The following is a 226,902-nucleotide window of genomic DNA, read 5'->3' as shown; positions in this document are numbered from 1 at the left end:
CATCCGCGGATGGCGAGCCTGCGGATCATCTCATCAACCCATCCCGAAGCCGCCTCCGTTGATCTTTCGTGCGGATGATGGCACTGTCGTGGCTCGCGATGGCGTACCGTGGATCGATGAAATCCATCCCGCCTGAATGCGAAACGGCAGCCGTGAACGCTCCACGACTGCCGGTTCCCGTCCTCGACCATCCCAAGGAGTCAGGGGCGCAGGACGAAGCCCATCCCCACTTCCGGCGCGTCTCCGAGTCCGCCAATGCTGACCACCAGTGCCGAATGCCCGGGCAGTTCGATGTTCGCCCCCGCTTCGGTGATGATGCTGTAGCGGAAGCGATGCTCTTCCAATCCATCAATTGCCGCCAGGCGCGGGTGCAGAAACGGCGTATATGCGACACCGTACGTCACGAACCGCTTGCCGGTGGTGATGCCGAGTTCAAAGCCGACAGCCTTGTCGTAGCCGATCAGCCCCTGCACGCTCCCCACCACCGCGGCCGGAAAGCGCGTCGTCAGGGGCACGCGCACCTCCGTGCCGAGCGACAGGTGACTGCTGGAACTCGCGATGTACCCCGCGCGAAATCCCATCCGTCCACGGCGGTACATCCCCTCGACCACCAGATCGTTCTCCGCGCCCGGACCGCCGCTCACGTGCACGCCCGCCTCGTCCACCAGCGTGGGCGATTGATAGCTGGGCGTGAACACCTGTGCCTGCGCCTGCGTGCCCGCGCACAGCACCGCGCCCAGAGCCGCCGTGCCCCAAGTGAGTTTTGCCACGTGTTTCCTGATGAGGGGGGTGAGCATGAGTTGCCGCCCGACCATCATAGCTCGCGTGAGATGCGAAGTAAAGCTCTTTGCATTGCGAAGTGGAATTTCCGTCCTGAGGTGCCGGATCTCTGCCCGTCGAACCGCGCTCAACGAGACACGGCGAGCGATCGGCATGCCAAGCGTCGTGAGCGTGGTCGATGAACGGCAGGCAGGCGCGATGGTCAACCCTGCCACGGGCAAGACCTTCCGCACGGTCTGCAACACTGCGTTGAAGCAGAGGCGCGCGGTTTGCACGGTGGACACATGTTTGCCAGAGGGGATGCGGCCGAACGTGGCCCCATCCCATCACCCGTTTTACGCCTTCACCCGCGCGGCTGCTGATGTCGTTGCCCCCGCCGCGTCTCGACGCGCATTCTGAGAACCTCTCGCCGCGCATGCCCGCGCGGGAAGAGTGGTTCCGCGCCGTGTTCGAGGGCAGCGCCATGGCGCTGGCCGTGGTGGACATGCGGGGGCGCTTCATCGATGCCAACACCGCATTCCAGGCGGTCGTGGGCCGGTCCGGGGACGAGTTGTACGGCGTTCCGCTCAGCGCGCTGGACCACCCGGACGACAGCGCGCAGAACACGCTCCTTTTCAGCCGCGTGCTGAGCGGCGAGCTGCCCAGCCACCAGATGGAGCTGCGCTGCGTGGATGGCGGCGCCGTCGCGTTCCCCGCGCGCCTCACCCTTTCCGTCGTCCGCGGCGAAGACGGCAAGGCGCGCTTCTGCGTGGCCATGCTGGACGATCTGCGCGAGCGGATGGTGGTGGAGCCCGAGCGCGACCTGCTGGAAGGCCGGCTGCGGCACCTGGCGCTGCACGATCCGCTCACCGGCCTGCCCAACCGCGTGCTGCTCGCCGAGCGCATGCACGAGGTGCTCGCCACGCTGGGCGACGATCCCGACGCGCGCTGCGGCGTGCTGTTTCTGGACCTGGACCGCTTCAAGAACGTCAACGATTCCCTCGGCCACAACGTGGGCGACGAACTGCTGCGGCAGGTGGCCGTGCGCCTGGCCGCGTGCGCCCGCCCCGGCGACACCGTGGCGCGGTTCGGCGGCGACGAGTTCATCTTCTTTCTGCCGCGCGTGTCCGGGCGCGAAGAAGCGCTGGCGCTGGCGGCAGCCGTGCGGGAGGCGCTCTCCGCGCCGCTGGAACTGGGGAACTACCGCACCTACACCACCGCCAGCATAGGCATCGCCATCGCCGAGAAGTCCGCGGATTCGGCGGATGAAATGCTGCGCAACGCCGACATCGCCATGTACTACGCCAAGGCGGGCGGAGGCACGCGGTGCGCGGTGTTCGACGGCTCCATGCACCGCGCGGCGATGGCGCGTCTGGGGCTGGAAACGGATCTGCGCGGCGCAGTCGCCCGCGAGGAATTGACGCTGTACTTCCAGCCGATCGTGTCGCTGGAGACGGGAAACGTGGTGGCGGCGGAGGCCCTGGCGCGCTGGAGCCACCCTATCCATGGCAAGGTGCCGCCCGACAAGTTCATCACCCTGGCCGAAGATACCGGGCTGATCGGCGCGCTGGGCACGTGGGTGCTGGACGAGGCCACGCGGCAGCTGGCGGAGTGGCGCAAGGACGTTCCGCAGGCGGCGCGGCTGGAAATGAACGTCAACGTGTCGCCGTGGCAGCTGCGCGACGGCGAACTGGTGGAGACGGTTGCCGCCACCCTGGGTGAACACGGCGTCCCCGCCGCGGCGCTCAAGCTGGAGCTGACGGAGAGCACGCTGGTGGAGGACGCGGCGCGGGCGGCGGGCGTTCTGCGCGCGCTCAAGAAGCGCGACGTGCAGATCTACCTGGATGATTTCGGTACCGGCTACTCGTCGCTGAGCCTGCTGCACCGCCTTCCGCTGGACGCGCTCAAGATCGACCGCTCCTTCGTGGGCGGGATGGACGGCGGGACGACGGGCGCGGTGAAGGGCGCGGAGATCGTGCGGACGATTCTGGCGCTGGCGCGCAGCCTGGGTGTGCGCGTGGTGGCGGAAGGGGTGGAGACACACGAACAGTTGGCGGCACTGCGCGCGCTGGGCTGCGACTACGCGCAGGGCTACCTGATCTCGCCCCCGCTCCCCGCGGACGAGTTCGAGACGTCCTTTCTGCGCCGCGAGCCGCCCTACTCGTGGCAGACCGGCCACCGTTTTTCGGAGATGGTGGCGGAGCAGGGATGACGGGATAGGATGGGGCCCTCACCCCGCGTGCTGCGCACGACGACCCTCTCCCACGAACAGATGTGGGAGAGGGAGCACACCCCAGATCGGTGCGGGGACGAGTCTGGGAGCGTCTGCGGGCCTTCGTCCGGCGGTTGAAACCGCGCCTCGAAACACACGAAGTCCGCCTTCGCGGACTGGGTCGCCACCTCCGCTCGCGCCGAATGCGGTTGAAGCCCCGAACGGCGCCTGTGGGCGTCGTGTCGGGGCTTACCGCTTCTGGAGCGGCGGATTTATTCGCTCCAGATACTCGCCGCCGCGCCCCATCTCCGCTGCACGCACCGAACCGTCCGCCGCGCCTCAACCCTCCCCCAGTCTCTTTTGGGGGAGGGTGGGCCGGTGGTGCCGGCCCGGGTGGGGGCCGCCGTGGAGCCCGGGAATACAGGGTCTGTGCAATCCCGGTGCGTCTCTTGCGCCTGCCGTGGGCCCATGACTGAACACATCAAGCCGCCGCGCGCGCAGGGCGAACTGCCCATCGCCGACCACGGCGTCATCGGCGATCTGCACACGGTCGCGCTCGTGGGGCTCGACGGCAGCATCGACTTCTTCTGCGCCCCGCGCTTCGATTCGCCCTCGGTGTTCGCGGCGATCCTGGACGCCGGCGCCGGCGGCAGCTTTCGCGTGGATCCGCAGTTGGGCGAGGCGCGCCGCAAGCAGCTGTACCTTCCCGACACCAACGTCCTGCTCACCCGCACCCTTTCCGCCACGGGCGTAGCCGAGATTTCGGACTTCATGCCCATTGGGGAGAGCGAGGAAGTGCGCCGCGTCGTCCGCCGGGTGAAGTCGGTGCGCGGCGACGTGCGCTTTCAGCTGTGCTGCGCGCCGCGGTTCGGATACGGACAGGTTGGGCACCGCACCGAAGCCCAGGACGACGCGATCCTCTTCATCCCCGATGATCCCAGGGCGGCGGGATTCGGGTGTCTGCGCCTGCGCGGATCGGTGCCCATGCGCATCGTGGATGGGGACGCGGTGGCGGAATTCGAACTGGGGGCCGAGCAGACCGCCACCTTTGTTCTGGAAGCCGACATCGACGGGCAGGACAGCGTGCCCGCGACGCACGACTACGCATCCGAATCGTTCAAAAGGACGGTGAACTTCTGGCGCGAGTGGATCGGCAAGAGCACCTACCGCGGCCGCTGGCGCGACGAGGTGCACCGGTCGGCGCTCGTCCTCAAGATGCTCTTCAGCCAGCCGCACGGGTCGCTGGTGGCCGCGCCCACCTTCGGGCTGCCCGAGTCGCCGGGCGGCGCGCGCAACTGGGACTACCGCTACACCTGGGTGCGCGACGCCGCGTTCACCACGTATTCCCTGATCCGCCTGGGGATGACGGAGGAAACCGGCAACTTCATCAACTGGATCGCGGACCGCTGCGCCGAGGCCGGGCCGGACGCGCCGCTTCAGCCGCTGTACACCATCGACGGCGGCACGCAGGTGGATGAACGGGAGCTGGACAACCTTGCCGGACACGGGGGCGCGCGTCCGGTGCGTGTCGGCAACGGGGCGGCCACGCAGCTTCAACTGGACGTGTTCGGCGCGCTGATGGATTCCGTCTACCTGTACGACAAGTACGGGCAGCCCATGAGCTACGACCTGTGGATGCGGCTGACGCGGCTGGTGGACTGGGTGTGCGACAACTGGCGGCGTCCGGACTGCGGCATCTGGGAGATCCGCGCCGGGATGCGCCCGCACCTGAGCTCGCGCGTGCTGTGCTGGGTGGCGGTGGACCGCGCGCTGCGGCTGGCCCGCCACCGCTCGCTCCCCGCGCCCGAGGCGCGCTGGACCGCCGCGCGCGACGACATCTACCGTAGCGTCTTTTCCGAATTCTGGCACGAGGGCAAGCGCAGCTTCGTGCAGACCACGGAAAGCGACGCGCTGGATGCCTCGTGCCTGCTGATGCCGCTGCTGCGCTTCATCAGCCCCGAAGATCCGCGCTGGGTGGCGACGATGGCGGCCGTGCGGCGGGAACTGGTGGTGGATTCGCTGGTGAACCGCTACGTGGTCAAGGACGCGCAAACGGATGGCTTCACCGATCCGGAGGGCACCTTCACCATCTGCAGCTTCTGGTACGCCGAGTGCCTTTCGCGCGGCGGCGACCTGCAGCAGGCGCGCTTCGCGTTTGAAAAGATCCTCAGCTACGCCAACCACCTCGGCCTGTTTTCCGAGGAAATCGGCCAGAGCGGCGAGCACCTGGGCAACTTTCCCCAGGCGTTCACGCACCTGTCCCTCATCAGCGCCGCGTACGACATCGACCGGCGGCTGGACGGCGCCGGCTTCGGCGCGTGAGAACCGGGCCGATCAGGCGGAGCCGGCTCCGCACGTGAACTTGTCGCTGTCAACTTGAAAGAGGCGCCGCACGGGACCGTGCGGCGCCTCCTTTTGTCTGGCGGGTGAACGAGCGCCACACCCGCCCGTCCCCGCGCGGTCTCACCCCTGACGGGCGTGCCGGAGCAGCCGGGCGGGCTCCGTACACGGCTCCGCGCGCCATCCTACCGGTCCCACGGACCCTCATCCCACTCTTCGTTTTCTTCGTCGTCGCCGAACCCGCCGGTGTCGTCGGAAGCGGCCCAGTCTTCCGCGTACTCGTCCAGTTCCGCGGCGATCAGGCCCCGCTCGCCGTCGTGATCCGCGTAGTCGTCCCACGTGCCATCATACAGAACCGTGTCGCCTACCGATTCCTCCAGCCTGAACTCATCAGGCCAGTGACGTGCGACACGAAAGAACGCCTCCTTGATCGTGTACGCCGTCCATAGTTCCTCGTGGTAGGTCGATGGCGGCCGCTGTCCATTCGCCGCATCCACAAAGCTCCGTTGCTTCTGCGTCAGCGGCTGGATTTCGCCCTCCGCCAGCGCCCGCATCCAGCTTCCCCGGCGCCGCAGCACCTCCAAGTCCCTGACCGGAAATTCGATTTCCGGAACACGCGGGTTAAACGGTTGATGGCGGTATCTGGCGTGCAGCACACGTTGCTCGGCCCAGGAGCGCTGCTGACCCTCGTGCTCCGCCGGGCCCACCAGGGTCTCGGCCTCGGCCGGGTCCAGCGCCGGCTCAAAGCACCGCCTGGCCGCACGGATGCACCCCCGGGCCACCATCCCGCGGAACTCCGCAAGAGTGATCGCTGCCTGCACCGCCGCCTTTCCGGCAGATCCGGGGTGGCGCATGAAGGCGAAATCCCAGTAAATACCTTCATGGGCGAACCGGTTGCGGACCGCGTAGAGCGTTTTGACGGCGCCCGGAGCGTCAATCAACGATCCGTCGGTGGCGGTAAACGCCTGGGCCAGCCGCTCCTTCTCTGCCTCGGTGAGGCATGTGTCAAAGAACTTGAGGACGTGGTGCGCGGAGTGGCCCTTTCCGGACCCTTCCAGGCGCTTGGACGCATGCTCTGCACACACGATCAGAAAGAACAGCGGCAGCGTATCTCTCCCCCGCCGCGTTCCGGCAACCGAGTCCGCCAGGAGAATGAGGCGGCGGCTGTGCTGCATGATCTCGCGGGCGGCACCCGCATCACTCCCGTTGCACTTCTGGACGAAGTTCTGCGCGTCGCGAACGGTGGGGAAGTACGACTGGTAGAAGTCGACCCAGCGGTCCGGGTGGCGCGAGTTGCTGGAAGGCTGATTTCTCAAGGTGATTCGGCCGCGACAGGTGGTTGGGCGGCGGCGGGGAGACCGCGATTGGCGACGAAAGCGAACACGAAAAAGCCAGGCATGCCGAACAGGTCGGGAGCCAAAAACCTATCACGGCCCAGAGAGCGATACCAGACGGTACTCCATCCGCTCTGGAGCGACGAGCAGATCGCTGGACTGATCAGATAGGGTGATACGGATGACCCCGGCCCGGCCTCTACTCACGTTTGGGAACGAGGGTCAACCCTTTTCGGGACTTGGCGTGTGGTCTGACCCGTTTGCTTCACGGCGAATCCGAGCATTCGTGCGACACTTCGCGTGTTGGCGGGCGAGGCTTCGCGGTAGGATGGGAATCGGTCAGGGTAGTTGATCACATCACGGATGGCTCCATCGCCAAGACCCTAACGGAACTCCCCGCGAAACGAGCGGAGAACGGGGCCGGGTGAGGTTCCTTGCGGCTCGCGTGACCTGATTTACATCAGCCGCCCAGCGTTTTCAGCGCTGGCGCGCACCGGGCGAAGCCGCCCGTAGAAGGCAGCTCGCTTGACAGAGAGGGGAGTCACCGCGCAAATATTATCTGGAAAGGTACAACTCACCGTTGGTGCAGCTCCGCGCGGCACGCCGACCCGCTGCGCGCCTCTGCCGCCTCTCCCCGGCGGCGCGTGGATCACCGACTCCCATCCTTGCGGGCCATCCCGCACCCTCTCCCTCTCCGCTGCCCCGAATGACACACCCCTCCACGTTCCACGTGCGGCTGGATGCCGCGGCGCTCACGCCGGCCGGCGTTCAGCCAGCGGCGGACCCCGGCGCCGAGGGCTTGGCGGACGGATCGCGGATCCCGGCGAGGGCAGACTTCGCGGCGGTGGTGGAGGAGTGGAACCGCACGGACGCGCCGTATCCGCGCGGCCTGTGCATCCACGAACTCGTCGCGGCGCAGGCGGCGCGGACGCCGGACGCAGTGGCGGTGCTGCACGAGGGCAAGGCGCTCACCTACGCCGGCCTGGAGGCCCGGGCCAACCGGATCGCGCACCGGCTCCAACGCCTGGGGGTGGGTCCGGAGGTGCGCGTGGGGATCTGCCTGGACCGCGGGACCGAGATGATCGCCGCGATGCTGGGCGTGCTGAAGGCGGGCGGGGCGTACGTTCCGCTGGACCCGGCGTATCCCGCGGAGCGGCTGGCGTTTACCCTGCACGATGCGGGCGTCGCGGTGCTGGTGACGCAGGAGAAGCTGAGCAGCCTGCTCCCGGTCGCCGCCGGGGTGCAGGTCCTCAGCCTGGACGCGGCCGCGGGCGAGATCGCGGCGGAAAGCGCGGAGGCGCCCCGGAGCGGAGCGGGGCCGCGGAACCTGGCGTACCTGATCTACACCTCCGGCTCCACCGGCGTCCCCAAGGGAGTGGCCATCGAGCACCAGAGCGCCGTCGCCTTCCTGTCGTGGGCGGCCGGCGTCTTTACGCCCGACGAGCTCTCCGGCGTCCTGGCGGCGACCTCCATCTGCTTCGACCTCTCCGTATTCGAGATCTTCGTTCCGCTCGCGCTGGGCGGCCGCGTGATTGTCGTGGAGAACGCGCTCGCCCTCGCCGCCTCGGCGTCCGCGGACCAGGTGCGACTGATCAACACCGTCCCCTCCGCCCTCGCCGCGCTGCTGAGAAGCGGCGGGATTCCTCCCTTGGCCACGACGGTGAACCTGGCCGGCGAGCCGCTGCGCGCGGAGCTGGCGGACGCGCTCTACGCGCACGGCATCCAACGCGTCCATGACCTGTACGGCCCGTCGGAGGACACCACCTACAGCACGTGGACGCTGCGCGCGGCGGGCGGTCCGGAGACGATCGGGCGGCCGATCGCGAACACGCGCGCGTACGTGCTGGACGACGGGATGCGGCCGCTTGCGCCGGGCGAGGCGGGCGAGCTGTACCTGGGCGGCAGCGGTCTGGCGCGGGGCTATCTGAACCGCCCCGCGCTCACCGCGGATCGCTTCGTCCCGGACCCGTTCGGCCGCGAGCCGGGCGGGCGGCTGTACCGCACCGGCGACCGCGCGCGGGTGCGCGAGCGGAACGGCGGCGGGGATCTGTCCGAAACGACTCCCGCACCGACGCACGCACTCGAGTTCCTGGGCCGCATGGACCAGCAGGTGAAAGTCCGCGGCTATCGCATCGAACTGGGTGAGGTGGAGGCGCGTCTGCGCGAGCACGCCGGGGTGCGCGAGGTCGTGGTCCTGGCGCGCGAGGACGCGCCCGGCGACCGGCGGCTGGTGGCGTACGTGGTCCCCGACCGGGACGGGCTGGAGGCGTCGGCGGAGGCGGAGGACCGGGACTGGGAGGCCGGGCACCAGGCGGACTGGTCCGCCGCGTGGGACCACATCTACGGCGGCGCGGGCACCGGCGCGGATCCCGCCTTTGACGTCAGCGGGTGGATCAGCAGCTTCACCGGGGAGCCCCTTCCCGCGGAGGAGATGCGCGAGTGGGTGGAGGCGACGGTGGCGCGCATCGCCGCGCCGCGGCCGGGGCGGGTGCTGGAGATCGGATGCGGGACGGGGCTCCTCCTCGGGCGCCTGGCGCCCGGCTGCGAGCGCTACGTGGGCACCGACATTTCCGCGCACGGGGTGGAGCGCCTGCGGACGCTCCGCTCGCGCCGCCCGGAACTGGGCCATGTGGAGCTCCTGCACCGCGCCGCCGACGACTTCGCCGGCCTGGAGCCGGGGTCGTTCGACACCGTGGTCATCAACTCCGTCGTCCAGTACTTCCCGGGGGCGGATTACCTGGCGCGGGTGCTGGAGGGGGCCGCGCGCCTGGTGCGCCCCGGGGGCCGGATCTTCGTGGGCGACGTGCGCGACCTGCGGCTGCTGGGCGCCTTTCGCACCGCGGTGGAAACGCACGCGTCGCCGCCGGAGCGGACGGTGGCGGAGTGGCGCGAGCGCGCGGAGCAGACGCAGGCCCAGGAAGAGGAGCTGGTGATCGACCCCGCCTTCTTCGTTTCGGTGGCGCGGGAGATCCCGGAGATCGGCGCCGTGGAGACGCTGGTGAAGCGCGGCCGCTTCGCCAACGAACTCACCGCCTTCCGTTATGACGTCGTGCTTCACGCGGGTGCGCGGGAGGCGGAGCGGGAGGACCGCCCCGGGATCGACTGGGATTCGGCGCGGCTGACGCCGGAGGCGCTGCGGGCGCGGCTGGAGGCGGAGGAGGGTGCCTCGCTGGTGGTGCTGGGCATTCCCAACGCCCTCGTGGCCGGCGCGCTCAAGGCGCTGGAGATTCGCCGCGATCCGGGCGGAGCGCGGACGGTGGCGGACGTGCGGCGGCTGCCGGAGGCCGCGGGCGTGGACCCGGACGCGCTCTGGCGTGCGGGCGAGGCGCTGGGGTGGACGGTGCAGGTGCGGCTGTGCGACGACCCCGGCCGCGTGGACGCGCGCTTCACCCGGGGCCCGGCCGCGAATCGTCCCTTCGTGGCGCCGCTGCATCCGGCGCACGCCGGCCGCGACGCGTACGCCACGGACCCGATGCGCGGGCGGCGCGCGCGGGTGCTGGTTCCGGCGCTCCGCCAGCACCTGGCCGGGCGCCTGCCTGCGTACATGGCCCCGGCCGCGTACGTGGTGCTGGAGGCGATGCCGCTCACTCCCAACGGCAAGATCGACCGCGCGGCGCTCCCGTCTCCCGACGCGGAGGCGCGGCCGGGCAGGTACGAGCCGCCCGCGGGGGAAACGGAGGCGGCGCTGGCGGAGGTGTGGGCCGAGGTGCTGGGCGTGCCGCGGATTGGCCGGCGCGACCACTTCTTTGAGATCGGCGGCCACTCGCTGGCCGTCATGCAGGTGGTTTCGCGCGTGCGCCGGACGTTGGGCGCGGGGGTGGCGCAGGGCGACCTCTTCGACCACCCCGTGCTGGCGGACTTCGCGCGCTTCCTGGAAGGGGTGGATCGCGCGGAGCTCGTCCCCCTCCAGCCGGCCGACCGGGGCGGGACTCTCGCCGCTTCGTTCGCGCAGGCGCGCCTCTGGTTCCTGGACCAGCTGGGCGGCGCCGGGGTCGCGTACCACGTGCCGATGGGGCTGCGGCTGCGCGGCACGCTGAACCGGGCGGCGCTGGCCCGCGCGCTGGACCGCATCGTGGCGCGGCACGAGGCGCTCCGCACCACCTTTGCCGAGGTGGATGGCGAGCCTGTGCAGCGGATCGCCCCGGCGGAGGGCGCCGCCTTTCCGCTCGCGGACGACGACCTCACGGGTGCGCGGGGCGAGGGGCCCGGCGCGGACGCGGCACTGGCGCGGCTGGCCGAGGCGGAGGCGCACGCGCCCTTCGATCTGCGCCGCGGGCCGCTGGTGCGCGGCCGGCTCGTCCGCGTGGGGGAGGACGAGCACGTGCTGCTGGTCACCCTGCACCACATCGTCTCGGACGGGTGGAGCATGGGGGTGCTGGCGGAGGAACTGAGCGCCCTCTACGCCGCCTTCGCGTCCGGCCGGGATGATCCGCTCCCCCCGCTGGGCGTGCAGTACGCGGACTACGCGGCGGGGCAGCGGCGCTGGGCCCGCGGCGACGCGCAGGACCGGGACGCGGCGTTCTGGCGCCAGGCGCTGGCCGGCGCCCCGCCGCTCCTAGAGCTTCCCGCGGACCGGCCGCGCCCGCCGCAGCAGGACCACGCCGGCGCGGTGGTCCCCGTCGCGCTCGGCGCGGAGCTGTCGGCCGCACTCCGCGCGCTGGGGCGGCGGCACGGGACCACGCTCTTCATGACGCTGCTGGCCGGGTGGGCGGCGGTGCTGGGCCGCCTTTCCGGCCAGGACGAGGTGGTCGTCGGCACCCCGGCCGCCAACCGGCCGCGCCCGGAGCTGGAGGGGCTGATCGGCCTCTTCCTGAACACGCTGGCGCTGCGGGCCGACCTCTCCGGCGCCCCCACCGTGGCCGAACTCCTGTCGCGGGTGAAGTCGCGGGCACTGGCCGCGCAGCAGCACCAGCACGTCCCATTCGAGCAGGTGGTGGAGCTGCTGCAGCCCGCGCGCAGCCTGTCGCACACTCCCGTCTTTCAGGTTTTCTTCACGTGGGAAAACGTCCCGCGGGGCCGCTTCGATCTCCCCGGCCTGCGCGTGTCGCCGCTGGAGCGCGCGGCGCGGACGACGGCCAAGTTCGACCTCTCGCTCTTTCTGGAGGAGGAGGACGGGCGAATCGTGGGCGGGATCGAGTATGCCACGGCGCTCCATGACCGGGAGACGGTGGAACGCTGGGCGGGGTTCCTGGTCCGCCTGCTGGAAGCGATGGCGGCGGACGATTCGCGGCGGATCGACCGTCTTCCGCTCCTTTCCCCGGCGGAGCGGCGCCAGGCGGAGGCCGCGGCCGGGGCGCGCCGCGTGCGGCCCGCGCATCCGTACACCCCCTTCAGCGCGGAGGAAGTCGATCAGCCGATCCACCGGCGGTTCCGCGCGCAGGCGGCCGCGCACCCGGGGCGGACCGCGCTGCGCACCCGCGAGGGCGCGTGGAGCTACGCGCAACTGGACGCCCTCGCGCGGAGCGTGGCGCACGAAATTGTCGCCGCGCTCGGCCCGGGCGAGGGCCGCGTGGGGCTCCTGTTCGACCCCGGCGCGCCGATGGTGGCCGCCATCCTGGGCTCGCTGATGGCGGGAAAGACGTACGTCCCGCTGGACCCCGCCTGGCCCGAGGCGCGGATGCACCGGGTGCTGGACGATGCCCGCGCCGCGATGGTCCTCGCAGGCGACCCGCACGTCGCGGCCGCGCGCCGGCTGGCGGAGACGCGGGGATCCGGGGATGAGGGGCAGGGAATCGCGTGCGGCGCGGACGGAATGCCGGCCGCGGAGCCGCGCGCCGTCCTTCGCGTGAGCGCCGCGCATCCGCCGTCCGCGCCGGGGCAGGTGGAGGAGGACGCGCTCGGCCGCATCGGCACCGCGCCGGGGGCGGTGGCCTATCTGCTCTACACGTCGGGGTCCACGGGCGAGCCCAAGGGGGTGGCGCAGAGCCATCGCAACGTCCTGGGCCACATCCGCGCCTACACCAATGCCCTCCGCATCGCCCCGGGCGACCGGTTGATGCTGGCGGCCTCGTACGCCACCGACGCGGCGGTGATGGACCTGTACGGCGCGCTGCTGAACGGGGCGAGCCTGCACCTCTTTGACGTGCGCGCGGAAGGGGTGGAGCGGCTGGCGCTGTGGCTGCGCGCGGAGGGAATCACCCTCTACCACTCCACCCCCAGCCTCTTTCGCGCCGTGGTGGCGGAGGACGGGGAGGGCGACGACTTCGCCTCCGTCAGCCGGGTGGTCTTGGGGGGCGAGGCGGTATTCCGCCCCGACTTCGAGCGATTCCGGCGCACATTCCGCCCGGGCGCCGTCTTCGTCAACGGGCTGGGCCCCACGGAGTCCACGCTGGCGCTGCAGGAGATGATGGACCACGGCTCCCGCCCGCACGGCCACGGCATCCCCGCCGGCCGCGCCGTGGAGGGTGTGGAGGTGCTGCTGCTGGATGACGGGGGCGAGCCGCCCGAGGTCTACGCGCGCGGCGAAATCGTCATCCGCGGCCCGCACGTGGCGCTGGGCTACTGGGGGCGCCCCGCGCTGACGGCTCGGGCATTCGTTCCCGATCCCGCGGGGAACGGCGGGCGGATGTACCGCACCGGCGACGTGGGGCGGCGCCTGCCGGACGGGCGCATCGAGTTCGTGGGCCGCCGCGACGAGCAGGTCAAGATTCGCGGCTACCGCGTGGAGCCCGATGAGGTGGCCGCGGTGCTGCGGCGCGTTCCCGGCGTCCGCGCCGCGGCGGTGGTGCCGCGGACGGAGAGCGGCGAGGCGCGGCTGGTGGCATACGTGGTGGCGGACGGGGCGGTGCGCACGGAGGCGCTGCGGGCGCACCTGGCCGGACGGCTGCCGGAATACATGGTCCCCGCCGCGTACGTGCGGCTGAATGCGCTTCCGCTCACCTCCAGCGCCAAGCTGGACCGCCGGGCGCTCCCCGCGCCGGCGGACGATGCCTACGAGCGGCGCGGATACGAAGCGCCGGCGGGCGAGGCGGAGGAGGCGCTCGCCGCCATCTGGGGCGCGCTGCTGGGGGTGGAGCGGGTGGGCCGCCGCGACGACTTCTTTGCGCTGGGCGGGCATTCGCTCCTGGCCGTGCAGGCCGCTTCCCGCCTGCGCCGCGCGCTGGGGGTGGAGGTGCAGGTCCGCGACCTGTTCCGGCACCCGGTGCTGGCGGACTTCGCGCGCTCGCTGGCCAGCGCCGCGCGCGCGGGGACGCCGGAGATCCTTCCCGCGCCGCCCGCGGAGCGGACCGCCCTCTCCTTTCCGCAGCAGCGGCTCTGGTTTCTGGAGCAGATGGGCGGGGTGGGGAGCGCGTACCACGTGGGGCGCACGCTGCGGCTCCGCGGCACGCTCGAGCGCACGGCGCTGCTTCGGGCGCTGGACCGCGTGGTGGCGCGGCACGAGGCGTTGCGCACCACCTTTCCGCTGGTGGATGGCGAGCCGGTGCAGCGCATTGCCCCCGCGGAGCAGAGCGGGTTCCGCGTGGTGGAGCACGACCTGCGCGGGCGCGCGGACGCCGGGGCGGAGCTGGAGCGGATCATCGCCGCCGAGGGCGCGGCGCCGTTCGACCTGGCGGCGGGGCCTCTCGCCCGTGCGCGGCTGGTGCGGCTGGCGGATGACGACCACGCCTTGGTCGTGCGGATGCACCACGCCGTCTCCGACGCATGGAGCACGGGCGTCCTTCTGGCGGAACTGGGCGCGCTCTACGCCGCCTTCGCGCGCGGCGAGCCCGATCCGCTCGCGCCGCTCCCGGTGCAGTACGCCGACTGGGCGGCGTGGCAGCGGCGCCGCGTGGCCGGCGAGGCGCTGGAGGCGCAGGCCCGCTGGTGGACGGAGGCGCTGGCGGGGGCGCCGGAGGTGCTGGAGTTCCCGGCGGACCGCCCGCGCCCCGCGCGGCAGGACCACGCCGGCGGCTCCGTCCCCGTGGAGCTGGACCGCGAGCTTTCCGCGGCGCTGGGGGCGCTCGCCCGGCGGCACGGGGCCACCCTCTTCATGACGGTGCTGGCGGGATGGGCGGCCGTCCTCGCCCGCCTGTCGGGGCAGGAGTGCGTGGTGGTGGGCACGCCGTCGGCCAACCGCGGCGGCGAGGAGGTGGAGGGGATGATCGGTTTCTTCGTCAACACCCTCGCGCTCCCCGTCGACCTGGCCGGCGCGCCGCCGGTGGCCGGCCTCCTGGCGCGGGTGCGGGCGCTGACGCTGGAGGCGCAGCAGCACTCCGGCATCCCGTTCGAGCAGGTGGTGGAGCGGGTGCGGCCGGCCCGCTCCCCCGCGTACACACCGCTCTTTCAGGTGATGCTGGATTGGCGCGGCTCCGCCCCGGCGGCGCTGCGGCTTCCGGGGGTGGAGGTCCAGGAGATCCCCGACCCGCCGGTGGAAACGGCCAAGTTCGACCTGTCTCTCTCGCTGGCGGAGGAGGATGGGCGGATCGCGGGGGAACTGGCGTACGCCACGGCGCTCTTTGACCGCGCGACTGCGGAGCGCTACGCGGGCTACCTGCGTGCCGCGCTGGCGGCCATGGCGGCGGATGGCACGCTGCGCGTGGACGATCTCCCGCTGCTGACCGAGGCGGAGCGCAGGCGGGTGGTGGAGGCGTGGAACGCGACCGCCGCGGCGTACCCCGCGGACGACTGCATCCACCGGCTTGTGGAAGCCCGGGCGCGGCGCACTCCCGGCGCCGTGGCCGTGGTGCACGAGGGTACGCGCCTCACTTGCGCGCAGGTGGACGGGAGCGCCGCCCGGCTGGCGCGCGTGCTCCGCGGCCGGGGCGTGGGACGGGGCGCCTTTGTCCCCGTGCTGGCGGAGCGAGGCCCGGCCGCGCCGGTCGCCATGCTCGCCGCCATGAAGGTGGGAGCGGCGTTCGTTCCGCTGGACGCCGCCTGGCCGGACGAGCGGCTGCGCGCGGCGGTCCGCGCCCTCCGTCCCGCGGCGGTGCTGGCGGACGCGGCGTCGGCTCCGCGGGCGGCGGCGCTCGGGTGGCCGGTGCTGGTCGCCGGCGTGGAGCCGGGGGACGAGGAGCACTCGGGAGGGGAGACGCTGGACGGCGGGGTAGGGGAGGCGGATCCGGTCTACGCCATCTTCACCTCGGGATCCACCGGCGTTCCCAAGGCGGCCGTGGTGCACCACGGCGGCATCGCCAACCGCTTCGGCTGGATGAGCGCGCGGCTGGGCGCGGAAAGCGCCGCGTGCGTGCTGCAGACCACGCGGCACGTCTTCGACAGCGCCGTCTGGCAGCTCTTCTGGCCGATGGTGCACGGCGGGCGCACGGTCATCCCGCGCGACGGCGGCGAGGCGGACGCCGGGTACCTGCTGGAGGTGATCGAGGCAGAAGGGGTGACGATGACGGACTTCGTCCCCTCCGTCTTCAACGTCCTGGTCCCCGACCTGGTGGCGGACGCGGGCGCGCGGGCGCGGCTGGCCTCGTTGCGCACGGTCGTCGTCGGCGGCGAGCAGATCACGCCGGAGACCACGTACCGCTTCCTGGGCGCGCTCCCCGGAGTGCGCGTGGTGAACCTGTACGGGCCGACGGAGTGCAGCATCGGCTCCATCTTTCACGAGGTGCACGCGGACGGCGGCGCGCGCATCCCCATCGGCACGCCCATCTCCAACACGCGGGCGCTGGTGCTGGACCGGCGCGGCCGGCCGGTGCCCCGCGGCGCGGCGGGGGAAATCCACTTGGGCGGGCGGTGCGTGGGGCTCGGCTACCTGGGCGATCCCCGGAAGACGGCCGCCGCCTTCGTCCCGGACCCGTTCGGCGGGCCGGGCGCGCGCCTGTACCGCACCGGCGACTTGGCACGCCACCGCGCGGACGGGAGCATCGAGTACCTGGGCCGCATCGACCAGCAGGTGAAGGTGCGCGGCTTCCGCATCGAGCCGGGGGAGGTGGAGGGATGGCTCTGCGCCCACCCGGCCGTGCGCGAGGCCGCGGTCGTCGCGCGCGAGGACGCGCCCGGAGAGCGGCGGCTAGTGGCGTACGTGGTGGGCGACGGGGTGGAGCCGGAGGAACTGCGGGCGCACCTGGCCGCTCATCTGCCAGAGCCCATGGTTCCGTCGGCGTTCGTGCGGCTGGCGGCGCTTCCCCTGACCGCCACCGGCAAGCTGGACCGCCGGTCGCTCCCCGCCCCGGGGGAGGACGCGTTCTCCGCCCGGCCGTACGAGCCGCCCGCCGGCGCGGTGGAGACTGTCCTGGCGGACATCTGGGCGGAGGTGCTGGGGGTGGAGGGCGTGGGGCGCCGCGACCACTTCTTTGAGCGGGGCGGCCACTCGCTCCTGGCCGTGCGGCTGGTGTCCCGCGTCCGCCGCCTGCTGGACGCCGGGGCCACCCTCCGCGACCTCTTCGAGCGCCCGGTGCTGGCGGATTTTGCGCGCGGGCTGGCGCGGGCGGCGCACGCGGACCCCATCGAACCCGCGGACCGCGGCGGACGCCTGCCGCTGGCTCCCCCGCAGCAGCGGCTCTGGTTCCTGGAGCAGCTGGGCGGCCTGGGCGGGGCGTGGCACGTCTCCGAGCGGCTCCGGCTGCGCGGCCCGCTGAACACCGGGGCGCTGCGCCGTGCGCTGCACCGCATCGCCGTGCGCCACGAGGCGCTGCGGACCACCGTTGCCGTCGTGGACGGCGAGCCGCGGCAGCGGATCGCGCCGGCGGAGGCGGCATCGTTCCCCCTCGCGGTGGACGACCTTGCCGCGCGTCTGTCCGCCTTCGCCCGCGGCACGGGGGAAGAGGAGCGGGAGGCGGACGCGGCGCTGCGGCGGATCGTGGCCGAGGAGGCGCGCGCGCCCTTCGACCTGGAGCGTGGCCCCCTGGCCCGTGCCCGGCTCGTGCGCATCGCGGAGGACGATCACGCGCTCCTGCTGACCATGCACCACATGGTCTCCGACGGATGGTCCACCGACGTGCTGGTCCGCGAGCTGGGGGTGCTGTACGAGGCATTTTCCCGCGGTGGGGGTGATCCGCTCCCGCCGCTCCCCCTGCAGTACGCCGACTACGCCGCGTGGCACCGGCGCCGGCTGGAGGGCGGCGCGCTGGACGGGCAGGCGGAGTACTGGCGCGCCGCGCTCGCCGGCGCGCCCGCGCTCCTGGCGCTGCCTACCGACCGTCCCCGCCCGGCGCGGCAGGACCCCGCGGGAGAGACGCTGGCGGTGTCGTTCGATGAGGAGACGTCCGCCGCCGTACGGACCCTTTCCCGCCGCCACGGGGCCACGCCTTTCATGACGGTGCTGGCCGCCTGGACGGTGGTGCTGGGCCGTCTGGCGGGGCAGGAGGACGTGGTGGTGGGCACGCTTTCGGCCAATCGCGGGCGCGAGGAGGTGGAGGGGATGATCGGCTTCTTCGCCGATACCCTGGCGCTGCGCGTGGACCTTGCCGGCTCGCCTTCCACCGCCGCGTTGCTGGCACGGGTGCGGGCGCGCACGCTGGAGGCGCAGCAGCACGCCGAGCTCCCGTTCGAGCGCGTGGTGGAACTGCTGCAGCCCGCGCGCAGCCTGGCGCATCACCCGCTGTTTCAGGTGATGTTCTCATGGGAAGAGGCGCGGCGGGGCGGGTCGGCGCTGCCGGGGCTGGATGCCGGAGCACTGGACGTGGCGATTGCGCCCGCGGCGCGGTTCGACCTGTGGCTCGCGCTGGGGGATGCGGGCGGCCGCATCGGCGGCGACGTGACGTACGCCGCCGCGCTCTTCGACGGCGCTACGGTGGAGCGCTGGATGGGCTCCCTCGCCCGTCTGCTGCGGGAGATGGCGGCCGCCGGTGACCGCCCCGTCGACCGCCTTCCGCTCCTGTCCGATGGCGAGCGGCGGATGCTCCTGGACGAGTGGAACCGCACGGATGCGGTTCATCCGCGCGACGTGTGCATCCACCAGCTCTTTGAGGCGCAGGCGGCGCGGACGCCGGAGGCGGTGGCCGTGGACTTCGAGGGGGAGCACCTCACCTACGCGGAGCTGGACGCGCGCGCGGGCCGGGTGGCGCGGCGGCTGCGCGCGGCGGGCGTGGGCCCGGAGTCACGGGTGGCGCTCTGCGTGGAGCGGGGCGCGGAGATGGTGGTGGCCATGCTCGGCGTGCTCAAGGCCGGCGGCGCATACGTGCCGCTGGACCCCTCGCACCCCGCGGACCGGCTGGGCTACGTTCTGCGCGACGCCACCCCCGCCGCGGTGCTCGTGCACGGGGTCCGCGGCGCGGAAACAGGCGCGCTTCTCCGCGCGTTGCGGGTCCCGGTGCTGGACCTCACGGACGACGGCGCGGTGGCGGTGGGCGATCCATCCGCGCTGGCGGGGATCTCGGTGGAGGCGGACCATCCGGCGTACGTGATGTACACCTCCGGCTCCACCGGGCGGCCCAAGGGCGTGGCCGTCCCGCACGGCGCCGTGGTGAACCTCCTGCGATCCATGCGCGGAATCGTGGGGATGGAGCCCGCGGACCGCGTGCTGGCGGTCACCACGTACGCCTTCGACATCTCCGTCCTGGAGATCTTTCTCCCCCTCCTGCATGGCGCACGGACGGTGGTGCTGCCGCGGGAGCGGGCGGCCGATCCCGCGGCGCTCGCGGACGCCATCCGCGCGCACTCGGCCACGGTGATGCAGGCCACCCCCGCCACGTGGCGCATGCTGGTGGAGGCGGGATGGGAAGGCGCGCCGGGGCTGCGCGCGCTCTGCGGCGGCGAGTCGCTTCCGGCGGAGCTCGCGGCGGCGGTCCGGGACCGCGTCGGCGCGCTCTGGAACGTGTACGGGCCCACGGAAACCACCGTCTGGTCCACCGCCGAGGCCGTCGGCGACGGCTCCTTCGGCGCGGGCGGCGGGCAGGCGGCGATCGGGCGGCCGGTGCTCAACACGCGCGTCTACGTCCTGGACCCCTACGGAGAGCCCGTGCCGACCGGCGCGCCGGGGGAGCTTTTCATCGCCGGCGACGGGGTGGCGCGCGGATACCTGCACCGCCCGTCTCTGACCGCGGAGCGTTTCGTTCCCGACCCGTTCGCGCCCCGGCCCGGCGCGCGGATGTACCGCACGGGCGACCTGGGGCGGTGGCTCTCCGGCGGGCGCCTGGCCTTTGCCGGCCGCGCCGACCACCAGGTGAAGGTGCGCGGCTTCCGGATCGAGCCCGGCGAGATCGAGGCGCGGCTCACGGAGCACCCCGCGGTGCACGAGGCGGTGGTGGTGGTGCGGGAGGACGTCCCCGGCCACGCGCAGCTGGTGGCCTACTGCGTGGCCGGCGGTGCCCTGGACGCCGCGACGCTTCGGGCGCACCTGGGCGAGCGGCTGCCGGAGTACATGGTGCCGGCCGCCTATGTGTGCCTGGACGCGCTGCCGCTCACCCCCAACGGCAAGCTGGACCGCGGCGCTCTTCCCGCCCCGGCGAACGGCGCCTACGCGCGGCGCGGCTACGAGGCGCCGTCGGGCGAAACGGAGGAGGCGATCGCCGGAATCTGGAGCGCGCTGCTGGGGGTTGATCGGGTGGGCCGCTGGGACGACTTCTTTGAACTGGGCGGGCACTCGCTGCTGGCGCTGCGGGCGGCGTCGCGCGTGAGCGAGCGTTTCCGGACGCGGGTGGCCGCCACCGAACTCTTCTATCACCCGCAGCTCGCCGAACTGGCCCGGGCCGTGGACGAGGCCCGCGCGGCGTGCTGCGGCGCGTTGCCCGCCGCTACGGACAGCATTCAGATTGGCGGCGCGGATTCGATCGACGCGTATTCGGTGGACACGATGTCCGATGACGACGTCGATACACTGCTGGCCGCCCTGCTTTCGCAAAGCACCGATCCCTGACCCGCCGCTTTGCTCGCGAAGAAGGCAGACGAGTCACAGGAGAAGCTGAGGCGCGTACTGCACTTTGAGTAAGCTGTCATGCCGCGCCTGTGGTACCGAACAGACCATGTGATGGCGGCCGTCCCGCAGGTCTGGGTGCGGCCTGACAATCGGCTGCAGGAGATACGGGCCCGTCCATACGTTCGCCGCCGACAGCCTTGCGCGCCGGCCCCGCACCCCCGAGCCTTGTGCCGTTAGGCCGCTTCCCAAACTCTGAGTGCAGGATGGCGAGACCACGCAAGACCGCCGCTCAGCGGCGTCAAGAGAGCATCGAGGCGGACCGCCGAGCTTGGCAGGATTTCCTGCCGAAGCTGCAATCCGTCGATACGCTAATCGACGCGTACCGGCTGGTTGGGAATGCGGTGGCGCCAGACACGCCTGGGCGACGCTATTACTCAAACTTGGGTTTTTTCGTCCAGTACTTTGCGGCGCCAGACGGGGCGAATGGGACAGAGCTACGTGAGTATCTCCGACTCGTGCACGCTTTTGATGCTGAGGGGGCGCTGAAACTTGGTGTGCGCGAAGAGGTTGAGGCGAAGCTCCGAGCTGCACTAACCCGAAGAGATTAAGAAGCGAGACAGCAGCACCGGCGATTGGCTTAGGCGCGGCTACAATCGGCTGCTGGCCATGCGGGGCCGTCCCGTGCCTCAGCGTCGACAGGCGCGGGCCGGCTCCGCACCCCTAACCCATTCTCAGCCGCCCGGGGCGCGAGAGGCCCCGCCGTAACCCGCCGTGTCCACTTCCTCCATGCGGTAGCCGAGCGCAGGCGCGACCGCCGCGATGTCCGGCTCCCACTTCGCCCGCAGTTCCACGTATTCGCGCGCCCCGGCCTCCGCGTCTTGGCGCGTGGGGATGTCCGCCTCGCGCAGCCGCAGCAGGGCCCGCTCGTAGCGCAGCCGCCCGCGTTCACGCGACTGCTCGCGATCCGCCGACGGCCCGTGGTGCACCGGAAAGTTCTGGCTGAGGGTGCGCAGCAGCAGGGCGCTGCTCCGCTCAAGTTCGTCCAGGCCCGCGGATTTCTGCAGCCAGCCCAGCTCGCGCGGATCCAGCGCGGTGCGGATCAGCGCGGCCGCGTCGAGCGTGACCAGCAGCATGCGCGACGCCGCGTAAAAGGATTCCTCAAATCGGAAGTAGAACAGCACGGGATAGAAGTGGTGCGTTTCCTTGATCGCCGCCATCTGGCCGGCCAGCGTCGACAGGTTGTTGTATCCGCCGTCGAAGCGTCCCTCCGGCCCCCAGCGCGCGATCAGTTCCGCGGCGTCGCCGGTTTCGCCGCTCTGCGCGTGCACCATCAGCCCAAGCGTGTTTCGGCTGCGCAGGGCCGTGTAGACCTGCATCAGATAGGTGAGCGTGAGCGAGGTCACCGACATGCCCACCAGCGAGTTGAACAGAAACAGCAGCTTGTAGCCCGGGGTGGTGGGTCCATAGTCGCTGGCCCCCACGATGGACATGCTGCTGCCTCCCACAAACAGCGCGGTGATGAAATCGGTCTCCGTCGCGCCGGAGCTGGATTTGACGCCGGAGCCGAGGGCGGGATGAATCACCAAACCGGCGCCCAGCGCCAGCAGCACGCCCCACATCAGCACCAGCACCACGAGCTGCGCGGGACCGCAGTAGGTGAGGATGCGGGCGTGCCTTCCTCCCCCGGACAGCCCGCGGAACACGCGCCACACGCCCCGGGCAAGCCGCGGCGCGAGAAGCCCGGTGCCCGCCCGGGCGTACAGAACGGTGAGGAACACGTCCAGCAGGGTGATCGCGAGCACGATGCCGCCGGCGAGCGGCTCAAGCCAGTCCTGCATGGCCAACCTCCGAAAACGAGGGGGACCCGGCATACGCCCGAGCGGTGCGCGGGCGTGCGGCGGCCCGGGCCGCCGCTACGCCATCCTGTCACGGGCGCGCCGCCGCGGCGCGCCCGTCGTCGATCATGGGGCCGCGCAATCCGCTCGACGGCGATGCCCGGTGCGAGCGTGGGGCAGCCGGCGGCGGCTGGCGGGCCGGTGCATCCGCCGCCCGGTCCTATTCCCAGGGCTTCAGCACCACCTTGATGCAGCCATCCTCCTTCTCGCGGAAGGTCTTGTACATCTCCGGCCCCCGGTCGATGGGAACCGTGTGGGTGATGACGAAGGACGGGTCGATCTCACCGGATTCCACCCGGCGCAGCAGCTCGTCGTGAAAGCGCGGGACGTGCGTCTGCCCGGTCTTGAGCGTGAGTGCCTTGTTCATGAAGGCTCCCATCGGGATCTTGTCGACGGCGCCCATGTAGACGCCAGGCATGGAGATGGTCCCGCCGGGCCGGCAGCACATGATGGTCTCCCGGATCACGTGCGGCCGATCGGTCTCCTGCATCAGCATCGTCTTGGCCTTGTCGTACATCGAGTCCAGCGTCGCGGTGCCGTGCGCCTCCGCGCCCACCGCGTCAATGCAGCGGTCGGGTCCCCGTCCGCTCGTCATTTCCATGAGCCGGTCGTAGACGCCCACCTCCTCGAAGTTGATCGTCTCGGCCCGTCCGTGCCTGCGCGCCATCTCCAGCCGCTCCGGCACGCGGTCGATCGCGATCACCCGCCCCGCGCCGAGCATCCAGGCGCTCTGGATGGTGAACTGCCCCACCGGGCCGCACCCCCACACCGCCACCGTGTCCCCAGGCTCGATGTCCGCGTTCACCGCCGCCATCCACCCGGTGGGGAAGATGTCCGACAGAAAGAGCACCTGCTCGTCGGGAAGGTCAGAATCGATGCGGAGCGGCCCCACGTCCGCGTAGGGAACGCGGAGAAACTGGGCCTGCCCTCCGGCATAGCCGCCCGTCAAATGCGAGTAGCCGAAGAGGCCCGCGGTGGTGTGGCCCATCACCTTGCGCGCGAGATCGGCGTTGCGGTTGGTGGTCTCGCACAGGGAGTAGAGCGTCTTCTGGCAGAAGAAGCAGGCCCCGCACGAGATGGTGAAGGGAATCACCACCCGGTCCCCCTTCCGCAGCCGCCGCACCTCGCTCCCCACCTCCTCCACGATTCCCATCGGCTCGTGGCCCAGGATGTCGCCCGGCTCCATGAACGGGTTGAATCCGTCGTACAGGTGCAGGTCCGATCCGCAGATCGCGGTCGAGGTGATCCGCACGATGGCGTCGGTGGGATCGACGAGGATGGGATCCGGGACCTGTTCGCACCGCATGTCGGCGCGCCCGTGCCAGCTCAATGCCTTCATTGTCACCGCTCCGGTCGGGATGTGAGAAAGGCCCGCCGCACCGGCGGGCGCCGTCGCTCCGTCAGTCGTGCCGCACCCGCTCGTTCCTGGCCTCGCTGAGCTGGCGCGCGACGGCCACGTCCACCACCGTCACCCCCACGATCGCGCTGATCGCCTTCAGGACGTTGTCGCGCTTGGGGTTGTCGCTGCGCAGCCCGCTGGCGAGCGTCGCCAGGTCCAGCACGTCGCCCGCGACCCGCCCCCACACCCACCCGGCCGGCTTTCGATTGGAGAGGATTCCCACACCCTTGGCGAGTTCGCGGAAGCCATAGAGCCGGACGAGGTTCTTCTTGTCCTCCATCCCCAGCTCTCCCGCGATCTTTTCCGGGGCGACCACCTCGGCCAGCCCCAGCGCGATACTGAACCACCCCACTCCCTTCGCCATCGCTTCGCCGTCGTCGATCCTCCTCTCGGTGGCGAGATCCCAGCCGGGAGTGCGGGTGCCGGTGCCGAGCACCGCCGCATCCTCCGGCCGAAAGGCCCGCGCGCGCGAAACGTCCGCCGTCGTTGCCATCCTTCCCCTCCGCGTTGGAGTACGACCACCCGCGCCGGGGAAGCCGGCGGGGAGGCGGGGGGGAGTCCGCAGCATGCCACATACCGGCGTAGTCGACACCCGCGCACAGAACCCGGGCGTGTGCTACAGACGGATCACGCGTCTGATCGCGGGGATCAGGTGAGTTCGGATAACGTAATCCCGCCCGGATTTCAGCTGAAATCCGGGCGGGATTCTCGTCGGTCACACAGAGAGGGCTCTAGGCCGCGAACTCTGCCCGAGTCTCCACCGATGAAGTTTCCTCACGAGAGTGTGCGGCCACGCCCCGTCTATGAATCAGTCAGGCGAATCGACCTTTCGTTCCGCGGGAAGCGCCGCCGCTGGATCGACAGCCAGGACGGCCATTGAGCCGCGGTGGAACGATCCTCAATGGAGACGATGGCGATGGAAACGCGCTTGTGATGATCGGCACCGGCGGGACTCCGTTCCACGGTCTTGTTCTCACGACAGAGGCGGCGTCGCCCGAGGAAGTCAGACGCCGGCCCCCGTCCTCAGTCGAACAGGCTTATCTGGCCGCGTGCGTCGTGGGGACGGCGGAAGGCCTCGGTCGAGAGCGTCGGGAAATCGCGCGTCAGGCCCGCCTTGCGGCAGGCCGTGTTGAACAGCGCCTGCATCTGCACGGCGAAGATTCCCTCGCCCGTCATCCGCGTTCCAAACTGTGCATCGTACAGCTTGCCGCCGCGCATGTCGCGAATGCGGTTCAGCACCTTGTCCGCGCGGTCGGGGACGTGCGTCTGCAGCCATCCCTCGAACAGTTCCTTGAGCGCGAACGGCAGCCGCAGCGGCACGTAGCTCGCCGCCACGGCCCCCGCTTCCGCCGCCGCCGCCGCGATGGCCGGCATCTCGTGATCCGTCAGCCCGGGGATCACGGGCGCGATCAGCACGCGGACGGGGATGCCCACTTCGGACAGCGTGCGGATGGCGTCCAGCCTCCGCGCCGGTGTGGCCGCGCGCGGCTCCATCGTGCGCTGAAGTTCCGCATCCAGCGTAGTCACGCTCAGGTTCACCACGGCGGCGTTGTGCGAGGCGAGTTCCGCCAGCAGATCCGCGTCGCGAGTGACGAGGTGGTTCTTGGTGACGACGGCGACCGGGTTGCGGAACTCCGCCAGCACTTCCAGCACGCCGCGCGTGATCTTGAGCCGGCGCTCTACCGGCTGGTACGGATCGGTCACGCCGCTGAGCGCGATGGGGCGGGGCACCCACCTGGCGGCCAGCAGTTCCTTGCGCAGCAGTTCCGCCGCGTCGTGCTTGACCAGGATCTTGGTCTCGAAGTCCAGCCCGGACGAGTAGCCCAGGTACTCGTGCGTGGGACGCGCGAAGCAGTACACGCAGCCATGCTCGCAGCCGCGGTACGGGTTGACGCTGGCGTCGAACGGGATGTCGGGGCTGTCGTTGCGCGAGATGATGTTGCGCGTGTGGTCGCGCAGAAACTGCGTCCGCGGACCGGGCTCGTCCGGGTCGTACGCCTCCGGGTCCGCCACGAACTCGGCGGAGACGAAGCGGTTTCTGGGGTTCTGCGCGGTGCCGCGTCCCCGGAGCTGAACCAGCGGCGCCTCGCCCCCGGTCTGCGGGCGCGGATTCGGTTTCATCATGCCCGAATGATAAACCGAATGAACGCCGAAAGCAACGGTTTCGGCGAGGGTGCAGGGATTGTGTAATCGTGTGGCGGGAACGAAGTTCAGGTCCATTCGCTTCCCGCCACGTCCGCCCACTTCCGCCCCCGACATGGACGCACTTTCCGCCGCCGCGTTCGGTATCGTGCTTGCCGCCTGCGCAGGGCTGCGCGCGTTTCTGCCCGTGTTCAGCGCCAGCCTGGCCGCGTGGACCCTGCACGTTCCGCTGCCGCAGAATCTGGAGTGGCTGGCGCGCCCGGAAACGGTGCTGGCGTTCGGCATCGCCACGCTCATCGAGATCCTGGGCGACAAGGTGCCGCTGGTGGACCACGCGCTGGACTCCATCCAGCTGTTCACCAAGCCGGGGCTCGCCGTCCTTGCCGCGACGCCGTTTCTGTATCAGCTCAGCCCGCAGTACGCCATCGGGATCGGCATCGTGCTGGGGGCGCCGCTCGCGCTGGGCGTGCACTCGGCCAAGGCGACCGCGCGCGTGGGGAGCACCGCCGCGACGGGCGGAATCGGCAATCCGATCCTGAGCGTGGTAGAGGACGTGGCGGCTATTGGATCGATCGCGCTCGCATTCCTGGCGCCGGTGGTAGCGCTGGTGCTGCTCGCGGTAATGCTGTTTCTGCTGGTCCGCTTCGCGATCCGCATCCGCAAGCGGACCCGGAGGCAGGCGGCTTCGGGGTGAATCCCGGCGGAGCGCGTCACGGTCCTCCCGTGAGGATTCAACCGCGCGTGATTGGATGGAGGCGCGGCGGGCGGGCTCCAGGGCGGCCCCCACCCGGGCCGGCACCACCGGCCCACCCTCCCCCACGAGAGCGAATGAATCCGCCGCTCAAACAGCGGTAAGCCCCGACGCATGGCCGCTGTCGCGTCCATGATCGGGGCTTCAACTGCGTAGGAACCATCATCATGCGTCAATGCCGGGGTTCTCACCGCCGCATGTGCTCGCGCTGAGGTCTCCCTTTCTCCCGCGGAGCGGGGGAGAGGGCCGGGGAGAGGGGGCCTCTCCGCAGCGACGGCATCGTCCGTAACGCATGACCCCATGCCCCGCATGCAGTTGAAGCCCCGAACGGCGCCTGTGGGCGGCGTGTCGGGGCTTCCCGCGTTTCGAGCGGCGGATTCATCCGCTCAGGACAGACTGGGCGCGCCGGGAGCCGGGTTCACGCGCAACTCTTCGCGCCATCGGCGGATCACCCGGCGTCGCCCTCAGCGCGCGAGTTCAGCAGGCCGAGCTCCAGCGCGAGCCGCACGTAATCCGCCCGCTCCGTCGTGCCCAGCTTGGCGTTGATGCGCCGCCGGTACGTATCCGCCGTCTTGGCGCTGATGAACAGGCGCTCCCCGGCCTGCGAGGTGGAATACCCCTGCGCAATCAGCAGAAACACCGTCCGCTCCCGCTCGCTCAGCGAGTCGTAGCGCTGCCTGGTTTCATCCGCCGACGAGCTGCGCACCAGCTCCTCCGCCAGCACGGGAGCCGCCTCCGGCCGCACGAACCGCCGCCCCTCCGCCACCGTGCGCACCGCGGCGAGAAGGGTGGCGCTCGCCGCGCTTTTTACGACGTAGCCGAGCGCGCCCGCCTTGAGCAGCGGCACCAGGTATGCCTCCTCGTCGTGCATCGTGAGGGCGAGAACCGCGGCGGACGAGTTGCGGCGCGTGAGTTCGCGCGTGGCCGTCACCCCATCCATTCCCGTCATCGTCACGTCCATGATGACCACGTCGGGATGCAGCCTTTCCACCTGCTCCAGCGCCTCGGCGCCGTCGCTGGCCTCGCCCACGACCTCGATGTCCGGCGCCGCGCTCAGCAGGGCGCGCAGCCCCAGCCGCAGCACGCTGTGGTCGTCCGCGAGCAGTACGCGAATGGGTCCCGTCCGTGGCGCGCCCGGTGTGCCGCTCATGCCTTCTCCATCACGTTCGGAGCCACGGCGCGTACGGTGGTGCCGCGTCCGATCCCGCTCTCGATCCCCAGTTCCCCGTTCACCAGCACCAGCCGTTCCCGCATCACGAACAATCCCATCCCCGTGCGCGCCGATTCCGCGCGCGCCACGTCGAATCCGCCGCCGTCGTCGTGAATGGTGAGGCGGGCGCGGGTGTAATCCACCTCCAGCCGCACGGAAACCGTCTCCGGGCGCCCATGCCGCAGCGCGTTGCCAATGGCCTCCTGCGCCACGCGGTAGAGAACCGACGCCACCCGCGGCGAAAGCGGCGCGTGCACCCTCGCCTCCATCTCGCTGTGCACGCCCGTCTGCTCCAGCGTGCGCCGGGCCAGCACCTCCAGCGCCGTTTCCAGCGGCAGGTGCTCCAGCGCGCTGGGATGCACGCGATGCGACATCGTGCGCACTTCGCGCAGCGCATCCGTCACCACCTCGCGCATCACCCCGATGCGCTCGCGCAGCACCCCCTTGGGCGCATCGGGCCCCGTATCGTTCCACGTGGCCGTCAGCAGCATTTCCACCGCGCTCAGCGACTGCGCGGTGGAGTCGTGCAGCTCGCGGGCAAGACGCGCGCGCTCCGCGTCCGCCGCGCCGATGACCTGCGCGGTCAGGTAGCGCACCCGCGCCTGATCCGCCAGCAGCTGGTCAAGCAGCGAGTTGATGGTGGTGCCGATGCGGCTGACGTTGCGATCCGCCAAGCGGGAAAACGAAACGCGCGCGGCCAGGTCGCCCGCGGCCACGCGCCCGGCCGTCATCTCCAGCGTGCGCAGGGGAAGGAGCGACCAGTACACGAGCCCGGTGTTGAGCAGCAGCGTCACCAGCAGCGACGCAATCATGATCTCGTCCACGTACTGCGGGCTGGCGCCGCGCATCACCATGTACGCGACCACGTTGATGAGCACGTCGGTAACCACCAGCTTCTGCAGCAGGGGAATGCGCAGAAGTCCCCTTCCGCCCTTTGCCGGGGCGGAAGGGGACGCCGGGTCCCCGTGCGGGGCCGGGCCGGCGGCAGGCGCCGCCCCGGTCACGCGCGTGTCTGTGGATGGTACTCGGTCCGTTCCTGAATCCACCCGGTTTCCGTCTGCCGTGGTGCGGGCGGCGGGCCGTGCGCCCGCCGCCGTGGTGCTCATCCCGCGCGCAGCAGCACCGGCCCCGTCGTGGCGTCGGCCAGCGTGCCCGGGTGCAGGTCCGCGGTGCGGCCGCTCATGGTCACGCCAAGGTTGCGCAGCCGGCCTTCGTGCAGGCCGTAGACCAGGCCGTGAATGCGCAGCTCCGAGCCGCGCTCCCAGGCGTCCTGCACCAGCGGAATGCGGCTCAGGTTGTAAACCTGTTCGATCACGTTCAATTCCACCAGACGCCGCATGCGCGCCTCCTCGTCCAGTTCGTCCAGCTCCTTGGCGTACAGGCGGGCGGTGTTGCGCACGCCAGACAGCCAGTGCTCCACCTGCAGGGGCGCGCCGGAGCCCAGGGCCGCGCGCACGCCGCCGCACTCCTCGTGGCCGCAGACGATGATGTCCTTCACTCCCAGCGCTTCCACCGCGTACTGCACCACGGCGAGCAGGTTGGCGTCGGTGGCCATCACCTGGTTGGCCACGTTGCGGTGCACGAACAGCTCGCCCGGGCCGGTCTGCGTGAGCGTGTTCACCGGCACGCGCGCGTCGCTGCAGCCGATGTACAGGTAGTTGGGCTTGTGCTCCGCCGCGATGCGCCGGAAGTAGTCCGGGTCTTCCGCGGTGCAGTCCTCTACCCAGCGGCCGTTGCGTTCAATCAGGTTCTCGATCGACATGGTCATCCTCGGGAAGGAGAAAGTGCGTAAGTGCGTAAGTGCGTAAGTGGCGGGCCGCCGCACCGGGGCGGGCCAGGACGCGAACGCACTCCCGCACTCACGCACCCCGCACTTCCGCACTTCGTTTTTCAGTGCATGATCGCCATCGGCGCGCCGGGCACGCCCTTGAGCACCAGGTGCACGCCGCGGTTCTGCGCCGTTTCGCGGTAGTCGTGCAGCAGCTCCACCACGTCGTCGTCCAGGTGCTTGCAGCGGCTGGCGTCCACGGTCACGGTGGCGCCTTCCGGCAGGGTCTGCAGCGCGGTGCTGATCTGCGCCTTGTTCAGGAACGTCACCTCTTCCGCCAGTGTCAGGCGAATGCGGTGGTGGTCCTCAGACTCCGAGCGCTCGAACGAGTACGCGTTGCGCGCGCTGTCGCGCAGCAGAAAGAAGATGCCGATGGCCAGCCCCACCGCGATCCCGATCAGCAGGTCGGTCGCCAGAATGGCGATGACCGTAGCAAAGAAGGGAATGGCGTACTTGGGCCCGCGCTTCCACGCGTCCACGGCCTGCTTGGGGTGCGCCAGCTTGAAGCCGGTGTAGATCAGCACCGCCGCCAGCACCGCCAGTGGAATGTGGTTCAGCAGCATGGGCACGCTCGCCACGGCCACCACCAGCAGCACGCCGTGGATGAAGCTGCTGCGCCACGTGCGGCCGCCCGCGTCCACGTTGGCCGCGCTCCGCACGATCACGCCCGTCATGGGCAGGCCGCCCAGCAGGCCGCTCACCATGTTGCCCGTGCCCTGCGCCACCAGTTCGCGGTGTGGCGACGACGTGCGCTTCAGCGGGTCCAGCCGGTCCGTGGCTTCCAGGCTCAGCAGCGACTCCAGGCTGGCGACAATGGCCACGGTGATGGCCACCTTGTAGACCGCCGGGTTGCCCAGCGCGCTCCACTGGGGAAAGGTGAAGTACGTGGCCAGGTCCGAGAACGTCTGCGGCACCGGCAGGGTTACCATCGCCTCGGCCGGCAGCGCCCAGCCGGCCGACATCGTCCCCATCAGCCACGCGCCCACCGCGCCGAACACCACCACGGCCAGCGGCGCGGGAAGCATCTTGCGGAAGCGCGCGGGCATGATGGACGGCCAGAACGCCAGCAGGGCCAGCGACACCACCGTCAGCACGGCCGCGGCGGGCGCGATGGTGGACAGGTGATGCGCGATCTCGTCCAGCGGGCCGCCCATGCCGCCCGTTCCGGCTTCGGGCGTCTGCCCCTTCTTGCCAGCCAGCCCCAGCGCGTACGGCAGCTGCTTGATCACCAGGATCAGGCCGATGCCCACCAGCATTCCGCGAATGACGGACGACGGAAAGAAGTAGCCGATGACGCCCGCCTTGACGAAGCCCAGCCCCAGCTGAATGAGGCCGGCGAGCACCACGGCCACCAGAAACACCTGGTACGATCCGAGTTCAGTGAGCGCGGCCAGCACGATGGCGGTAAGGCCGGCGGCGGGGCCGCTGACCATGAGCTGCGATCCGCTCAGGCGCGACACCAGCAGGCCGCCCACGGCCCCGGTCACCAGCCCGGCGGCCAGCGGCGCGCCGGAGGCCAGCGCGATGCCCAGGCACAGCGGAAGGGCGACCAGAAAGACGACAAGGCCGGCGCCCAGGTCGTCGCGCCAGGTGCCGGGCTTGGGGCCCGGCCCGCTGCGCGGCTCCGACGCAGTGAGCTCCGCGCGGGGTTCAGGGTTCACGGTCTTGGGTGCGCGAACGGCTCGTTGCACGTTATCCATCTCCTTCAAGGGCGTACGCCGCGGATGCGCCGATGGGTGCGCACCTCTCACGAATGGCCAAAAAGATAGAGATGGCGCAGGGTCCTGTCTGTCGGACGCGGGCGCGACCTTTGTCAGAGCCGGTCGTACACGGCGCGTGCGAACGCCGCATCCCGCCACTTTTCTCCGGATATCCGGCCGTAGTCCCCTCGATCGATGCGGCCGGATCGCGCGTCAGGAGCAGCGGCACCCGGCGGAGCGGGGAAGCGCGACAACGAAAAGTCGCCCCGCGCTGAGCGTTCGGACCTGATGAGATGCTTGTCGCACGCTGCCGATCAGCATCGAACCGTCGATCCGGAAAGACTAACAACGCTGCGGCCCGTCGATGGACCGCCGTCCACGCCGGACGCCGCCCACGCGCTGAGGTCTCCCCCTCTCCCGCTTGCGGGAGAGGGGGCCGGGGGGTGAGGGCTGCCCGCCGCCGCGCCACACTCGCCGAAATGAACGGATCCTGCCCGCCCCCACACGTGCACGACAAAACGGCCGCCCCGCGAATCGCGGGGCGGCCGTCATCCATCCGATGGTGCGTGGCGGTCAGCGCGTGGGCGTCACCGCAAAGTCCGTCACCGCCACGTCCAGGTTGTGGTTCATCCGCAGCCCCACCACGCCGTCGGTGTTGGGCCCGGACGCGCGCGGGAACTCGGCCACCTGCGTGCCGTTGATGGCAAAGCGCACGTGCGTGGGCGTCGACATCACCGACAGCGCGTTGCTCGCCTGCCCCTGCGCGTCCACGGCGCGCACGGCGGGGTTGGCGGTCCAGTCCACCAGCGTGTGCGTTTCGGCGCCCGCGCGGTGCTTGATCATGTACTTGCCGTCCTGCCGCACGATGAAGTACAGGTAGTCCTGGTTCTCCGCCGTCAGGTTGCGCCCGCCGATGATCAGCCCGTAGCCCTCCGGATGCGCCGACGCCTTGTTCTGCCGGAAGGTGGCGCCCGCCGTGAACGCACCCGTCGCCGTGGTGGCGGGATTGTACAGGATGGCCGACGGCCCCGTCACCGCGTGAAAGCCGGTGCCCATCTGCATGAACATGATGTCCGCGGCGTTGGCGTTGGCCCGGTCCAGGCGCGCCGTCCATCCGGCGGGCATGGCGTGCGCGTGGCCGCCGGTGGCGGACTGCGTGTGGTCGTGGCCCTGGGCGGCGGCCGGGGTGGCGGCGGCCAGCAGAAGGGTGGTCAGCAGGATTCCGCGCATGGCGCTTCTCCGGTGAGTTTCTGTGGATGGGGATCGTGATCCTGAGACGGCCAAGATGGCGCCGGTCCGGGAATGGCGCAACGGGCCCGCGGCACCGGACCGCGCGCGAGGCCATCCCGTCGGGCGCCGTCCACCAGCACGGCTCCTGCGATCGTGTCCGGTGAGGAGATGATCATCACCCGTCGCCACGGCACCGGAATCGCCATCGCGCATCAAGGGAAGGATGCGCGAAACCGTGCCGGCGGCCGGCCGACGGGTCGATGTTCATCGGCCGGGCAGGGCGCCAACATTTCGCCCGGTTGCGGTGTATGGGTGCAGAGCCCCCTACAGGAACCAAGGAGACCCGTGAAATACACCCCGTTGTTGATCGTGGGGATGAGCTTGGCCGCGTGCGGTTCGGTGCCGCCGCCGGAGTCTGCCCCCGCGTCCGGCCCGCGGCGCGACGTCGTGGGAACGGGCGTGCCGTCCATTCCCGCGCTGCTCAGCCAGCGCGAGCGGCTGGCGCTGACCTCGCCGCAGGTGATTGCGCTGGATTCGGTTGCGCGCGAGTGGCGGATTGAGAACGACACCCTCGCCCGGCGCCTGCGCGGCGTGTGGGGCGACCGCCAGGATCCGCGCGCCCGGCAGGGAGAGCGCGAGCGGGAGATCGAGCGGGCGCGGCCCACGCTGCTGGCGCTGGTGGCCAACAACCGCCGCATGACTGGCGGCGTGGAAGCCATTCTGGATCCCGCGCAGCAGCTGATTGCCTGCGAGCTGCAGGCCGCCGAGCACGACGAGCGCCACGCCGGCGATGCGCGGCAAGGCAGAGGCGGCGCGCGCCGCCCGTCGGCCGCGGGCGCCGGACGCGTGAACTGGCCCTGGTGCGGCGTGGCGCGGCCGGACACCGTCTCGGCCCCTACGCGCTGACGGAGGCGGACAACCGAAAGAGCGTGCCCCGGCATCCGCCAGGGCACGCTCTTCTTTTCTGCCGATCCATCGCGCCCGATGACTCGCCGCCGCATGGCGTTCAGCGCGGCGCATCCAACGCCCAGAGGGGATTCACGCCGGACCTTCCGCCCCAGTCCGCGCAGGCGGACTTCGTGCTTTTCCAGCGGCGAATTCATTCGCTCCTGGATGGGCGGCCGCGCGAAAATCCGCCTTGCACGAGATGCTCTCCCCACAGTCCGCGCAGGCGGACTTCGCGCCGTTGTTGCCGCGACTTCAGTCGCCCCAGCCTACAGCGCCTCCCCTCGGCTCATCTACAGGAACCGGGCAGTTACTGCCCGCCGGATTGGTCGAAGTTCAGCATCCAGTGAATCCCGAACCGGTCCGTCAGCATGGCGAAGCGTGAGCCCCAGAACGAATCGTGCGGCGCCATCGTACCCTTTCCGCCATCGCCCAGCGTCTCGTACATCCGGTCCACCTCGTCCACGCTTTCCAGCACCAGGTTCAGCGTCACGCTGTTGCCCGCCGTGTAGTCCATCCCGGGCATGGTATCGGACGCCATCAGCGACGTGGCGCCGTTGGAGAGCGACGCGTGAATCAGCCGGTGCGCGGCCTCCGGCGGCGCACCGAAGTCGCCATCGCCAAAGGTCATCACGTTCAGTTCGCCGCCCAGGCAGCGCTGGTAGAACTCCATGGCCTCACGGCAGTTGCCGTCAAAGGTCAGGTACGGGGTGATGTCCTTCATCGGGCGGGCTCCGCGAGCAGAAGGGCGCGTACCCGGGCGTCGCGCAGGCAGAGCGCGCCCCAGATCATGACGGCCAGGTACACGGGAAAGAGCACGTGCGAAAACAGCGGATTGCCAACCCGCACGTGCGTGGCGATGGCGCCGCCCAGGTACGCGGTGAGCAGAACCGCGCCCAGCACCGCCGTCCTGGGCACCAGGTACAGCGCCAGGCAGGCCAGCAGAATCACCCCCAGCACCGGCGCCAGCCCCGCGGCAAATCCAAGCTGCTCCATCGCTTCCACCACCGGCGCGGGCTGAAACAGCTTCATCGTGCCGTCCATCAGCAGAAACAGCACGGGGATGATGAACAGCACGCGCCCCGCCCACAGCGCGCCGCGCGACCGGCCGGCGGCGGAAGAGGAGAGCACCGTGTCGTGGGGAATGGCCTGCGTAGTCATGCGTCTCCGTGGTGGCGGGTCGGGGAGGGTACGGCGGGAAAAGTGGCGTGCCCGGGATCAGGCGGCCAGTGTGTCGAGGTAATCGCAGAGCGCCTCGCCGGCGCGCACCATCAGCACCTCGTCGCGCGAGTACTTGCCGGTGCCCCAGATCCCCATCTGCGCCACCACGATGAGCGCCGCCGCGTCCGCGGGGTCGGCCCAGGCGCGCACGGTGCCGCGCCGGGCGCCATCCGCCAGCGCGGTTGCGAACGCTGTACGCCACGTGGCGTACAGCCGGTCGATCCGGGAACGGAACCCCTCGTCCAGCGGCGACATCTCCTGCGCCAGGTTGTTCAGCGGGCACCCGTTGAGCCACGAACCGCTGCCGATGTCCTCGCGGATGTAGCGGCGGAACGCGGTCTTGAGGTCCCGGATGGGATCGTCGGAATCGTGCACGGCCGCGATCCAGCGGTTCATCAGCAGCGGTTGGATGATCTCGTCCACCACAGCGTAGCCAAGCTCCTGCTTGCCCGCGAAGTGGTGGAACAGCGCGCCCTTGGTGACGCCCGCGGCCTCCACGATGTGGTTCAGGCTGCCGCCCTGGAATCCGTTGCGGTAGAACTCCGCAAAGGCCGCCGCCAGAATCTGCTGGCGCGTGGCGTCGCTGCTGCGCCGGGGAGTCGTCTGCGTCATGCACCAACGCTACAGACCAGTCGGTATGTCTGTCAAGGACGGCTCGTAATTGATTGTGCGGCATGTGGCGATGCACCGCGCCGGATGACGCCGCCAGCCATCAGCGCGCGGGAGGAGGCGTGGCGGGAGCGGGCTCGGCGGGAGCGGGTTCCGCGGCGGCGGTGCCGGCGGGCGCTTCGCCCTGGCGGATTTCGGTGACGACGCCGCCGCGCTCCACCAGCGCGGATACGCGCAGGTATCTGGCCGTGGCCACGATGGGCGCGTACGGATCATCTTCCAGCAGCGGCGCCGTCACCGTCCACTCGCGCACGATCCACGACCCGCCGGGGAGCCGTTCGAACCGCAGCACGCCGCCCAGCCGGTTCACCGGCCCGGTGTACGGAAGGTTGGTGAAGCGGTACTCCACGTGGCGCAGTTCCGCCGAGGCGCGGTCCAGCCACAGCACCCCGTGCACGTCCGGCCGCACGCGCCCGCGCAGCGGCATGAACTCCAGCCCCACCATCCCCGGCCGCTCCGCCCCGCCGTCCGCCACGCTGAAGCAGTGATGCTGCACGAAGGCGTCGCTCAGAATCGCCTGCGCGTCGATCCCCTGAAAGATGGTGGAATCGCGCAGAAAGACGACGTATCCCTCGTCCGCCAGCTCCTCGCCGGACCGCGAGTGGAACGGCCGGCCCCGCGCTGTCGCCATCCACTCCTGCGTGCGCACCGGGGTTCGGTTGTTCAGCCGCAGCTGGCTGCGGTGCAGGCGGGAAACGAACGTCAGCCCTTCCCGCTCGCCCGTCAGCGCCGCCGAGGCCACCACCTTGCGCGCCTCTTCCCACAGCACCTGCGCCTCGGGCCCGCGCCGCACGTCGCCCTGGCAGGCGCGTGCGCGGCCGGTGGCGGTGATGGCGGCCAGCATCACCCGGCGCGATCCGGCGCGCAGTTCGTGGCGCACCGTCTCGCCGTCCGCCAGGCGGATGGGCGGTGACGGGGTGGATTGAAAGCCCACGCGCTCCGCCGCCACGGTGTACGTCCCCGCCGCCTGCGCCCGGATGACGTACTCGCCCGATTCGTCCGCCAGCGAGCGGCGCTCCGATCCATCTTCGCCGCGCAGCAGCACCATGGCACCGGGCACGGGCTCTCCCGTCGCGGGGTCCACCACGCGGCCGGTGACCGTCTGCGCCCGCGCGGCGCCCCCGCACACGATGGCGGCGAAGAACAGGATGCGGATCGGGACGGCGGTGCGTTGCATCGATCAGAGCAATCGGGAAAGGGCAGGGAAGGCGGATGATAGACGACACCGGCCGGGCGTGCATGCCGGACTGGATGACCCGCCGTAGACGATCGCGATCAGGCCCGTCATCCGCAGTCGGCGGACGGTGCTCATCATCAACCGATGTTGATGACGACAATCGCGGCTGGTCTCATCATCCACCCCGCCCGACGGTTATCATCCGTCCCCGGTATTGAACGCGAAAGGCGGAGAACGTGGATTCGTTCTCCGCCTCGGGTTCGCGGCGAGCGGATCAGCGCTGGCCGGTGTTGGCGGGAGCCGGATCCGTGTCGCCTTCCGCCGTGGCGCCGGGAACGCCGCCCGTCCCCCGGATCTCCACCACCCAGCCGCCGTGCTCCACCAGGCCGCGCACTCGGGGGCGCCGCAGCTCGCCGGTCAGCGGAATCGTGGGGTCCAGAAAGGGCGCGTTCACGATCCAGTCGCGCACGATCCATCCGCCGTTCGGCAGCCGCTCAAACCGCAGCCGCCCGCCCAGCCGCTCCACCGGGCCGCGGTACGGAAGGTTGGTGAACCGGTACTCCACCAGCCGCAGCTCGGCGGAGGCGCGGTCCAGCCACAGCACGCCGTGAACGTCCGGCTCGCGCGTCCTGCGCAGCGGCATGAACTCCAGCCCCACCATCTCCGGCTTGTCCGCCTCGGCCTCCGCCACGCTGAAGCAGTGATGCTGCACGAACGCGTCGCTCAGAATGGCCCGCGCGTCGATGCCCTGGAACGTCGCGGAATCCCGGTCGAAGGTGACGTAGCCGCGCGCCAGCAGCTGCTCCGCCGTCAGTGACGTAAACGGCTTCCCCGCGGCGATGATGGTCCAGTTCTCGGACTGCGTGGGCCTGGAATTGTCGAGGCGCCTGAAGCGGCGGTGCAGGCGGGTGACAAAGGTGAGCTCCTCCTGCTGCTGCGTCAGCGCGGCGGAGGCGACCACCTTGCGCGCTTCCTCCCACAGCAGCTGCGCCTCGGGTCCGCGCCGCACGTCGCCCTCGCAGCGGCGTGCGCGGCCGGTGGCGGTAATGGCGTCCAGCACCACGCGACGGACGCCCGCGGTCAGCGGATGGGTCACCGTCTGCCCGTCGGCCAGAACGATGGGCGCGGACGGCGTGGACTGGTAGCCCACGCGCTCGGCGGAAACGGTGTAGGTGCCGGCCCGCCGCGCCCGGATGGTGTACGCGCCCGCCGAGTCGGCCAGCGCCCGCTGCTCCATGCCGTCTTCCCCGCGCAGCAGAACCATGGCGCCGGGCACCGTTTCGCCCGTTTCGGGATCGACAACGCGGCCGGTGAGGGTCTGCGCCTGCGCGGCCGCGGCGCCGAACAGTCCGGCGGCCATCAGGAGTGCGTGGGCCAGGGTGCGGGTGCGTTGCATGGCGGGCTCGGGGATGCTGGATGGATGGCGCGCCCTCAGCGGAGGCGTGGCATGCGGGCCCGTGTGGATCGGTTCCGGCCAGTCGTGCGGATGCGCGGCGTCGGATCGCGGGGACGTCCGGAACGTGGCGCGTTCAGGACGAGGCGTTCGGGGGCACGACGCACTCGGCGCGGAACGCGTCCAGCTGCACGCGCTTGCCGGTGAAGAGGGAGAAGCGGTTGGACACCACGACATGGTAGCGGCCCACCTTCATCCGTTCGCGCAGCGCGTACGCGGCGGTCTTCTTGACCCCGATCAGCGGCAGAAATTCGCGGCTGTTCTCAAAGTTCGCCAGCCCGTCGTCATCCACGATGAACAGGTCCACGTCGCGGTTGCCGCCCTCCAGCCCGGCCAGGTGCCCCGTGACCGTGCAGACGCGCTCCGCGGGAAGGTAGAACTGGAACGCGACGTACTGGCCGGCGTCCAGGTCCAGCGTCTGCGACCGCACCAGGTTCAGGTGGATGGGCGGCGGCGGACGACGCGGCGCGGCCCTGGGTGCACGCGCGGGAGCGGCGGCGCGCACGGGGCTCGCCACGAAGCCGGCCATCAGCGACGCCGCGGACTGCTGCACCGCGGGAAGCTGCCCCATCCCGAACCCGCCGCCCACGCCGCCCAGCAGGATGGCCGCGACCAGCGCCGCCGTGTTCACCACGGACCGCCGCTCGCGCGCCGGCTTCGCGGGACGCGCCGCGAACGCGCGACCCGCCACGGCCGGCGCACCGGCGGAGGCCGGCGCATGCAACGGCGTCGATGCAGACGCCTGCGCGGTCACCGGCTCGGCGGCGAGCGCGAGGGAAGCGGGCGGGGTGTCAGCGAGAGCGGGCGAGGCGGAGGCCAGCGACTGTCCGCAGAAGCGGCACAGCACGGCGGCGTCCTGAATCTCTTCCGCGCAGAACGGGCACGACTTCATGATCGGCGCTGCGAACGAGGATGCCGGATCAACCATCCGACTCAGGACAGTAAACCCGGGCGCGGAGAAGGGGAAGGGGAAAGGGATGATCGTCAGAATCTGTGAGGTTCGAGCCTGACCTGTGTTTGAGGTTTCTACATAGTCGGGCGAAGCTACCGGCCCTCGACGCCCATACTACTCCCAAGAGATTTAGAAACTCGCACATTGCTTGCGCCACGAAGGAAAGCGCGCTACTCTGGCGTGTCCACGCCAGTTCGATACGGTCTACGCTTGGACTTCGCTTCGCCCGTAGCTCACGAAATCAGCCAGGGCAACATCCCCCTCTTAATCAGTATTCCACGATGATTACCTTCGACGAACTGTCGCCATCTTCTCTGTTGGTGGACGTTCGGAATGCGCGGCTGCGTGATTCGCAGCCGAGCCAGCAAGCTGCGATTCTCGCCCTAGCTCGCCAGCAGGGCGCAAAGTTGTTGGAACTTGCTAAAAGCATCTCTGCAGGGCGTCTGGATCCGCTTTCGCCGTTGGCTGTGGTCCGGACGGCTGAAGGCGCGAACGAATACATCGTTCTCGAAGGTAACCGTCGGATCGTCACTCTGAAGGCTCTCGAGACTCCTGCGCTTGTCACCCCCGCCTTCGATGCGAAAGGTCAGCGCGAACTTCAGATCCTTGCTCAAAAGTATGCCGTCCATCCCATCACTTCTATCCGTTGCGCCGTCTTCGACACAGAGGATGAGGCAGTGGAGTGGATTTTCCTTCGTCATGATGGACAGAGCGGGGGGAAAGGTTTAGTCGAGTGGGGTGCTGACGAGAAGGACCGCTTTCGCGCAAGACACGGCAGCCAGGAACGGTCGCCTGCTGGTCAAATCATCGATTTTGTAGATAGCGAAGGTCTCTTGAGCCAGTCTGCACAGACTTCGACCAAGGGGATCATCAGCAATCTACAGAGAATGCTGACCAGCAAGCCGATCCGGGATGTATTGGGTATCGAGGTTCAGGGTGGGAAAGTGGTCATGCACTTCCCGAAGGAGGAAGTTGCGAAGTCGCTGACGCGAGTTGTCGAGGAACTACGGACGGATGCCACAAACGTCGGCCACATCTACAATGCTAAGAAACGGGCTGAGTATGCATCGAACTTCGAATCTCTTGCCCGGCCCGATCCATCAATGCGATTAGCGGCACCCGCACCTCTCGGGGCCGACACTGGGGTAAAGCCGGGCACAAAGCCTAAGCCTGGGGCGAAGACGAAGCCACCGCGACCGCTGATTCCTCGGGATGCCCTTATTCCGAGCGATTGTCGGCTCAATATTAGCCCGACTCGAATCAACTTGATCTATCACGAGTTGCTTCGCCTGAAGGTGGCCGACTTTGCGAACGCCTGTTCGGTTTTGTTGCGTGTGTTTGTGGAACTTAGCGTGGACGAGTACATCAAAGCTCAGGCAGTCGTACTCTCTGCCAAACCCGGAGATATCAATCTCGCCTACAAGATCAAAGCGGTTGCCGCTCACCTCCATGGGCTAGGCAAGATCGACAAAGGTCTGGTATCCGCGATGAAGAAGGCCGCTGACGGTTCGCGGGAGCTTGCGGCTTCTACGGTTACGTTCAATCAGTATGTACATAGTCCGTATGTGCATCCCCAACCTGTTGACCTTCGCTCCGCATGGGATGAGCTACAGCCCTTTATGGAAGCGATCTGGCCCTGAGAACAGAACCTCATGACTAGTACCGACCACACTAAGGGGCCGCCTCGCAAGCGAGCGCGGCCCGCCAACCTCGACCATTTCCCTTCGCCTCTACGTTATCCAGGAGGCAAAGGAAAGGTGGCCAACTACGTCAAACTTCTCTTCCTCTCGAATGAGATGGTTGGCTACGACTACGCAGAGCCGTATGCTGGTGGAGCCAGCGTAGCACTCTCGTTACTCTTCGAACAGTACGCCTCGCGGGTGCATATCAATGACTTGAATCCCAGTGTGTTCGCATTCTGGAATGCTGTGTTGCACGATACGGACTCTCTTTGTGCAAGGATCCGCGACGTCGCAGTCACGGTTGATGAATGGCACCGACAAAAAGCCGTTCAGCAAGCAACTGACCCCGAGCAACTAGATCTCGCGGTTTCCACATTCTTCTTGAATCGGACCAACCGCTCTGGGATCATTGAGGGCGGCATAATCGGGGGAAAAAACCAAACTGGAAACTGGAAGCTTGATGCGCGTTTCAACAAGGATGATCTGATCCGCCGCATCTCAAAGATCGCCCGGCAGAGTGAGCGCATAACACTTACCCGACGTGACGCTGCGTGTTACTTGCGTGACGTGGTACCGACTCTCCCCCGATCGACGTTCTTGTACCTCGACCCCCCGTACTTTGTGAAGGGTCGTGGCCTTTACCAGAACTTTTATGACCCGGACGATCACGCAGAAATTTCTGCCGCTATGGATCATGTAGAACGACCGTGGCTCGTGTCGTACGATGCTGCTCCGGAGATCATTCGTCTTTACGGGCGTCACTCTCTTCTGACATACGGCCTTTCCTATAGCGCAGCCGACCGATATAGCGGGGCTGAAGTGATGTTCTTCAGTCGCGGGTTGATCCGACCTGATGTAGATAGTCCAGCCAAGGTTAAGTCACGCGTCGTGAGCAAGTTGCGCATGAGTCTCCTGACGTAGTCATTCGTCAGGGTGCCCAAGCAAGAAGCCCCGGCGAGCATAACGCTCGCCGGGGCTTTCGTCCTTGCGGATGGTGCGCGGATCAGTCTGCGGCGACGGTCTCGCGCGTGCCGGCGGGGGCGCCGGGGAAGCCGTCGTCGGCGTAGCGGTACACGGGGCCCAGCGGCTCGCCGTCGCGTTCCATGGTGCCCTTGTAGCGCATGTGATCCTCGTGCACGCCAAAGTTGGTGCGCTGCAGCTCGGCGATGCGAGACAGGTCCTCGGCCGTCAGCTCCGGCAGGTCCGAGGCGGCCGCGAACTCCTCCAGCTGCTCCACGTTGTAGATGTTGGGCAGCGTCGTCACCACCGCCGGCGAGGCCAGCAGCCACTTGAGCGCCGCCTGCCCGATGGTCATCCCGCGGCCCTCGTGCAGCCAGCGCAGCGATTCCAGCTTCTGCAGCCCGTTGATGAGCCACGAGCGCGGACGGTGCCGCCGGTGGTCGTTCTTGGCGAACTCGGTTTCCGGCGTGTAGCGGCCCTCCAGCATCCCCGACGAGTGCGTCACGCGCACCTGGATGCCGGTGACGCCCGTGGCCTCGGCTGCCTGCGTCAGGATCTGCCCGGGAAACGGCTCAAGGATGTTGTTGATGAGCTGCAGGCTGCGCACGCGCCGCTCGCGGATCAGGTCCAGCCCCTCGAACAGGTAGCCGTTGGACGGCCCCAAGGCGCCGCCCCACGAGCGGATCTTGCCCTCGTCCTGCAGCCGCTGGAACGTTTCCCAGATCCCGTCGTCGGGAACGTGGTCTTCCTTGACGTTGTGGAAGGCGAGCACGTCGATCACGTCCGTGCCCAGCCGCTTCAGCTGCTCCTCCACCGCGAACCGGATGAACGCCGGATCGGGGTTGTGCGGAATTTCCTGCTGCCCGCGGCGGACGTCGGGGTTGTTGTAGAAGTCGTAGCCCACCTTGGCGCTCAGCGTCACCTCGCCGCGGCGGTCGGCGAACGCACGGGCCAGCAGCGAGTCCGCGCGGCCGTTGCCGTACGTGTCGGCCGTGTCGTACAGGGTGATGCCCAGGTCGAACGCGCGGTGCAGCAGCGCCACGGCCTCGTCATCCGTAAAGTCTCCCCACCAGCCCGCGGCCAGCGTCCAGACGCCGAACCCCACTTCCGACGCGCGGATGTCGGTTCCCGGATAGGTACGATACTTCATGCAGCCTCCATCGGCGCAGGGCCGAGTTGATCATCTGTGAAAACCGTGCACGCCGCCACGCGTCGCGCGCGTGGGGAGAGTAGCCCGCGCGGCGGAGTGGAGCAAGTCGGCGGGGTTCTCATCCGGTGTAAGGGTTTGGATGACGGGCCCGTTCCCCCGGATCAGGCCGGCATGAGCGCGCCGGGGAACACCTCCAGCCAGGAACGGATCAGCGGCGAGAGCGCCACGCCGCGCCCGGTGGCGGGCGCGTCCAGAATGCCCCGCGCCTCGAGCCGCGCCGCCGCCTCGTGCGCGGACGCGTACGTGGCGCCGGTCGCCCGGGCGATGGCGGCAATTGTCCGCGGCTCATCCAGCACGGCGCGGACGATCTCCGCATCCAGCCCCGCGCCCAGCAGCGCGCGCACGCGAAGCTCGGGGCAGTGCGCCAGAATCCACCGCACCGGCCGCACCGCGTCCGTCTTGAGCGTCACGTCCGTGTTCCACAATCCCCATCGCACGAACGCCGGGTGCGATTCGTCCCGCGCCGCGTCCCGGAGCACCGCGTTTCGCTCGATGCGGTCAAACAGCGGACGCGGCTCGGCCAGCGGAGTGCAATTGCGCATGGCCGCTTCCAGCCGCGGCGTCTGGCCCACGAGATTCGCCACGGACAGCATCGCGCCGGCGGCCGCCGAAGCCAGTCCGGACAGCGTTTCCAGCTCGCGCCCCAGCCGCCGTGCGTTCACCAGGTGATGGTGCACGCCGATCCACGTCGCGCTCACGAAGAAGAGACGATGGTCCTGCGCGGCCGCCTGCGCGGATTCCGCCACCAGACGCTCCACATCCACCGGCTCCGCCGCGGGAGCGACCGAGAATCCGCCGCCGATCCGTGCCCACTGGGAGGAGAGCCTGTCGCGCGATTCGTACATCGAACTGCTCATCGATCCGGTGATTGCGGATCGGGGAGACCCGCGGTCTCACCCTGATCCAGGTACAGCGACATTCGCAGCGCGCGGTCCGGAAAGAGCGCGGCGATCCGCCCCATCTGGCCCCGCACGAAGGCGACTTCCTCCGCGGTCGGCCCGAGTTCATCCAGGTCGTCCAGGTCCACGGCTCGGAGGGACAAGAACTTCATGACCAGCAGGTCCAGCCGGCCCAGCCGCCGCACGCGCAGCCTTCCAAAGGTACCCACGTCCTCCAGCCGGTCCCGGAAGTCGGGCGGCAGCACGCCGGCCCACGCTTTCACGCCGTCGTTCAGCCATCCAGGCGCAAGATCCAGTTCCTCGGCGACGGCGGCGATGTGGCGCTTGAGATCGGCGAGGCGCGGGTCCGCGTGAATCACGTCGCCGTCGCTGGTGCCACGGTCGATGTAGCCGCCCAGGACCAGCGCCGATCCGCCGGCGAGTACGATTTCGCAATCGTCCGGGCACCGGCCGCCCAGCCGCTCGAGCGCGATTTCCAGGTCAGTTCGATTCATGGATCGAAGTATATGCTTTTTCCATCGAAAAACAACGGCCGGAAACAGAACAGCCGCCCGATGGGGGCGGCTGTTCAGGACTTCGTCGCGACGGCCCGCTCAGCAGTGGCTGCTCATCGCGAAGCCTTGCTGCGCGTCCACCAGTGGGGCGCGGTAGTCGCCCGTGAAGCAGGCGGTGCAGTACGTTTCGCCCTCGTCCGCCACGCACTCCAGCATCCCGTCCGGCGACAGGTAGCCCAGCGAGTCCACGCCCAGAAAGGCGCGGATCTCCTCCACCGTCTTGTCGGAGGCGATCAGCTCCTCGCGGGTGGGCATGTCGATGCCGTAGAAGCAGGGCCAGCGCACCGGCGGCGAGGCCAGGCGCAGGTGCACCTGCGTGGCGCCCGCCTCGCGCAGCATGTTCACCAGCGCGCGGCTGGTGGTTCCGCGCACCAGCGAGTCGTCCACCACCACCACGCGCTTGCCGCTCAGCACCTCGCGCACGGGGCTGAACTTCATCCGCACCTTGAAGTCGCGCCCGGCCTGCGTGGGGGTGATGAAGGTGCGCCCCACGTAGTGATTGCGAATCAACCCCAGCTCGAACGGGATGCCGCTCTGCTCGCTGTATCCCACCGCGGCCGAGTTGGCGCTGTCGGGAACGGAGATGACGATGTCGCCTGGCGCCCCCTGCTCCTGCGCCAGCCGCCGCCCAAAGGCACGCCGCGCGCGGTCCACCGTGTAGCCCCACAGCTGCGTGTCCGGCCGGGCGAAGTAGACGAGTTCAAAGATGCAGGGCTGCGACTCGGCCACCATCTGCGGTAGCCGGCTCACCGTTTCAATCTCGCCGCCGCGGATGCGGATGAACTCGCCCGGCTCCACGTCGCGCACGTAGCGCGCGCCCGCGATGTCCAGCGCGCACGTCTCGCTGGCCAGCATGAGCCCGCCGCCGGGGAGCGCGCCGATCACCAGCGGGCGGTAGCCGTACGGATCGCGCGCCGCATACAGCGTGTCGCCCACGGTGATGAGCACGCAGTACGCGCCCTCCAGCTGCGACAGCGCCTCGGTGATCTGCTCGTCGGGGGTGGCGCCGCGGGAACGGGCGATCAGGTGGACGATCGCTTCGCTGTCGATGGTGCTCTGGAACAGCGCGCCCTGGTTGAAGAGCTGGTCGCGGAGGAGGTTGGCGTTGGTGAGGTTGCCGTTGTGCACCAGGGCGATGGGGCCGCCGCGGTAGCTTTCGCGGATGGGCTGCGCGTTCTTGAGCCCCGCGCCGCCCGCCGTGGAGTAGCGGATGTGCGCCACCGCCACGTCGCCGGGGAGTTCGGCGATGTCCTTGGCCTGGATGGCGTCGGACACCAGGCCGGGCTTGCGCACGCGGTGGCTCTGGCCGGTGGCGCGGTCGAACGATGCGATGCCCGCGGCTTCCTGCCCGCGGTGCTGAAGGGAGTACAGGCCCAGAAAGCAGAGCTGAGCGGCCTCGGAGTTCCCGGATACCGCGACGATTCCACACATCGGCTTCTTCTCGGTGCTTTTTGCGGACGGCACGGCGCGAGGTGCGCGGCCGTGTTCCGGAGAGTGCCCGTACCCCGGGCGGCGTTCGTGGTGCGGCGTGTTAACGCGCCAGACGGTATTCGGCGCGGCTGGCCGGCTTTCACGGCGGCCCCCACCCGGTCCGGCCCCACCGGCCCATCCTCCCCCAAAAAAGACTGGGGGAGGGTTGGGCGTGGCGGATGTTTCGGCGTGTGAGGCGGAATTCGTCGCGTGAGCGAAGCCTCCTGAGCGAATGAATCCGCCGCTCAAACAGCGGGAACCTCCGGCACCGGCCGCTCGCGCGTCCGGTTCGGGGCTTCAACCGCATGGACCCGCGAAAACGCTGCCCGCCCAGTCCGCGCAGGCGGACTTCGTGTCGTTCGAGGCGCGGTTTCAACCGCCGGGCGATCGCAGCAGCCGCGCACCGAACCCGCCACCGCCCCGAACGGCTCCCCCTCTCCCGCGGAGCGGGTGGAGGGGGCTGGGGGGAGGGGGCCCTCTCCGCCGCGCCACACCCTCCGGAACGAGATGAGTTGCCGTTCTCCCCTCTCCGTGCGCCTATCTGCACGGTTGAGAAGCCCCCTACTCCATCCCGTTCTGCACCATGCTCTCCAGCGACGTTTCCACGTCCGCCGGAGTCCCGTCCATCCGCCGCGGAATGGCGCGCTCGTAGATCTCGGCCAGCTCGCCGGCCGCGGCCTCCACCGTTCCCGCCGCGGTGCGGATGGCAAAGGTGCCGAACGGCGCGCCCACGGTGCCGATGCGCTTGGCCGGCACGCCGTGCTCGGCCGCCAGCGCCAGCACCGCGTCCACCCCGTCCGCCGCGCAGCTCACCACGACGCGCCCCTGCGCCTCGCCAAAGAGCAGCGCGTTGCCGGGCAGTTCGTCATCCAGTTCCACGTCCATGCCCAGCGGCGCGGCGGGGTTGGCGATGGCGCATTCCGCCAGGGCCACGGCCAGGCCGCCTTCCGCGGTGTCGTGCGCCGAGCGGATCATGTCGCCCGCGATCAGCGCGAGGACGGCGGTGCGCAGCGCATTCTCGCCGTCCAGGCTCACCGCGGGCGCGTCGCCGGCCACGCGGCCGTGCACCACCTTCAGGTACTCGCTCCCGCCCAGCTCATCCGTGTTGGCGCCGAGAAGGACGATCGCGTCGCCCTCGCCGCGGAACGGCGCCGTCATCACGTGGTCGATGTTGTCGATCACCCCCACCATCCCGATCGTGGGCGTGGGGTAGATGGCGCCCAGCGGGTTCTCGTTGTACAGGCTCACGTTGCCGCCGGTGATGGGCGTCTGAAAGGCGGTGCACGCCTCCCCGATGCCGCGCAGCGACTCGCTGAGCTGATAGTAGACTTCGGGCTTGAGCGGATTGCCGAAGTTCAGGTTGTCCGTCACCGCGCGGGGCAGGGCGCCGCTGCACGCCAGATTGCGCGCCGCCTCGGCCACGGCGATCTGGCCGCCGCGGTGCGGATTCAGATACACGTAGCGGCTGTTGCAGTCCACCGTGGCCGCGATGCCGCGGTTGGTGCCGCGCAGGCGCAGGACCGCCGCGTCGCTGCCCGGCCCCACCACGGTGTTCGTCCGCACGGTGCTGTCGTACTGCTCGTAGACCCAGCGCTTGCTGGCGATGGTCGGCGAATCCAGCAGCGCGCGCAGCGTCCACGTGGGGTCCGCCTCTTCCGCGCGCGGCGCGATGGCGCGCACGTCCTCCGCACGCAGCGCGGCGATCTCGGCGGATTCCACGCCCTCGCGCGTGTACGTGGGGCAGGCGTCCACCAGCGGCTCGCCGGGGATGTCGACGACCACGACACCGTTTTCGCGGATCACGTAGCGTCCCGTGTCCGTCACGTGGCCGATCACTTCCGCATCCAGATCCCAGCGGCCCAGGATCGCCCGAACGTCCTCTTCACGCCCTTCGTGAGCGACGACGAGCATGCGCTCCTGCGTTTCGCTCAGCAGGATCTCGTACGGCGTCATGCCGCGCTCGCGGACGGGGACGGTGGTGATCTCGATGTCCACGCCCGTGCCGCCGCGCGCCGCCATCTCGGTGCTGGAGGAGACGAGCCCCGCCGCGCCCATGTCCTGAATGCCGACGATGTGGCCGGAGCGGATGAGCTCCAGCGACGCTTCCAGGAGAAGCTTTTCCGTGAACGGATCGCCCACCTGCACCATCGGGCGCTTGGCCTCGCTCTCCTCGCTCAGCTCCGCGCTGGCGAAGGTGGCGCCGTGAATGCCGTCGCGCCCCGTCTTGGATCCCACGGCCATGATGGGATTGCCCACGCCGGATGCCACGCCGCGGATCAGTTCATCCGTCTTCATCAACCCGATGGCCATGGCGTTCACCAGCGGATTGCCCTCGTACGCCGCGTCGAAGTACACCTCGCCGCCGACCGTGGGGATGCCGACGCAGTTGCCGTAATCGCCGATCCCCTTCACGACACCGCCCACCAGGTAGCGCACCCGGTCGCCCTCCGCGCCGTCGATCTCGCCGAAGCGCAGCGAATTGAGCACGGCGATCGGCCGCGCGCCCATGGTGAAGACGTCGCGCAGAATGCCGCCCACCCCCGTCGCGGCGCCCTGGTACGGCTCCACGGCGCTGGGATGATTGTGCGATTCGATCTTGAAGGCGACCGCGAGACCGTCGCCCACGTCGATGACGCCGGCGTTTTCACCGGGGCCCTGAAGCACCCAGGGCGCGGTCGTGGGCAGCTTGCGAAGGAGGGGGCGGCTGTTCTTGTAACCGCAGTGCTCCGACCACATCGCGCTGAACACGCCCAGTTCGGTGTAGCTGGGCTCGCGGCCCAGGATGTCGAGGATCAGCTTGTATTCGTATTCGCTGATCCCGTGCTCGGCCACCAGTTCGGGGGTGATGGCCGGGTCTCCGGGGCGGGGCGTTACGGGCACGTCGGTCTCCAGCGAGAGTTGGGTAAGGCTGCGCGTCAGGGCGTACGGTTGATCGGCTGCGCGGGCGTGGCCGGCGCGGTCGTCGTGCGTCCGCCGGTCGATGGATTGCCGGTCGTCCCAGAAGTGCCGGTCGCCGCGGGACTGGCCGCGGCCGGCGTGGTGGTCGTCGGAGTCACCGCGGGCGTGGGCACCACCGTGGGCGAGGCGACCGCGGGCTGCGACGTGGCCTGAATGATCTGCAGGCGCTCGGCGACGGCCGGGTCCACGCCGCGCTCTTCCGCGTTGCGGCGGGAGGCGCGTTCGATGGAGGTTTCCTCGTTGGCCTGGTCCGCCGCGCGGCGGCGGGCGGCGCGGTCGATGGAGCTTTCCTCGTTGGCCCGGTCTTCCTGCAGGCGCTGGTTGGCCCGGTCGATGGAAGTCGGCTCGCCGGCGGGCGCTGTCGTCACGCCGCCCGCTGGCGCGGTGTTGGTGGCGCGCGCGCGGGGAAAGACGGTGGTGCCGTCCGATACGCCGCCCGTGGCGTTCTGCCCCGCCGTGCCGCCGATGACGATCGTGGGCGCCTCGCCGGGACGGGCTTCGCGGGCGCGCACGCCGCTTTCCGCCGCAGTCGGCGCGTCGCCGGGGGTGATGACCGTTTCCGGCCGCGGCGCGTTGCCGGGCACGTTGATCACCTCGGTGCGCGCGGGGGGCGGTCCATCCACCCGCACGCCGCCAACGACCGCGCGGCCGCCGGTTGCGGGAACGCTGACCGCGCCGTTCTGGTCCGCGCCGCCGGCCTGCTCCAGCGCGTCATCCGCGCGGGGCCCGGCGATGGTGCGGCGGCGGGTGCGGAGTACGGCGGCCACCACGCGGTCGTCGCGAAAGAAGACGACGTCGTCGGAGCCGCAGCGCACGGCGCACCCGTTGAGGTAGTACCAGTACGTCCACACGCCGGACTCGCGCGTGGTGGCCGGCGCGCCGAACGCGGCGCGCACCTGGTCCGCCGTCATCCCGCGCGAAATCACGGCCTGCGCCTGTGCCGGCGCCGCGGCCACCACGGCCGCCAGCAGGGCGAGGCTGAGCGAGAATCGCTTGGTCGTCATCCGACACCTCCGTGAAAGGAAAGTGCTCAGGGAACAGAAGTGCCCAGGTACAAGTGCCCAGGATGAGGCGTACCGTGGGGCTCGCAACCGGCCTTCTCCCCCACCCATGTCATCCTGAGGAGGCGCCAACCGCGTTGTCCGCGTGGCCGAACCATGGCGCCGACGAAGGATCTGGCCTGCGACAAGCCAACTCCGCCGCACGCGCCGCACCCGCCCCCACAGTCCGCGAAGGCGGACTTCGTGCCTGTCCAGCGGCGAATTCATTCGCTCCTGGCTGGCGGACGCGCGGTGCTCACCGAAATGAACCGATGCCTGCCCCTTCAGTTCCTCTGGGCACTTCAGTTCATCCCGCACCCGGCCCTTCCGTTCATCTCCCCGCCAGATGCCCCGCGATCGACGTAAACAGCCCGATCCCGTCCGTGGCGCCCAGCAGCGGATCCACCGCGCGCTCCGGGTGGGGCATCATCCCCAGCACGTTTCCGGCCGCATTCACGATGCCCGCGATGTTGCGCGCGCTGCCGTTGGGGTTCGCGTCCGCGACCACGTTGCCGTCCGCGTCGCAGTAGCGGAACGCCACGCGCCTCTCCGCCTCCAGCTCATCCAGCGTGCGGTCGTCCGCGGTGTAGCAGCCTTCGCCGTGGGCGATGGGCACGCGCAGCACCTGGCCCACGGTGTAGTCCGTGGCGAACGGGGGCTCGGCGCGCTCCACGCGCAGGTACACCGGGCGCGAGCGGAACTTGAGCGAGCGGTTGCGGATCAGCGCGCCGGGCAGCAGCCCGCTTTCGCACAGGATCTGAAAGCCGTTGCAGATGCCCGCCACCGGACCGCCCGCTTCGGCGAACGCGATCACCTCGCGCATGATGGGGCTCTTTGCGGCGATGGCGCCGCAGCGCAGGTAGTCGCCGTAGCTGAAGCCGCCTGGCAGAAAGATGGCGTCCACCCCCTGCAGGTCGTGCTCCTTGTGCCACAGGTACACCGTCTCCGCGTCCAGCACCTCCCGCGACGCGCGATAGCAGTCGTAGTCGCAGTTGCTGCCGGGAAAGGTGACGACGCCGATCTTCACGACGCGCTCCCCGCCGCCACGGTGACGGCAAAGTCCTCCGTCACCGGGTTGGCCAGCAGCTGGCGGCACATGGCGTCCACCCGCTCGCGTGCTTCCGCCTCGTTGCCGGCCTGCAGGCCGAACACGATCAGCCGGCCCACGTGCACCTCGTCCACCCCGCTGAACCCCAGCGACGCCAGCGCGCCGCCCACGGCCTTGCCCTGCGGGTCCAGAATGCCGCGCCGGGGCGTCACCCGAACCTCGATCCGGTAATCCGTCACGCTCTTCCCTCGCCGTCAGAAGGTGCCCCGTCGCGCATGCCGCGGCGAAGGCGGATGTCTTCGTAGTCCAGTTCCCGCGCTTCCTGCTCCTCCGGGTCCTCGTCTTCCAGCGGGTCGCCCTCCGGCAGCCGGTCCTGGAACCCGGCAAAGACCGAACGGATGAGCCCCCAGGTGATGTAGACGATGGAGAAGGGGAAGAAGAAGTACTCCGGATGGGTGAATGCCGACACCAGCGCCGCCACCATCATGAAGATGGAGAAGCGGCCGCCCCAGGTGCGGATGCTGAAGCGCGGCACCACCGGGTACAGGACGTTGCTCACCATCAGCACGCCCACGAACAGCATCAGAAAGCCGGCCGTGCGCGGAACGGGAACGTGCGGCAGAAAGCGCTCCCAGAACGCGGTCTGCGTAAAGGCGTAGTACGTCGCCAGGCACGCGCCGGCCGTGGGGGAGGGAAGTCCGTGAAACGCGGACTTGGCCGTTCCCGCCTGTTCGATGTTGAAGCGCGCCAGCCGGAACACGGCCGCCACGATGTACAGAAACGAGAGGATCCAGCTCCACTCGCCGCCCGTGTCCAGAAAGGCGAAGTAGGCGATGAGCGCCGGCGCCACGCCGAAGCTGATGGCGTCCACCAGCGAGTCCAGCTCTTCGCCGAACGCGCTCCCCGTGGCGGTGAAGCGGGCGATGCGGCCGTCCAGCAGGTCCATGATGGCCGCGCCCACGATCATCCACCCCGCCTCGGCGAACTGCCCGCGGCTGGCATGGATGATGGCCCAGATCCCCAGGAACAGGTTGCCCAGGGTAAAGGCGCTGGGGAGGATGACCACCCCGCGGCGCAGCCGGCGGCGCCGGGATGTCGGCTGGGGGGCGTTCACGTGCGATCGGGGTCGGTAAGGGGAAAGTCGTCCAGCGCCACGCCGGTGATGCGGCGGAAGGCGTCCTGGTAGCGGCGCGACGTTTCGGCCACCACCTCGGGGGGCAGCGCCGGGCCGGGGGGCGACTTGTTCCACGCGCCGGCGCGCTCCAGCTCCTCCAGCCAGTCGCGCAGCGGCTGCTTGTCCAGCGACGGCTGGCCGCGGCCGGGCTCGTAGCGGTCCGCGGGCCAGAAGCGGGACGAGTCCGGCGTAAGCACCTCGTCCATCACGCGGATGGAGCCGTCGGTGTCCGTGCCGAACTCGAACTTGGTGTCCGCGATGATGATTCCCGCCTCCGCCGCCACGTCGCGTCCCCGCGCGTACAGCGCCAGCGAGGCTTCGCGCAGCCGGTCCGCCTGCTCCGCGCCCACGATTTCCGCCATCCGGCTGAGCGGAATGTTTTCGTCGTGGCCGGTTTCGGCCTTGGTGGCGGGGCTGAAGACGGGCGGGTCCAGCCGGTCGCTTTCGCGCAGCCCGGCGGGGAGCGGTTCGCCGGCCAGGGTGCCGGTTTCGCGGTACTCCTTCCACGCGCTGCCGCTCAGGTAGCCGCGGACCACGCATTCCACGGGAAAGGGCGTCAGCCGGCGGACCAGCATGGAGCGGCGCGCCCACGACTCCCGGTGCGGCGCCAGCGCGGGGTAGCGCGCGGCGATGGCGTCGGGGTCGATGCTGAGGACGTGGTTGGGCACCAGGCCGGCGGTGCGGGCGAACCACCAGGCGGAGATCAGGGTGAGCACCTCGCCCTTCCGGGGGACCGGATCGGGCATGACGACGTCGAACGCGCTCACCCGGTCGGTGGCCACCATCAGCAGCGCGTCGCCCAGGTCGTACACGTCGCGGACCTTGCCGCGCACGAGCAGCGGAAAGGGAAGGTCGGTGCTGACCAGCGTGGCAGTCAGGGTCGGCGCTCCATCGAAAGTAAAGGCTGGGAAAGCGGGAAAACTACACGTCTCCCCTGTGCGCGGCAACCAGCGCGCCCGCGCCGTTACGCGGGCGCGGAGGCGCGGTGCTGAGAAAGGGATGGCGGAGGGCTGACGGTGGACGGCGGGGTCATGGATCGTCGCGGGCCGCCGGCCGGGGCCCTCACCCCGCGTGCTGCGCACGACGACCCTCTCCCACGAACGGATGTGGGAGAGGGAGCACACCCCACTGTCGTCCGCATCCCACGATGCAGTTGAAGCCCCGATCGTGGGCGCGACAGCGGCCGCGAGTCGGGGCTTTGCGATGTTCGAGCGGCGGATTCATCCGCTCAGGGCGGCCGGCGGGCGCGTTTGATCCGGGACGCACCGATCTGGTCCGCTCGCCCCGCTCTGGCGGTCCGCTCCGCGCCCGCTCTGGACGCGCCCGCCTGCCCGCGCTCATCTTGCGGGCCAGATCCGCCATCGCCGCCCCTCGCCCCGCGCCCGCATCCATGGAACTCAGCCAACTCCGCCGCAATCCTCTGCCGATTCTGATCGGGGCGGCGGCGGTCGTCATTCTCATCTCGGGAATGCGTTCCGCGTCGGGCATTTTGAATCCCATGCTGATGGCGGGCTTTCTGGCGCTGCTGTTTCAGCCCATCACCCGAAAGCTGCGGAGGTGGGGCCTCGCGGGCGGGCTGGCGGTGACGCTGGTGGTGCTGGCGGTCGTCGTTTCGGGAGTGCTGCTGGTGGCGTTCGTGGGCGTGTCGCTGCGGCAGATCGCGGTGGAGTTTCCGCGGTACCGCACGGAGCTGGAAGGCGTGCTCGCCTCGCTGTCGGGCATGGCGGCCGAGTACGGCATCGACGCGGGCGCGTACCTGGAGCGGGCGGTGAAGGGGCCGGAAGTCGCGCGCACGCTGCTGAACGCGTCCACCGGGGTGGCGGGCGGGCTCAGCAGCCTGGTGCTCACCTTTTTCATCTTTGCCTTCATGCTGGGCGGGATGTGGCAGTTGGAGCGGCGGGCGCGGACCGGCGCGCGTGATCACAGCCCGGCCGCCGCGCAGTTCCTGGCTTTTTCCAAGACGATCCGCGGCTACATGGCCGTGCGCGCCGTGCTGGGCCTGATCGCCGCCGTGCTGAACTACGCGCTGCTGATGATCCTGGGCGTGGACTACGCGCTGCTCTGGGCGGTGCTGTCGTTCGTGCTGAGCTTCGTGCCCAACATCGGCTTCACCCTGTCGCTGATCCCTCCGACGCTGCTGGCGCTGGTGGGCGGGGGATGGCGCGACGCGCTGATCGTGTTCGTGGGATATCAGCTGATCAACAACGTGCTCGACAACGTGATCGGGCCGCGGTTCGTGGGGCGGCAGATGCAGATCAGCGCGCTGCTGAGCTTTCTTTCCGTGATCTTCTGGGCGTGGGTGCTGGGCCCCACGGGCGCGATCCTGGCTGTCCCGCTGACGGTGCTCATCCGCGACCTGGCGTTCGGCGAGCCGGGCGCCGACCTCGCCCCGCAGCAGCCCGTCACGAGTTCCGCCGTGCCGACGCCGCACGCGCCGGAGGAGACAGGGAATAGGGAATAGGGAATAGGGAATAGGGAATAGGGGGAAGATGAGGCGGGAGCGGGGCTCAGGTTGGCGCGGAACGGCAGCCGGGAGCTTGCCGGGGCTTCGGTCGTGAAGTGAGGATCGACGACCTGCTGTCCGTGCCGAGTACTTGGCCCTGAGCACTGGTCACTTCTTTTCTTCTCCTCCACTTTTGTACTCTCGCACCTTCGTACTTTCGCGCTGTCGTCGCACTAACGCACCCCGCACCCAGCACTCACGCACTCCCTCCCCCGCTTGCGTCCGCGCCGGGCTCCGGGTATATGAACGCGCCCGCACCTTCGGGCCGGCGCCGCGCCGCGGGCCGAATCAACGTACGCATTCCGGAGCCGCGCGTGAGCGACGACGCCATCAAGGACATCACCATCATCGGCGCGGGCCCCACCGGGCTGTTCGCCGCCTTCTACGCCGGCCTGCGCGGCGTAAGCTGCCGCATCGTCGACGCGCTGCCGCAACTGGGCGGCCAGCTGATGGCGCTGTATCCCGAAAAGTACATCTTCGACGTCGGCGGCCTGCCCAAGATCCTGGCCAAGGACCTGGCCAAGAACATGATCGAGCAGGGCACGCAGTTCGGCCCCGAGGTCGTGCTGGAGGCCGAGGTGCAGCAGCTGATTCCCGAGGACGGCCACATCCGCCTGGTGACGCGCAAGGGCGAGTTTCTGACCCGGACCGTCATCATCACCGCCGGCAAGGGCGCGCTGAATCCGCGCGTGCTGGAGTGCCCGGGCTGGTCGGAGCACCACAACGAGACCGGCGGCGCGCACACCCACGTCCGCCAGCCGGAAGACTTCCGCGGCAAGCGCGTGCTGATCGTGGGCGGCGGCGACTCGGCGGTAGACTGGGTGCTGGGGCTGCGTGGCATCGCGAAGGAAGTCACGGTCATCCACCGCCGCGACGAGTTCCGCGCGCACCGCAGCAGCGTGCTGGAGATGCGGCAGGCGGCGGAAAAGGGTGAGGTGTCCATCAAGACGCCGTACGAAACGCGCGGCATCCACGGGGACAACGGGTGCATTTCGCGGGTGACGATCTTCAACAACGACACCAGCGAAGAAGAGGACCTGCAGGTGGACGCGGTGGTGGCGCTGCTGGGGTTCAAGCCCGACCTGGGGCCGATCGGGCAGTGGGGCCTGGCGCTGGAGCGCAACACCATCAAGGTCAGCCAGCTGATGGAAACCAACATCTCCGGCGTGTACGCGGCGGGCGACGTGGTGCACTATCCCGGCAAGCTGGAGCTGATCGCCACGGGGTACGGCGAGGCGGCGGTGGCGGTGAACAACGCCGTGCACCACATCAACCCCAAGGCGCGCGTAAGCCCCGGCCACTCCACGAACCTGAAGCAGTTCAAGCAGGACGAGGGCGAGGAGTAATCAGGCGCTTTACACTGGAGGCCGCTATGCTCAGCAGCAGAGTGCAGGTCGAATCGGCGGGATGGTTGACAGTGATCCCGGTGGAGGTGTCGCGCCGGCTGGGGCTCACGCCGGGTGCCGAGTTGTTCTGGGAGGATGACGGGAGCGGCGGTTTCCGCGTGTTCTCCGCGGACCAGAAGAACCGCCGCGATCGCGCCGACGGCCCCGATCTGGCCGGCTGATCGTGCGGTTTGGCGCAACGGTGAAAGCTCCACCTGTCCTGATCGGCCGGTGGAGCTTTTTCCGGACTGAAACACGCTTCGCGGGCACTCGTACGAGTCGATCAAACGCGGAGAGTCGTCTAACATACGCCCGGCTCTCGGAACGCCGACCGGCATCACCCTGAGAAGGTGACACGTAATTGGCTCGGCGAGAACATGGCGCGCCCCCTCCGCAGCCTCTTGATGTACCGTAAGTTACAGTACAAAGCCCTGCCAACGACGGCGCCGGCCGGTCTCTTCGTCTTGCCGACTCTTGGCGCCGACGGAGGATCTACTGCGCCTTCGAGAACGGGTGTGCGTCACGCGACGTTGGCTCGGCGGATAGTAGATCCTTCGGTCGCGCACGGTCTGGCGCGGCGGAGAGCACGGCGCACGCTCCCTCAGGATGACGCCTACGGCGCGTGCCAGGCGGCAGGCGGCGGACGGCGGACGGCGGACGGCGGACGGCGGACGGCGGACGGCGGACGGCGGACGGCGACGGCGACGGCGACGGCGGACGGCGGTGCCCCCCCAGTTGTCATCCTGAGCGAGCGGCCAAGCCGCGCTTTCCGGATGCACTGTTCCATGCAGCGAGTCGAAGGATCTTGCCACATCGCCGGCCTTGAGCACCGGGGTTCGAGTCTGAACCGCTTCCCGCCTGCCGCGCGCTCCGAATCTGCCGTGGCGAGATCCTTCGACTACGCGCCATGGTTCGACGCGCCGAACAGGCGGTGCGGCGCTTCGCTCAGGATGACAGACGGGGCGCACCAAAGCCGCCGCGGGCCGGGGCCGCTACGGATCGCGATCGGTGAAAACACCGAATCTTACATTATTGTCATCGAGAACCGATGTCCCGAACTGCATTAGTGACTGGCGGCGCCGTGCGCATCGGGCGCGCGATTACGGAAGCGCTGGCGGGTGCCGGCTACCGCGTCGTCATCCATTACAACTCGTCCTCCGGCCCAGCCGAGGAACTGCGTGACGCGATTACCGCAAAGGGCGGGGAAGCGCGGATCATCGGCGCGGACCTGTCGCGCACGGACGAGGTGAAGCGGCTGGCGGACGAGGCCGCCGCGGCGTTCGGCGGCATCGACGTCCTCATCAACAGCGCCTCCGTCTTCCCGGCGGAGAAGCTGGAGGAGACGGACGAGGCGCTCTGGGAGCAGACGATGGGCGTAAACCTGCGCGCGCCGTTCTTCCTTATCCGCCACCTCGCGCACACGCTGCGCGAACGGAAGGGCGCCGTCATCAACATGGCGGACCTGGCGGGATTGCAGCCGTGGGCCAGCTACGCGGCGCACTCGATCAGCAAGGCGGGCGTCGTCCAGATGACGAAAGTCGCGGCGCGCAGCCTGGCGCCGGAGGTGCGCGTGAACGCCATCGCGCCCGGCGCCGTGCTCCCGCCGGACGACATGAGCCAGGAGGAAGTGGACCGCCTCGCCCGCACGGCGCCGCTGCAGCGCAACGGCTCGCCCGCAGACGTGGTACGCGCGGTGTTGTATCTTCTGGAAGCCGATTTCGTCACCGGTGAAACGCTCGTCGTCGACGGCGGCAGGCTGCTCCGCACCTGAGTGGCAGTGGGGCCGCGGCGTCGACGCGGACCCGCGAATCCGGAACACGGCCCGCCGCGGGCCGGTACTGACTTGTTCTGCGAACGCCCCTCCGGCGGTTTCGCATCCCGTTTTCCCCATTGAAGATGGCTGCTCGCAAACCCGCCCGCCCGCGCTCGAAGAAGAGCGCCGGCCGCTCGCCGCTGGGGACCATCGTCCGCCTGGCGCTGGTGCTGCTGGCCGTGGCCGTCCTCGCCGGCGCGGGCGTGCTGGCGTGGCTGTGGCCCCGCTGCTCCGGCGCCGGCTGCCCCTCGCCCGTGGCGCTGCGCGACTACACGCCGCCCCAGTCCACCCGCGTGTACGACGGCGGCGGAAAGCTGATCGCCAACCTGGGATCGGAGCGGCGCATCGTCGTTCCCATCGACCGCATTCCCGCCAACGTCTCCGGCGCCTTTCTGGCCGTGGAAGACAAGCGCTTCTACCGCCACAAGGGCGTGGACTACCGCCGCCTGTTCGGCGCGCTGGCCCGCAACGTAAAGACGCTGCGCTGGTCGCAGGGCTTCAGCACGGTGACCATGCAGCTGGCGCGAAACGTCTTTCCGCAGCACCTGAAGCGCCAGAAGACGCTCAAGCGCAAGATGTGGGAAATCGTCCTCGCCCGGCAGATCGAGCAGGAATTCTCCAAGGACCAGATCCTGGAGATGTACCTGAATCAGATCTACCTGAGCGGCGGATTGTATGGCGTGGAGGCGGCGTCGCAGGGCTACTTCGGCAAGTCCGCCGCGCGCCTGACGGACGCGCAGGCCGCCATGCTGGCCGCTATCCCCCGCAACCCGTCGTTCTACGATCCGCGCCGCAACCCGTCCGCCGTCATTAGCCGGCGCAACGTGGTGCTGGGGCTGATGGCCGAGGCCGGCGTCATCACCGCCGCGGAGGCGGAGGAGGCAAAGGAGCAGCCGCTGGGGCTGGCCCCGCCGCCGGAAGCCAAGGGGACGGCGCCGTACTTCATCGCCGCCATCCGCAAGGAACTGCGCGACCGCTTCGGCAACGACGCCGACCAGTCCGGCTACCGCGTGTACACGGCGCTGGACCCGGCCCTGCAGCGCAACGCCGAGGTCGCGCTGCGCGAGCAGATCCGCGCGGTGGAGCGCGGCGTTCACGGCCGGTTCCGCGGCACCTCGTGCGGCGGGACCACCGTCAAGAACCCGGAGCGCTGCCTGCAGGGTCTGTTCGTGGCCCTCAACCCGGAAACGGGCGAGGTGCGCGCGCTGGTCGGCGGGCGCGACTACGCCATCAGCCAGTTCGACCGGGTGACGCAGGCGAGGCGGCAGGCGGGGAGCGCCTTCAAGCCCATCGTGTACTCCGCCGCCATCGCGCAGGGCATTCCCATCACCGAGCCGCTGATCGGGCCGGGCGCGGCGGCGGGCGGGCAGGGCGGCTACTATCCCGCGGACCACACGGCGGATTCGGTCACGCTGGACATGCGCGGCGCGCTGCGCACGTCATCCAACCGCGCCGCCGTAGTCCTGGGCGAGCGGGTGGGCGCGTCGCGCGTGGTGGCCGCTGCGCACGAGATGGGGATTACGACGGAGGTGAAGCCGTTTCCCTCCACCTTCCTGGGCGCCGCGTCGGTGATCCCCATTGAACTGGTGGCCTCGTACGCGCCGTTCGCCAACGGCGGCGCGGCGGTCAAGCCGCAGTTGATCCGGCGCATCGAGGACGCGAACGGCCGCGTGGTGTGGGAGGCCAAGCGGTCCCGGCGCTACGTGCTGTCGCCCGCGGTGGCCTTCATGACCAACTCGCTGATGCAGGACGTGGTGAACCGCGGCACCGGCAGCGGCGTGCGGACCACGGGCGGGCTGCCGTACACCATCGCCGCGGCGGGCAAGACGGGGACGACCAACGAGGCGGCGGACGTGTGGTTCGTGGGCGCCACGCCGGACATGGTGGCGGGCGTGTGGCTGGGCTTTGACCGGCCGCAGCGCATTCTGACCAACGCGTCGGGCGGCGGGCTGGCGGCGCCGGTGTGGGGCAAGGTGATGGCGCAGTACTACCAGAGCCACGCCGCCCCCGCGCCGTGGACCGCGCCCACGGGGCTGGTGACGGCCCGCATCGACCGGGTGAGCGGCAAGCTGGCCACGCCCACCTGCCCGGGCGAAGACATCGCGATGGAGTACTACCTGGCCGGCAGCGAGCCCACGGAGCAGTGCCCGCTGCATCCGGACGACCTGGGCGGCTTCATCGGCCGCACCATCCGCGGATTGGGCGGATGGCTGGGCGGCGGCAGCAAGCAGCCGCCCCCGCCCAAGCCCGATCCGGTGGACCCGTATCCGCGCGACCTGCGTCCCTGAACGCGGCGAGGGCGGCACCCATCACCGGGTGCCGCCCTCTTCGTTTTGGTCCTCAGCTTCCCTCACGAAGGGTGGCTTTCCTGTATGGAATTCCTGATCGCGCGGGTCACGAACGTGTTCAGGCTCTCGTCCGCTGCGCGCGCGGAGCGAGCGGCATCCCGGTGCAAATCCGGATCCATCCGAAGAAGCAGGCGCCCTGAATACGGTTTCTGAGGCTCCATGCCGTTCTCTGTACAGAAGGCGATGTAGTCGTCGACCGCAGCATGGAACTCCTTCTCCAACCCGGCAACGGATGAGGCTTGGAAGGTCACCACATCCGCGATGTCGGCGATCTCACCATGCAGCAGGCGTGCTTCGGCGTCGAATTCAACCTTGGCGACGTATCCCCTGTAATTCATCATGGTTCGATCCCCGCCGTAAGTAGAAAGCGCTTCACTGACCGGAGCGCGCCCTTGTCCGTCTCCTTCTCGGGATGCGGCCGGTGAAAGCTCGCGACCACTCCGTTGAGGATGACGTTGACGCGTGAGCCTTTTCGGTTGCTCACCACACCTCCGCAGGTCGCGAAGAGCGACTCGATGTCGGTCCAGACGACATCCGCTCGGGCTGGTTCCTCGAAGATCGCCGTTAGTGTCCGACGCTGTTTGGAGTTCATCCCGGCATAGTACCATCTTGTGATACTACGTCAATCCGCTTTCTGTTCCGGACAGACACGGCCCGAAACGTTCATAAACAAAAGCGGGGCCGCGAGCTTCGCGCTCGCGGCCCCGCCTTCATGCATCGATCGACAGCGGTCGATCAATCGCCGTGAACCAGTTCCTCGCCCTGGGCGACGGACGACTCGCCCGTCTCCATGACCGGCGTCTGGCCGATGTGCTCGTGGTGGGCCAGCCACCGCTCCGCCTCCAGCGCGGCCATGCAGCCGGTGCCGGAGGCGGTGATCGCCTGGCGGTAGTAGTCGTCCATCACGTCGCCGGCGGCAAACACGCCGGGCACGCTGGTGACCGTGCGCCAGGGTACCGGGCACTGCACGTATCCGTGCTCCGTCAGGTCGATGTGCCCCTGCAGGAACGCGGTGTTGGGCGTGTGCCCGATCGCCACGAACAGCCCGCCCACCTCCATCTCGCGCTGCTCGCCGGTGACCGTGTCCTCCAGCCGCAGCGCGGTGACGAAGTCCTCGCCGATGACTTCCACGACCTGCGTGTTCCACTCCACGCGGATCTTGGGATTCGCCAGGGTGCGCTCCGCCATGATCTTGCTGGCGCGGAAGCTGTCGCGGCGGTGGATGAGGACCACCTCGCCGGCGTACTTGGTCAGGTAGCCGGCTTCTTCCATGGCCGTGTCGCCGCCGCCCACCACCGCCAGCCGCTTGCCGCGAAAGGCGGGAAGGGCGCCGTCGCACACGGCGCAGGCGCTCACGCCGCCGCCGGTCATGGACAGGTGCAGCTCGTTGGGCAGTCCCAGCCAGTTGGCCCGGGCACCCGTGGCGATGATGACGGCGCGCGCGCGCACCGGCTCGCTGTACGTGGGGGTGAGGACGAACGGGTAGCTCGCGAAGTCCACCGAGGCCACGTTCTCGCCCAGCAGCCGCGTGCCGAAGCGCTCGGCCTGCTCCTTCATGCGGCCGGGGAGTTCCTGCCCGCTGATCCCCTCGGGAAAGCCGGGAAAGTTCTCCACGTCGCCGGTGTACATCAGCTGGCCGCCCGGAATCATGTCGCGGGAGGGCTCGCCCTCGATCACCAGCGGATTCAGGTTGGCGCGCGCCGCGTAGATGGCGGCGGTCCACGCCGCCGGCCCCGAACCCACGATCACCAGCGTTTCGACGTTCCCATCCACGGGCGTTGCTCCTTGCGGTTGTGATGCGTGGTGCAGCCGTGAAAGATAACGGATTGCGCTGCGTGTTTCTAGAGACGCGTGGTGCCGGACGGATTAGCTCGACGAGGAGGCAAGGGTGTCTGGGCGTGCCCCTCCGCTGCGCTCCGGGTCGGGCTGCGGGCGCACTAGGGCACGATACAGCTGTGCCCAAGTGCGTCGAGCCACCGGCGCGCCCGGCCTCCTCGCGATTCCACGTCCAGAGCGCGCGCGCCGGCGTCTCGCCCCTGCGGGCCCGCATCCCTCACGCAACCGCGGCGTAACCGCCCTGGTCGTCGGCTCTCTCGCGGCTCGTCGTTCACGCAGCGCTAAAGCACGCTCGCCGCCCCGCGCCGCCAAGCCCGTTCCCATCCGAGCCGCGACCTGCCAGATTGTGCGCGGCGCGAATCCCGGCGCGAATCCCGGCGTGAGAGTCCGCCGTATCCCACTCTCGTAATTTCGCACTAACGCACCCAGCACTCACGCACTCACGCACTCACGCACTCCCCCTCTCCCGTGAACCTGATTCTCCGCTGGATCGCCTCTGCCGCCGCGGTGGGGATCGCCGTCTACGCGCTCCCCGGGCTGGAATACGACGGGCGCATCACCACGCTGTTCGTGGTGGCCGTAATTTTGGGGCTGGTGAACGCCATCGTGCGTCCCATCATCAAGATGCTGGCATGCGGCATCATCGCGCTCACGCTGGGGCTGGCGCTGCTGGTCATCAACGCGGCCATGCTGTACCTCACCGGCTTCATCGCCGGCCAGTTCGGCTACGGCTTCCGCGTGCTGGACTTCAAGTCGGCGGTGATCGGCTCGCTCATCATCAGCATCGCCTCGTGGTTCCTGTCGATGCTGCTCAAGGACAACGACGACCGGTGATCGAGGGCGACGAGCCCGGCGTGCTGCGGCTGGACGCCGGTTCGTGGACGGTCCTGATCCGCGACGAACTCACGTACACGCCCAACTCGGCCGATAACCCGCGCCGCTACGACCGCGAAATCGTGCTTGGCCAGGAGTTGGGGCGCGCGGCGGGGGTGGAGGTGTACCACGACGGCCGCCGCGTCCGCTCCGTCGCGCTGATCACGTTTCCCGCCATGCCGCCCGCGGACGAAGCGCGCGCGCTGGTGCGGGGCGACCTGCTGATCCTGGCGCTCGGGCAAGACGTGCACGCGTTCGGAATCCCCGGCCTGGAGCCGCGGTGGGAGACGGAGGCGGACCCCGCGTGCGTCTTTGCCCTGCATGCGTTTGTGGGATCGGATGACCTGATCGTCCGTGGCGAGCTTTCCATCTCCCGCCTGGGTCTGGACGGCGCGATCCGGTGGAGCGGGGGCGGCCGTGACATCTTCACCGGGGACTTCGCGATCGGGGAGGACGACGTCATGACGACGGACTGGAATGACGACGTGTACCGCTTCCGCCTGGCGGACGGCGCCGTGATTGAAAGTCCGTCCCGGCGCTGACCGCTCATCATCACCCCGCCACGGATCGGGGCAGGCGACGGAGGGCGGGGCACGCCGCGGACTCCTCCGTGACCTCCGTGCATCCTCCGTGGCCTCCGTGTGAAACGGCAGTTCCAACACCCAGGCCCGCACGACGGCAGAACGAGGCACGGAGGCCGCACAAACGGACCCGCGGAGCAGAACCGCGAACCCGGTGTACACGACACCTTCGCATCCGGCGGGCGGGCGCTGCCCCGTTCCCGGCGCACCCCTTGCTCAACCGGCGCGCGAAAGCCCCGGCAGCATCGCGCCGGAAGCCGGCCATCGGGTCGATCCCGGCGCCCCCGCACCCGCGCGGAGCGTCAGGTTGACAGAACGCGGGTTTCCGCATACTTTTCCGGTTTATGTTGAAAGTCAGCCTGGCGGCACTGGACCGCGCGGAAGTGCAGGTTCACCAGCAGATCGCCCCGGACGACCCCATGTGGGAAGACGCCGGAGTGGAACTGGCCGCACCGCTGGACGTGGAGCTGAAGGCCCGCTCCGTCGGCGAAGGCGTGTTCGTGCGCGGCCGGCTCCGCACCACGGTGCGGCTTGCCTGCCGGCGCTGCCTCACGTCCGTCGACAACAAGCTGGACGAGGAAGTAGACTTCTTCTTCGAGCCGCTGACGGAAGAAGACGAAGGCGCGGAAGGAGAGGTCTACCCTCTCCCCGCCCGCGGAGACGAGCTGGATCTGACGGACGCCGTCAGGGAGCAGCTGCTTCTGCGGGCACCGGAGTTCGCCCTGTGCGACGAGGAGTGCCGCGGGCTCTGCCCGCAGTGCGGCACGGACCTCAACACGGGGCAGTGCGAGTGCGTACCCGAGCAGGCCGAGAGCCCCTGGGACGCATTGAAGAACGTCAAGTTCAACTGATCAACCTAGATACGCAGAGCAGGGGGCTCCGATGGCCGTACCGAAGCGACGCCAGTCCAAGCAGCGCCAGCGCAAGCGCCGCACGCACGTGAAGGCCGCGATGCCTTCGTTCAACGCGTGCCCGCAGTGCGGCGACCCGCACCTTCCGCATCGCATCTGCGCCAATTGCGGATATTACCGCAAGGAGCAGCGGGTCGAGGTCGACGAGTTCTAGCCGAACCGTCAACCCAGACCATTCATCATGCGGATCGCGCTGGACGCGATGGGCTCCGATCGTGCCCCGGCCGTTGAGGTCGAGGGCGCGGTCGGAGCTTTGCTTGACCGGTCCGACGACGTTCGCGTTGTCCTGGTCGGCGACACGGAGCGCATTGAAGCCGAGCTGGCGCGTTTTCCCGACGCGCCGCGCGACCGGCTGGAGATCGCGCACGCCTCCGAAGTAATCGAGATGGGCGAGTCCCCCGCCACGGCCATCCGCCGCAAGCGCGACTCCTCCATCGTCGTCGGGGTGCGCATGCTGCAGGCGGGCCAGGTGGACGCCTTCATCAGCGCCGGCAGCACGGGCGCGGTGATGGCGGCCTCGCTTGTCATTCTGCGCGCCATTCCCGGCGTGGACCGCCCCCCGGTGGGCGCCCGCATTCCCACCGCCACGGGCAAGTGCCTGGCGCTGGACGTGGGGGCCAACGTGGACTGCAAGGCCCACCAACTGGTTCAGTTCGCCCAGCTGGGAAGCGTGTACGTTTCCGACATGTGGGGCATTCCCAATCCGCGCGTGGGGCTGCTGAACATCGGCACCGAGCCCGAGAAGGGGAACGAGGTGGTGCTGGAGGCGCACCACCTGCTGGCCCGCCTTCCCAACCTGAACTTCATCGGCAACGTCGAGGGCCGCGAGATCGTGAGCGGCAAGTGCGACGTGCTGGTGGCCGACGGGTTCGTGGGCAACGTGATGCTCAAGTTCTACGAGTCCGTCGCCGGCCTCATCGGGGGCATGCTGCGGCGCGAACTCGCCGAAACGGGCGCGCAGCTGGACCTGGACCGCCTCTTCCGCAGCCTGGACTACGCGGGCATCGGGGGCGCTCCTCTGCTGGGCGTCAACGGCGTCGTCATCATCGGCCACGGCGGCTCGCCGCCCCTGGCCATCCGCAACGCCATCGACGTTGCCGCGCAGTCGGTGCAGCGCCAGATGGTGCCGCACATGAAGGCGCTCATGGCCCTGAACGCGGACGCTCCCTCCCCGCAGGCATCATGATCCCATCCAACGCCCCCCGCGCGCGGCTGGTGAGCACCGGCCGGTTCTCGCCGCCGCGCGTGGTGACCAACGCCGAGATGGAAACGCTCGTCGACACCAACGACGAGTGGATCCGCTCCCGCACCGGCATCCGCGAGCGGCGCATTGCCGACAAGGACACCGGCGCCGCCGACATGGCCGCCGGCGCCGCGCGCATCGCCATGGAGCGCGCCGGGATCACGGCCATGGATCTGGACATGATCCTGCTCAGCACCGCCACCCCCGACCGGCTGCTTCCCAGCACCGCCTGCGACGTGCAGGCCCTGCTGGGCGCTCGCAACGCCGCGGCGTACGACTACGCCACGGCGTGCTCCGGCTTTCTGTACGGCCTGTCCATGGCCGAGGCGCACATCGCCTCCGGTCAGGCAGAAACCGTGCTGGTGTGCGCGACGGAAAAGATGTCGTCCATCGTGGACTGGACGGACCGCACCACCTGCGTGCTGTTCGGCGACGGCGCCGGCGCGGCCGTCGTCCGCAAGGCCGACGACGAGCGCGGCATCCTGAGCACCTACATGAAGAGCGACGGCACGCTGGCGGACCTGCTGTACCGTCCGGGCGGCGGCGCGCGCTTTCCGCTGGACATTTCCGTGCTGGACGAGCGCAGCCACTTCGTGAAGATGGCCGGGCCCGAGGTCTTCAAGTCCGCCGTGCGCGCCATGTGCGAAGCCGCGGAGACGGCGCTGCAGCGCGCGGGCGTGACGGCCGACGAGATCGACCTGATGGTGCCGCACCAGGCCAACATCCGCATCATCGAAAGCACCGCCAAGTACGCGAAGATGCCGATGGAAAAGGTCTTCGTGAACGTGGACCGCTACGGCAACATGTCGTCGGCCTCCATCCCGGTCGCGCTGGACGAGGCGATCGAGCAGGGGCGCGCGGGGCCGGGGTCGCTGGTGCTGATGGTGGCGTTCGGCGCGGGATTCACGTGGGCCTCCAACGTGGTGCGGCTCTGAGATGAACGGCGAACGGATCGCCCTGCTCTTTCCGGGGCAGGGATCGCAGGCGGTGGGGATGGGCCGCGACCTGGCGGAGCGCTTTCCCGAGGCGCGCGCCCTGTTCCAGGAAGCGGACGACGCGCTGGGCTTCTCCCTCTCCACCCTGATGTGGGAAGGGCCGGCGGAGGAGCTGACGCTGACCGTGAACGCGCAGCCCGCCCTCCTCGTCCACAGCGCCGCAGTCTGGGCGGTGCTCAAGGGCGCGGACATCGACGTGGTGGCCGCGGCCGGGCACTCGCTGGGCGAGTTCAGCGCGTACCACGCCGCGGGCTCGCTGGCCTTTGCCGACGCGGTGCGCACGGTGCGCCGCCGCGGCGAGCTGATGCTGCAGAGCGGCAACGCGCGGCCGGGGACCATGGCCGCCGTGCTGGGGCTGGACGACGACGTGGTGGAAGGCGTCTGCCGCGAGGCATCGACCGAAGATTCGGTCGTCGTGCCCGCCAACTTCAACTCTCCCGGCCAGGTGGTGGTGAGCGGCGACGTGGCGGCGGTGGAGCGGGTGGGGCCCATGCTGGTTTCGGCGGGCGCCAAGAAGGTGCAGGGATTGAACGTGTCGGGCGCGTTCCACTCGCCGCTGATGGCGGTGGCGGAAGAGGGCCTGCGCGCGCAGCTGGAAGGCGCGGCGTTCGGCGGCCCCGCGTTCCCGGTCATCAGCAACGTGACCGCGTCACCGGTGACGGACGGCGCTGAGGCGCAGCGGCTGCTTGTGGAGCAGCTCACGTCCCCGGTACGCTGGACCCAGTCGGTCCGCACGATGCTGCAGATGGGCGCGGAGCGGTTCGTGGAGGTGGGGGCCGGCAAGGTGCTGGTGACCATGCTCAAGCGCATCGACCCCGCCGCCAACGGCCGCGGAACGGCGCTGGGCACGGCGGATGCGATTGCCGAGTACCTGAACGGCTGAACTGCGGAACTGCAGTGCCCAGTGCCGGAGTGCCCGGTGCCCAGCAGGATCGGGCGCTGTGGATCCGACATTAGGCACTGAGCACTGGGCACTGGGCACTTCCGTTCGCCCTTGGCACTACTCTTTTCGGAGATTCCTGTGGAGCTTTCGGGCCAGGTCGCGCTGGTGACGGGCGGCTCCCGCGGCATCGGCCTCGCCATCGCGCGGGAGCTGGCATCGGCGGGGGCCAGGGTGGCGGTGGTGGCGCGCGACGGTGCGCGGGCGCAGCAGGCCGCGGCCGAACTGCCCGGCGAAGGGCACCGGGGCTACGCCTGCGACGTGGCGAACTCCGCCGCCTGCACCGAGCTGGTAAAGACGGTGGAGGGCGAGATGGGGTCGCTGGACGTGCTGGTGAACAACGCCGGCGTCACGCGCGACAACGTCCTCATGCGCATCAAGGACGAGGACTGGGACGCCGTGCTGGACACCAACCTGCGCGGCGCCTTCAACCTCATGCGCGCCGCCTCGCGCGGAATGATGAAGCGGCGCGCCGGGCGCGTCATCAACATCACCAGCGTGGTGGGGATCACGGGCAACGCCGGGCAGGCCAACTACGCGGCCAGCAAGGCGGGGCTCATCGGGATGACCAAGTCGGTGGCCAAGGAACTCGCCGGGCGGGGAGTTCTGGTCAACGCGGTCGCCCCGGGGTACATTGAGACGGACATGACGAGCGAGCTGCCCGAAGCCGCCCGCGGCGCACTGATGGGTTCCATCGCGCTGGGACGGCTGGGGCGGCCGGAAGACATTGCTCCCGCGGTGCGCTTTCTCGCGGGGCCGGGCGCGGCGTACATCACCGGGCAGGTGCTGGTGGTGGATGGCGGGATGGTGATGTAGGCAGGACGGCCACACAACGCAGGAACGGGAGCCCCGGCGGCGAGCACGGCGGGGGCCGCACGCTAAAACCAAACAGGAGACGGGAAATGGCGGACATCGAGGCGAAGGTCAAGGAAATCATCATCAACGAGCTGGGCGTGGACGCCGAGAAGGTGACCCCGGAGGCCTCGTTCGTGGAGGACCTTGGCGCTGACTCGCTGGACACCGTGGAGCTGGTGATGGCTTTCGAGGAAGAGTTCGGGATGGAGATTCCGGACGAAGAGGCCGAGAAGCTGCGCACGGTGGGCGACGCCATCAGCTACATCTCGAGCAACCAGGGCTGAGCCGCACGGCTCGCCCCGCTCGAACTTCCATAGGCCGCCCCCCGCGGGCGGTCCGGTCCACGTCCCGATTTCCCGGAGCGGCTGATGAATCGCCGAGTCGTGATTACCGGGACCGGCCTCGTAACGCCCGTCGGGCTGGACGTCCAGGAATCCTGGGCGGCCCTGCTCGACGGGCGTAGCGGTACCGGTCCCATTACGCAGTTCGACGCATCCGAGTACCCCGTGCGCTTCGCGGCCGAGGTGAAGGGGTTTGACCCCGGCGCCTACATTGACCGCAAGGAGGTCAAGCGCACGGACCGCTACAGCCAGCTGGCCATCGCCGCGTCGGTGCAGGCCATGCGCGAGGCCGGGCTGGACCAAGGCCTGGGCTCCATCGATCCCGAAGCGTTCGGGGTGATCGTCGCCAGCGGCATCGGCGGCATTCAGACCTTCGAGGAGCAGCACAGCCGCCTGGTGGAGAAGGGGCCGGGGCGCGTGTCGCCCTTCTTCGTCCCCATGTTCATCAGCGACATCGCGGCGGGGCTGGTGAGCATCCGGTACGGGCTCAAGGGCCCCAACTACTGCACCGTCAGCGCCTGCGCCAGCGGCGCGCACGCCATCGGCAACGCGTTCCGGCACATCAAGAACGGCGACGCCGACCTGATGCTGGCGGGCGGCGCCGAGGCGGCCATTTCGCCCATGGCCATGGCGGGCTTCGCCAACATGACGGCGCTCAGCACGCGCAACGATTCGCCGGAAACGGCGAGCCGGCCGTTCGACGCCACCCGCGACGGCTTCGTGCTGGGCGAAGGGGCGGGGATGCTGGTGCTGGAGGAACTGGAGCACGCCCTGGCCCGCGGCGCCACCATCCTGGCCGAAGTCGTGGGCTACGGGTTGACGGGCGACGCGTACCACATCACCGGGCAGCCGGAGAACCACGAGGGGCTCGCGCGGGCGATGCGGATGGCGCTGCGCGAGGCGGGCGCCAAGCCCGCCGACGTGGACTACGTGAACGCGCACGGCACCAGCACGCCGCTCAACGACAGCAACGAGACGGGCGCCATCAAGCTCGTGCTGGGCGACCACGCGCGCGAGATCATCGTGGGGAGCACCAAGAGCATGACGGGGCACCTGCTGGGCGCCGCGGGCGCCATCGAGGGGGTGTTCAGCGCGCTGGTGTGCCGGACGGGAAAGATCCCGCCCACCATCAACTACAGCACGCCGGACCCGGAGTGCGACCTGAACTACGGAACGGACGGGGTGACGGAGCGGCCGGTGCGGCTGGCGCTCAGCAACTCCGCCGGCTTCGGCGGGCACAACGTGTCGCTCGCGGTTCGCCGCTGGGACGCGTAGTTTCCCTCGTCACGGCGGGTTGATGAACGGCCTCCGCACACGCGTGCGGAGGCCGTTTTCAGTTGCATTCCTCAGGGTCCCGGAGGACGGTCGATGGACAGAAATGAGCCAGAGGCGCGGCGGCTGCGTGACGAGATGGTGACCCTCGCACGAAAGATCCTGCGCGGTGAAACCGGCGTGCTGCCGGGTTCGGCCGCCATGATGCAGTATCGGTGGGGCGCCGGGCTGCACGAGATGGATGAGGATCTGCTGGTCTTTCTCGGCATCGACTCCCAGGAGGACCACCTGCCGTCGGGGAGCGCGCGGCGGTACTGGAATCCGGACGCGCTCGCCCGCGCGGACGCGCAGATCGCCGAGGCCGAAGCCTTTTACCGCGAGGTTGCTTTCGCCGCCTGCGAATCGCTCATCCGCCGCTTCAGAACGGATTGATCACGCGATCACTCGCGTCCCCGACTTTCCCCTCATCCCGAAATCCGATGGCCCTCCCGCCGCTGGTCGCCGAAGCCGCTCGCGTTCTGCTGGATGCATACTGCCGCAATCGGGTGCCGGCCCACGCCGCGGACGAGGTGCGAATGTCGTGGACCGTCCGGGGCGCGACGATTTCGCTGACCGAACAGCGGTGTCACTGGAAGCGGCGGGAGGAGTGGGGCGATCGGGTCGTCGCCAAGTTCAAGTACGCCGAGTCGGACGGGAAGTGGGAACTGTACTGGGGCGACCGCAACGACCGCTTTCATCAGTACCAGGACTTGGCACCCGTCTCCCTCAAGCGGTGCTTGGCCGAGGTCGACAGCGATCCGCTGGGGATCTTCTGGGGATGACTGTCCCGTCTTGACGCACGAGGTAATGCGTGTACGTTCTTCTGTACTGAACAGCGTACACAGGAGCCGCACATGAATCCCATCCGCTACCGCGAAGATATCCGCCCCCTTTCGGAGTTCCGGGCGAACACTGCTGCTTTCATCGAGCAGATCCGGACCACCCGCCGCCCCATCGTCCTCACGCAGCATGGGCGCGGCGCCGCCGTACTCGTCAGCATCGATGAGTATGAGCAGATGGTAGAGCGGCTCGCGCTGCTGGAAGACGTCCGTCGAGCCGAGGAGCAGATCGCCCGCGGAGAAGGGATCGATCATGAGACGGCCAAGCAGGCGCTTCTGGACCGCTTTGCCCGGTGAGGGTCATCTGGTCGCCGGTGGCGATTGAACAGATCGCGGATATTGGCGAGCATATCGCGAGATCGCCTGCAGGCTGTGAAGGTTGCTGGAGAGGTCCACGCTGCCTTGCAAGGGTTGCAGAACGCCCGCGGTTGGGCGAGCATTGAGGTGCGCAGCAACCTGCAACCTGGAGTGACCGTGAGCCGAGAATTCAACGTTGTAATCGAGAAAGATGCGGACGGATGGTTTGTCGCATCTGTTCCGGCACTTCCCGGCTGCCACACGCAGGCAAAGTCACTGGATGCGCTCATGGAGCGCGTCGCCGAGGCGATCGAGTTGTGTCTTGAGGTTGAAGGCGAGGACTTCGAGCCGCTGGCGTTTGTGGGTGTGCAGCGCGTTTCCGTCGCTGCGTGACCCGCCTCCCTCGCCCGACCGCGCCCGAGGTCATCCGCGTGCTGAACGAACTCGGATTCGAGGTCGTTCGCATCAAGGGCTCCCATCACTTTCTCAGGCACGCTGACGGCCGCGCCACGGTGGTCCCTGTCCACGCGGGAGATGTCATCGGTCCGGGGCTGATGAGCAAGATCCTGCGGGATGCGGACGTCACTCGCGACGCGTTCCTGGACCGGCTCCAAGGGTGACTCGCCCCCAGTATCGAAGACGGCCTGACCGGCATCCGCCGGTCAGGCCGTCTTCGTTTCATCCACCGGGAGCGCCGGTCAGGCCGGGGTGGCCAGGGCGATGTCGCGGGGCGGCTGCACCAGCGAGTGCGTCACCAGTTCCGGCTGCGGGCGGCCGAACAGGTAGCCCTGCAGCAGGTTCACGCCCAGCCCCGACATCACGTGCCACTCCTCCTCGCGCTCCACGCCCTCCGCCAGCACCATCTGCCCGTTGTCCTGCCCCAGCTTCACCAGCGACGCGCACACCTCGCGGTGGAACGGAGAATCCACCGCGCGGCTCACCAGCTCGCGGTCGATCTTGATCAGGTCCGGGTTCAGGTCGGCCATCATCGCCAGCCCCGAGTATCCGCTGCCTACGTCGTCCAGCGCCACCTTGAAGCCCGTGGCGCGATAGTACGCCAGCAGGTTGCGCAGGTGCTCGCGGTCCACCTGCTCCGTTTCCACCATCTCGAATACGACGTGGTCCGGCTCCAGCCCCGCCAGCGCCGCGGCGCGCACCGTGGTCCGCAGGCAGAACTCCGGCTTGTAGATGGCCGTGGGGAGAAAGTTGACCAGCAGGTGGCAGTGCGAGGGAATCCCCGCGCGCCCCGCGTTGCCCAGGTGCAGCTCGCGCGTGTGCCGGTCCAGCATGAACGTCAGGTGCTCCTGCTTCGCCCACTCCAGCAGGGTGAACGGCGGCACCAGGCTGCCGTCTTCCGCGCGGCCGCGCATCAGCGCCTCGTACCCCCACAGCTCCAGCGTTCCCGCCCAGAAGATGGGCTGAAACCACGATTCGATGCGGTTGTCGCGCATCATGGCGGGGAGGGGCGAACTGTCCACCTCCACCATGGCGGAGAGCGGGCCGGAGTGCAGCAGCGTCACCATCTGCTCTTCGATGGACACGCCGGCGCGGATCCACGCGGCCCGCAGCGCGCCGAAGCGGGCCGCGTCCAGCACCGTCCGCAGAAAGTTGGCGACCTGGGCAATGCCCGACCACCGCGTCGCGGAACCCACTTCCACGCGGACCGCGCCCAGCGCCGGGTGCACGGTCCACTCATGTTCGTTCGCCATGGCCCGCAGTTCCGGGTACTGGTCCAGACCCGGGGCCAGCACCACCAGACTGCGTTCGTCCGTCCGGCATTCGCAGTGCATGTCCACCCTGTTCGCTTGAATTCAACGCGTCCGCATCGAACGTATGTAGCATGTTGGGGTCCGCCGGTGTCGCAGCGCAAGGCGCGACCGAACAAAAGTGCCGTTCCTCTCTGCAGGGGAACGGCACCGGATCGCAGTGGCGGGGTTGATGTACGGCCCCGCCGGTTCAGCCCGCCTGCCGCCGCGACTCGATCCAGCCGCGCACGCGGCCCAGAAAGGCGCGCACGTCGATGGGCTTGGTGACCAGGTCGTCGCAGCCGGCCGCCAGCACGCGGTCTCGCGCGCCTTCCATGGCCGTGAGCGCAATGACGGGCACGCCGGCCAGCGACGGCTCCGCGCGGATCTCGCGCGTGGCCTGCAGGCCGTCTACCAGCGGCATCATCATGTCCATCAGGATCAGGTCGGGATGCTCGGCGACCGCGAGTTCCACGGCCTGCCTGCCGTTCACCGCCTCCACCACGCGGTAGCCGAACGCGTCCAGCAGCGTGCGCATGGCGTCGCGGCTGTCCTCGTGGTCCTCGGCCACGAGCACCACGGGCCGGTTCTCCGCCTCTGCCTGCGCCGCGTCGGACGGCTGCACGGGGGAGATGCGGGGGACAGAGGCCTGGCGTCCGCGATCAGGGTTCACGGATGCAAAACTCTGCGTCTCGGGACGGGCGAGCGAAGCAGCGACCATTGTGCGGGGAGGTGCGGGAACAGAAGACGGAAGGTGCGGTTGTATTCAAAACTTTTCCGATTGCGTAACAGGCAAGTCGCATGCCCGGTTCTTTCCTTCGGCGGGCGCGTTCCGGCGCGCTGTGCCGCATCCTTTCCGGCCTGCATTCACATCGCGGACGCCCGCCGCGCGAGTCATCCGCACGCGCAACCCGGACGCATCCGCGCGGGACGGGCCATCGGTGGATTGCGCCAGCCCGGCCGCGGGCTGAGATTCGGCGGGTGAACCCGCCGCTTTCCTTCATCCGCCGTGCCATGCCCCGCATGCAGCTTACCCGCCGCGTCCGTTTCAGCGCCGCGCACCGGTATCACCGGCCGGAGTGGAGCGAGGAACGCAACCGCGCCACCTTCGGCCCGTGCAGCAACCCGCACGGCCACGGACACGACTACCTGCTGGAGGTGGTGGTGGAAGGCGCGGTCGACGCGCAGACGGGATTCTCGGTGGATCTGGGGATGCTGGACCGCGTGCTGGCGGAGGAGGTGACGGGGCCGCTGGACCACCAGCACCTGAACCACGCGGTGCCGGAGTTCGCCCCCGGCGGGCTGATCCCCACGACGGAGAACATCCTGCTGTGGATCTGGGCCCGCGTGGCGCCGCGGATGGAGGGCGCGCGGCTGGTGCGCATGCGGCTGCACGAAAACCGCGACTTCTTCGTGGAGTGGGACGGCGCGGAATGAACGCCGCCCCCGCGGCACCGGGCCGGCGGGGGCGTGTGGGTCGATGCGGATCAGCGCGGGCCCGCGGCCGTGTGGCGCGGGGGCGTTCCCTCGGGCGTCCACCGCGGGAGGGCGGACGGCGGCGGCTGGTAGCGGGGCACGCGCGGGGCGAACACGTTGGCCCGCACGATGTGCCAGATGGCCGCGGCGCCGTCCTTCCACCCGATCTTCTTGCCCTCGTCGTACGTGCGGCCCGCGTAGGAGATGGGGACCTCGTAGATGCGTGCGCGCGCCTGGGCCAGCCGTGCGGTAAGCTCCGGCTCGATCCCGAATCGGCGGGTGCGCAGCGGCAGGCTTTGGATCAGGTCCGCACGCGCCATCTTGTAGCACGTTTCCATATCGGTCAGGTTCAGGTCCGTGAACATGTTCGACAGCAGGGTGAGCGCGCGGTTGCCCAGCGTGTGCCAGAAGTAGAGCACCCGGTGCGGCCCGCCGGCGAAGCGCGACCCGAACACCGCGTCGGCCCGCCCGTCCACGATGGGCTCCAGCAGCCGTGGCAGCTCGAACGGATCGTACTCCAGGTCCGCATCCTGAATGACGATCACGTCCCCCCCGGCCGCGGCGATTCCGGCGCGCACCGCCGTGCCCTTGCCCCCGTTGCGCGGCAGCTCGATCAACCGGTGGATGACGCCTTCCGCCAGCAGCGTGCGCAGCGTCTCGCGGCTGCCGTCGGTGGAGCCGTCGTCTACGCAGAGGATCTCGACGGGGAGCCCCACCGCGCGCACCCGTTCCGCGGCATGGCGCACCGTGGCGGCCTCGTTGTACACCGGCATCACCACGGACAGCAGGATCGTCCCTTCCCGCATCATCCCACCTCCTCCCGTTGTGCGATGGCGATCAGGCTCTGCCCCAGCGGTGGCGACCAGACGCGCTCCAGCCGCGAGATCCACGGAATCATCCACCGGTCGTACAGGCGCGCGTCCGCCGCGGTGACGGTGCGGCGCCGCAGCACCCGGCCGCTGAGCCACCAGGCCAGCACGCCGGGCAGGTTGGTGTAGCGGATGCGGAGCGGAGCGAAGCCCGCGCCGGCGAGCTTCGCCTCCAGCTCCGGCCGCGTGTAGCGCCGGAAGTGGTCGAACGCCTCGTCCAGCGTGCCGTAGATGGCGGGAAGGGCGGGGACGAAGAGGAGCAGGTGCCCGCCGGGCGAGAGAAGCCGGTGTGCGGTGCGCAGAAAGTCGGCGTCGTCGCGCACGTGCTCCATCACGTTCACCGCCACCACCGTGTCCGCGCAGCCGGGCTCGCCCGCGTCGCCCAGGTAGCCGCGAACGGTGCGCACCGCGGGGTCGCCCGCGAAGGTGGCGCGCAGGCGCGGCCAGTTGTTCTCCGCCGGCTCCACCAGCGTGAGTTCGGCATGGGGCGCGGCGGCGCGCAGGTGCGCGGCAAAGCTGCCGATTCCCGCGCCCGCCTCCACGATGCGGTAGCCCAGCCAGGGCGCGAACCGCTCCGCGATCCACGCGTGGTAGTTGCGGGCGCCGGCTAGCGCGTCCAGCTCCTCGCCGGCGTAGGTGAATGCGGCTGGGTCGGCGGGCGGCGGCATGGGACTGGGGTTCGGGATGGGACGCAGCGGAGGCGGATATGATGCAGCGGGCGGGGCGGGCGGGAAAGACCCCAGATGGAGGAAAACGAGAACGGCCGCGCGGGGGCGCGGCCGTTCTGAGTTTTCCGGTGGCGGTCCGCGTCAGCAGCCGCCGTCGGTAAGCACGCCCTGGTTGGTGATGCGCTGCGGGCGCAGTCCCAGCGAGGGCTCCAGCGGCGTGGCGCAGGCGATGTAGGTGGTTCCGCTCGCCGTGCCCAGCGCAAAGTGGTAGTACTTGCCGTCCGGAAAGTTGGAGTCGGCGCCTTCAAGGTCGTTGATGTCGGTGGCGTACTCACCATCCTGCTGGCGATGGCGTTCCTGCAGCGTGTACAGCTGCTTCAGCAGCGGCGCCGCCTCGGCCTCCTTGGACCGCTTGCTGACCGCGCTGAAGTGGGGAATGGCCAGGGCGGCCAGTACGCCGATGATCACCACGACGATCATCAGTTCGATCAGGGTAAAGCCGCGCCGTGCGGTGGGGAGGGAGGAGGAGGTGCACATGCCGCGGCTCCGGAGGGAAGGGAACGTCCATGAAGAAACAGGCGAGGGGGCCGGACCAGCCGGCCCCCTCGTCACTCAGCCAGCGGGGTTGGATCAGGCGTCGACGCCGGTGGCGCAGTTGCGCGTCTTGGCGGTCAGGCCGGACGAGGTGCCCAGCGCGTTCGGGGTGGCCGTCGCGTTGTTGCCGGTGGTCGAGAAGGTGAAGTACTTGGCGTTCGGCTCTTCCCAGCCCGGCAGGTCGGTGGCGCTCAGCGTGGTGGCGTAGCTGCCGACTTCCTGGAACTTGCTGCCCTGCAGGGTGCAGATCTGCTTGAGCACCGGGCCGGCTTCCGCCTGCTTGGCGTTCTTGGACACCGCGTTGAACTTCGGGATCGCGATGGCGGCAAGGATGCCGATGATCACGACCACGATCATCAGTTCGATCAGGGTGAAGCCCTTGTTGTTGCGAAGGTTGCGCATTTGCTCTGCTCCAGGCGAGATGGACGGGGAAGGGAAACTTCAGCACTGGTCCGTGCTGCCGGGTACGGATAAGGCAACGGGTGTACCATCGGCCACACAAAACGCAAGTGATTGCAGGAGGTGTGTTTAGCGCTGTGTGGCCCGCCGTCTGTTCCCGCCGCACCGGTGCGGAATGCAGGAAGTCACGCAGGATGCACAGGAGAGGTAAAGCGGGATCGGGTAGCAGATGGAGCGGTGGGTGGATAAGGGAGAAGGGACAGGGAATAGGGAGTAGGGAATCGGGACAGATCAACCGCGCGCGCATCTGAGGGGTTCGGCTGCATCGAGACCTCGGGTCGTGTGATTGTGGATGCTGGTCCTCAACCAATCGTCGACCGACCGCCTGGAGCCCAGCGCGGAAGCGGAGCTCGCGCGGGGCGCACGCACCCGCCGGGAATCCAGCGGCTCCCGCTGTCCAATACGGATCCCAGAAAGCTCGTACCAGTCCTGCTGCCGTTGCAAGTGAAGTCCCCCATCTGTTCGGGGGACTTTCCGCTGTGTTGCGGCGACCTCAGTCGCTCCAGCCTGCCCGAACTTAAATGTCCGCTGTACAGAAAAAGCGCCCGCCGCAGCGGAGCGCTCTTCATCCCGGCACGTCTCGGGACGAGCGCCGGAAACGGAAGAGGGGGCCGGATTGCTCCGGCCCCCTCTCCCACCATCAGGTCACGCGTCCGATCAGGCGTCGACGCCGGTGGCGCAGTTGCGCGTCTTGGCGGTCAGGCCGGAGGAGGTGCCCAGCGCGTTCGGGGTGGCCGTCGCGTTGTTGCCGGTGGTCGAGAAAGTGAAGTACTTGGCGTTCGGCTCTTCCCAGCCCGGCAGCGCGGCAACGCTCAGGGTGGTGGCGTAGCTGCCGTCTTCCTGGAACTTGCTGCCCTGCAGGGTGCAGATCTGCTTGAGCACCGGGCCGGCCTCGGCCTGCTTGGCGTTCTTCGAAACAGCGTTGAACTTCGGAATCGCGATGGCGGCAAGGATGCCGATGATCACGACCACGATCATGAGTTCGATCAGGGTGAAGCCCTTGTTGTTGCGAAGGTTGCGCATGCTCTGCTCCAGGCGAGGTAAAATAGGGGGGCGGCGTCAGCACCATCCGTGCGGCCGTCCACGGATAAGGCAACGGGTGTACCGCACCCCTCACAAAATGCCAAGTGCTTGCAGCAATGATGTTTAGGGTTGCTGTGCACCCCTGTTTGCCCGGGCTGGACCGGTGCGGAATGCAGGAACTCAGGCAGGATGCACTGCACGGCGGAAAGCCGCTGGCCCGGGTAGAAATGGGCAGCGGCACGGGCGCGAGCGCCGCTGAACGTCCGCGGCATGTCGTGATGACGAACCGTTGCCGCGGGGGGTCACATGCGGAAGCGGTGCGGTGGATGGGAAGGGCAGGGTGGTCTGCCGGAAACGAAAAGAACTCCCGCCGGGACGAATCCCGCGGGAGTTCTCTGCATTACACCGGCGCAGGGCCGGCATGGGACAGGATGAATCAGCAGCCGGCGCTGGTGTGGAGCGTGGCGTTGCCGTCCATGCTGAACGTCTCCAGGCCGTGCGCCGTGCCTTCCGCGTTGGGCGTGGCGATGGCGCAGAAGCCGGTGGCGTGCGCGACCAGGCTCAGGTCGTAGTACTTGCCGCCCGTCATTTCCGGGCCGCCTTCCAGCTGGGCCATGTCGGTGGTGTAGAAACCTTCACGGGCGTGGTAGCGCTCCTGCAGCGTGGCGATCTGCCGCAGTAAGGGCCGCGCCTCGCTTTCCTTGGCGCGCTTGCTGACCGAGGTGAACTTGGGGATGGCGATGGCGGCCAGGATCCCGATGATGACCACCACCATCATCAGTTCGATCAGCGTAAAGCCGCGGCGGCCGCGAGCGGGGCGAATCATTTCGCGCATGGGGTCCGGCACGGGTAAGAGGGAGAGGAAGAAAGGGGGCCGGAAGCGAACTTCCGGCCCCCTTTCAAACCATCAGGTCAGACCCGCGGATCAGGTCTCGGCGCCGGTCGCGCAGTCGCGCGTCTTGGCGACCAGGCCGGACGAGGTGCCCAGCGCGTTCGGGGTGGCCGTCGCGTTGTTGCCGGTGGTGGTGAACGTGAAGTACTTGGCGTTCGGCTCTTCCCAGCCCGGCAGCGCGGTGGCGCTCAGGGTGGTGGCGTAGCTGCCGTCTTCCTGGAACTTGCTGCCCTGCAGGGTGCAGATCTGCTTGAGCACCGGGCCGGCCTCGGCCTGCTTCGCATTCTTCGAAACAGCGTTGAACTTCGGAATCGCGATGGCGGCAAGAATGCCGATGATCACGACCACGATCATCAGTTCGATCAGGGTGAAGCCCTTGTTGTTGCGAAGGTTGCGCATTGCTTTGCTCCAGGTGAGTTGGACTGGGTGGGGCGACTTCAGCACTGCTCCGTGCTGCCGGCCACGGATAAGGCAACGGGTATACCATCGGGAAGGAAAATCGCAACTCATTGTAAAATAGCAGTTTAGGTTGTGTCTCTGCCTGCGCGTGCCCTGCCATTTGCGGCAGAATGTGCAAGAGTCCTTGCACCCTGCAAGACGCCCCGGTCCACCCTTCAACTCGCCCCGTGCCATCCACATCGCGGGCTTGCTCCTCAGGTCAGGACGCGTACCTCACGCCGGACTGTTCCTCGTCCGCGGCCCATCATCAACTGCGCATCCGCGTCAGGTGCCATCCCCGACGCGTGCCCTCAACCGTGCCGGGCGGCTGCGATTCAGAGCAGGTCATCGACCGAACAACACGAGCAAGGAGGGGCATCAACGAAAAACTCCCGCCGGGACGAATCCCGCGGGAGTTCTCTGCATAATGCAGGCGGCACGATCACCCGGAGCGCGTCAGCAGCCGGCGCTGGTGTGGATGATGGCGCCGCCGTCCATGCTGAAGGTGTTGAGGCCGTGCGCCGTGCCTTCCGCGTTGGGCGTGGCGATGGCGCAGAAGCCGGTGGCATGCGCGACCAGGCTCAGGTCGTAGTACTTGCCGCCCGTCATTTCCGGACCGCCCTCCAGCTGGGCCATGCTGGTGGTGTACACGCCTTCCCGCGCGTGGTAGCGCTCCTGCAGCGTGGCGATCTGGCGCAGCAGCGGCGCCGCCTCGCTCTCCTTGGCGCGCTTGGTCACCGAGGTGAACTTGGGGATCGCCAGCGCGGCCAGGATCCCGATGATGACCACCACGATCATCAGTTCGATCAGGGTAAAGCCGCGGCGGCCGCGAGCGGGGCGGATAAGATCGCGCATGGTCCGGCACAGGGGAGAGGGAAAAGGAAAGGGGGCCGGAAGCGAACTTCCGGCCCCCTCGTTCAGGCAATCAGGTCAGGACCGATGGATCAGGTCTCGGCGCCGGTGGCGCAGTCGCGCGTCTTGGCGGTCAGGCCGGACGAAGTGCCCAGCGTGTTCGGCGTGGCCGTCGCGTTGTTGCCGGTGGTCGAGAAGGTGAAGTACTTGGCGTTCGGCTCTTCCCAGCCCGGCAGCGCGGTGGTGCTCAGCGTGGTGGCGTAGCTGCCGTCTTCCTGGAACTTGCTGCCCTGCAGGGTGCAGATCTGCTTGAGCACCGGGCCGGCCTCGGCCTGCTTCGCATTCTTCGAAACAGCGTTGAACTTCGGAATCGCGATGGCGGCAAGAATGCCGATGATCACGACCACGATCATCAGTTCGATCAGGGTGAAGCCCTTGTTGTTGCGAAGGTTGCGCATCTCTGTACTCCAGGTAGGGTGACTGCGTGGGGCGACTTCAGCACTGCTCCGTGCTGCTGGGGACGGATAAGGCAACGGGTGTACCACGTGCCGTGCAAAAGGAAAATCGTTGCGGCGCTTGGACTTATCGCCGGTTTCCGCCCTCCGGGCCCCCGTGCGGCCGGCCAAATCTGCACGATTCCTTGCACGCTGCACGATCCGCCCATCGCCGCGCCGCGCCGCGGCATGCGCCGGCACCAACGGCACCGTTGTTCCGCCGTGCCGCCAAACGTATCTTGCGCCCGCCGCGCCGTCCGGCGCTTTTCGCTCCGGCTCCTCATCCCCGTCCAGGATCGCCCTGATGAACACCCGTCGAATCACCGGCCTGCTGCTCGCCGGGGCTGCCCTGTGCTCCCTTCCCGCCGGGGCCGCCCACGCGCAGCGCCAGCCCTCCGCGGGTGCGGCCGGAAGCATCCGCGTGGGGCAGTCGGTGAACGGCACGCTCGCCGCGTCCACCCCCAGCATGACGGAGCGCGGGCGCTTTCGCGTCTATTCGTTTCAGGCACAGGCCGGGCGCCGGTACGTGGCCACTCTGCAGGGCACGGAGTTCGACCCGTTCGTAAGCCTGGCGCGCACCGTGGGCGGCGTGACCGACTACATCGCCTCCGACGACGACGGCGGCGGCGGAACCAATGCGCGGCTCCGCTTCGTGGTGCCGGCCACCGGCACCTACATGCTGGTGGCGCAGTCGCTGAGCCTGGAGGGCGTGGGCGCGTTCACGCTGCGGCTGGACACCGTGGCGCGCCGGCCGCTGGCCATCAGCGCCCTGCGCGTGGGGCAGACGCTGAGCGCCGCGCTCACCGAGGCGGATGCGGAATACGACGCCACGCCGGGCCGCTACGACGTGTACCGCGTGCGCGGGCAGGCGGGGCAGCGGGTGCGGCTGCGCATGGAGATGGGCGACAACGTGCCCAACCTGATCGTGGGCCACATGGAGAACGGCGAGTTCGTGGCCGACGATGAGGAAGGGCCCCAGGGCGAGCAGATCAACGCGGTCATCCCCGACAGCGGCGCCCTTCTGGTGCAGGCCGGCGCCATGGGCGGCGAACTGGGCGAGTACACCGTGTCGGTGATGGAGCGCGCCCCGGCCCGCCCCGCGCGCGTGCAGCCCCTCCGCCGCGGCGAGAGCGTGGACGGCACGCTGACGGAGGAAGACCCGGAGGACGAGAACGACGAGCGCCTGTACGATGCGTTCGGCTACACCGGCCGCGCGGGCGAGCGGGTGCGCATCCAGATGACGTCCGAGGACTTCGACACCTTCATCTCCATCGGGCGGATGAACGGCACGGAGTTCCAGGAGATCGCCTCCAACGACGACTCCGAGGACGAGGAAGGCACCAACTCGGTGCTGGAGGTGGAGTTGCCGGAGGACGGGCGCTACGTCATCCGCGCCACCAGCTTCGCGTCCGGCACGACGGGTTCGTACCGGCTGCGCGTTTCCACGCCCTGACCGTCATCCGTGGATCGAAGAACGCCCCCGCCCGGCAGTCCGGGCGGGGGCGTTTCTTCATCCATGGAGGACCGATCCCGATCCGCCGTGCTCAGGACAGGCCGTACACCGAACGCAGCTTGCCGCGCAGGTAGCCCAGCAGCGGCGCGGGGGAAAGCGGCCGGCCGGTGGCGCGCTGGCACAGCTCGGGCGCGGTGTAGCGCCGGCCGTGGGCGTGCACGTTCTGCCGCAGCCACGTCAGCAGCGCGCCGAACTCGCCGCGGCGCACCTGCTCGTCCAGGTCCGGAATCGCGGCGTTGATGGCCTCCCACAGCTGGGCCGCGTACAGGTTGCCCAGCGTGTAGGTGGGAAAGTAGCCCACGGCGCCCATGGACCAGTGGATGTCCTGCATGCAGCCGCGGGCGTCGTCGGGCACCGTGAGCCCCAGGTCCGACTGGATGCGCTCGTTCCATGCGCCGGGCAGGTCGCGTACGGCCAGGTCGCCGCGCAGCATGGCGCGCTCCAGGTCAAAGCGCAGCATGATGTGCAGGTTGTACGTGGCCTCGTCGCTCTCGATGCGGATCAGGTTGGGCTCCACGCGGTTCAGCCCGCGGTACAGCGTGGCCGGGGTGAGGCCGGAGAACGCTTCGGAGCCGGCCTGCGCCTGGAGTTCCGGAAGCGCCCACTCCCAGAACGGCAGCCCGCGGCCCACCAGGTTTTCCCACATCCGCGACTGGCTTTCGTGAATGCCCATGCTGGCGGCTTCCGCCAGGGGCTGCCCGAAGCGCTCCGCCTTGGGAAGGCCCTGCTCGTACAGTCCGTGCCCCACCTCGTGCATGGTGGAGTGCAGCGCGCTCAGAAACTGGCCCTCCTCGTAGCGCGTGGTGAGGCGCGTGTCGCCCGGGCCGGCGCTTTCGCAGAACGGGTGGGTGGAAACGTCCAGCCGGCCCGCCTGGAAGTCGAAGCCCATGCGCTCCACCACGCCCCGGTTGAACGCCTCCTGCCGCGCGATGGAGAGCGGGATGTTCATCCACTCCGTGTCCGGCGCCCTGCCGCTTTCCGTCAGCTCGCGGATGAGCGGGACGAGCCCGGCGCGCAGCTCTCCGAAGATGCCGTCCAGTTCCGCGGCGCGCATGCCGGGCTCATAGCTGTCCAGCAGCGCATCGTACAACTCGCCGCCTTCGGGAACGCCCAGGTGCTCGGCGGTGCGGCGGTTCAGCTCCATCAGCTTTTCCAGCCACGGAGCGAACGCATCGAAATCGCTCCGCTCGCGCGCTTCCCGCCACGTGTGCATGGCCAGCGAGGTGGTTTCCGCCGTTTCGCGCACGAGGGAGACGGGAAGGCGGGTGGCGTGGTCGTAGTCCACCCGCAGGCCGCGCAGGTTGGCAGCGGCGAGCGGGTCGGCCATCAACTCCGTGTCGGCCTGGCAGACGGCGATCAGTTCGCCCAGTTCGGGGCGGGTGCGGCGCTCGTGGACCAGCGACGACAGGAGAGCGGCCTGTTCTCCGCGCAGGGGGGCGGCCTTGTCGGGCATCATGACTTCCTGGTCCCACCCCAGCATGGCGCCCACGGAGCCGAGCGTGGCGATCTCGCGCATTTCGCGCATGAGCTGGTCGTACGGCGTGGCGCCGGGCTGGGCGGGCGCGTCGGCGTGGAGCGTTTCGGTCATCGGGATGATGGATGCGGGAGATGAGCGGTGGACCGGGCGGTTCCGCGGGCGTGCGGCGCGGAACGCGTACGCGGAGGCGCGCGGCAGGTTCCGTGCGCGCGGATGATTTTCGGCCGCTCGCTGCATGAGAGGATCGCGTGATGGGCGGAGTTCGCGGGCGGCCCCCACCCGGGCCGGCACCACCGGCCCACCCTCCCCCGCGAGAGCGAATAAATCCGCCGCTCGAACAGCGGGAACCCCCGACACCGGCCGCTGGCGCGTCCGGTTCGGGGCTTCAACCGCATAGGGGGATGCGCGCACAGGGTCGCCTCCGCAGTCCGCGAAGGCGGACTTCGTGTTTTCGAGGCGCGGTTTCAACCGCCGGGCGAAAGCGCGCCCGTCCGAGCCGCAGCCGGTCCTCGCGCTGAGGTCTCCCTTTCTCCCGCGGAGCGGGGGAGAGGGCCGGGGAGAGGGGGCGTGTCCGACCGCGCGGCACCATCCGGAGTACACGAATCCGCAGTTCTCCCCTCTCCGTGCGGCAGTTTGCACGGGGAAGGGCGGGGGAGGGGCCTCCCGCCCTTCCGGCCGCGCAACATTATCCGAAAAGGGCCAATCTGGGGTGTGCTCCCTCTCCCACATCCGTTCGTGGGAGAGGGTCGTCGTGCGCAGCACGCGGGGTGAGGGCGTCAGCCGGCGGCCGCGCACACCGTCGCCGATCCCACGTCAGCGTTCGCGATCACTTCGCACTCCCGTACTCTCGTACCTTCGGACTCTCGTACTCCTGCACTCCCAACGAAAAACGCGCCGCCCTCCACGGCGGAGGGCGGCGCATCTGTCGTCATCCGGAAACCCGGATCAGTGCATGTCCACCGGCGCGGCGTTGCCCTTGGGCTTGCGCAGCAGCAGCACCGCCGGCGCCACCGCGGCGAACGACACCAGAATCAGCAGCCACGAATCGTTGTACGCCAGCATGGACGCCTGCCGCATCAGCATGCGGTCCATGAGCGCGTAGGCGCCCTTCTGCGCGTCCATCAGCGACGAGCCGTGCTGCACCAGCGTGGCCACCATCCCCTGGTAGCGCGACTGAAACTCCGGGTTGCCCGCGTACATGTTCGCCACCAGGTCCGCCCGGTGGTACTGCACGTGGCGCGTAAGGTACGTGCTGATCAGCGCGATCCCGAACGATCCACCCAGCTGGCGGGAAAGGTTCACCAGACCCGCCGCCTGCTGCGCCTCCTGCGGCTTCAGGCTGCCGAACGCGGCGTTGTTGATGGGGGTGAACAGCAGTCCCATCGCAAGCCCGCGGATGATGAGCGGAAAGCGCGCGTCCGCCTCGCCCGCGGCGGTGGTCAGGTGCCCCAGGTCCCACATGGCCAGGATGAAGAGGCCCATCCCGGCAAAGATCAGGATGCGGGGGTCCACCAGCGGCTTCTTGCCGTTCAGCATCATTCCGCACGCCACGGCCATCACCGCCGTCGCCAGGCCGCCGGGCAGCATGGCCAAGCCCGTTTCCGTGGGCGTAAAGCCGAGCAGCGTCTGCGTGAACAGCGGAAACAGGTAGGCGCCACCGAACAGGCCGAAGCCCAGCACCACGAACAGAAAGATGGAGGCCGCCAACTCGCGGTTCTTGAGCACGCGGAACTCCACCACCGGGTGCTTGTTGCGCGGCGAAAGCTCCCACAACACCAGCCCGATCAGCGAAACGGCCGCGATCACGCTCAAAAATCCGATCATGGGATCGGCGAACCAGTCCTTCTTGTTGCCCTCTTCCAGCACGTACTGCAGCGATCCCACGCCCGCGATCAGCAGCGCGATCCCCGACCAGTCCACCGGCCCGGAACGGCGCACCGCGGAGGGATCGTCATTCAGAAAGGTCGACACCAGCAGCGCGGAAACGATGCCGATGGGAACGTTGATGAAGAAGCACCAGCTCCAGGCGTAGTTGTCGGTGATCCACCCGCCCAGCGTGGGCCCCAGCGTGGGCGCCACGATGATGCCCAGCAGGAAGATGGCCTGCACCATCCCCTGCTCCTCGCGCTTGAAGATCTGCCGGATGGTGGCCTGCGCGGTGGAAAGCAGTGCCGCGCCGCCCGCGCCCTGCACCAGCCGCCACAGCACCAGTTCGCCCAGGCTGCTGGCGGTTCCGCACAGGAACGACGCCACCACGAACAGGATGATGGAGAACGTGAGGTAGCGCTTGCGGCCGAACGTGGCGGCAAAGAACGCCGTCATCGGAAGGACGACGACGTTGGCGAGAATGTACGACGTGCTGACCCAGGCGATTTCTTCGGGCGTCGCGCCCAGGTTGCCGGACATCTGCGGCATGGCCACCACGATGATGGTGGTGTCGAGCACCTCCATCACCGCCGCGGTGATCAGCCCCAGCAGAATCAGCCAGCGGTACGGATAGGCGCCGGGTTCGGCGCTGGCCGCCGGCGGAGGCGGCGCGGCCTCGCTGCGGCGGATTGCGGTTGTGCTCATTCAGGTCCCCACGTGCCCCGCCCAAGGGAAAGAACGGCTCACCGCCGCACGCGGCAGGGCGGACGGAACCCTCCCATCCACACGTCCGCGGCGGCGTTGCGCCGTATCGACGCCCTAAGTATACTCAAGAGTTCAATTACGTGCAACTCTGGATGGCGGAGCGTTTTCGCGACACACGGCGGTCAGGTGATGGAGACGAATTCGGAGCGGGAGGCGCGGGTTCCGCGCTGGGAGCGGCGGCCGGAAGACCGGCCCCAGGAGATCATGGAAGCGGCGCTGCGCGTGTTTGCGGACCGCGGATTCCGCGCGGTGCGGCTGGAGGAGATCGCCGAGGCGGCGGGCGTCACCAAGGGCACGCTGTACCGCTACTTCAAGGGCAAGAACGAACTGCTGTTCCAGGCGCTGGAGCACCGGCAGCAGCTGCGTTCCGAGCGGTTCCGGCAGATGACGGGCGAGGTGGCGGGCCCGGCCTCGGCCAAGCTGCGCCGGCTGCTGAGCGGCGCGCTGGCGGAGTACGTGGACCCGGAGAACGCGCGCCTGCACCGCCTGCTGATGGGCGAGCTGAGCAACGACGCGCCGGAGCTTGCGCGCGAACTGCTGCGCAACACGCTGGTGCGCGGGTGGACGCACGTGCAGAGGCTGATCGAGGAAGGGCAGGCGGCCGGCGAGTTTCGCGCGGACGCCGACGCCGAGGTGGTGGCGCGCATCTTTCTTTCCGGCGTCAGCTACCAGATGCAGCTGTTTCTGAACCCCTGCCTGGGTCCCGGCACGCAGCTGCCGGTGGAGCGCCTGGCCGAGTCCGCCACGGACTTCCTGCTGCACGGCTTGGCGCCGTCTTCTTCCGCGGCCTGAACCGCAGCCGGCGCAGGCGCCCGCTGGAAGCCTCGCGTCCCACACTCAACCCGCTACCACAGTCCGCGAAGGCGGACTTCGTGCCTTTCCAGCGGCGAATTCATTCGCTCCTGGATGGCGGCCGCGCCTGAGCCCGCCACCCCGCCAGATGCGTCCCACACGGATCGGGATGAAAAAGGGCCGGAACCCGCGCGGGGTCCGGCCCTTTCCCATCATCCATCTACCCAAACATCCTCCATCCGCCGCGACGGCTCAGACCTTGAGCTCCGGCGCGGACTCGCCGACGGCATCGGGGTAGCGGGCCAGCACCGGCTCCACCCACTCCGCCAGAAACTCGTCCACCTGCTGCGGCGCGCGGCCCACGTACAGCTCGGGACGCAGGTCCTCTTCCAGCTCCGCGCGCGTGACGCCGAACGCCGGGTCCGCGGCAATGCGGTCCATCAGGTCGTTGGGGCGGCCGTGCTGCTTAACCTGCAGCCCCGCCTGGATGCTGTGCACGCGCACTTTTTCGTGCAGGTCCTGCCGGTCGCCGCCGCCGCGCGCGGCGCGCATCATCAGGTTTTCCGTCGCCATGAACGGAAGCTCCTCCATCAGCCGGCGCCGGATCATCTCGGGATACACCACCATCCCGGACGACACGTTGTGCATCAGCAGCATCACCGCATCCACCGAAAGATAGGCTTCGGGGATGGCGATGCGCTTGTTGGCGGAGTCGTCCAGCGTGCGCTCGAACCACTGGCTGGCCGCGGTGAAGGCCGGGTCGATGGTAAGCGTGATGGCGTGCCGCGCGAGGGCGTTGATCCGCTCGGAGCGCATGGGATTGCGCTTGTACGGCATGGCGGAGGAGCCGATCTGCTGTTCCTCGAACGGCTCTTCCACTTCCTTGAGGTGCGACAGCAGTCGCACGTCGTTGGCGAACTTGGAGGCGGACTGCGCCACGCCGGACAGCGTGCTCAGGCAGGCCGCGTCCACCTTGCGCGGATACGTCTGCCCGCCCACGCCGTACGCCTGCGCAAAGCCCATCTTTTCCGCGATGCGCCGCGTCAGCCGCTCCGCCTTTTCGCCGTCGCCCTGAAAGAGATCGACGAAGCTGGCCTGCGTTCCCGTGGTGCCGCGCGAGCCGTGAAAGCGCAGGGTGCTGATGCGGAACTCCACCTCTTCCAGGTCCAGCAGCAGGTCCTGGATCCACAGCGTCGCACGTTTGCCGACCGTCGTGGGCTGCGCGGGCTGAAAGTGCGTAAAGCCCAGCGTGGCCAGATCGCGGTGCTCGCGCGCGAACGCCGACAGCCCCGCGACCACGGCCACGATCCGCCTGGCGACCAGGCGCAGCGCTTCGCGGTGCTGGATGAGGTCCGTGTTGTCGCCCACGTACGCGCTGGTGGCGCCCAGGTGGATGATGGCGCGGGCTTCGGGCGCCTGCTCGCCCAGGTGGTGGACGTGCGCCATCACGTCGTGGCGAAGCTGGCGCTCCAGTTCACCGGCGCGCTTCAGGTCGAAGTCGTCCAGGTGATCGCGCAGCGCGGCCAGCGCGGCATCGGGGATGGGGAGACCCAGTTCCTGCTCGGTTTCCGCCAGCGCCAGCCACAGCCGCCGCCATGTGCCGAACTTGAACTTCGGCGAAAAGATGTACGACATCTCCGCCGAGGCGTAGCGCTCGGTGAGCGGATTGGAATATCGGTCGATGGACATCGTGTGTTGGCATTCCTTGGTTGTAGTCTCCACCGAAGATCGGGTTCAAAACGAAAAATGCTGATTCTGCGGTGGAGGACTGAATGCGCGGTCGACCAAGTCGTGGAAGATCGTTTCAGCAAGCTCCTCTGAGGGTAGAGGCTCGCCATCACCGTCTTCTCGCCACACCCACTGCTCATCCAAGAGGTCTAGCTCGTACCTCGTTTCGTTGGCGGGGTCTGCCCTCATCATTCGCCCCCCATGCGGAAGAACATAATGAAAGCCCCAAGCCATTACGGAGAGTTTGGCGTCGGTTAAAGAATTATGGTACGGATTATCCCACCGCACTGTCGTGCTGATCGTGCCCAGGTGAACCACCCAGAGAGGATTCTGCCCTTCGACAGAGGATTGTAGTTCTGCCGCTGTTCCGACTTCCTCGGACTTAGAACGGAGCGAGGAGATAAGGGCTGCAATCACTTCGTTCGCCACTGCTCCGATGTCAGGAGCTCGGAGCCGTTTTAGGCGAGCTTCTTCTTGGCGGCGCTCAGCGGCCAGCCTTTTAGCTTTGGCGACGACGGATTCTCGTACTGCGTGATCTTTGGGCAAGGAGGCGATCTCCTGACGAAAGTGGTGAGCTATCTGGGCGTGCTGATCACTACGGCACCAGGCGGGGGCCGCGGGGGCGCGGCGGCTCCATCCCGGCATCCGCGGGATAGCTGACGGCGGTGAGAAACAAGCCTTCCGGCGGCGCGGGGGGCGACGTCTCCAGCCCCTCCTCTCCCGCCAGGAGCGCGGCCATGTGATCCGACGGCCGCTGCCCCAGCCCGATGTCCACCAGCGTGCCCACCAGGTACCGCACCATGTGGTGCAGAAATCGGTTGGCGGTGACGTGGAACTCCAGCCCGATCCCCTCCCACGGCGCCCAGCGCGCGGCGGCCACGGTGCAGCGATCGCCGCGCTCTTCCTGGCCGGCCTTGGCGAACGCGCGGAACGAGTGGTCGCCTAGGATGGCGGCCGACGCGCGCTCCATGGCCAGAAGGTCCACCGGGCGCACCAGCGGCCAGCACCAGGGCGAGCGAAAGGGCGAATCCGCCTCGGACGCCAGGCCCACGCGGTAAACGTAGGAGCGCGCCGTGGCATCGTACCGCGGATGAAAGTACGGCGCGGCGAGCGCGGCGTCGGCTACCCACACGTCGTCCGGGAGGAGCGCGTTCATGGCGCGGCGCAGCGACTGCGCGGTCCAGCGCACGGGGACGTCGGCGGCGGCCACCTGGCCGGTGGCGTGCACGCCGCGGTCGGTGCGCCCCGCGCCCACGACGGCGCACGGGCCCGCGGTAAGCTTGCCCAGGACGCGCTCCAGTTCGCCCTGCACGGTGCGCTGGTCGGGCTGCACCTGCCAGCCCGCGAAGCCGCGCCCGTCGTAGTGGATGATGAAGCGGATCCGGTGCCGGTCAGGGGTGTTCATGGGGCCGAAAGTATGCGGCGGGGCGGGGGAAGGGAAGTGCGCGGGGGGCGATCGTGCGAACCCGGCCAGAGGTGGTACCGGTGTGCGCGGCGCAGGCGCAAAGCGAGCGGCGGACGGAAGCCGCCACGGGCCGTGCGGTGGAGGATCGGTCGCGGCGTGCGGGGCCGAGATTGCAGGCGGCCCCCACCCGGGCCGGCACCACCGGCCCACCCTCCCCCAAAAAAGACTGGGGGAGGGTTGGGCGGGGGCGGAAAGTCCGTCATGCGAGGCGAGGAGCGGCGCGTGCGCGGAGGGCGTTGAGCGAATAAATCCGCCGCTCGAACAGCGGGAAGCCCCGACTCGCGGCCGCTGACGCGTCCACGATCGGGGCTTCAACTGCGTTGGGGACAGCGCGTGGGAGGGCGCCGTACGCGCGGGCGGAATCCGTGTATTGGGAGGAGCGGGTTCAACTGCCGAGGTTTCTCAAAATACGACACGCGACGAACTCGGGTCTGCGCGCCGGTCTTTCCCTTCGCGCCAGCCGCGATCAGGCTAGTTTCTGGTAGCGGAACCCCGCGGGGCGAACGTGCGTGGAGAAGTACCGGCCCACCGATTCCGCCGCGACGAGCTCGCGGAACACCGTCTCCGGCACCTCCTCGTACGCGTACAGCCGCCCGGTGACGAACTCCACCTCCATCAACCGCTTGTCCGGCAGATAGCCCACCGAAGCGATACTCGAACTGTTGACCGGAATCCGCGTCATCTCTTGCCCATCCCGCGTCACGATTGTCTGCATCTGATCCTCAAGTGAACAGAGTAATCAGATCCCGTGCCGCGGGATTTGATGCCGGTGGGTGGTCAGCGGCCGATCATGTTTGTCGAGCGCAGCATCTGGGGGACAACGGGTTGCGCCGCGCCGTGGGACGGAGCACCGGCGCCGCGCGGTCGTCCTCCATCACTCCTGCGATGGGTGCGGGTGACGGACGGACCGGGTCGGGAGATGGCTGGATGGATGACGTAAAAAGGCGCGGGATCAGAGCCGATGCGCGCGTCCGGATCGCGCGAGCCGCGCTTTCGGCCATGGGTTTGCAGGATCGCGGCGAGGACACACCCGTTGACCAGAACGCGAGGGGCGGTTTGCTGACGTTGCGCAGGTTCAGTGGATGGATGGCGGTGGTGGGGATGGTGGCGTGCTCATCGCCGGGGAGCGGCGCGCAGACGGTGCAGACGGACAGTGCGCCGTCCCCGCGACGCGTTCCGGCCGCCGCGGCCTCGCCCGCCGTGGCGCCGCTGCAGACGGACGCGGCCGGGCGCGCGTGGGTAGACAGCACGCTCGCCCGGCTGACCCTGCGGCAGAAGGTGGCGCAGCTCGTGTTTCCGTGGGTCAGCGGCCGCGGCCCCGACGCCGACGCGCCCGAGATGCAGCGGATGCTCGTCTCGGTGAGCCGCGACGAGGTGGGCGGCTTCATCATCTCCACCGGCTCGCCCGCGGCCACGGCGGCCAAGCTGAACGCCGCCCAGGCGCGCGCCGCGCTTCCGCTTCTCATCGTCTCGGACCTGGAGACCGGCCCCGGCGTGCGCCTGACGCCCGGAGGCACACGGATGCCGCCGGCGATGGCCTTTGGCGCGGCGGGCGACACGGCGCTGGCGCGGGAGGCGGGGCGCATCACGGGGCTGGAGGCGCGCGCCGTCGGCATCCAGATGACGCTGGGGCCCATTCTGGACGTGAACGGAAACCCGCGGAACCCCATCATCAACGTCCGGTCCTTTGGCGAGGCGCCGGACGCGGTAGCGCGCCTGTCATCCGCGTGGGTGGCGGGCGCGCGGCAGGGCGGGCTGCTGACCGTCGGCAAGCACTACCCGGGGCACGGCGACACGCACGCGGACTCGCACGTGGGGCTGGCCAGCATCGACGCGGACATGGCGCGGCTGCAGCGAGTGGAACTGGTGCCGTTCCGCGCCGCCATCCACGCGGGAATGGATGGTGTGCTGGCGGGGCACATCGCCGCGCTCGGGGTGGAGGGCCCCAACGCGCCCCCCGCGTCGCAGTCTCCGCGTCTGGTCCAGCAGCTTCTGCGCGGGGAGATGAACTTTCGCGGGATCGTGTTCACCGACGCGCTCAACATGCAGGGCGCCACGCAGGGGATCAGCGTAACGGAGGCGAGCATCCGGTCGCTGCTGGCGGGCGCGGATGCGCTGCTTCAGCCGCCGGAGCACGCACGGGTGATCAGCGGCATCGTGGCCGCGGTGGAGGCGGGCCGCATTCCGCGCGCGCGCATTGACGAGGCTGCGCGGCGCGTGCTGACCGCCAAGGCGGCGGCGGGGCTGCACCGCTCCGCACGCGTGGACCCGGCCGCGGTGGAAGCAGCCACCGGCGCGCGCGCCAACGTGGCCGTGGCGGATTCCGTGGCGGCGAAGTCGATTACGCTGGTGCGCGACCGCGGCGGCCTGATCCCGGTGGCGCGCGGCGCGCGCGTGCTGCACGTGACCTACACGAGCCGCGCGACCGGACCGGCGGGCAGCGTCCTTCAGCGCGCGCTGGCGGCGGGGACGGCGGGCTCCGAGCACGTCCGCGTGGGCGCATCCACCCCCGTATCCACCTTCACGAGTCTGACGGCGCGCGCCGCGGAGGCGGACATCGTGATCGTAAGCGTGGCGGTGGTGCCGGTGCAGTACCAGGGACTGGGACTGGCGGGTGGATTCGGCGCGTGGGTGCAGTCGCTGGCGGCTTCCGGACGCAAGGTGATCGTGGTATCGCTGGGGAGCCCGTACCTGCTGGACGCCTTTCCCGCCGTGCCCGCGTACATGCTGGCGTGGGACGTGGGCCAGTCCGCGGAAGGCGCCGCCGCCCGCGCGCTCCTGGGCACCGCTGGCACGCCGGGCCATCTTCCCGTCTCCCTTCCGCCGCATCACCGCATCGGGGAAGGCATCGTGCGCCCGAGGTGAACTGCCGTTTCAAAGGAGGTCACGGAGGATACACGGAGGGCACGGAGGAACAGCAACAGAAAAGAGCATCACGCAGAGACACAGAGACGCAGAGAAAGACAATAGAAAAGAAATGAGGGACTTTCTTGCCCTGTAGTTCTCTCTGTGTCTCCGCGGCTCTGTGTGAGGTCCTTTTTGTTCCTCCGTGCCCTCCGTGCATCCCCCGTGACCTCCGTGTGAAACGGCAGTTGAGAGAGCCTGCAGACGCAAAAAGCCCCGCCGAGGACACGATCCTCGGCGGGCTTCATCCATCAAAACGGCCAGAGAGCTTACTCGGCGCTGGCCAGCTGGTCCAGCGCGCCCAGGTCGCCGTTGGCCCACGGGTCCTGGCGCATCCAGGTGCGGTCCAGCGGGCTGAACAGGAACACCAGGCCGCCGTTGGCGATCTTGGGCAGAATGCGCTGGGCGCGCGCCGGCTCCACCGCCGGGCAGCCTTCGCTGCGGCCGGCCCGCGACGCCGTCACGTAGGGCGCACCGTGCGCCACCACGCCGCGTGCGCGCGCCTTGCTGTTGTACGAGCCCGACAGCCCCTTCAGGCGCAGACCCACCGACGAGTACCGCTGGCCCGCCGTCTTGCCGGTGAAGTTGTACGTTTCCTGGGCCAGGTACAGCCCCAGCGACGTGGCGTTGCTGCCGTTGCGGTTGCTGAAGCGCGTGGGGCGGCCCTCGCTGGGCGCCGCGCTGCCGCGGCCGTGCGCCACCATGAACGGCCCCTCCACCACCTTCAGCGCCTGCATGTCGAACACGTAGCCGCGCGGCGTGCGGCTGTCCAGGCCGTAGTCCACAAAGTACAGGTACGGCTTGCGCACCTGCTCCGGGTGGGCCGTCTTGTAGCTGTAGTACGCCTGCACGGCCAGCTTGAGCGCGTTGGGGTCGCTCTGGCGCTTTACGTTGGCGGCCAGCGTGTTGACGGCCGACTGCACCTTGGTCAGGCGGGCGCCGCTTTCCACGCCCACGCCGTCCAGCACGGCGCGCGCGGCCTGCAGGGCCATGGGCGTCTGGTTGACGACGGGGGGCGCAGCCGGCGCCGGCGCCGAGGCGCTCATGTGGGCCGCGGGCGAAACCACCGCATGCGGACGGGCCGCGTCGTTCGCCAGGGCGCCGGTCACGCCGACACAGAGGGCGGCGGCGGCGATCGTCAGCAGGTTGTCTCGGGTCATGTCGCGGTCCTCACTAGTAAGCGGTCGCGGCCGTGCGGGCCCGCTTCCGAATCAGTTCGCGTCGCGGACGCCCCGTACGTGTGGTCCCGGCGGCGTCATATGGAAGAGATGGAGGCGGAGAAATCCGCGCAGGATCGCGTTCCGCGAATGCGCCGTCCCTCAGGCGCTTCGCGGCCCGTCCCGCGTCCATCCGTATGTGTTTTTTGTTGTGCCTATAATCTAGGCAATCCCTAAGTATATGTCAATCCTTGGGATGCGCTGATTCAGCATGGCGTGGCAGATGCGGCGGGAGATGGGCGCTGCGGCTTTATCCTGAAGCCCCCAAGGAGGAAGAAGCACGGAACCCCGGGCCGAACGCGATCTGCTCCGCCGGCCCATAGTGCCTGTCCTGAATGGCTTCGTACTCAGCCTCGATGGCTGTGGCATCCGCATCCCGGCCCGCGATGTCGTCGGCGACGTAAAGCGGTTCGTTGTGGTAGAACAGGTCACTTTCCCAAGGTGCCGCGGGTCCGGCAACGGGCAGCGGGACACCGACTCGAGCGCGCAGCGCGTCGGCGGCGGACGTTGCCTCGCCGCGAGGCATTCCGTGGAACTGTACCAGGCAGTCGACAACGATCGCCCAGAATGCGTTCTTCAGCGGTTCGATATCCATGAGATCTCCTTGGGGGCGGCGTTCAAGATGTTCTGGGCAGCAAACGAGTGAAAGCTGATCTGGTCCACGTTCGCGATCAGCAAACGCTGCTTCCAGAACGAACTCACAGGTCCGGCGACAACATCGTACAGCTTGTTCCCGCCCCACCGGGCATGACCTCCGTCCAGCGCCAACCGGCAGTGCACCACGAAGCTCCAGAAGTCCTCGGCGGCGAAATCACCGCGCACAAAAGACAGAGTGGCCAGTCCGGCCAAGTCCTCGCGGCTGAGATCAAGCGCCACGACCGCCGCGGGTGCGTTGTCGCGGTCCGCCTGCTCGTACGCCCAGGTCTGCGCCTGCCGCTCGAGCGTTGTGGTATAGAACCCGGGTCCGAAATCTGTACCTGGTCTGCCTCTGCTTACGACGACGCCCGTGGCGAGAATCTCGGTGGCCGAGGCCAGTCCGGTCCCATGGTACAGCCGGATGGGTCCATTCGTCCACGGCGGTGGGGGGAAGAGCATGGATCAGAGCTCGGTTGATGGTAGCGCAAACCTGACGCGACCAAGGTAACCGGACGCAGCGCACGGCGGAATGTCGTCAAAAAAGGACAGTCCGCACGTGGCGTAAAACGGAAAGGCCCGCCGGAGAAACCGGCGGGCCTTTCCGTTTCGCTTCAACCACTTACGCACTCACGTACCCAGCACTCACGCACTCCCTACAGAGGCATGTTCGCGTGCTTCTTGGGCGGGTTCATATCGCGCTTGTTCTGCAGCATGTCGAACGCGCTGATGACGCGCGCGCGGGTTTCGCGCGGGTCGATCACATCGTCCACGTAGCCGCGGGCGGCGGCGGCGAACGGGTTGGCGAAGCGCTGCTCGTAGTCCGCCGTCTTGGCCGCCGCCTCGGCGGCCGGGTCTTCCGCGCCGCTGATCTCGCGGCGGTACAGGATCTCCACCGCGCCTTTGGCCCCCATCACCGCGATCTCGGCCGTGGGCCAGGCGTAGTTGATGTCGCCGCGGATGTGCTTGCTGCTCATGACGTCGTACGCGCCGCCGTACGCCTTGCGGGTGATGATGGTCACCTTGGGCACGGTGGCCTCGCAGAAGGCGAACAGCAGCTTGGCGCCGTGGCGGATGATGCCGCCGTGCTCCTGCGTAACGCCCGGCAGGAAGCCGGGCACGTCCTCAAAGGTGAGGAGCGGGATGTTGAAGCAGTCGCAGAAGCGCACGAAGCGCGCGGCCTTTACCGACGCGTCGATGTCCAGCACGCCGGCCAGGACGGCGGGCTGGTTGGCCACGATCCCCACGCTGTGCCCGCCCACGTGCGCGAATCCGCACAGGATGTTGCCGGCAAAGTCCGCGTGCACCTCGTAGAACTCGCCGTCGTCCACCACGCGCCGGATGACGTCGTGCATGTCGTACGGCTTGTTGGGATGGTCCGGCACCAGGTCCAGCAGTTCCTCGTCCGCGCGGTCAAACGGGTCGTCCGTGGGCTTGCGGGGCGCGTCGTCGGCGTTGTTGCTGGGGATGAACTCGAACAGGTGGCGAATGCGGTGCAGGCACTCCACCTCGCTCTTGACGGCAAAGTGCGCCACACCGCTCTTGCCCGCGTGCGTGGCCGCGCCGCCCAGCTCCTCCATCGTCACGTCTTCGTGCGTCACCGTCTTCACCACGTTGGGGCCGGTGACGAACATGTAGCTCGACCCCTGCACCATGTAGATGAAGTCGGTGATGGCCGGGCTGTACACCGCGCCGCCCGCGCACGGCCCCAGAATGGCCGAAATCTGCGGGATGACGCCGGACGCCATGGTGTTGCGCAGAAAGATGTCGGCGTAGCCGCCCAGCGAAACCACGCCTTCCTGAATGCGCGCACCGCCGCTGTCGTTGAGCCCGATGACGGGCGCGCCGTTGCGGATGGCCAGGTCCATGATCTTGACGATCTTTTCCGCGTGCGCCTCGCTGAGCGAGCCGCCAAAGACGGTGAAGTCCTGCGAAAAGACGTAGACCAGGCGGCCCAGGATGGTCCCGTACCCCGTGACGACGCCGTCGCCCAGGTAGCGCTCGTTCTCCAGCCCGAAGCCGGTGGCGCGGTGGACCACGAAGCGGTCCAGCTCCACGAACGAGCCCTCATCCAGAAGCACGTCCAGGCGCTCGCGCGCGGTCAGCTTGCCGCGCTCGTGCTGTGCCTTGATGCGCTTTTCGCCGCCGCCCAGCTCCGCCTGACGGCGAAGCTCTTCCAGCTTCTCCAGCTTTTCCCGCATCGACATGAGGACGCGCCGCCCGTGCTCTGCTGGTGAACGTGCCCGCAACCCGGGTGCCGGGTTCGGAAAGGCGGCCAATCTAACAGCCCGCCGTCCATCCCGCACGCATGCGCCGCAAACGATGCGGGGCGGGGCCCATCAGCCGCGCCCCGCGCTTACACATTTCCATCATCCGCCCGCCGCAGATCCGCATCCGGCGGTGCCCGGGAGACGAGCCGCTACGGCTTGGGGGCGGGCGGCAGCGGCTCCTCCACCCGCCACTCCAGCGGGATGCGCACGCGGACCCGCACCGGGTGCCCATCCGTTTGCGCCGGCGCAAACCGCAGCAGCCGCATGGCGGCAAGCGTCGGCTCGTTGAACAGGGGATGGTCGGTGGAAACCACTTCCAGATCGGCCGGCACGCCATCGGTGCCCACCACCAGCGAGACCACGACGCGGCCGCCGATGCCTGCACCGTTCAGCACCGGCGGATAGGTGTTCTTCATCGCCTCTACCACCGCTTCCACGTTCAGCGGGCGCGCCGCGGTGGTGACCGCATAGGGGCTGGTGGACGAGGGGTCGGTCTCGGTCGTGGTCGTGGTCGTGCGGGCGGCCGCCGTGTCCTGCTGCGCGGCGAGCGGAGAGGCACACCCGGCGGCGGCACAGGCGCCGATCATCATCAACCGTTTCATGACGCACTCCTGCCGGTGATCCGCGAATCGAGGTGCCGAACCCGTCTGCGGGGCGGGCGAAGACCGGTAATCTAACCGCGCCGCCGCCAGTCCCGTAGTCGCGCCGGAAAAGATGCGAGGCGGAGCACCCTCGCTCCGCCTCGCATCTCGCACGGTCGATCCACGCAACGATGTTCCCGCAGCGCGGCCGATGTCCGGTTCCGGACTGCGGATGCATCCCGAGCCGTCAGCAGGAGCGCGAGTAGTAGCCGTACTGGGTGGTGCCGTTGCTGTCCGTCATCACCCCGTACGCGGTCAGGTAGCCGCTGTATCCCTGGCTCTGGCAGGGAACCCACGCCCTGCTGATGCCGCCCTGGTCGTAGTACTCCGTCCCGCTGTGCCAGACGAAGCTGTAGCCGGTGCCGCTGCCGCCGGACGCCGTGGCCGTGCAGTTGAACCGGTTCGTGGAGTAGTCCCGCGGATCGGGGCAGTACACCGTCACGCTCAGCGGGGCAGGGGTGACGTCGCGGCGGGCCACGGCGGGAGCCGCGGCCGTGGGCGCCTCGCCGCAGCCGGTGGCGAACATACCCGCCACGAGCAGCGCCGAAAGCGTGTGGAATCGTGAGATCCTCATCGGTTTCCTTTCTCTCTTCGGGAGACTGAATCAACGAATCAATCCAACAGGTACTGGCGGATTAAGAAATGCGCAAGGTCGTCAGCCGGGCTTGAAGGGCGGCTGCGACGGACGGCGGATGTCCACGGCCGGACAGGCGTAATCGTCTCCATCCCACGCCTCTCATGAACACGGGGGCGGAGCCGCTTCGGCCCCGCCCCCGTTCGGATCGCGATCTGTCGAGCGCTGTACCGCGCGGCCGGTGGATGGCAATCCGCCCGCGCGCCCGACCGCCGTTCAGCGGCACATCCGCCGCACGATAACCGGGATCAGTTGCTTACCTGCCACTGAATCGGCAACTCCACCCACACGCGCACCGGGCGCCCGTTCACGCGCGCCGGGCTGAAGCGCAGCCTGCTGACGGAGCGGATGGTGGGGTTGTTGAAGGCGACGTCCGTGCTGCGCGTGACGGTGAATCCGCTGGGCCGCCCATCCGGCTCCACCACGAACCTCACCTGCACCGTGCCGTAGTCGTGGCCGGTGCTGCGGATCTCCGGATACCAATCCAGCATGGCGCGCTGGAGTTCCGGAAGGTTGATGGGCCGCGGCTGTACCGTGACGTCCGACAACTCGTAGATCCCCGTGGTATCCGGCGCGGCCAGGTTCGCGGGCACGGCGGCCACCGGGGCGGGCTCGGCCGCGGGCACCTGCCAGACGATGGGCAGCTCCACGCGCACGTTCACCGGCTGGTCGTTGAGTTCCGCGGGCGAAAAGCGCAGCGTCTGCACCGCGGTCAGCGTCGGCTCGTTGAAGGCGGAGTCGGCCGATTCCAGCACGCGCGCCTCACGCGGCGTTCCGTCGGTGCCCACGATCATCGACACACGCACGGTTCCCGACACGCCCGCGGTGCGCAGGGAGGCGGGATACAGGCTGTTCAGCAGCGCCGCGATCTCCGCCGCATTCAGCGGCCGCGGGGCGATCTCCACCGAGCTGAGTTCGTACACTTGTGCCGCGGGCGCCTGCTGTGCCGCGGCGGGAGCGCTCGCGAGGATCGCCGCGCAGAGTGCCAGCCGCTTCAGCACGCCCGACTCCACCTGCTTGCGGTTGATGACCGTCACCGCGCCACCTGCCACTGGATCGGCAGTTCCACCCACACGCGTACGGGCCGCCCGTTCACGCGCGCCGGGCTGAAGCGGAGCGCGCTCACGGAGTACACGGTGGGGTTGTTGAAGCCGATCTCCGTGCTGCGCGTGATGGTTGCTCCGCTGGTCCGTCCATCCTTTTCCACCACGAAACGCACCTGCACCATACCGGTGGTGCCGGCGAACCGGAGCGCTTCCGGATACGAGAGTTCCATCGCGCGCTGGAGTTCCGGCACGTTGATGGGCCGCGGCTGCACCGTTACGTCCTTCAACTCGTAGATCCCCGTGGTATCCGGCGCGGCCAGGTTCGCGGGCGCGGCGGCCACCGGCGCGGGCTCGGGCGCGGGCGCGGGCGCCTGCCAAACGATGGGCAGCTCCACGCGCACGTTCACCGGCTGGTCGTTCAGCTCCGCGGGCGAAAAGCGCAGCGTCTGCACGGCGGTCAGCGTCGGCGCATTGAAGGCGGAGTCGGCGGATTCCAGCACGTGCGCCTCACGCGGCGTTCCGTCGGTGCCCACGATCATCGACACGCGTACGGTTCCCGACACGCTCGCGGCGCGCAGGGTGGCGGGGTAGAGGCTGTTCAGCAGCGCCGCCATTTCCGCCGCGTTGAGCGGGCGCGGGGCGATCTCCACCGAGCGGAGTTCGTACACTTGGGCCGCGGGCGCCTGCTGCGCGGCGGCGGGAGCGGCGGTCAGCACCGCCGCGAAGAGCGCGGCGACAAACGGCTTGTTCATTTCACACCAGGAAAGTTGGGGCAGACGGATGCGCCACGGGTTGTCGCGGCGCATCGCGGGCATGCTCGCGGTCACCGTGTCCAGACGAGCGGAAGCTCCACCCAGACCGGAACCGCCTCGCCGTTCCGCTGCGCGGGGCTGAACCGCAGCACGGAAACGGCGCGAAGCGTCGGCCCGTCAAACCGTGCATTGGTGGTTCGCGTCACGCGGGGAGAATACGTCCGTCCGTCCGCGCCCACGAGCATGCGCACCTGCACGGTTCCGCCGATGCGGGCCGCGCGAAGGTCGGGCGGATACAGCACCGCCATCTGGTTCACCAGATCGCCGATATTGATGGGCCGCGGCTGCACGCTGACCGCGCTGAGTTCGAGTCCCCGCAGCGAATCCGGCGCCGCCGCTCCCGAATCCGCCGGGGCCGCGGTTTCCGGCGAGGACGCCTGCCATGCGATGGGCAGTTCCACGCGCACGTTCACCGGCTGGTCGTTCAGCTCCGCGGGCGAAAAGCGCAGCGTCTGCACCGCGGCCAGCGTCGGCGCGTTGAAGGCGGAGTCGGCGGATTCCAGCACGTGCGCCTCACGCGGCGTTCCGTCGGTGCCCACGATCATCGACACGCGTACGGTTCCCGACACGCCCGCGGCGCGCAGGGACGCCGGATACAGGCTGTTCAGCAACGCCGCCATCTCCGCCGCGTTGAGCGGGCGCGGGGCGATCTCCACCGAGCGGAGTTCGTACACCTGCGCCGCGGGCGCCTGCTGCGCGGCGGCGGGAGCGGCGGCGAGAAGCGCGGCGCACGCCATCATCCATCCCGCTCTGTGGATCGTCGTCATTCGCGAATCGTGCAGCGTGGAATCAGTGGAGCAGGATGATCAGTTGCCGCTAGCGGGCGTCTTGCCGGGAGCGCAGACGGAGCGGGCGGCTTGGTGTCGCTCAGCGTCTGCCAGTAGATGGGAACCTGCACGTGCACCTGTACCGCCCGGCCGCCCACGCGCGCGGGCGAAAAGCGCAGCAGCTTCACGGCCTGCAGCGTCGGCGCGTCGAACGCGGAATCGGTGGATGCCACCACGCGCGTGTCCCGCGGCAATCCGTCCGCGCCCACAACGATGCGCACCGTGACCTGCGCGGAAACGCCGGCCGCGCGCCGCGCCGGAGGATAGTTGGCCTCCATGACGGCTTCGAGGTCGGCGGCGTTCAGCGGGCGCGGCATGACCTCCACCGCGGAAAGGTCGTACAGGCCGGCGGTATCCGGCGAGGTCTGCGCCCGCGCGGGGGCACACATCAGCACGCACGCGCAGGCCAGGGCAAGGCCGGTCTTGTGGATGGGGATCACGGATTCACCTGTACGGGGCGGAGCGCAAGCGGGTCACGGGCGCGGATCTCGTTGCCGGCACTGCGGATACGGCGCGCCCCTCCCGCAAGTTTCTCCACCGGGACGGAGGACAGGCGCGCCGGGGGAAGACGATGGAGATCACGGCGTGAAATCAAATGTTCTGCGCGCCCGCGGGCAAGCGGACGCAAGGTGACAGCACGTGCGATCACCCGCGCGGCTCATCGCCCTGCGCGTGCCGGCGGCGTGCGGGATGCAAGGGAACGCGCGGCGTCTGTTTCCCGATGAACGTGCGCGCACGGTCGTTTTCCGCCGCGCGGGGCACTGTGACGGGATTGCGGACGACAACGATCTTCTCTGACCGGGAGTGACAGCGGTGGCGGGTACGGCGATGCGGACGGGGATCATCATCATCGGAAGCGGGTTCAGCGGGCTGGGGATGGCCATCCGTCTGCGCCAGGAGGGCAGGGACGACTTCGTGGTGCTGGAGCGCGCGGGCGACGTGGGCGGCACCTGGCGCGACAACACCTATCCCGGCGCCGCGTGCGACGTGCAGTCGCACCTGTACTCCTTTTCGTTTGCGCCCAATCCGGAGTGGAGCCACAGCTTTTCCCGCCAGCCAGAGATCCAGGCGTACCTGAAGCGGGTCGCGGAGGAACACGGGATCCTGCCGCATGTCCGCTTTCGCCATGAGGTTGCGGGCGCGGAGTGGGATGGGGCCGGGCAGGTGTGGCGCGTACAGGCCGGCGGCGCGGAGTTCGTGGCCCCGGTGCTGGTGATGGCGGCCGGCGCGCTCAGCGATCCCATGATTCCCGCCATCCCCGGGCTGGACGGCTTCCGGGGCCGCGCCTTTCACTCCTCACGGTGGGACCACTCGTTCGACTTGGCGGGCAAGCGGGTGGCGGTGATCGGCACGGGCGCGTCGGCCATCCAGTTCGTCCCCGCCATCCAGCCCGTCGTCGGCCGATTGTTCCTGTTCCAGCGCACGCCGCCGTGGATCATTCCCCGCCACGACCGGCCGCTCGGCCGGCGGAGGCAGTCGTTCTTTCGCCGTGTGCCCGCGGCGCAGCGGGCGGTGCGCGCGGGCATCTACCTGGCGCGCGAGGCGTTCGTCTTCGGCTTCCGCAACCCGCGGGCGATGCGGCTCGCCCAGCGGACGGCGCTGCGGCACCTGCGCGCCAGCGTCCCCGATCCCGCGCTGCGCCGCACGCTGACGCCGGACTTCACCATGGGGTGCAAGCGCGTGCTGCTGAGCAACGACTACCTGCCGTCCCTCACGCGTCCCAACGTGGAGGTAGTGACGGACGCGGTCGCCGAGGTCCGCGCGCACTCCATCATCACGCGCGATGGCGCCGAACGCGAGGTGGACGCCATCATCTTCGGCACCGGCTTCCGGCCGACGGACCCGCCGCTGGGCCCGGTGACGCGGGGGCGGGAAGGCCGCACGCTGGCGGAGGCGTGGGACGGCAGCCCGCGCGCGCACCTGGGGACGACCGTGGCGGGATTTCCCAATCTCTTCATCCTCCTGGGCCCCAACACCGGTCTGGGCCACACCTCCGTGGTGTACATGATCGAGGCACAGGCGGAGCACGTGATCCGCGCGCTGCGGCACATGGCGCAAAATGGCGTGGGCGCGCTGGAGCCGCGGCCGGAGGCGCAGGCCGCGTTCGTGGCGGAAGTAGACAGGCGCATGCGCGGCACCGTGTGGACGCAGGGCGGCTGCGCGAGCTGGTACCTGGACGCGACCGGCCGCAACAGCACACTATGGCCGGACTTCACCTGGCGCTTCCGGCGGCGGCTGGCGCGCTTCGATCCCGCGGAGTACCGGATGACGCAGAGCTACGCGGGAGCCGCGTGATGAGCGGCGCCGACGCGGAAACGCCCGCGCCGCGGCTGTCTGTCGCCGAGCGGATGGAGGCGATGGTGGGGCGGATGATCGGCCGGCTCTCCGCGTCCGCGGCCGTGCGCCTGTCCGGCCAGCCGCCCGTGACGGTAGACGGGAGGACGCTGGACCCGCACGTCCAGCTGATCCGCATGCTCCGCCGGCGGCGCAATCCGTATGGACTCACCGAGCCGACGCTGGACGTCGCGCGGGCGCGCTACCGGCGGGAAACGCTCGTGTTCCAGTGGCCGCGCACTCCGGTGGCGCGCGTCCGCGATCTGCGGGTGGACGGGCCGGGCGGGACGCTGCGGATGCGGCACTACGCGCCGGAGATCGACGGCCCCGCGCCGCTGACGGTGTACCTGCACGGCGGCGGGTTCACCGTCGGCGACCTGGACACGCACGACGAGCCGTCCCGCATCCTCTGCCGCGAAGCAGGGATGCACATCCTGTCGGTGGACTACCGCCTCGCGCCGGAGCACCCGTTTCCCGCCGCGCTGGAGGATGCGCGTGCGGCGCTGCGGTGGGCGCAGGCGCACGCGGCGGAACTGGGCGCGGACCCGGCGCGGGTGGCGCTCGGCGGCGACAGCGCGGGCGCCACCCTCACGACCGTGACCGCGCGGCAGATTCGGGGCGACGCGCCGCCGGTGGCACAACTCGTCATCTATCCCGCGGCGGACACGGTGACCGCACGGCCGTCGCAGGCGCTGTTCGGGCGCGGATATTTTCTGGATTACGAGGACCGCGTCGCGTTCAACGGCTTCTACCTGAACGGGACGGGCGTGGCAGAAGAGGATCCGCGCGTGTCGCCGCTGTTCGCGGAGGATCTCTCCGGGATGGCGCCCGCGCTGGGGGTGACGGCGGGCTTCGATCTGCTGCGCGACGAGGGCGACGCGTACTTCGACGCGATGGCGCAGGCGGGGACGCCCGTGCGGCGGATGCACGTTCCCGCGCACGGGCACGGCTTCATCCACATGACCGGCGTGTCGCCCGGCGCGCACGCGGCGCTGGTGAGCATTGCCCGCGCGTGGCGGGAAGTGGTGGATGGGAGCGCCGGCTGAGAGGTTCGCGGGAGCGACGGAACCCGCCGCAACGCCGGCTCAGACCGCGGCGTGTACGCGGTTGCGCCCGGACTCCTTGGCGCGGTACAGCGAGTCATCCGCGCGGCGGGAAAGCGCGGCGAAGCTGTCGTCGGCCAGGCGCTGCGCCACGCCGATGCTGACCGTAACGTGCAGCGCCGGGTCCAGGTCGCTCCAGTCCAGCCGCTCCACCGCGCCGCGCAGCCGCTCCGCCGTATCCATTGCGCGCGCGGCATCGGCGCGGGGGAGAACGGCGATGAACTCCTCGCCACCCGTGCGCCCGATTGTGTCGCCATCCAGCAGGGCGGCGCGGCAGGCGCGGGCGATGCGGCGCAGCACCGAATCGCCGACGTCGTGGCCGAAGGCGTCGTTGATCCGCTTGAAGTGATCCACGTCCACCGCCAGCAGGCTGAACGGTTCGTGTCTGCTTCGGGCATCCTCCAGCGCCTCTCCCGCCACCGCGAGCAGATGGCGGCGGTTGGGCAGGCGCGTCAGCTCGTCCGTCATCGCCATCTCGCGCATCCGCCGCTCGCCCGCGATGTGCCGCATCGTCAAAAAGGCGAGCGCGGCCATGATCGCGACCGCCAGTGCGATGACCACCGTCTGCAGCCGGCGCACGCGGCCCGCAAAGGCCAGGGCCTGCCCGCGCAGCTGGTTTTCGCGCACCAGGGCCCGGTTCTCCGCCTCCTTCTTTTCGCTGTCAAACTGCACGCGGAGGCGCGAGGTCTGTTCTTCCTTGAACTGATCCGCCAGCCGCTTCTGCAGCTCGACCTGCGCCGCGCGCGCATCGTACGCCCCGCGCCATTCGCCCAGGGCAGCCAGGTTCTGCGCCTGCTCGTCGCGCACCTTCTCCAGGAACCGCGTGTTGCCCGTTGACTGGAAATGCGCGGCCGACCTCTCCAGATCCGCCAGCGCTTCACGCGGGCGGTGGAGGGCGCGGAGCGCAATGGCCCGCGGCAGAAGCGCCTGGGCGGCGCTCGCCTCGTCCCCCGCGCGGGTGTGGTACCCCAGTGCCTGGTTCAGCCAGCGGAGCCCCTCGTCCGCACGGCCCAGCTTGGTGAGCGCCCCGCCCATGGCGCTCTGCACGTACGCCACTTCGCCCGGATCTCCGCGCCGCCGCTCAATCTCCAGCGAGCGCTGGTAGTACGGGAGGGCCGCGGCCACGTCGCCCTTGGTTTCGTAGGTGCGCCCGATGTTGAAGTACGCGGTGGAGATCCCCGCCTGACTGTTTTCCGCCACGTTGGAGGCAAGCACCTGGCGGTAGTATTCCAGCGCCCGGTCGTAGTCTCCCACGCGGCGGTCAGCGTACAGGTTGGCGATGGAGCCCAGCAGATGTCGCTGCCCCTCGGCGTCGCCCAGCCGCACGGAAAGGTCGTATGCGGCGCGCATGTCCTGCAGCGCGGAGGCGAAGTCGCCGCGGTAGTAGTTCAGGTCGCCGCGCAGAAGCAGCGCCATCGCCAGCACTTCGGGCTCGTTCAACCGTCTCCCGGTGGCGATGCCGAACTCGTAGTCCGCGGCGGCGCTGTCTACCTGGCCGGCGTTCTCACGGCCGTAGCCGCGGCACAGGCGCAGCATGCCCACGGCGTACCCCTGGCCGGCGGGCACCACCTCGGCGAGGCCGGCCTCAGCCAGCGCAACCAGCTGTGGTTCGGGGACATAGCCCGCCTGCCGCCAGCAGTGCTCCGCCAGTGCCCGGGCCCGCACCGGCCGGTCAGCGGGCGCACGCAGGAGTGGAAGGGCGCGCTCCAGCAGCGCGCGAGCGGAGTCGTCGTGCACGCCCGGCAGCTTCTCCGCCGCGGCCACCATCTCCTGTGGCGTGCGCGGCTGCGGCGCCCGTCGCGCGGGCTGCGCGGCGGCGGACGTTACGGTGAGCAGGGCCAGAAACAGGATGGACTTGATCATCGCGGGGTCGCGAGGCGGCGGGCGACGCAGAGGCGGGTGCCGGCGGCGGGCCGGAGCGGGAACAATGCTGCGGCTGCGGGATTTTGGGAAGCGCCGCCCGGCTTGCGCGACCGCGCGATGAGGAACGTTGCGGAAGACGATCGCGAAACAGCCGCTACCACTCGGCGCGCGGGCGCTTCAACCTCGTTGCGGCCGTGCCGAAGGACATCACCCGCCGCGACCGCGTCCACGGATGCACGCCCGATCCGCCGCTGTCGTGCCGGCGCAATGAGAAGGTGCAGCTAATCCCCGCGGCACCGTCCGTTCACGCCGCCGCCGACCGCACCATCCGCCGTTCCGACCTGTGCGCGCGAGCCGAACCGCGCTCTGTGATGCAGTTGAAGCCCCGAACCGGACGCGCCAGCGGCCGGTGTCGGGGCTTTGCGCCGTTGGAGTGGCGGATTCATCCGCTCAACGGCATTCGCTCACGCGACGAACTCCGCCTCACACACTAAGCTGTCCGCGCGCACAACCCTCCCCCAGTCTTTTTTGGGGGAGGGTTGGTCGGTGGTGCCGGCCCGGGTGGGGGCCGCCCGTGATCTCCGCGACCCCCCTGGATCCTCCAGCGCGGGCAGGTGAAGTCATCCTGCGCGCAATCGCCCGCCGTGTCGCGACGGCTTCAATCGCTCACACCCCTCTGCTCCCCGATTTTGCGCATTGCCATCACCACCCCGCCGCGCGGCTCGGTCATGGAACTCACCGACCGCTCCGGCCGCGAAAAGGCCTTGGCGGCAAAGATGATGGCGAACACGAGAACGATCACCGCGATGGCAACCGGAATCAGCCACCGCTTGGGCTTGGGCGGCGGCGCGGCGGGCGCGTTCAGGTCCGGGCCGCCCGCCTGCACCACGAACACGTGCACCAGCGGAAGCATGTCTTCGGCGGTGAACTCCTCGCCGTAGCCGCCGTCCTCCAGCGTCTCGCGGATTTCGGGCTCGCGGGCGACCCACTCCTCCAGTTCCTGCGGCGAGCGGGCGATGTTTCCGTCCTGCACCATGCGCGTGGCGATGGTGCGGATGGCGGAGCGGACCTCGTCGGGGAACCTGTATCGCGGCGGACGCATCACGAACTCCCGTGCGGGTGCAAGGCGCTCCAGAGATGGAGGTTGATGCGTCAACAGGCAAACGCAGGGCCGGAACTCCGGAATGGGCATCCGCGGCGTCACACGGAGGGGGATGCGGTTCGTCGGGCGATTTCCAAAGCGAGAGGGAATCTGGTGCGCGGGGCACAGACGGGCGCCGGAGCGAACCATCCTGAGCGAACGAATCCGCCGCTCAGACCGCGGGAACCCCCGAACCGGCCGCTGGCGCGTCCGGTTCGGGGCTTCAACCGCAACGGAAAGACGGGCACGCGCCGCACCCGCCCCCGAGCCGAACGGCTCCCCCTCTCCCGCTTGCGGGAGAGGGGGCTGGGGGGAGAGGGCAGCCTCGGCATGCGCCAGACCGTCCAGACGCTCCTTCCCTCCCGCGTGCCCCCTTGCGCGGTTTGCTATCATCCCTGGCAGCAGAAGGCGCACGAACTCTCCCGGAACATCTGACGAGGACCGAATGGAACTTACCGGCATCCATCACCTGACCGCGGTCTCGGCCAGGATCCGCGAGAACCACCTGTTCTACACGCGCACGCTGGGCATGCGGCTCGTAAAACGGTCCGTAAACCAGGACGACGTAAGCGCGTACCACCTCTTCTACGCCGACGCGGTGGGCAGCCCGGGAAGCGATCTCACCTTCTTTGACTGGCCCGTGCAGCCTGAGCGCCGCGGAACGCGATCCATCATCCGCACCTGCCTGCGCGTGAACGGCGCCGAGGCGCTGGAGTGGTGGGCGGCGCGCCTCCGCGAGGCCGGCGTTACCGTGGGCTCCGTGGTGGAGCGCGACGGGCGGCTGACGCTGGACCTGGAAGACCCCGAGGGCCAGCGCCTTTCGCTCATCGACGATGGCGGGGAAGGGGAGTCGCATCCGTGGGACCGCAGCACGGTTCCCGCCGCGTACCAGATCCGCGGCCTGGGCCCCATCATCCTGAGCGTGCCCAACCTGGCGCCGACGGATGGGGTGCTGCAGCGCGCGCTCAACATGCGCCCGGTGCGCCAGTACGCACATCCCGACAACGCCGCGCACACGGTGCACGTGTACGAGATGGGCGCGGGCGGTGCGCACGCGGAGCTTCACGTCGCCGTGCAGCCGGACCTTCCCGTGGCGCGGCAGGGCGCGGGGGCGGTGCACCACGTCGCGTTCCGCATTCCCGACGCGGACTACGACGCGTGGGCCGCGCGCCTCAACGAGCTGGGCATCGCCAACAGCGGCGAGGTGGACCGCTTCTGGTTCCACAGCCTGTACTTTCGCGAGCCCAACGGCATCCTGTTCGAGATCGCGACCGACGGCCCCGGCTTCGCGGTGGATGAAGACGCCGCCACGCTGGGCGAAAAGGTGGTGCTGCCGCCGTTCCTGGAGCCGCGCCGCGCGTCCATCGTCGCCAACCTGAAGCCCATCGACTGAACCGCCGATCCGCCTCACGAAAGAGAGCCGCGGAGGCGCGGAGAACGGACGGAGGTCATCCCCCGATCCGTTCTCCTCTGCATCTCCGCGGCTCTGCGTGAGGCTTTTCTTTTTCCGTCACCCGCCGATCCGACCAACCCGCCAACGCTTACCAGACGGGCGATTCCGCCAGCATCGTCTGCACTTCCTCGGCTCCGCGCGGGCGGCAGAAGTAGTAGCCCTGCGCGTAGTCGCTCCCCAGCTCGCGCAGCCGCTCCAGGTCCGCCGCGCTTTCCACGCCTTCAGCGATCACGTGCATCCCCAGGTCGTGCGCCAGCGACACGATCCCGCGCAGGATGATTTCCCGCCGCGCGCCGTGCGCCAGGAACGAGCGGTCGATCTTGAGCGTGTCGATGGGGAGCCGCTCGATGTAGCGCAGGCTGGAATAGCCGGTGCCGAAGTCGTCCAGGTGGATGTACACGCCCATCGACTTCAGATCGCGCAGCACCCCCGCCGCGCGGTCCGGGTTCTGGATCAGCGCGCGCTCCGTAAGCTCCAGCGCCAGCAGCGCGGGCGGCAGCCCCGAATCGCGCAGCGCGCCCTCCACCGTGCGCACCAGCGTGCGGTTGCTCAGTTCCAGGGCGGACACGTTCACGCTCACGCTCACCCCCGGCCACGCGCGCACGGTGGTGCACGCCAGCCCCATCACCCACGCGTCCAGCCGCCCCACCAGCCCCAGTTCCTCCGCGATGGGGACGAAGGTGTCCGGCGCGATCCATCCGCCTCTCGCATCCGGCCACCGGGCGAGCGCCTCCACCCCGGCGATGCGCCCCGTATCCAGCTGCACGATGGGCTGATAATGGACGCGGAAGGCCCCGTCGCGCAGCCGCAGCGGAAGTTCCGCCTCGATGGCCAGCCGCTCGCGGTCGCGCCGGTCCGTTTCCGGGTCGAAGATCACGGCGCGGTGCCGGCCCTCCGCCTTGGCGCGGTTGAGCGCCATGTCGGCGCGGTGCACCAGCGTTTCCGAATCGTCCTCGCGCCCCAGCGCGATGCCGATGCTGGCGCTCACGTACAACTCGTGGCCGCAGACGACCATCCGCCCGAAGCAGCTGGCCAGAAGGCGCTCCGCCTCGCCGCGCGCCTCCGCGGGGGTGTGGATGGCGGGAAGGAGGATGAGGAACTCGTCGCCGCCGAAGCGGGAAACGACAGCCCCATCCGGCGCGCACCGGAGCAGGCGGGCGGCCACCTCGCGCAGCAGTTCGTCGCCAACGCGGTGGCCTGCGGTGTCGTTCACGGACTTGAGGCGGTCCAGGTCCACGAACATCACGCAGATGCTGGGGCAGCGCGTCGTCCGGGCCTCGCCGCACGCCTCGCGCAGCCGCTCCAGGAACATGCGGCGGTTGGGCAGCCCGGTGAGCGCGTCGTAGAACGCGGAGCGGCGCAGGCTTTCCTCCGCCTTGCGCCGCTCCGTGACGTCGCGCGCCACCACCTGCGCGGCGGGCTGGCCGCGGAACAGGATGGGAAAGCTCACCGCCTCCATGTGCCGCACTTCTCCCGTCACGGACACGATGCGGTACTCCGCCGGGTCCAGCTCGCTCCCGGCGAACAGGCTGGCCATGCGCGCCACCACCCGCGCCCGGTCGTCAGGATGGATGAAGCTCAGGATGGAGCGGCCCACGGCCTCTTCCCTGGTCATCCCCACCACGGCGGCCGCGGCGGGGTTGGCGTACTCCACCCCCTGCGCGGTGTAGATGAAGATGGGTTCGGGCGATTGATCCACCAGGACGCGGTACTCCGCCTCGGTGCGAAAAAAGGAGCCGGCCCGCGCGCCTTCTTCGTCCAGGCACTCCACCTGGGCCTCCGGCAGCGCCCGGACCACGGCGTCGCGCCAGGTGGCCCGGGTGTTCGCGCTTCCGCCCATCAGCAGCACTCGCGGCGTGTCCTTCATGGGTCCGCTCCGGTTCCGGGCGAATCGTCCCCCCCGGACGGGAACCGCATGGAACAGGCCCACCGCACGGCATCGCGGGCACCGCGAAGGACGGCGGCGCGGGCGTCCGCGGGGGCGCGCGGCGGAACGGTCGTGGGAGCGCGTGTTCTGCGTCATCAAAGGAGCGCGCCCGTCAGGGCAGGGTAAGGTCGCCGGACTGAATCATCTGCACCGGCCGCTCCCGCTCGAACACGCGAAAGCGCACCGGCTCCGACGAGCCCGGCTGCACGGAGACGATCTGCTCCGCCGAGGCCGCGTGGTGTCGGGGAAGGGAAGACGGGGCTACCCGCACCCGCCACCAGCCGGGCCGCAGCGCGCCGGTGTCGAAGCGGCCGTCACCGCCCGTGCGCGCGTGGCGCACGCCGCCGGGGCCGGTGAGCTCCAGCAGCACGTTGGCCATGGGCATGGCCACGGAGTCCGGGCCCACCTGCGTCACCACGCCGGTCACCCGTCCCGCCGTCTGCAGCGCGACTTGCACCGGCTCCGCCCGTCCTCCCTGGACGGCGACCAGGATGGGAAGGTCACGGTCTGCCACCCGCTCCGGCCCCGCGCCCGGCTCCACCCGCAGCGCGTGCTCGCCGTCCGGCACGTCGCCAAAGCCCACGAAGCCGTTGCGGTCCGTCACCGCCAGCCGGTCCCCCAGCCGCACCACCACGTCGGGAATGCCGGCCTCCGTGGCCGGGTCCACCACCCGCGCCACCACGCCCTGCGTGCCGCTGGAGGGAAGCGGAATGCCGATCGGCAGCGCGTACTCCAGCACCCCGCCGCGCGTCCAGCGTCCATCCGTGCGCGAATCCGCCACGCCGCGCATGGCCACGCGGTGCCCGCCGCCCAGCACGCGCTCCAGCGACAGCGTGACGCGCGAGTCGCGGGGGCGGCCGTCCGCCCGCCGCGCGTCCGCGGAAATCCGCAGCCACGTTCCCGCCATGATCGGCGCGTTGGCGGAAAGGGAGGCGGACCATTCGCGCTGGTTGGCCAGCAGGCCGATGCCGCCGTCGCGCCGCTGAATCGTCGCGCTCACGTACGTGCCGTCCCGCAGCGCCATGATGGACTGCATTCCCGCGATCTGGAACGGCGTGGCGCGCAGTCCGGCCAGCGGCACCGCTTCCCCCCGCTCGTACGTGGCGTGAATCCAGTTGCGGTGGAGGATGGGAACCCCGATGCGGCCGCGGACGGAACGCACGTCGCCGTACGAGGCGGTGTCCGCGGCGGCGTCGCGGTATTCCAGGGAAAGGCGGCGGCCCCAGGCCAGCGACGCGCGGCGGGTGGTGCGAAAGGCGGTCAGGCTGTCCGTGTCCGTGATCCAGAAGCCGTCACGGCCGCGGCGCACCGAGCCGGAGAGGGAGAGCCCGGCGCCGGGGCGCAGGACGAGCGAGGCCGCGTCCTGGTCGCGCGATCCGCCGCCCGGGGCGGGAATGGCGCCGCGCACGTGCAGCAATTCGTACGAATACATCCGCCCCGCGCCCCACAGCCGCCCGGCGCGCGGCGGCGCCGCTGCGTTCGCCATCGCGGGCGCGGCCTCCAGTTCCGCGTTCAGCGCGGCGTTCACGCGCAGCGCCGCGTCCACCGTCCAGCGCACCGCGCGCCCGTCGGCCGACACGGCGTTGACGCCGGCGCGCGCACGGTCGCTCCCCGCGCGCAGGTAGCCGCCGGCCGCGCCCGGGCGCCCCTCGCCGCGGCGGTCGCGCACGGCCATGCCGCCCGCGCTCAGCCACCCGCGCCGCACACTTCCCGCGCCGCCGAAGCCGTACGTTCCGGGCTCCGTCAGGCGGGAAAGGGAGTAGAAGTCGTCCCCCAGCCGCAGCGCCATCCCGGGCGCGTCCAGCCGCATCCGCGCCTCGTCGCGCCGCGCGTACGGCGTGCCGGCCGGGTCCGCGGTGCGCGCGTCCAGCGCCAGCCGCACGCGCCCCGCCGCGTCCAGCGGCCCCGCCGCGGCGATCGCGACCCCGGCGCCGTTCAGCGAATCGCTGGTCAGCAGCCGCAGCTCCACCGGAAGCCGCCGCCCGCCGCGCACCCGCCCGCCGCGCGGAACGATGGTCACCATGGTGCGCGCGGTGGCGGAAGGTGCGCCGGACGCGGCCGTCAGGCTCACCTGGTGCCGCAGGCTGGACGGTCCGCCGCGCGGCGTAGCGCCGCGGATGACGACCACCTGCTCCGCGCCGGGCGCCAGGTCCACCGTGCCCGTTTCCGCGCGGGGAGTGATGTTGCGGTCGCCGCGTACGGCGAGCGTCACCCGCTCCGCCACGTTGCCGCGGTTGCTCAGGCGAAAGCGCACCGCGTACTCGTCGCCGCCCACGACCATGGGCGCGGCGCCCTCCGGCGCGACGATCACGCTGCGCCGCTGCGCGACGACGACGAGCACGGAATCCACCGATCCCGCCACCGTGTAGCGCACCGCGTGGGTTCCCGCCGCGGCGGAGGCGGGAATGCGTACGCCCACCAGCCGCAGCTCCGCCTCGCCCGCGGCCAGTTCGCGCGGGTCTCCGGTGGTGGCGCGCCACCCCGCGGGAAGCGACGGCTGTCCCGCGAGGAGCGCGGAGCCGCCGGAGACGTTGGTGACGCGAAAGGGCAGCGTGATGGCCTGGCCGGGTGTGGCCTCGGTACGCACCGGGCCGCGCCGTTCCACGCGCGCGCGCTGGGCCTCCGCGGCGCACGGAAGGAGCGCGCAGAGGCCCAGCGTGAGCACGATGGGGCGAAAGGGATTCATCGGCCGGTCAGATGCGGAGGGTGTACTCCGCCCCGAACACGTCGTCACTCCCCGTATCCACCGTCACCATCGCGCGATAGGTGCCCGGCGCCAGACCGCGCAGGTCGAACGCTTGGTGGATGGAGCTGCCGGGGTACACCAGGCCGCGCGTGCTGGCCCGCTGCCCCGCGGGCGCGCCGTCGGCGTTGAACAGGTCCACGCGCAGCTCCAGACGGTCCGCCTGCTCGCCGGTGTTGAGGATGTCCAGCTCCAGCGCCGGTGCGCGTCCCTGTCCGGTAACGCGCGCCCCCTGCAGCGCCACGCGCCGCTCCGCCTCGCCCACGTGCGTCGCCAGTTGAACGGCGTAGCGAATGCTGGGCGTGAGTCCGATCCGCCCGGTCCGCACGGCCGACACCGCGGCCGGGTCCATCGTCTCCACCAGCAGCACGCTCCAGTACGACCCACGGATGGCGCCACCGGCCGGAACGCTGACCGTGTACGCGACCGTCGCTTCTTCGCCGGGCGCCAGCGTGAGCTGCGCGGGGCTGAAGCGGATCCACGAGGCGTTGCTGCGCGGCGTGCTGCCCGCGGTCTCGTAGAACGTTCGGCCGTCGGCCAGAAAGCGGTAGTCCGCGGCGGATACGGCGGCGGTGCGGCGCGCGGCGCCCGTGTTGCGCACGCGGATGGTGCCGCCGTAGCTGGCGCCGGGGGTGGCCTGGTGCTCTTCGATGGTGCTGCTGACCACGCTGATTTGCGCGCGGGCTTCCGGCGCAAGGGCCAGGGCGGCGGCCAGGGACAGGAGGACGATGGGCTTCATGGCTGTTTTTCCGCGGGGGACTGCGGGGGGACGGAAAACGGGCGGACGCCGGGATGCGGCGCCCGCCCGTGACGGAAAAAGACTGATCAGGCGCCGGCGGTGATGGTGTACGTGACGGTGCGGTTGCCCGCGCTCACGACGCCGGCCGACACGGTGGCGCTCAGCCCGTAGGTGATGTTGAGGCCGGACTGGTTCACGGTGCTCACGCCCGTGACCACGTCGACCGCGGTGGAGCTCAGGGTTACCGCGCCGGCGCTGGTGGCCCCGCTGGGGGCGGCCAGGCTCACGCTCAGCGTAACGCCCGACGGCATGTCGGAATCGATCTCCGCGGTGATCTTGCGGTCGGTTTCGTTGGTGGTGATGGCGTACGTGCCGCTGGCGCTGGCCGAGGTCAGCCCGCTGCCCGCGGTGGCCGCGCTGATCACCAGCGACGGCGAGCCGGACACGCTGATCTCGTTCACGGCCGAAACCTCGTAGCTCACCGTCTGGGTGGCGGTCTGGGCGGAGGCGTCGCGGGCGGCCAGGGCGGCGGCGGCAACGGCGAAGGCGGCGGCGAAGCGGATGGAGGTCATCGGAGTTTTCCTTGAAACAGAAGATGGGGGACTGCGCGGGGATCGCGCTGGAGTCAGCAGCTCGTCATCGGCTGGTGACAGCCTCCCCTAAGGCGAAGTCCGTTCCAGATTGTATCAGATATGTAAGTGTTTGTTGTGGAGCGGTTTACGTCATGTGGGAGAGTTTCGTCCCCCGGGGCGTTTCTGTACGGAATCCGGCCATTCTCCCGGTGTGGGAGAGAGCCAAGTGCCCCATTGACAGAGACATACGTGAAAGTGTGCGGATTCCGGACAGGAACGTTTGTGTCCGGCAGCCGGACATTCTCCCCGAAAAGGTCCTGCGCCGGGCGCTTGCGGTGGGCTGACGCCCGTGCCGGACCACGATATCCCGGCGGGCGTTCTGGGTCGCGATCCGCACTGTGCGGCAGGTGGCGGAAAACACACCGGCCCCGGGGCGCACCCCGGGGCCGGATCGATATGGGCAGCGTCAACGCCCGGCATTCCTCGCCGGACTACCTCCATCATTCTACATCAGCAGATCGGCCGGAATGCCCAGCACGTCCCGCAGCGCGGCGATCTGCCCCCTGCTGAGCTCGCGCTTGCCGGAAAAGAACTCCGACACGCGGCTTCGCCCGCCCATCAGCTCCGCCAGGTCCGCGCGCGTCATGCCGCGCTGGCCCAGCATGAAGTCCACGGCGTCCTGCGGCGTCAGGCCGGAATCGTCGATCGGGTTGTTGCGCCGGTCGTACTCCTCCACCAGAACCGACAGCAGTTCCAGCCGGTCAGCATCCTCGGAGAACGGCTCGGCACCCAGATCCAGCAGCCGGTCGATTTCGGAGACAGCCGCATCGTATTCCTCCGCGGTGCGAAGGACGTGCGGGACGGGGATGTCAATGACGGTCATCACCTTGGGGCGCTCCATGTCTGTGGTGCTTCCTGTTTCTGGTCTCCTCTCCTCCGGATGGCGCGGACACCCACGCGGGTGCCCGCGCCGTTCTCAGAGGCTGCCGTCCGCCGTTCTCTCGTCGTACTCGTCATGCGTGAGCACGTGGCGGATGTAGACTCTCCCCATGTCGTACCGGATCGTAACGACCAGCCGGTACTTGTTTCCGCCGATGTCGAACACCGTGATCCCACCTTTAAGAAAGTCGGCGGCGGGAAAGTGTGCTCTTATCTCGTGCGGCGTTTCGTACTGGTGAGCCCGCATCATGCGCCGCCAGACTTTCAGCGGCGTTTCGGCGTCGGGGTGCGCTTTCCAGAACGTGGTCAATCTGCTCTCGGTGATGACGCGAATGTCGCCTTCTGGAGTGCGGGGTTGACGTTGCCCACATCGCTCGCACGATGCTACCAGAATGGTAACGTGTCCAGTTTGTCGCGTCAATGATCGTGTTCCCGTCCTGGGAACGGCGGGGTTGTTGATGATGACGATCGTCTCCCCGCGGGCGGGACACCTGTCCGAACCGCCGCGCGCGGCCTATCGTGCACGGCGCGCGGGCGGGTGCGCTGGAACACGCGCCTGCCCGGCCTGTACGATCCCGTTTCCCTTCATCCTCCCATAGATCGAGCATGCGACGACTCGCCCTGCTGGCCGCGCTGGCGCTGTTTCCGGCCGCGCTCCACGCGCAGCCCGAGCCCCTTACCCGCGCCGACACGCTGCGCGGCTCCATCGGCCCGGCGCGGGCGTGGTGGGACGTGACGTTCTACGATCTGAACGTGGCCGTGTCTCCCGGCGACAGCACCATCACCGGCTCCACCGGCATCACCTACCGCGTGCTGCGGCCGCGCACCGAGATGCAGGTGGACCTGGGCGCGCAGTTGAACGTGGACAGCATCGTTCAGGACGGGCGCACCCTCCGCTACCGCCGCGACGGCGACGCGCTCTTTGTGACCCTGCGCGCGCCGCAGCCGGCGGGGGCCAGCAAGACCGTCCGCGTGCACTACCGCGGCAGGCCGCGCGTGGCGCTGAACGCCCCGTGGGACGGCGGGCTGGTGTGGGCGCGCGACAGCATCGGCAATCCGTGGATCGCGACGGCGGTGCAGGGAACCGGCGCCAGCGCCTGGTGGCCCAACAAGGACACGCAGGCCGACGAGCCCGACAGCCAGGCGGTGGCCATCACCGTTCCGCGCGGCATGGCCGACGTGTCCAACGGCCGCCTGCGCCGCACCACGGAAAACGCGGACGGCACCACCACGTACCACTGGTTCGTCACCAGCCCCATCAACAACTACGGCGTGGCCATCAACGCCGGCAGCTACGCGCACTACAGCGAGGAGTACCAGGGCGAGGGCGGGCGGCTAACGCTGGACTTCTGGCCGCTGGCGTACCACCTGGACGCCGCGCGGCGGCAGTGGGCGCAGACGCGGCCCATGCTGCAGTGCTTTGAGCACTGGTTCGGCCCGTACCCGTGGTACGAGGACGGCTTCAAGCTGGTGGAAACGCCGCACCTGGGAATGGAGCACCAGAGCGCGGTGGCCTACGGCAACCACTTCCGCAACGGCTACCTGGGGCGCGACCTGTCGGGAACCGGGCTGGGGCTGGAGTGGGACTTCATCCTGGTGCACGAAAGCGGACACGAGTGGTTCGGCAACAACATCACCACGCGCGACATCGCCGACATGTGGGTGCACGAGGGGTTCACCACCTACTCGGAAGCGCTGTACACGGAGTGCCAGCAGGGCAAGGACGCGGGCGCGCGGTACGTAATCGGCCAGCGGCGCATCGTGCAGAACGACGAGCCCATCATCGGGCCCTACGGCGTGAACCGCGAGGGCTCCGGCGACATGTATCCCAAGGCCGCCAACATGCTGCACACCATCCGCCATCTGGTGAACGATGACGAGCGGTGGCGGGGCATTCTGCGCGGCCTGAACCAGACGTTCCGCCGGCAGGTGGTGACGGGCGCGCAGATCCAGGAATACGTGAGCCGCGAGGCGGGAATGGATCTGACCCGCGTCTTTGCGCAGTACCTGACGACGACGATGATCCCCGTCCTGGAGTACCGCGTGCAGAACGGCACGCTCTCGTACCGCTGGGCCAACGTGGTGCGCGGCTTCGACATGCCCGTGCGCGCGACGACGGCGCCGGGCGCGTACACGCTGCTGCGGCCTACCACGGCCTGGCAGACGGTGCCAACGACTGTGGCGGCTTCGGAGTTCCGCGTGGATGAGAACTTCTACGTGCAGACGGTGGACGTGGTGGCGGCGGGGAAGTAGGGAATGGGGAATGGGGAATAGGGACGGACGGGGGATTCCGGGCCGGGCCGCTATCGGTTGAGGTCCGGCGCTCCGTCCGTGGCTGGTCGGGGATGATCATCGACATTGAGGCCGGCCTCCCGCCATCGTACCTTGGATGGCGAGGGGCCGGTTTTCTTTGTATCCACCTTCCACTCCCGCTGAGCCCGATGGCCGAAACTTCCCGCGACGAGCTGCTCGCCAACTACTCGCCCGCGGTGCGCGCGCTGGCGGAAGAGGCGTGCGATCTGATCCGCTCGCTGATGCCGGCGGATGCGCCGGAAAAGGTGCACCCCGGGTGGAAGAACATCATCTTCGGCCACGGGATGGTGCTGGCGGTGGGGCCGCTCAAGGACCGCATCAACATCATGCTGGCGGGCGCCGGGCTGCCGGATCCCTCGGGGCTGATGGAGGGGAGCGGCAAGGCGGGGCGCCACATCAAGATCCGCTCAAGCGAGGCGCTTCGGAATCCCGCCCTGGCCGACCTGCTGCGCGCCGCCGTCGCCGATTCCGCCGTGCCTGCGCCGCAGCGCGCCGCCACCAGGGCCGGCGAACCCGTCTCCGGCCACCGCGCGTACGCCAGCAAGACCGTCAACGCGCCCGTGGACCGCCTGTTCGCCGCGTGGACGGACGATGGGGAGCGCGCGGGCTGGGCGGGGGATCATCCCATCACCATCCGCGGCACTACGCCGGGAAAGTCGCTGCGGGCGCGGTGGGAAGCCATGCCGCTGGACGTGCGCTTCGAGGCCAAGGGCGAGGCGAAGAGCGCCGTCACCATCGACCATCGCGAGATCGGCACGGCGGAGGAGGCGGCCCGCATCAAGGGGCTGTGGAAGGAAGCGCTGGACCGCCTCAAGGCCAGCCTGGAGGGATGAACGACCGAAGCCCCGCGCCGGATGACCGGCGCGGGGCTTCAGCGTTTCAGGATGCCGGTCAGCCCGGGAGGGGCGCGTGGGCCGGGACAGGGCGGCTGCCCATGATGCCGCCGGTATTCTCGTTCTTTTCGCGGTGCGTCCAGCCGAACCACACCAGAAAGATCACAAATCCCACGATCACCACGGCCATGATGAAGCGGCCCGTCCCGGTCGATCGGCCACCGGGGTGCTTGAGATCAGATGCCATTGGCGGATTGCGGGTGAGCGCGGCTCGGGTGAGCCGGACACCCCGCGCAACTGCCGTGCTCGCGCGGCGAGGTGGCGGCCACCGCTGCAATCCCGGAGAGTCCCCGAACCGGTGGATGACGTCATCGCCGATTGAAAAGCGGGACGGAGTGATGATGAGACCCGGCGCGGGTGGCGGACCGTCCTGAGCGAATGGATCCGCCGCTCCCGGGGCTTCAACCGCGTTCGGGACACCAGCGAAGTCCCCCGCCGCAGTCCGCGAAGGCGGACTTCGTGTCTTTCGAGGCGCGGTTTCAACCGCCGGGCGAGATCCCGCCGATGCGCACCGCCTCCGCCCTCGCACTGAAGTATTCCCTTCTCCCGCGGCTCGGGTGAGCCCGCCCCTCCCTCACTGCCGTGCTCGCGCAGCGCGGCCTTCCTCAGGATACGACGGGGCTGAACAGCATGAAGGCGATGAGCCAGCAGTCGAGTTGAACCAGCATGAGCAGCACCCACCGCCTGATCCAGTACGCTCCCCGGCCGTCCCGGTAGTTGCGCGGCTGCAGAACGTCCCGCTGCCAGAAGAACGAGGCGTCCCTGTACGGGCTCTGGCCCGGCCTGAGGTCGATCCGGTCCACGACCGAGGCGCGGAGCGTCAGGCGGTTTCGCCACCCCGCCAGGCATCCGCCCAGGAAGAAGCCGAGGCCCAGGATGAGCTCCGGCGTCCAGTCGATGTCGGGTACCGGCGTCACTCGTCCGCCGGCTTGTCGGTGGCGGGAAACCAGCGGTGCAGCAGGGCGTCCGCGCGCCGGCCGGCCACGAGTACGACGGTGGTGATGGCGACGGCGATCAGCGTGGTGTGCCAGAGCCCCGCCGCGCACGCGATCCCCACGCCCGCCGCCACCCACAGCGTGGCCGCCGTGGTGAGCCCGCGCACGTGGTCGCCGCCCTTGAGAATGGCGCGGCCGCCCAGAAAGCCGATCCCCGCCGCGATCCCCTGAACCACGCGCGCCAGCGACGACGGATCGTACTCGCCGCCCGCGCCGGACGCCGTGGCCACGCCCACCAGCGTCATGAGCGCCGTGCCCAGCGCCACCAGCGCGTGCGTCCGCAGCCCGGCGCTCTGCCGCGGATTTCGCGGTTCAGCCCCAGCGCCGCGCCCGCCAGCGTGGCCGCCCCCAGGCGCAGGGCGGCGTCCATCGCCGACAGTTCGGGGAGGATGATGGTCATCGCCGGGGGCCGGCCTATCCCCGCACCAGCGGTTCCAGCCGGTGGCGGATTTCGTCGGGGATGTAGACGCTGGAGCGGGTGGTGGTATCGAACATCACCGAGGTCACGGTGGCGTCGGTGATGCGCTCGCCGCGCTGGTTCACGATCTCCTGCCCGATGCGAAAGCTGCTGCGCCCCATTTCCGCCAGCCACGTGCGCACGCTCAGCCGGTCGCCCAGGTTGGCCTCGTGGCGAAAGTTGATGTTGACGTTCACCAGCACCGTGCTGAGCCGCGACTTGCCGAAGAAGTCCAGCGGAATGCCGTTCGCCTTGACCCACTCGAAGCGGCCCCACTCCAGGTACTCCATGTACTTGGCGTTGTTTACGTGCCCCAGCGCGTCCAGTTCGGTGGAGCGCACTTCGATGTCCATCGTCGTGATCACCGGATGATCTCCGTTGTCGGTCAGCTCTGGCCCGGATCAGGGCTTCCGCAGGCGAGGCCCGCCCATCGCCACGAATGTACCTCGCTCCCGCACGCGCGACCATGCCGCGGCGCCGTCCTCCTGGCGAGGGTGGGGTGGATGACGATCATCCGCTCCGGCCGCCGTGGCCCGGGCGAGTGATCTGCGCGGTCAGCGCCGCGCGTCGGTGATGGCGGAGAGCACGCGCTGCACCAGTCCGTCCACCGCCGCGTTCTCGATCCACCGCGACACGACCACCACGTCGTGCTCCGGGTCCACGTAGATGATGTTGGTGCCGTTGCCCAGGTGCGCGAACGCGGTGGCCGGCGCGCTGGGCCACAGCTTCCGGTCCGTGTTCAGAAACCAGTTCATGTAGCCGTACGTGGGCTGCGCGGGCGTGGGCGTCAGCGCGCCCCGCACCCACGCCTCGCTGAGCACCTGCCGGTCGCCCCACCGCCCGCGCCGCAGCGTCAGCAGCCCGAAGCGCGCCATGTCGCGCGCGCTGATGAACATGCCGCCTCCCCAGTGCCCGCCGCCGCTCACAGACTGCACCGCCTGGCCGTCCATCAGCACCCACGAGTTCTCGTATCCCACCCAGCGCCACGAGCTGGACGCGCCGATGGGGTTCATCACCTCGTCGCGCAGCACCTGCGGCAGCGGCCGGCGCCACACGTTCAGCGCGGCGAGCGCCAGCAGGTTCACGCGCGTGTCATTGTACTCATACGTGGCGCCCGGCTCCGCGCGCGGGCGGGTGAGCCATTCCGCGGGGTTCTGCGCCGGGCGGTCGGCCCAGTCGGGCTTGCCCCAGAGGGTGCCTTCCCAGTCGCTGGTCTGGCGCAGCAGATCGTTCCACGTGATGCGGCGCTCGCGGTCCGTGTCGAACAGCACCAGCGGCCGCCCCTCCCCCAGCCCGCCCGCGTGCCGCCCTCCGCCCTCCGGCGGCAGGACGAACACCGGCGCGGCGGACGCCTCCACCGGGTCGCTCACGGAGCGGATCAGCCCGCGGTCCACCGCCACGCCCACGACGGTGGACAGGAAGCTCTTGGTGACGCTGAACGTCATGTCCACGCGGTCCGGCTCGCCCCACTCGGCCACGATGTAGCCGTGCCGCAGGATGATGCCGGACGGAGCGCCGCGCGTCTGGAACGGGCCCACGGGCTCGCCGAACGGCTCACGCCCGAAGGTCTGAAAGTGCGCCATCTCCAGGTCGCGCGGCGCGCGGGCCTCGCTGGCGATGGCAAAGGCGATGGCGGAGTCCACGCGCGCGGCGTCCATGCCGGCCTGCGCGGGGGCGCGCCGCTCCCACTGTCCCGCGGGTGGCACGTACGCGCCCCGCTGCGCCTGCGCGCCCGTGGCGAGCAGAAGGGAAAGGGCGACGATCAGGGTCTTGGGATGAGGATGAGCCACGGAATCCACTCGGTGCCGGGAGCCAGGTTCGCGATCCCTATCGGAATAGCGGACCGGACCGGCGACAGCAAGGCGGGTGGGTGGATCCGGGAAATGCCGCAGCGCGGGAGTCAGAGCTGGCGTTGCGCGAGGAACCCCTGCGCGGCGAGACGATCCGCGAAGCGGGGGAGAAAGCCGGAACGCAGCGAATCCAGATACTGCTCCGGCGTGTACGGGGCCCGTTTCAGCGACAGCCGGTGCTGTTCCGCCGCGGCCCGGAGCTGGTCCTCGTGCGTGGACGAAAGGCGCTGGATGAAGTCATCCGCCGTAAGCGCCTGTACGTTCCACGGGGCGAGGCGGTCGTTGGGGAAGTCGCGGACGTTGTGCGTGACGATGAACTCGGCTTCGTAGTGCACCGCCAGCGCGAGTACGTGCCGGTCATCCGCGTCAGGAAGGGCAAGACCCTCAATCAGATGCGTGTAGCCGGTGCCGAGGGCGCCGGGAAATGCTCTTTGCATCTGATCCAGCAGATGGGAGATCTGCTGCGCATTGAGACCGGCTTTTTCGGGAAGATGGCGCGCGATCTCGTTCAGGATGTCCTCGGACCAGAGCGGCTCAAAGATTTCGAACGTGGATGCGTGGAGAAGGAAGTTCCGTAGCTGAAACGGAAACAGAACATTCGCATCGAGTACGGCAAGCGGCCCGGCCACGGGTCAGTATCCCAGGCCCAGCCGGTGTGTCGTATCCGCCATCTCCTCAAGGTCCGCGAGACGATCCGCGCGCGAACGCAGCGGCCCAGACCGTCCATCAGCCGTGCGTGCCTGATGGGCGAGGACGGCGGCGCGCGTAATCCGGCGATGCGACCCCACCCAGCGGAACGGAATCTCGCCCGCGTCCAGCAGATTGATCAGGGTTGGGCGGCTCATGCCAAGGATTGCCGCCGCGGCGGTGGTGGACAGTTCCTCGTCATCCACCGTCTGCAGTGAAACCGTGTGTCCCGCAGCCAGCTCGCGCAGGATGGCCGCAATCGCACCAAGAACGCTGTGGGGCAGCTCGACTTTGCCGAATGACTGGGCCGTGATCCACAGGCGCTGCGCCGGATCATCCACGGCGCGCATCACGCGGTTGTGACTCTGCCGGGCGAGGTCCACGTCGGCCTCAGTAGGCTCAATAACTCCAATGCTTTCGCTCATCAGCACACCCGTTCGGCCAAGTATTTCCGATCACATACAATTGTAAGCAGTAAGTGAAGCAAGTGCAACGCACGCAGCCAGTGCAAGAGCTGACGGCGTGAGGTCGATTGAAGCCGTCTCAGTCCAGCGTGGCGGGAAAGCCCAGGCGCGTGAGCAGGCCTCCATCCACGAAGCTCAGCTTCTCGGCGATCCAGCCGCCGTCCGGGCTGAGCCGGGCGACGGTGAGGGCAAGCGGATGGTAGGGGCCTTCGGAGCCGTCGCGGCAGTACTCGGCAAAGACGAGGTCGCCGTTCAGCGAGGCGGGGATGATGCGAAAAACACCTGGGCCGGGGTGTCCGCCCCAGACCGTGTAGCCGGAGTAGAGCGCCCGCAGCGTCTCCCGTCCCGTGTACCACGCGGCCCATGGCGGCATGGACTGGATGGCGTCTTCGGCCAGCATGGACACGATCGCGTCCATGTCGCCGGCCTCCCACGCGGCGACGTAGCGGGCGGCAACCTCGGCCGTATTCCGGTCGAGACCGGCGGGGCGGGGCACGGGCGTCCTTCGCCCGGTGTCCGTGGACAGGGCCGCGCGTGCGCGCTGCAGGGCGCTGTTGGCCGCGGCGACGGAGGTGCCGAGGGCACGGGCCGTCTCCGCGGCGGACCAGTCCAGGACGTCACGCAGGATCAGGGCGGCGCGCTGGCGCGGCGGCAGCGTCTGCAGGGCGTGGATGAACGCCAGCCGCACGCTCTGCCGAAGCTCCGCGACGGCGTGAGGATCGTGGCTGGCGGCAAGCGGGTGCGGGTACGGTTCCACCCAGGCAATGTCGTGTCTCTGCTCGCCGAGCCCCAGCGCGGGATCCCGCGGCCCGCCCAGGTCGCGGGGCAGCACGCGCCGGCGGCGTGACCGCAGCGCGTCCAGGCTCGCGTTGGTGGTGATGCGGTACATCCACGTGCGAAAGCTGGAGCGCTGGTCGTATGCGGCAAGCGCGCGCCACGCCTTGAAACAGGCTTCCTGCAGAACGTCTTCGGCGTCCTCCACCGAACCCAGCATGCGGTAGCAGAACAGGTGGAGTTCCCGGCGGAGGGGCTCCACCAGCCCGCGGAACGCCTCCTGGTCTCCGCCCGTCGCGGCCAGCACCAGCGTGGCCTCGCCCGCGAAGCCGTCCGCGGACACCGATGAGTTTTCCCGCCGTCCAGCGTCTATCCGGGTGCTCACGATTTCCTTTTTCGATCGCAGCCAGAGGAGCCCGGCTACATGCAACTGTTTTCCCAACTGAACTTCGGCGGCAACTGCGAAGAGGCATTCCGCTTTTACGAAGCCCACCTGGGCGGGCGCATCACCACGATCCTGCGAGTGCGGGACCTGCCGCCGCACGTGCCCCCGCCGCCGGGCTCGGCGGACGCCGTGATCCACGCGCGCATGGACATCGCGGGCGTGGAACTGATCGGCAACGACGTGCCGGCGGCGTACTTCGAGCCCGTCCGGAGCTCCTATCTATACCTGTCGCTGGATTCTGTCGAGGAGGCCGAGCGCGCCTACGCGGCGCTGTCCGAGGGCGGTGAGATCGGGATGCCCCTGCACGAATCCTTTTTCGCCGCCCGCTTCGCGCAGGTGCGGGACAGGTTCGGCGTTCTCTGGTCGATTCTGTACCGGCAGCCGGAGTAGCGCTCCGCAGGGCGGAAAACGCGTCCCCGGCCATGGGTTCATGGCCGGGGACTTTTCTGGATGCCGGGCCGGGTACAGCGGCGGCGTTCATCCCGCGCGGGCGATCGCATCTCCGCCGCCGCGAGTTTGATGGCCGGCGGATCGGCCGTTCTTCACCGCGAGTCTGATCCGCAGTGCGTCGCGTGCAGGATGTGGCGGTAGTCGCGGGCGGCCTGAGGGAGCCGGTCGCGGCGGGCGCGGAGCAGGGATTCGATGCGGGCGCCGCGCAGTTCGTGGTACTCGGCCGGCGCGGAGCGGACGGCGTTGGCGATGGCGGCATCCGTGAGGCGGCCACGCAGTTCGGCGGCGGCGAGGTCCCACTCGGCGGCGGGAAGGGCGCAGAGGAACTGGCGATCCAGATCGCGCGCGCTCACCAGCAGCCCGGCGAGGTCGCGGTACTCCGCGTCAAAGCGCACGATCTTGGGGTCCACAAAGCGCGCCATCCACGGAAGCACGCCGCGGTAGTCGGCCAGCGCGTAGTCGCGGTCGCGCGCGATCGCCGTCCACCGCGGGCCATCCGCCGTTTCGCGCAGTGCCCACCGCCACTGGCCCTCGTGGCGGTCCCAGTCGCCCAGGTAGACGTCCATCAGCCGGGCGCGCAGGTAGGCAGGCGCATCCACCGCGTGCCCCGGGTTCGTCCGCAGGTCCTCCAGCACCTTGTCCGTTCCCGACACCCGCGACGCGCCGCCGAAGCCGTCATTCGGGTATTCCTCGATGGAGCCCAGCAGCCCGGCGAATGCCTCCCCGTGCTCGCCCAGCCGTGGATGCGCGGGGAGCACGGCCAGGCGCGGCGACGGATGCGCGACCCCGGCCGCGTCCTGCAGCGCGGAGGCGATCAGCGCGCCGGCGGGGTGCAGCGCGCCCACCTGGTCCTGCCGGATGCCGCCAACCGTGTGCCGTCCCACCCATCCCAGCGTCCCCGTCTGGTCCTTCTCCAGCGAGCGGAAGACGTACTCGCGGCCGTCCGCGCCGGTCAGGTGCAGGTTGCGCGTCTGGTTGCCGCCGCCGCGCCGCAACGGTGTCAATCCACCCGCGAATCCCGCCAGGTTCAGCACTTCCGCGCGGACGGGGACGGACCACAGCTCACGGTATCCGTTGCCCAGAAAGAACCTGCGCACGCCGCCCGCCCGGTAGCGCGCGCCCGCCGTCACCATCACCGTCGGTTCGCCCGGTGACGGAATATGATCGGGGATGGGGATTTCCGGCGCGGGCAGCATCAGCAATCCGGCCACGATCGCGATGCACAGCAGAAGGCAGGCGATCCCCACGCGCGCCGGCCAGCGGCGTGCCGCGCGCGGAGCCACCGGGCGCGGCACGTTCTCGGCGCCGATCGCCTGCTCCAGCGAGATCTCGGGGACGGGGGTGCGGGGCACGGCGGGAAGGGTGCGGGGCGGGGGACGCGGGGCTCAGGAAAGGTGGCGCCATCCACCGATTGCGACAACCGTTCCGCCGTACGAGTTCGCCGAGACTGGCCCGATTCCGGCAGGCCGGGAACGAGGCCGCGTGCCTCGTCGACGACGAAACCCCGCGCGCGGACACGTTACGCCGTGACCGGCGCCGCGTCCTGGTCTCCATCCACACCATCCTCACACAGACCGAAATGTCCCGGACAGACGCAGAATCAGCCTATGAGCGCGTCGTCGACCGCTTCGGCGACCGGGTTGTCCGGCGGGGCGGGGAGGCGTTTTTCCGCCTGGCCGATGCGCTGGAACTCGTCGCCATCTGCCGCCGGGAGGACATGGCGATGCTGGGCGTGGAGGGATTCTTTTTGCGGCCGCCGTACATCGAGGCGCTGCTGGCGGCCATCGGCGATTTCTCGGTTCCCGTGCGGTACTGGACGGATTTTCAGCGCATCTGCAACGACGAGAGCGAAGCCTATCTCCGCCAACTGCAGGTGGAATATCCCCAGCCGGAGTTCGTGGTCGCCGTCAGCGTCATGATGCGGTCGGAGTGGGGCTCCAAGTACTTCTGAGACGCAGATCGTGATCGGCCGCGAGCGCCGTTCCGCAGCCGCCGCGCCGTGGGCGTACGATGCTGCTCATCGGTCGCGCATCACACTTCAGGACCAAGACGCGCTGGAGTCGGCGAAGCCCGCGATGGAGATCGGCGCGAGTGCGTCCTGTCCGAGCGCACGCAGGTCCCCGCGGCCGATGCGCCGCGGGGACCCGTCTGTCCACCATCACGAGCGAGCGTGCGGGGGCCGAAACCCCGCACGGCTCGCGCGGATCAGCACATCGGGTACACGTCGCCCAGGGTAACGAACACCGTGGGTCCGTAGTACGGCGTGCGCGTCCTGGAGCGCCCGTCGGCCAGGGTAACGGTGGCGCGCATGTACGTGGCCGGCCCGCCGCTGCGGAACGCGCCCGCGTACTTCATCCCGCAGTTGGAGGCGGAAATCGTCGTCCAGTTGATGTTGTTGCTGCTGACCTGCCACACCACGCTGGTGACCGCCGAACCGAACTCCTGCGGCATGATCCCGAAGGCCCGGTACTCGGAATCGTTCGCTTCCCAGTCGTGGATCGCGAACTCGAACGGGGGAAGCTGCGTTACCGTAACCTGGTACCGGAGCGAGAACCGCTGCGGCTTGAGGTTGTTGTCGAACGCGAACGTGTCCGTGCGGCGGCAGGCGCTGGGCGTCCAGTCCGAGTTGTTGGCGGTCCAGAAGGTGAGGTCGCACCCGGGCGCGTCGTCGCGGTACGCCTTCCACTCGCTGAACGTCACCTGATAGCGCGTGTCGCCGTCCGTGAACGTCGCGGGATAGAACACGGCGCGGTTGACGGTGATGGGCCCGTATCCCTCGGTCTGGTAGTAGGTTCCGGTGGTGGTGATGTTGGCCACGTACCACTGGTCCACGATCTGAAGCCCGTTCATGATCGCCGCCACCTGGCCGCTGAAGCCCACGTTCTGCATCCCGGTTTCCGCGGGCGTCCGGCCGCCTTCCACCCGCGCGCCGCGCGTCCATCCCGCCGCGTTGCGCTCGAAGCGGTACACGGCCCACTCGGCCGGGGTGCGGAACGACACCAGGTTGGTGGATTCCGTGCGTCCCTCGTCCATCACGCCGATGGTGATTCCGTTGGCGTCATCCACCGGGAGCGCGGCCAATGCGGCATCGTGGATGGAGTCGGCGCGCGCGGAGAGCGCGGCCGGGGTCATGTCCCGCGGGAGTTCCTGGATGCCGGTGGGGCGGTCGCAGCCCCACATGGCGGCCGCGGCGAGAACGAGTACGGCTTTCCGCATGTGCTTCCTGGTGCGGTCGTGAAGAATGGATGGCGGTCGCTGGTGGACGCGCCGGCAAGTGGATTCAATTCACGGGTCCGCTGTCACGCGTCGCCTGATACCGTGTCACGGGGCGGTCGGAGAGAAGGAACGGATTCGTCTTGTGCGATGTCGGATACTGTGAGTCGCTGCGCCGATTTGTGAGCGGTCGAAAGCCGCCGCTCATGACGCGGTGCATCGCGTGCGTGGCGCCGGGCACCTCTGATTCTGTACACTGATCGCGAACGGTTCCGCCGGATGAGGTTCACGCCGCGGTCACTCGTCCTGTACCGCGGATCGCACGCGGGCGTCTCGCGATCGCCGCCGCCGTCCTGATGGTCACCGGTCACCCCGAGCACGGCTTTCCTGATGCCTGATTCCCGCATTCTGCACGTAAACGTCGGGGCCGTCCGCGAGGTGGAGTGGCGCGGCCGGCTCGTGACGACGGGGATCTGGAAGGCGCCGGTGGAGGGCCGCGTGGCCCTTCGCTGCGTCAACTTCGCGGGGGACGATCAGGCGGACCGCACGGTGCATGGCGGGCCGGACAAGGCAGTGTACGCCTACTCTCGCGAGGATTACGACTTCTGGCGAGAAGAGGAGGGATTCGACACGCCTCCCGGCCTGTTCGGCGAGAACCTGACCGTGGATGGCATCGACCTCTCGGCCGCGCTGGTGGGGGAACGGTGGAGCGTTGGATCCACCGTGCTGGAGATCGCGCAGCCTAGGATGCCCTGCTTCAAGCTCGGCCTTCGCGTGGGAGATGCGCATTTCCCGAGGCGGTTTCAGCGCGCGGGCCGGCCGGGCGCGTACTTCCGTGTCGTGCAGGAGGGCGAAGTAGGCGCGGGCGATGCCGTGCGCGTGCTGGAGCGGCCGGACCACGGCATTACGCTGCGGTACATGACGGAGGTGCTCACCGATCGCGGGAAGGCCGCCGCCCTGCGCGCCGTCCCCAACCTGCCGGAGTTCTGGGATGACATCGCGCACGGGCGGATCGCGCTGGAGTAAGCCGGTCCGCGGATCACCGGCCGTCTGAGCATCCACACCTCGGTGAGCGTCCATGCCTCCCTGAGCATCCCATGCCTCCCTGAGCGAATGAATCCGCCGCTCAAACAGCGGGAACCCCCGACACCGGCCGCTGGCGCGTCCGGTTCGGGGCTTCAACTGCGTCCCGCGATCACGAACAAAGCCGTCCCCGCAGTCCGCGCAGGCGAACGCCTCATAGTTCGACGCGCGGTTTCAACCGCCGGGCGAGAGTTGCGGCCGCGCGCGGTGGCCTGTTCCCGCGCCGAGCGGCTCCCCCTCTCCCGCGGAGCGGGTGGAGGGGGCTGGGGGGGCTGGGGGGAGGGGGCCTTTCCGCCCGCGCCGCCTCGTCCGGAACGCCCGATACTGGGGTGTGCTCCCTCTCCCACATCCGTTCGTGGGAGAGGGTCGTCGCGCGCAGCGCGCGGGGTGAGGGCCCGCACCGCTCGCGAACTTGGCGGGCGGGTTGTACCTTGGACGCCTTTCGCGGGGCCGGCGCCCGCGCCCGTCCGTCCACGTCAAGCCGCAAGGGCCGCGTGTTCAACAAGATCCTGATCGCCAACCGCGGCGAGATCGCCCTGCGCGTCATTCGCGCCGCGCACGAACTGGGAGTCAAGGCCGTCGCCGTGTACTCCGAGGCGGACCGCCTGGCCCCCCACGTCCTGGCCGCCGACGAGGCGTACCTCATCGGTCCCGCGCCCAGCGCGCAGAGCTACCTCAAGGCCGACGTCCTCATCGACGTCGCCAAACGGTGCGGCGCCCAAGCCATCCACCCCGGCTACGGCTTCCTCTCCGAGCGCGCGCACTTCATCCAGGCCGTGCGCGACGCGGGGCTCGTGTTCATCGGCCCGTCGCCCGACGCGGTGACGGCCATGGGCGACAAGACCGCCGCGCGCGCCCGGATGATCGACGCGGGCGTACCCGTCGTCCCCGGCACCAAGGAGGCGCTGGCCGATGCGGCCGAGGCGCGCCGCGTGGCCGGCGAAATCGGCTATCCCGTGCTGCTCAAGGCCGCGGCGGGCGGTGGCGGCAAGGGAATGCGCATCGTGCGCGGCGAGGACGAGATCGAAAAGGCGTTCGAGTCCGCCGGCAATGAGGCGCAGTCGGCGTTCGGCGACCGCAGCGTCTACATCGAGAAGTTCCTGGAAGGCCCGCGGCACATTGAAATCCAGCTGCTGGCGGACCGGCACGGCACCACGCTGCACCTGGGCGAGCGCGAGTGCAGCATCCAGCGCCGCCACCAGAAGCTCATTGAAGAAGCTCCGTCCGCGGTCCTGACGCCGGACGAGCGCGCGGCCATGGGCGCCATGGCCGTCGCCGCCGCGCGTGCCGTGAACTATGAGGGCGCGGGGACGGTGGAGTGCCTGTACCAGAACGGCGAGTTCTTCTTTCTGGAGATGAACACGCGCATTCAGGTGGAGCATCCGGTGACGGAACTGGTGACCGGGATCGACCTGGTGCAGTGGCAGATCCGCATTGCCGCGGGCGAGAAGCTGCCGTTTGCGCAGGACGACATCACGTTCACGGGGCACGCCATCGAGTGCCGCATCACCTCGGAGGACCCGGCCAACAACTTCATGCCGTCCACCGGGCGCATCCAGAACCTGCTTATCCCCAGCGGCCCCGGCGTGCGCTGGGACGGCGGCATCACCCCGGGCGTGGAAGTGGGGCTGTTCTACGATCCCATGCTGGCCAAGCTGATCGTGCATGCGCCCACGCGCATCGAGGCGGTGGACCGGATGAAGCGCGCGCTGGCCGAACTGCGCGTGGAGGGCGTGGATACGAGCGTTCCGTTCCACCTGCGGGTGATGGACGAGCCGGAGTTCCGCGAGGGCCGGCTGGACATCAAGTACCTGGAGCGGCACGAGGACCTGATGACGGCGCAGCCGGATGAGGACACCATCCGCGCCGCCGCCCTGGCCGCCGCGCTGCTGGAGGAAGAGCGCCGTACGCACCGCGCCATGCCGCGCGCCGGCACCGCCGCGGCCGCCGCGCCGGTGAGCGGATGGCGCCAGCGCGGATGGAGAAACCGGTGAGCGACCGCCGCGGCGGGCGCGACCGGGGACGTTCGGCGCGCCCGGCTCCCGGGCCGCGCCGGCCACGACCGCCGGTGCAGCTGCGCATCGATTCCATCGCCGCGGGCGGGGAAGGAGTGGGGCGGCTGGCGGACGGGCGCGTCTGCTTTGTCCACCGCACCGCGCCGGGCGACCTGGCCGAGGTGCAGTTGACGGAGACGCGCGACCGGTGGACGCGCGGGACGCTGCTGCGCGTCATCGAGCCGTCGCCGGAGCGGCGGGAAGCGGTGTGCCCGTTTTACGCGCGGTGCGGCGGGTGCACGCTGGAGCACCTCACGTACGACGCACAGCTGGCGGCAAAGGGCCGCATCGTGGGCGACGCGTTGACGCGCATCGGCGGGGTGGCGGTGGAGGCGCCGGAGGTGGTGCCGTCCCCGCGCGAGTTCCGCTACCGCAACCGCGTGAGCTTCGCGCTGCGCAGGACGGAGCACGGCCGCGTGGAGGCGGGGTTCCACGCGCTCGGCGCGCCGGACGAGATCGTGGACCTGGACGGAAGCTGCCTGCTGTTCGAGGAGGCGATCGCGCGCGTGTGGGACGGCATCCGCGCCAACTGGGGCCCGGACGCGCGGCGCCTTCCTTCCGGCGCGCAGCTGCGGCTCACGCTGCGCGCCTCGGCGAATGGCGAGGTGTCGCTGCTCGTGGAAGGCGGATTCCACCCGGGGCGGCCGCTGGAGCTGATCGCCGCCGTCCCCGGGCTGGTGGCCATCTGGCACCGCCCGGGGGAGAACAAGGCGGAGCTGATCGCGGGCGCGCCGGGGCTGCCGGAAACGTGGGGCGACGAGACGGTGGAGCTGAGCGGCGCCGCCTTTCTGCAGGTGAACCGCGCGGCGGCGGAACTGCTGGAGGCGCACGTCCTTTCGCTCGTGGGCGACGTGGCGGGCAGGACGGTGGTGGACGCGTACTGCGGCGTGGGGCTGCACGCGCGTCGCCTCGCGCGGGCCGGCGCGCGGGTGACGGGAATCGAACTGGATCCCGACGCCGTGGCCGAGGCGCGCAGGAGCGCGCCGGAGGGCGCCGTCTTCATCTCGGGATACGTGGAAGCCGTGCTGGCGGAGCATCTTCCCGCGGACCTCGTCATCCTGAACCCGCCACGCGCGGGCATCGCGGCGGAGGCGGCGGACGCGCTGGCCGCCCAGCCGGCGGAGCGCATCATCTACATCTCCTGCAACCCCGCCACGCTCGCGCGCGACATCAGGCGCCTGGGCCCCGGCTACCGCATGGAGAGCCTGCGCTCGTTCGACCTGTTTCCGCAGACGGCGCACGTGGAATCGGTGGTGCTGCTGGTCCGCGCCTGAGCAGGATCTTTGGTCGATAACGGAAAACGGGCCGCCGGGACGCAATCGTCCGGCGGCCCGTCTGCTTTCGCCGATGCCGCGTCAGCAGTAGTGGGGGTCGGTGTCGGGCGCACAGTTTTCCGCACAGAACCACGGTCCCCCCGTGGTAAAGGTGGAATCGAAGTGTACCTGTACTTCGTTCACCTCGAACGTCTCGACAGCGAGAGATTCGACGGTCAGCTTGGGCGAGCGCATGCGACCTTGCCTTTTTTCAGGGTCCTAACCTTCGGGAGCGAGCTGGTGCCAACCTCCGGCGGCCCGTCTGCTTCGCGGGGATAATGTCAGTGCTCGATCAGGTCCGTCGTACACGACGTCACGCTGCAGGCGCAGACGGTGAACACCGATCCGCCGCAGTTCTGCATGGACTGGCAGGCTCCCCCGGTCGGCTCCACTCGCACGCAGGTGATGGGCTGCGTGCAGGGATACGTTTCACCATTGGCGCGCACGGTTCCCGTCATCCCCGTGGCATCGCGCGCCGTCTCAAAGGAGTCTACCCGCAGGTTCTCGAGGTTGAGCTTCAGCTTCTTCATGGCATCCGTCGCAGGCGGGAGTTCGGGGGCGCGCCTGCCGGACTGGCTGCGGCCGCCGACCAAGATGAAAACATATTACGTCGGATTAGGAACATGTCAATGATCTTGTCGGCCGCGTCCTCTCAACGAGGAGCAGCGCCTGCGTCGATCGGTTCAGCTTGTGTAGCTGAGTGATTCGGTACCGCCGGCAAGCGTTCGTGAAAGAGGCACGTGGATCGCCGTCGGATGTCCGTTCGCGCCTGAGCGGAATGTACGGCTGATGACGGAAACGGGCCGCCGGACGATTGCGTCCGGCGGCCCGTCGTACGGCTGAGCGGGGGATCAGCCGGCTTGGTCCTGCTCCGCCACCACGGGGCAACCGGCCGCCGAGCAGAGCAGTTTTTCGGTGTTGCCGCAGAGGCAGCTGAGCGTGATGCAGATCCACGTGCAGCCGAAGTCCTCGCTGTCGCCCTGGGCCCGGACGGTGCCGCGCTCGCCTTGGCCGCCGTTGGTGGTATCGAACGACTGCACCTGGAGGGAGTCGATCTGCAGCTTGAGCTTCTTCATGGGGATGAACCGGTGTGGCGGATGGAGCAGAATCCCGCGCGGCGTTCGGGGGAGCGCGGCGGGTTGGGAGGTGCGACATCCCAAGTTCCCGGCGTGAAAGGCGCACGTCAAGCAAACAGGACGGATAGGCCATATTCGGCGGAAAACAACGGGCCGCCGGACGATCGCGTCCGGCGGCCCGTTGCCCGTTGGCGCGGCGCTTTCAGTGCAGGACCAGCTCGTCGTCGCAGGAGGTGACGCTGCAACCGCAGACGGTGTAGAGCGAGCCGCAGTTCTGCACGGACGGGCAGGCGCGCCCGGTGGCGTCCGCGTGCACGCCGCCGGCGGGGTGCGTGCACGGACCGCGTTCGTCGTTGGCGCGCACGGTGCCGCGCGCGTCCGCGGCCGAACGTGCAGTCTCAAACGAATCGACCCGCAGGTCGTCGGGGTCCAGCAGCAGCTTTCTCATCGGCTCTCGCCCGTTCCGTGGATCGCCAGCGCCCGCGTGAATCAACCATCATCCGCGCCGGACGGGAATGCGCCCGCCCAGCGAAGGGTGGGAATCGGTGCCGTCCGGTATTGTGTCGGATAAGGTTGTTTGCACGATGCGTGGCGGAACCGCGCCCGTCAAGAGCCGCGGCGGACGATGGGCTCCCGGCGGGCTTGCGGCTCCGTCGTCGCGGGCGCACCTTGCTGCGGCCGAAACCATTCCTTCATCTGACCGCGGAACGCACCGCATGCGCTACTTCGTTACGATCGCCGGACGTGAGGTGGAAGTGGACCTTACGGGCGCCACGCCGGTGGTGGACGGCACGCCCATGGAGGCGCAGCTTTCCACCCTTCCGGGCACGCGGACGCGCCACCTGATCGCGGGCGACCGTTCGTACGCCTTTGCCGTCAGCGCGGGCGACCGCAAGGGCCGCTGGCACCTGGCGCTGGGCGCGGACCGCCTGACCGCCGACGCCGTGGACGAACGCACCCGCGCCATCCGCGAAATGACCGGCGGCGCCGACGACGTGGCCGACAAGACCATCCTGGCGCCCATGCCGGGGCTGGTGCTCAAGGTGGAGGTCGAGGTGGGCCAGACCGTGCGCGCGGGCCAGGGCGTGGTTGTCGTGGAGGCGATGAAGATGGAAAACGAGCTCAAGGCCCCCGCGGACGGCGTGGTCGCCAGCATCGCCGTCGCGCCCGGCCAGACGGTGGACAAGGGCGCGGTGCTGATCGTGCTGGAGTAGCAGTACGAAAGTACGAAAGTACGAAAGTACGAAAGTACGAAAGTACGAAAGTGAACGGAGGCCCCGGGCCTGATCGGTTCTTCCCGGGGCACTCGGTCGTGAGCACGGGGCACTTCGGTTTCTCTTCTGGGCACTTTCTTTCCGCGGTATCTCCCACACCCGTACCCCAATCCGCCATGTACCGCCGCATCAACGATTTCGTGAGCGACTGGAAGCGTGATTCGCAGTCCACGGTCAACCTGTTCTCCCGCCTGACGGATGAGTCGCTCAACCAGCGCGTGGGCGCCGAGGGGCGCACGCTGGGCCGACTTGCCTGGCACGTGACCGAAACCGTACGCGAGCTGATGGAGACGGCGGGCGTACCGGGCGTGACCGGCCCCGAGCAGCATTCGCCCACGCCCACCTCCGCCGCCGAGATCACGCGCGCGTACGAGGAAGCGGCCGCATCGCTTCCCGACGTGGTGCGCGCCGCCTGGACGGACGAGGTGCTGGGTGAGGAGTTGATGATGTACGGCGACGTGTGGAAGAAGGGCACCGTGCTTTCGGCGCTGATGCTGCACCAGGCGCACCACCGCGGGCAGATGACGGTGCTGATGCGGCAGGCCGGTCTCACGGTCCCGGGCGTGTACGGCCCCGCCGCCGAAGAGTGGGCCGCCATGGGCGCACCCGTTCTCCCCTGAAGCACACGATCGAACGCAGGGCCGGCGCGCGTCGCCGGCCCTGTCGTCGTTGCCCTCCCGGCCGATCCGATCGCGTTCTTTTTTTTGTCCCCCCGACTATTCTATTCTCTGATTCTCCGCACGGCTGCCCATCCGGCGGGCTCTGACGACGACCTCAATGTTGATGGAAACAATGAGCGCCTCCCATTCTGATGAGCGCCGATGATCTCCCGGCTTCGCGTGCTGCAGATTACGGAGGCCCCCCGCGCGGGCGACGCCGCGAGCCGCCGGTTCGGCATCTTCATCCTTGCGCTGATCGCGGCGAACGTGCTGGCCGTCATCCTTGGATCCGTGCCGGAACTGGAGGCGCGGTGGGAAGCGGAGTTCCGCGCATTCGAGGTGTTTTCGGTGGCGGTCTTCAGTGTGGAGTATCTCGCCCGCGTCTGGTCGTGCGTGGAGGACCCGCGGTACCGGGGCGCGGTACGCGGCCGGCTGCGCTACATGCTCCGTCCGCTCGCGTTGATCGACCTGCTCGCGATCGCGCCGTTCTTTGTTCCGGCGGCGGCGCTCGACCTGCGGTTTCTGCGGGCGATGCGCCTGTTCCGGCTGGTGCGGCTGCTCAAGGCCGGGCGGTACGTCACGGCGCTCGGCCTGTTCCGGCAGGTGATCCGCCAGAAGCGCGAAGAGCTGGTCCTGTCACTCGCGCTGATGGCCGTGCTGCTGATCGTGTCGTCGTCGGTGATGTACATCGCGGAGAACGGCCGGCAGCCCGACGAGTTCTCCAGCATTCCCGCAAGCATGTGGTGGGCGGTGGCCACGCTCACCACGGTGGGATACGGAGACGTCATCCCCGAAACCCCGTCTGGCCGGCTTGCGGCGGGCCTCATCAGCATCGTGGGGATTGGATTGTTCGCGCTTCCCACGGCGATCCTGGGCGCCGGCTTCGTGGAGGCCGTCCAGGCCCGAAGGGAGCCCGCCGCCTGCCCGCATTGCGGAGGCCAGCTTCACTGACCGGCGGCCGACGGAAGACATCTCTCGATATGGCCTGATCCGGGCGCGGCATGGTCCACCGCGCACTGCACGGTTGGCCAGGTGGCCGATCATGATTGCCGGTTATCTGCTTCCTGATAAGTGTTTGATGGAGGTGCGTATCGGGCTGGTGCAAGGCTGCGGGGTTGAATCAAAGAAATATGTTGCGGCTTGAAAGGAACGGCCTTACTCTGGAAAGACCTCCCCGCCCGCACTGGGTGTGCAGGTCCACCGTTTCCGGAGACAGACCATGCGGATCAGAAACACACTCGGCGTTCTCGCGGCGTTTTCCGGATTCGCGCTCTCCGGATGCTCCGGCGAGGCGGGCGGCGGCATCACCGCGCCACACGACGGACCGCGGCTCGTAGGCGTCACCACCAGCGTGACGGTAACCTGCCCCACGCCCATCAAGCCGGCCCAGGGCGGGCAGTGCACCGCGTACGGCCGCGACGTGGACGGCCAGTTCACCAGCAGCAGCGCGACCTGGTCCAGCTCCAACACATCCAAGGCCACCGTTTCAGCCTCCGGCGTAGTGACCGGCGTGGCGACGGGCACGGCCACCATTTCGGGCGTGGTGGACGGCATCACCGGTACCAAGGTGGTCGCCGTCACGCCCGACATCTACATCGACGGTCCGTCCAGCGTGCGTTCCAACCAGGTCTGCTCGTTCTTTGCGGAAGTCACGGCGGGAACCTCGCCGTACACGTACGCCTGGTCATCCAACAACGGCATCTACGATTACGGCTACACCTTCAACGAGCCGTGGACATGGACGGGGCACAGCTCGTCCAACTTTACGCTGTACCTGACCGTAACCGACGCGAGCGGCCAGAGCACGAGCGTCACCAAGTACGTGTCCATCAGCGCCGGCGCCCCGTCGGTCTGCATCATCTGATCGCGGATGGCGTGAAAAAGAAGGGCCGCACCGATGCTTCGGTGCGGCCCTTGTCGTCGTAGCAGCGGAAAGTCTGGAAACTGCCCTCACGCGGAGGCCGCGGGGGTCGCGGAGGTCGCGGGGAACAGCAACGGAAAGCATCACACAGAGTTAACAGAGTCAACAGAGGAGCAGCAGAAATGGATCATGCCCGGCGTCTCCGATCAACGCTTTTGATCGTTTACTGTTAACTCTGTTGACTCTGTGTGCGTCCAATCTGTTGCCCTCCCCGCGACCTCCGCGAACCTCCGCGACCCCCGCGTGAGATGCAGTTACGAACTCTGCTGACGCCGCAGAATCAGGGCGACCACGAGGACGACGTGGGGATCTGCGATGGATTGCGGGCCAGAAAGTACCGCAGGTCGCCCAGATCGTATCCACCGTCCGAGTTGCCGCGCCCGTCCAGCACCTCGCGCTCCTCTGCGGACAGCCCCGGCCCTTCGCCCAGGAATTCAGAGGCGGCGCGCGCAAAGGTGATCGCCGACTCCGTTACCGCGTTGGCGTTCTCCGCCGACCGCACGCGCGCCTCCGACACCCGGATGGCCGACGGCTCCGCGCGGGTGAAGTGGATGCGGTAGTCGATCATGAACAGCCGGTGGTCGTTGTCCGGCGCCACCACGGCCAGCACCTGGCTGGCGGGCGGCGCCTGGCCGGATTCCATCCGCGCCACAAAGCTGATGGGCCCGCCCACCAGCACGCGCGGGTCGTTGATCATCAGCACGCGCACGCTGTCCGCGCCGCGCGCGCGCCCGATCAGAATGCGCCCCGGCGCCGAAAGCGACTGCAGCCCCGGGCGAGCCAGGTTGAACACGGCCGCGCCCTCCTGCGCGTTGGACGACTGCAGCGAACCCATGTAATCGCCGCCCAGTACGGGCTCCGTCACGTCCACGCACGCCGTTGCCGCCAGCCCGGCGAGCAGCGCGCACAGCACACATCGCATCGTCATCCGCCACTCACGGCAGGGGAAAGGGATGCGGCCGGCCACCCGGGCCGGCCGCCGCGGGAGCGCGCTCAGAACCGCACCGTGGCGCCCAGCCGCAGCGAGCGCGGCGGCACCCGGTCGCGCACGGCGCGGTAGAAGCCCGACTCCAGCCCGAACTGGTCGGTGTCGCCACGGTAGTTGAGCCCCTGGTTCACCGACGTGTTCCACGCGATGGGCGTGTCCTGGCCCAGCACGTTGATCCCGTCCAGCTCCAGCACCCACTCCGCCGGCCCCATCCGCACCCCGCGCTCCAGGTGCAGGTCCAGCTGCACGCGCTCCGGATACGCCTCGGCCCCGCGCGTTTCCACGAACACCGGCTGCCCGTTGGAGGGAAAGAACAGGTGCGACGACAGGCTGTCGCGGTTCAGGTCGAAGAAGCTGTACAGCGCCGGCGAAAGCTCAAAGCGCGGCGTGTAGCGGTCGCCGCCCGCCCATGAGAAGAGAAGGCCGCCGCGAAAGGCCGCGGGGAGCGAGCCGTACACCCACGTCTTGATCTCCATGGGGCTGCTGTTGGGGAGCAGTCCCGTGGCGTTCACGCTCTGGTTGGGATTCACGAACTGCCCGGCGGAATAATCCCCGGTTTCGTCGTATCCGCCCACGTTGTCCAGGTTGCCCCGCAGCCGCGAATACACCGCGCTGATCACGCCGCCAAAGCGCGGATAGCCGAAGCGCACCACGCCCTGGATCTGGTGAAAGCTGCGCTCCGCCCCCGGCGCGTTGGTGATGACCAGGTCCGGGTTCCACGTGAGCCGGTCGCGGTCCGCCAGCGTGAGGCCCGGCGGAACCTGCCCGCACTGGCAGTCGTTGGCGATGGCGGTAAGGAACTCGATGAGCAGGTTGTTGGGGACGTACACGCGGTCCAGCCGCAGCCCGCGTCCCAGGTACTCCACCTGGTCCACTCCGGGGCCGAAGACGGCGATGTTGTCGAACGCCGTGTAGTTGGTGGCGGCGTTGCGGTCCACCAGCGCCACCATGTTGCGGTTCTGCCGGTTGACGTACACCAGCTCCGCTTTCCAGAAGCGTCCCAGCTGCTTTTCGGCGCCCAGCACGAACTCGTCCACGTACGGCTGCCGGTACCCCGGATCCACCGGGCCCGTCTGGTTCAGCCGCACGGCTTCCTGCAGGCGGAACACGCCGGTCTGCGCCAGCTGGTCGCGCTCGGACTGCGTGAAGCGCTGGTCGATGGAGGTGGGCCGCGCGCCGTAGTACCACGTTTCGCGGTCGCTGAACACGTTGCCGCCCGCCACGCGCTCGTAGAACTGCGCGAACATGCTCTGGTGATAGCGCCCCGCGTGCGCCTTGACCACCAGGTCGTTGCGCCCGGTCACGTCCCAGGTGGCGCCCAGGCGAAAGTCCGGCGCGGCGTCCTGCATGGCGCGAAAGCGCGGGCCCACGTCGCCGGCGGGGGTGATGTATCCCTCCCACCAGCCGTAGCGGATGCCCGGCGCCAGCGTGAGCCGCGGGCCGATCTCCACGTTGTCCTGCAGATAGACGGCGGCGTTGCGCACGTCGGCGTTCAGGTTCACCTCGCCGCCCCACTCGGTGGGCACCACGCCGCCCCAGGTGAAGGCGTCGTCGGGGTTGAAGCGCGAGTAGTTGCGGCCGAACGAGGGGCGCCACGTCATCCCCCCGTTGCGCAGCCGCTGGTCGATCCAGGTGCCCGCGCTGTACTCGCCGCCCGCCTTGAGCGAATGCCGCATGCCGCCGCGCGCGATCTCCCACGTGAGCGATGACTGCACCGTGGCCGACGACGGCGCCTGCCGCGAGCGGAAGGGCGCGTTCAGAAAGGTGGGCTGAAAGCGGTTCAGGCCGTACAGCACCACCGCCGCGCGATCCTCGCCTGCGGCGGGCTCGCGCCGCTCGTCACGCTCGAAGGTGGCGGCGGAAATCTGAAAGGCGCGTCCGGGCCCCAGCAGCCGCTCATACCGCGCGTTGCCGAACGTCGTGGGCGCCGTCATGCGCGACAGCGGCTCGGGCTCGTATCCGGTGCTGCCGATACCGTCGGACGTGGCGTTCAGGTATCCGCCGGACACCATCAGCTGGTCCACCCCGGTGGGCTGCCACGACAGCTTGCCGAACAGCTTCTGCTCGTCGCGCTGAATGCCGAACGGGGCGTAGAAGCCTTCGCGGGTGATGAGGTTGTTGGGGACGCGATCCTCGCGGGTGATCACCTGGCCGCCCAGGTAGTAGAAGAGGCGGTTGCGGATGATGGGTCCGCGCAGTTCGCCCTCCACGTCGTAGCGGGAGCGGATCTCGGAGTTGACGTCGTAGCGCTGCAGGTTGCTGGCGGTGAGCGCGGCGGCGTTGGCGCGGACGGTGAACTCGCCCTGAAAGTCGTTGCTGCCGCTCTTGGTGATGAGGTTCACCAGCCCGCCCTGGAAGTTGCCGTACTCCGCGGCCGCGCCCAGCCCGCGCACCTGCACCGCCTCCAGCCAGTTTAGCGAGGGCTGCACCAGGTCGCCGCCCACGCCGGGGTGGTTGGCGGCCAGCCCGTCGATCTGGTACTGGTTGGCCTGCGCGGTGGCCCCGCCAAAGACCTGTGCCCCGCGCGCGCCGGGCGTGAGCGCGACGGCGGCGGAGGGGTCCTGCGCCAGCGGCAGCAGTTCGATCGCCGTTTCCGTCACCCGGGTGTCGAAGCCGGTCTGCGTGCGGTCCAGCGACACGTCGTTGTCCGACACCACCGTCACCGTGTCGATCATCACCGGGCGCGACTCGATCACAAAGTCCTGCTGCAGCGTCTCGCCCGGCGCCAGGAGGACGATGTCGCGCCCTGTCTGGTAGCCGGAGCGGCGGATGCTCACGGTGTAGCGCCCGGTGGGCAGCCCCACGATGCGGTAGGCGCCCGTGGCGTCCGTGCGGGCGTTGCGGCGCAGCGTGCCGGGCGACTGGTTCAGGTCCACCAGCGCCGCCACCACGGGCGCGCCGGTGGGGTCCGTCACGCGTCCCTGCAGCGTGGCGGCCTGTGCGTGGAGCGTGCGCGCGCCGGCCAGCGTCGCGAGCGTGAGGAGGATGGCCGCGCAGGCGAAACCACGGGCGCGGTGGAGCATCGAACGGAGAAGTTGGGTCATGCGGCCTCCGGGAAGAGGGGAATCCGCGGTGCGCGGAGGGGGCCTGCCGGGTGTGTCGTGCGCGGGCGTGCGCGAACCTGCGGGTGCTGAACGAAAGAACGCGGGAACCCGTGGATTGTTACAGTTCTGGAGCAGGGCGCGCAACCGGGTCATGCGACCGAGATCCGTGGCGGGCGGCGACCTGGGTTAACTGCCCTCACGCGGGGGTCGCGGAGGTCGCGGGGGAACAGCGGATGCAACTCCAGTCCTCGCTCTTTCCTCCGTGACCTCCGTGCATCCTCCGTGGCCTCCGTGTGAAACGGCAGTTGCAGTACGGTCCCGCGCCCCGAGAGCTCATCGCCGCCGCGCCTGACATCCTTCCGTTGCTGTTCCCCGCGACCCCCGCGAACCCCCGCGGCCTCCGCGTGAGGGCAGTTTACAGAGACGGAGCACGAACGATGGCGAACTGCGCGCGACAAGTTAAGTTGTCGTCCCCGGCGCGGAGCCAGCACTCCGCACTCACGCACACCGCACTCACGCACTTTCCGTCAAACCGATGAGCGATCCCGTGGCGGCCACCAACCTGGGCGAAGACTCCGGCAGCACCGGCCCGGCGAACGAAGGCAAGCGCTCGTGGACGGAGCGGCTGGTGTCGCCCGCGCTGGGCAGGCACCCGGAGCGCCGCCAGAGCTTCACCTCCACCAGCGGCGTGGACATCGACCGGCTCTACACGCCAGAAGACGCGGCGGGGCAGGACTACGCGCGCGACCTGGGCTATCCCGGCGAGTTCCCCTTCACGCGCGGCATTCAGCCCACCATGTACCGCGGGCGCTTCTGGACCATGCGCCAGTACGCCGGCTTCGGTACGGCGGAAGAAACCAACACGCGCTTCAAGCTGCTGCTGGAGGCCGGGCAGACGGGCCTTTCCACCGCGTTCGACCTGCCCACGCAGATGGGGTTCGATTCGGACCATTCCATGGCGATGGGCGAAGTCGGCCGTGTGGGCGTGGCCATCGACAGCGTGGACGACATGCGCACGCTGCTGGACGGCATTCCGCTGGACCGCGTCAGCACGTCCATGACCATCAACGCCACGGCCAGCATTCTCCTGGCCTTCTACATCGCGGTCGCGGACGAGCGGGGAATCGACCGCAAGTCGCTGTCGGGGACGATCCAGAACGACATCCTCAAGGAGTACATCGCCCGCGGCACGTACGTCTTTCCGGTGGAGCCGTCGCTGCGGATGATCACCGACATCTTCGCGTTCTGCCACGCCGAAGTGCCCCGGTGGAATACCATTTCCATCAGCGGCTACCACATCCGTGAGGCGGGCGCCACGGCCGCGCAGGAGATCGCCTTCACCTTCGCCAACGCCATGGAGTACGTGGCGCGCGCGCTGGACGCGGGGCTGCCGATCGACAAGTTCGCGCCGCGGCTCTCGTTCTTCTTTGCCTCGCACAACGACCTGTTCGAGGAAGTGGCCAAGTTCCGCGCGGCGCGGCGCCTGTACGCGCGGCTCATGCGCGAGCGCTTCGGCGCGGGCGACGAAGCGGCCAAGCTGCGCTTTCACACGCAGACCGGCGGCGTGACGCTGCAGGCCCAGCAGCCGCTGAACAACGTGGTGCGCGTGACGGTGCAGGCCATGGCGGCGGCGCTGGGCGGCACGCAGTCGCTGCACACCAACGGGTATGACGAGGCGCTCTCGCTCCCCACGGCGGCCGCGGCCACACTGGCGCTGCGCACGCAGCAGGTGCTGGCGTACGAGTCCGGCATCGGCGACACGGTGGACCCGCTGGCCGGCTCGTACTACGTGGAAAGCCTGACGGACGCGCTGGAGGAAAAGGCCCGCGGCTACCTGGACCGCATCGAGGAAATCGGCGGCGCGGCGGAGGCGATCGCGTACATGCAGGAGGAGATTCACCGCGCGGCGTACGAGTTCCAGATCGCGGTGGAGAACGGCGACAAGACCATCGTGGGCGTCAACAAGTTCAAGGGGCAGGAGGAAAAGCTGGACCTGGGCCAGCCGGACTTCAGCGCGCTGGAGCAGTCGCAGCGCACCAAGCTGGCCGGCATCAAGGCCGGCCGCGACGACGCCGAGGTACGCGCCCGGCTGGAGGCCGTGCGCGCCGCCGCCCGCGGCACCGAGAACCTGATGCCCCGCATCGTGGACGCAGCCAAGGCGATGGTGACCCTGGGCGAAATCAGCGACGCCCTCCGCGCCGAGTGGGGCGTGTACCGGCCGGTATAATCCGCGACTGCCGCAGCCACATGGACGACATGCTCCTGCCCAGCTTCACGGTTGAAGGCTTCCGGGCCATTCGCCACCTCACTCTCCCGGAACTCGGCAGGGTGAACCTCATTGTGGGCACCAACAACGCAGGCAAGTCGTCGCTGCTGGAGGCACTGGAACTCTTCTGCGAGCGCGCGAACGAAAGGTTTCTGGCGGCCAGGATCCTCAACCTCGTCAGCGAACACTCCGGGTACGAGCACCCGCTTTCCTCGATCGGAGTTCCCGCAGCCGAAGAGCCTGAGATCGTCCTCAATGCTCTGGAAGGTCTGTTCTACGGCAGCTTCAACGAGGGAAGAACCCGTCCCATCGTCCTGGGTCGTGCTGGCGAACCCGGCGTAATGAAGATCGTCATGCCGTGGAACGAGCCGGTCGGGGCGGATGGCGAGTACAGCGGTGAGCGGCCGCTGGCCCTCAACCCGGACTCGTGGGTGCTGGCGGTTCAGACCGAGGCGAACCGTCTGGAACTCGACCTTGAGTACTTCTCCCATATGGTTCCGCTGGCGCCACTCGGCCGAAGCGACGTTGTCGCCGTGCCTTCCGCCGGATTGTCGGGCCGGAACATCAGCAGCATGTGGGACAGGGTTCTCGTCCTCGGCGGCGAGCAGCAGGTGGAGGAGCACTTCCGCTCGCTCGTTCCCGGGCTCGAAAAGATTCTGCTCATCGGCGAGGGGCGGTCACGGTCGATCCTCTGCCGGGTGCGGGGCTCGGCGCGTCCAATTCCGCTCAGGAGCATGGGCGACGGAACCATTCGCATGTTCGGGCTCACCCTGGCCATGGTTCTGGCCGCCGGAGGCGCGCTGCTGGTGGATGAAGTGGAAAACGGGTTCCATCGCAGTGTTCATCATGACGTATGGAATTCCATCTTCGTGATGGCCGAACAGCTGAATGTTCAGGTTTTCGCCACCACCCACAGCTGGGAAGCGGTCGTGGGCTTCCAGGACGCGGCCAATCGCAGTCCCGCGAAGGGCATGCTCTACCGCCTGGACCGCAAGGACGACGGGATGATCCGGGCCGTGCGGTACTCTGAGCGAGACGTCGCGATCGCCGCTGACCAGCAGATCGAAGTCCGGTGAACGCGCCGATCGCGCCGGCCCGCCTGCTGTGGGTGGAAGGCAAAGACGATGCGGCCCTTGTAAACAGCCTGTGCCTCTCGCACAAGCTGCCCAGGTCCGCCTTCCTCGTGCGTGAAAACGGCGGGGTGGACGCGCTTCTGTCGGGTCTGCCGGTCGCGTTGAACGCGCCTGACCTCCTGTGCTTCGGAATCGTCGTTGACGCCAACGGGGATCCGGCCGCGCGCTGGGCGGTGATCAGGAGCGTGCTCCTGCATTCAGGCTACGCGGACGTTCCAGTCTCGATTGCGAGTGGGGGATTGATTCTGGCTCGCGCGGCGGATCTGCCACGGTTCGGGTTGTGGATCATGCCCGACAATGGCTCTGCGGGGATGCTCGAGGATTTCGCGGCGGCGATGATTCCGTCCTCGGACGTGCTGCTGCCGCACGCGCTCCACGTCGTGGACGGCCTTCCCGAGCGGCGCTTTTCTCCCGCGCACCGGGCCAAGGCTGTCATGCACACCTGGCTGGCGTGGCAGGCCGGCCCGGGTTCACCCATGGGCCAGGCGATCGGCAAGGGCGCCTTGGACGCGAACGCGCCCGCCGCTCGCGAATTCGTGGACTGGGTGCGGCGGCTGATGCTGGATGATGAGGGGGACGGCCGATGAACGACGGAGGGGCGGCGCCGCGGACGGCGCCGCCCCTCGCGCGTGCTGCCGGTGGTCAGCAGGGCTCGGTGGGGTCGTAGCAGGTGCCGCCGTTGTAGGTGCACGCGCCGCAGAGTGAGAGCGGGCGGTTGCAGATGGTGAGATCCGCAGTCCTCGTCGTACAGCCCAGCTGGCACGTTCCGTTGCAGCTTTCCTCGCAGGTGCCGTTGCAGCTGTCCGCGCAGGAGACGCGCGTGCCGCACCAGCACTCCACCTCGTAGCAGGTGCTGTCGCTGATGTCGTGGCCCTGCACGGTCCCGCCGCGAGGGCCGGGACGCGGGGTGGTGTCGAAGCTTTCGACGGACAGGTCTTCCAGGGCCAGGGCGAGCTTTTTCATGGGAACCTCCGGCGGGGATGAGAGGGAGCGGGAGTGAGGCGCGGCATCCGTTGCCGGCCCCGCGCATCGTACGCGGGGCCGGCCGCGCAGGTTCCCTATCGGACAATAGGTGGAAGATCGGGTCCCCGCGCCCGGCCCGGTCCAGAGCTCCGCAACCCGCGTGCGGCGTAATCCGTAACGCCCATCCGCACGACACGCGGGGCGAGCAATCGCGCCCCGGAGCACGGATTCCGCCATCGACCACGCATGTACGCCACCTGCATCTTCTGCCACGGCGCGCTGGGCGCCAACGAAAGCATCGAACACTTTCCCGTGGGCCGCCGGCTGGCGTTCGACGCGGCCAAGGGGCGGCTGTGGGCCGTGTGCCCGCGCTGCGGCCGGTGGAACCTGTCGCCGCTGGAGGAGCGGTGGGAGGCCATCGAAGAGTGCGAACGCGCCTTTCGCGGCACCACCCTGCGCACCTCTACCGAGCACATCGGCCTCGCGCGGCTGCGGGACGGCACGGAGCTGGTGCGCATCGGCGCGCCGCAGCGGCCGGAGTTTGCCGCCTGGCGCTACGGCGCACAGTTCACGGGGCGGCAGAAGCGCATGTGGCTTTCCACCCTTTCTGTCGCGGGCGCGGCGGCGTCCCTGGCGGGCGGCGCCGTCCTGACCCTGGCGGGGGCGAGTGTGCTGCCGCTGGTGGGGCTGGCCGGCCTTCCGCTCGCCGCCGTGGCGGAGTGGCGCAAGCGCGGCCTGCCCCGCGGCGCGACCGAACTGGAAGCCGGTGCCGCGCGGCAGACGCTGGTGGACAACGAGGGCGTACCCATCATGGAAAGGGGACGGGTGATGAGCCGCGTGCGGCTGCGGTCGCGGCCCGTGGGCGGGCATGCGTGGGCCGTGGAGGTGCACACGGCCAACCACTGGCTGGATCCCGCCACAGGCATCACCGATCCCCGGCCGCGCACGCACATGCTCACCGGCGGCGCGGCGCTGCGCACGCTGGCCGTGCTCACGGCGGAGGCCAACGCCATCGGCGGGTCGCGCAGTCAGGTGGACGGCGCGGTGCGGCTGATCGACCGCAACTTTACCGCGGAGCGCTTTCTGGCCCGGGCGGAGGAGCACGCGCGGGAACTGGGCGCGGGCTTTCGCGACGTGTGGGCGCTGCCGCCGGAGCTGCGCTTCGCACTGGAGATGGCGAGCAACGAGGACGCGGAAAAGCGCGCGCTTGAAGGCGAACTGGCGGAACTGGAGCGGCACTGGCGCGAGGCGGAAGAGGTGGCCGCCATCGCCGACCGGCTCGTCGTTCCCGCGGCGGTGGAGGCACGGCTGAACCACCTGCGCGGCGCCATCCCTCCACGCGCGCCGGGGCGTGGCGATTCGTCCGGACGATGACGCGTTCCGATCCACCTCGGACCCGCACAGCCGCTCTTTCACCCTGACGACAGACGAGAGCCCCGGCGCGACCTTCGCGCCGGGGCTCTCGTTCATCCCGCCGATGTTCATCCTGTAGACGGTCATCCCGCAGAGGTTCATCCCGCAGACGTTCATCGCACAGGCAATCACCCGCGGATGTTCGTCGCGTCAGCCGTAGGCGCGGGGAGCGGCGCCGGGCAGACGGCCGCGGCGCGCGCGGGCCATCAACCCGTCCAGGCTCCAGCTTCCCGCCCCGGCGAACGTCAGCAACAGGAAAAAGAAGCAGAACATGACCGCGGGCCCGCCGCCGTTGGTGGTGGGAAAGAAGGCCTGCGGCTGGTGGAACTGAAAGTACGCCACCGCCATCTCTCCGCAGAGGATGAACGCCGTGGGGCGCGTGAACAGGCCCAGCATGATCAGCAGCCCGCCCACCAGTTCCAGCAATCCGCCGATCCCGACCTGAGACATCAGCGGGATGGGCGGCATGGGCTGCGGCGGTGCGGGAATCCCGAAGAACTTGGTGGTTCCCGCCGCCATGAACAGCAGCCCCATCACGATGCGCGTGACGGCGAGTGCGCGCTCCGGCCAGGGTGCCCGCGCGGGTTCAAAGATCGACATCGGCGGCTCCCGCGTTGAGGGTGGCCACGTACTCGGCGAGCCGCTCCAGGGTCTGCTTTCCGCCTTCCGATGCGCGCTCGTCCATCATGGCCCGCCGTACCTCGGCCGTGGGGAAGAGCAGGCGGAAGGTGAGCCGGGTGCCTCGCTCGTGCTCATGGAACCGGGCGGTGACGCGAAAGGCGGGCGCCACCTCGTTGTCGCCGTCCGCGTCGGCGTGGTCGTACACCAGGCGTTCGGGGCGCACGACCTCGAGGTAGACGATCAGGTTGTCGTAATCGGTCCCGTCCGGCGCGTGCATCACGAACCGCCACCGGCCGCCCGGGCGCACGTCCATCTCCCGCGTGGTCGTGGTGAAGCCGCGCGGCCCCCACCAGTGGGCCATGTGCCGCGGATCCGTCCACGCGTCGAACACCAGTTCGCGCGGCTCATCGAAGACGCGTTCCAGCACCACCTCCCGGCCCGCCGTATCCGTCCCGTCGTCCATGAATTCCGTCATCGTCATCGCAATCCGTCCCCGTTGATCATGGGTTGATTCCCGCCCCATCCGTCCAACTCGCCCTTCCTCCGCCGTTCCCCGCGCACCCCTCCGTCAAAACCCCCGCGTCCTCCGCGATCATGCAGTGAACGGCGCCCGCGGCGGATCGGCGCCACGCCGCCGCGCGTCGATCCCCGCGGATCAGCCCGGCCGGGCCGCGGCGAGTTCGTGGACGAGCGTGCGCAGGCGCTCGTGAGCCTCGGCCATTCCCGGGTATCCGCCGCTCCCGGCCCAGCCCCGCAGGTGCTCCGGCCGCTGGAACGCGGCGCGGATGGTGAGGATCGTGGTGCCATCCTCTTCTTCCAGCGTGGCGGTTTCCACCGTGTCGGTTCCGGGCATGGGCTCGAACAGCCAGGTGTTCACGATGCGCGACGGGCGCTGCAGTTCCAGGTATTCGCCGCTGAACGCGATCTCGCCCTGCGGGGCGGGGAACACGTAGCGGAACCGGCCGCCCACGCGCGCGTCGATCTCGCACGAGGTCATGGGCATGCTGGCCGGGCCGTACCAGCGGCGCACGTGCTCGGGGCGGGTGCAGGCTTCCCAGACGAGTTCGCGCGGCGCCTGAAAGACGCGCGTGGCCACGACCTCGCGGTCGCTGCCGGGGGACTGCATCGGTCCGGAATCAGCCACGGTTGTCATCATCGGCCCTCTTCTCCCTCTGGAGTTCGCGAAGGTAATCCCCCAGCCGGTCCAGGCGTTCTTCCCAGAACCGGCGGTACTGCTCCACCCACTCGTCCACCTCGCGCAGCGGGGCCGCCTGCAGCCGGCAGGGCCGCCACTGCGCCTCGCGCCCGCGCTCGATCAGCCCCGCCTTTTCCAGCACCTTGAGATGCTTGGAGATCCCCGGCAGGCTCATGTCGAAGGGCGCTGCCAGTTCCGTGACCGTGGCCTCCCCGCGTGACAGGCGCGACAGGATCGCCCGCCGGGTGGGATCGGCGAGGGCGGCAAAGGTGACGCTGAGAGGATCGGGCGTTGACTGCATTTCGCTACTTGGTTAATTAGCTGATCGGTAAAGTAAGAAGAACGGGGGTGGGAGTCAATGATGTTGTTTGCGGGAGCGGAGAGGCCGGAGGGAACAGAAGTGACCAGCCCCAAGTGCCCGGTGCCGACCAGGGGATTCCGCGCTGAAGCTGCCCGGCGGAACGCCCGCCCGTTCCCCTGCGGAAGGTAGATCCTTCGTCGGCGCCAAGTGGCGGCACTGCAGAGAGATCGGCCGGCGCCCCCTCAGGATGACGCCTTGGGCGTTGGGGGCAAGGGTGTGGGTGCGACTACGCCACGAGGCGTCGCTGAGGAGCGTGCGCCGCGTACTTCGCCGCCGGGCAAGCGGTTGCGCACTACTACGCCGTGCGGGGCAGGCAGTTACGCGTCATCGCGCCGCGAGGCGTCGCTCAGGAAGCGTGCGCCGCGTAGTACGCCGCGGGGCCGGTTGGTTGCGCGGCACTGTGCCGTCAGTGGCGACCGAAGGATCTGCCGTCCGCCCAGCCAGCGCCGCCACGCACGCCCGGTCCGCCCGCGCGGCGACGCACTCACGCACTCACGCACCCCGCACTAACGCACTTCAGTTCCCTATCCCCGGCTTGGCACCATTTCCACCGCGATCCCCCTCCACTTGCCCTGGTTGAACCGCACCACGCTCAGCAGGCAGCGCGTCACGTGGCCGCACAGAATGGCGATCCAGATGTGGATGGGCTGCAGCGTTCCCATCGCGTCCAGCGTAAAGCAGATCCCCAGCGGCAGAATCACCTGCGAGATGATGGAGATGTACAGCGGGCTGCGCGTGTCGCCCGTCCCCTGCAGCCCGCCGGTGTACGTGAGCGCCACGGTGATGAAGAGCCCCGACACGCTCAGCACCCGCAACAGTTGCGTGCCGATGTCCGCCACGACCGGATCGTTCAGCCCGAAGATGGCGAGAAGAGGGCGGGGGATGGCCAGGAACAGCACCCCGATCACCGCCGCGCCCCCCAGCCCGATGCGCGCCGCCACCCGCACCGCGTCCGCCGCGCGCTGCGGATTGCCGGCACCCAGGTTCTGCCCCGCCACGGCCGCCGCGGCGCTCATCAATCCCACCGAGGTCCAGGTGATGAGCGAAAACAGCTGCGAGTACGCCACCGTAAACGCCGCCTGCGCCGCCGCGCTCTGCTGCAGCGACCCGATGAACGACAGCATCAGCACGCCGCCGATGTTCATCGCGATCCCCTGAATCCCCGTGGGCAGGCCGAAGCGGAACAGCGAGCGGATGATTCCCCAGTCCGGCGCCCACCCCTGCCCGCGGGGAAACTGCACCACCCAGCCGCCGTGCCACAGCTTCCACAGCCCGTACAGCGCCACCAGGCCGGACGCCATGGACGTGCCGATGGCCGCGCCCGTCGTTCCGTACGCCGGCACCGGCCCCAGCCCGCGGATCAGGATGATGTTCAGCACCAGGTTCAGCACCGTCATGGCCACGCCCAGCACCATGGGCGTGCGCGCGTCCCCGGCGGACCGCAGCGCGCCGCTCAGCATGAAGTAGATGAGCATGCCGCTGCTGAACAGAAACATGATGCGCAGAAACGGAAGCGCCTGGGCCTGCACGGCGGGCGCGGCGTTCACCATGTCCAGCAGCACGGGGGCGATGAAGTAGCCCACCGGCGCCATCACCCCCAGCGCGATCCCGATGGCGGTAAGGAACGCCTGGTACACGACGCGGTTCACCCGCTCCTCGTCGTTGGCGCCCACGAAGCGCGCGACCAGCACGCTCATTCCGCTGAACAGGCAGCTGATGAAGACGATGACCACCAGAAAGATCTGCAGCGCCACGCCGATCCCCGCGTTCCCCGCGAATCCGACCAGGTGGCCCACCAGCACGTGGTCCACGATGCCCTGCAGCCCGGCGATGACGTTGGTGAGCATGGTGGGCCACGCGAGCTTCCACACCGTGGCGCGGAGCGGGCCTTCAATGAGCGAGCGGTCGTAGCGGCCCGCGCGCGCCGGCGCGGCGGGCGGGTCGCTCTCGGGGGCGGCGGACTGCGCGGGAGTGGCGGTTTCGGTCAAGCGTTCTCGGTGGATTGGGAAGTTGTGGCGTCCGCGATCGTCCCCGCGTCGGCGAAGCCCAGGCCGTGCCCCGCGAGAATGTCGCGCAGCAGGCGCACCGCCCTTGGACCCATGCCGTGCAGCTTCAGCAGCTCGCGCTCGCTCACGCGCGAAAGCTGCTCCAGCCGCGTGATCCCGGCGTTCACCAGTGCCCTGCGGGCCGGCGCGCCGAACGTGGTGGGAAGATCGCTTTCCGTGACGTCAGCGGTCATGGGTCATTCCGCGGATCGGGCTGAAGGTGTCGCGTCCGCGATCCACCGGCGTCCAGATGGAGAGAAGATGTACGACGCGGGGACGGAGGGGAAGGCAGGTGGCGTAATCGGAAACATGCATATGCATGGAACCTGTCCGCCGCAACCCCCGCGCACGCTCGTTACACGCGCGGCGTGACGGGGGAGCTGCGTCTTCATCCCGGCGCTTCCGCCGGTGCTTCGGCGACCAGCTGGGGGGCGGGACGGTGCCCGGCCCATTGCAGCAGCGCGTCCAGGGCGGGGCAGAGCGCCTGCCCCCAGTCGGTCAGGCCGTACTCCACCTTGGGCGGCACCTGGTGATGCACCACGCGCCGGACGATGCCATCCGCCTCCAGCTGCCGAAGCTGCTGGATGAGCATCTTCTGCGAGACGGCGGGAATGGCGCGCTCCAGCTCAGAGAAGCGCAGCACCCGGCCCCCGAACAGGTGGAACAGAATCACCAGCTTCCACCGCCCTTCCAGAACGCGGAGCGCCTGCTCCACGCCCTCCGCGGCGGTCGCGGGCGTCAGCTCATCGTGCTTACGCGCGGGTAAGTACCCCACTTTTTCGTGCGTACTTCTCATCCGGAGAGCTCCTGTCCATCATACGGAACGCGGCGAACGGATGCCGCGCGACGTTTTCACACCGACGGGATGCATCCAATGGCAATCGTACTTTCCGAGCCCATCGCGGCGTACTTCGCCGCCAGCAACGCCGGCGACGCGGACGCGGTGGCGGCCTGCTTCGCGGACGACGCGCTCGTGCACGACGAAGGTCGCGACATGCGGGGCCCCGGCGCAATCCGTGATTGGACCGCGGCGGCGGTGAGCCGGTACCAGCCCGTGGCGGAACCGCTCCAGAGCGAAGACCGGGACGGCGCGACGGTGGTGACGGCGCGCGTGTCGGGAACGTTTCCCGGCAGTCCTGCGGATCTGCGCTACGCGTTCGTGCTGCGCGGCGGACAGATCGCCTCGCTGCGGATCGGCGGGTGAGCGTGGCGGAATCCTTGAGCGCGGACCCGCGCGAGTTTCATGGCCGGCGCGTGCTGGTCACGGGGGGAACGCAGGGCATGGGCGAGGCCATCGTGCGGCGGCTGGCGCGTGGCGGTGCATTGGTCGCCACCACGGCCCGTTCGCCGCTGCCGCCGGGGCAGTCGCCGGCGCTGTTCATCCGCGCGGACGTGGGGACGGCGGAAGGTGTGGCGCGGGTGGCGGATGAGGTGATGGCGCGGTTCGGCGGGGTGGACATCATCGTGAACAACGTGGGCGGGTCCGGCGCGCGTGGCGGCGGCGTGCTCGCGCTGTCGGACGAGGATTGGCAGCAGACGCTGGACGTGAACCTGATGGCCGCCGTGCGCATGGACCGCGCGTTTCTGCCCGGGATGCTGGAGCGCGGCACCGGCGCCATCATCCACATCTCGTCCATCCAGCGGCGGCTTCCGCTGTTCGAGGCGACGCTCGCGTATGCGGCGGCAAAGGCGGCGCTCACCACCTACAGCAAGGGGCTGGCGAACGAGGTGGGCCCGCGCGGAATCCGCGTGAACACGGTCGCTCCGGGCTACATCGAGACCTCCGCCTCGGCCGCGCTGGTAGAACGCTTGGCGGGTGCGGAGGGGATCACGCAGGCCGCGGCGCGCCAGGGATTGATGGATTCGCTCGGCGGCATTCCCCTCGGCCGGCCCGGGCTTCCGGACGAAGTGGCGGAACTGGTCGCGTTTCTGGCGTCGGACCGCGCGGCCTCCATCCACGGCGCCGAGTACGTCATCGACGGCGGAACGATCCCCACCGTCTGAGGCGACGCGGCGGTTCGGCAGCAGGCCGGAGATGTGCGTCTTGGTGGATGGCGCCGGCCGTGTTTCGCAGACGGCGCCATCAACATCGGACGGGAGGGGTGGATGAAGTACCTGGTGCTGGCCTACGGGGCCGAGGCGGACTGGAAAGAGCTTACCGCAGATCAACAGGCGGAACTGCTCAAGCAGGATGACGTGCTGCGCGAGCGCGGCGCGCTGATCGGCGCGGTGCACAACGAGCCCACGACGGTGACGGCGCCGGACGGCACGCTTACCGTCACCCCCGGCACGTTCGCGAGCCCGCGCGTGCCGCTGGCCGGGTTCGCCATCATCGAGGCGGCGGACCTGGACGAAGCCGTGCGCCTGATCGCGGATACTCCGTGCGTGCGAGCCAAGGGTGCCGTGGAACTGCGGCCCATGATGGCGGTCAACGACTAGATCACAGTACAGAACGATCGCGCGCAGCCGAGATGAGTGGGGCCATCCCCCCGCCCATCCCGGCGCAGCAGTTCGATGCCTGAAGTTTCCTGCGGGAAAAGGGGAACTGCCGTGCCGAAAGTCTTGCGTTCCGCTCCCCGCAGGCTCATCGTGTGGTGCATTCCAGTGCGAAAGGTGGCGCATTCTGTTGTGGAGCTGCGCCGCGCGCCGAGTCCATCCGTGACGGGAAGGGATCCCCGCCACGTCCCTCGCCGCCCCTTACGCGAAGTCTGGATTGGACATGCGCAAGATCAGGAGAGGCCCAGCGCGCCTGACCTGCATCCACCCACTCTTCCCAAGGACGGAGACGATGAGAAAGCTCACGCTGCGGATGGACGACCTGCGGGTCGACTCGTTCACGACCTCCACCGCGACCGGACCGAGGGGGACCGTCCAGGCGCACGCGACCGAGGCGGGCGCTTCGTGCGTGGGGGGGAATACGTGCGGACCCGAGACCTGCCGCGGCCTGTACTGCATCATCGACACGCAGAACGTGAATCTGTGCGGCACGGCGGGCACCTGCCCCGGAGGGACGAATACGACCTGTCCCGCCAGCGGCGCCGGGCTGAGCTGCGCTGGCTGCACCACGTTCGACTACACCGTAAATCCCGCCCACGACAGCTGCGGCTTCTGCATGAGCTTCGAAAGCGACGCCCCGCAGCGCTGCCGGTGCGTCTGATGCCGGGCATGCCGGGACGCGGCTGAACGCCGGGGCACGGAACGGGACACGGGCGCGACAGGGAGAAGCCGGCAGATCAGGTGAGCGGTGCCGGGCATTGCGCTCCGCTGCAATGAAACCGGAGGGCGGGCGGGCCGTATCGTTCAGCGGTACCGATCCTCATCCTCCGTTTCCGAATCGCATCCATGATCTTCGATTTTGTCCCGGCGCCGCGCGTGCTGGCGGCCGCGGCTCTTCTGCTCGCCGCCGGCCCCGGCGCGCTGTCCGCCCAGTCCGCACCGGCTCCGGCACCTACGTCCCCGGCGGATCCGTCCACGTACGGGCCGCTGTACGACGAGATCGCCCGGATGGACAGCATTCTCTTTGACGCGGCGTTCTACAGCTGCGACGCGGCCAAGGTCAACGCCATCTTCAGCGACGACGTGGAGTTCTACCACGACCTGGGGGGCGCGCAGGAAGTTGACGCGGTGCGGGAAAGCTCTGTGAGAATGGCCCGGGGCTGCGCGGACGGGTCCAACGCGCTGCGCGTGCTGGTGCCCGGCAGCATGCACGTGTATCCCATGAACAACTACGGCGCGGTACAGGTGGCCGACCACCGCTTCGTGCAGCGCGACGGCTCGCCCACGGGGATCGCCAAGATGGTGATGCTGTGGCGGAGAACGGATGCCGGGTGGCGAGTCACCCGCGTCATCAGCTACGATCATCACGAGGACCATTCCGCCCCCGCCCGCGACGACTGAGCAGGCGTTTCGGTGGATGAACAAGACGAAGCCCCGGCGCTCTGCGCGCCGGGGCTTCGTTTCGTCCAATCAACCGCGGCGGGCTACAGGATCGCGCGGATTACGCCTCCGTCCACACGCAGCGCGGCGCCGTTGGTGGCGGACGCCTGCTGGCTGCACGTGTACACGATCATCGCCGCCACCTCGTCCGGCGTGGCGAACCGCTGCAGCAGCGACGACGGCCGCGCGGAAGCAAAGAACTCGCGCTCCATCTCTTCGAAGCTGATCCCGCGTTCCTTGGCCAGATCCGCCACGAATGTGCCGACGCCCTCCGAGTCCGTGGGGCCGGGAAGCACCGAGTTGGCGGTGATGCCCGTGCCGCTCGTGGTTTCCGCGATCCCGCGCGCGACGGCCACCTGCGCCGTCTTGGTCATCCCGTAATGGATCATCTCCGACGGAATCTGTACGGCCGACTCGCTGGAGATAAAGACGATCCGGCCCCAGTCGCGCGCCCGCATCCCGGGCAGGTACGCGCGCGACAGCCGCACGCCGCTCATTACGTTCACCTCAAAGAAGCGCATCCAGTCCGCGTCGGGGATGGCCTCGAAGGCGGCCGGCGCAAAGATCCCCACATTGTTCACCAGGACGTCGATCTCCGGCTCCTCGCGCACGATCTGCGCGGCGCCCTCCGCCGTGCCCATGTCCGCCGCGATCCCGCGTACCTGTGCGCCCGGCACCTGCTCCGTGATGCTGGCGACGGCGGCCCGCACCCGCTCCTCCGTGCGGCCGTTGATGACGACCTCCGCGCCTTCCGCCGCCAGCATGCGCGCAGCCGCCAGCCCGATCCCCGCCGTGCTTCCCGTGACCAGCGCGCGCTTGCCCCGCAGTCCAAGATCCATCCCGCCCGCTCCCGTCCGGTGTCGTATTCCGGGCCGGCATCGCGCCGGCCTCATCCATCCGCACCGCTCCGCACGGCGCGCGCCGCAGCATCACTGTGACGCCAAACGAAAGAACCCCGGCCGTGAGCGACCGGGGTTTCTCATCCATCCAGGACAGCCGTTCTCGTTACGGGCGGGGCGGCACGCGGGTCATGAGCATGGCCCCGTACGGCGGACTCTGGATGAGTTGCCGGACGAGCGCACGGGTGTTCTGGTCGATCCACATCGTGACTTCCGTTCCGGCAAAGTCGACGTTGACGCGCCACGCATCCACCGGCCGGCTCCCCTCCACCTCCACCAGCTCGGAGCCGGCAACGGTCGCGGTCACCGTCATCGCCGAGTCTGCCATCGCGTGGTAGGCGTTCACCCTGAACTGGTATCCCTGCGCGAGCGGGGCCGCCCGCAGCATCATGTCGAACATCGTTCCGTCGTACGCCGGCCCGCGGAACGCGCGCGCGATGCGTCGAGACACCCCCTGCGCGTCCGTGCGCGTGCCGGTGATGCTGTCCGCCGCGTAGCGCACCCGCCACGGCTGCGTCCCGGTGGAAGAGGCGTACAGCGTGGCCCCGGACGGCACGGCCGAGATCATCGTATCCACCCGGACGCCCAGTATCCCCATGTTGCTTCGATAGACGCGGAGAAGAGCCGGACTTCCGTTCTGCGCCACCGACCGCAGTTCATCGTGCACCGTGCCGGCGTACACCTGTCTGTCGCGCAGCACGACGTACACGTACATGGAATCGGCTCCGGGGCTCAGGCGGTCGAACCGCACGTCGGCGTGCGTTCCGGTGGTCTGCGCGCGTGCGCCGGCCGCCAGCAGCGCGCAGCAGGCGAGGGCGATGGGGATTGGACGAATCATCGGTGGCGGAATGAGTGTGTGCTTTTCCATGGATGAGCCGGGGACGCAATCGCGCTCGCGGAACGCAGACGTACACGATCCGGCGGGCGACGGTCCATGGCGAGCGAAAAACGAGGCCGGCCCCCGCGCGGGGGCCGGCCTCGTCTGCTCAGCCGCGATCGCGGGGCGCGGTCAGTTGGCCGGAGCGGCCGCCGGCGCCGGAGCGGCCAGGCGCGCCGCGATGGCTTCGCCCAGCTTGCGCTCCAGCGCGCCCGTGCTGGTGCATCCCACGACCTGGTTGCCGGAGCCGTTCACGGAGTTCGCCGTTCCAATCAGCCGGGTGAAGGTGCGCGAGCCCTGTTCCTCGGCGCGCACCTGCGTCACCAGGTTCAGGCGGATGCGGAACTGGCCGGCGGACGCGGGGCCGGAGTTCTCGTTGCCGCACGCCATGTAGCGGCCCGTGCGCTCGCCCGCCACGCGCGGGGCGGTAATGCGCACGTTGCCCATCACGCGCTCGCGCGACGGATCCACCTGCGGCTCAATCCCCATCTCGCGCAGCACGTCCGGAAGAATGGCCCACACGCTGTCGGCCGACACGGCGAAGCGGTGCTCGATGATGCGTATGGACGGGTCGGCGCGCATGCTGGTGCCGTTGTCTTCCATCAGCGGCGGCAGATCGGAGGCCGTGGTCTGGGCGCGCGCCGCGGCGGGTGCGATGGCCGCGCAGAATGCGACGGCGAGAATGCGGGAGAGTTTCACGGATCTGTAGAGCATAGGGGGCGGAATGAACCGGCGTGGAGCCTGAATCATCAACCGGGCCGGCCGGGAACGCAAGGTCGGGATGCGCCGGGAAAGAACGCGCGACCGCGCGGAGTGTGGACAGCGGGACCGAGCCCGCGTGATCGCGATCTCCCGCACTGTGCCCCAGGCGGGAAATCCGTTCCCGATCGCGTTCCTTCCGTTCCGCATCCGCCGGCGGGATGGATGGAGATACGTGACGCGAAACGGAGTGAGGAGCGGGAAGCGGATCGGCTCGGAACGATCGCGTCCGTGGCGGGGAAGGGAAGAGCCCCGGCGCGGGGTTCCGCGCCGGGGCTCTCTGCCGTTCAGTAGCCGGGATCGCGCGGATCCCGACGTGGCGCCGGAGCTTCCCGGCGGGGCGGCGCGCCGGTGGAGTGCGCGGCCGGCCTGTCGCGGAAGTGCGCCGCGTTGGACGCGGTCGCGGAGTACACGTCCGCCTGGTCGCGGCCCGCGCCTGCCCCCGCGGGATACGACACCGTATGCTCGCGGCGGGTACCCGCGCCGGACGCGCCCGATGTGGCGCCCGCGAGGTAGTCCGGCACGCGTACGCCGCCCGACGTCCCGTTCACGCCGCGGACGATGGCGCGGCCCAGCGAGTACGCGCCGTAGCCGGCCAGCAGATACGGAGCCATGGTGATCAGCGGATCGATCCACTGATGCTTTACGTCCGCGCGGTGGCGGCCCATGCGCGACCGGACGCCGTGGCGCTTCCACTCGTACTGCACGCCCGTTTCGGCGACCACGTTGTCCGGACGGCCGCTGAGCGCGGAGGTGATGCGGCTCTCGAACACGTCCACCCGGTCCGCCGCCACCAGCAGCAGCCAGTGGCTGGAGCGCCCTTCGCTGTAGCGGTAGGCGAACTTTCGGATCGCCCCCGACAGCCCCTTGGGCGGGCACGACGTGCCGAACACCGGCGTCAGAAACTTGTGCTCCGGCGACCGCTCGCGCGGCCACAGCTCCGGCTGGCGCTCGGGAAAGTCCCAGTGCGCGCCGGTGATTTCCGGGGCAAAGCGCTGGTTGGGAATGCCGGGACGGTCCGCCGGGTCCAGGTCCACCCCCCAGCCGGGGATGGTGGCGCGCAGTTCTTCAATCGACCGCCGCAGCGGCGGCTTTTCCGCGGTATAGGGCATCTGATCCTCTCCCGGTTCAGTTGACGACCAGAATGGGCTTGATGATCTCGTCCAGCTTGCTGCTGAACATGTGGTAGCCCTCGGCGATGTGGTCCAGCGGAATGCGGTGCGTCACGATCTCGCTGGGCTTGAGCACGCCGGTCCGCACGTGCTCGAACAGGCGCGGCCAGTAGCGCTTCACGGGCGTCTGGTTCATCCGCAGCGTAAGCCCCTTGTTCATGGCGTCGCCGAACTTGACGGCGCTGAACAGCGGGCCGTACGCGCCCACCACCGCGATCGTGCCGCCCTTGCGCACCGAGTCGATGGCCCAGTTCAGCGCTACGGGCGAGCCGCCCTGCATCTTGAACTTGGCCGAGGTTACGTGCTGCATGAAGGCGCCGTCCGCCTCGGCGCCCACGGCGTCGATGGCCACGTCCGCGCCCAGGAAGTCGGTGATCTTCTTCATGTGCAGGACGATGTCGTCATGCTCCACGAAGTTGTACGTCTCGGCGTGGGCAAAGGTGCGCGCCTTTTCCAGCCGGTAGTCCAGGTGGTCGATGACGATCACCCGGCCGGCCCCCATGAGCCACGCCGACTTGGCCGCGATCAGCCCCACCGGCCCCGCGCCGAAGACGACCACCGTGTCACCCATCTCGATCTCGCCCAGCTCCGCGCCGAAGTAGCCGGTGGCGCAGGCGTCGGTAAGCAGCACCGCGTCCTCTTCATCCATCCAGTCGGGGATGATGCTGGGCCCCACGTCGGCAAAGGGAACGCGGACGAACTCGGCCTGGCCGCCGTCGTAGCCGCCGGTGGTGTGCGAGTAGCCGTAGATGCCGCCTACAGCCGTGGCGTTGGGGTTCACGTTGTGGCAGTTGCCGTACAGCGTGCGCGCGCAGAAGTAGCACGATCCGCAGAACACGTTGAAGGGCACCATCACTCGGTCGCCCACCTTCAGGTTCTGCACCGAGGGCCCCACCTCGTGCACGATGCCGATGAACTCGTGGCCGAACGTCATGCCCACGCGGGTGTCGGGCATCATGCCGTGGTACAGGTGCAGGTCCGAGCCGCAGATGGCCGCGCGCGTCACCTGCACGATGGCGTCGTTGGGATGCTCGATCCGGGGAATGTCCTTTTCCTCCACCCGGATGCGGTATGGACCGCGGTACACCATGGCCTTCATGCGATTCCCCTCCGTCTGAGGTGCAGCCTCCCGCCCGATGCGGGGGCGGCCGGGGAAGCATTGGATATGCCACGGCGGGGCACACTCCCGCGCGGAATCCAGCCGCTGACTCGGCGCGGGACGATCCGCGGAAAGGTTGCCGATCAGATCGCCGGACGCGGATCTGGACGGAAGCCGGAGGCGGATCTGGACGGGGATTCCGCGCGATCCGCACGGGTCATACGCATCCGTCAGGCAGGTTCGATGCAGGGGATGATGAGCCCGGTTCCGTCTGGCGTCCCCGCGGCCGGCGCTCCGCGGAAGCCGTGACTCGGAGACTCGTTTTCAGCCGGGGAGGCGACGGGCGCGCACGTAGTCCGGCAATTGCAGGTGCACCGGTGCATGCCGCGCCCCGCCCTCCGGCGGGGGCGGAGCAAGCCCCATCGAACGGAGACTCCCCATGTCGGCCTTTTCAACGTATCTGCTCGGCTTCTTCGTTCTGGTCATCGGCCTGGCGATCGCGGCGTTCATGCTGGGCGCGCCCCCCATGTGGATCGGCATCGGCGTCATCGTGGCGATCGGACTCGGCATCATCTCGGCGACGAGCCGCACCAAGTCGCGTGATCCGCAGCCGCCGGCCGGCGGCGACACGCGTCCGCCCACGTACTGACGCACGCCGTCCGGACGGGCGCCGGCCGGCACGGCGGGGCTGCCCGTCCGCCCCGGTGCCCGAACGCATCTCGATCACACGACCTCGCCGCGGCTGGATGCGGCGAGGTCGCCGGGCAGTGGTCCGTGCGTATCCCGCCGCGTGCGCGCCCTGCGCCGGTGACCGGGGTGCATCGGTCTCCTGCAGGGGCAACGCGCGCTGCCCGGTCGTGCCTCGCGCAGAGTCGTCTGGTGACCTGCCGGGCCCGACCGCGTCCTCTCCAGCACGCCTCCCAATCCGAGTCCACGGCCGATCCACTCCGGAGCCGTGCGACAGCGCTGGCGCACGATGCGCATCTGTTTCGCCGCGGGAGGATTGTCTTCCCCACCCGCGCTGGATCGCCCCGAGCGGTCGCGCACGGCGTCACGCGTGTGAAGGCGGCGTACTTGCGCGGCGCGGAGGTGCGCCCCTTGTTTCGTGTCTTCTTGAGGTGCGTACGAAAGCCGCGGCACCACAGCATCCGCGTGACGCGTTCATCCGAGGGTGATTGATGCTCCTCCCGCTCCACTCCCGCCCGCTTCCCGCCATCCCACGCAACCAGCCCGCCCCGGCTGAAAACCATCGTGCGGCCCCCGCGAACGGAGCCGCCGTGACGCGCGCGCCCGCCGCCCGGAGCCGCCGATGAGCGGTGGAGCCGGCCGGACGGGTGAGCACGCCGGCGGGGCGGGGCTGCATGGCGAGACGTACTTCCGCGCGCTGATCGAGAACGCATCCGACGTCATTTCCGTGCTGGAAGCGGACGGAACGGTGCGCTACCACAGCCCCGCCATCCAGCGGCTGCTGGGTTTCGCGCCGGAGCGGCTGGTGGGGACCAGCGCGTTCGCGGGCGCACACCTGGAGGACGCGGACGCGGTGCGCGCGGCGTTCGACGAGGTGCGGCGAACGCCGGGCGCCATGCGGTCCATCACGTACCGAAACCGCCACGCCACGGACGGATGGCGCGTGATGGAGGTGACCGCGACCAACCTGCTGCACGCGCCGGCCGTGGCGGGAATCGTCATCAACTCGCGCGACGTGACGGAGCGCGCCAACGCCGAGAACGCGCTGCGCGAGTCGGAGATCCGCTTTCGCACCGTGGCCGAGTCGCTGGGCGAGGGGCTGCTCATCACCGACCTGAACGACGTCATCTCGTACGCAAACCCGCGCATGGAGCAGATCTACGGCTACACGCCGGAGGAACTGGTGGGGCGCGCGGGGATGGACGTGCTGATTCCGCCGGAGGACGTGCAGGCGTTTCGCGAGGGGCTGGCGCGGCGCGCGGAGGGGACGGCGGAGCGCTACGAGATGCGGTCGTTGCGAAAGGACGGCACCACGGGATGGGTGGAGGTGCACGGCACCCCCTTTCTGAACGCGGCCGGCGAGGTGGTGGGCACGCTGGGAGCGATCACCGACGTTACCGAACGCAGGCGGGTGGATGAGCAGCTTGCCCACGACGCCCTGCACGACGCGCTCACCGGGCTCAGCAACCGCGCGCTCTTTCTGAACCGCGTGGAGCACGAGTTGATGCGGCTGCGCTCCGGCCGCGGATCGCCGTTCGCGGTGCTGTTCCTGGACGTGGACCGCTTCAAGATCGTGAACGATTCGCTGGGCCACGGCACGGGCGACGACCTGCTGCGCGAGATGGGCGCGCGGCTGGTGCGCACGCTGCGCCCGGGCGACACCGTGTCGCGCTTTGGCGGCGACGAGTTCACCGTCATGCTGGACGGCGTGGGGACGGTGACGGAGGCCACGCACATTGCGGATGAACTGCTGCACGCGCTGGGTCTGCCCTTCAGCATCGGCGGGCGGGAAGTGTATGCCTCGGTGAGCATCGGCATTGCTCTGTGCGAAAGCGGTGACGCGGTTCCGGAGCACCTGCTGCGCAACGCGGACGCGGCGCTGGGGCGCGCCAAGTCGCAGGGCAAGGCGCGCTACGAGGTGTTCGACCGGCGGATGCACGCAGCCGCCGTGCGCCGGCTGCAGATTGAGACGGACCTGCGGCGCGCGGTGGCCAACGGCGAGCTGCGGCTGGCGTACCAGCCCGTGGTGCGGCTGGATACGGGGCGCATCGTGGGGTTCGAGGCGCTGGTGCGCTGGGAGCATCCGGAGCACGGCACCATCCTGCCGGGCGACTTCATCCCCGTGGCGGAGGAGACCGGGCAGATCGTGCAGATCGGCCGGTGGGTGATGGACGAGGCGTGCCGCGTGCTGGCCGGGTGGCAGCTGTCCGCGCCCCGCGGCGACGCGCCGCTGACGATGGCGGTGAACGTGTCCGCCAACCAGTTCCTGCAGACGGACATCGTGGACCAGGTGGATCAGTGCCTGCGCAAGCACGGCCTGCCGCCTGGGTCGGTCATGCTGGAGATTACGGAGAGCCTGCTGATCGACAAGGCCGAGGTGGTGGCCGAGACGCTGCGGGCCCTGCGCGCGCTGGGTGTTCAGCTTCACCTGGACGACTTCGGGACGGGATACTCGTCGCTGGCGTATCTGGAGCGCTTTCCCATCGACGTGGTGAAGATCGACCGCTCGTTCGTGCACGGGATGCAGGATGAACCGCGGCGCGCGCGCTTCGTGGCGGGGATCGCGGCGTTCGCGCGCAGCCTGGGTGTGGGCGTGGTGGCCGAGGGCGTGGACTCGCCCGCGCAGCCCGCCCTCCTCCGCGACCTGGGCTGCCAGTACGCCCAAGGCTACCTCTTCGCCCGTCCGCTGCCAGCCGAGGATGCGGAGCGGCTGCTGGGGGCGGATTGCATCGCGGGCACATGACTGCGCGGGTGTGCCGAGTGTGGAAATTTGTCAGCGGTGACGATGCTCCAAATCCGGACGAGCACGCGCGGCAAGGCTTGATCGCCGACCCGTTCTCTTCCACAGTCTGCCTTATCGCCGTGACGCATGTAAAGTCCCGTTGTGGTCTGTGTCTCTGCGCGTTATGATTGCCCCGGACGTACGATGCCGCGATCTCCCGGGGGGCCGCTATGAGATTCACGTTCGTGATCATCCTGTTGGTCGGATTACTGGGCGGCTGCAGTGACCTGCCCCTCGATCCGGGGATGGTGCCGCCTTCCCGTGATCCTTTGTTCTCGGAACCATGCTACCCCAACGACCCGCAACGGCCTTGCACGCTGGAGCCTATCGCCGGGGGATGGTCCCAGCCTACCGATGATCCCGAGTTGTGCGATCTCTGGCCTGACGATCCCTATTGTGGCGGTTATGGAGGGAGCGGTGGAGGGGGGACGTACTCTGGTGGGGGCGGTTCAGGAGGTACGACCGCCAACCCGAAAGATTCGGGAGGCTGTCCGAACTGCGGCGAGCGGCAGCCCTTACCCGATGAGTTGAAGGATATGGAGGATCAACTTTCGAAAGTTCAATGTGTGGACCTTCGTGAGTTGCTCCGTTCCATGCTCTCCTCCAGCCGAATTCTTGTATATACTCAGTCTGACGGTATGTACTCCGGGTGGAACTCCGTCGCGGATCTCATATACATCTCTGGACCGAAGCATTGGCTTTCGACCGGACTGGATTCGTACGAACTTACCGACTCCATGGTGCATGAAGCCGTGCACAAGTTTCTCGGGCACACCAATGGGCAGCCCAGGAGCGAGACGCACGCAAGCGATTTTGCCGCAAAGATGGCGGAGTGTGGCTTTCCATTTCAGGGGTAGTTTCAGCCATGAGCCTGCTTGGAGCAACGAAGAGCTGGGCAGCCGCTGCAGTTCTCTCGGCGTTCGCCCCGATCGCCGCCGGGGCGCAGAGTACGCCGGACCAGGCGCAGGTGATCGGGGTTGCGGTGCAGCACCTGACGCAGATTTTTCGTCGCGACGACCGCATGCCCGAGGGCACGCTGCGCTTCGATCCGCGGCGGCTCGTGAGCCAGATGATCGCACATCCCGCCGACACGGGGCGGATTCAGGCGTGGGAGCCCGGTCCCGCTCGCCCGCCCGCCGAGGTGCAGGCCGTGCTGGCCGCCATCGGCGCCGAACCGGGCATGTTCGAGGACGATCACGTCTGCGCCACGGAGAGCCCGCGCAGCTGCACGCTGCGCACCTCGTCCGCGATCTTCGCGACGACCGATCCTGAGATCGACGGCGACTCGGCCCGGGTGAACGTGACCGCGTGGTGGCGCTCGCGCTGGCAGAAGCAGCCGGTGCAGTTCGGCCGGTTCCTCGTCGTGCTCACCCGCTGTCCGGACGGCGTATGGCGTGTAGCTTCGTCCCGGACGGACTACATTACCTGATCGCCGTCACTGACGACGATCAAGTCCGGCGCCGTGCTGGCGGGGATCGATGTCCGCCGGAGTCATGCGCGGAACACCTGCACTCTCGACGGGGTCCGCGCGGCTGGACTCCGCGATCGATCTGTCCGGTTCGCCGCGCCGCGCCGGCGGTGGAAACGACCGGCGATCATGGGTGATGAAGGCGACCACAGGGTCGCCTTTTTTTATGCCCGCGTTGACCATGCCGCGCCCGCCGCGTACTGTGCGGTGTCGCAACTCACGGCTTGAAATGAGGCCCGCGACATCATTCACCGGGCAATGCGCGATCGGTCCTACCAGCCCGCGCTCCCGCACCCTCCCACAAGGCCCTCCCATGCACCGATCGATCATCGCCGCGCTGGCAGTGCTGGTCATGGCCCCGGCCGCGCACGGGCAGGCGCCGGACCTGATCCTGACGGGCGGCAAGGTGTTCACGGCGGATTCGGCGCGGCCGTGGGCTGAGGCGGTGGCCATTCGCGGCGACCGCATCGTCGCGGTGGGGAGCACGGCGGAGATCAGCGGACTCGCGGGTGCCTCCACCCGTCGCATCTCGCTGGACGGCCGCGTGGTGATCCCCGGCATCAACGACGCGCACGACCACGCGGGCGACGCGGAGTTCGGCGTGCGGTTCAGCGCGGACCCGTCGCCCATGCCCGATCCCGCGTTCGCGGCGGTGCTGGATTCCGTACGCGCGGTGGCGGCTCGCACGCCCGCGGGCACCTGGATCCGCGCCACCATCGGCGCGCGCATCCTGGACGACACGGCCGCGCGCCGCACCGCGCTGGACCGGGCCGCGCCGCGCCATCCCGTGCTGCTGTCTGCGTGGACCGGCCACGGCGCCGTCCTCAACACCGCCGCCCTGCGCGCCGTCCGCATCCCCGAAAGCGCGCGCGACTCCGCCGGCGGCTGGTACGAGCGCGACGCGTCCGGCCGCCTGACCGGCGCCATGCACGAATACGCGCAGTGGCGGGTTCTGCAGCGGCTGCACTCCGCCTCGCCGGACAGCGCCATCGTGGCATCGCTGCAACGGTACGCGGCGGGCGCGGCAGCCATGGGCATCACCTCCGTGCAGATCATGAACGGCTACCTGGACGCGCCCACGACGGTGCGGGTGCTGCGCCAGGCGCGCCTTCCCATCCGGGTGCGCGCCATCCCGTTCTCCATGACCGGATCACCAGCGGGTGCAGCGGACGAGTGGCGGGGCGTGGAGCGCAATCCGGCGCCCAAGACGGTCATCTCCGGCGTCAAGTGGATTCTGGACGCCACGCCCATCGACCGGAACGCGGCCATGCGCCAAGCCTACGCCGACCGGCCGGGCTGGCACGGACGCCTCAACTTTCCGCCGGACACCATCCGCGCCATTCTGGCCCAGGCGCTGGCCTCGCGCGAGCAGCTGATGCTGCACATCTCCGGAGACAGCGCGCTCCCCGTGCTGTTCAGCGCGATGCAGTCGCTGGCGCCGGACTCGGTGTGGCGCCAGCTTCGTGTGCGCATCGAGCACGGCGACTGGTTGTCGGGCGAGCTGCTGCCGGTGGCGCGGCGGCTGGGCGTCGTTCTCGTGCAGAATCCCACGCACTTGGCGCTGGATCCGGACATGCTGCAGGCGCGTTTCGGCGGGGCGCCGGCCGGGCTGCTGCCGTTGCGCACGGTGCTGGCCGCGGGCGTTCCGGTTGCGTTCGGCTCGGACGGCCCCAACAATCCGTTCCTGAACCTGATGCTCGCGACCGTGCATCCCACGCACCCGGACGAGGCGCTCACGCGCGAGCAGGCCGTCATCGCCTACACGCGCGGGTCGGCGTACGCGGAGTTCGCCGAGCGCGAAAAAGGCACGCTGGCACCGGGGATGCTGGCCGATCTGGCCGTGCTGTCGCAGGACATCTTTTCCGTTCCGCCGCCCGCGCTCCCGGGCACCACGAGCGTGCTGACGCTGGTGGGCGGCCGCATCATGCACGACGAACTCACCCGTCCGCTGCCCCGTCTCTGATCGCACGCCGATGGCGGAATCCGGACATCCCGCATCCACATCCAGACAGATCAGTTCCCAGATCCATGGCCACAGCGAAGAACCAGCCCGGCGCCGATCTTCCGCGCTTTCAGGCCGAGACGGCGGCGGAATGGCGCGAGTGGCTGCGGCAGAACCACACGGATTCCGCCGGCGTGTGGCTGATCACGTACAAGCGCGAGAGTGGCCGCCCGCACCTGCCGTACCCAGTGTCGGTGGAGGAGGCGCTGTGCTTCGGCTGGGTGGACAGCACCAAGTACACGCTGGATTCGCAGCGCTCGATGCAGATGTTCACCCCGCGCAAACGGGGGAGCCAGTGGTCCGGCATCAACAAGGAGCGCATCGAGCGGCTGACGGCGGAGGGGCGGATGGAGGCGGCCGGGCTGCGGAAGGTGGATGAGGCCAGGCAGGACGGAAGCTGGACGGTGTACGATGACGTGGAGAGCGCCATCAATCCCGACGACCTGGAAGCCGCGCTCGCCGCCGACCCCGTGGCGGACGCCAACTTCCGCGCGTTTCCCGTCTCGGCGCGCAAGATGATCCTGTGGTGGATCAAGAGCGCCAAGACCGATGCCACCCGCCAGAAGCGCATCTCCGAAACCGTCCGCCTCGCGGCCCAGAACGTACGCGCCAACCAGCCCCGCCCGCGGTGACGGACAGCGGACGATCCGCTCCATCCCCCCACGCGTACCGACGTACTTGCTGATGACGAGAGCCCCGACGCCGTTCTGGCGTCGGGGCTCTCACGTTTCATGAGCTTGGCTCCCGGGAATATCCGGTGCCGTGTCCGACTGATGCCAACGAAGGCTCGGACCGTCGCGCGCGTGATCACCCAGGTACCTCAGCCCGCTGGACAATGCTGATCTGCAACCGCTGCAATACCCCGATTCGAGACGGCGCCCGGTTCTGCGACGCGTGCGGCGATCCTGTCACTGCGGGTGATCTGGTCAGGAACCGCGCCGTGGCTGGCAGTGAGAGCGTGCTTCTCGTCTGTCCCCAGTGCGAGCACGAGGCGCTGCAAACGATTCCGTCGCACGGAGTTGGACAGCTCACATGCCCCGCATGCGCAACCGCGTTCCACACGACCGTGGTTCGTGTGCGGTCCAAGCGGTCCACCGGCCAGAAGAAGCTGAACGCCCGCACATTCTCCGTGCGGGTAGAGAGCCTGAACGGGCAGGAACAGTTGATTGATTTCGTGCGGCCGTCCTATGGAGACTTCGAGCTCAGGTCCAAGGATCTTGCCGCCTTCACGTCCGTGAACGGGCGGCTCAGCATCGTCCAGAATCTGAGTGTCGGCCAGTACATGAACCTGAAGCTCGCAACGGGCGGTTGCGCAGGCGCGCTTCTGCTGTGGCTGGGAGCCGCTGGTGCCGCGGGCGCGTTCCTGTTCTGACCCGCGGAGCGTCCGCGGGTCGGTTTTTTCACACTTTCGGGAGATTCAGAATGTCGACCACGGGAGAAAAACCGGGGAAGGGCACCTACGTCTGCAAGAACTGCTCGACCGCCGTCACGCTCGACGATGCCACGGATACGCTGCCGCCGTGCCCCAAGTGCAGCAAGACGGAATTCAGGCCGTAGGCGCGAGAACGACGCAGCGGCGGATGGACGCGCCGCTGCGTCGTTCGTTGGTCCGGTGCGATATTCACTCCGCGCTCAGCCACGCCACCGCCTGCTCGCGGTCGGGAAAGAAGCGGAACCAGCGGCCCCGGTTGGCCTCGCGCGCAAAGTCCTGGAACGGCCGCGAGTGGATGGACGCGTCCGGCACCACGCCCGCCATGCGGATTTCGTACTGCGTCAGCCCCTGCACCAGCGCGCCCGCCGCGCCGGTGCTCAGGTCAAAGAACGCCGGCGGCAGCGCGTCGTGGTCCATCAGCAGCGCGTGCGATCCGCTTTCGATGCACGCCGTGATCACCGCGCGCGGATCAAAGGTGCCGGCGGGCTGGGGCGGAAGTTCGAACCAGGGGCTCACGATCGTCATCGATTCGGTCTGAGGGTGAGTGGAACGCCGCAACGTGATGCGCCGCACGCACCTCCGCCAGAGCCGATCGACCTGTCGAAATGCGGACAAAACCGTCCGCCGCACGTGGGCGGAGTTGCAGGCTTGTGCTCCGGCGCCTTCGCGATTACCCTTGATCCGATGACCAACGCGACCTTCTCCTACCGCGGCTATCGCTTTTACGGGCTCCCCTCCGGGACCTCGTGGCGAGGTGCGCGCGTGTAGGTTCAGGACGCGGCACGGCCAGAGGGGGCTCCCGGACACGATCCGGGAGCCCCCTTTCCATTTCCCGGCACCGGTGGCCTGATTCACACACACTCCGTCAGGAGACGCACGAGATGATCATCGTCACCCGCCCGGCCATCACCGACGCCGAGCTCGACCACATCCGCGAACGCGTGGAAACGCTCGGCATGCGCACGCACCTGTCGCGCGGCGAAGCGCGAACCATCATCGGCTGCATCGGCGACGAATCGCGGCTGCAGGAGGCCGCGCTGCTCACCCTGCCCGGGGTGGAATCCGTTCATCCGGTGATGAAGCCGTACAAGCTGGCCTCGCGCGAGTTCAGCGCCGACCGCAGCGTGATCCGCGTGGGTGACGCGGCGGAGGTGGGCGGACGCTCCCTTGCCGTCATCGCCGGGCCGTGCTCGGTGGAGGGGCGCGACATGCTGCGCGAAACCGCGTTCTCCGTCGCGTCCGCCGGCGCGGGAATGCTGCGGGGCGGCGCCTTCAAGCCGCGCACCTCGCCGTACGCTTTCCAGGGGCTGGGCGAGGCCGCGCTGCGGATGCTGGCCGATGTCCGCGCCGAAACCGGGCTCCCCATCGTGACCGAGGTGATGGACACGCGGCAGGTGGAACTGGTGGCGGAATACGCGGATGTGCTGCAGATCGGCGCGCGCAACATGCAGAACTTCGCGCTGCTCTCCGAGGTGGGGCGGGTGCAGCGGCCGGTGCTGCTCAAGCGCGGACTTTCCGCCACCGTGCAGGAACTGCTGATGGCCGCCGAATACGTGATGGCGCAGGGCAACCGCGACGTGATCCTGTGCGAGCGCGGTATCCGCACCTTTGAGACGGCCACCCGCAACACGCTGGACGTGGCCGCCATCCCCGTTCTGAAGGCGGAAACGCATCTGCCGGTGATGGTGGATCCCAGCCATGCGGGCGGCCGCGCGGACCTGGTGGCGCCGCTCTCCTTTGCCGCCATCGCCGCGGGCGCGGACGGGCTGATCGTGGAGGTGCACCCCTGCCCGGAGCAGGCGCTGTCCGACGGCGACCAGTCGCTCACGCTGGCGGCTTTCGAGAAGCTGATGATCGACATCCGCGTCTTTGCCGACGCGGTGGGACGCACGCTGGCCGGCCCCACGAAGCCGTGGCGCGCGGAGGCTGCATGAGCACCGCGCATCCATCCACCGGAGCCGTGTCCGAATCCGTGCGGAGCGTCACCGAAGCCGCCACGGACGGCGCGGCGGGCGACCTCATCGCCATCCGCGGGCAGATCGAGGAGCTGGACCGCGCCATCATCCACCTGATTGCGGAGCGTGTGGCGCTGGCGCGGCGCGTGGGCCCGGCCAAGCGCGCGCTGGGGATGCCGATTCTGGACCCGCCGCGCGAGGCGGCCGTGGTGCGCCGGGCGAGCGCGCTGGCCCGCGACGCCGGCGTTCCGGAGGAGGACGTGCGATACGTGTTCTGGCACCTGGTGGGGCTCTGCCGGCGGGTGCAGCTGGGGGAGGAGGGGAGTGCGTGAGTGCGAGGTGCTGAGTGCGTGAGTACGAAAGTACGAAAGTACGAAAGTACGAAAATACGAAAGTACGAAAGTGAGGCGGGGAGGGCTGGAATTTGTCAGCGAGAAGCCACGACGGTTGGGGTGGCTCGTAACCTGAAGGAACGCGGCTGACTGCACTGTCCGCCAACACTGTGATGTGCCGATGACAATCTTGATCCCAAACTGCCTGCGCACGGGGCGCGGCGCCGCGCTGGCTCTGGCTGCCACGCTCACCGCGTGCGGCGGAGATGTGAGCCTGCAGGACGAGGCGGAGATGGGCGACAGCTACGCCGCCGAGATCCTGCGCGAGGTGCGCGTGATCCGCGATCCCGCGGCGGAGGCCACGCTCAAGCGGCTGGGCGGGCAACTGGTGGCGAAAGCGGACAGCACGGGGCGCGAGTACACCTTTTATCTGGTGGATTCGCCGGAGGTGAACGCGTTCGCCATCCCGGGCGGCCACGTGTTCGTCAACACCGGGCTGATCGAGACCGCGGACGAGGCTTCGGAGTTCGCGGGCGTGCTGGGGCATGAGATCGCGCACGTCACCGAGCGGCACGGCATTGAGCAGATGAAGAAGCGCGGGCGCGCCAACATCCTGGTGACCCTCGTCTATACCGTGCTGGGTCGCGATCCGGGGCAGCTGGAGCGGGTTGCCATCGAGGCTGGCGGTGCCGCGGTGTTCGCCAAGCACGGACGCGAGGCGGAGCGCGAGGCCGACCTGCGCGCCGTGCAGACGCTTCCCGCGGCGGGGTACGATCCGGAGGGCGTGGCCACGTTCTTTGAGCAGATGCTGGAGCAGCAGACGCGCGAGCCCGGCCTGCTGGACACGTGGTTCGCCAGCCACCCCACCAGCCAGGAGCGCGTGCAGAACGCGCGCACCCTGATCGGCACGCTGAACGTGGACCGCTCGCGCCTGACGGACGATACGCCGGAGTACCAGGCCTTTCGCGCGCGCGTGCAGAAGCTGTCGGGGGCGGCGGCCCAGGCGCAGGCCCGGTAAAGACGGCGGCCGGGGCCGCGGGTTCGGTGCGATGGGCGGCGTTCACCGGCGGCCCCCACCCGGGCCGGCACCACCGGCCCACCCTCCCCCAAAAAAGACTGGGGGAGGGTTGGGGCGGGCGGAAGCACAGCGCGCAGAGCGGAGATCGCCGCGGGCGCGAACTCTGTTGAGCGAATAAATCCGCCGCTCAAACCGCGGGAACCCCCGACTCGCGGCCGCTGACGCGTCCACGATCGGGGCTTCAACTGCAGTGGAACGGCGGACGCGAGCCGAACCGTCCCGTGCGCCGAACGGCTCCCCCTCGCCCGCTTGCGGGAGAGGGGGCTGGGGGGTGAGGGCAGCCTCGGCATGCGCCAAACCATCCGAACCGCGTCAGCCGCGGTCTTTTCTCCCCGATCCGGGTTCGGCCGACGGCCATTCCCCTCGCCAGAATCACGTTCCGCGGATGCTGTTCCGCGCCTGACCTGTTAAACTGTCGCGCCCTGGCGGGCGCACACACTCGATAAAATCCAGGCGCGGACAATTCCCGCCTGCGCGAACGGAGACGGAGATGGCGGCGATCGACTTTTTTGCGGACCTCGAGGCCCGCGGCCTGGTTCACGGCAGCAGCGAGGGTGTGCGCGAATTCCTGTCCGCGGGGCCGGCGACCGGGTACATCGGCTTCGATCCCACCGCCAGCGGGCTGCACGTGGGCTCGCTGGTGCAGATCCTGGCGCTGGCCCGCCTGCAGCGCGCGGGGCACAACCCCATCGCGCTCGTCGGTGGCGGGACGGGGATGATTGGCGATCCCAGCGGCAAGACGGCCGAGCGCAAGCTGCAGACGCGCGAGCAGGTGATGGAAAACGTCGCCGGCATCCGTGCCGAACTGGAGCGCTTTCTGGACTTCAGCGGCCCCGGCGCGGCGCGCATGGTGGACAACCACGACTGGCTCTCCGGCCTGGGGCTGATCGATTTTCTGCGCGACGTGGGCAAGCACTTCACCATCAACTACATGCTCGCCAAGGACTCCGTCTCGCGCCGGATGGAGCAGGAAGGCGGGCTGTCCGTCACCGAGTTCGCGTACTCGCTGCTGCAGGCGTACGACTTCGCCGAACTGAGCGACCGCTACGGCGCGCTGCTGCAGGTGGGCGGCAGCGACCAGTGGGGCAACATCACCGCCGGGATGGAGCTGATCCGCCGCACCCGCGGCAAGCAGGCGCACGGCATCGTGCAACCGCTGATCACCACGGCGAGCGGGGCCAAGTTCGGCAAGACGGAGACGGGAACGGTGTGGCTGAGCGCGGAGCGCACCTCGCCCTTCCGCTTCTTTCAGTTCTGGCTGAATACGGAAGACCGCGACGTGGAGCGCTACCTCAAGACCTTCACCTTTCTGCCGCTGGACGAGATCGCCGGACTGGTGCAGGAGCACGAGGCGAACGCGGCGGCGCGCGGCGGACAGCGGCGCCTTGCCGTGGAGGTCACGCGCCTCGTCCACGGCGACGAGGGGCTGGCCCGCGCGGAACGCGCCACGGGCGTGCTGTTCGGCGGCACGGCGCCGCAGGAGCTTCCCGCGGTGGAACTGCTGGACGTGTTCGCCGACGTGCCCAGCACCGAGGCCGCGCGCGACCGGTTCGGCGGCGAGGGCGTGGGGATCGTAGACCTGCTGGCCGAGGCGGGGGTCGCCGCGTCCAAGGGTGAGGCGCGCCGCCTGATTTCCGGCGGCGGCATTTCGCTCAACGGGGCGCGAGTCAGTTCGCCGGACCAGCGCGTCCGTACGGAAGACGCCATCGACGGCGAGGTCCTGATCCTCCGCAAGGGGAAAAAGGAGAACCGCGTCGTTCGCCTGGTGGGCTGACGCCGTGGCTTCCGCCGATCCGCCGTTCGGCAGCGTCGCCATCCTTGGCCTGGGGCTGATCGGCGGATCGCTCGCCCGCGACCTGGCCGCGCGGGGCGTGCGCGTGCTGGTGTGGGACCGCGACCCGGCCGCCGTCGACCTGGCGGTGGGGCAGAGGATCGCCGAACCGCTTTCGGATGACGCGCCGGAGATCGTCGTCCTCGCCGTTCCCGTCATGGCGGCGTGTGAACTGCTGGACGAACTGCGCGATGAACTGCACGGCGCGCGGCTGGTTACGGACGTCGGCAGCACCAAGGGGTCGATCGTGGCGCTGGCGGAAAAGGTGGGAATCGGTGACCGGTTCGTGGGATCGCATCCGATCGCCGGCGATCACCGGTCGGGATGGGCGGCGTCGCGCGCCGGGCTGTTCGCCGGGGCGCGCGTCTTTCTGTCGCCCGCGCCTTCCGCGACGGAGGAGGCGGTCGGCTTGGCGGAGCGGCTGTGGCGGATGGTGGATGCCCGTCCCGAAATGCTGGACGCGGAGGAGCACGACCGCCGTCTCGCGTGGAGCAGCCATCTGCCGCAGCTGATGGCGTCCGCGCTGGGCGGTGCGCTGGCGGATGCCGGCGTGGACCGCGCCGAGCTGGGCCCCGGCGGGCGCGATGTCACGCGGCTGGCGGGAAGTTCGCCGGAGATGTGGGCGGACATCGGCATCGACAACGCCGGCCATCTCGCCCCCGCGCTCGCCGCGGCGGAGGCGCGCCTGCGCGAACTGCGCCTCGCCCTCGAGGCCGGGGACGGCGCGCGGCTGCGACAACTGCTTGCCGAAGCGCGCGACTGGCAGGGGTCTTCCTGACCGAATCTGTCTCCGGTTACGCCGGGTTACGGCGGCCGGCGATGCGTGCCGGAACTGCGGTTCTCGTTCGTGCTTCACCCCGCATCCGGCCCGCCGCCAATCGGTTCAGCGGGACCTAGCGGATGGGCGCGTTCTCCCCATCCACATACACCTTGCCGTTCTTCATCACGAACCGCACGCGGCCAACCGCCTCAAAATCCGCCACCGGATCGCCATCGACCGCGATCAGGTCTGCGTATGCGCCGGGCTTGATGGCGCCCAGGCGATCGTCGCCCAGAGCGCGGGCGGCGTTGATGGTGGCGGCCTGCAGCACGCGCGCGGCCGGCATCCCGGCCTGCCGGTACGCGAACAGCATCTGCCGCGACGCTTCCCCTTGCGGCATTCCGAAGTCCTGATAGAAGTCCGAACCCGCCACGATCGTCACCCCCGCCTGCATGGCGCGGCGGATGCGGTCGTACCCGCGCGCCAGGTAGCTGGCGCGCCACGCGCTGTCCGGCCGCTCGCCCGCCGGGGCCACCAGTTCCAGCGCCCGGTCCAGGATCGCGGCGCTCGTTTCCGTGGGCACGTACGCCACGCCGCGGCTCGCCATCAGGCGAAAGGTGCTGTCCGAGGCGTCGTACGCGTGCTCCACCGTCGTCACGCCCGCCTCCACCGCCTGCCGGATGGCGTCATCGCTCGTGGCGTGCGCGGCCACGGGAAGGCCGGAGCGCCGCGCTTCATCCACCACGGCGCGCAGTTCATCGGCCGACAGGCGGGCGCGGTTGGGCGTGTTGTCGGCGTACACCTTGATGACGCGCGCGCCGCGGTTGGCGGCTTCGCGAACCGCCGCGCGGCCGTCGTCGGCGCCGCGGATGATGCGGTAGTCATTGCCCACGATCTCCGGATGCTCCGCCAGCACACCCACGTACTGCCCGCCCTCGGGGCTCAGCCCGGGGCCGGAAAAGAACATGCGCGGCCCGTCCACGCTCCCCTCGCGGATGGCCGTGGCCAGCGCGGCGTCGCCGAAGCGGCCGGAGTTGCCCAGATCGCGGACGGTGGTGAACCCGGCGCGCAGGTAGGCGCCCGCCCGCGCGCCGCCGCGGAGCGCGCGCAGCGGCGTGCCCTCCATCACGGCCTGCACCACCATCTGCTCGGTTTCGGTGTCGCGCAGGGTGGGGCGGATGGATTGCAGCAGGTGCGTGTGCGCGTCGATCAGGCCGGGGAGCACCGTGCGATTGCGCAGGTCGATCTCCCGCGCGCCGGCGGGAACCGGAAGCCCCGCGCCCACCTGTTCGATGCGCGTTCCGCGGATGAGGATGTCGCGGTTCTGCAGCATCACCCCGCGCTCGCTGTCGAACAGCCGCCCCGCGTGGATGAGGATGACGGGATCGTCGCCCGGCGGCGTGCCCGGTTGCGCGTGTGCGCCGCGCGCGACCGTGATGCACGCCAGCGCGGCCGCGATCGTGGCGGGGACGCGGATGCGGATTTTCATGGGGTCGATGCTTGTGGTGGGGGGACGAACCCGCTCGTACCGGGATTGTTCGCGCGGATGGCGGATCAGATGGATGAATAGCGGCGGGCCGGCCCGGCGCGCATCCGTCACCTGACCCCGGCGACCGTGTGCAAACGGCGCACGGGAGGGGAGAACTGCTGGATCGTGTGCTCCGGACAGTTTGGCGCGGCGGCGGGCAGCCCTCTCCCCCCGGCCCCCTCTCCCGCAAGCGGGAGAGGGGGAGACCTCAGCGCGGTGGCGGGCTTCGGCGCGGAGCCGCCGGCTGGGGCCCTCACCCCGCGTGCTGCGCACGGCGACCCTCTCCCACGAACGGATGTGGGAGAGGGAGCACACACCCGAATCGTGTGCTCCGGACAGTTCGGCGCGACGGCGAGCTCCCCCTCCCCCCGGCCCCCTCGCCCCGCAAGCGGGGGAGGGGGAGACCTCAGCGCGGTGGCCGACTTCAGCACCCACGGGCGGGTCCGTTCCGGTTAAAGCTCCGGACGGCGCGCGAATAGCGCCGGGTCAGGGGGTCCCGCTGTTGAGCGGCGGATTATTGGCTCCAGATATTCGCCGCCGCGCCCAACTCCGCTTCCCGGCACCGAACCCGCCGCCGCGCCCCAACCCTCCCCCAGTCTTTTTTGGGGGAGGGTGGGCCGGTGGTGCCGGCCCGGGTGGGGGCCGCCCGCAAACTCCGCCATCCCACCGGGCACCAGGCACCGGGCACTTCCGTTCGCACTCACGCACTCACGCACCCCGCACTCACGCACTTCTGTTGCCCCACACGGCTCCGGATGGTACGTTACGCGGGTTTGTGACGAATTGGTACAAGCACTCGCAGGCAGGAACGCAGGATGCCCACGTACGAATATCGCTGCCCCAACTGCGGCAACGACTTCGAGAAGTTCCAGAAGATGTCCGACGAGCCCGTGGCCGATTGTCCGGCCTGCGGAACGCCGACGCCGCGCCGCATTTCCGCCGGCGCCGGCCTGGTGTTCAAGGGCAGCGGCTTCTACATCACAGACTACCAGCGCGGCGAAGGCTACAAGAAGGCCGCCGAAAGCGACAAGGGCGGCTCGTCCAGCGCGCCCGCGTCCGACGCGCCCGCGGCCAAGCCCGCCGAGTCGGCGCCCGCCGCCGCGCCCGCATCCAAGCCGAGCCCCAAGAGCGAGTAGATGGCCGTAGATACGCTGCAGGCGGAGATCGAACGCGCCCTGGCCAGCATGGGCGTGGAATCGCCCTCCGTCGCCCTGGAGCGCCCGCGCCACCCGGAGCACGGCGACTGGGCCACCAACGTGGCCATGACGCTCAGCAAGGCGCTGCGCCGTTCGCCGCGGCAGATCGCGGACGACCTGGTGGAACGCATCGACCACGCGGCCGCGGGCATCAGCAGCGCCGAGGTGGCCGGGCCGGGGTTCATCAACTTCCGCCTGTCCACCGGCTACGTGCGCGACGGACTGGCCCGCATCGTCACGGAAGGCGACGCGTTCGGCCGGTCCGACGCGGGGCAGGGGCGCGCCGTGAATGTGGAGTTCGTCTCCGCCAACCCCACCGGGCCGCTGCACATCGGCCACGGGCGGCAGGCCGCGCTGGGCGACGCCGTGAGCGAACTGCTGGCGTGGTCCGGGTGGAAGGTGCACCGCGAGTTCTACTACAACGACGCGGGCGAGCAGATCAACAAGCTGGCCCGCAGCGTGTGGGCCCGCTACCAGCAGGCCGTGGGCGCCGAGATCGAGTTTCCCGCGGACGGCTACCACGGCAGCTACGTGGGCGAAATCGCGCAGCAGATGGTGGCCGAGCACGGCGAGCGCTTCAAGGGCGATGACGGGCCCGAGGCGATGGACGCCATGCGCGTGTACGCCGTCCGCGTGCTGCGCGAGGAGCAGAACCGCGACCTGGACGGCTTCGGCGTCCGCTTCGACGAGTACTTCCTGGAATCGTCGCTGTACAGCGGCGGCCGGGTGGAGGATACCATCCGCCGCCTGCGCGAGACGGGGTACGTGTACGAGAAGGACGGCGCCGTCTGGCTGAAGACGACGGAGTTCGGTGACGACAAGGACCGCGTGATGGTCAAGAGCACCGGACATCCCACGTACTTTCTGCCGGACGTGGCCTACCACGTCACCAAGTGGGAGCGCGGGTTCCATCGCGCCATCAACGTGCAGGGGAGCGATCACCACGGCACCACGGCCCGCGTGCGCGCCGGGCTGCAGGCGCTGGGGCTGCCCACCGGCTATCCCGAGTACGTGCTGCACCAGATGGTGCTGGTGATGCGCGGCGGCCAGGAGGTCAAGTTCAGCAAGCGCGCGGGCGACTACGTCACCATGCGCGAGCTGTACGACGAAGTGGGCGTGGATGTGGCGCGCTACTTCTTTCTGATGCGCCGCGCCGAGGCGCAGCTGACGTTCGATCTGGATCTGGCGCTGGAGCAGTCGGACCGCAACCCGGTCTACAAGGTCCAGTACGCCTACGCGCGCATGTCGTCCATTTTCCGCCGCGCGGAGGTGGATGCGTCCACGCTGGATCCGGCGTCGGCAGACCTGGGGCTGCTGGCGCACGAGTCGGAGACGGACCTGGTGAAGCTGATGATGCGCTTTCCCGAGGAAGTCGCGATTTCGGCGGAGGCGCACACGCCGCACTCCATCTGCTCGTACCTGGAAGAAGTGGCGGGCGCGGTGAACTCGTGGTACCACGCGGGGAACCGCGACGCGTCGCTGCGCGTGATCGGCGCGGACGTGTCGCCGGAGCAGTCGCGCGCGCGGTTGGTGCTTGCCCGCGGCGTGCAGACGGTGCTGCGCAACGGCCTGTCGGTGCTGGGGATCAGCGCGCCGGAGCGCATGGACCGCGACGAAGAGCCCGCGGCCGAGGCGCAGGCGGCGTAGTTCACGGCGGCCCCCACCCGGGCCGGCACCACCGGCCCACCCTCCCCCAAAACGGACTGGGGGAGGGTTGTTCGCGGCGGCGGATTCGGCGCGGGTGGTGGAAGATCAGGCGTGAGCGGAGTCGCGGCGCGGGATGCGGTGCGGGAGGCAGAGCGTGGCGCGGCGGACGGTCTCCTGAGCGGATGAATCCGCCGCTCAAAAAGCGCCAAGCCCCGACTCGCGGCCGCTGTCGCGTCCACGATCGGGGCTTCAACCGCTCGACAGATCGCCCTCCGTGGCATGATCCGCCTCGGCGCTGAGTTCTCTCCCTCCCCCGCTTGCGGGGCGAGGGGGCCGGGGGGAGGGGGAGCCCGCCGCCGCGGACCTGTCCGGAGCACACGCTTCTGGGGTGTGCTCCCTCTCCCACATCCGTTCGTGGGAGAGGGTCGTCGTGCGCAGCACGCGGGGTGAGGGCTCCCCGCGGCGCTTTTCATCAACACAAATTCACTGCCCGCGCCCGCGCATGAGCGGGTGCGGACCATCCACCGATACAGCGGACCCATGTCCCTTCTTGTCGTCGGCAGCGTAGCGCTCGACACCGTCGAAACCCCGTTCGGCCGCGCAGAAGACGCGCTGGGCGGTTCGGCCACCTTCTTTTCCGCCGCGGCCTCGCTGCTTCACCCCGTGCAGCTGGTGGGCGTGGTGGGCGACGACTATCCCACGGACGCCCTCGCCTTTCTGGCGGAGCGCGGCGTGGACCTGGCCGGGCTGGAAACCGCGGCGGGCGAAAGCTTCCGCTGGTCGGGCGTGTACAGCTACGACCTGAACTCGCGCGAAACGCTGGAAACGCGCCTGGGCGTGTTCGCCGACTTCGCCCCCAAGATCCCCGAGCAGTTCCGGGACGCGGAGTGGGTGTTCCTGGGCAACATCGATCCGGACCTGCAGATCGGCGTGCTGGACCAGGTGCGCAAGCCGAAGTTCGTGGCGTGCGACACCATGAATCTGTGGATCGAGATCAAGCACACGCGCCTGCTGGACCTGCTCAAGCGCGTGGACCTGCTGATGGTGAACGACGCCGAGGCGCGCCAGCTTTCCGGCGAGCACAACCTCACCAAGGCCGCCCGGTGGATCATGGACCGCGGCCCCCGCTACCTGATCATCAAGAAGGGCGAGCACGGCGCCATCCTGTTCACGCCCAACTCCACCTTCTTCGCCCCCGGCTTTCCGCTGGAACTCGTTTTTGATCCCACCGGCGCGGGCGACGCGTTCGCGGGCGGATTCATGGCGCACGTGGCCAAGTCCGGCGGGCTGGAAGACGCGGACCTGCGCCGCGCCATGATCTACGGCTCGGTGCTGGGCTCGTACGCGGTCGAGGCGTTCTCCATCGAACGCTTCAAGGACCTTACGGCCGAGGAGATCGAGGAGCGCACCCGCCAGTTCCACCAGATGACGGTCTTTGAGCTCCCGGTGAACGCCGGTGTCTGAGCAGCCCGGACTCAGCTATGCCGCCGCTGGCGTCGACATCGACGCCGCGCACCAGGCCATGAAGGGGGTCGCGGCGATGGTGCGCTCCACCGCCACGCCCGACACCCTTTCCGAGCTGGGCTCGTTCGGCGGGCTGTACCGCGTGCCGCGCGACGCCAAGCAGCCGGTGCTGGTGGCGTCCACGGACGGCGTGGGCACCAAGCTCAAGGTCGCGTTCATGGCCGGCCGGCACGGCACGGTGGGCGAGGACCTGGTGAACCACTGCGTCAACGACATCCTTGTTCAAGGCGCGAAACCGCTCTTCTTTCTGGACTACGTCGGCGTCGGAAAGCTGGAGCCGGGCGTGGTGGAGGAACTGGTTTCCGGTGTGGCGCGCGGGTGCCGGGCCAACGGCTGCGCGCTGCTGGGCGGGGAAACGGCGGAGATGCCCGACATGTACACCGCGGGGGAGTACGACCTCGCGGGGACCATCGTGGGGATGGTGGAAGAGGACCGCGTGCTGGACGGGCGCGCCATCCGGCCCGGCGACGCCATCGTCGCCGTTGCGTCGAATGGCCTGCACACCAACGGCTACTCGCTGGCCCGCCGCATCGTCTTCGACCGCATGGGGCTGGGGGTGGATGACGCCTTTCCGGAGGAGGAGGGGAGCGTGGCCGACGTGCTGCTGCGTGTCCACAAATCCTACCTGCGATCGTTGTATCCGCTGATCGAGGCTGGACGCATCCGCGGGCTGGCGCACATCACCGGCGGCGGGCTGGTGGACAACGTGCCGCGCATTCTGCCGGACGGCGCCGCGGCGCGGTTCGACCTGTCCAGTTGGACGGTGCCCTCCGTCTTTCGCGTGCTGCGGCGCGAGGGCGGGGTGGCGCGCGACGAGATGTTCCGCGCCTTCAACATGGGCGTGGGGATGGCGGCCGTGGTACCCGCGCCGGACGCGGACGCGGTGGTGCGCGACCTGGCTGCGGCGGGGGAAACGGCGTGGATCGCGGGGGAGATCGTTCCCGGCGCGCGTGACGTGATTCTGAGCGGAGAATGACCATGACCAACCGGTGGATGATTTCGGCCGCGGCGGCCGCGCTGATCGCGAGCCCGCTCGCCGCGCAGGGCAACATCGAGTCGGTGTGCGCCAGCTTTTCCAAGTCCGAGGTGGGCGGCCGCTGCGCCGCGGTGGCGCAGGCCGTGGACGCCGCGCAGCCGCAGCTGGGCATTCTGCTGGCGGGCGGCAACCCCACGCTGGGCACGGCCAGCACCGGCGGCGTGCGGCTGGGCATTCTGCCGCGCGTGAGCCTTACCGGCCGCGTGAACGTGGTGGGCGCGCGCCTTCCCGACATCCGCGACGTGCGCACGAGCGGCGGCGAGGTGCAGACGGACGAGTTCAGCGTGCCGGCCCCGGCCGTGGGCGCGAATGTTTCCGTCGGCCTCACGCAGGGCTTCAGCGTGGCGCCCATGATCGGCGGATTCGGCGCCATAGACCTGCTGGGGAGCGTGACGGTGCTCCCGCTTTCCCTCGCCGGCGACGACTTCGGCGACAACGCGTACTCCTGGGGCGCGGGCGCGCGCGTGGGGCTGGTGCGCGAATCGTTCGTCACGCCGGGCGTGTCCCTTTCGCTGATGTACCGCGACCTGGGCGACGTGCGCTTCGGCGAGGTGTGCGAGGGGACGGAGGTTGTGACCTCGGGCAACCAGAGCACGTGCGCGGCGGGCGGCGACTTCGGCGAACTCGGCTTCGGGCTGACGAACTGGAGCGGGCGGCTGGCAGCCAGCAAGCGCCTCCTGGGGCTCGGCGCCACCCTCGGCGTCGGATACGACCAGTTCGACACGGACGCCAACTTCGCCTTCCGCGCCCCGGGCCTCGGGGGCACGGAGCAGATCTACCGCTTCAACGACGTCACGGTGGACAACGACCGCTGGTCGGCGTTCCTGGACCTGTCGTACACGGTGCTGGTGGGCTCGCTGGTGGGCGAGGTGGGGTGGATGCAGGGCGCCGACGCCATTGCCGGCTTTCCCAGCACCAGCGACTTCGATCCGGACCAGGGCACGTTCTTCGGCAGCATCGGCGCGCGGCTGTCGCTGTAGCACGCGCGATGGCAAGGCGGGCCCGGTGCCCGGCGGTAACACCACGGGATCAAGACGCGCGGGATGGGGGCACACGGCCTCCGTCCCGCGTGTTCCTTTGTAGAGGGATGGACTGGATTCTCGGGCGGAGACTGCGGTGAGCGGGATTTCGGAGACGGACCGCGAGTGGATGCGGCGGGCGGTGGCCCTGGCGGAGCGGGGATGGGGGCGCACGGCGCCGAACCCCATGGTCGGCTGTGTGATCGTGCGCGGCGGCTCCGTCGTGGGCGAGGGCTGGCACACGGAGTACGGCTGCCCGCACGCGGAGCCGGAAGCCCTGCGCGCCGCGGGCGAGGCCGCGCAGGGCGCCACGGCGTACGTGTCGCTGGAACCGTGCAGCCACTGGGGCAAGACGCCGCCCTGCACGGACGCGCTGATCGCTGCGGGGGTCAGCCGCGTCGTCTTTGGCGGGTTCGATCCCAACCCGCGCGCGTCGGGCGGCGGATCGGTGCTGCGCGAGGCGGGGATCGATGCCGTGGGCGGCGTGGAGGAAAGGGCGGTGCGTGACCAGAACGCCGTCTTCTTTCACACGCACTCGCTCGCCGGGACGGAGCGGCCGTTCATCGCCCTCAAGCTGGCGATGTCGCTGGATGCGCGGATCGCGGACCGGGACGGCCGTTCGGTGTGGATCACCGGCGAGGAGTCGCGCGCGGAGGTGCATCGGCTGCGCGCGGGCTACGACGCCGTGGCGGCCGGGATCGGCACCGCGCTGGCGGATGATCCGCAGCTGACGGTGCGCGGCGCGGTGGTGCCGCGCGTGGCGCCCGCGCGCATCGTGTTCGATCGATCGCTGCGCCTGCCGCTGTCGTCCGCGCTCGTGCGCACCGCGGCGGAGGTGCCGGTCTGGGCCGTGTGTGCCCCGGACGCGGACGCGGGCCGCCGCGACGCGCTGGAAGCCGCGGGCGTGCGCGTCGTGGCGGCGGACGGGCTGGCGGCGCAGCTGCGGGCCCTGCGCGGGGCGGGGGCAGGATCGATGTTCGTGGAGGGAGGGGCGGCGTTCGCCTCCGCCCTGCTCGCGGCGGACGTGGTGGACCGGATGTACCTGTTCTACGCGCCGGTCCTCATCGGTCCTGATGGAGGGGCTCCGTTCGGCACGATCCCCAATCCCGCGCTCGCCGACGCCCCGCGCTGGCGCCGCCTCGCGACCGACACCTTCGGCGCGGACACGCGGATCACCCTCGCGCGGCGGTAGAGCCGGGTGAGCCTGCGCAACCAGGTCGACGGCATCTCACGAACGGGCATGGTGCAGGAAAGTGCCGCGTGGGGGCGGGTCTCCTGAGCGAATGAATCCCCGCTCAGACAGCGCAAAGCCCCGACACCGGCCGCTGCCGCGTCCGGTTCGGGGCTTCAACCACATCGAGGCCGGCGGGTCCGGTGTGAATTCCCCCCCTCTCCGTGCGGCAGTTTGCACGGGGAGGGGCCGGGGGAGGGGTCCCGCGAGGCGTCGGACGCGACCAATCTTTCCGATCCGCACGGAACCGGGGTGTGCTCCCTCTCCCACATCCGTTCGTGGGAGAGGGTCGCCGTGCGCAGCACGCGGGGTGAGGGCCACCGACGGGACGCCCCTCGCGCGGACGTGCCCCGTCCTGCCCGCGGACCAAGTTGCACCCGCCCCTCGCCATCTCCGTCCGTGTCTGGTAACTTTGCGCCCGCGCGGGTATCGCGCGGGCGCGCTGCTGTTCAGGCACCGCAGGCACTGGCACGCGAGGGCAACGCACGTGTTCACCGGGATCGTAGAAGAAGTCGGCACCATCGCCGCCGTGGAGCCCGCCGGAAACGGCGTCATCTTTACCGTGCACGCCAGCCGGGTGCTGGACGGCATGGGGCTGGGCGACAGCGCCAGCATCGAGGGCGCCTGCCTCACGGTCACCTCCATCCTGGAGGGCGGCTTTACCGTGCAGGCCATCGGCACCACGCTGGAGCGCACCACCTTTGGCGGGTTCCGCGTGGGGCAGCGGGTGAACCTGGAGCGCGCGCTGGCGTTCGGCGCGCGGCTGGGCGGCCATCTGGTCGCCGGGCACGTGGACGGCGTGGGGCAGGTGACGCGCATCGAGCCGCGCGAGGAACTTACGCTCATCGACTTCACGTTGCCGCAGGAAGTCACGGGCGTCACCGTGCTGCACGGCTCCATCACGCTCAACGGCATCAGCCTGACCGTGAATGATCTGCCGGCGCCGGGCGTCTGCCAGGTCAGCATCATCCCGTTCACCTGGGAGCACACCTCCATCGGCGACCTGCGCGAGGGCACCGCGGTCAACGTGGAAGGCGACATGATCGGCAAGTTCGTCCGCAACCTGCTGGGCGCACCGGGGCGGGGCACCGTACCGGGCGAGATGCAGGCGGACGCCGCCGCCATCCGCGAAGCGTGGGGCTACGCGTGAAGCTTCGGCTCGCGGCCGGCGGCGCGCTGCTGCTGGCCGCGTGCGAAATACCGGAGCCGGACCGCGATCTGCGCCTGAAGTACGAGGCCGATCTCGCGGCGGAGTCGGCGAAGGCGGCGCATCCCGCCGCGGCGGACACGCTGGCGCCCAGCGCCGACACGACGGGACGGGCCCCATCGGCGCTCCACGAATGACGCGGGGCTGATTACGCCGCCGGACGGCTCGCGCGTGGCGCTGGCGGTGTTCATCCGCTGATCCACACGCGACGAACGCCGCGGAAGAGAAGGTCATCGCCGAGATCGCGCGTGCGGTGTACAACCGGTTCGCCGTGCTTTCATCGCGGCGGGCCCAAGGGCGGAAACTCCGCCCGCAGACGCATTTCAGGGTTACGGCGAGAGAAACAGCCATGCCGTTCGATACGATAGACGCCGCGCTGCAGGACATCCGCGACGGCAAGATGGTGATTGTGGCCGATGACGAAAACCGTGAAAACGAGGGCGACCTCGTGTGCGCGGCCGGCGCGATCACGCCGGAAATCATCAACTTCATGGCCACGTACGGCCGCGGCCTCATCTGCCTGGCGCTTACGGCGGAACGCGCGGACGAACTGGAACTGAAGCAGATGAGCGACGTGAACACCGAGGCGCTGGGAACAGCGTTCACGGTGTCCATCGATGCCGCGCAGAAGTTCGGCGTGACCACGGGGATCAGCGCCTCGGACCGGGCCAAGACCATCCTCGTGGCGATGGATCCGGCCACGAAGCCGTCGGATCTGCGCCGCCCCGGGCACATCTTTCCCCTCCGCGCGCGCGCAGGCGGCGTGCTGCGGCGGGTGGGGCAGACGGAGGCGTCGGTGGATCTGGCGCGCCTGGCCGGGCTGCAGCCCGCGGGCGTCATCTGCGAGATCCTGAACGACGACGGAACGATGGCGCGCCGTCCGCAGCTGGAGGAGTTCGCCGCCAGGCACGGGCTGAAGTTCATCACCGTCGCGCAGATCGTGGCCTACCGCCTGAAGCGCGAGCGGCTGGTGCGGCGCGAGGCCGAGGCCACCATCCCCACGCCCACGGGCGACTGGCGCATCATCGCCTACCGCAACGACGTGGACCAGTACGAGCACGTCGCCATGGTCAAGGGCGAGGTGGAGGGGATGGAGAACGTGCTGGTGCGCATGCACTCCGAGTGTCTCACCGGCGACGTCTTTCACTCGCTGCGCTGCGACTGCGGCGAGCAGCTGGACTGCGCCATGCGGCAGATCGACAAGGAGGGCAGCGGCGCCATCGTCTACCTGCGGCAGGAGGGGCGCGGCATCGGGCTGGTGCAGAAGCTTCGCGCGTACAACCTGCAGGACCAGGGGATGGACACGGTGGAGGCCAACGAGGCGCTCGGCTTCCGCGCGGACCTGCGCGAGTACGGCATCGGGGCGCAGATCCTGCTCGACCTCGGCTTGTCGACGGTGCGCATCCTGACCAACAACCCCAAGAAGATCGTGGGGATGGACGGATACGGACTGTCGGTGGTGGAGCAGCTTCCGCTGACGGTGGAGCCCAACGAGCACAACAGCGGCTACCTGCGCACCAAGCGCGACCGGATGGGGCACATGCTGGCGCTCGAGGGCGACGCGGCGTAAGGGAAGTGCGTGAGTGCGGGGTGCGGGGTGCGTGAGTGCGACAGAAAAGTGCTCGGGGCCCGGTGCTCGGCCTCCGCTCCGCGGCTGGGTGGCGGTGGGTCTTGGGCACGATGCGGATTGTCGTGCGGGCGGCGGAGTGACGCCCTCACCCCGCGTGCTGCGCACGACGACCCTCTCCCACGAACAGATGTGGGAGAGGGAGCACACACCAGTTCCGTGCGCTTGGGCGCCGAAAACCGCGGTTCCGTACTTTCGTACTTTCGTACTTTCGTGCTTGTGGTCGCACTCACGCACTAACGCACCCAGCACTCACGCACTTCTTTCTCGCACTCCCGTACTCCCTTGATCGAAATCCACGGCCAGATCCGCGGCGAAGGCAAGCGCTTCGGCATCGTCATCAGCCGCTTCAACGACATGATCACCCGCCAACTGCTGGCCGGCGCGCGCGACTGCCTGCTGCAGCACGGCGTTCAGGACGACGACATCGAGGCCGTCTGGGTGCCCGGCGCCTGGGAACTCGCCGGACCCCTTCGCATGCTGGCGGAAAGCGGACGCTTTGACGCCGTCATCTCGCTGGGCTGCGTGATCCGCGGCGCGACGCCGCACTTCGACTACGTCGCGGGCGCGGCGGCAAACGGCGCGGCTTCGGTGGGCGCCTCGGTCAGCGTCCCCATCGTCTTCGGCGTGCTGACGACGGAGACGATCGAGCAGGCCATTGAACGCGCGGGCACCAAGGCCGGCAACAAGGGCTGGGACGCGGCGATGGTCGCCATGGAAATGAGCGACCTGTACACCCGACTGGGCACCAAGGAGGCGCGGTGAAGCATCGCAGCCGCGCGCGCGGTTGGGCGCTGCAGGCGCTGTACGCGTGGGAGCAGAAGGGCGGCGACCCGGCCGAGGCCATCGCCACCCTCTCCGACCTGGTGACCAACCTGCGCGTCTCGCCGGAGAACCGCCCGTTCGCCGAGGTGCTCGTGCGCCTGGTGGCGACCAACCTTCCGCGCATCGACCGCGCGATCGAGGAGTCGCTCACCAACTGGCGCATGAGCCGGCTGTCCGTCATCGACCGCGCCATTCTGCGGCTGGGGACGGCGGAAATGATGTTCGTGGATGAGGTGGCGCCCCGCATGGCCATCCGGGAAGCGGTGAACCTGGCGGAAAAGTATGGGACCAACGAGAGCCCGCGCTTTGTGAACGGCGTGCTGGACGCCGTCATGCGCCGCCTGAACCCCGCCGAGCCCGGCCAGGCGTGAAGATCCTGGTCCTGAACTGGCAGGACCTCGCCAACCCGCAGTCCGGCGGCGCGGAAACCCACCTGCACGAAATCTTTGGCCGGCTGGCGCGGCGCGGGCACACGGTGCACGCGCTCGTTTCCGGCTGGCCCGGCGCCGCGCCCGCCGCCGAGACGGACGGAATGCGCATCCACCGCACCGGCGGGCGCAACACCTTTTCGCTCGCCGCGCCCGCGTTCTACCGCCGGCATCTGGCGAATGACGCGTGGGACGTGGTGGTGGAGGACCTGAACAAGGTCCCGCTCTTCACCCCGCTCTGGGTGCGCCGCCCGCTCGTCCTCCTCGTCCACCACCTGTTCGGCGCGACGGCGTTCCGCGAGGCCTCCGCGCCGTTCGCCGCGGCCACCTGGCTGCTGGAACGCCCCATCCCCGCCGTGTACCGCGGCCTTCCCACGCAGGCCGTCTCCGAAAGCACCGCCGACGATCTGGTCGCGCGCGGGCTGCGGCGCGACGACATCTCCGTCATTCACAACGGCGTCGATCTCGGCTTCTTCACCCCGGATCCCGCCATCGCGCGCACTCCGCGGCCGTCGTTCGTCTACGTGGGCCGGCTCAAGAAGTACAAGCGGGTGGATCTGGTGATCGATGGGCTGCACCGCGTCCGCCAGCGCGGGGTGGATGCCACGCTGCGCATCGCCGGGCGGGGGAGTGAGGAGGCCGAACTCCGCGCGCAGGTGGAGCGGCTGGGCCTGGGCGATGCGGTGCGCTTCGAGGGATTCGTGAGCGAGGAGCAGAAGCGCGATCTGCTGCGGACGAGCTGGGCCGCGGTTCTCGCCTCGCCCAAGGAAGGGTGGGGGATCACCAACATCGAGGCCGGCGCGTGCGGAACGCCCGCCGTGGCCGCGGACTCCCCCGGCCTGCGCGAATCGGTGATCCACGACCGCACCGGCCTGCTCGTCCCCTACGGCGACGCGGACAAGCTGGCTGACGCGCTCGCGTCGCTGGCCCGCGACCCCGCACGCGTAGAGTCGCTCGGATCGGGCGCGCACGCGTTCGCCCAGACGCTCTCATGGGACCGAGCCGCCGAGCGCACTGAAGCGCACCTGCAGGCGGCCGCATCCGCGAAGCAGTAACCCGGCTCAATCGCCTCACTTCACGACGCCTCCCGCACCTCCGAACTCATGTCCGGCGAACCCTCCACGCACTCGCTTCCGGTGGATGCGGTGCTGTCGGACGATACCGTCGAACTGCGCCTGATCCGCATCCTCGCGCCGGGCGATGTATCCGCGCGGCCGCCCGAGGCGCGCTTCCTCTCCCCCGCGCTCGAGTACCGTTTCGCCATCCACCGCCGCGCGGACGGGCTGCGCGTGGGCCGCATCCACCTGCGCGCGACGAGTGATCCCGCCATCCTCCGCGCCGTGGGCCACGCGGGCTACGAGGTGGATGAGGAGCACCGCCGCAATGGCTACGCGGTCCGTGCGGTGCGGTTGATCGCCGGCTTGGCGCGAACGAGCGGGATCGCGCCGCTCTGGACCCTGATTGAGCCGGACAACATTGCGTCGCGCAGGGTGGTGGAGAGCGCCGGGTTCGCGCTCGTGGATGAGGTGGATACGCGGCCGGAGGCGATGGCGCTCGGCCTGGGCCCGCGCGTGTGCCGGTACGCGCTCGCCAGCCCCTGATCGCGTCCCGAGAACCCGCGGGGCGCCGGGCCTTCACGGCCTCTCACGCGGGGGCCGCGGGGTGCGCGGAGGTCGCGGGGAGCACGGCTCGCCCTCCGGCCTTCCCTCGATCAGCGATCGTGTCGCTGAGAACCAATACGCGTTCATGATGTTCGCGCCGGCTTCAGCTGGTTCGTGCAGGGGAAGCCTCACAGCGGTACCGTGAGGCTTCCCGCCGTTGGTGCGGCACCTTCAGGATGCTCCGCACGCGCAGAGCTACGCGCCCATGAACGCCGTGGCGAGTTGCTCGTAGCGTGAAAACGAGCATGGCACTGAGCCGTTCACGCTGAAAGTACACAAAGTGGGCGCAGGGTTTGCAAAACGTTGCGGCCCATGAATACGCCTGCCGAACTCCGCGAAAAGGCCTTGGTCGTCCACGACCGCCTGTGTGCCACGTACGGGTGCCCGATCCCGTACTTCCACCATTTCGATCCGCTGAGCGAACTGATTTCATCGCTGCTCAGCCATCGAACCAAGAACAGCGACTCGGGGCGTGCGTTCAAGCAGCTTCGCGCGCGCTTTCCGGAGTGGGCGCAGGTGCGTGATGCGCCCACCGCGGAGGTGGAGGGGGCGATCTCGCCCGCGACGTGGCCGGAACAGAAAGCCCCGCGCATTCAGGAGGTGCTGAGGGAGATCACCTCCCGCCGCGCCGGCGACCTGTCGCTCGACTTTCTGGGGACGCTGGCGGTGAAGGAAGCGCGTGAGTGGCTGGAATCGATTACCGGCATCGGGCCCAAGACGAGCGCGGCGGTGCTCCTGTTCAGCAACCTGCGCATGCCCGCGCTGCCGGTGGACAGCCATCATCACCGCGTGGCGCAGCGGCTTGCGCTGATCGGCGCCAACGTGGCGGTGGGGCCCGCGCACCGGCTGCTGGAGTCGCAGCTTCCGCCGGATTGGAACGCGCAGCAGGTGTACGACAACCACGAGGCGCTGATGCTGCACGGCCAGCGCTGCTGCTTTTTCCGCAACCCGGCGTGCCACCGCTGTCCGGTACTGGACCTGTGCCCCTTCGGCCAGGCCCGGATGGGTACCAGCATCGATGGGTCACTCACGCTCGAACTGCCGATCGGCGGCGTCGGAGGGTAGAGCGCGAACCTCGTCCGGCTCTCGCCAGTGTGCCCCAACTTTCCGGCCAAGACTCCCGCGCTGCCGCCAGGAAAAAAGGACCGAGCCACGGGTTCCCGCGGCTCGGTCCTTTTGTGCCGGAGATGGGCTCAGCGGCTTGCGATCACCGTGCGCGCCGCACGCGGCGTAAGGAGCCGTTCCGAATCCTTGACCTGCTTTCCGCAGCGGCCAATCAACTGGGCAAACGACCGCGGGCGAAGGTTCATCGTCGCGACGCGGCTCGGGTTGTCGATGGGGGGATCCGTGGGGCGGCAGCAGCCGTCAGAGCAGCACGAGCCGCAGCTCATGCCCACCGCACAGCCGCATGCCGAAACATTGCCGCAGGTGATGCAGCACTCGCCGAACAGCCGGGTGCGGAATCCGTCGGACACCGCGGAACGCATGGCCGCGGTCTGATAAAGGGCTGGCGCGCCGGCGGCCGCGGCTTGGCGCTGGCGCGTTCCGTCGACGACCACCGAAACGGTGGGCATGGACGGGATCACGGCGGGAACGCCTTCGCGAACGTCCACGTGTTCCACGACCCGCAGCGTCTCCGTCGCGGCGCCCTCGGGTCCCTTGTAGATGGTCAGACGGAACGTGCGGTTCTGTGCGCTGGTCCGGACGGGGGAAATCTCGTACGTGCCATTCCCCTTGAAGGTCAGCCGGAACCGGCGGCCCTCGATCACCGATCCGTCCAGCGCGCGGTTCTCCGCTTCGGCGTTCACATGCAGGTCGATCACCAGGTTGGGATCCACGCGCTGTGCGGCCGCGGACGAATGCGCGCCGGCCACGAACGCGACCAGGAGCCCGCCTGTCATCATCAATGATCTGAACATGGTGCAATCCTCCGCGGGACGAGAATGATGCTGATGGCGGATGCGCATCAGCGAAGGGGCCGGGCCATCTGGTAGATGACGACGTGGGGTACGTCGTCCTCATCGTTCCGCGAGGCGTACACGCGACCATCCGCGCGAATGCGCCTGACTTCACTGCCAGCGGGAACCAGCATGGAGCCCAGGTACGCGCCATCCACCGAAAAGGCGGCCCATTCGGAAGGCTGCCGCGCACTGGCACCCAGAGCCACCCAGATCCGGTCCCGGTCGTCCATGACCGCGCCGCGGACGGCGGGCCAGCGGCTGGGGAGCGAGTCGCGCAGCACCGGGGTGAACCGCGCTCTCACCTGCTCGGGGATCGCGGCCAGGGCATCGCGATGGTCGTCGGGCGTGAGCGGCGGGGCAGTGTACGGCAGGCTGAACCCGCCGATCCGTCGTCCTTCCAGGTCGTACCGGGCCACGCCCAGCGAGTCAGACCAGATGAAGTGCAGATGATTGCCTGAATCCAGCAGCGCAAAACCCTCGTGCCCGAAAGGGTGCGGCATCACTGAGTTCTCCGCCACCAGAAACGATCGGGAGGGAAATTCCAGCAGGTCCCGTTGCGGCGCGCCGTCCAGCGCCAGCAGCCGCACGAGGTCCTTGCGCGCGCTGAAGTCCGCTCCGGCCACGAACTGGAACTGCGGCCGGAAAAGCGCGACGAGCGCGGAGTTGTCCGCGGTGCGGCGCACCTCGAACGGCATCGGGCCGGGCAGCTTTCCCGCCAGGCTGACGCTGTACGCCGCCTGATCCGATCCGGGCGCGAACACGGTAATGCGGCCGAGCGTGGGATCGTAGGCGAGGAGACTGTCCCCGGCGAGCACCTGAACGCCCCGGATGCTGCGGAATTCGCCGGGCCCGCTTCCACGGCGCCCGAACGCGCGTAGCACCTTGCCCGTTGCATCCAGAACCGTAATCCGGGTCTGGTACATGTCGGGAACGTAGATCGCACCGCGCGAATCCACGTCGAGCGCGTCGATGGCGGTGAAGGCCGCGTCGGACGGCGATGTGGCGACCTCCCGCAGCGCGATCGCCCGGCCGCGGCGACTGCCCGCTTCGGGAAACCGGGACGGATCGTGTACGGATTCAGCTGTTCCGCAGGCCGCTGCAAGCAGCAGAAGCAGCGGCCAGCAGCAGGAAAGGCGCAGCATTCGTGCGGAGGTTCGGGCGGCAGCACGTCGGCGGGACAGGGGTGCGAACGTACGTCACGCGTCGTTTTTCGTCAACGTGCAGTGTCTGGATTGTTCTGGCGCGCCGCCGCTCGCGCTCGATCTGCCTTTGGGCGGCGCGGGCGAGTTGTAACGGGGCTGGCGGTAGCCCTCGTGCTACTCGCGACGTTGGCTCCGCGGATAGTAGATCCTTCGGTCGCGCATGATTCGGCGCGGGGGAGGGCACGGTGCACGCTCCCTCAGGATGACATGTTGTTGCGCCGCATGGTCTTGTGAGGCTGCCTCAGCTGAGCGGACGCCGGCCATCCCGCGCCGAAACCTCCGCGCGCGCTATGGTCTCCCCCTCTCCCGCCTGCGGGAGAGGGGGCAGGGGGTGAGGGCTGCCTGCCGCCGCGCCAATGCCCGCCGGGACGCACGGACCCGCTCAAATCTCCGCCGAGTGGACGCCGGCCATCCGCGCCGAAGCCCCCGCGCGCGCTGAGGTCTCCCCCTCTCCCGCTTGCGGGAGAGGGGGCCGGGGGGTGAGGGGTGCATCCGCATTCGGGGATCTCCATCGAGACGCATCCCACTCATCCGCATCCGCCCCTCCATCCCGTCGTCCCCGCCCGATTCCTGCATCACACCCCTCCGGGCATGGTGCGGCCGTGGACGGGGCGTTATCCTGTGGGCGCATCCAACCAACACCTGCACGAGGGCGGTCCTTGACGGTCGACGACCTGCTGAGCTCCAAACGGGATTCGCTCGCGCTGGAGCTGCTTACGGACGAGCGCGGCCTGTCGCGCGCCATTCAGACGCCCGACGTGAGCTCGCCCGGGCTGGTGCTCACCGGATACACCGAGCGCTTTCCCCACGAGCGCATGCAGGTGCTGGGGGAAACCGAAGTCGCCTTCCTGGAGTCGCTGGACGACGACCGGCGGCGCGCGGCGCTGGTCACCTTTCTGGCGTTCAACATCCCCGTGGTGTTCATCACCAAGGGGCAGGAACCGCCCGAGCCGCTGCTGGAGCTGGCCAATGCCAGCGGCACGCCCGTGATCCGCACCGCGCTCAAGACGGCCGACTTCTACACGCGCATCAAGCCGTTTCTGGAAGAACGCTTCGCGCCGCGCACCACGCTGCACGGCTCGCTGGCCGACGTGTACGGCGTGGGCCTCCTCTTCGTGGGCAAGAGCGGGATCGGCAAGAGCGAGACGGTGCTGGACCTCGTGGAACGCGGCCACCGCCTGGTGGCCGACGACCTGGTGATGATCACGCGGCGCGGCAACGAGATCCTGATCGGCAAGGGTCACGACCTGCAGCGCCACCACATGGAAATCCGCGGCGTCGGCATCATCGACATCCGCACCATGTTCGGAATTCGCGCCATCCGCCAGCAGAAGCGCATCGAGGTCGTGGTGCAACTGGAGATCTGGGACGAGCACGCGGTGTATGACCGCACGGGGCTGGACACCCGGACGATGGACATCCTGGGCGTTCCCGTCCCCAAAGTGACCGTGCCGCTGGTGCCGGGAAAGAACATTACCGTGGTCTGCGAGGTGGTGGCCATGAACCACCTGCTGAAATATTCGGGGATCGATACGGCCCGGCTCTTCAACCAGCGGCTTCAGGCCCGCATGGGGGGGACGTCGGACTACCTGGAGGAAGATTATGAGTGAGCCCGTGCGGGGGCTGGTCGTGAGCCACGCATCGCTGGCGCAGGGGCTGGTGCAGTCCGTCCGGCAGATCGCCGGCGCCGACGAGGATGCGCTGACCGCGGTCAGCAACGAGGGGTGCGGCCCGGAGTCGCTGCAGCGCAACGTGCTGGCGGCGCTGGGCGACGGGCCGGGGATCATCTTTACGGACCTGCCCAGCGGCTCGTGCGCCTTTGCCGCGCGCCGCCTGTCGGTGGACCGGGCCGCCACGGCCGTGGTCTGCGGCGTGAACCTGCCCATGCTGCTGGACTTTGTCTTTCACCGCGACCTGCCCCTTCCGGAACTGGTGGACCGTCTGGTCGCCAAGGGGCAGGCCGCGATCACCGGCCAGTGCCGGGAAAGTGCGGTGCATGCCGATCGTGCTGCTTCGCGTTGACGAGCGCCTGATCCACGGGCAGGTCGTGGTGGGGTGGGGAGGCCCGCTTCACGCCGACCGCATCGTGGTGGCCGACGACGCCATCGCCGCCAGTCCGTGGGAGCAGGAGCTGTACTGCCTGGGCGTGCCGCCGGAGATCGAGGCCGACTTCGCCACCGTGGACGCCGCCCGCGGGCAGCTGGCCGGGTGGCGCGGCGGGCAGCGCCGCATCATCGTCCTGGTGCGCGACGTTCAGACCGCCCGCAGGCTTGCCGACGGCGGCGGGCTGCAGGGCGAGGAAGTGAACCTGGGCGGCATTCACGACGGCGAGGGGCGGCGGCGCGTGCTTCCGTACCTGCACCTGGGCCCGGGCGACGACGACGCCCTGCGCGCCATCGCCGCCACGGGCGCAAAGGTGTCCGCGCGCGACCTGCCCGGAAGCAGCCGCGTGGGGCTGGACCAGCTGCTGGCCGAATAGCGAACCCGTGATCCCCGATCTCCTCACCCTGGCGCTGCTGAGCCTGCTGGGCGGCCTGCTGGCGCTGGACGCCACCTCGCTGGGGCAGTTCATGCTGTCGCGGCCATTGGTGGCCGCCGGGCTGGCGGGGATCGTGGCCGGCAACCCCGCCGCGGGGATCGCCACCGGGCTGCTGCTGGAGGCGCTGCACCTGGCCGTGCTCCCCGTGGGCGCGTCGCGCTACCCGGAAGCCGGCCCCGCCGCCGTCGCGGCCGCGGGCGCCTTCGCCGGGTCCACGGACAGCACCGTCGCGCTGATGGCGTGCGTCGTGTTTTCGATGGCGTGGGGATGGGTGGGCGGTCGCACCGTGGACGTGCTGCGCCGCGCCAACGCCCGCTTCGCCGTCCCCGCGGCGGGGCCGCTGGACCCCGCTGTGGTGGAGCGGCTGCACTGGCGGGCGCTGTGGATTGACGCGGCGCGGGGCACGCTGCTGACCTTGGCCGGACTGCTGCTCCTCGGCACGCTGCTGGAAACGCTGGGGTGGATTCCGTTCCGCGAAACGTGGACGCGCCCCGCGCTGGCCCTGTCCGCCGCGGCGGCGCTGGCTTCGGCGCTGCGGCTCTTTGGCCGGCGCCGGCTGCCGCTCTTTGCCGCGGGCGCCGCCGCGGGGGCGCTGCTGCTGTGGCTGAGGTGAACGGGCTGCCGCGCGGGGTGCGCCGCGCCATGCTTCTGCGCAGCTTTGCGGTGCAGGGATCGTGGAACTACCGTACGCTGATCGGCACGGGAATGGCGTTCGTTCTGGCGCCCGCCCTGCGCCACCTGTACGGAGCGGACACGGCCCGCCTGCGCGAGGCCACGGCCCGGCACGCCGAGTTGTTCAACGCGCACCCGTACCTGGCCACGCTGGCCGCCGGCGCCATTGCGCGGCTGGAGGCGGACGGCGCCCCGCCGGAGCTGATCGGCCGCTTCAAGGCGGCGGTGCGCGGCTCGCTGGGTTCGCTGGGCGACCGCCTGGTGTGGCTCGTCTGGCGGCCCACGACGGCGCTGCTGATGGTGGCGCTGCTGCTGGCCGGGCTGCCCTGGTGGCTGGCGGTGCTGGCCTTTGTGGCGAGCTACAACGCGCTGCACCTGTGGATGCGCGTGTGGGGGCTGCGGACGGGGCTTTCCGAAGGGCTGCAGGTGGCCCGGGCCCTTCGCGAGGCGCCCTTTGAGCGCATGGGCGAGCGCGCGTCGGACGTGGGCGCGGTGCTGGCCGGGTTCGCCGCCGTGCTGGCGGTGGGCTCCGGCGGGCGCGGCGGATGGGACTACATGGCGCTGGGCGTGATCGCCCTCGTCGCGGGCGTGATGCTGGGCCCGCGGGTGCGGATGGTGGCGGGAATTGGCCTTACGGCTCTGCTCATCGCCGGCGTGGTGCTGGCGAGCAACTCGTGAACGTGAACGTGAACGGGATGGAACACACCAACCAGGTCACCATCGTGAACCGGTACGGGCTGCACGCCCGTCCCGCCGCGGAATTCGTCAAGCTGGCCAACCGCTTCCAGTCCGAGGTGTTCATCGGCAAGGACGACGTGGAGGTCAGCGGCAAGAGCATCATGGGGGTGATGATGCTGGCGGCGGAGTGCGGTTCGGAAGTGCGCATCCGCGCCTCGGGCGACGACGCGCGCGAGGCGGTGGACGCGCTCACGCAGCTGGTGCAGAACCGCTTCGGCGAGGATTGAGGCGGTGAGCTCCCTTCGCGAAGGCATCCCGGCCGCGCCGGGAATCGTGATCGGCCCCGCGCGCGTCCTCCGCTGGGAGGTGCCGCGCGTTCCGCATGGCGCCACCGTGCCCGCCGAACAGGCGGACGCGGAGATCGCGCGCTTTCGCGAAGCGCTGGTATACGCCAGCGACCGCATCAAGGCGCTCATGGTGCGCACCGCCGAAGCCATCGGCGAGGTGGAGGCGCGCATCTTTGAGCCGCAGGTGCTGATGCTGGAGGACGCCGACCTCATCGACGGCACCATCCGCACCATCCGCGAAAACCTGCTCACCGCCGAGCGCGCCTTCGAGTGGCGGGTGCTGGAGTGGGAGTCGGCGCTGTCGCACAGCTCGCACCCCATGGTCCTGGACCGTCTGGCGGACCTGGCGGACGTGCAGACGCGAGTCCTCCGCCGCCTTATGGGGATGCCGGACCCGGACCTGGCCGCGCGCGTGGGCGACGGGGAAAAGTTCATTCTCGTGGCGCGCGAGCTGACGCCTTCCGTCACCGTGCAGCTGGATCCGCGGACGGTGATGGGGATCGCCACGGACCTGGGGACAAGGACGTCGCACAGCGCCATCCTGGCCCGCTCGCTGGAGATCCCCTGCGTCGTTTCCGTCGGCAACCTGTCGGAAACGGTGCGCGACGGGGACGAGCTGATCCTGGACGGGCGGACGGGGCGCGTCGTCGTGGGCGCGTCGGAGGAGGACCGCGAGGCGTACCGCCAGCGCGACTACCTGATCCGCGAGTGGGAGCAGGAACTCGTCCTTCTGGCCCACCTTCCCGCGGTGACGCGCGACGGGGTGCGCATGGCGCTGCGCTCCAACATCGACCTTCCCGGCGAAAGCGACAACGCGCGCATCCAGGGCGCGGAGGGCGTGGGGCTGTACCGCACGGAGTTCCTGGTGGTGGGGCGCGCCACGGCGCCGAACGAGGAAGAGCAGTTCCGCGCCTACAAGCGGGTGACGGAGTCCTTTCCCGGCCAGCCCGTCGTCATTCGCACCTTTGACCTGGGCGGCGACAAGTTCCCCGCGTTCCTGCACATCGGGCGCGAGGAGAACCCGTTTCTGGGATGGCGCGCCATCCGCGTCTGCCTGGACGAGCCGGCCATCTTCCGCACGCAGCTGCGGGCGCTGATCCGCGCCATGCCGTTCGGCGATCTGCGCATCATGCTGCCGCTGGTGAACGAGATCAGCGAGGTGACGCGCACCCGCGCGCTGATCGGCGAGGCCATCGAGGAGCTGCGGGCCGAGGGGCAGCCCGTTCCCGACGCGTACAAGCTGGGCGCGATGGTGGAAACGCCGGCCGCCGCGCTGATCGCGCCGGAACTGGCGCGCCACGTGGATTTCTTTTCCATCGGCACCAACGACCTGGTGCAGTACACGCTGGCGGTGGACCGCGGCAACTCGCGCCTGGCCTCGCGCTACAACCCGTTCCACCCCGCCGTCGTCCGTCTCCTTGCGGCCATCTGCAAGGCGGGGAACGAGGCGGGAATCGAGGTCAGCGTGTGCGGCGAGGTGGCGGCTACGCCTCTGGGCGCGTTTCTGCTCATCGGGATGCGTGCGTCGTCGCTCTCCGTGGGACCGCCCGCGCTGGCGGAGATCAAGAAGGTCATCCGCTCCGTCACCTACGACGACGCGGCGGCCGGAGTGGCCGAGGCGCTGGCCGCGCACTCGCCCGAGGAGGTGGTGAGCGTGCTGACTGCCCGGCTGAGCCGCGTGCTGGACCTGGGGAAGTTTTCTGCCTCGCTGGGATTGTCGCGGGTGGATTGACGCCCTACGTTCCGTTTCTGTTCCCGCCGTTCCGCATCGCACCCAACCCGCGCGACACAACGTGACACGCCGCCGCTACTTCACCTCGGAGTCCGTGACCGAGGGACACCCCGACAAGATCGCCGACCAGATCAGCGACGCGGTCCTGGACGCCATTCTTGCCGCGGACCCCACGGGCCGCGTGGCCTGCGAAACGCTGGTGACCACCGGTGTGGCCGTGGTCGCGGGCGAGATCAGCACCAGCACCTACGTCGACATCCCGGCCATCGTGCGCGGGACGCTGATGGGGATCGGGTACACCGACGCGCGCTTCGGCATCGACGGCAAGACGTGCGCGGTGATGACCACCATCGACCAGCAGTCGCCGGACATCGCCATGGGCGTGAACACCGGCGGCGCGGGCGACCAGGGGATGATGTTCGGCTATGCGGCGCGGGAGAACGACGAGCTGATGCCGCTCCCCATCCTCCTGTCGCACCGCGTGGCGCGGCGCTTGGCGGAGGAGCGCAAGTCCGGGCGGCTGCCCTGGCTGCGGCCGGACGGCAAGAGCCAGGTGACGGTGGAGTACGACGGCGACGGGCGGCCGGTGCGCATCGACACCGTCGTGGTGAGCACGCAGCACGACGAGGACGTGACGCAGGAGCAGATCGTGGACGCGGTGCGGCGGCAGGTGATTGCCCCGTGCATGCCGGAAGCGCTGTTCGATCCGGACAACTGCACCATCCACGTGAACCCCACGGGGCGCTTCGTGATCGGCGGGCCGCACGGTGACGCGGGGCTTACGGGGCGCAAGATCATCGTGGATACGTACGGCGGCATGGGCCGCCACGGCGGCGGCGCCTTCAGCGGCAAGGATCCCACGAAGGTGGACCGGTCGGCGGCGTACGCGGCGCGGTGGGCGGCCAAGAACGTGGTGGCTTCCGGCGTGGCGGAGCGGTGCGAGATCCAGCTTGCGTACGCCATCGGCGTGGCGGAGCCGGTGAGCATCCGGGTGGACACGTTCGGCACGGGGCAGGCGGACGAGGCGGAGATCGAGCGCGCCATCGGCGAGGTGTTCGACTTCCGGCCGCTGTCCATCATCGAAGCGCTGAACCTGCGCACTCCCATCTACAAGCCGACCGCGGCGTACGGCCACTTCGGCCGCACCAGCGAGGCGGGCGAGAACGGCGTGACGCTCTTCCCGTGGGAGCGCCTGGACCGCGTGGATGCGCTGCGCGCGATTCTGAAGTAGCGGAGGAGGGTGGGGGGCGGGGCGGTCTCTCTGGCTCTACGGCGGCCCCCACCGGGCTCGTACTACTCGCCCACCTCCCCCAAAAAAGACTGGGGGAGGTTGATGGCGGGCGGATGGTCCGGTGCGGGAGGCGCACTCTCGCTCCTGCCCGGAATCCGTTGAGCGAATGAATCCGCCGCTCAAACAGCGGGAACCCCCGACTCGTGGCCGCTGACGCGTCCACGATCGGGGCTTCACCTGCATCGTGAGACGCGGAATGTGCCGTATTCGCCAGCCGCGCTGAGGTCTCCCCCTCTCCCGCTTGCGGGAGAGGGGGCCGGGGGTGAGGGCTGCCCGCGGCGGCTCCAAACCATCCGGAGCACACCGGACTGCCGTTCTCCCCTCTCCGCGCTTCTGCTTCGGCCGGGAGGGGAGCGGGGAGGGGCCGGGGGAGGGCCCTCCCGGCCGCCCGACGACCGTCCGTTCCCCGGCGCGAACCCCCGCTGCGCGGAACCGGACGCGATCCTTGCGGTACCCTGTGCACCGCCGGGCGCCAGCAGCCCCGGCCAGCACGCACCCGCAAGCACGCATGATCAAGGTCCGCGTCCAGAGCCTGGGGCTCGACCAGAACACCAAGTCGCCCGTGGTGATCCTGCAGGAGGAGGGCGGCAGCCGCGTCCTTCCCATCTGGATCGGCCCGGCCGAAGCCAGCGCCATCGCCATGCAGCTGGCGGGAATGAAGTTTCCCCGGCCGCTCACGCACGACCTGTTTCCGCTGCTCATCCGCGGGCTGGGCGGCACGCTGACCCGCGTGCTCATCACCCGCGTAAAGGACAACACCTACTTCGCCGAACTGGTCATTCAGCGCGGCGACGAGGTGTTCACGGTGGATGCACGGCCCTCGGATTCCATCGCCATCGCGCTGCGGAGCCAGGCACAGCTGTTCACCACCGACGACCTGCTCACCGACGCCGACATCATTTCCGCCGCGGATGATGCGGTCGTGCTGGGCGAAGACGCTCCGGCCGAGGGTCCGCAGCCGGGGCTGAACCCCGAGCAGCTCAAGGACTATCTCAGCAAGCTCGATCCAGAAGACCTGGGACGTTTCAACCCGTGATTCCGCTTCGTACCTCTGAGCGGGCGGTGCGCCACACGGCGCGCCGCCCGTTGCCGCTCCTGTTCGCCGGGCTGTTCCCGGCGCTCGCCTTCGCCGTTGCCCTGGACGCGCAGGCGCCCGCTCCGGCGCCATCCGCCGGACCGGCCGCGTCCGCGCCGGCCGCCCCCGCGCTGCGCTCCGTCACCGGGCGCGTGGTGCGCGACGGCCGCGGCGTGCCCGGCGCGTCGGTGGAGCTGCACCGCGTGGCCAGCGACACCTCCGGCCGCGTGGGCGCCACCGCCAGCGGCGCGGACGGCGTGTTCACCTTCCGCCTTCCGCCCGCCGATCCCAACGCCAAGTTCTCCGTCTTCTTCGCCACGGCGATGGTGGACGGGGTGCGCTACTTCGGCCCGGCGCTGCACCCCAGCGATCCGGGCGCGAAGTATGAGATCGCCGCGTTCGACACCACCTCCGCCGCCGCCGCGGTGGATTCGCTCACGGTGGGCCGGCGCGACGTCATCCTCATTCCCGGCACCCGCGGCGCGTGGGACGTGGCCGAGGTGGTGCACGTGGAAAACCCGCTGCGCCGCACCGTCGTGGGCCCGGGGGGCAAGCCGGTGTTCGGCGTGCGCATCCCCGCCGGCGCCACGGACTTCCAGACGGAGCGCCCGCTGGCCGGCTCCGGCCCCGGCGGGGACGACCTGATGCTGGTGGGCGACCGCGTGGTGGCCGCCGTGCCCATCACCCCCGGCGGGCGCGACATGCTGTTCCGCTACCGCCTTCCCGCGGGGAGCGATCCGCTGTCCCTCCCCCTGACGCACCGCACCGACACGCTGACGCTGTACGTGCGGCAGCCCGCCCCCGGCGTGTCCGTGGCGGGATTGGCGAAGGCGGACACCTTCAGCGCGGAAGGCGACACCTACCTGCGCTACACGGGCACGGCGCTGCGGCCGGACGCGCGCGTCACCGTGCAGTGGCGCGCGCCGGGGATGGGGATTGATCCGCGGCTGCTGGCCGGGGTGCTGGCGGGGCTGCTGCTGCTGGCCGGGGCGTGGTTCGCGCTGCGCCGCCGTCCGGCCACGGCCTGACCGGGAGCGCGGCGTGCCCCTGGTAAGCACGCGCGCGCTGGTGCTGCAGTCGTTTCCGTACAGCGAAACCAGCAAGATCCTGCGCCTGTACACGTGGGAGCACGGGCTGCTGTCGGTGATGGCCAAGGGCGCGCTCCGTCCGCGCAGCCGCTACGGCGGGGTGCTGGAGCCGTTCACCGAAGGACAGGCGGCCTTCTACCTGAAGCCCGGCCGCGACCTGCACACGCTGAGCGGGTTTGACCTGGTGCGCAGCCGGCAGGCGCTGGGCCGCTCCCTGGTGGGCTTCGCCGGTGCCTCGCTGCTGGCGGAAATGGTGCTGCGCGTGGGCGCGGAAGAGGCGCAGCCCGCGCTGTACGCCGCGCTGGCCGGCGCGTGGGACCGCATCGCCGAGGCACCCACGACGGCGGAGGCGCTGGCGGCCTCGCTCGCGGGCGCGTGGACGCTGATCGGGCTGATGGGCTTTGCGCCGCAACTGGAAGAATGCGTGGTGTGCGGCGTGGAAGTGGAGCCGGGCGATCCGGTGCGCTTCGACGCCGTGGCGGGCGGGGTGGCGTGCACGCGCTGCCGGCCCGCGGGGCGCATGCTGGAGCCGGAAAGCCGCTCGGAGTTGCGCGTGCTGCTGGCGGGAGAGGTGCCCGCGGGCGGGGTGGGGCGGCCGGGCACGCACCGCGCGCTGCTGCGGGCGTTTCTGGACGCGCAGCTGGCGCACGACAAGCCGTTCCGCGCGCTGGAGCTGTTTCTGGACCACGCGGGTGCAGCCCGGCCCGCGCCGGCGTCCCCCGCGGATGTGGACGTCGCTTGACCCCGGGCTTGCGTACCGGGTATGTTCAGCCGTACTCGCCATCCCCGGCAGGACCGTTCCAGGAGGGAGCAGACCACGCGACAATCTGGTGAACAGTGAGGTGCTGATGCTTCGTGCACCACCTGTTCTGCTCCTCCTGCTGCTGCTGTTCGGCTCGCTCCCCGCTCCCCCGGCGCGGGCGCAGAGCGGCACACAGGCCGCCCCGCAGGCCAAGGGCTTTCGTCTGGAGCAGAACTATCCCAATCCCGCCAACCCGGACACATATATCCCGTTCGTCCTGGAGGATGCGATGTTCGCGGACGGAGGCACCCGGGTGGTCTCCATGCGGATCGTAAACATGTTTGGTCAGCTGGTCGCGACGCCCCGTGCCGTGGGGCATCCTCGCGGCCGCAACGTACCGGTGCTCAATCTCCGCTATACCGAGCCCGGGCAGAAGGTGGCGTACTGGGACGGCAGGGACACGAATGGCAATCCCGTTGCGACGGGGGTGTACGTGTGCATGCTGCAGGTGGACAACCGCACGGTGTACGACCGCGTGATGGTGACCGCCCCGCCCAAGCGCCGCTCCCGCTTCTGGCCATTTGGCCGCCGCGGGAACTAAAGCCGGTCTGACCTCGCGGTCGGGCCGGCTTTGTGTTGGGGGATGGTGGTCGACTCCGCATCGATGTTCATGGGACGATGCGGGGCGGGGGATATTGGTTTCCGGTCTCGCCGGGGTGGGCCCTCACCCCGCGTGCTGCGCACGACGACCCTCTCCCACAAACGGACGTGGGAGAGGGAGCACACCCCAGATCGGCGCGTGACCCTAACGCAGTTGAAGCCCCGAACCGGATGCGCCAGCAGCCGGTGTCGGGAGTTCCCGCTGTTTGAGCGGCGGATTCATTCGCTCTCGTGGGAAAGGGTGGGCGAGTAGTACGAGCCCGGGTGGGGGCCGCCGTGAGATCCCCAAACGGAGCGAGGCCCCTCCGCGGTGGAGGGGCCTCGCCCGGTTCACGCCTGTCCGAAAACGGATCAGTCGATCAGGTACAGAAAGCGTCCGCAGTTCTGGCAGGAGCGGATTTCCTCGTTGCGGTCCGCATCGCTGGCCAGCGCCGTGGGCACCTGCACGAAGCACCCGTAGCACGTGCCCCGGATCACCGGAACCACCACGCGGGGATGCTTGGTCCCCACGCGCCGGTAGCGGTTCAGCACCTGCGGCGGCAGCGACTCCTCCATCTCCACGATCTTGGCGTCCAGCGTCGTGATCGCGTCGTCCACGCTCAGCCCGAACACCGACTCCTGAACCTCGCGCTCCGCCTGCTCCAGTTCGCGGCGCTGCGTCTTGAGGTCCTGGATCTCCAGCAGGGTTTCAAGTTGGGGATGCATGTCAGGCAGCCTTTTCCTCGAGCAGCGCCAGGAACTCCTTGGGCGTCTGCACCTGCGCCAGCCGTCCCGCCACGTCCGGCTCCTTGACGAACCCGGCGATCTTGCCCAGCACCGGCAGGTACTGGTTGGACACCTCCAGCGGCGGCGCCACGATCAGAAAGAAGTACTGAACGGGGCTGTCGTCGATGGCCTTGAAGTCCACGCCCTCGGTCTTGCGGCCGAACGCCACGCGAAGCCGGTTCACCACCAGCGAGCGGCAGTGCGGAATGGCGATCCCCTTGCCGATGCCGGTGGAGCCAAGGTTCTCCCGGCGCTTGAGCATCTTGAAGAGAATGCCCTGCGACTTTTCATCCAGCCCCAGAAGGCCGATCAGCTCCTTGAGGATTTCGTCCTTGCCGGAGCCCTGCAGATCCAGTTTGATCGCGTCTTCAGTGAAGAACTCGCGAAGTTCCATATGTTTAATCCCGTTGGCCTGAAACTCACCATTCGTGATGCCGTGTCCACTCGGACCCGGCAATGTACACCGGCCCCTGTACCCTGTCAAAACAAGCACTTAGGGACCTTCACCGCCCGGCGCCGCCAGTACGCTCCGCACGGCCACCCCCGGGAATTCACGTTTCGTACCCCCGGAACCCTTCCCGTCTCCGGCCGGGGGTGCGCCGCCGTTCTCACTCTGTTCACCTCTGCCGAAACTGTGCGGCCGGTGGCGCAAACCATCCCGTTGCCGGGCACCTGTCCACCGGGTACATTTCGCGCCGTTCTGGCGATGACCCCAAAGCCGCGCCCGCGGCCCGCTTCCGCCCCCGGCACCCCTCAGGAATGGCGTCCGAAGACACCCCGCTGATGCAGCAGTGGCGCGAGGTAAAGGCGCGCCACCCGGACGCGCTCGTGTTCTTTCGCGTCGGCGACTTCTACGAGCTCTTCAACGAAGACGCCGTCGAGGGCTCGCGCCTGCTGGACCTTACGCTCACCTCGCGCAACAACGGCGGCAGCAAGGCCCCGCTGGCGGGAATCCCCGCGCACGCGCTGGAAAACTACCTGCGCAAGCTGGTGGGTTTCGGCAAGCGCGTGGCCATCTGCGACCAGGTGGAGGACCCCGCGCTGGCCAAGGGGCTCGTGCGCCGCGCGGTCACGGAGATGGTGACGCCGGGCGCGGTGTTCAGCGACGCGCTGCTGGAGTCGCGCCGCAACAACTACCTGGCCGCCATCGCCGGCGACGCGGCGGGCGAAAGCGAAGTGGGCCTCGCCCTCGCCGACCTCACCACGGGCGAACTCACCGTGCGACGCGTCCCGTGGGAGGAGCTGACGGACGTGCTGGGCGCATGGCAGCCCGCGGAAGTCCTTCTCCCCCGCACGTGGGAGCTGTTTCCGCTCCCCGGCGCGGGCACGGCGACGCTCACCTATCGCGGCGACTGGCTCTTTGACCCGCGCGGCGCGGCGGAGGAGCTGTGCCGCCACTTTCGCGTCGCCAACCTGGCGGGATACGGGTTCGAGACGGGCGACCAGTGGCTGGCCGCGGCGTGCGGCGCCCTCGTGGGCTACCTGGCGGAGGTGCAGCCGGCCGGCTTCGCGGGGCTGCGGCCGCCCACCGTGGAGCGCGCCGGCGGGGCGATGGTGCTGGACGAGATGACGCGCCGCAACCTGGAGCTGGTGGAGACGCTGCGCGGCGCGGGGACGGACGGCACGCTGCTCAAGGTGCTGGACGAGGCGTGCACGCCCATGGGCGGGCGTCTGCTGCGCCGCTGGCTTCTGGCGCCGCTGCTGAAGCCGGACCACATCGCCGCCCGGCTGGACGCGGTGGACGAGTTCTTTCAGGGCGACGGCATGCGGCGCGCCGTGCGCGACGCGCTGGGCGGCGTGCGCGACCTGGAGCGGCTGGCCATCAAGGTAGGCGCGGGGCGGGCCACGCCGCGCGAGATGCTGGCGCTGGCCACCTCGCTGGACCGCCTGCCGCTGCTGATCGACGCGCTGGGAAACGCGAAGTCGTCGCTGCTCTCCATCCTGCGCGACGGGCTGGAGCCGCTGGACGACGTGCGGGAGGCCATCGAGCGCGCCGTCGATCCGGAAACGCCGGTGTCCATCGCGGACGGTGGCGTCATCCGGCAGGGGCACAACGCGGACCTGGATGAACTGCGCTCCATCCGCGACGGCGCGGTGGACTGGATCGCGCGGCTTCAGGCCACCGAGCGCGAGGCGACGGGCATCACCACGCTCAAAATCGGCTTCAACCGCGTCTTCGGATACTATTTCGAGGTCACGCGCCTGCAGGCAGACCGCGTTCCGGCGCACTACCATCGCAAGCAGACGCTGGCCAACGCCGAGCGCTACTACACGCCGGAACTCAAGGAGTGGGAAGAAAAGGTTCTGGGCGCGGAGGAGCGCATCGGGTCGCTGGAGCAGCGGCTGTTCGCGGAACTGCGCGAGGCGGCCGCGCGCGAGGTGCCGCGCATCCAGCGGGTGGCGGATCACGTGGCGGTGGTGGACGTGCTGGCCGGGCTGGCGGAGGTGGCGTGCATCCGCGACTTCGTCCGTCCCGTGGTGGACGGCGGGTTCGCGCTGGAAATCCGCGGCGGGCGGCACCCCGTGGTGGAGACGATGATGCCGCGGGAGGAGTTCATCCCCAACGACGTCAAGCTGGACGAGGACGCGCGGGTGATGATCCTTACCGGCCCGAACATGGCGGGTAAGAGCACGGTGCTGCGGCAGGTGGGATTGATTGCGCTGCTGGCGCAGGTGGGCTCGTTTGTCCCGGCGCGGGCGGCGCACGTGGGGGTCGTCGATCGCATCTTCACCCGCGTGGGCGCGTCGGACAACCTGGTGCGCGGGCAGTCCACCTTCATGGTGGAGATGAACGAAACGGCGGCCATTCTGCACGGCGCCACGCCGCGATCACTCGTTCTGCTGGATGAGATCGGCCGCGGGACGAGTACGTGGGACGGGCTGTCCGTCGCGACGGCGACGACGGAGCACCTGCACGATCAGGTGGGCGCCAAGACGATCTTCGCCACGCACTACCACGAGCTTACGCGCCTTTCCGACACGCTGGACGGGGTGACCAACTTCAGCGTGGCGGTGCGCGAGGTGGGCGAGGACATCGTCTTTCTGCGCCGGCTCGTCCCCGGCGGCGCGGACCGCAGCTACGGTGTGGAGGTCGCGCGGCTGGCGGGAATGCCGGAGACCGTCGTGGCGCGGGCGCGCCAGATTCTGCAGGAACTGGAGGAGCAGTCCGCGGCGGCGGCGGGGAACGCGCCGGATCCCGCGCAGCAGCTTGGGCTCTTCGATGGCGGCGGCCTGCCGCACCCGGCGGTGGACCGCCTGCGCCAGGTGAATCCCGACGCGCTGACGCCCATCCAGGCGCTGGTGCTGCTGGCGGATCTGGTGAAGGCCGCGAGGAACTGACATCCCCGGATCCGCCATGCCTGTATCGCCCGTTCCGGCCGGGTATCATACCGTCACGCCCTATCTGATCGTCGCCGGCGTGCCCGCGCTGTTCGCGTATCTGGCGGAGGCGTTCGGCGCGCGGGAGGTGCGGCGGACGGCGGCGCCCGGCGGCGGCGTGCTGAACATCGAGGCGCGCATCGGCGACTCCATGGTGATGCTGGTGGAGGCGCGCTCGGCGCACGACGCGCGGCCGGCGTCGCTCTACGTGTACGTGCCCGATGTGGATGTGGTGCATGCACGCGCGGTGGCGGCTGGCGGCACGTCGCTGATGGAGCCGGAGGACATGTTCTACGGCGAGCGCAGCGCCGGGGTCGCCGATCCCGCGGGCAACCACTGGTGGATCAGCGCCCGCACCGAAGACCTGTCCAGCGACGAACTCGCCGCCCGCGCCGCGGCGCACCAGGCCGAATCCTCTGCGTAGCACATGCTTGCACCACTCGAACGCCTCGGCTCGCTTCCGGTGATCGCATGGACGATCATCGACGCGCGTTCCCGGCACACGGGCAACACGCGGCACATCGTGCGGGGCGGCCTTGCGGGACCCGCGGCGGCGCTCGCCATCTGCCGCAACGGGGATGACGGCTTCCATCTGTTCTCGTGCGATGAACAGTGGCAGACCGTATCGGACACGTGGCACGAAACCGTGGACGATGCCGAGGCGCAGGCCGAGTTCGAGTACGAGGGCGTTTCGGCCACCTGGATCACGGTCTGAAGCTGCCCCGCCGCTCGTCATTTTCCCTGCCGGTGCGCTGCCCCACCTTTCGCGGATAAGGAATGCGATGCAATCGGGAACATCGTCCGAGCGATCCGGGCTGGCGAAGCGCTTTGGGGAGGTGGAGCGCGAGGTGGCGGACTTCTTTTCGTCGCTGCGCGATGACGAGTTCGTGCATCGCGTGAATGATGCGTGGACGCCGGCGGAGCATCTTCATCACCTGAACATCGGCGTGAGCGCGGTGGCCAAGGCGCTCGGCTACCCCAAGCTGCTGCCGCGCGTCTTGTTCGGCCGCGCTCGAGGGCCGTCGCGGACGTTCGAGGCCGTGCGGGATACGTATCGCGGACTGCTGGCGGGCGGCGGCGGGGCGACGGGCGCGTACGTTCCGCCGCGCGACGACCCCGCGGCCGCGCAGGTGCCTGCGCACAGGGAGGCGCTGCTGGCGCGCTGGGGCCGCGTGAACGCGCGCCTGGTCGCGGCGGCGGAGTCGTGGACGGATGCGCACCTGGACCGCATCCGCCTGCCGCACCCGATTCTGGGCAAGCTTACCGTCCGCGAAATGCTCTTCTTTACGCTCTACCACAACACGCACCACGTCGCCGCCGCCAAGCGCCGGCTGGACCGCTTCCGCTCCGAAACCTGATCGCGGTGCGGATCTGGACCGATTCGCGAATCCGCTCGCCCGGCTCCTGAGATGGCGCGCGCTCCGTTCCAGGTGCTCGTCTTTGCGTACACGTGGGTTGATGACGAGCCGCGCTACGCGGTTCTGCGCCGCGCTGATCTCGGCGTGTGGCAGGCGATCGCCGGTGGTGGGGAAGGGGAGGAGACGCCGGAGCAGGCGGCCCGCCGCGAGGCGTTCGAGGAGGCCGGCGTTCCGGCGGATGCCGATCTGCTCCCGCTGAAGTCCATCGGCCAGATCCCGGTCGATCACTTCCGCGATCGCGCGCACTGGCCGCCGGATCTGACGACGATCCCGGAATACAGCTTCGCGGTCGCCGCAGACCCCGCGCTGATCCGCCTCTCCGCCGAGCACGACGTGATCGCGTGGCTTTGTTTCGATGACGCGATCGCGCGGCTGGAGTGGGACAGCAATCGCGCCGCGCTCGCCGAACTGCACGGCCGGGTTTTCGGCACCTCTCTGCAAGAGGCTGGGCTGGAAACCACGAATCGCGACGAGTGATCCATTTGACCATCTCATCAACTACCGATTCGTCTACGATCATGGCGACTGGTCCTGCCGGCAGCATCTTGATGAAGGCCATTGAGATTGGCGCAGATCTCCTCGAGCCCGCGATGGACGCTGCGATCCGTCTGGACTATCTAAAGGACCTCCCGGGATTCGGGCTTGTCATCAAGGTGGCTCAAGCAAGTAGATCAGTCAGTGACTTCATCTTGCTTGCGAAAATGGAAGGTTTTGCTGAGGGCATGGGAGAAGTTGATCGAGCGGAGCTGGCGGCGTTTGCTGCGAAGATTGACGCCGAGCCAGAATTCGGAAAGCGCATCGGTAAGCTGCTTCTTGGATCTCTCCACGCCTTTAACGATTTCGAGAAAACTCCGATTCTTGGGAAGATCTATCGCAGCTTCGTTCTGGGGGAGATTGGATTTGATACGGTGCGAAGACTTTCGAACGCTGTGAATCTCGCGGTGGTTGACGACCTCACGGCACTGTACTCCGCCCATCCTGATTCTAAGGTGATGACAGAGGAAGCTCGCGCCGACTTCGTGACATCCCTGCACGCCCTCCGTATCACTGGTCTCGCTTCGCTTGAAGACACTGCGTTCGCGTTTGTCGGAAGGAACTCTTATATCGGGACTGCCGTGGCACCCCTCGGTACGGAGTTCATTCGTATCATGCAATCGAAATAGCAGGGAAGGGATCAAGTGTCGTATCAATCTGAAACCCGCAGAGCCTTGCGGATCGGGCGCGGGCGGGGAAGGTTGGGCGGCACGCCGGGGCGCATCGACGCCGCGGGCGGCCGAACTCTTTGCAGAGCATCTCCATGATCCGCAGCCGGATGAACGTTCGATCCGCGGGCGCGCTCGCGCTCCTGGCACTCGCCTCCTGCGCGCCCGCGCCGGCCCCCATCGCCGCGCCCACGCAGGCCCCCGCCGACACGCGCAACGAACTTTCGCGCTGGCAGGCGCGCGCGCAGAGCATCAGCATCACGCGCGACGACTGGGGAATCGCCCACATCCGCGGCCGGACCGACGCCGACGCGGTGTTCGGAATGATCTACGCGCAGGCGGAAGACGACTTCAACCGCGTGGAAACCAACTACCTGAACTCGCTCGGGCGGCTGGCGGAGGCGGAGGGCGAATCGGCCCTCTGGTCGGACCTGCGGATGAAGCTGTTCATCAACCCCGACACCCTGCGCGCGCAGTACGCCGCCAGCCCCGCCTGGCTGCAGGCGCTGATGAACGGCTGGGCCGATGGACTGAACTACTATCTGCACACCCATCCGGAGGTCGCGCCGCGCGTCATCCGCCGCTTCGAACCGTGGATGACGCTCTCGTTCAGCGAGGGGAGCATCGGCGGCGACATCGAGCGCGTGTCGCTGCAGCAGCTGGAGGCCTTTTACGGCCGCAGGCAGGGCGGGCCCGTCGCGCTGGCCGTCGACCACTCGTTCCGCGAGCCGGGCGGATCCAACGGCATCGCCATCGCCCCGTCCAACACCACGGCCCGCCACGCGCTGCTGCTCATCAACCCGCACACGTCGTTCTTCTTTCGCTCCGAGCAGCAGGTGGCGAGCGACGAGGGGCTGAACGCGTACGGCGCCGCGACCTGGGGACAGTTCTTCATCTACCAGGGCTTCAACGAGCGCGCGGGGTGGATGCACACCTCCAGCGGCGTGGACAACGTCGACGAGTTCCTGGAGACCGTCGTGGAGCGCGGCGGGCGGCACTTCTACCGCTACGGCGGCGAGGAGCGCCCGGTCACCACCTCCACCATCACCGTACCGTATCGCGCCACGGATGGATCGATGGCGCAGCGCACGTTCACCGTCCATCGCACGCACCACGGCCCCATCGTGCGCGAGGCGGACGGGAAGTGGGTGGCCATCGCGCTGATGCACAAGCCGGTGGAGGCGCTCAGCCAGTCGTTTCTGCGCACCAAGGCGCGCGACTACGCCTCGTTCCGCCGCATCGCCGAGGAGCTGAAGGCCAACTCCAGCAACAACACCATCTTTGCGGACGCGGAGGGCAACATCGCCTACATGCATCCGCACTTCATTCCCCGGCGCGACGACCGGTTCGACTTCACGCGCCCGGTGGACGGCAGCGATCCCGCCACGGACTGGAAGGGGCTGCACACGCTGGACGAGGCGCCGCAGCTGCTGAACCCGCCCACGGGGTGGATTCAGAACACCAACAACTGGCCGTACTCCGCGGCCGGAGAGCACAGCCCGCGGCGGGAATCGTATCCCCGCTACATGGACGTGGCGGGCGAAAATCCGCGCGGCATTCACGCCATGATGCTGCTGCGCGACCGGCGCGACTTCTCCATCCCCTCGCTGATCGGCGCCGCGTACGATCCGTACCTGCCCGCCTTCGCGCAGCTGATTCCGCCGCTGGTGGCGGCATACGATCAGACTCCCGCGTCCGATCCGCTCAAATCCCGTCTGGCGGAGCAGATCGCGGTGCTGCGCGCGTGGGACTACAAGTGGGGCGTGAACTCCGTCGCCACGTCGCTGGCCGTGTTCTGGGGCGAGGAGCTGTGGGGCCGCACGGGCGCCGACGCGCGCCGCGCGGGGATGAACATGTACGACTACATGGCCACACGTGCGCCGGCCGCCCAGAGGCTGGAGGCGCTGGCCGCCGCGTCTGCCCGGCTCCAGGCCGACTTCGGCACCTGGCGCACGCCGTGGGGCGAAATCAACCGCTTCCAGCGGCTGACGGGTGCCATCGTGCAGCCGTTTTCCGACACGGGCGCCAGCATTCCGGTCGGCTTCACCTCGTCGCAGTGGGGATCGCTGGCCTCGTTCGGCGCGCGGCGCTATCCCGGCACCAGGCGGTACTACGGCACCAGCGGCAACAGCTTCGTGGCCGCGGTGGAGTTCGGCGACAGCGTGCGCGCGCGCGCGGTGACGGCCGGCGGCGAAAGCGGCGATCCGCGCTCGAGCCACTTCAACGACCAGGCGGAGCGCTACAGCACCGGCAATCTGCGCGAGGTCTACTTCTATCCCTCGCAGCTTCGCGGGCACACCGAGCGCGAGTATCACCCCGGCGGCTGAGGCTCGCCCGCCCGCTGGCGGCGGATGACCCGTCCGCCCTTGATGAAACCGGCGATCCGGCGCGAAACTTCTGTCGCGCCGGATCGTTGTTCATCGGCCGGAAACCGCTTCTCGTCCCCAGGCCGATTTCGATGTTCGATCAGGTGCGATCGTGGCTGTTCAGGACCGTGATGGTCTCGTTCGGGCTTGTCGCTGCGGGATGGGCCGCGCACCGGCTGGGCGTGCTGCCCGCGGGCTGGGCGGCGCTCCTGAAGCCGCTGGTGGTGCTCACCGCGGCCAGCGTGAGCATCAGCGACGCGATGGGCCTCACCCGCCAGATGCTGCGTACGCAGCGGCTGCGCTGGTCCAAGCGCGTCGCCATCACCGGCGGCGTGGCGTTCGTCGCCATCCGCATCGGCATTATGCTGTACGCCGGGCTTGAGAACATTCTTCCCCCGACCGCGGTTCTCCTTTTGATTCCGGTGGCGGGCGCCGCGCTGCTGGTGGATGCGTGGGAGGGGTGGCGGTTCCGCTCGCTTCCGCGGCTGGGCGTGTGGGGCGCGGCGAGCGTGGGTGCCGGCCTTCTGCTGTTGATGGGCTCGGGGCTGGGCGGCGCGTGGATGCTGCACATGGTCATCGCCGGGCTGATCGCAGTCTTGGGCGGCGGGCTCGCGGGCAGCTTCTCGCTCCGGCAGATCGAGCGGGCGGAAGCGATCGCGCTCGCTTCGCCGTCCGTCGCTCTGGACGGCCTGACCTCCATCGCGTCTCGCGTGCACCGGTGACACGACGCACTCCATTCCGGAAGAAGACCCGCGATGCCCTGGCTCATCGGTCTCCTTGCCGCCTTTTCGGCCGGCGCCGCCTTCGCGTATCACCGATGGCGGTTCAAGGGCGTCGCGTGCTTCGCCGCGGCGGCGGTCGCGGTGGACCTCATCCAGGGCACCGTCATCTGGATGATTCCGCACGAGGAACTGTGGAACTACCGGCCCTGGGACTGGCCCTGCCACGCCACGGTGGTGAGCGTTCCCCTCCTGGTCCTGGCCGTCGCGTTGTTTGTCGCGCTGTACGCCACCCGGGATCTGGTGGTGACGCTTGCGGGAAGGATGGTGGTGGCGGGAATGGTGAGCGCCCTGCTCGCCTTTCCGCTGGTCTTCGTGATGCTCTGGTGGGGCGTCAGCGTCCTGAGCTGCGACACGTTGTGACGAACGCGCCCGGGCGCCGTGTGAACCGCGATGACGAGAACCTCCTGAAGTGGACTTCTCCTTGTCGCATGATGACCAGCGGGGCTCGCGCGGACGCTTGATGCGGGGCTCGCGAGCCGCCAATTTCTCGAGCAGCCGGCCTGGACGGAGCCGCGGCGGCGCGCCGGATTACGATCTACCACTCCTGAGAGAGCGAGATGCCGGAAACGTTTGAGGAACGGTACGCCGATCTGCTGCAGAACATCGAGGCGGCCATCGTCCACGTGCACAGGAGCGACCCCGAACTGCTGGACTACGACGTGGACGCGGCGCTGGAAGCGCTGGTGTCCGGCTATGCCGCGGAGAAGCTGGGCCGCGCGCCGAAGCCGCTGGCGCTGGCCGGGCGCCGGCTCGCGGTGTACGAAGCAGTACGACACGTGTGCGAGTGGCGGCTGGGCCGCGAGCCCTTCACCGCGGGTGAACCGGCGCTTGGCGATCCCGTTTCGGTGGATGACGTGCTCGCCTGCTGCAAGCGGGTGCGCAAGTCAGCCGAGCGCTGGACGAAGCAGCGGGGGCGGCAGGGGTATCTGACCTTTGTGGCGCAGTTCCTCCCCTGATCTGCCCGCCGGTCCGCGGCACGGAGTTCCGTGACCGGTCCGCGAGCCGTGCCGGTGGATGGAGAATCTTTCGTTGCGCAGGCGACGCCGCGGGGCGTACCAGAACCCGCCTGCGATGTTGTTGATCGACTGGAGATGAAGAGGATGGCGGGAGATACGGGAACGACGGGCTCGTGCGCGTATTGCGGGCGGGAATCCGGGCGCGGGGGGATGTCGCGCCACCTTGCGGCGTGCGAGAAGCGCCGCGCGGCCGTGGCCGCTGCCGACGCGCAGCCCGGCAAGCGGGTGCCCATCGTTCACCTCCTGGTGCAGGACGCATGGGAGGGATTGTACTGGCTGCATCTGGAGATGGACGGAACCGCCCCGCTCGCGGAACTGGACGACTATCTTCGCGTGATCTGGCTGGAATGCTGCGAGCATCTCAGCGAGTTCAGCGTGGGCCGGCGAATGGGGCGCCCGGTGGGGATGAGCCGAACGGCGGCGCAGGTATTCGTGCCCGGCGCCGTGCTGACCCATACCTACGACTTCGGTACCTCGTCCACTACGTCGGTGCGCGTGGTGTCCGTTCGGCAGGGGCGTCCCACAACCCGCTGGCCAATCGCGCTCATGGCCCGCAACGCCCCGCTCGCGGCTACCTGCCAGGAGTGCGGGTCCCCCGCTGGGTACCTGTGCACGGAGTGCCTGTACGACGATGACGCCTCGGGGGAGCTGTGCGAGGCGCACGCCAAGTCGCATCCGCACGATGAGTACGGCGATCCCATGCCGATCGCGAACTCGCCGCGCACGGGAATGTGCGGCTATTCCGGCCCGGCTGATCCTCCGTACTGATCCTCGCGTCCGCTGTATTCACGCCTCCTGGTTCGTCGGTACGGGTCAGCGGTCCGCGCTTGTGGATCCCGCACCGCGGGAGAGGCAGGCGATCGCCGCATCGCCGCGCCGTCCCGCCTCAGCGGCATCTGCCCTCCGTCCTCCGCCGTCCCTCCCATGCGTCTCAAACGCCGCTGGCTGGCGATTCCGCTGATCGTGCCCGCGCTTCCGCTGCTGTGGGAAGGGTACTTTCTCGCGGGCGCCGCCCTCAGCCCGTTCTCCTGGCGGGAGCGCGACTGGAATGATGACGGCCACACGTCCTATGACGAATTCCGGTACGGCATCGACCTTGGCAAGCAGCCCGCGGAGTGCGCGCCGGGGCCGCCCGGGACCGAGTACTTCATGCTGAAAGACGGGCTGCCGTACAAGGTGGACTGCGCCCGCGTGTGGTCAGGGTCGCCGGACCCGCGCTGGTGAGAGGGAATTGCGCCGTTCCGAGCGGATGGTTCCGATCCCCCGCCGCGCGGTGTTACATTTCGGGAGAAGATGGCGGGATAGGGTTCGGTGCGGGTGCGCCCGCCGAGGCTCGCGGCTCGATTCCGCCAGACGGTGCCAAGGATTGTCGAGGTTGCGCATCCCGGCGGGCGGGGCCATGTTCCGCGCAGTGACAAAAGCGCCCGCGGACGTGTTCGCGCGGTGCTTCGCGGGCGTTGCGCGGACATCCGCACCGGCGCGCCCGTGCATCCGGCCCCCGCATCCGTGCCCATGATCCGCCCGCCCGCAGCCCTGCTGGCCCTTGCCGCCGCGCTTGCCGCGTGCGACCGAGCCCCGGCGGTGGAAACGCAGCCCCGGCAGCTGGTTCCGCCCCCGTTCGAGTACCCGGAGGAACTCTGGGACGCGGGGGTGGAGGGAAAGACGGTGCTGCGCATTCGCGTGGACACCGCCGGACGCGTGGACTCCGTGCGCGTGGCCACCGCCAGCGGGCACAAGGGCTTCGATTCCTCGGCCGTGGCGGGAACCGCGAAGCTGCGCTTTGCCCCCGCCACGCGCGACGGCAGGCCCGTCGCCCGCTGGGTGCTGCTCCCCGTCTTCTTCGACATCAACCCCGACTCGGCCGCGGCCGCCCGGGACACCGCGCGCCCCGCCGCGCAGGACACCGCAGGAACCTGATGAGCGACTCCGTTCTGGACATTGCCTTTGGCCGGCCCCGCCACGAGCGCCCGTACCACGACGTGCTGGGCACCGTGGGGTGGACGCCGCTGATCCGGCTGAACCGCACCGCCGCGGGCATCCGCACCCCGATCTACGGCAAGGCCGAGTTCATGAACCCCGGCGGCAGCGTCAAGGACCGCATCGGGCCGGCCATCATCGAGGCCGCCGAGCGCGAGGGGCGCCTGCTTCCCGGCGGCACCGTGGTGGAAGGCACCAGCGGCAACACCGGCGTGGGGCTGGCGCTGGCGGCGGCCATCAAGGGCTACCGCTGCGTCTTCACCATCCCCGACAAGATGAGCCAGGAGAAGGTGCGCCTGCTCAAGGCGTTCGGGGCCGAGGTCATCGTCACCCCCACGGCCGTGGCGCCGGACCATCCCGACAACTACGTCATGATGGCCAAGCGCATCGCCGAGGAAACGCCCAACGCCATCCTGGCCAACCAGTTCTACAACCAGGCCAACCCCGAGGCGCACTACCGCACCACGGGGCCGGAGATCTGGGAGCAGACCGAAGGGCGCGTCACGCACTTCGTGAGCGCGGCGGGCACCGGCGGCACCATCACCGGCGTGGGCCGCTACCTCAAGGAAAAGAACCCGGACGTCCGCATCATCGGCGGCGACCCGGTGGGCTCCATCATCGCGGGGTACTGGAAGACGGGCGTGAAGCCCGAGGGCGCGCCGTACAAGGTGGAGGGGATCGGCCAGGACAAGATTCCCGGCACCCTCGACATGTCCGTCGTGGACGAGTGGCGCTCGGTGGAGGACCGCGATTCCATGACCATGGCCCGCCGCCTCACCCGCGAAGAGGGGCTGTTCGTGGGCGGATCGGCGGGGCTGATCGCGCACGTGGCGCTGCAGGTGGCGCGGGAGATCGACGACCCCGACGCGCTGGTCGTCTTTCTTCTGTGCGACACCGGCGAGCGCTACCTGACCAAGGTGTTCAACGACGAGTGGATGCGCGAGAACCGGCTGCTGGAGCCGGCCCGCGTGCGCGCCGCCGACATGGTGACGGGCAAGGGCGACGGCGCCCCGCGCGAGCTCGTGTCCGTGTCTCCCGAAACGCCCGTTCGCCAGGCGCTGGGGCTGATTACGCACCACGACGTGTCGCAGCTTCCCGTGCTGGCCGAGGGCGACTGCGTGGGCCACCTGGCCGAGGCCAGCGTGATGGCCCGCGTGCTGGAAGACATGACGCTGCTGGACAAGTCGGTGCAGCACCTGATGGAGCCGCCCCTGCCCGTGGTGGACAGCCACGTGGACCTGCCCGGCGTGACGCGGCTGCTGTCGCGGCAGAACCCGGCGGTGCTGGTGCGCCGCGGCGGCCGGCTGGAGGGGATCATCACCCGCCACGACGTTCTGCGCTACCTTACGGACGGACGCTGATGCGAAAAACCGGCCGGTCTGCTACCCCGCGGACCGGCCGGTTTGCGTTCGCCGCGTCCGGGGGGCGGATGCGCGCAAACGCTTGGCGCATCGGGGTTTCGAACGGGCGTTCACACGGCGACGACACTGTTGACGGATGTTTCTGGAACGTTACATTCCCCCCTGTCCCACGTAGTCGGTCCGTTCTATCATTCCGCGTCCGCCCCCACACGCGGCATTTCGTACCGCCCCGGGCACTGCCCGCGGCTCGCCGCGGCGTGTTGGACGGGCCGGGTTCCGCGCCCCCGCGGAACTTTCCCGACGAACCCGCATTCCGCGGGTCCGCGGGACGGCATCGTGCACATTGACCTTTGTTCCGATGTCGTTACAATTCGGGTCTGCCCGCCGCGACCTTGATCCGGTACCACATACGCCGTTCGGAGCCGATCGGCGGGGCAGTCGTGCACATTCACCCCAGGGAATCCACATGAATCACCGCTGGAGGAAGGCAACCCTCCTGCTGTGCGCGCTGGTGCTGAGCCTCGCGCTGCCGGGCACGGCCGCCGCACAGACCGTCACCGGCGCCATCAGCGGCCGGGTGACCTCGGCCGAGGGCGAAGGCATCGCCGGGGCCCAGATCACCATCCGCAACCAGTCCATCGGCCTTACGCGCAACGTGGTCACCCGCGAGGACGGCCGCTACCGCGTTCCGTCTCTCCCCGTGGGCGGCCCCTACACCGTGGGGGTGAGCACCATCGGCCGCGCCTCGCAGACGCGCGCCAACCTGAACCTGGCGCTGGGCCAGGACCTGCGCGTGGACTTCGAGCTGGTGTCGCAGACGCTGGTGCTTGAGGGCGTCACCGTTTCGGCGCAGCGCAACGCGATCCTGTCGCCGGCCAACAAGGGCCTTAACACGGCCATCAGCGACACGGCCATCCAGCGCCTGCCGAGCCTGAACCGCAACTTCACGGACTTCGTGCGGCTTGCCCCGCAGGTGTCGCAGACCGGCCCCGGCCTGTCGGGCGGCGGCGTGAACAACCGCTTCAACAACATCCAGATCGACGGCGCCAGCGAGAACGACCTGTTCGGCCTGGGCACCAGCGGCCAGCCGGGCGGCCAGGCGGGCGGCAAGTCCATCTCGGTGGAGTCAGTGAAGGAGTACCAGATTCTGCTGTCGCCGTTCGACGTGCGCCAGGGCAACTTCGCCGGCCTGCTGGTGAACGCCGTCACCAAGAGCGGCACCAACGACTTCTCCGGCTCGGCGTACTACTACACGCGCAACCAGGACCTGGCGCGCGAGCAGCCGTACATCACCGACTTCGAGCAGACGCAGTACGGCTTCTCGCTGGGTGGCCCCATCATCCGCGACCGCCTGCACTTCTTCATCAACCCCGAGTGGCAGGACCGGTCCACCCCGGCCGGCGGCCCCTACTTCGGGCAGGACACCGCGGGCGCGGTTCCGGTGCTGGTGACGCGCGAGCAGATCACCGAGTTCCAGGACATCCTGCGCGGCTACGGCATCGAGCCGGGCACCGAGTTCCAGGTCAACAACGACAACCCGCTCAACAACTTCTTCGGGCGTCTTGACCTGCAGCTTCCGGAGCTGAACAGCCGCGTGGTGCTGCGCCACAACTACGGCCGCGCGGAGGACGACAACTTCAGCCGCAGCAACAGCCAGTTCCGGCTGGGGTCCAACGGCTACTTCTTCGAGTCCACCAAGAACGCCACGGTGGGCCAGATCTTCACGACGTTCAGCCCGTCGCTGTACAACGAGTTCATCGTCGGATACAACACCATCCGCGACAGCCGCACCCCGAACTCGATGTTCCCGCAGATCCAGATCGACGTGGGAACGCAGGACCTGTTCGCCGGTGGCGAGGCGAGCTCGCAGGGCAACACGCTGGACCAGGACATCTTCGAGTTCACCGACAACCTGTCCTGGCAGCGCGGCGCGCACCGCATCGACTTCGGCACGAAGAACGAGTTCTACCACATCGACAACTTCTTCGCCGCCAACTCGTTCGGTTCGTACGTGTTCGCGGACCTGGCCGCCTTCCGCGCGGGCACCCCGCGTGACTACACGCTGGCCGCCAACGCCGCCGACCCCTCGGCCGACCTGCCGCACGCGGTGTTCGACGCCGCGCAGTACGGCTTCTACGTGCAGGACCAGTGGGAGCCCAGCAGCCGCTTCTCGCTGACCGCCGGCATCCGCGCCGACATTCCGCACCTGCGCGACAAGCCGCTGTTCACGCAGATCGTGGCGGACACCTTCGGCCGCCGCACTGACGAGGTTCCGTCGGGCAACGTGCAGTGGTCGCCGCGCATCGGCTTCAACTGGAACCTGTCGGAAGCCAGCACCAGCCAGATCCGCGGCGGCGTGGGCGTGTTCGTGGGCCGTCCGGCCTTCGTGCTCATCGGCAACGCCTTCCAGAACAACGGAACCGGCATCGCCACGCTGACCTGCGGCGGAAACACGGGCCGTGGCGCGCCGCGCTTCAACCCCGATCCGGAAGCGCAGCCTACCTCGTGCGCCACGGGCGGCGGTCTGGCCAGCGGCATCATCGGCAATGTGAACCTGCTGGACGAGGACCTGCGCTTCCCCTCCACCTTCCGCGGATCGCTGTCGTTTGACCAGCAGCTTCCCGGCGGGTTCGTGGGTACGTTCCAGGCGCTGTACACGCACGCGGTGGAGCAGCTGTTCTACGAGGACCTGAACCTCAAGAACCGCGAAGGCATGGGCGTCGACAGGTTCGGCCGCACCTACTTCGGCGCCGTTGCGGCCAACGGCGTGGCTACCCCGGTGCGCGTGTCGACCAAGTTCAACGAGGTGATCAACGTCACCAACCAGAACAAGGACTACTCGTACAACCTGACGGCCGGCCTGCAGCGCCGCTTTGCCAACAGCCTGGAGCTGAACGCGTTCTACACGTACAGCAAGGCGCGCGACGTGATCTCGGCCACCAACAGCACGGCCGGCTCGCAGTACCGCTTCGGCCGCACGCTGTACGGCCCGCAGACAAGCCGCGACCTGGGGATCTCGTCGTTCGACCAGCCCCACAAGATCAACCTGTCGACGGTCTACAACTTCTCGTGGCGCAAGTTCCCGACGTCGCTGTCGATGATCTACACGGGCCGCTCGGGTGACCGTTACACCTACGTGTACGGCGGCAGTGGCGGACGCGGCGACCTGAACGCCGACGGCTACCAGGGCAATGACGCCATCTACGTTCCCAAGGATGCGCGCGACGCCAGCGAGATCCGGTTCCAGAACCTGAGCTCGGGCGGTGTCACCTACGTCCCGGCGCAGCAGGCGCAGGCGTTCGAAAGCTTCATTCAGGGTTCGGAGTGCCTCCGCGAGCACCGCGGGCAGATTCTGGAGCGCAACGCCTGCGCGAACCCCTGGGTCAACTTTGTCGACGTGTCGCTCCGCCAGTCGGTGCCCACGTTCAACGGCCAGACCCTGTCGTTCGAGCTGGGCGTGTTCAACTTCCTGAACCTGCTCAACCGCGAGTGGGGCCAGCAGCGCACCACGGCGACCCTGTCGACCGTGAACCTGCTCACCCACCAGGCGCAGTCGTCGGCCGATCCGGCCACCGCCGTGCCGATCGTTCAGTTCGCGCCGACCACTGCGCAGTTCACCACGCAGTCGCTGACCGGCTCGAACTACCAGATCCAGCTTTCGGCCCGCTACTCGTTCTGAGCGGATCGTCTGCGGGATGAGTAAAAGAGCGGGGCGGCCATGGCCGCCCCGCTCTTTTTTGCGCCCGGTTCTCCAGGATCGGTGGGGCTACGGGCTGGCGACGGGTTCACGCGGAGGTCGCGGGGGTTCGCGGAGGTACGCGGGGAATCCGGCGCGAAGGCCAGCGGCAGCGCGGATCTCGGAAATCGGATGCACCCCTTCCGCTGCGTGCGTGGGGTTCAATCAGCATAAGTTCTAGATTATCCTTTTGAGACGAATTGTAGAGAACGCGGAATGGCTGGTCTCTCGAACCCCCTGCTCGGAGAACTTCCCATGATCAACCTTGTACCCGCCCGAAAGCTGCGCATGGCTGGCGCAGTGCTTGTGGCAGGCGTCCTCGGCGCCTGCGACGACTCGCTCCCCTCTGCCTCGGCGCGGCCGGAGACCCTGCCTCCTTCCGGCATCGAGGCGAGGCCCGGGACGTTCGAAACGCGTACCGGATTCATCATGTATGGCGGGCGGCCCTTGGAAATCCGGTATCAGGTGCAGGACGGGAACGCGGTGCTGGACGGCGACATGGTGCTGGGCCCCGCCGCTTCCATCGCTGCTACCCGTGAGGAGCTTGTCAGGCGTCCGGGGCCGGGCTACGGGGTGATGGTGGACGGAACCTCTTCCCGCTGGCCCTCAGGCGAGGTGCCCTATGTCATCGATCCCTCCCTGACCAACGTGTCGCGCGTCACGTCGGCCATGGCGCACATCGAGCAGAAGACGTGGGGCATTCGCTTCGTTCCCCGCACCACCCAGACGGAGTACGTGCGGATCGTGCCCGCGACCGGGTGTCTGGCGCACGTGGGACGCCGCAGCGGGATGGCTGACACCGTCTGGCTGGCCACGGGCTGCAGCACCGGGAACACGATCCACGAGTTGCTTCACATCCTGGGCATGTTCCACGAACAGAGCCGCTGCGACCGAGACAGCTACGTCACCGTGCAGACGGCGAATATCGACACGATGTACGTCTACGCATTCGACAAGCATTGCTCGGGCGCGACGGACTATGAATCGTATGATGAAGGCTCCATCATGCACTATGATCCGTACGCGTTTACGAGGAACGGACAGCCGACGATTCTTTCCAACCGGGGGCTGTCGGCGTTGATGGGGCAACGCAACGGGATGGCCGGTTCGGACATCAACACCATCAACGGGCGCTACATCCCCCGGGCTCCCTTCATCTCCGTCGCCTATCCGGGCGGGGTTCCCGAAATCAGCTGGGCGCCCTCCGACGTCACGCAGCGCAACGTCTACCTGATCGAGGTTGAGCGGTTCGACTACGCGGATGGCTCGTACTCCTCGCAGTCATCCGTGCCGTGGACCGTAAACGCGGCGTCGGGCACGTCGTACCTGGATACCGGGCGCTCGTACACGGGAACCAACGTGTGCACCTACTCGGGGAGCGACTACGAGTACTCCCGCACCTACTACTATGGGGTAACGGAGATCTACGGCTCTTCGTACAGCCCGCCCTCCGACGTTCCCGCCGACGTGGCGGTCTGCTCCTGACCCACTCGAACGATGAGAAAAGGCCCGCCCCGGAGTGCCGGGGCGGGCCTTTCTGTCGTCCGGCTGACGCGGGTCAGTCCACCGAGCCGAACATCAGGGCGGCGTTGATGCCGCCGAAGCCGAAGGAGTTGCTGAGAATGCGGCGCACCGGCATCTCCAGCCCCTCGCCGGTCACATAGTCCAGCGTGCAGTCCTCGCCCGGCGTTTCCAGGTTCAGCGTGGGCGCCACCCAGCCGCGCTGAATGCTGAGCGCCGAGATTGCGGCCTCGATGGCCCCCGTGGCGCCCAGGGAGTGGCCGTGGTAGCCCTTGGTGCCGCTCACCTTGAGCTTGTCGGTGTGCTCGCCGAAGACGGCGCGGATGGCCCGGCTTTCCGTGCTGTCGTTGAGCGGCGTGGACGAGGCGTGGGCGTTGATGACCTGCACGTCTTCCAGCGCCACGCCGCCGGTGCGCATGGCGGTGCGCATCGCCCGTCCCGCCTGCGTGCCGTCCGGGCGCGGCGCCGTCATGTGGTGCGCGTCGTTGCTGGTGCCATAGCCCAGCACCTCGGCGTAGATGCGCGCGCCGCGGGCCCGGGCGCGCTCCAGTTCCTCCAGCACCAGCACGGACGCGCCCTCGGCCATCACGAAGCCGTCGCGGTCCGCGTCAAACGGGCGCGACGCGCGCGACGGATCGTCGTTGCGGGTGCTCATGGCGCGGATGATGGCGAACGCGCCGTAGCACAGCGGCGCCAGCGGGGCTTCCACGCCGCCGGCGATGATCATGTCCGCCTCGCCCGTGCGGATGGCGCGCCACCCCTCGCCAATGGCCATGGCGCCGGACGCGCAGCTCATTCCGTTGGTGCTGTTGGGCCCGCTGAAGCCGTACTCGATGGCCACGTTGCACGACGCCGCGCCGTTGAACACCGCCAGCGCCAGCATGGGATCCACCCCGCGCACGCCCTTGTGCACGTAGTTGGTGAACTGGTTTTCGCCGTACGCCACGCCGCCCAGCGCGCTCCCCATCAGCACGCCGGCGCGCTCCGGGTCCTCGGCCGACGGGTCCAGCCCCGCGTCCTCGATGGCCAGCCGGCTGGCGGCCAGGGCGAACTGCGCGTAGCGCTCGGTGCGGCGCGCGCGGTTGCGGTCCATGTAGTCGGTGGGCTCGAAGTCGTCCACCTGCGCCGCGATGTGCGAGCGGAACGGGGACGGATCAAACCGGCTGATGGTGCGCACGGCCGATTCGCGGCGCTTCAGCCCGGCCCACAGCCCCTCCACCCCCGTGCCGATGGGAGTGAGGGCGCCGATGCCCGTAATGACGACGCGGCGGCCCGCGGGGGCGCCGTTGTGGCTGGTCTGGGTCATGAAGCCCGGGCGGAATGCAGGATAAAAACAAGGGCGCGGGCGGCATGGTGCCGGTCCCGCGCCGGGTCACGCAGGGGAATCGCGCACCTGTACACCGGAGCGCGCCGCGGGTGCGCCGTCAGCCGCGCTCCACGTGGCGGCGGATTCCCGCCAGCGTGCGCGACGCGACCGCATGGATGAAGACGGGGCCGATGACCGCGTCGCCGATCCACCGCCGCACGAAGCCGGGCAGCGGCCAGCGCGGGCCTTCCTTCCACGCGTGGACGATGCGGACGAGCGTGGTTCCGTCGCCCCGGTCCTCGAAGGTCCATTCCACGTCCATCCCCGTGGTGATGCCCGCCACGTGGCGGTAGACGACGGCGGGCCGGGCCTCGTCCACGTGCATCTCCGAAACCCACCACACCGGCCACGACAGCGGCCCGAAGGCGCGGCCGGCGGCCATTTCGATCAGCCCCGTCCCGAAGCCGTCCCTGCGCTGAAAGCGGACCCAGCGGTAGTGCGGCAGCCGCTCCGGCCAGCGTTCCACGTCCGCGCCGGCCTGGTAGCACGCCTGCACCGGCGCGCGCATGACGGTTTCGTCGATGGTCAGCATTCAGCGATCAGCCTGTGGGAAACGGAGGAGCGCGGATTGTACGAAGGTTGGGCGCCGATGGAAAGTGTGAAACAGAAACTGCCGTTTCACACGGAGGTCACGGAGGATGCACGGAGGGCACGGAGGAACAGCAACAACAAACATCGCGCAGAGGAGCAGAGCAGCAGAGAAAAAACAGAAAGATTGTTGCTGTTCTCTGCTTCTCCGCTGCTCTGCGTGAGATTTTCAGTTCGCGGAGCATGGATGACGAACGGAGGCCACGGACGGCTCAATGCCTCCGTGACCTCCGTGCATCCTTCGTGGCCTCCGTGCGAAACGGCAGTTCCCATCACCCGCCGCCCGCGAGAAGGTCAGCGCGGAACGAAGTCGTCGTCCGCCTGAATGGTGCGGCAGAACGCGGCGATCAGCTTGATGGTCGCGTCGATGTCATCCAGCGACACCACCTCGTTCGGCGAATGCATGTATCGATTCGGGACCGAGACGACGGCCGTGGGCACGCCGCCGCGCTGAAGGTAGATGGCGTCCGCGTCGGTGCTGGTAAAGCGCGGGCTCCCCTGGATGGTGTAGGGGATGTTCGCCTTCTCCGCCGTTTCCGCGAACCGCTCAAACATCAGCGGATGGATGGCCGAGCCGCGGCTGAGCACGGGGCCGCTGCCCAGCTTGTGCTCGCCCACCTGCTTCTTGTCCACGCCCGGCGCGTCCGTGGCGAACGTCAGGTCCACCACCACCGCCACCGCGGGATCCAGCGTGAACGCCGACGTGCGCGCCCCGCCGCCCTGGTAGCCGATTTCCTCCTGCGCCGTGGCGACCGCCGTCACCTCGGCGGCGCAGCCGTCTCGCGACAGTTCGCGGAGCACTTCCAGGACGACGAACGCGCCCACTCGGTTGTCCACCGCGCGGCTGGCGATCAGCCCGCTGCCCAGCTCCACCAGCCGCGTGTCCACGATGCCGGGGTCGCCCACGCGCACGCCGCGGCGGAGGGCGCCGTCATGGTCCGCCACGCCGATGTCGACCCACAGGTCGCTCAGCTTGACGGCCTTTTCCTTTTCTTCCGGCTTGATCAGGTGAATGGGCTTCTTGCCCACCACGCCCATGATGTCGCCCCCGCGGCTCAGAAAGCGGATGCGCTGGCCCACCAGCACCTGCGGATCCCATCCCCCGATGCCGTCGACGTACAGAAAGCCTTCTTCGTCGATGTGGGTGATCATCACGCCGATCTCGTCCACGTGCCCCGCCAGCATGATGCGCGGGCCGCCCTGCGGCCCCACGCTGGCCAGCGAGTTGCCGCCCACGTCGGCGCGCACGTTCTGCGCAAAGGTCTCGGCCTCGGCGCGCCACACGCGCGCGGCGGCCGTTTCAAAACCGGAAGGGCCGGGCGCATCCAGCAGCTTCTTGAGGAACTCGAACGAACTGTCTTCCATGGACGCCGTCAGGTGAGCGTAATGAGGTCAGGAATTCGTCTCGCCGGGCACGTCGCGGGGCTGGGCCGCGCGCCGCGCCACGTCGGGCGTATAGGCGTGGTACAGATGCTTCACCAGCACTTCGGCCGCGTAGACTTCCGGCGGAAGGTCCTCCATGGCCGCCAGCGCGCGCAGCGCCTCGGTCTGGCGGGAGGTCAGGGACAGCG

The 226,902-nt window shown here is 69.3% G+C and carries 213 protein-coding genes and 1 pseudogene (2 of these 214 only partly in view); 109 read left to right on the top strand and 105 right to left on the bottom strand.

Features of this window, described 5'->3' with window-relative positions; translation table 11 throughout:
- Window positions 1–78, top strand: partial view of a hypothetical protein gene (locus HNQ61_RS07620; protein WP_170039510.1) — the 3' portion only. Its footprint begins 78 nt before the window's first position; only the last 78 of its 156 coding nucleotides appear in the window; its start codon lies beyond the left edge, outside the window; it ends in the stop codon at window positions 76–78.
- A gap of 122 nt (window positions 79–200) precedes the next feature.
- On the opposite strand, the gene HNQ61_RS07615 is transcribed toward HNQ61_RS07620, so the two are convergent.
- Window positions 201–770 carry a hypothetical protein gene (locus HNQ61_RS07615; protein ID WP_170039508.1) on the bottom strand — a complete coding sequence of 190 codons (570 nt, stop codon included), beginning with the start codon at window positions 768–770 and terminating at the stop codon, window positions 201–203.
- A 425-nt stretch (window positions 771–1,195) separates the two neighbouring features.
- Between HNQ61_RS07615 and HNQ61_RS07610 the strand changes: the two genes are divergently transcribed.
- A complete protein-coding gene (locus HNQ61_RS07610) occupies window positions 1,196–2,971 on the top strand; it encodes a putative bifunctional diguanylate cyclase/phosphodiesterase (RefSeq protein ID WP_170039506.1) in 1,776 nt (591 codons plus the stop codon).
- Between the two features lie 468 nt (window positions 2,972–3,439).
- Window positions 3,440–5,293 (top strand): glycoside hydrolase family 15 protein, encoded by a 1,854-nt coding sequence (locus tag HNQ61_RS07605; protein WP_170039504.1) that lies wholly within the window; start codon window positions 3,440–3,442, stop codon window positions 5,291–5,293.
- Window positions 5,294–5,496: 203 nt separating this feature from the next.
- On the opposite strand, the gene maoP is transcribed toward HNQ61_RS07605, so the two are convergent.
- The gene (gene maoP / locus HNQ61_RS07600; protein ID WP_170039502.1) at window positions 5,497–6,486 is read right to left on the bottom strand and encodes a DUF413 domain-containing protein; all 990 of its coding nucleotides are present in this window, start codon (window positions 6,484–6,486) and stop codon (window positions 5,497–5,499) included.
- A gap of 865 nt (window positions 6,487–7,351) precedes the next feature.
- On the opposite strand from maoP, the gene HNQ61_RS07595 reads away from it, so the two are divergent.
- Window positions 7,352–20,368 carry a non-ribosomal peptide synthetase gene (locus HNQ61_RS07595; RefSeq protein WP_170039500.1) on the top strand — a complete coding sequence of 4,339 codons (13,017 nt, stop codon included), beginning with the start codon at window positions 7,352–7,354 and terminating at the stop codon, window positions 20,366–20,368.
- Between the two features lie 731 nt (window positions 20,369–21,099).
- Here the strand turns inward: HNQ61_RS07595 and HNQ61_RS07590 are convergent.
- The 4 genes from HNQ61_RS07590 to HNQ61_RS07575 form a co-directional block, all read right to left on the bottom strand.
- Window positions 21,100–22,206, bottom strand: coding sequence for a two pore domain potassium channel family protein (locus HNQ61_RS07590; RefSeq protein ID WP_170039498.1), 1,107 nt, complete (start codon window positions 22,204–22,206; stop codon window positions 21,100–21,102).
- A 217-nt stretch (window positions 22,207–22,423) separates the two neighbouring features.
- Window positions 22,424–23,602 carry a zinc-dependent alcohol dehydrogenase gene (locus tag HNQ61_RS07585; RefSeq protein ID WP_170039495.1) on the bottom strand — a complete coding sequence of 393 codons (1,179 nt, stop codon included), beginning with the start codon at window positions 23,600–23,602 and terminating at the stop codon, window positions 22,424–22,426.
- A 61-nt stretch (window positions 23,603–23,663) separates the two neighbouring features.
- On the bottom strand, window positions 23,664–24,155 hold the full coding sequence (locus HNQ61_RS07580) for a cyclase dehydrase (protein WP_170039492.1): 492 nt from the start codon (window positions 24,153–24,155) through the stop codon (window positions 23,664–23,666).
- A 530-nt stretch (window positions 24,156–24,685) separates the two neighbouring features.
- Complete coding sequence (locus tag HNQ61_RS07575) at window positions 24,686–25,783, bottom strand: PA0069 family radical SAM protein (protein WP_170039490.1); 1,098 nt, start codon at window positions 25,781–25,783, stop codon at window positions 24,686–24,688.
- Between the two features lie 136 nt (window positions 25,784–25,919).
- On the opposite strand from HNQ61_RS07575, the gene HNQ61_RS07570 reads away from it, so the two are divergent.
- On the top strand, window positions 25,920–26,498 hold the full coding sequence (locus tag HNQ61_RS07570; RefSeq protein ID WP_170039487.1) for a DUF4126 domain-containing protein: 579 nt from the start codon (window positions 25,920–25,922) through the stop codon (window positions 26,496–26,498).
- A 505-nt stretch (window positions 26,499–27,003) separates the two neighbouring features.
- Here HNQ61_RS07570 and HNQ61_RS07565 read toward each other — a convergent pair.
- The 5 genes from HNQ61_RS07565 to HNQ61_RS07545 form a co-directional block, all read right to left on the bottom strand.
- Window positions 27,004–27,705 (bottom strand): response regulator transcription factor, encoded by a 702-nt coding sequence (locus HNQ61_RS07565; RefSeq protein WP_170039485.1) that lies wholly within the window; start codon window positions 27,703–27,705, stop codon window positions 27,004–27,006.
- A complete protein-coding gene (locus tag HNQ61_RS07560) occupies window positions 27,702–28,769 on the bottom strand; it encodes a histidine kinase (RefSeq protein WP_183685569.1) in 1,068 nt (355 codons plus the stop codon). The genes HNQ61_RS07565 and HNQ61_RS07560 overlap by 4 nt, the downstream gene beginning before the upstream one ends.
- A gap of 98 nt (window positions 28,770–28,867) precedes the next feature.
- A complete protein-coding gene (locus HNQ61_RS07555; protein ID WP_170039479.1) occupies window positions 28,868–29,527 on the bottom strand; it encodes a carbonic anhydrase in 660 nt (219 codons plus the stop codon).
- A 128-nt stretch (window positions 29,528–29,655) separates the two neighbouring features.
- On the bottom strand, window positions 29,656–31,254 hold the full coding sequence (locus HNQ61_RS07550) for a SulP family inorganic anion transporter (RefSeq protein WP_170039476.1): 1,599 nt from the start codon (window positions 31,252–31,254) through the stop codon (window positions 29,656–29,658).
- 612 nt (window positions 31,255–31,866) lie between these two features.
- Window positions 31,867–32,523: a hypothetical protein gene (locus tag HNQ61_RS07545; protein ID WP_170039473.1), complete on the bottom strand. Its 657-nt coding sequence runs from the start codon at window positions 32,521–32,523 to the stop codon at window positions 31,867–31,869.
- Between the two features lie 345 nt (window positions 32,524–32,868).
- Between HNQ61_RS07545 and HNQ61_RS07540 the strand changes: the two genes are divergently transcribed.
- Window positions 32,869–33,429: a hypothetical protein gene (locus HNQ61_RS07540; RefSeq protein WP_170039470.1), complete on the top strand. Its 561-nt coding sequence runs from the start codon at window positions 32,869–32,871 to the stop codon at window positions 33,427–33,429.
- 349 nt (window positions 33,430–33,778) lie between these two features.
- Here the strand turns inward: HNQ61_RS07540 and HNQ61_RS07535 are convergent, their stop codons facing one another.
- The 6 genes from HNQ61_RS07535 to HNQ61_RS07510 form a co-directional block, all read right to left on the bottom strand.
- Window positions 33,779–34,192 (bottom strand): VOC family protein, encoded by a 414-nt coding sequence (locus HNQ61_RS07535; protein WP_170039467.1) that lies wholly within the window; start codon window positions 34,190–34,192, stop codon window positions 33,779–33,781.
- Entirely contained in the window at window positions 34,189–34,629 is a 441-nt protein-coding gene (locus HNQ61_RS07530) for a DoxX family protein (RefSeq protein WP_170039464.1), read from the bottom strand. Before HNQ61_RS07530 ends, HNQ61_RS07535 begins: the two co-directional genes overlap by 4 nt.
- Before the next feature lie 57 nt (window positions 34,630–34,686).
- Window positions 34,687–35,301: a TetR/AcrR family transcriptional regulator gene (locus HNQ61_RS07525; RefSeq protein WP_170039461.1), complete on the bottom strand. Its 615-nt coding sequence runs from the start codon at window positions 35,299–35,301 to the stop codon at window positions 34,687–34,689.
- A 100-nt stretch (window positions 35,302–35,401) separates the two neighbouring features.
- The gene (locus tag HNQ61_RS07520; protein WP_170039458.1) at window positions 35,402–36,535 is read right to left on the bottom strand and encodes a carboxypeptidase-like regulatory domain-containing protein; all 1,134 of its coding nucleotides are present in this window, start codon (window positions 36,533–36,535) and stop codon (window positions 35,402–35,404) included.
- Window positions 36,536–36,809: 274 nt separating this feature from the next.
- Complete coding sequence (locus HNQ61_RS07515; RefSeq protein WP_170039456.1) at window positions 36,810–37,931, bottom strand: carboxypeptidase-like regulatory domain-containing protein; 1,122 nt, start codon at window positions 37,929–37,931, stop codon at window positions 36,810–36,812.
- A 133-nt stretch (window positions 37,932–38,064) separates the two neighbouring features.
- Window positions 38,065–38,880 (bottom strand): p24 family protein, encoded by an 816-nt coding sequence (locus tag HNQ61_RS07510; protein WP_170039454.1) that lies wholly within the window; start codon window positions 38,878–38,880, stop codon window positions 38,065–38,067.
- A 341-nt stretch (window positions 38,881–39,221) separates the two neighbouring features.
- On the opposite strand from HNQ61_RS07510, the gene HNQ61_RS07505 reads away from it, so the two are divergent.
- Together HNQ61_RS07505 and HNQ61_RS07500 are read left to right on the top strand one after the other, a co-directional pair.
- Window positions 39,222–40,580, top strand: a complete 1,359-nt coding sequence (locus HNQ61_RS07505; protein WP_170039452.1) for a hypothetical protein — start codon at window positions 39,222–39,224, stop codon at window positions 40,578–40,580.
- 12 nt (window positions 40,581–40,592) lie between these two features.
- Window positions 40,593–41,543 (top strand): DNA adenine methylase, encoded by a 951-nt coding sequence (locus HNQ61_RS07500; protein ID WP_170039450.1) that lies wholly within the window; start codon window positions 40,593–40,595, stop codon window positions 41,541–41,543.
- Window positions 41,544–41,625: 82 nt separating this feature from the next.
- On the opposite strand, the gene HNQ61_RS07495 is transcribed toward HNQ61_RS07500, so the two are convergent.
- From HNQ61_RS07495 to HNQ61_RS07450, 10 genes are all read right to left on the bottom strand, one after another.
- Entirely contained in the window at window positions 41,626–42,732 is a 1,107-nt protein-coding gene (locus tag HNQ61_RS07495) for an aldo/keto reductase (protein ID WP_170039448.1), read from the bottom strand.
- Window positions 42,733–42,893: 161 nt separating this feature from the next.
- On the bottom strand, window positions 42,894–43,649 hold the full coding sequence (locus HNQ61_RS07490) for a hypothetical protein (protein WP_170039446.1): 756 nt from the start codon (window positions 43,647–43,649) through the stop codon (window positions 42,894–42,896).
- A complete protein-coding gene (locus HNQ61_RS07485) occupies window positions 43,646–44,185 on the bottom strand; it encodes a DUF6036 family nucleotidyltransferase (protein WP_170039444.1) in 540 nt (179 codons plus the stop codon). Before HNQ61_RS07485 ends, HNQ61_RS07490 begins: the two co-directional genes overlap by 4 nt.
- A gap of 99 nt (window positions 44,186–44,284) precedes the next feature.
- Window positions 44,285–45,676: an amidophosphoribosyltransferase gene (purF, locus tag HNQ61_RS07480; RefSeq protein ID WP_170039437.1), complete on the bottom strand. Its 1,392-nt coding sequence runs from the start codon at window positions 45,674–45,676 to the stop codon at window positions 44,285–44,287.
- A gap of 600 nt (window positions 45,677–46,276) precedes the next feature.
- Window positions 46,277–48,595 carry a phosphoribosylformylglycinamidine synthase subunit PurL gene (gene purL / locus HNQ61_RS07475; protein WP_170039435.1) on the bottom strand — a complete coding sequence of 773 codons (2,319 nt, stop codon included), beginning with the start codon at window positions 48,593–48,595 and terminating at the stop codon, window positions 46,277–46,279.
- Window positions 48,596–48,630: 35 nt separating this feature from the next.
- Entirely contained in the window at window positions 48,631–49,677 is a 1,047-nt protein-coding gene (locus HNQ61_RS07470) for a hypothetical protein (RefSeq protein WP_170039433.1), read from the bottom strand.
- Window positions 49,678–50,044: 367 nt separating this feature from the next.
- Entirely contained in the window at window positions 50,045–50,740 is a 696-nt protein-coding gene (purQ, locus tag HNQ61_RS07465) for a phosphoribosylformylglycinamidine synthase subunit PurQ (RefSeq protein ID WP_170039431.1), read from the bottom strand.
- On the bottom strand, window positions 50,737–51,000 hold the full coding sequence (gene purS / locus HNQ61_RS07460; RefSeq protein ID WP_170039429.1) for a phosphoribosylformylglycinamidine synthase subunit PurS: 264 nt from the start codon (window positions 50,998–51,000) through the stop codon (window positions 50,737–50,739). The genes purQ and purS overlap by 4 nt, the downstream gene beginning before the upstream one ends.
- Window positions 50,997–51,875, bottom strand: a complete 879-nt coding sequence (pssA, locus tag HNQ61_RS07455) for a CDP-diacylglycerol--serine O-phosphatidyltransferase (RefSeq protein WP_170039427.1) — start codon at window positions 51,873–51,875, stop codon at window positions 50,997–50,999. Before pssA ends, purS begins: the two co-directional genes overlap by 4 nt.
- Entirely contained in the window at window positions 51,872–52,813 is a 942-nt protein-coding gene (locus tag HNQ61_RS07450; protein WP_170040486.1) for a phosphoribosylaminoimidazolesuccinocarboxamide synthase, read from the bottom strand. Before HNQ61_RS07450 ends, pssA begins: the two co-directional genes overlap by 4 nt.
- A gap of 512 nt (window positions 52,814–53,325) precedes the next feature.
- On the opposite strand from HNQ61_RS07450, the gene HNQ61_RS07445 reads away from it, so the two are divergent.
- From HNQ61_RS07445 to HNQ61_RS07425, 5 genes are all read left to right on the top strand, one after another.
- On the top strand, window positions 53,326–54,396 hold the full coding sequence (locus HNQ61_RS07445) for an AI-2E family transporter (protein ID WP_170039425.1): 1,071 nt from the start codon (window positions 53,326–53,328) through the stop codon (window positions 54,394–54,396).
- 356 nt (window positions 54,397–54,752) lie between these two features.
- Complete coding sequence (locus tag HNQ61_RS07440) at window positions 54,753–55,784, top strand: FAD-dependent oxidoreductase (RefSeq protein WP_205762154.1); 1,032 nt, start codon at window positions 54,753–54,755, stop codon at window positions 55,782–55,784.
- Window positions 55,785–55,810: 26 nt separating this feature from the next.
- On the top strand, window positions 55,811–56,005 hold the full coding sequence (locus HNQ61_RS07435; protein WP_170039421.1) for a hypothetical protein: 195 nt from the start codon (window positions 55,811–55,813) through the stop codon (window positions 56,003–56,005).
- A gap of 866 nt (window positions 56,006–56,871) precedes the next feature.
- On the top strand, window positions 56,872–57,594 hold the full coding sequence (locus HNQ61_RS07430) for an SDR family oxidoreductase (RefSeq protein ID WP_170039419.1): 723 nt from the start codon (window positions 56,872–56,874) through the stop codon (window positions 57,592–57,594).
- A gap of 125 nt (window positions 57,595–57,719) precedes the next feature.
- Window positions 57,720–59,924: a penicillin-binding protein 1A gene (locus HNQ61_RS07425; RefSeq protein WP_170039417.1), complete on the top strand. Its 2,205-nt coding sequence runs from the start codon at window positions 57,720–57,722 to the stop codon at window positions 59,922–59,924.
- A 62-nt stretch (window positions 59,925–59,986) separates the two neighbouring features.
- On the opposite strand, the gene HNQ61_RS07420 is transcribed toward HNQ61_RS07425, so the two are convergent.
- The 3 genes from HNQ61_RS07420 to trxB all read right to left on the bottom strand — a co-directional run bounded on the left by HNQ61_RS07420 (window position 59,987) and on the right by trxB (window position 61,757).
- Window positions 59,987–60,325, bottom strand: coding sequence for a type II toxin-antitoxin system HicB family antitoxin (locus tag HNQ61_RS07420; protein WP_170039415.1), 339 nt, complete (start codon window positions 60,323–60,325; stop codon window positions 59,987–59,989).
- Entirely contained in the window at window positions 60,322–60,576 is a 255-nt protein-coding gene (locus tag HNQ61_RS07415; protein WP_170039413.1) for a type II toxin-antitoxin system HicA family toxin, read from the bottom strand. The genes HNQ61_RS07420 and HNQ61_RS07415 overlap by 4 nt, the downstream gene beginning before the upstream one ends.
- A 143-nt stretch (window positions 60,577–60,719) precedes the next feature.
- Window positions 60,720–61,757 (bottom strand): thioredoxin-disulfide reductase, encoded by a 1,038-nt coding sequence (gene trxB / locus HNQ61_RS07410; RefSeq protein ID WP_183685567.1) that lies wholly within the window; start codon window positions 61,755–61,757, stop codon window positions 60,720–60,722.
- 531 nt (window positions 61,758–62,288) lie between these two features.
- On the opposite strand from trxB, the gene HNQ61_RS07405 reads away from it, so the two are divergent.
- From HNQ61_RS07405 to HNQ61_RS07335, 15 genes are all read left to right on the top strand, one after another.
- Window positions 62,289–62,654, top strand: coding sequence for a phage holin family protein (locus tag HNQ61_RS07405; protein WP_170039411.1), 366 nt, complete (start codon window positions 62,289–62,291; stop codon window positions 62,652–62,654).
- Window positions 62,651–63,235, top strand: coding sequence for a hypothetical protein (locus HNQ61_RS07400; RefSeq protein ID WP_170039409.1), 585 nt, complete (start codon window positions 62,651–62,653; stop codon window positions 63,233–63,235). The genes HNQ61_RS07405 and HNQ61_RS07400 overlap by 4 nt, the downstream gene beginning before the upstream one ends.
- A 383-nt stretch (window positions 63,236–63,618) precedes the next feature.
- Window positions 63,619–64,125: a YceD family protein gene (locus tag HNQ61_RS07395; protein ID WP_170039407.1), complete on the top strand. Its 507-nt coding sequence runs from the start codon at window positions 63,619–63,621 to the stop codon at window positions 64,123–64,125.
- Between the two features lie 31 nt (window positions 64,126–64,156).
- Complete coding sequence (gene rpmF, locus HNQ61_RS07390) at window positions 64,157–64,339, top strand: 50S ribosomal protein L32 (RefSeq protein ID WP_170039405.1); 183 nt, start codon at window positions 64,157–64,159, stop codon at window positions 64,337–64,339.
- Between the two features lie 27 nt (window positions 64,340–64,366).
- On the top strand, window positions 64,367–65,371 hold the full coding sequence (gene plsX, locus HNQ61_RS07385; protein WP_170039403.1) for a phosphate acyltransferase PlsX: 1,005 nt from the start codon (window positions 64,367–64,369) through the stop codon (window positions 65,369–65,371).
- Window positions 65,368–66,363, top strand: a complete 996-nt coding sequence (locus HNQ61_RS07380; RefSeq protein ID WP_170039401.1) for a beta-ketoacyl-ACP synthase III — start codon at window positions 65,368–65,370, stop codon at window positions 66,361–66,363. The genes plsX and HNQ61_RS07380 overlap by 4 nt, the downstream gene beginning before the upstream one ends.
- Before the next feature lies 1 nt (window position 66,364).
- Window positions 66,365–67,306 (top strand): ACP S-malonyltransferase, encoded by a 942-nt coding sequence (gene fabD, locus HNQ61_RS07375; protein WP_170039399.1) that lies wholly within the window; start codon window positions 66,365–66,367, stop codon window positions 67,304–67,306.
- Window positions 67,307–67,438: 132 nt separating this feature from the next.
- The gene (fabG, locus tag HNQ61_RS07370; RefSeq protein ID WP_170040484.1) at window positions 67,439–68,179 is read left to right on the top strand and encodes a 3-oxoacyl-[acyl-carrier-protein] reductase; all 741 of its coding nucleotides are present in this window, start codon (window positions 67,439–67,441) and stop codon (window positions 68,177–68,179) included.
- Between the two features lie 86 nt (window positions 68,180–68,265).
- Window positions 68,266–68,502, top strand: a complete 237-nt coding sequence (locus tag HNQ61_RS07365; RefSeq protein ID WP_170039397.1) for an acyl carrier protein — start codon at window positions 68,266–68,268, stop codon at window positions 68,500–68,502.
- A gap of 84 nt (window positions 68,503–68,586) precedes the next feature.
- A complete protein-coding gene (fabF, locus tag HNQ61_RS07360; protein WP_170039395.1) occupies window positions 68,587–69,834 on the top strand; it encodes a beta-ketoacyl-ACP synthase II in 1,248 nt (415 codons plus the stop codon).
- A 93-nt stretch (window positions 69,835–69,927) separates the two neighbouring features.
- On the top strand, window positions 69,928–70,263 hold the full coding sequence (locus HNQ61_RS07355) for a hypothetical protein (RefSeq protein ID WP_170039393.1): 336 nt from the start codon (window positions 69,928–69,930) through the stop codon (window positions 70,261–70,263).
- Between the two features lie 47 nt (window positions 70,264–70,310).
- Complete coding sequence (locus HNQ61_RS07350) at window positions 70,311–70,652, top strand: DUF3024 domain-containing protein (protein WP_170039391.1); 342 nt, start codon at window positions 70,311–70,313, stop codon at window positions 70,650–70,652.
- Between the two features lie 72 nt (window positions 70,653–70,724).
- Entirely contained in the window at window positions 70,725–71,006 is a 282-nt protein-coding gene (locus HNQ61_RS07345; RefSeq protein ID WP_170039389.1) for a type II toxin-antitoxin system Phd/YefM family antitoxin, read from the top strand.
- A 177-nt stretch (window positions 71,007–71,183) separates the two neighbouring features.
- Window positions 71,184–71,399, top strand: coding sequence for a type II toxin-antitoxin system HicB family antitoxin (locus HNQ61_RS07340; protein ID WP_170040482.1), 216 nt, complete (start codon window positions 71,184–71,186; stop codon window positions 71,397–71,399).
- Entirely contained in the window at window positions 71,396–71,626 is a 231-nt protein-coding gene (locus tag HNQ61_RS07335) for a type II toxin-antitoxin system HicA family toxin (protein WP_170039387.1), read from the top strand. The genes HNQ61_RS07340 and HNQ61_RS07335 overlap by 4 nt, the downstream gene beginning before the upstream one ends.
- Before the next feature lie 78 nt (window positions 71,627–71,704).
- Here the strand turns inward: HNQ61_RS07335 and HNQ61_RS07330 are convergent, their stop codons facing one another.
- Together HNQ61_RS07330 and HNQ61_RS29180 are read right to left on the bottom strand one after the other, a co-directional pair.
- Complete coding sequence (locus HNQ61_RS07330) at window positions 71,705–72,715, bottom strand: EAL domain-containing protein (protein WP_170039385.1); 1,011 nt, start codon at window positions 72,713–72,715, stop codon at window positions 71,705–71,707.
- Window positions 72,716–72,962: 247 nt separating this feature from the next.
- Complete coding sequence (locus HNQ61_RS29180) at window positions 72,963–73,424, bottom strand: response regulator (protein ID WP_205762148.1); 462 nt, start codon at window positions 73,422–73,424, stop codon at window positions 72,963–72,965.
- A 341-nt stretch (window positions 73,425–73,765) separates the two neighbouring features.
- Here HNQ61_RS29180 and HNQ61_RS07320 point away from each other — a divergent pair, with 341 nt between their 5' ends.
- Window positions 73,766–74,188 carry a 6-carboxytetrahydropterin synthase gene (locus HNQ61_RS07320; RefSeq protein ID WP_205762146.1) on the top strand — a complete coding sequence of 141 codons (423 nt, stop codon included), beginning with the start codon at window positions 73,766–73,768 and terminating at the stop codon, window positions 74,186–74,188.
- Window positions 74,189–74,238: 50 nt separating this feature from the next.
- On the opposite strand, the gene HNQ61_RS07315 is transcribed toward HNQ61_RS07320, so the two are convergent.
- The 9 genes from HNQ61_RS07315 to HNQ61_RS29515 form a co-directional block, all read right to left on the bottom strand.
- Window positions 74,239–75,036 (bottom strand): glycosyltransferase family 2 protein, encoded by a 798-nt coding sequence (locus HNQ61_RS07315; protein ID WP_221239667.1) that lies wholly within the window; start codon window positions 75,034–75,036, stop codon window positions 74,239–74,241.
- Window positions 75,033–75,764, bottom strand: a complete 732-nt coding sequence (locus HNQ61_RS07310; RefSeq protein WP_170039381.1) for a class I SAM-dependent methyltransferase — start codon at window positions 75,762–75,764, stop codon at window positions 75,033–75,035. Before HNQ61_RS07310 ends, HNQ61_RS07315 begins: the two co-directional genes overlap by 4 nt.
- A gap of 141 nt (window positions 75,765–75,905) precedes the next feature.
- Window positions 75,906–76,301 carry a type IV pilin protein gene (locus HNQ61_RS29175; RefSeq protein ID WP_170039379.1) on the bottom strand — a complete coding sequence of 132 codons (396 nt, stop codon included), beginning with the start codon at window positions 76,299–76,301 and terminating at the stop codon, window positions 75,906–75,908.
- A gap of 93 nt (window positions 76,302–76,394) precedes the next feature.
- Window positions 76,395–76,760: a prepilin-type N-terminal cleavage/methylation domain-containing protein gene (locus tag HNQ61_RS29520; protein ID WP_170039377.1), complete on the bottom strand. Its 366-nt coding sequence runs from the start codon at window positions 76,758–76,760 to the stop codon at window positions 76,395–76,397.
- Between the two features lie 714 nt (window positions 76,761–77,474).
- On the bottom strand, window positions 77,475–77,840 hold the full coding sequence (locus tag HNQ61_RS29165; protein WP_205762142.1) for a type IV pilin protein: 366 nt from the start codon (window positions 77,838–77,840) through the stop codon (window positions 77,475–77,477).
- Between the two features lie 436 nt (window positions 77,841–78,276).
- Window positions 78,277–78,675, bottom strand: coding sequence for a type IV pilin protein (locus HNQ61_RS07290; RefSeq protein WP_170039375.1), 399 nt, complete (start codon window positions 78,673–78,675; stop codon window positions 78,277–78,279).
- A gap of 90 nt (window positions 78,676–78,765) precedes the next feature.
- Complete coding sequence (locus HNQ61_RS28240; protein ID WP_205762140.1) at window positions 78,766–79,131, bottom strand: type IV pilin protein; 366 nt, start codon at window positions 79,129–79,131, stop codon at window positions 78,766–78,768.
- A 495-nt stretch (window positions 79,132–79,626) separates the two neighbouring features.
- On the bottom strand, window positions 79,627–80,025 hold the full coding sequence (locus tag HNQ61_RS28595) for a type IV pilin protein (protein WP_170039373.1): 399 nt from the start codon (window positions 80,023–80,025) through the stop codon (window positions 79,627–79,629).
- Between the two features lie 89 nt (window positions 80,026–80,114).
- Entirely contained in the window at window positions 80,115–80,480 is a 366-nt protein-coding gene (locus tag HNQ61_RS29515; protein ID WP_170039371.1) for a prepilin-type N-terminal cleavage/methylation domain-containing protein, read from the bottom strand.
- A 340-nt stretch (window positions 80,481–80,820) separates the two neighbouring features.
- Between HNQ61_RS29515 and HNQ61_RS07270 the strand changes: the two genes are divergently transcribed.
- The gene (locus tag HNQ61_RS07270; RefSeq protein WP_170039369.1) at window positions 80,821–81,969 is read left to right on the top strand and encodes a PPC domain-containing protein; all 1,149 of its coding nucleotides are present in this window, start codon (window positions 80,821–80,823) and stop codon (window positions 81,967–81,969) included.
- A gap of 91 nt (window positions 81,970–82,060) precedes the next feature.
- Here the strand turns inward: HNQ61_RS07270 and HNQ61_RS07265 are convergent, their stop codons facing one another.
- Both HNQ61_RS07265 and HNQ61_RS07260 read right to left on the bottom strand, forming a co-directional pair.
- Window positions 82,061–83,617, bottom strand: coding sequence for a carboxypeptidase M32 (locus HNQ61_RS07265; RefSeq protein WP_170039367.1), 1,557 nt, complete (start codon window positions 83,615–83,617; stop codon window positions 82,061–82,063).
- An 834-nt stretch (window positions 83,618–84,451) separates the two neighbouring features.
- Window positions 84,452–86,077: a DHA2 family efflux MFS transporter permease subunit gene (locus HNQ61_RS07260; protein WP_170036017.1), complete on the bottom strand. Its 1,626-nt coding sequence runs from the start codon at window positions 86,075–86,077 to the stop codon at window positions 84,452–84,454.
- 189 nt (window positions 86,078–86,266) lie between these two features.
- Between HNQ61_RS07260 and HNQ61_RS07255 the strand changes: the two genes are divergently transcribed.
- On the top strand, window positions 86,267–86,929 hold the full coding sequence (locus HNQ61_RS07255) for a TetR/AcrR family transcriptional regulator (RefSeq protein WP_170036018.1): 663 nt from the start codon (window positions 86,267–86,269) through the stop codon (window positions 86,927–86,929).
- 252 nt (window positions 86,930–87,181) lie between these two features.
- Here the strand turns inward: HNQ61_RS07255 and purB are convergent, their stop codons facing one another.
- From purB to HNQ61_RS07235, 4 genes are all read right to left on the bottom strand, one after another.
- Complete coding sequence (purB, locus tag HNQ61_RS07250) at window positions 87,182–88,618, bottom strand: adenylosuccinate lyase (RefSeq protein ID WP_170036019.1); 1,437 nt, start codon at window positions 88,616–88,618, stop codon at window positions 87,182–87,184.
- A 45-nt stretch (window positions 88,619–88,663) separates the two neighbouring features.
- Window positions 88,664–89,086: a hypothetical protein gene (locus HNQ61_RS07245; RefSeq protein ID WP_221305254.1), complete on the bottom strand. Its 423-nt coding sequence runs from the start codon at window positions 89,084–89,086 to the stop codon at window positions 88,664–88,666.
- Window positions 89,087–89,252: 166 nt separating this feature from the next.
- Complete coding sequence (gene truA / locus HNQ61_RS07240) at window positions 89,253–90,062, bottom strand: tRNA pseudouridine(38-40) synthase TruA (protein ID WP_170036021.1); 810 nt, start codon at window positions 90,060–90,062, stop codon at window positions 89,253–89,255.
- 526 nt (window positions 90,063–90,588) lie between these two features.
- Complete coding sequence (locus HNQ61_RS07235) at window positions 90,589–90,804, bottom strand: KTSC domain-containing protein (protein WP_170036022.1); 216 nt, start codon at window positions 90,802–90,804, stop codon at window positions 90,589–90,591.
- 383 nt (window positions 90,805–91,187) lie between these two features.
- On the opposite strand from HNQ61_RS07235, the gene HNQ61_RS07230 reads away from it, so the two are divergent.
- Window positions 91,188–92,987 carry a glycoside hydrolase family 3 protein gene (locus HNQ61_RS07230; protein ID WP_170036023.1) on the top strand — a complete coding sequence of 600 codons (1,800 nt, stop codon included), beginning with the start codon at window positions 91,188–91,190 and terminating at the stop codon, window positions 92,985–92,987.
- Window positions 92,988–93,295: 308 nt separating this feature from the next.
- Here the strand turns inward: HNQ61_RS07230 and HNQ61_RS07225 are convergent, their stop codons facing one another.
- From HNQ61_RS07225 to HNQ61_RS07180, 10 genes are all read right to left on the bottom strand, one after another.
- Entirely contained in the window at window positions 93,296–94,186 is an 891-nt protein-coding gene (locus HNQ61_RS07225; protein WP_170036024.1) for a murein L,D-transpeptidase catalytic domain-containing protein, read from the bottom strand.
- 307 nt (window positions 94,187–94,493) lie between these two features.
- Window positions 94,494–94,838: a hypothetical protein gene (locus HNQ61_RS07220; protein WP_170036025.1), complete on the bottom strand. Its 345-nt coding sequence runs from the start codon at window positions 94,836–94,838 to the stop codon at window positions 94,494–94,496.
- The gene (locus HNQ61_RS07215; protein ID WP_170036026.1) at window positions 94,820–95,338 is read right to left on the bottom strand and encodes a DUF3990 domain-containing protein; all 519 of its coding nucleotides are present in this window, start codon (window positions 95,336–95,338) and stop codon (window positions 94,820–94,822) included. Before HNQ61_RS07215 ends, HNQ61_RS07220 begins: the two co-directional genes overlap by 19 nt.
- A gap of 194 nt (window positions 95,339–95,532) precedes the next feature.
- Complete coding sequence (locus tag HNQ61_RS07210; RefSeq protein WP_170040276.1) at window positions 95,533–97,077, bottom strand: acyl-CoA carboxylase subunit beta; 1,545 nt, start codon at window positions 97,075–97,077, stop codon at window positions 95,533–95,535.
- 218 nt (window positions 97,078–97,295) lie between these two features.
- The gene (locus tag HNQ61_RS07205; protein ID WP_170036027.1) at window positions 97,296–97,748 is read right to left on the bottom strand and encodes an energy transducer TonB; all 453 of its coding nucleotides are present in this window, start codon (window positions 97,746–97,748) and stop codon (window positions 97,296–97,298) included.
- A 226-nt stretch (window positions 97,749–97,974) separates the two neighbouring features.
- Window positions 97,975–98,361 (bottom strand): hypothetical protein, encoded by a 387-nt coding sequence (locus tag HNQ61_RS07200; protein ID WP_170036028.1) that lies wholly within the window; start codon window positions 98,359–98,361, stop codon window positions 97,975–97,977.
- Window positions 98,362–98,669: 308 nt separating this feature from the next.
- The gene (locus HNQ61_RS07195; protein WP_170036029.1) at window positions 98,670–99,458 is read right to left on the bottom strand and encodes a TonB family protein; all 789 of its coding nucleotides are present in this window, start codon (window positions 99,456–99,458) and stop codon (window positions 98,670–98,672) included.
- Entirely contained in the window at window positions 99,455–100,219 is a 765-nt protein-coding gene (locus tag HNQ61_RS07190) for an energy transducer TonB (protein WP_170036030.1), read from the bottom strand. Before HNQ61_RS07190 ends, HNQ61_RS07195 begins: the two co-directional genes overlap by 4 nt.
- 71 nt (window positions 100,220–100,290) lie before the next feature.
- Window positions 100,291–101,046: an energy transducer TonB gene (locus HNQ61_RS07185; RefSeq protein ID WP_170036031.1), complete on the bottom strand. Its 756-nt coding sequence runs from the start codon at window positions 101,044–101,046 to the stop codon at window positions 100,291–100,293.
- On the bottom strand, window positions 101,043–101,546 hold the full coding sequence (locus tag HNQ61_RS07180; RefSeq protein WP_170036032.1) for a TonB family protein: 504 nt from the start codon (window positions 101,544–101,546) through the stop codon (window positions 101,043–101,045). Before HNQ61_RS07180 ends, HNQ61_RS07185 begins: the two co-directional genes overlap by 4 nt.
- Before the next feature lie 373 nt (window positions 101,547–101,919).
- On the opposite strand from HNQ61_RS07180, the gene HNQ61_RS07175 reads away from it, so the two are divergent.
- Together HNQ61_RS07175 and HNQ61_RS07170 are read left to right on the top strand one after the other, a co-directional pair.
- The gene (locus HNQ61_RS07175) at window positions 101,920–103,401 is read left to right on the top strand and encodes an NAD(P)-binding domain-containing protein (RefSeq protein ID WP_205761766.1); all 1,482 of its coding nucleotides are present in this window, start codon (window positions 101,920–101,922) and stop codon (window positions 103,399–103,401) included.
- Window positions 103,401–104,486, top strand: a complete 1,086-nt coding sequence (locus HNQ61_RS07170; protein WP_170036033.1) for an alpha/beta hydrolase — start codon at window positions 103,401–103,403, stop codon at window positions 104,484–104,486. Before HNQ61_RS07175 ends, HNQ61_RS07170 begins: the two co-directional genes overlap by 1 nt.
- Window positions 104,487–104,525: 39 nt before the next feature.
- Here HNQ61_RS07170 and HNQ61_RS07165 read toward each other — a convergent pair whose 3' ends face one another.
- Complete coding sequence (locus tag HNQ61_RS07165; RefSeq protein WP_170036034.1) at window positions 104,526–106,406, bottom strand: tetratricopeptide repeat-containing diguanylate cyclase; 1,881 nt, start codon at window positions 106,404–106,406, stop codon at window positions 104,526–104,528.
- Between the two features lie 658 nt (window positions 106,407–107,064).
- Window positions 107,065–107,508 carry a hypothetical protein gene (locus HNQ61_RS07160; protein WP_170036035.1) on the bottom strand — a complete coding sequence of 148 codons (444 nt, stop codon included), beginning with the start codon at window positions 107,506–107,508 and terminating at the stop codon, window positions 107,065–107,067.
- 484 nt (window positions 107,509–107,992) lie between these two features.
- On the opposite strand from HNQ61_RS07160, the gene HNQ61_RS07155 reads away from it, so the two are divergent.
- Window positions 107,993–108,940 carry a ring-cleaving dioxygenase gene (locus HNQ61_RS07155; protein ID WP_170036036.1) on the top strand — a complete coding sequence of 316 codons (948 nt, stop codon included), beginning with the start codon at window positions 107,993–107,995 and terminating at the stop codon, window positions 108,938–108,940.
- A gap of 148 nt (window positions 108,941–109,088) precedes the next feature.
- Here the strand turns inward: HNQ61_RS07155 and HNQ61_RS07150 are convergent, their stop codons facing one another.
- From HNQ61_RS07150 to HNQ61_RS07125, 6 genes are all read right to left on the bottom strand, one after another.
- Window positions 109,089–110,867 carry a putative bifunctional diguanylate cyclase/phosphodiesterase gene (locus HNQ61_RS07150; protein ID WP_170036037.1) on the bottom strand — a complete coding sequence of 593 codons (1,779 nt, stop codon included), beginning with the start codon at window positions 110,865–110,867 and terminating at the stop codon, window positions 109,089–109,091.
- A gap of 172 nt (window positions 110,868–111,039) precedes the next feature.
- On the bottom strand, window positions 111,040–113,613 hold the full coding sequence (locus HNQ61_RS07145) for an NEW3 domain-containing protein (RefSeq protein ID WP_170036038.1): 2,574 nt from the start codon (window positions 113,611–113,613) through the stop codon (window positions 111,040–111,042).
- 7 nt (window positions 113,614–113,620) lie between these two features.
- Complete coding sequence (locus HNQ61_RS07140; RefSeq protein WP_170036039.1) at window positions 113,621–114,409, bottom strand: hypothetical protein; 789 nt, start codon at window positions 114,407–114,409, stop codon at window positions 113,621–113,623.
- 86 nt (window positions 114,410–114,495) lie between these two features.
- On the bottom strand, window positions 114,496–114,981 hold the full coding sequence (locus HNQ61_RS07135) for a hypothetical protein (RefSeq protein ID WP_170036040.1): 486 nt from the start codon (window positions 114,979–114,981) through the stop codon (window positions 114,496–114,498).
- A 505-nt stretch (window positions 114,982–115,486) separates the two neighbouring features.
- Window positions 115,487–115,864, bottom strand: coding sequence for a helix-turn-helix domain-containing protein (locus HNQ61_RS07130; RefSeq protein ID WP_240978887.1), 378 nt, complete (start codon window positions 115,862–115,864; stop codon window positions 115,487–115,489).
- Between the two features lie 93 nt (window positions 115,865–115,957).
- Window positions 115,958–116,230: a type II toxin-antitoxin system HigB family toxin gene (locus HNQ61_RS07125; RefSeq protein ID WP_221239665.1), complete on the bottom strand. Its 273-nt coding sequence runs from the start codon at window positions 116,228–116,230 to the stop codon at window positions 115,958–115,960.
- A 296-nt stretch (window positions 116,231–116,526) separates the two neighbouring features.
- On the opposite strand from HNQ61_RS07125, the gene HNQ61_RS07120 reads away from it, so the two are divergent.
- Both HNQ61_RS07120 and HNQ61_RS07115 read left to right on the top strand, forming a co-directional pair.
- Window positions 116,527–118,173 carry a M1 family metallopeptidase gene (locus HNQ61_RS07120; RefSeq protein ID WP_170036043.1) on the top strand — a complete coding sequence of 549 codons (1,647 nt, stop codon included), beginning with the start codon at window positions 116,527–116,529 and terminating at the stop codon, window positions 118,171–118,173.
- Window positions 118,174–118,361: 188 nt separating this feature from the next.
- Window positions 118,362–119,066: a DUF1801 domain-containing protein gene (locus HNQ61_RS07115; RefSeq protein ID WP_170036044.1), complete on the top strand. Its 705-nt coding sequence runs from the start codon at window positions 118,362–118,364 to the stop codon at window positions 119,064–119,066.
- 58 nt (window positions 119,067–119,124) lie between these two features.
- On the opposite strand, the gene HNQ61_RS07110 is transcribed toward HNQ61_RS07115, so the two are convergent.
- The 9 genes from HNQ61_RS07110 to HNQ61_RS07075 form a co-directional block, all read right to left on the bottom strand.
- Entirely contained in the window at window positions 119,125–119,313 is a 189-nt protein-coding gene (locus tag HNQ61_RS07110) for a hypothetical protein (protein ID WP_170036045.1), read from the bottom strand.
- A 418-nt stretch (window positions 119,314–119,731) separates the two neighbouring features.
- A complete protein-coding gene (locus tag HNQ61_RS07105) occupies window positions 119,732–120,043 on the bottom strand; it encodes a hypothetical protein (RefSeq protein WP_170036046.1) in 312 nt (103 codons plus the stop codon).
- On the bottom strand, window positions 120,040–120,387 hold the full coding sequence (locus HNQ61_RS07100; RefSeq protein ID WP_338088090.1) for an MgtC/SapB family protein: 348 nt from the start codon (window positions 120,385–120,387) through the stop codon (window positions 120,040–120,042). Before HNQ61_RS07100 ends, HNQ61_RS07105 begins: the two co-directional genes overlap by 4 nt.
- Complete coding sequence (locus tag HNQ61_RS28230; RefSeq protein WP_205761769.1) at window positions 120,363–120,521, bottom strand: hypothetical protein; 159 nt, start codon at window positions 120,519–120,521, stop codon at window positions 120,363–120,365. Before HNQ61_RS28230 ends, HNQ61_RS07100 begins: the two co-directional genes overlap by 25 nt.
- A gap of 14 nt (window positions 120,522–120,535) precedes the next feature.
- A complete protein-coding gene (locus HNQ61_RS07095; protein WP_170036047.1) occupies window positions 120,536–120,943 on the bottom strand; it encodes a YbgC/FadM family acyl-CoA thioesterase in 408 nt (135 codons plus the stop codon).
- A gap of 189 nt (window positions 120,944–121,132) precedes the next feature.
- Window positions 121,133–122,368, bottom strand: coding sequence for a serine hydrolase (locus HNQ61_RS07090; RefSeq protein WP_205761771.1), 1,236 nt, complete (start codon window positions 122,366–122,368; stop codon window positions 121,133–121,135).
- A 110-nt stretch (window positions 122,369–122,478) separates the two neighbouring features.
- The gene (locus HNQ61_RS07085; protein ID WP_170036048.1) at window positions 122,479–123,057 is read right to left on the bottom strand and encodes a VapC50 family PIN domain-containing toxin; all 579 of its coding nucleotides are present in this window, start codon (window positions 123,055–123,057) and stop codon (window positions 122,479–122,481) included.
- A 3-nt stretch (window positions 123,058–123,060) separates the two neighbouring features.
- Window positions 123,061–123,540 (bottom strand): helix-turn-helix domain-containing protein, encoded by a 480-nt coding sequence (locus tag HNQ61_RS07080; protein ID WP_170036049.1) that lies wholly within the window; start codon window positions 123,538–123,540, stop codon window positions 123,061–123,063.
- A 118-nt stretch (window positions 123,541–123,658) separates the two neighbouring features.
- Window positions 123,659–124,696: an RNA polymerase subunit sigma-70 gene (locus tag HNQ61_RS07075; RefSeq protein WP_183685561.1), complete on the bottom strand. Its 1,038-nt coding sequence runs from the start codon at window positions 124,694–124,696 to the stop codon at window positions 123,659–123,661.
- Window positions 124,697–124,777: 81 nt separating this feature from the next.
- Between HNQ61_RS07075 and HNQ61_RS07070 the strand changes: the two genes are divergently transcribed.
- Window positions 124,778–125,188 (top strand): VOC family protein, encoded by a 411-nt coding sequence (locus HNQ61_RS07070; RefSeq protein ID WP_170036051.1) that lies wholly within the window; start codon window positions 124,778–124,780, stop codon window positions 125,186–125,188.
- Window positions 125,189–125,340: 152 nt separating this feature from the next.
- On the opposite strand, the gene HNQ61_RS07065 is transcribed toward HNQ61_RS07070, so the two are convergent.
- A complete protein-coding gene (locus HNQ61_RS07065; protein WP_170036052.1) occupies window positions 125,341–126,600 on the bottom strand; it encodes a hypothetical protein in 1,260 nt (419 codons plus the stop codon).
- 227 nt (window positions 126,601–126,827) lie between these two features.
- On the opposite strand from HNQ61_RS07065, the gene HNQ61_RS07060 reads away from it, so the two are divergent.
- Window positions 126,828–127,199, top strand: a complete 372-nt coding sequence (locus HNQ61_RS07060; RefSeq protein WP_170036053.1) for a hypothetical protein — start codon at window positions 126,828–126,830, stop codon at window positions 127,197–127,199.
- Between the two features lie 254 nt (window positions 127,200–127,453).
- On the opposite strand, the gene HNQ61_RS07055 is transcribed toward HNQ61_RS07060, so the two are convergent.
- Window positions 127,454–128,464: a hypothetical protein gene (locus HNQ61_RS07055; RefSeq protein WP_170036054.1), complete on the bottom strand. Its 1,011-nt coding sequence runs from the start codon at window positions 128,462–128,464 to the stop codon at window positions 127,454–127,456.
- A gap of 387 nt (window positions 128,465–128,851) precedes the next feature.
- Between HNQ61_RS07055 and HNQ61_RS07050 the strand changes: the two genes are divergently transcribed.
- The 3 genes from HNQ61_RS07050 (at window position 128,852) to HNQ61_RS07040 (ending at window position 132,872) form a co-directional block, all read left to right on the top strand.
- On the top strand, window positions 128,852–129,487 hold the full coding sequence (locus HNQ61_RS07050; RefSeq protein ID WP_170036055.1) for an MOSC domain-containing protein: 636 nt from the start codon (window positions 128,852–128,854) through the stop codon (window positions 129,485–129,487).
- Window positions 129,488–130,038: 551 nt separating this feature from the next.
- Window positions 130,039–131,538, top strand: a complete 1,500-nt coding sequence (accC, locus tag HNQ61_RS07045; RefSeq protein ID WP_170036056.1) for an acetyl-CoA carboxylase biotin carboxylase subunit — start codon at window positions 130,039–130,041, stop codon at window positions 131,536–131,538.
- Window positions 131,535–132,872, top strand: coding sequence for a methyltransferase domain-containing protein (locus HNQ61_RS07040; RefSeq protein WP_170036057.1), 1,338 nt, complete (start codon window positions 131,535–131,537; stop codon window positions 132,870–132,872). The genes accC and HNQ61_RS07040 overlap by 4 nt, the downstream gene beginning before the upstream one ends.
- A 320-nt stretch (window positions 132,873–133,192) precedes the next feature.
- Here HNQ61_RS07040 and HNQ61_RS07035 read toward each other — a convergent pair whose 3' ends face one another.
- The 3 genes from HNQ61_RS07035 to HNQ61_RS07025 all read right to left on the bottom strand — a co-directional run bounded on the left by HNQ61_RS07035 (window position 133,193) and on the right by HNQ61_RS07025 (window position 134,435).
- Window positions 133,193–133,441, bottom strand: a complete 249-nt coding sequence (locus HNQ61_RS07035) for a pinensin family lanthipeptide (protein ID WP_170036058.1) — start codon at window positions 133,439–133,441, stop codon at window positions 133,193–133,195.
- 321 nt (window positions 133,442–133,762) lie between these two features.
- The gene (locus HNQ61_RS07030) at window positions 133,763–133,987 is read right to left on the bottom strand and encodes a hypothetical protein (RefSeq protein WP_170036059.1); all 225 of its coding nucleotides are present in this window, start codon (window positions 133,985–133,987) and stop codon (window positions 133,763–133,765) included.
- 202 nt (window positions 133,988–134,189) lie between these two features.
- Complete coding sequence (locus HNQ61_RS07025) at window positions 134,190–134,435, bottom strand: hypothetical protein (protein ID WP_170036060.1); 246 nt, start codon at window positions 134,433–134,435, stop codon at window positions 134,190–134,192.
- Window positions 134,436–134,703: 268 nt separating this feature from the next.
- On the opposite strand from HNQ61_RS07025, the gene HNQ61_RS07020 reads away from it, so the two are divergent.
- The 4 genes from HNQ61_RS07020 to HNQ61_RS07005 all read left to right on the top strand — a co-directional run bounded on the left by HNQ61_RS07020 (window position 134,704) and on the right by HNQ61_RS07005 (window position 137,784).
- Window positions 134,704–135,201, top strand: coding sequence for an acyl-CoA carboxylase biotin carboxyl carrier protein subunit (locus HNQ61_RS07020; protein WP_170036061.1), 498 nt, complete (start codon window positions 134,704–134,706; stop codon window positions 135,199–135,201).
- 176 nt (window positions 135,202–135,377) lie between these two features.
- Window positions 135,378–135,881 (top strand): DinB family protein, encoded by a 504-nt coding sequence (locus tag HNQ61_RS07015; protein WP_170036062.1) that lies wholly within the window; start codon window positions 135,378–135,380, stop codon window positions 135,879–135,881.
- 201 nt (window positions 135,882–136,082) lie between these two features.
- Complete coding sequence (locus HNQ61_RS07010; protein ID WP_170036063.1) at window positions 136,083–136,871, top strand: ion transporter; 789 nt, start codon at window positions 136,083–136,085, stop codon at window positions 136,869–136,871.
- A gap of 268 nt (window positions 136,872–137,139) precedes the next feature.
- A complete protein-coding gene (locus tag HNQ61_RS07005; protein WP_170036064.1) occupies window positions 137,140–137,784 on the top strand; it encodes an Ig-like domain-containing protein in 645 nt (214 codons plus the stop codon).
- Between the two features lie 337 nt (window positions 137,785–138,121).
- Here the strand turns inward: HNQ61_RS07005 and HNQ61_RS07000 are convergent, their stop codons facing one another.
- A complete protein-coding gene (locus HNQ61_RS07000) occupies window positions 138,122–138,769 on the bottom strand; it encodes a hypothetical protein (protein ID WP_170036065.1) in 648 nt (215 codons plus the stop codon).
- Window positions 138,770–138,834: 65 nt separating this feature from the next.
- Window positions 138,835–141,873 (bottom strand): TonB-dependent receptor, encoded by a 3,039-nt coding sequence (locus HNQ61_RS06995; protein ID WP_170036066.1) that lies wholly within the window; start codon window positions 141,871–141,873, stop codon window positions 138,835–138,837.
- Window positions 141,874–142,408: 535 nt separating this feature from the next.
- On the opposite strand from HNQ61_RS06995, the gene HNQ61_RS06990 reads away from it, so the two are divergent.
- Genes HNQ61_RS06990 through HNQ61_RS06980 form a run of 3 tightly spaced genes read left to right on the top strand, consistent with a single transcriptional unit; the run spans window position 142,409 to window position 145,859 of the window.
- Window positions 142,409–144,100, top strand: a complete 1,692-nt coding sequence (locus HNQ61_RS06990; RefSeq protein ID WP_170036067.1) for an acyl-CoA mutase large subunit family protein — start codon at window positions 142,409–142,411, stop codon at window positions 144,098–144,100.
- 20 nt (window positions 144,101–144,120) lie between these two features.
- Window positions 144,121–145,215 carry an AAA family ATPase gene (locus HNQ61_RS06985; RefSeq protein WP_170036068.1) on the top strand — a complete coding sequence of 365 codons (1,095 nt, stop codon included), beginning with the start codon at window positions 144,121–144,123 and terminating at the stop codon, window positions 145,213–145,215.
- Window positions 145,212–145,859, top strand: a complete 648-nt coding sequence (locus HNQ61_RS06980) for a DUF3226 domain-containing protein (RefSeq protein WP_170036069.1) — start codon at window positions 145,212–145,214, stop codon at window positions 145,857–145,859. Before HNQ61_RS06985 ends, HNQ61_RS06980 begins: the two co-directional genes overlap by 4 nt.
- Window positions 145,860–145,914: 55 nt before the next feature.
- Here the strand turns inward: HNQ61_RS06980 and HNQ61_RS06975 are convergent, their stop codons facing one another.
- Window positions 145,915–146,235 carry a hypothetical protein gene (locus HNQ61_RS06975; RefSeq protein WP_170036070.1) on the bottom strand — a complete coding sequence of 107 codons (321 nt, stop codon included), beginning with the start codon at window positions 146,233–146,235 and terminating at the stop codon, window positions 145,915–145,917.
- A 246-nt stretch (window positions 146,236–146,481) separates the two neighbouring features.
- Between HNQ61_RS06975 and HNQ61_RS06970 the strand changes: the two genes are divergently transcribed.
- On the top strand, window positions 146,482–147,609 hold the full coding sequence (locus HNQ61_RS06970; RefSeq protein WP_170036071.1) for a hypothetical protein: 1,128 nt from the start codon (window positions 146,482–146,484) through the stop codon (window positions 147,607–147,609).
- 189 nt (window positions 147,610–147,798) lie between these two features.
- Here the strand turns inward: HNQ61_RS06970 and HNQ61_RS06965 are convergent, their stop codons facing one another.
- The 7 genes from HNQ61_RS06965 to HNQ61_RS06935 form a co-directional block, all read right to left on the bottom strand.
- A complete protein-coding gene (locus tag HNQ61_RS06965) occupies window positions 147,799–148,248 on the bottom strand; it encodes a DoxX family protein (RefSeq protein WP_170036072.1) in 450 nt (149 codons plus the stop codon).
- Entirely contained in the window at window positions 148,235–148,744 is a 510-nt protein-coding gene (locus HNQ61_RS06960) for an SRPBCC family protein (RefSeq protein WP_170040281.1), read from the bottom strand. The genes HNQ61_RS06965 and HNQ61_RS06960 overlap by 14 nt, the downstream gene beginning before the upstream one ends.
- 180 nt (window positions 148,745–148,924) lie before the next feature.
- Window positions 148,925–149,425 carry an SRPBCC domain-containing protein gene (locus HNQ61_RS06955; RefSeq protein WP_170036073.1) on the bottom strand — a complete coding sequence of 167 codons (501 nt, stop codon included), beginning with the start codon at window positions 149,423–149,425 and terminating at the stop codon, window positions 148,925–148,927.
- Window positions 149,406–149,765 (bottom strand): ArsR/SmtB family transcription factor, encoded by a 360-nt coding sequence (locus tag HNQ61_RS06950; protein WP_170036074.1) that lies wholly within the window; start codon window positions 149,763–149,765, stop codon window positions 149,406–149,408. The genes HNQ61_RS06955 and HNQ61_RS06950 overlap by 20 nt, the downstream gene beginning before the upstream one ends.
- Before the next feature lie 584 nt (window positions 149,766–150,349).
- A complete protein-coding gene (locus HNQ61_RS06945) occupies window positions 150,350–151,813 on the bottom strand; it encodes an MATE family efflux transporter (RefSeq protein WP_170036075.1) in 1,464 nt (487 codons plus the stop codon).
- Complete coding sequence (locus tag HNQ61_RS06940) at window positions 151,810–152,064, bottom strand: helix-hairpin-helix domain-containing protein (RefSeq protein WP_170036076.1); 255 nt, start codon at window positions 152,062–152,064, stop codon at window positions 151,810–151,812. Before HNQ61_RS06940 ends, HNQ61_RS06945 begins: the two co-directional genes overlap by 4 nt.
- Before the next feature lie 194 nt (window positions 152,065–152,258).
- Window positions 152,259–152,666, bottom strand: a complete 408-nt coding sequence (locus HNQ61_RS06935; protein ID WP_170036077.1) for a winged helix-turn-helix transcriptional regulator — start codon at window positions 152,664–152,666, stop codon at window positions 152,259–152,261.
- Window positions 152,667–152,744: 78 nt separating this feature from the next.
- On the opposite strand from HNQ61_RS06935, the gene HNQ61_RS06930 reads away from it, so the two are divergent.
- The 5 genes from HNQ61_RS06930 to HNQ61_RS06910 all read left to right on the top strand — a co-directional run bounded on the left by HNQ61_RS06930 (window position 152,745) and on the right by HNQ61_RS06910 (window position 155,767).
- Entirely contained in the window at window positions 152,745–153,074 is a 330-nt protein-coding gene (locus HNQ61_RS06930) for a nuclear transport factor 2 family protein (protein ID WP_170036078.1), read from the top strand.
- Window positions 153,075–153,076: 2 nt separating this feature from the next.
- Complete coding sequence (locus HNQ61_RS06925) at window positions 153,077–153,874, top strand: oxidoreductase (protein WP_205761774.1); 798 nt, start codon at window positions 153,077–153,079, stop codon at window positions 153,872–153,874.
- Window positions 153,875–153,976: 102 nt separating this feature from the next.
- Window positions 153,977–154,309, top strand: coding sequence for a YciI family protein (locus HNQ61_RS06920; RefSeq protein ID WP_170036080.1), 333 nt, complete (start codon window positions 153,977–153,979; stop codon window positions 154,307–154,309).
- A gap of 349 nt (window positions 154,310–154,658) precedes the next feature.
- A complete protein-coding gene (locus HNQ61_RS06915; protein WP_170036081.1) occupies window positions 154,659–155,027 on the top strand; it encodes a hypothetical protein in 369 nt (122 codons plus the stop codon).
- 185 nt (window positions 155,028–155,212) lie between these two features.
- Window positions 155,213–155,767, top strand: a complete 555-nt coding sequence (locus tag HNQ61_RS06910) for a nuclear transport factor 2 family protein (RefSeq protein ID WP_170036082.1) — start codon at window positions 155,213–155,215, stop codon at window positions 155,765–155,767.
- A gap of 83 nt (window positions 155,768–155,850) precedes the next feature.
- On the opposite strand, the gene HNQ61_RS06905 is transcribed toward HNQ61_RS06910, so the two are convergent.
- The 5 genes and pseudogenes from HNQ61_RS06905 to HNQ61_RS06885 form a co-directional block, all read right to left on the bottom strand.
- On the bottom strand, window positions 155,851–156,645 hold the full coding sequence (locus tag HNQ61_RS06905) for an SDR family NAD(P)-dependent oxidoreductase (protein WP_170036083.1): 795 nt from the start codon (window positions 156,643–156,645) through the stop codon (window positions 155,851–155,853).
- Window positions 156,646–156,811: 166 nt separating this feature from the next.
- On the bottom strand, window positions 156,812–157,543 hold the full coding sequence (locus HNQ61_RS06900; RefSeq protein ID WP_170036084.1) for a DUF3108 domain-containing protein: 732 nt from the start codon (window positions 157,541–157,543) through the stop codon (window positions 156,812–156,814).
- Between the two features lie 171 nt (window positions 157,544–157,714).
- A complete protein-coding gene (locus HNQ61_RS06895; RefSeq protein WP_170036085.1) occupies window positions 157,715–158,281 on the bottom strand; it encodes a hypothetical protein in 567 nt (188 codons plus the stop codon).
- Between the two features lie 620 nt (window positions 158,282–158,901).
- A pseudogene (locus HNQ61_RS06890) lies at window positions 158,902–159,453 on the bottom strand (hypothetical protein); the annotation flags it as partial.
- 16 nt (window positions 159,454–159,469) lie between these two features.
- Window positions 159,470–160,612, bottom strand: a complete 1,143-nt coding sequence (locus tag HNQ61_RS06885) for a zinc-dependent alcohol dehydrogenase (protein ID WP_170036086.1) — start codon at window positions 160,610–160,612, stop codon at window positions 159,470–159,472.
- Window positions 160,613–161,051: 439 nt separating this feature from the next.
- Between HNQ61_RS06885 and HNQ61_RS06880 the strand changes: the two genes are divergently transcribed.
- The 3 genes from HNQ61_RS06880 to HNQ61_RS06870 all read left to right on the top strand — a co-directional run bounded on the left by HNQ61_RS06880 (window position 161,052) and on the right by HNQ61_RS06870 (window position 165,510).
- Complete coding sequence (locus tag HNQ61_RS06880; RefSeq protein WP_170036087.1) at window positions 161,052–161,261, top strand: hypothetical protein; 210 nt, start codon at window positions 161,052–161,054, stop codon at window positions 161,259–161,261.
- Between the two features lie 660 nt (window positions 161,262–161,921).
- Window positions 161,922–164,042 (top strand): putative bifunctional diguanylate cyclase/phosphodiesterase, encoded by a 2,121-nt coding sequence (locus tag HNQ61_RS06875; protein WP_170036088.1) that lies wholly within the window; start codon window positions 161,922–161,924, stop codon window positions 164,040–164,042.
- An 871-nt stretch (window positions 164,043–164,913) separates the two neighbouring features.
- The gene (locus tag HNQ61_RS06870) at window positions 164,914–165,510 is read left to right on the top strand and encodes a hypothetical protein (RefSeq protein WP_183685559.1); all 597 of its coding nucleotides are present in this window, start codon (window positions 164,914–164,916) and stop codon (window positions 165,508–165,510) included.
- 6 nt (window positions 165,511–165,516) lie between these two features.
- Here HNQ61_RS06870 and HNQ61_RS06865 read toward each other — a convergent pair whose 3' ends face one another.
- Entirely contained in the window at window positions 165,517–165,801 is a 285-nt protein-coding gene (locus HNQ61_RS06865) for a hypothetical protein (protein WP_170036090.1), read from the bottom strand.
- A gap of 61 nt (window positions 165,802–165,862) precedes the next feature.
- Between HNQ61_RS06865 and HNQ61_RS06860 the strand changes: the two genes are divergently transcribed.
- The 4 genes from HNQ61_RS06860 (at window position 165,863) to HNQ61_RS06845 (ending at window position 169,108) form a co-directional block, all read left to right on the top strand.
- The gene (locus tag HNQ61_RS06860) at window positions 165,863–167,512 is read left to right on the top strand and encodes an amidohydrolase (RefSeq protein WP_170036091.1); all 1,650 of its coding nucleotides are present in this window, start codon (window positions 165,863–165,865) and stop codon (window positions 167,510–167,512) included.
- Between the two features lie 65 nt (window positions 167,513–167,577).
- A complete protein-coding gene (locus HNQ61_RS06855; RefSeq protein WP_170036092.1) occupies window positions 167,578–168,183 on the top strand; it encodes a YdeI/OmpD-associated family protein in 606 nt (201 codons plus the stop codon).
- 203 nt (window positions 168,184–168,386) lie between these two features.
- Entirely contained in the window at window positions 168,387–168,923 is a 537-nt protein-coding gene (locus HNQ61_RS06850) for a double zinc ribbon domain-containing protein (protein ID WP_170036093.1), read from the top strand.
- Between the two features lie 50 nt (window positions 168,924–168,973).
- Window positions 168,974–169,108, top strand: a complete 135-nt coding sequence (locus HNQ61_RS06845; RefSeq protein WP_170036094.1) for a zinc ribbon-containing protein — start codon at window positions 168,974–168,976, stop codon at window positions 169,106–169,108.
- 64 nt (window positions 169,109–169,172) lie between these two features.
- Here HNQ61_RS06845 and HNQ61_RS06840 read toward each other — a convergent pair whose 3' ends face one another.
- Complete coding sequence (locus HNQ61_RS06840; protein ID WP_170036095.1) at window positions 169,173–169,508, bottom strand: DUF4180 domain-containing protein; 336 nt, start codon at window positions 169,506–169,508, stop codon at window positions 169,173–169,175.
- 356 nt (window positions 169,509–169,864) lie between these two features.
- On the opposite strand from HNQ61_RS06840, the gene aroF reads away from it, so the two are divergent.
- The 5 genes from aroF (at window position 169,865) to HNQ61_RS06815 (ending at window position 174,957) form a co-directional block, all read left to right on the top strand.
- Window positions 169,865–170,917, top strand: coding sequence for a 3-deoxy-7-phosphoheptulonate synthase (aroF, locus tag HNQ61_RS06835; protein ID WP_170036096.1), 1,053 nt, complete (start codon window positions 169,865–169,867; stop codon window positions 170,915–170,917).
- Entirely contained in the window at window positions 170,914–171,270 is a 357-nt protein-coding gene (locus tag HNQ61_RS06830; RefSeq protein WP_170036097.1) for a chorismate mutase, read from the top strand. The genes aroF and HNQ61_RS06830 overlap by 4 nt, the downstream gene beginning before the upstream one ends.
- A 181-nt stretch (window positions 171,271–171,451) precedes the next feature.
- Window positions 171,452–172,288, top strand: a complete 837-nt coding sequence (locus HNQ61_RS06825) for a M48 family metallopeptidase (RefSeq protein ID WP_170036098.1) — start codon at window positions 171,452–171,454, stop codon at window positions 172,286–172,288.
- 550 nt (window positions 172,289–172,838) lie between these two features.
- On the top strand, window positions 172,839–174,122 hold the full coding sequence (gene tyrS / locus HNQ61_RS06820) for a tyrosine--tRNA ligase (RefSeq protein WP_170036099.1): 1,284 nt from the start codon (window positions 172,839–172,841) through the stop codon (window positions 174,120–174,122).
- A gap of 4 nt (window positions 174,123–174,126) precedes the next feature.
- Window positions 174,127–174,957, top strand: coding sequence for a prephenate dehydrogenase/arogenate dehydrogenase family protein (locus HNQ61_RS06815; protein ID WP_170036100.1), 831 nt, complete (start codon window positions 174,127–174,129; stop codon window positions 174,955–174,957).
- A gap of 115 nt (window positions 174,958–175,072) precedes the next feature.
- Here the strand turns inward: HNQ61_RS06815 and HNQ61_RS06810 are convergent, their stop codons facing one another.
- Entirely contained in the window at window positions 175,073–176,428 is a 1,356-nt protein-coding gene (locus HNQ61_RS06810; RefSeq protein ID WP_170036101.1) for an amidohydrolase family protein, read from the bottom strand.
- Window positions 176,429–177,282: 854 nt separating this feature from the next.
- Between HNQ61_RS06810 and HNQ61_RS06805 the strand changes: the two genes are divergently transcribed.
- The 14 genes from HNQ61_RS06805 (at window position 177,283) to HNQ61_RS06740 (ending at window position 190,933) form a co-directional block, all read left to right on the top strand.
- Window positions 177,283–177,603 (top strand): FmdB family zinc ribbon protein, encoded by a 321-nt coding sequence (locus tag HNQ61_RS06805; RefSeq protein WP_170036102.1) that lies wholly within the window; start codon window positions 177,283–177,285, stop codon window positions 177,601–177,603.
- Window positions 177,604–179,310 (top strand): arginine--tRNA ligase, encoded by a 1,707-nt coding sequence (gene argS / locus HNQ61_RS06800; protein WP_205761776.1) that lies wholly within the window; start codon window positions 177,604–177,606, stop codon window positions 179,308–179,310.
- A gap of 540 nt (window positions 179,311–179,850) precedes the next feature.
- Entirely contained in the window at window positions 179,851–180,774 is a 924-nt protein-coding gene (locus tag HNQ61_RS06795; RefSeq protein WP_170036103.1) for a PfkB family carbohydrate kinase, read from the top strand.
- Window positions 180,767–181,810 carry a phosphoribosylformylglycinamidine cyclo-ligase gene (purM, locus tag HNQ61_RS06790; protein WP_170036104.1) on the top strand — a complete coding sequence of 348 codons (1,044 nt, stop codon included), beginning with the start codon at window positions 180,767–180,769 and terminating at the stop codon, window positions 181,808–181,810. The genes HNQ61_RS06795 and purM overlap by 8 nt, the downstream gene beginning before the upstream one ends.
- 2 nt (window positions 181,811–181,812) lie before the next feature.
- Entirely contained in the window at window positions 181,813–182,850 is a 1,038-nt protein-coding gene (locus HNQ61_RS06785; RefSeq protein ID WP_170036105.1) for a hypothetical protein, read from the top strand.
- A 136-nt stretch (window positions 182,851–182,986) separates the two neighbouring features.
- Window positions 182,987–184,081 carry a bifunctional diaminohydroxyphosphoribosylaminopyrimidine deaminase/5-amino-6-(5-phosphoribosylamino)uracil reductase RibD gene (gene ribD, locus HNQ61_RS06780; RefSeq protein ID WP_205761778.1) on the top strand — a complete coding sequence of 365 codons (1,095 nt, stop codon included), beginning with the start codon at window positions 182,987–182,989 and terminating at the stop codon, window positions 184,079–184,081.
- Window positions 184,082–184,607: 526 nt separating this feature from the next.
- Window positions 184,608–185,270, top strand: coding sequence for a riboflavin synthase (locus HNQ61_RS29510; RefSeq protein ID WP_170036106.1), 663 nt, complete (start codon window positions 184,608–184,610; stop codon window positions 185,268–185,270).
- On the top strand, window positions 185,267–185,464 hold the full coding sequence (locus HNQ61_RS06770) for a hypothetical protein (RefSeq protein WP_170036107.1): 198 nt from the start codon (window positions 185,267–185,269) through the stop codon (window positions 185,462–185,464). Before HNQ61_RS29510 ends, HNQ61_RS06770 begins: the two co-directional genes overlap by 4 nt.
- A gap of 212 nt (window positions 185,465–185,676) precedes the next feature.
- Complete coding sequence (locus tag HNQ61_RS06765) at window positions 185,677–186,897, top strand: bifunctional 3,4-dihydroxy-2-butanone-4-phosphate synthase/GTP cyclohydrolase II (RefSeq protein ID WP_170036108.1); 1,221 nt, start codon at window positions 185,677–185,679, stop codon at window positions 186,895–186,897.
- Window positions 186,898–187,239: 342 nt separating this feature from the next.
- Entirely contained in the window at window positions 187,240–187,719 is a 480-nt protein-coding gene (ribH, locus tag HNQ61_RS06760; RefSeq protein ID WP_170036109.1) for a 6,7-dimethyl-8-ribityllumazine synthase, read from the top strand.
- Window positions 187,716–188,150, top strand: coding sequence for a transcription antitermination factor NusB (gene nusB / locus HNQ61_RS06755; RefSeq protein WP_170036110.1), 435 nt, complete (start codon window positions 187,716–187,718; stop codon window positions 188,148–188,150). The genes ribH and nusB overlap by 4 nt, the downstream gene beginning before the upstream one ends.
- Window positions 188,147–189,262: a glycosyltransferase gene (locus tag HNQ61_RS06750; protein WP_170036112.1), complete on the top strand. Its 1,116-nt coding sequence runs from the start codon at window positions 188,147–188,149 to the stop codon at window positions 189,260–189,262. The genes nusB and HNQ61_RS06750 overlap by 4 nt, the downstream gene beginning before the upstream one ends.
- Before the next feature lie 48 nt (window positions 189,263–189,310).
- Window positions 189,311–189,808 carry a GNAT family N-acetyltransferase gene (locus HNQ61_RS06745; protein ID WP_170036114.1) on the top strand — a complete coding sequence of 166 codons (498 nt, stop codon included), beginning with the start codon at window positions 189,311–189,313 and terminating at the stop codon, window positions 189,806–189,808.
- Between the two features lie 372 nt (window positions 189,809–190,180).
- Window positions 190,181–190,933, top strand: coding sequence for an endonuclease III domain-containing protein (locus HNQ61_RS06740; protein WP_170036116.1), 753 nt, complete (start codon window positions 190,181–190,183; stop codon window positions 190,931–190,933).
- Between the two features lie 128 nt (window positions 190,934–191,061).
- On the opposite strand, the gene HNQ61_RS06735 is transcribed toward HNQ61_RS06740, so the two are convergent.
- On the bottom strand, window positions 191,062–191,787 hold the full coding sequence (locus tag HNQ61_RS06735; protein WP_170036118.1) for a hypothetical protein: 726 nt from the start codon (window positions 191,785–191,787) through the stop codon (window positions 191,062–191,064).
- Window positions 191,788–191,834: 47 nt separating this feature from the next.
- Window positions 191,835–192,971, bottom strand: a complete 1,137-nt coding sequence (locus HNQ61_RS06730) for a 6-bladed beta-propeller (protein ID WP_170036120.1) — start codon at window positions 192,969–192,971, stop codon at window positions 191,835–191,837.
- 719 nt (window positions 192,972–193,690) lie between these two features.
- Between HNQ61_RS06730 and hprK the strand changes: the two genes are divergently transcribed.
- The 12 genes from hprK to HNQ61_RS06670 all read left to right on the top strand — a co-directional run bounded on the left by hprK (window position 193,691) and on the right by HNQ61_RS06670 (window position 203,796).
- On the top strand, window positions 193,691–194,641 hold the full coding sequence (gene hprK, locus HNQ61_RS06725) for an HPr(Ser) kinase/phosphatase (RefSeq protein WP_170036122.1): 951 nt from the start codon (window positions 193,691–193,693) through the stop codon (window positions 194,639–194,641).
- Complete coding sequence (locus HNQ61_RS06720) at window positions 194,634–195,053, top strand: PTS sugar transporter subunit IIA (protein ID WP_170036124.1); 420 nt, start codon at window positions 194,634–194,636, stop codon at window positions 195,051–195,053. The genes hprK and HNQ61_RS06720 overlap by 8 nt, the downstream gene beginning before the upstream one ends.
- Entirely contained in the window at window positions 195,037–195,510 is a 474-nt protein-coding gene (locus HNQ61_RS06715; protein WP_170036126.1) for a PTS sugar transporter subunit IIB, read from the top strand. The genes HNQ61_RS06720 and HNQ61_RS06715 overlap by 17 nt, the downstream gene beginning before the upstream one ends.
- Window positions 195,511–195,517: 7 nt before the next feature.
- Window positions 195,518–196,183 (top strand): PTS sugar transporter subunit IIC, encoded by a 666-nt coding sequence (locus HNQ61_RS06710; protein ID WP_170036128.1) that lies wholly within the window; start codon window positions 195,518–195,520, stop codon window positions 196,181–196,183.
- A complete protein-coding gene (locus tag HNQ61_RS06705) occupies window positions 196,171–196,920 on the top strand; it encodes a PTS system mannose/fructose/sorbose family transporter subunit IID (RefSeq protein ID WP_170036130.1) in 750 nt (249 codons plus the stop codon). Before HNQ61_RS06710 ends, HNQ61_RS06705 begins: the two co-directional genes overlap by 13 nt.
- 17 nt (window positions 196,921–196,937) lie before the next feature.
- Window positions 196,938–197,207 carry an HPr family phosphocarrier protein gene (locus HNQ61_RS06700; protein ID WP_170040287.1) on the top strand — a complete coding sequence of 90 codons (270 nt, stop codon included), beginning with the start codon at window positions 196,938–196,940 and terminating at the stop codon, window positions 197,205–197,207.
- Window positions 197,208–197,211: 4 nt separating this feature from the next.
- On the top strand, window positions 197,212–198,999 hold the full coding sequence (ptsP, locus tag HNQ61_RS06695; protein ID WP_170036132.1) for a phosphoenolpyruvate--protein phosphotransferase: 1,788 nt from the start codon (window positions 197,212–197,214) through the stop codon (window positions 198,997–198,999).
- 61 nt (window positions 199,000–199,060) lie between these two features.
- The gene (gene metK / locus HNQ61_RS06690; protein WP_170036134.1) at window positions 199,061–200,230 is read left to right on the top strand and encodes a methionine adenosyltransferase; all 1,170 of its coding nucleotides are present in this window, start codon (window positions 199,061–199,063) and stop codon (window positions 200,228–200,230) included.
- A gap of 568 nt (window positions 200,231–200,798) precedes the next feature.
- On the top strand, window positions 200,799–201,326 hold the full coding sequence (locus HNQ61_RS06685) for a bifunctional nuclease family protein (RefSeq protein ID WP_170036136.1): 528 nt from the start codon (window positions 200,799–200,801) through the stop codon (window positions 201,324–201,326).
- Window positions 201,323–202,393, top strand: a complete 1,071-nt coding sequence (locus tag HNQ61_RS06680) for a carboxypeptidase-like regulatory domain-containing protein (protein ID WP_170036011.1) — start codon at window positions 201,323–201,325, stop codon at window positions 202,391–202,393. Before HNQ61_RS06685 ends, HNQ61_RS06680 begins: the two co-directional genes overlap by 4 nt.
- Before the next feature lie 13 nt (window positions 202,394–202,406).
- Window positions 202,407–203,195, top strand: coding sequence for a DNA repair protein RecO (recO, locus tag HNQ61_RS06675; RefSeq protein ID WP_170036138.1), 789 nt, complete (start codon window positions 202,407–202,409; stop codon window positions 203,193–203,195).
- A gap of 106 nt (window positions 203,196–203,301) precedes the next feature.
- Window positions 203,302–203,796, top strand: coding sequence for a hypothetical protein (locus HNQ61_RS06670; protein ID WP_183685557.1), 495 nt, complete (start codon window positions 203,302–203,304; stop codon window positions 203,794–203,796).
- Window positions 203,797–204,206: 410 nt separating this feature from the next.
- On the opposite strand, the gene HNQ61_RS06665 is transcribed toward HNQ61_RS06670, so the two are convergent.
- Together HNQ61_RS06665 and HNQ61_RS06660 are read right to left on the bottom strand one after the other, a co-directional pair.
- Entirely contained in the window at window positions 204,207–204,560 is a 354-nt protein-coding gene (locus HNQ61_RS06665) for a zinc ribbon domain-containing protein (protein WP_170036142.1), read from the bottom strand.
- Window position 204,561: 1 nt separating this feature from the next.
- The gene (locus HNQ61_RS06660) at window positions 204,562–205,014 is read right to left on the bottom strand and encodes a PTS sugar transporter subunit IIA (protein ID WP_170036144.1); all 453 of its coding nucleotides are present in this window, start codon (window positions 205,012–205,014) and stop codon (window positions 204,562–204,564) included.
- Window positions 205,015–205,379: 365 nt separating this feature from the next.
- On the opposite strand from HNQ61_RS06660, the gene mutS reads away from it, so the two are divergent.
- From mutS to HNQ61_RS06580, 16 genes are all read left to right on the top strand, one after another.
- Complete coding sequence (mutS, locus tag HNQ61_RS06655; protein WP_170036146.1) at window positions 205,380–207,959, top strand: DNA mismatch repair protein MutS; 2,580 nt, start codon at window positions 205,380–205,382, stop codon at window positions 207,957–207,959.
- Window positions 207,960–207,975: 16 nt separating this feature from the next.
- Window positions 207,976–208,422, top strand: coding sequence for a VOC family protein (locus tag HNQ61_RS06650; protein ID WP_170036148.1), 447 nt, complete (start codon window positions 207,976–207,978; stop codon window positions 208,420–208,422).
- 3 nt (window positions 208,423–208,425) lie between these two features.
- On the top strand, window positions 208,426–208,713 hold the full coding sequence (locus tag HNQ61_RS06645; RefSeq protein WP_170036150.1) for a hypothetical protein: 288 nt from the start codon (window positions 208,426–208,428) through the stop codon (window positions 208,711–208,713).
- 67 nt (window positions 208,714–208,780) lie between these two features.
- Entirely contained in the window at window positions 208,781–209,356 is a 576-nt protein-coding gene (locus tag HNQ61_RS06640) for a DinB family protein (protein WP_170036152.1), read from the top strand.
- A 51-nt stretch (window positions 209,357–209,407) separates the two neighbouring features.
- A complete protein-coding gene (locus HNQ61_RS06635; protein WP_170036154.1) occupies window positions 209,408–209,893 on the top strand; it encodes an NUDIX hydrolase in 486 nt (161 codons plus the stop codon).
- Between the two features lie 71 nt (window positions 209,894–209,964).
- Window positions 209,965–210,579, top strand: coding sequence for a hypothetical protein (locus HNQ61_RS06630; RefSeq protein ID WP_221239664.1), 615 nt, complete (start codon window positions 209,965–209,967; stop codon window positions 210,577–210,579).
- A gap of 149 nt (window positions 210,580–210,728) precedes the next feature.
- The gene (locus HNQ61_RS06625) at window positions 210,729–212,945 is read left to right on the top strand and encodes an acylase (RefSeq protein ID WP_170036158.1); all 2,217 of its coding nucleotides are present in this window, start codon (window positions 210,729–210,731) and stop codon (window positions 212,943–212,945) included.
- A gap of 131 nt (window positions 212,946–213,076) precedes the next feature.
- Window positions 213,077–213,706 carry a hypothetical protein gene (locus HNQ61_RS06620; RefSeq protein ID WP_170036160.1) on the top strand — a complete coding sequence of 210 codons (630 nt, stop codon included), beginning with the start codon at window positions 213,077–213,079 and terminating at the stop codon, window positions 213,704–213,706.
- A 33-nt stretch (window positions 213,707–213,739) separates the two neighbouring features.
- Complete coding sequence (locus tag HNQ61_RS06615; protein WP_170036162.1) at window positions 213,740–214,126, top strand: hypothetical protein; 387 nt, start codon at window positions 213,740–213,742, stop codon at window positions 214,124–214,126.
- A gap of 197 nt (window positions 214,127–214,323) precedes the next feature.
- Window positions 214,324–214,722, top strand: a complete 399-nt coding sequence (locus HNQ61_RS06610) for a hypothetical protein (RefSeq protein WP_170036164.1) — start codon at window positions 214,324–214,326, stop codon at window positions 214,720–214,722.
- 144 nt (window positions 214,723–214,866) lie between these two features.
- Window positions 214,867–215,550 carry a hypothetical protein gene (locus tag HNQ61_RS06605; RefSeq protein WP_184430711.1) on the top strand — a complete coding sequence of 228 codons (684 nt, stop codon included), beginning with the start codon at window positions 214,867–214,869 and terminating at the stop codon, window positions 215,548–215,550.
- A 156-nt stretch (window positions 215,551–215,706) separates the two neighbouring features.
- Entirely contained in the window at window positions 215,707–216,006 is a 300-nt protein-coding gene (locus tag HNQ61_RS06600; protein ID WP_170036168.1) for a hypothetical protein, read from the top strand.
- Between the two features lie 288 nt (window positions 216,007–216,294).
- A complete protein-coding gene (locus HNQ61_RS06595) occupies window positions 216,295–216,699 on the top strand; it encodes an energy transducer TonB (protein ID WP_170036170.1) in 405 nt (134 codons plus the stop codon).
- Window positions 216,699–218,120, top strand: coding sequence for a pyridoxal-phosphate dependent enzyme (locus HNQ61_RS06590; protein WP_170036172.1), 1,422 nt, complete (start codon window positions 216,699–216,701; stop codon window positions 218,118–218,120). The genes HNQ61_RS06595 and HNQ61_RS06590 overlap by 1 nt, the downstream gene beginning before the upstream one ends.
- Window positions 218,121–218,586: 466 nt before the next feature.
- Entirely contained in the window at window positions 218,587–221,799 is a 3,213-nt protein-coding gene (locus HNQ61_RS06585; RefSeq protein ID WP_170036174.1) for a TonB-dependent receptor, read from the top strand.
- Between the two features lie 312 nt (window positions 221,800–222,111).
- The gene (locus HNQ61_RS06580; RefSeq protein WP_170036176.1) at window positions 222,112–223,341 is read left to right on the top strand and encodes a M12 family metallopeptidase; all 1,230 of its coding nucleotides are present in this window, start codon (window positions 222,112–222,114) and stop codon (window positions 223,339–223,341) included.
- Window positions 223,342–223,414: 73 nt separating this feature from the next.
- Here HNQ61_RS06580 and fabF (HNQ61_RS06575) read toward each other — a convergent pair whose 3' ends face one another.
- The 4 genes from fabF (HNQ61_RS06575) to HNQ61_RS06560 form a co-directional block, all read right to left on the bottom strand.
- Entirely contained in the window at window positions 223,415–224,683 is a 1,269-nt protein-coding gene (fabF, locus tag HNQ61_RS06575) for a beta-ketoacyl-ACP synthase II (protein ID WP_170036178.1), read from the bottom strand.
- Window positions 224,684–224,801: 118 nt separating this feature from the next.
- Complete coding sequence (locus HNQ61_RS06570; protein ID WP_170036180.1) at window positions 224,802–225,275, bottom strand: SRPBCC family protein; 474 nt, start codon at window positions 225,273–225,275, stop codon at window positions 224,802–224,804.
- Window positions 225,276–225,625: 350 nt separating this feature from the next.
- Window positions 225,626–226,696, bottom strand: coding sequence for a M42 family metallopeptidase (locus HNQ61_RS06565; protein WP_170036182.1), 1,071 nt, complete (start codon window positions 226,694–226,696; stop codon window positions 225,626–225,628).
- 27 nt (window positions 226,697–226,723) lie between these two features.
- Window positions 226,724–226,902, bottom strand: the 3' portion of a protein-coding gene (locus tag HNQ61_RS06560; RefSeq protein WP_170036184.1) for a hypothetical protein. The gene runs 19 nt beyond the window's last position; the window shows 179 of its 198 coding nt (coding positions 20–198); its start codon lies off the right edge, out of view; it ends in the stop codon at window positions 226,724–226,726.

Origin of the sequence: Longimicrobium terrae, assembly GCF_014202995.1 — a bacterium.
Taxonomy (GTDB): Bacteria; Gemmatimonadota; Gemmatimonadetes; order Longimicrobiales; family Longimicrobiaceae; genus Longimicrobium; species Longimicrobium terrae.
This window is presented reverse-complemented; position numbering and strand designations above follow the sequence as displayed.

What these genes read in the sequence shown, in the direction of transcription:
- HNQ61_RS07610 (WP_170039506.1), top strand. Translation starts at nt 1,196, where the DNA reads ATGCCCGCGCGGGAAGAGTGGTTCCGCGCCGTGTTCGAGGGCAGCGCC.
- HNQ61_RS07605 (WP_170039504.1), top strand. Translation starts at nt 3,440, where the DNA reads ATGACTGAACACATCAAGCCGCCGCGCGCGCAGGGCGAACTGCCCATC.
- maoP (WP_170039502.1), bottom strand. Translation starts at nt 6,486, where the DNA reads ATGCAGCACAGCCGCCGCCTCATTCTCCTGGCGGACTCGGTTGCCGGA.
- HNQ61_RS07595 (WP_170039500.1), top strand. Translation starts at nt 7,352, where the DNA reads ATGACACACCCCTCCACGTTCCACGTGCGGCTGGATGCCGCGGCGCTC.
- HNQ61_RS07590 (WP_170039498.1), bottom strand. Translation starts at nt 22,206, where the DNA reads ATGCAGGACTGGCTTGAGCCGCTCGCCGGCGGCATCGTGCTCGCGATC.
- HNQ61_RS07585 (WP_170039495.1), bottom strand. Translation starts at nt 23,602, where the DNA reads ATGAAGGCATTGAGCTGGCACGGGCGCGCCGACATGCGGTGCGAACAG.
- HNQ61_RS07580 (WP_170039492.1), bottom strand. Translation starts at nt 24,155, where the DNA reads ATGGCAACGACGGCGGACGTTTCGCGCGCGCGGGCCTTTCGGCCGGAG.
- HNQ61_RS07575 (WP_170039490.1), bottom strand. Translation starts at nt 25,783, where the DNA reads ATGAAACCGAATCCGCGCCCGCAGACCGGGGGCGAGGCGCCGCTGGTT.
- HNQ61_RS07570 (WP_170039487.1), top strand. Translation starts at nt 25,920, where the DNA reads ATGGACGCACTTTCCGCCGCCGCGTTCGGTATCGTGCTTGCCGCCTGC.
- HNQ61_RS07565 (WP_170039485.1), bottom strand. Translation starts at nt 27,705, where the DNA reads ATGAGCGGCACACCGGGCGCGCCACGGACGGGACCCATTCGCGTACTG.
- HNQ61_RS07555 (WP_170039479.1), bottom strand. Translation starts at nt 29,527, where the DNA reads ATGTCGATCGAGAACCTGATTGAACGCAACGGCCGCTGGGTAGAGGAC.
- HNQ61_RS07545 (WP_170039473.1), bottom strand. Translation starts at nt 32,523, where the DNA reads ATGCGCGGAATCCTGCTGACCACCCTTCTGCTGGCCGCCGCCACCCCG.
- HNQ61_RS07535 (WP_170039467.1), bottom strand. Translation starts at nt 34,192, where the DNA reads ATGAAGGACATCACCCCGTACCTGACCTTTGACGGCAACTGCCGTGAG.
- HNQ61_RS07530 (WP_170039464.1), bottom strand. Translation starts at nt 34,629, where the DNA reads ATGACTACGCAGGCCATTCCCCACGACACGGTGCTCTCCTCTTCCGCC.
- HNQ61_RS07525 (WP_170039461.1), bottom strand. Translation starts at nt 35,301, where the DNA reads ATGACGCAGACGACTCCCCGGCGCAGCAGCGACGCCACGCGCCAGCAG.
- HNQ61_RS07520 (WP_170039458.1), bottom strand. Translation starts at nt 36,535, where the DNA reads ATGCAACGCACCGCCGTCCCGATCCGCATCCTGTTCTTCGCCGCCATC.
- HNQ61_RS07515 (WP_170039456.1), bottom strand. Translation starts at nt 37,931, where the DNA reads ATGCAACGCACCCGCACCCTGGCCCACGCACTCCTGATGGCCGCCGGA.
- HNQ61_RS07510 (WP_170039454.1), bottom strand. Translation starts at nt 38,880, where the DNA reads ATGAAGTCGTGCCCGTTCTGCGCGGAAGAGATTCAGGACGCCGCCGTG.
- HNQ61_RS07505 (WP_170039452.1), top strand. Translation starts at nt 39,222, where the DNA reads ATGATTACCTTCGACGAACTGTCGCCATCTTCTCTGTTGGTGGACGTT.
- HNQ61_RS07500 (WP_170039450.1), top strand. Translation starts at nt 40,593, where the DNA reads ATGACTAGTACCGACCACACTAAGGGGCCGCCTCGCAAGCGAGCGCGG.
- HNQ61_RS07495 (WP_170039448.1), bottom strand. Translation starts at nt 42,732, where the DNA reads ATGAAGTATCGTACCTATCCGGGAACCGACATCCGCGCGTCGGAAGTG.
- HNQ61_RS07490 (WP_170039446.1), bottom strand. Translation starts at nt 43,649, where the DNA reads ATGAGCAGTTCGATGTACGAATCGCGCGACAGGCTCTCCTCCCAGTGG.
- HNQ61_RS07485 (WP_170039444.1), bottom strand. Translation starts at nt 44,185, where the DNA reads ATGAATCGAACTGACCTGGAAATCGCGCTCGAGCGGCTGGGCGGCCGG.
- purF (WP_170039437.1), bottom strand. Translation starts at nt 45,676, where the DNA reads ATGTGTGGAATCGTCGCGGTATCCGGGAACTCCGAGGCCGCTCAGCTC.
- HNQ61_RS07470 (WP_170039433.1), bottom strand. Translation starts at nt 49,677, where the DNA reads ATGACGACCAAGCGATTCTCGCTCAGCCTCGCCCTGCTGGCGGCCGTG.
- HNQ61_RS07445 (WP_170039425.1), top strand. Translation starts at nt 53,326, where the DNA reads ATGGAACTCAGCCAACTCCGCCGCAATCCTCTGCCGATTCTGATCGGG.
- HNQ61_RS07435 (WP_170039421.1), top strand. Translation starts at nt 55,811, where the DNA reads ATGCTCAGCAGCAGAGTGCAGGTCGAATCGGCGGGATGGTTGACAGTG.
- HNQ61_RS07430 (WP_170039419.1), top strand. Translation starts at nt 56,872, where the DNA reads ATGTCCCGAACTGCATTAGTGACTGGCGGCGCCGTGCGCATCGGGCGC.
- HNQ61_RS07425 (WP_170039417.1), top strand. Translation starts at nt 57,720, where the DNA reads ATGGCTGCTCGCAAACCCGCCCGCCCGCGCTCGAAGAAGAGCGCCGGC.
- HNQ61_RS07420 (WP_170039415.1), bottom strand. Translation starts at nt 60,325, where the DNA reads ATGATGAATTACAGGGGATACGTCGCCAAGGTTGAATTCGACGCCGAA.
- HNQ61_RS07415 (WP_170039413.1), bottom strand. Translation starts at nt 60,576, where the DNA reads ATGAACTCCAAACAGCGTCGGACACTAACGGCGATCTTCGAGGAACCA.
- HNQ61_RS07395 (WP_170039407.1), top strand. Translation starts at nt 63,619, where the DNA reads ATGTTGAAAGTCAGCCTGGCGGCACTGGACCGCGCGGAAGTGCAGGTT.
- rpmF (WP_170039405.1), top strand. Translation starts at nt 64,157, where the DNA reads ATGGCCGTACCGAAGCGACGCCAGTCCAAGCAGCGCCAGCGCAAGCGC.
- plsX (WP_170039403.1), top strand. Translation starts at nt 64,367, where the DNA reads ATGCGGATCGCGCTGGACGCGATGGGCTCCGATCGTGCCCCGGCCGTT.
- HNQ61_RS07380 (WP_170039401.1), top strand. Translation starts at nt 65,368, where the DNA reads ATGATCCCATCCAACGCCCCCCGCGCGCGGCTGGTGAGCACCGGCCGG.
- fabD (WP_170039399.1), top strand. Translation starts at nt 66,365, where the DNA reads ATGAACGGCGAACGGATCGCCCTGCTCTTTCCGGGGCAGGGATCGCAG.
- HNQ61_RS07365 (WP_170039397.1), top strand. Translation starts at nt 68,266, where the DNA reads ATGGCGGACATCGAGGCGAAGGTCAAGGAAATCATCATCAACGAGCTG.
- fabF (WP_170039395.1), top strand. Translation starts at nt 68,587, where the DNA reads ATGAATCGCCGAGTCGTGATTACCGGGACCGGCCTCGTAACGCCCGTC.
- HNQ61_RS07355 (WP_170039393.1), top strand. Translation starts at nt 69,928, where the DNA reads ATGGACAGAAATGAGCCAGAGGCGCGGCGGCTGCGTGACGAGATGGTG.
- HNQ61_RS07350 (WP_170039391.1), top strand. Translation starts at nt 70,311, where the DNA reads ATGGCCCTCCCGCCGCTGGTCGCCGAAGCCGCTCGCGTTCTGCTGGAT.
- HNQ61_RS07345 (WP_170039389.1), top strand. Translation starts at nt 70,725, where the DNA reads ATGAATCCCATCCGCTACCGCGAAGATATCCGCCCCCTTTCGGAGTTC.
- HNQ61_RS07330 (WP_170039385.1), bottom strand. Translation starts at nt 72,715, where the DNA reads ATGGCGAACGAACATGAGTGGACCGTGCACCCGGCGCTGGGCGCGGTC.
- HNQ61_RS07320 (WP_205762146.1), top strand. Translation starts at nt 73,766, where the DNA reads ATGCCCCGCATGCAGCTTACCCGCCGCGTCCGTTTCAGCGCCGCGCAC.
- HNQ61_RS07315 (WP_221239667.1), bottom strand. Translation starts at nt 75,036, where the DNA reads ATGATGCGGGAAGGGACGATCCTGCTGTCCGTGGTGATGCCGGTGTAC.
- HNQ61_RS07310 (WP_170039381.1), bottom strand. Translation starts at nt 75,764, where the DNA reads ATGCCGCCGCCCGCCGACCCAGCCGCATTCACCTACGCCGGCGAGGAG.
- HNQ61_RS29175 (WP_170039379.1), bottom strand. Translation starts at nt 76,301, where the DNA reads ATGTGCACCTCCTCCTCCCTCCCCACCGCACGGCGCGGCTTTACCCTG.
- HNQ61_RS29520 (WP_170039377.1), bottom strand. Translation starts at nt 76,760, where the DNA reads ATGCGCAACCTTCGCAACAACAAGGGCTTCACCCTGATCGAACTGATG.
- HNQ61_RS29165 (WP_205762142.1), bottom strand. Translation starts at nt 77,840, where the DNA reads ATGCGCAACCTTCGCAACAACAAGGGCTTCACCCTGATCGAACTCATG.
- HNQ61_RS07290 (WP_170039375.1), bottom strand. Translation starts at nt 78,675, where the DNA reads ATGCGCGAAATGATTCGCCCCGCTCGCGGCCGCCGCGGCTTTACGCTG.
- HNQ61_RS28240 (WP_205762140.1), bottom strand. Translation starts at nt 79,131, where the DNA reads ATGCGCAACCTTCGCAACAACAAGGGCTTCACCCTGATCGAACTGATG.
- HNQ61_RS28595 (WP_170039373.1), bottom strand. Translation starts at nt 80,025, where the DNA reads ATGCGCGATCTTATCCGCCCCGCTCGCGGCCGCCGCGGCTTTACCCTG.
- HNQ61_RS29515 (WP_170039371.1), bottom strand. Translation starts at nt 80,480, where the DNA reads ATGCGCAACCTTCGCAACAACAAGGGCTTCACCCTGATCGAACTGATG.
- HNQ61_RS07270 (WP_170039369.1), top strand. Translation starts at nt 80,821, where the DNA reads ATGAACACCCGTCGAATCACCGGCCTGCTGCTCGCCGGGGCTGCCCTG.
- HNQ61_RS07265 (WP_170039367.1), bottom strand. Translation starts at nt 83,617, where the DNA reads ATGACCGAAACGCTCCACGCCGACGCGCCCGCCCAGCCCGGCGCCACG.
- HNQ61_RS07260 (WP_170036017.1), bottom strand. Translation starts at nt 86,077, where the DNA reads ATGAGCACAACCGCAATCCGCCGCAGCGAGGCCGCGCCGCCTCCGCCG.
- HNQ61_RS07255 (WP_170036018.1), top strand. Translation starts at nt 86,267, where the DNA reads ATGGAGACGAATTCGGAGCGGGAGGCGCGGGTTCCGCGCTGGGAGCGG.
- purB (WP_170036019.1), bottom strand. Translation starts at nt 88,618, where the DNA reads ATGTCCATCGACCGATATTCCAATCCGCTCACCGAGCGCTACGCCTCG.
- truA (WP_170036021.1), bottom strand. Translation starts at nt 90,062, where the DNA reads ATGAACACCCCTGACCGGCACCGGATCCGCTTCATCATCCACTACGAC.
- HNQ61_RS07235 (WP_170036022.1), bottom strand. Translation starts at nt 90,804, where the DNA reads ATGACGCGGATTCCGGTCAACAGTTCGAGTATCGCTTCGGTGGGCTAT.
- HNQ61_RS07225 (WP_170036024.1), bottom strand. Translation starts at nt 94,186, where the DNA reads ATGACCCGAGACAACCTGCTGACGATCGCCGCCGCCGCCCTCTGTGTC.
- HNQ61_RS07220 (WP_170036025.1), bottom strand. Translation starts at nt 94,838, where the DNA reads ATGGATATCGAACCGCTGAAGAACGCATTCTGGGCGATCGTTGTCGAC.
- HNQ61_RS07215 (WP_170036026.1), bottom strand. Translation starts at nt 95,338, where the DNA reads ATGCTCTTCCCCCCACCGCCGTGGACGAATGGACCCATCCGGCTGTAC.
- HNQ61_RS07210 (WP_170040276.1), bottom strand. Translation starts at nt 97,077, where the DNA reads ATGCGGGAAAAGCTGGAGAAGCTGGAAGAGCTTCGCCGTCAGGCGGAG.
- HNQ61_RS07205 (WP_170036027.1), bottom strand. Translation starts at nt 97,748, where the DNA reads ATGAAACGGTTGATGATGATCGGCGCCTGTGCCGCCGCCGGGTGTGCC.
- HNQ61_RS07200 (WP_170036028.1), bottom strand. Translation starts at nt 98,361, where the DNA reads ATGAGGATCTCACGATTCCACACGCTTTCGGCGCTGCTCGTGGCGGGT.
- HNQ61_RS07190 (WP_170036030.1), bottom strand. Translation starts at nt 100,219, where the DNA reads ATGAACAAGCCGTTTGTCGCCGCGCTCTTCGCGGCGGTGCTGACCGCC.
- HNQ61_RS07185 (WP_170036031.1), bottom strand. Translation starts at nt 101,046, where the DNA reads ATGACGACGATCCACAGAGCGGGATGGATGATGGCGTGCGCCGCGCTT.
- HNQ61_RS07170 (WP_170036033.1), top strand. Translation starts at nt 103,401, where the DNA reads ATGAGCGGCGCCGACGCGGAAACGCCCGCGCCGCGGCTGTCTGTCGCC.
- HNQ61_RS07165 (WP_170036034.1), bottom strand. Translation starts at nt 106,406, where the DNA reads ATGATCAAGTCCATCCTGTTTCTGGCCCTGCTCACCGTAACGTCCGCC.
- HNQ61_RS07160 (WP_170036035.1), bottom strand. Translation starts at nt 107,508, where the DNA reads ATGCGTCCGCCGCGATACAGGTTCCCCGACGAGGTCCGCTCCGCCATC.
- HNQ61_RS07155 (WP_170036036.1), top strand. Translation starts at nt 107,993, where the DNA reads ATGGAACTTACCGGCATCCATCACCTGACCGCGGTCTCGGCCAGGATC.
- HNQ61_RS07150 (WP_170036037.1), bottom strand. Translation starts at nt 110,867, where the DNA reads ATGAAGGACACGCCGCGAGTGCTGCTGATGGGCGGAAGCGCGAACACC.
- HNQ61_RS07145 (WP_170036038.1), bottom strand. Translation starts at nt 113,613, where the DNA reads ATGAATCCCTTTCGCCCCATCGTGCTCACGCTGGGCCTCTGCGCGCTC.
- HNQ61_RS07140 (WP_170036039.1), bottom strand. Translation starts at nt 114,409, where the DNA reads ATGAAGCCCATCGTCCTCCTGTCCCTGGCCGCCGCCCTGGCCCTTGCG.
- HNQ61_RS07135 (WP_170036040.1), bottom strand. Translation starts at nt 114,981, where the DNA reads ATGACCTCCATCCGCTTCGCCGCCGCCTTCGCCGTTGCCGCCGCCGCC.
- HNQ61_RS07130 (WP_240978887.1), bottom strand. Translation starts at nt 115,864, where the DNA reads ATGACCGTCATTGACATCCCCGTCCCGCACGTCCTTCGCACCGCGGAG.
- HNQ61_RS07120 (WP_170036043.1), top strand. Translation starts at nt 116,527, where the DNA reads ATGCGACGACTCGCCCTGCTGGCCGCGCTGGCGCTGTTTCCGGCCGCG.
- HNQ61_RS07115 (WP_170036044.1), top strand. Translation starts at nt 118,362, where the DNA reads ATGGCCGAAACTTCCCGCGACGAGCTGCTCGCCAACTACTCGCCCGCG.
- HNQ61_RS07110 (WP_170036045.1), bottom strand. Translation starts at nt 119,313, where the DNA reads ATGGCATCTGATCTCAAGCACCCCGGTGGCCGATCGACCGGGACGGGC.
- HNQ61_RS28230 (WP_205761769.1), bottom strand. Translation starts at nt 120,521, where the DNA reads ATGACCATCATCCTCCCCGAACTGTCGGCGATGGACGCCGCCCTGCGC.
- HNQ61_RS07080 (WP_170036049.1), bottom strand. Translation starts at nt 123,540, where the DNA reads ATGAGCGAAAGCATTGGAGTTATTGAGCCTACTGAGGCCGACGTGGAC.
- HNQ61_RS07070 (WP_170036051.1), top strand. Translation starts at nt 124,778, where the DNA reads ATGCAACTGTTTTCCCAACTGAACTTCGGCGGCAACTGCGAAGAGGCA.
- HNQ61_RS07060 (WP_170036053.1), top strand. Translation starts at nt 126,828, where the DNA reads ATGTCCCGGACAGACGCAGAATCAGCCTATGAGCGCGTCGTCGACCGC.
- HNQ61_RS07055 (WP_170036054.1), bottom strand. Translation starts at nt 128,464, where the DNA reads ATGCGGAAAGCCGTACTCGTTCTCGCCGCGGCCGCCATGTGGGGCTGC.
- HNQ61_RS07050 (WP_170036055.1), top strand. Translation starts at nt 128,852, where the DNA reads ATGCCTGATTCCCGCATTCTGCACGTAAACGTCGGGGCCGTCCGCGAG.
- HNQ61_RS07035 (WP_170036058.1), bottom strand. Translation starts at nt 133,441, where the DNA reads ATGAAGAAGCTGAAGCTCAACCTCGAGAACCTGCGGGTAGACTCCTTT.
- HNQ61_RS07030 (WP_170036059.1), bottom strand. Translation starts at nt 133,987, where the DNA reads ATGAAGAAGCTCAAGCTGCAGATCGACTCCCTCCAGGTGCAGTCGTTC.
- HNQ61_RS07025 (WP_170036060.1), bottom strand. Translation starts at nt 134,435, where the DNA reads ATGAGAAAGCTGCTGCTGGACCCCGACGACCTGCGGGTCGATTCGTTT.
- HNQ61_RS07020 (WP_170036061.1), top strand. Translation starts at nt 134,704, where the DNA reads ATGCGCTACTTCGTTACGATCGCCGGACGTGAGGTGGAAGTGGACCTT.
- HNQ61_RS07015 (WP_170036062.1), top strand. Translation starts at nt 135,378, where the DNA reads ATGTACCGCCGCATCAACGATTTCGTGAGCGACTGGAAGCGTGATTCG.
- HNQ61_RS07010 (WP_170036063.1), top strand. Translation starts at nt 136,083, where the DNA reads ATGATCTCCCGGCTTCGCGTGCTGCAGATTACGGAGGCCCCCCGCGCG.
- HNQ61_RS07005 (WP_170036064.1), top strand. Translation starts at nt 137,140, where the DNA reads ATGCGGATCAGAAACACACTCGGCGTTCTCGCGGCGTTTTCCGGATTC.
- HNQ61_RS07000 (WP_170036065.1), bottom strand. Translation starts at nt 138,769, where the DNA reads ATGACGATGCGATGTGTGCTGTGCGCGCTGCTCGCCGGGCTGGCGGCA.
- HNQ61_RS06995 (WP_170036066.1), bottom strand. Translation starts at nt 141,873, where the DNA reads ATGACCCAACTTCTCCGTTCGATGCTCCACCGCGCCCGTGGTTTCGCC.
- HNQ61_RS06990 (WP_170036067.1), top strand. Translation starts at nt 142,409, where the DNA reads ATGAGCGATCCCGTGGCGGCCACCAACCTGGGCGAAGACTCCGGCAGC.
- HNQ61_RS06985 (WP_170036068.1), top strand. Translation starts at nt 144,121, where the DNA reads ATGGACGACATGCTCCTGCCCAGCTTCACGGTTGAAGGCTTCCGGGCC.
- HNQ61_RS06975 (WP_170036070.1), bottom strand. Translation starts at nt 146,235, where the DNA reads ATGAAAAAGCTCGCCCTGGCCCTGGAAGACCTGTCCGTCGAAAGCTTC.
- HNQ61_RS06970 (WP_170036071.1), top strand. Translation starts at nt 146,482, where the DNA reads ATGTACGCCACCTGCATCTTCTGCCACGGCGCGCTGGGCGCCAACGAA.
- HNQ61_RS06965 (WP_170036072.1), bottom strand. Translation starts at nt 148,248, where the DNA reads ATGTCGATCTTTGAACCCGCGCGGGCACCCTGGCCGGAGCGCGCACTC.
- HNQ61_RS06960 (WP_170040281.1), bottom strand. Translation starts at nt 148,744, where the DNA reads ATGACGGAATTCATGGACGACGGGACGGATACGGCGGGCCGGGAGGTG.
- HNQ61_RS06955 (WP_170036073.1), bottom strand. Translation starts at nt 149,425, where the DNA reads ATGATGACAACCGTGGCTGATTCCGGACCGATGCAGTCCCCCGGCAGC.
- HNQ61_RS06950 (WP_170036074.1), bottom strand. Translation starts at nt 149,765, where the DNA reads ATGCAGTCAACGCCCGATCCTCTCAGCGTCACCTTTGCCGCCCTCGCC.
- HNQ61_RS06940 (WP_170036076.1), bottom strand. Translation starts at nt 152,064, where the DNA reads ATGACCGCTGACGTCACGGAAAGCGATCTTCCCACCACGTTCGGCGCG.
- HNQ61_RS06935 (WP_170036077.1), bottom strand. Translation starts at nt 152,666, where the DNA reads ATGAGAAGTACGCACGAAAAAGTGGGGTACTTACCCGCGCGTAAGCAC.
- HNQ61_RS06930 (WP_170036078.1), top strand. Translation starts at nt 152,745, where the DNA reads ATGGCAATCGTACTTTCCGAGCCCATCGCGGCGTACTTCGCCGCCAGC.
- HNQ61_RS06920 (WP_170036080.1), top strand. Translation starts at nt 153,977, where the DNA reads ATGAAGTACCTGGTGCTGGCCTACGGGGCCGAGGCGGACTGGAAAGAG.
- HNQ61_RS06915 (WP_170036081.1), top strand. Translation starts at nt 154,659, where the DNA reads ATGAGAAAGCTCACGCTGCGGATGGACGACCTGCGGGTCGACTCGTTC.
- HNQ61_RS06910 (WP_170036082.1), top strand. Translation starts at nt 155,213, where the DNA reads ATGATCTTCGATTTTGTCCCGGCGCCGCGCGTGCTGGCGGCCGCGGCT.
- HNQ61_RS06905 (WP_170036083.1), bottom strand. Translation starts at nt 156,645, where the DNA reads ATGGATCTTGGACTGCGGGGCAAGCGCGCGCTGGTCACGGGAAGCACG.
- HNQ61_RS06900 (WP_170036084.1), bottom strand. Translation starts at nt 157,543, where the DNA reads ATGATTCGTCCAATCCCCATCGCCCTCGCCTGCTGCGCGCTGCTGGCG.
- HNQ61_RS06885 (WP_170036086.1), bottom strand. Translation starts at nt 160,612, where the DNA reads ATGAAGGCCATGGTGTACCGCGGTCCATACCGCATCCGGGTGGAGGAA.
- HNQ61_RS06880 (WP_170036087.1), top strand. Translation starts at nt 161,052, where the DNA reads ATGTCGGCCTTTTCAACGTATCTGCTCGGCTTCTTCGTTCTGGTCATC.
- HNQ61_RS06875 (WP_170036088.1), top strand. Translation starts at nt 161,922, where the DNA reads ATGAGCGGTGGAGCCGGCCGGACGGGTGAGCACGCCGGCGGGGCGGGG.
- HNQ61_RS06860 (WP_170036091.1), top strand. Translation starts at nt 165,863, where the DNA reads ATGCACCGATCGATCATCGCCGCGCTGGCAGTGCTGGTCATGGCCCCG.
- HNQ61_RS06855 (WP_170036092.1), top strand. Translation starts at nt 167,578, where the DNA reads ATGGCCACAGCGAAGAACCAGCCCGGCGCCGATCTTCCGCGCTTTCAG.
- HNQ61_RS06850 (WP_170036093.1), top strand. Translation starts at nt 168,387, where the DNA reads ATGCTGATCTGCAACCGCTGCAATACCCCGATTCGAGACGGCGCCCGG.
- HNQ61_RS06845 (WP_170036094.1), top strand. Translation starts at nt 168,974, where the DNA reads ATGTCGACCACGGGAGAAAAACCGGGGAAGGGCACCTACGTCTGCAAG.
- HNQ61_RS06840 (WP_170036095.1), bottom strand. Translation starts at nt 169,508, where the DNA reads ATGACGATCGTGAGCCCCTGGTTCGAACTTCCGCCCCAGCCCGCCGGC.
- aroF (WP_170036096.1), top strand. Translation starts at nt 169,865, where the DNA reads ATGATCATCGTCACCCGCCCGGCCATCACCGACGCCGAGCTCGACCAC.
- HNQ61_RS06830 (WP_170036097.1), top strand. Translation starts at nt 170,914, where the DNA reads ATGAGCACCGCGCATCCATCCACCGGAGCCGTGTCCGAATCCGTGCGG.
- HNQ61_RS06825 (WP_170036098.1), top strand. Translation starts at nt 171,452, where the DNA reads ATGACAATCTTGATCCCAAACTGCCTGCGCACGGGGCGCGGCGCCGCG.
- tyrS (WP_170036099.1), top strand. Translation starts at nt 172,839, where the DNA reads ATGGCGGCGATCGACTTTTTTGCGGACCTCGAGGCCCGCGGCCTGGTT.
- HNQ61_RS06810 (WP_170036101.1), bottom strand. Translation starts at nt 176,428, where the DNA reads ATGAAAATCCGCATCCGCGTCCCCGCCACGATCGCGGCCGCGCTGGCG.
- HNQ61_RS06805 (WP_170036102.1), top strand. Translation starts at nt 177,283, where the DNA reads ATGCCCACGTACGAATATCGCTGCCCCAACTGCGGCAACGACTTCGAG.
- argS (WP_205761776.1), top strand. Translation starts at nt 177,604, where the DNA reads ATGGCCGTAGATACGCTGCAGGCGGAGATCGAACGCGCCCTGGCCAGC.
- HNQ61_RS06795 (WP_170036103.1), top strand. Translation starts at nt 179,851, where the DNA reads ATGTCCCTTCTTGTCGTCGGCAGCGTAGCGCTCGACACCGTCGAAACC.
- HNQ61_RS06785 (WP_170036105.1), top strand. Translation starts at nt 181,813, where the DNA reads ATGACCAACCGGTGGATGATTTCGGCCGCGGCGGCCGCGCTGATCGCG.
- HNQ61_RS06765 (WP_170036108.1), top strand. Translation starts at nt 185,677, where the DNA reads ATGCCGTTCGATACGATAGACGCCGCGCTGCAGGACATCCGCGACGGC.
- HNQ61_RS06745 (WP_170036114.1), top strand. Translation starts at nt 189,311, where the DNA reads ATGTCCGGCGAACCCTCCACGCACTCGCTTCCGGTGGATGCGGTGCTG.
- HNQ61_RS06740 (WP_170036116.1), top strand. Translation starts at nt 190,181, where the DNA reads ATGAATACGCCTGCCGAACTCCGCGAAAAGGCCTTGGTCGTCCACGAC.
- HNQ61_RS06735 (WP_170036118.1), bottom strand. Translation starts at nt 191,787, where the DNA reads ATGTTCAGATCATTGATGATGACAGGCGGGCTCCTGGTCGCGTTCGTG.
- HNQ61_RS06730 (WP_170036120.1), bottom strand. Translation starts at nt 192,971, where the DNA reads ATGCTGCGCCTTTCCTGCTGCTGGCCGCTGCTTCTGCTGCTTGCAGCG.
- HNQ61_RS06720 (WP_170036124.1), top strand. Translation starts at nt 194,634, where the DNA reads ATGAGTGAGCCCGTGCGGGGGCTGGTCGTGAGCCACGCATCGCTGGCG.
- HNQ61_RS06700 (WP_170040287.1), top strand. Translation starts at nt 196,938, where the DNA reads ATGGAACACACCAACCAGGTCACCATCGTGAACCGGTACGGGCTGCAC.
- HNQ61_RS06685 (WP_170036136.1), top strand. Translation starts at nt 200,799, where the DNA reads ATGATCAAGGTCCGCGTCCAGAGCCTGGGGCTCGACCAGAACACCAAG.
- HNQ61_RS06670 (WP_183685557.1), top strand. Translation starts at nt 203,302, where the DNA reads ATGCTTCGTGCACCACCTGTTCTGCTCCTCCTGCTGCTGCTGTTCGGC.
- HNQ61_RS06665 (WP_170036142.1), bottom strand. Translation starts at nt 204,560, where the DNA reads ATGCATCCCCAACTTGAAACCCTGCTGGAGATCCAGGACCTCAAGACG.
- HNQ61_RS06660 (WP_170036144.1), bottom strand. Translation starts at nt 205,014, where the DNA reads ATGGAACTTCGCGAGTTCTTCACTGAAGACGCGATCAAACTGGATCTG.
- mutS (WP_170036146.1), top strand. Translation starts at nt 205,380, where the DNA reads ATGGCGTCCGAAGACACCCCGCTGATGCAGCAGTGGCGCGAGGTAAAG.
- HNQ61_RS06650 (WP_170036148.1), top strand. Translation starts at nt 207,976, where the DNA reads ATGCCTGTATCGCCCGTTCCGGCCGGGTATCATACCGTCACGCCCTAT.
- HNQ61_RS06645 (WP_170036150.1), top strand. Translation starts at nt 208,426, where the DNA reads ATGCTTGCACCACTCGAACGCCTCGGCTCGCTTCCGGTGATCGCATGG.
- HNQ61_RS06640 (WP_170036152.1), top strand. Translation starts at nt 208,781, where the DNA reads ATGCAATCGGGAACATCGTCCGAGCGATCCGGGCTGGCGAAGCGCTTT.
- HNQ61_RS06635 (WP_170036154.1), top strand. Translation starts at nt 209,408, where the DNA reads ATGGCGCGCGCTCCGTTCCAGGTGCTCGTCTTTGCGTACACGTGGGTT.
- HNQ61_RS06630 (WP_221239664.1), top strand. Translation starts at nt 209,965, where the DNA reads ATGAAGGCCATTGAGATTGGCGCAGATCTCCTCGAGCCCGCGATGGAC.
- HNQ61_RS06625 (WP_170036158.1), top strand. Translation starts at nt 210,729, where the DNA reads ATGAACGTTCGATCCGCGGGCGCGCTCGCGCTCCTGGCACTCGCCTCC.
- HNQ61_RS06620 (WP_170036160.1), top strand. Translation starts at nt 213,077, where the DNA reads ATGTTCGATCAGGTGCGATCGTGGCTGTTCAGGACCGTGATGGTCTCG.
- HNQ61_RS06615 (WP_170036162.1), top strand. Translation starts at nt 213,740, where the DNA reads ATGCCCTGGCTCATCGGTCTCCTTGCCGCCTTTTCGGCCGGCGCCGCC.
- HNQ61_RS06610 (WP_170036164.1), top strand. Translation starts at nt 214,324, where the DNA reads ATGCCGGAAACGTTTGAGGAACGGTACGCCGATCTGCTGCAGAACATC.
- HNQ61_RS06605 (WP_184430711.1), top strand. Translation starts at nt 214,867, where the DNA reads ATGGCGGGAGATACGGGAACGACGGGCTCGTGCGCGTATTGCGGGCGG.
- HNQ61_RS06600 (WP_170036168.1), top strand. Translation starts at nt 215,707, where the DNA reads ATGCGTCTCAAACGCCGCTGGCTGGCGATTCCGCTGATCGTGCCCGCG.
- HNQ61_RS06595 (WP_170036170.1), top strand. Translation starts at nt 216,295, where the DNA reads ATGATCCGCCCGCCCGCAGCCCTGCTGGCCCTTGCCGCCGCGCTTGCC.
- HNQ61_RS06590 (WP_170036172.1), top strand. Translation starts at nt 216,699, where the DNA reads ATGAGCGACTCCGTTCTGGACATTGCCTTTGGCCGGCCCCGCCACGAG.
- HNQ61_RS06585 (WP_170036174.1), top strand. Translation starts at nt 218,587, where the DNA reads ATGAATCACCGCTGGAGGAAGGCAACCCTCCTGCTGTGCGCGCTGGTG.
- HNQ61_RS06580 (WP_170036176.1), top strand. Translation starts at nt 222,112, where the DNA reads ATGATCAACCTTGTACCCGCCCGAAAGCTGCGCATGGCTGGCGCAGTG.
- fabF (WP_170036178.1), bottom strand. Translation starts at nt 224,683, where the DNA reads ATGACCCAGACCAGCCACAACGGCGCCCCCGCGGGCCGCCGCGTCGTC.
- HNQ61_RS06570 (WP_170036180.1), bottom strand. Translation starts at nt 225,275, where the DNA reads ATGCTGACCATCGACGAAACCGTCATGCGCGCGCCGGTGCAGGCGTGC.
- HNQ61_RS06565 (WP_170036182.1), bottom strand. Translation starts at nt 226,696, where the DNA reads ATGGAAGACAGTTCGTTCGAGTTCCTCAAGAAGCTGCTGGATGCGCCC.